At 71.6% G+C, this 230686-nt stretch carries 165 protein-coding genes, 3 pseudogenes and 1 riboswitch (2 of these 169 only partly in view); of the genes and pseudogenes, 67 read left to right on the plus strand and 101 right to left on the minus strand.

Annotated features, from left to right (window positions below; translation table 11 throughout):
* The 3 genes in view from LPA41_RS42415 to LPA41_RS03935 are tightly spaced (each overlapping or abutting the next) and all read right to left on the minus strand, a layout consistent with a single transcriptional unit that may run on beyond the window.
* A protein-coding gene (locus LPA41_RS42415) for a hypothetical protein (protein ID WP_304523744.1) crosses the window boundary here: on the minus strand, positions 1-540 show its start. 1002 nt of this gene lie to the left of the window's left edge; only the first 540 of its 1542 coding nucleotides appear in the window; its start codon is at positions 538-540; its stop codon lies off the left edge, out of view.
* Positions 530-1084, minus strand: coding sequence for an RNA polymerase sigma factor (locus tag LPA41_RS03930; RefSeq protein WP_229068368.1), 555 nt, complete (start codon positions 1082-1084; stop codon positions 530-532). Before LPA41_RS03930 ends, LPA41_RS42415 begins: the two co-directional genes overlap by 11 nt.
* Complete coding sequence (locus tag LPA41_RS03935; RefSeq protein WP_229068369.1) at positions 1081-1305, minus strand: hypothetical protein; 225 nt, start codon at positions 1303-1305, stop codon at positions 1081-1083. Before LPA41_RS03935 ends, LPA41_RS03930 begins: the two co-directional genes overlap by 4 nt.
* A 187-nt stretch (positions 1306-1492) precedes the next feature.
* Here LPA41_RS03935 and LPA41_RS03940 point away from each other — a divergent pair, with 187 nt between their 5' ends.
* Positions 1493-3070, plus strand: coding sequence for a glycosyltransferase family 39 protein (locus LPA41_RS03940; protein WP_229068371.1), 1578 nt, complete (start codon positions 1493-1495; stop codon positions 3068-3070).
* Positions 3071-3085: 15 nt separating this feature from the next.
* Here LPA41_RS03940 and LPA41_RS03945 read toward each other — a convergent pair whose 3' ends face one another.
* Together LPA41_RS03945 and LPA41_RS03950 are read right to left on the minus strand one after the other, a co-directional pair.
* On the minus strand, positions 3086-4156 hold the full coding sequence (locus tag LPA41_RS03945) for a GTP-binding protein (RefSeq protein ID WP_229068373.1): 1071 nt from the start codon (positions 4154-4156) through the stop codon (positions 3086-3088).
* A gap of 65 nt (positions 4157-4221) precedes the next feature.
* Positions 4222-5280, minus strand: a complete 1059-nt coding sequence (locus LPA41_RS03950; RefSeq protein WP_374238108.1) for a cation diffusion facilitator family transporter — start codon at positions 5278-5280, stop codon at positions 4222-4224.
* Positions 5281-5300: 20 nt separating this feature from the next.
* Here LPA41_RS03950 and LPA41_RS03955 point away from each other — a divergent pair, with 20 nt between their 5' ends.
* A complete protein-coding gene (locus LPA41_RS03955; protein WP_229068375.1) occupies positions 5301-5678 on the plus strand; it encodes a metalloregulator ArsR/SmtB family transcription factor in 378 nt (125 codons plus the stop codon).
* Positions 5679-5742: 64 nt separating this feature from the next.
* Positions 5743-6378 (plus strand): type II CAAX prenyl endopeptidase Rce1 family protein, encoded by a 636-nt coding sequence (locus tag LPA41_RS03960; protein WP_229068377.1) that lies wholly within the window; start codon positions 5743-5745, stop codon positions 6376-6378.
* Positions 6379-6530: 152 nt separating this feature from the next.
* Here LPA41_RS03960 and LPA41_RS03965 read toward each other — a convergent pair whose 3' ends face one another.
* From LPA41_RS03965 to LPA41_RS03980, 4 genes are all read right to left on the minus strand, one after another.
* Positions 6531-6770 (minus strand): AlpA family transcriptional regulator, encoded by a 240-nt coding sequence (locus LPA41_RS03965; RefSeq protein ID WP_229068379.1) that lies wholly within the window; start codon positions 6768-6770, stop codon positions 6531-6533.
* Positions 6767-7120, minus strand: coding sequence for a hypothetical protein (locus LPA41_RS03970; protein WP_229068380.1), 354 nt, complete (start codon positions 7118-7120; stop codon positions 6767-6769). Before LPA41_RS03970 ends, LPA41_RS03965 begins: the two co-directional genes overlap by 4 nt.
* Positions 7113-7451, minus strand: a complete 339-nt coding sequence (locus tag LPA41_RS03975; protein WP_229068381.1) for a hypothetical protein — start codon at positions 7449-7451, stop codon at positions 7113-7115. The genes LPA41_RS03970 and LPA41_RS03975 overlap by 8 nt, the downstream gene beginning before the upstream one ends.
* A gap of 399 nt (positions 7452-7850) precedes the next feature.
* The gene (locus tag LPA41_RS03980; RefSeq protein WP_229068382.1) at positions 7851-8984 is read right to left on the minus strand and encodes a helix-turn-helix domain-containing protein; all 1134 of its coding nucleotides are present in this window, start codon (positions 8982-8984) and stop codon (positions 7851-7853) included.
* A 188-nt stretch (positions 8985-9172) separates the two neighbouring features.
* Here LPA41_RS03980 and LPA41_RS03985 point away from each other — a divergent pair, with 188 nt between their 5' ends.
* On the plus strand, positions 9173-9604 hold the full coding sequence (locus LPA41_RS03985) for a hypothetical protein (protein ID WP_229068383.1): 432 nt from the start codon (positions 9173-9175) through the stop codon (positions 9602-9604).
* A gap of 134 nt (positions 9605-9738) precedes the next feature.
* Here LPA41_RS03985 and LPA41_RS03990 read toward each other — a convergent pair whose 3' ends face one another.
* Positions 9739-10212: a hypothetical protein gene (locus LPA41_RS03990; RefSeq protein WP_229068385.1), complete on the minus strand. Its 474-nt coding sequence runs from the start codon at positions 10210-10212 to the stop codon at positions 9739-9741.
* Entirely contained in the window at positions 10209-10697 is a 489-nt protein-coding gene (locus tag LPA41_RS03995; RefSeq protein ID WP_229068387.1) for a hypothetical protein, read from the minus strand. Before LPA41_RS03995 ends, LPA41_RS03990 begins: the two co-directional genes overlap by 4 nt.
* A gap of 226 nt (positions 10698-10923) precedes the next feature.
* Between LPA41_RS03995 and LPA41_RS04000 the strand changes: the two genes are divergently transcribed.
* Both LPA41_RS04000 and lexA read left to right on the plus strand, forming a co-directional pair.
* Positions 10924-11118 carry a CsbD family protein gene (locus tag LPA41_RS04000; protein ID WP_229068388.1) on the plus strand — a complete coding sequence of 65 codons (195 nt, stop codon included), beginning with the start codon at positions 10924-10926 and terminating at the stop codon, positions 11116-11118.
* Between the two features lie 115 nt (positions 11119-11233).
* Positions 11234-11881 (plus strand): transcriptional repressor LexA, encoded by a 648-nt coding sequence (gene lexA, locus LPA41_RS04005; RefSeq protein ID WP_229068390.1) that lies wholly within the window; start codon positions 11234-11236, stop codon positions 11879-11881.
* 22 nt (positions 11882-11903) lie between these two features.
* Here the strand turns inward: lexA and LPA41_RS04010 are convergent, their stop codons facing one another.
* Positions 11904-13253, minus strand: coding sequence for a GGDEF domain-containing protein (locus tag LPA41_RS04010; protein WP_229068392.1), 1350 nt, complete (start codon positions 13251-13253; stop codon positions 11904-11906).
* 216 nt (positions 13254-13469) lie between these two features.
* Between LPA41_RS04010 and LPA41_RS04015 the strand changes: the two genes are divergently transcribed.
* From LPA41_RS04015 to LPA41_RS04025, 3 genes are all read left to right on the plus strand, one after another.
* Positions 13470-17057 (plus strand): NB-ARC domain-containing protein, encoded by a 3588-nt coding sequence (locus LPA41_RS04015; RefSeq protein ID WP_229068394.1) that lies wholly within the window; start codon positions 13470-13472, stop codon positions 17055-17057.
* 84 nt (positions 17058-17141) lie between these two features.
* On the plus strand, positions 17142-18290 hold the full coding sequence (locus LPA41_RS04020; RefSeq protein ID WP_229068395.1) for an FAD-binding oxidoreductase: 1149 nt from the start codon (positions 17142-17144) through the stop codon (positions 18288-18290).
* Between the two features lie 16 nt (positions 18291-18306).
* A complete protein-coding gene (locus LPA41_RS04025) occupies positions 18307-19836 on the plus strand; it encodes an aldehyde dehydrogenase family protein (RefSeq protein ID WP_229068396.1) in 1530 nt (509 codons plus the stop codon).
* A 14-nt stretch (positions 19837-19850) separates the two neighbouring features.
* Here LPA41_RS04025 and LPA41_RS04030 read toward each other — a convergent pair whose 3' ends face one another.
* On the minus strand, positions 19851-21374 hold the full coding sequence (locus tag LPA41_RS04030; protein WP_229068398.1) for a class I SAM-dependent methyltransferase: 1524 nt from the start codon (positions 21372-21374) through the stop codon (positions 19851-19853).
* 113 nt (positions 21375-21487) lie between these two features.
* Here LPA41_RS04030 and LPA41_RS04035 point away from each other — a divergent pair, with 113 nt between their 5' ends.
* Both LPA41_RS04035 and LPA41_RS43190 read left to right on the plus strand, forming a co-directional pair.
* The gene (locus LPA41_RS04035) at positions 21488-22495 is read left to right on the plus strand and encodes an alpha/beta fold hydrolase (protein WP_229068400.1); all 1008 of its coding nucleotides are present in this window, start codon (positions 21488-21490) and stop codon (positions 22493-22495) included.
* Positions 22492-22653: pseudogene (locus tag LPA41_RS43190) on the plus strand (TetR/AcrR family transcriptional regulator); the annotation flags it as partial. The gene LPA41_RS04035 and the pseudogene LPA41_RS43190, both read left to right, overlap by 4 nt.
* A 384-nt stretch (positions 22654-23037) precedes the next feature.
* On the opposite strand, the gene LPA41_RS43195 reads toward LPA41_RS43190, so the two are convergent.
* Entirely contained in the window at positions 23038-23634 is a 597-nt protein-coding gene (locus LPA41_RS43195) for an N-acetyltransferase family protein (protein ID WP_374238109.1), read from the minus strand.
* A complete protein-coding gene (locus tag LPA41_RS04045; RefSeq protein ID WP_229068404.1) occupies positions 23612-24517 on the minus strand; it encodes an NADP-dependent oxidoreductase in 906 nt (301 codons plus the stop codon). The genes LPA41_RS43195 and LPA41_RS04045 overlap by 23 nt, the downstream gene beginning before the upstream one ends.
* A gap of 127 nt (positions 24518-24644) precedes the next feature.
* Here LPA41_RS04045 and LPA41_RS04050 point away from each other — a divergent pair, with 127 nt between their 5' ends.
* A complete protein-coding gene (locus LPA41_RS04050) occupies positions 24645-25040 on the plus strand; it encodes a helix-turn-helix domain-containing protein (RefSeq protein ID WP_229068406.1) in 396 nt (131 codons plus the stop codon).
* Positions 25041-25212: 172 nt separating this feature from the next.
* Here LPA41_RS04050 and LPA41_RS04055 read toward each other — a convergent pair whose 3' ends face one another.
* The 5 genes from LPA41_RS04055 to LPA41_RS04075 all read right to left on the minus strand — a co-directional run bounded on the left by LPA41_RS04055 (position 25213) and on the right by LPA41_RS04075 (position 33897).
* On the minus strand, positions 25213-26826 hold the full coding sequence (locus tag LPA41_RS04055; RefSeq protein WP_229068407.1) for a polysaccharide lyase family 1 protein: 1614 nt from the start codon (positions 26824-26826) through the stop codon (positions 25213-25215).
* A 112-nt stretch (positions 26827-26938) separates the two neighbouring features.
* Positions 26939-28318, minus strand: coding sequence for a S28 family serine protease (locus LPA41_RS04060; protein ID WP_229068409.1), 1380 nt, complete (start codon positions 28316-28318; stop codon positions 26939-26941).
* A gap of 99 nt (positions 28319-28417) precedes the next feature.
* The gene (locus tag LPA41_RS04065) at positions 28418-31774 is read right to left on the minus strand and encodes a CARDB domain-containing protein (protein WP_229068410.1); all 3357 of its coding nucleotides are present in this window, start codon (positions 31772-31774) and stop codon (positions 28418-28420) included.
* Between the two features lie 1170 nt (positions 31775-32944).
* Positions 32945-33244: a hypothetical protein gene (locus LPA41_RS04070; RefSeq protein WP_229068415.1), complete on the minus strand. Its 300-nt coding sequence runs from the start codon at positions 33242-33244 to the stop codon at positions 32945-32947.
* Positions 33235-33897, minus strand: a complete 663-nt coding sequence (locus tag LPA41_RS04075; RefSeq protein ID WP_229068416.1) for a hypothetical protein — start codon at positions 33895-33897, stop codon at positions 33235-33237. The genes LPA41_RS04070 and LPA41_RS04075 overlap by 10 nt, the downstream gene beginning before the upstream one ends.
* Before the next feature lie 129 nt (positions 33898-34026).
* Here LPA41_RS04075 and LPA41_RS04080 point away from each other — a divergent pair, with 129 nt between their 5' ends.
* The 5 genes from LPA41_RS04080 (at position 34027) to LPA41_RS04100 (ending at position 39726) form a co-directional block, all read left to right on the plus strand.
* Positions 34027-35817 carry an ABC transporter ATP-binding protein gene (locus LPA41_RS04080; protein WP_229068417.1) on the plus strand — a complete coding sequence of 597 codons (1791 nt, stop codon included), beginning with the start codon at positions 34027-34029 and terminating at the stop codon, positions 35815-35817.
* Entirely contained in the window at positions 35814-37679 is a 1866-nt protein-coding gene (locus LPA41_RS04085) for an ABC transporter ATP-binding protein (RefSeq protein ID WP_229068418.1), read from the plus strand. Before LPA41_RS04080 ends, LPA41_RS04085 begins: the two co-directional genes overlap by 4 nt.
* A gap of 24 nt (positions 37680-37703) precedes the next feature.
* Positions 37704-38618, plus strand: coding sequence for a hypothetical protein (locus LPA41_RS04090; RefSeq protein WP_229068419.1), 915 nt, complete (start codon positions 37704-37706; stop codon positions 38616-38618).
* Positions 38619-38683: 65 nt separating this feature from the next.
* Positions 38684-39298 carry a GDSL-type esterase/lipase family protein gene (locus LPA41_RS04095; protein ID WP_229068420.1) on the plus strand — a complete coding sequence of 205 codons (615 nt, stop codon included), beginning with the start codon at positions 38684-38686 and terminating at the stop codon, positions 39296-39298.
* Positions 39299-39363: 65 nt separating this feature from the next.
* Positions 39364-39726 carry a hypothetical protein gene (locus tag LPA41_RS04100; protein WP_229068421.1) on the plus strand — a complete coding sequence of 121 codons (363 nt, stop codon included), beginning with the start codon at positions 39364-39366 and terminating at the stop codon, positions 39724-39726.
* Between the two features lie 16 nt (positions 39727-39742).
* Here the strand turns inward: LPA41_RS04100 and LPA41_RS04105 are convergent, their stop codons facing one another.
* Complete coding sequence (locus tag LPA41_RS04105; RefSeq protein ID WP_229068422.1) at positions 39743-39955, minus strand: Imm1 family immunity protein; 213 nt, start codon at positions 39953-39955, stop codon at positions 39743-39745.
* Entirely contained in the window at positions 39952-40182 is a 231-nt protein-coding gene (locus tag LPA41_RS04110) for a hypothetical protein (RefSeq protein ID WP_229068423.1), read from the minus strand. Before LPA41_RS04110 ends, LPA41_RS04105 begins: the two co-directional genes overlap by 4 nt.
* 62 nt (positions 40183-40244) lie before the next feature.
* Here LPA41_RS04110 and LPA41_RS04115 point away from each other — a divergent pair, with 62 nt between their 5' ends.
* Positions 40245-40808, plus strand: coding sequence for a hypothetical protein (locus LPA41_RS04115; protein WP_229068424.1), 564 nt, complete (start codon positions 40245-40247; stop codon positions 40806-40808).
* A 66-nt stretch (positions 40809-40874) separates the two neighbouring features.
* On the opposite strand, the gene LPA41_RS42420 is transcribed toward LPA41_RS04115, so the two are convergent.
* Together LPA41_RS42420 and LPA41_RS04125 are read right to left on the minus strand one after the other, a co-directional pair.
* Positions 40875-44993, minus strand: coding sequence for a hypothetical protein (locus LPA41_RS42420; RefSeq protein WP_304523745.1), 4119 nt, complete (start codon positions 44991-44993; stop codon positions 40875-40877).
* Positions 44994-45106: 113 nt separating this feature from the next.
* A complete protein-coding gene (locus LPA41_RS04125; RefSeq protein ID WP_229068425.1) occupies positions 45107-46165 on the minus strand; it encodes a hypothetical protein in 1059 nt (352 codons plus the stop codon).
* A 402-nt stretch (positions 46166-46567) separates the two neighbouring features.
* On the opposite strand from LPA41_RS04125, the gene LPA41_RS04130 reads away from it, so the two are divergent.
* Positions 46568-48922 carry a ricin-type beta-trefoil lectin domain protein gene (locus LPA41_RS04130; protein WP_229068426.1) on the plus strand — a complete coding sequence of 785 codons (2355 nt, stop codon included), beginning with the start codon at positions 46568-46570 and terminating at the stop codon, positions 48920-48922.
* Positions 48923-49026: 104 nt separating this feature from the next.
* Here LPA41_RS04130 and LPA41_RS04135 read toward each other — a convergent pair whose 3' ends face one another.
* Positions 49027-49416, minus strand: a complete 390-nt coding sequence (locus LPA41_RS04135; RefSeq protein ID WP_229068427.1) for a hypothetical protein — start codon at positions 49414-49416, stop codon at positions 49027-49029.
* A gap of 303 nt (positions 49417-49719) precedes the next feature.
* Between LPA41_RS04135 and LPA41_RS04140 the strand changes: the two genes are divergently transcribed.
* Positions 49720-51177, plus strand: a complete 1458-nt coding sequence (locus tag LPA41_RS04140) for a PepSY domain-containing protein (protein WP_229068428.1) — start codon at positions 49720-49722, stop codon at positions 51175-51177.
* A gap of 60 nt (positions 51178-51237) precedes the next feature.
* Here the strand turns inward: LPA41_RS04140 and LPA41_RS04145 are convergent, their stop codons facing one another.
* The 5 genes from LPA41_RS04145 to LPA41_RS04165 form a co-directional block, all read right to left on the minus strand.
* Positions 51238-51771, minus strand: coding sequence for a copper resistance CopC family protein (locus LPA41_RS04145; RefSeq protein WP_229068429.1), 534 nt, complete (start codon positions 51769-51771; stop codon positions 51238-51240).
* Entirely contained in the window at positions 51768-52982 is a 1215-nt protein-coding gene (locus LPA41_RS04150) for a Dyp-type peroxidase (RefSeq protein WP_374238115.1), read from the minus strand. The genes LPA41_RS04145 and LPA41_RS04150 overlap by 4 nt, the downstream gene beginning before the upstream one ends.
* Before the next feature lie 17 nt (positions 52983-52999).
* Positions 53000-53593, minus strand: a complete 594-nt coding sequence (locus LPA41_RS04155) for a copper chaperone PCu(A)C (RefSeq protein ID WP_229068431.1) — start codon at positions 53591-53593, stop codon at positions 53000-53002.
* 109 nt (positions 53594-53702) lie between these two features.
* The gene (locus LPA41_RS04160) at positions 53703-55274 is read right to left on the minus strand and encodes a molybdopterin-dependent oxidoreductase (protein ID WP_229068432.1); all 1572 of its coding nucleotides are present in this window, start codon (positions 55272-55274) and stop codon (positions 53703-53705) included.
* The gene (locus LPA41_RS04165) at positions 55274-55915 is read right to left on the minus strand and encodes a fasciclin domain-containing protein (RefSeq protein WP_229068433.1); all 642 of its coding nucleotides are present in this window, start codon (positions 55913-55915) and stop codon (positions 55274-55276) included. Before LPA41_RS04165 ends, LPA41_RS04160 begins: the two co-directional genes overlap by 1 nt.
* A gap of 315 nt (positions 55916-56230) precedes the next feature.
* Here LPA41_RS04165 and LPA41_RS42425 point away from each other — a divergent pair, with 315 nt between their 5' ends.
* A complete protein-coding gene (locus LPA41_RS42425; RefSeq protein WP_308036512.1) occupies positions 56231-57547 on the plus strand; it encodes a SpoIIE family protein phosphatase in 1317 nt (438 codons plus the stop codon).
* A gap of 697 nt (positions 57548-58244) precedes the next feature.
* Here LPA41_RS42425 and LPA41_RS04180 read toward each other — a convergent pair.
* Together LPA41_RS04180 and LPA41_RS04185 are read right to left on the minus strand one after the other, a co-directional pair.
* Complete coding sequence (locus tag LPA41_RS04180; protein ID WP_229068434.1) at positions 58245-59240, minus strand: ribonucleotide-diphosphate reductase subunit beta; 996 nt, start codon at positions 59238-59240, stop codon at positions 58245-58247.
* Positions 59240-61663 (minus strand): ribonucleoside-diphosphate reductase subunit alpha, encoded by a 2424-nt coding sequence (locus tag LPA41_RS04185; protein ID WP_229068435.1) that lies wholly within the window; start codon positions 61661-61663, stop codon positions 59240-59242. Before LPA41_RS04185 ends, LPA41_RS04180 begins: the two co-directional genes overlap by 1 nt.
* A 133-nt stretch (positions 61664-61796) precedes the next feature.
* A riboswitch (cobalamin riboswitch) is annotated at positions 61797-62015 on the minus strand.
* Between the two features lie 226 nt (positions 62016-62241).
* Here LPA41_RS04185 and LPA41_RS04190 point away from each other — a divergent pair.
* Both LPA41_RS04190 and LPA41_RS04195 read left to right on the plus strand, forming a co-directional pair.
* Positions 62242-62397, plus strand: coding sequence for a hypothetical protein (locus LPA41_RS04190; protein ID WP_109597081.1), 156 nt, complete (start codon positions 62242-62244; stop codon positions 62395-62397).
* Positions 62398-62576: 179 nt separating this feature from the next.
* Positions 62577-63461 carry a helix-turn-helix transcriptional regulator gene (locus tag LPA41_RS04195; protein ID WP_229068436.1) on the plus strand — a complete coding sequence of 295 codons (885 nt, stop codon included), beginning with the start codon at positions 62577-62579 and terminating at the stop codon, positions 63459-63461.
* Between the two features lie 135 nt (positions 63462-63596).
* Here LPA41_RS04195 and LPA41_RS04200 read toward each other — a convergent pair whose 3' ends face one another.
* The 3 genes from LPA41_RS04200 to LPA41_RS04210 all read right to left on the minus strand — a co-directional run bounded on the left by LPA41_RS04200 (position 63597) and on the right by LPA41_RS04210 (position 65921).
* On the minus strand, positions 63597-64262 hold the full coding sequence (locus tag LPA41_RS04200) for a phosphoesterase PA-phosphatase (RefSeq protein WP_374238110.1): 666 nt from the start codon (positions 64260-64262) through the stop codon (positions 63597-63599).
* 29 nt (positions 64263-64291) lie between these two features.
* Complete coding sequence (locus LPA41_RS04205; protein ID WP_229068437.1) at positions 64292-65086, minus strand: SAM-dependent methyltransferase; 795 nt, start codon at positions 65084-65086, stop codon at positions 64292-64294.
* A 457-nt stretch (positions 65087-65543) separates the two neighbouring features.
* Complete coding sequence (locus LPA41_RS04210) at positions 65544-65921, minus strand: hypothetical protein (RefSeq protein WP_229068438.1); 378 nt, start codon at positions 65919-65921, stop codon at positions 65544-65546.
* Positions 65922-65940: 19 nt separating this feature from the next.
* On the opposite strand from LPA41_RS04210, the gene LPA41_RS04215 reads away from it, so the two are divergent.
* On the plus strand, positions 65941-66699 hold the full coding sequence (locus LPA41_RS04215; RefSeq protein WP_229068439.1) for an MSCRAMM family adhesin SdrC: 759 nt from the start codon (positions 65941-65943) through the stop codon (positions 66697-66699).
* Positions 66700-67273: 574 nt separating this feature from the next.
* On the opposite strand, the gene LPA41_RS04220 is transcribed toward LPA41_RS04215, so the two are convergent.
* From LPA41_RS04220 to LPA41_RS04235, 4 genes are all read right to left on the minus strand, one after another.
* The gene (locus LPA41_RS04220; protein ID WP_229068440.1) at positions 67274-68038 is read right to left on the minus strand and encodes a hypothetical protein; all 765 of its coding nucleotides are present in this window, start codon (positions 68036-68038) and stop codon (positions 67274-67276) included.
* A gap of 47 nt (positions 68039-68085) precedes the next feature.
* A complete protein-coding gene (locus tag LPA41_RS04225) occupies positions 68086-68277 on the minus strand; it encodes a hypothetical protein (protein ID WP_229068441.1) in 192 nt (63 codons plus the stop codon).
* 178 nt (positions 68278-68455) lie between these two features.
* On the minus strand, positions 68456-68962 hold the full coding sequence (locus LPA41_RS04230) for an LURP-one-related/scramblase family protein (protein WP_229068442.1): 507 nt from the start codon (positions 68960-68962) through the stop codon (positions 68456-68458).
* Between the two features lie 60 nt (positions 68963-69022).
* A complete protein-coding gene (locus LPA41_RS04235) occupies positions 69023-70501 on the minus strand; it encodes a S9 family peptidase (RefSeq protein WP_229068443.1) in 1479 nt (492 codons plus the stop codon).
* A 175-nt stretch (positions 70502-70676) separates the two neighbouring features.
* Between LPA41_RS04235 and LPA41_RS04240 the strand changes: the two genes are divergently transcribed.
* The 6 genes from LPA41_RS04240 (at position 70677) to LPA41_RS04265 (ending at position 79635) form a co-directional block, all read left to right on the plus strand.
* Entirely contained in the window at positions 70677-71501 is an 825-nt protein-coding gene (locus tag LPA41_RS04240) for an ABC transporter substrate-binding protein (protein ID WP_229068444.1), read from the plus strand.
* On the plus strand, positions 71474-72304 hold the full coding sequence (locus tag LPA41_RS04245; RefSeq protein WP_229068445.1) for an amino acid ABC transporter permease: 831 nt from the start codon (positions 71474-71476) through the stop codon (positions 72302-72304). The genes LPA41_RS04240 and LPA41_RS04245 overlap by 28 nt, the downstream gene beginning before the upstream one ends.
* Before the next feature lie 5 nt (positions 72305-72309).
* Entirely contained in the window at positions 72310-73083 is a 774-nt protein-coding gene (locus tag LPA41_RS04250; RefSeq protein WP_229068745.1) for an amino acid ABC transporter ATP-binding protein, read from the plus strand.
* Positions 73084-73184: 101 nt separating this feature from the next.
* The gene (locus LPA41_RS04255) at positions 73185-73892 is read left to right on the plus strand and encodes an alpha/beta hydrolase (RefSeq protein WP_229068446.1); all 708 of its coding nucleotides are present in this window, start codon (positions 73185-73187) and stop codon (positions 73890-73892) included.
* Between the two features lie 217 nt (positions 73893-74109).
* On the plus strand, positions 74110-76806 hold the full coding sequence (locus LPA41_RS04260) for a LuxR family transcriptional regulator (RefSeq protein WP_229068447.1): 2697 nt from the start codon (positions 74110-74112) through the stop codon (positions 76804-76806).
* Positions 76807-76809: 3 nt separating this feature from the next.
* Complete coding sequence (locus LPA41_RS04265) at positions 76810-79635, plus strand: LuxR family transcriptional regulator (protein WP_229068448.1); 2826 nt, start codon at positions 76810-76812, stop codon at positions 79633-79635.
* On the opposite strand, the gene LPA41_RS04270 is transcribed toward LPA41_RS04265, so the two are convergent.
* The 4 genes from LPA41_RS04270 to LPA41_RS04285 form a co-directional block, all read right to left on the minus strand.
* The gene (locus LPA41_RS04270) at positions 79604-80446 is read right to left on the minus strand and encodes an alpha/beta fold hydrolase (protein WP_229068449.1); all 843 of its coding nucleotides are present in this window, start codon (positions 80444-80446) and stop codon (positions 79604-79606) included. The two genes, LPA41_RS04265 and LPA41_RS04270, sit on opposite strands and share 32 nt — an antisense overlap.
* A 111-nt stretch (positions 80447-80557) precedes the next feature.
* Entirely contained in the window at positions 80558-81721 is a 1164-nt protein-coding gene (locus LPA41_RS04275; protein ID WP_229068450.1) for a GDSL-type esterase/lipase family protein, read from the minus strand.
* Entirely contained in the window at positions 81718-82347 is a 630-nt protein-coding gene (locus LPA41_RS04280; RefSeq protein WP_229068451.1) for a TetR-like C-terminal domain-containing protein, read from the minus strand. The genes LPA41_RS04275 and LPA41_RS04280 overlap by 4 nt, the downstream gene beginning before the upstream one ends.
* A gap of 75 nt (positions 82348-82422) precedes the next feature.
* A complete protein-coding gene (locus tag LPA41_RS04285) occupies positions 82423-82851 on the minus strand; it encodes a hypothetical protein (RefSeq protein ID WP_229068452.1) in 429 nt (142 codons plus the stop codon).
* Between the two features lie 728 nt (positions 82852-83579).
* Between LPA41_RS04285 and LPA41_RS04290 the strand changes: the two genes are divergently transcribed.
* Together LPA41_RS04290 and LPA41_RS04295 are read left to right on the plus strand one after the other, a co-directional pair.
* The gene (locus tag LPA41_RS04290; protein ID WP_229068453.1) at positions 83580-84749 is read left to right on the plus strand and encodes a lipase family protein; all 1170 of its coding nucleotides are present in this window, start codon (positions 83580-83582) and stop codon (positions 84747-84749) included.
* 89 nt (positions 84750-84838) lie between these two features.
* Positions 84839-85837, plus strand: a complete 999-nt coding sequence (locus tag LPA41_RS04295) for a hypothetical protein (RefSeq protein ID WP_229068454.1) — start codon at positions 84839-84841, stop codon at positions 85835-85837.
* Here the strand turns inward: LPA41_RS04295 and LPA41_RS04300 are convergent.
* Entirely contained in the window at positions 85824-86000 is a 177-nt protein-coding gene (locus LPA41_RS04300) for a hypothetical protein (protein WP_229068455.1), read from the minus strand. The genes LPA41_RS04295 and LPA41_RS04300 overlap by 14 nt on opposite strands.
* 119 nt (positions 86001-86119) lie before the next feature.
* On the opposite strand from LPA41_RS04300, the gene LPA41_RS04305 reads away from it, so the two are divergent.
* Together LPA41_RS04305 and LPA41_RS04310 are read left to right on the plus strand one after the other, a co-directional pair.
* Entirely contained in the window at positions 86120-87472 is a 1353-nt protein-coding gene (locus tag LPA41_RS04305) for a uracil-xanthine permease family protein (RefSeq protein ID WP_229068456.1), read from the plus strand.
* Positions 87469-88533, plus strand: coding sequence for an urea carboxylase-associated family protein (locus tag LPA41_RS04310; RefSeq protein ID WP_229068457.1), 1065 nt, complete (start codon positions 87469-87471; stop codon positions 88531-88533). Before LPA41_RS04305 ends, LPA41_RS04310 begins: the two co-directional genes overlap by 4 nt.
* Positions 88534-88605: 72 nt before the next feature.
* On the opposite strand, the gene pdxY is transcribed toward LPA41_RS04310, so the two are convergent.
* The 3 genes from pdxY to LPA41_RS04325 are packed head-to-tail and all read right to left on the minus strand — an operon-like array spanning position 88606 to position 91678.
* Entirely contained in the window at positions 88606-89457 is an 852-nt protein-coding gene (pdxY, locus tag LPA41_RS04315) for a pyridoxal kinase PdxY (protein ID WP_229068458.1), read from the minus strand.
* Between the two features lie 38 nt (positions 89458-89495).
* The gene (locus LPA41_RS04320) at positions 89496-90317 is read right to left on the minus strand and encodes a hypothetical protein (RefSeq protein WP_229068459.1); all 822 of its coding nucleotides are present in this window, start codon (positions 90315-90317) and stop codon (positions 89496-89498) included.
* Positions 90318-90370: 53 nt separating this feature from the next.
* The gene (locus tag LPA41_RS04325) at positions 90371-91678 is read right to left on the minus strand and encodes a choice-of-anchor B family protein (RefSeq protein WP_229068460.1); all 1308 of its coding nucleotides are present in this window, start codon (positions 91676-91678) and stop codon (positions 90371-90373) included.
* 339 nt (positions 91679-92017) lie between these two features.
* Here LPA41_RS04325 and LPA41_RS04330 point away from each other — a divergent pair, with 339 nt between their 5' ends.
* The 9 genes from LPA41_RS04330 to LPA41_RS04370 all read left to right on the plus strand — a co-directional run bounded on the left by LPA41_RS04330 (position 92018) and on the right by LPA41_RS04370 (position 101872).
* Positions 92018-93697: an ABC transporter substrate-binding protein gene (locus LPA41_RS04330; protein WP_229068461.1), complete on the plus strand. Its 1680-nt coding sequence runs from the start codon at positions 92018-92020 to the stop codon at positions 93695-93697.
* Between the two features lie 76 nt (positions 93698-93773).
* Positions 93774-94781, plus strand: a complete 1008-nt coding sequence (locus tag LPA41_RS04335) for an ABC transporter permease (protein WP_229068462.1) — start codon at positions 93774-93776, stop codon at positions 94779-94781.
* 14 nt (positions 94782-94795) lie between these two features.
* On the plus strand, positions 94796-95737 hold the full coding sequence (locus LPA41_RS04340; RefSeq protein ID WP_308036514.1) for an ABC transporter permease: 942 nt from the start codon (positions 94796-94798) through the stop codon (positions 95735-95737).
* 5 nt (positions 95738-95742) lie between these two features.
* Entirely contained in the window at positions 95743-96726 is a 984-nt protein-coding gene (locus tag LPA41_RS04345; protein ID WP_229068464.1) for an ABC transporter ATP-binding protein, read from the plus strand.
* The gene (locus tag LPA41_RS04350; RefSeq protein ID WP_229068465.1) at positions 96723-97829 is read left to right on the plus strand and encodes an ABC transporter ATP-binding protein; all 1107 of its coding nucleotides are present in this window, start codon (positions 96723-96725) and stop codon (positions 97827-97829) included. The genes LPA41_RS04345 and LPA41_RS04350 overlap by 4 nt, the downstream gene beginning before the upstream one ends.
* Before the next feature lie 87 nt (positions 97830-97916).
* Positions 97917-99125 (plus strand): serine hydrolase, encoded by a 1209-nt coding sequence (locus LPA41_RS04355; RefSeq protein WP_229068466.1) that lies wholly within the window; start codon positions 97917-97919, stop codon positions 99123-99125.
* A gap of 92 nt (positions 99126-99217) precedes the next feature.
* Positions 99218-100408: an MFS transporter gene (locus LPA41_RS04360; RefSeq protein WP_229068467.1), complete on the plus strand. Its 1191-nt coding sequence runs from the start codon at positions 99218-99220 to the stop codon at positions 100406-100408.
* A 102-nt stretch (positions 100409-100510) separates the two neighbouring features.
* Positions 100511-101167 (plus strand): lytic polysaccharide monooxygenase, encoded by a 657-nt coding sequence (locus LPA41_RS04365; RefSeq protein ID WP_229068468.1) that lies wholly within the window; start codon positions 100511-100513, stop codon positions 101165-101167.
* A gap of 72 nt (positions 101168-101239) precedes the next feature.
* Positions 101240-101872 carry a hypothetical protein gene (locus LPA41_RS04370; RefSeq protein ID WP_229068469.1) on the plus strand — a complete coding sequence of 211 codons (633 nt, stop codon included), beginning with the start codon at positions 101240-101242 and terminating at the stop codon, positions 101870-101872.
* Between the two features lie 108 nt (positions 101873-101980).
* On the opposite strand, the gene LPA41_RS04375 is transcribed toward LPA41_RS04370, so the two are convergent.
* A complete protein-coding gene (locus tag LPA41_RS04375) occupies positions 101981-103060 on the minus strand; it encodes a WD40 repeat domain-containing protein (protein WP_229068470.1) in 1080 nt (359 codons plus the stop codon).
* 618 nt (positions 103061-103678) lie between these two features.
* Positions 103679-104356 carry a hypothetical protein gene (locus LPA41_RS04380; RefSeq protein WP_229068472.1) on the minus strand — a complete coding sequence of 226 codons (678 nt, stop codon included), beginning with the start codon at positions 104354-104356 and terminating at the stop codon, positions 103679-103681.
* Between the two features lie 168 nt (positions 104357-104524).
* Between LPA41_RS04380 and LPA41_RS04385 the strand changes: the two genes are divergently transcribed.
* The 3 genes from LPA41_RS04385 to LPA41_RS04395 all read left to right on the plus strand — a co-directional run bounded on the left by LPA41_RS04385 (position 104525) and on the right by LPA41_RS04395 (position 107285).
* On the plus strand, positions 104525-104851 hold the full coding sequence (locus LPA41_RS04385) for an STAS domain-containing protein (RefSeq protein WP_229068473.1): 327 nt from the start codon (positions 104525-104527) through the stop codon (positions 104849-104851).
* A complete protein-coding gene (locus tag LPA41_RS04390; protein ID WP_229068476.1) occupies positions 104841-105884 on the plus strand; it encodes a hypothetical protein in 1044 nt (347 codons plus the stop codon). Before LPA41_RS04385 ends, LPA41_RS04390 begins: the two co-directional genes overlap by 11 nt.
* Positions 105885-106031: 147 nt before the next feature.
* Positions 106032-107285, plus strand: coding sequence for an MFS transporter (locus LPA41_RS04395; protein ID WP_229068477.1), 1254 nt, complete (start codon positions 106032-106034; stop codon positions 107283-107285).
* Positions 107286-107411: 126 nt separating this feature from the next.
* Here LPA41_RS04395 and LPA41_RS04400 read toward each other — a convergent pair whose 3' ends face one another.
* The 17 genes and pseudogenes from LPA41_RS04400 to LPA41_RS04480 all read right to left on the minus strand — a co-directional run bounded on the left by LPA41_RS04400 (position 107412) and on the right by LPA41_RS04480 (position 162418).
* Positions 107412-108659 carry a dihydrolipoamide acetyltransferase family protein gene (locus LPA41_RS04400; RefSeq protein WP_229068480.1) on the minus strand — a complete coding sequence of 416 codons (1248 nt, stop codon included), beginning with the start codon at positions 108657-108659 and terminating at the stop codon, positions 107412-107414.
* Positions 108656-109654: an alpha-ketoacid dehydrogenase subunit beta gene (locus LPA41_RS04405; protein WP_229068482.1), complete on the minus strand. Its 999-nt coding sequence runs from the start codon at positions 109652-109654 to the stop codon at positions 108656-108658. Before LPA41_RS04405 ends, LPA41_RS04400 begins: the two co-directional genes overlap by 4 nt.
* Positions 109651-110700 carry a thiamine pyrophosphate-dependent enzyme gene (locus LPA41_RS04410; RefSeq protein WP_229068484.1) on the minus strand — a complete coding sequence of 350 codons (1050 nt, stop codon included), beginning with the start codon at positions 110698-110700 and terminating at the stop codon, positions 109651-109653. Before LPA41_RS04410 ends, LPA41_RS04405 begins: the two co-directional genes overlap by 4 nt.
* Entirely contained in the window at positions 110697-112019 is a 1323-nt protein-coding gene (locus tag LPA41_RS04415; RefSeq protein ID WP_229068486.1) for an enoyl-CoA hydratase/isomerase family protein, read from the minus strand. Before LPA41_RS04415 ends, LPA41_RS04410 begins: the two co-directional genes overlap by 4 nt.
* Positions 112016-136486 carry a non-ribosomal peptide synthase/polyketide synthase gene (locus LPA41_RS04420; protein WP_229068488.1) on the minus strand — a complete coding sequence of 8157 codons (24471 nt, stop codon included), beginning with the start codon at positions 136484-136486 and terminating at the stop codon, positions 112016-112018. Before LPA41_RS04420 ends, LPA41_RS04415 begins: the two co-directional genes overlap by 4 nt.
* Positions 136487-136560: 74 nt before the next feature.
* The gene (locus tag LPA41_RS04425; protein ID WP_229068489.1) at positions 136561-137826 is read right to left on the minus strand and encodes a PLP-dependent aminotransferase family protein; all 1266 of its coding nucleotides are present in this window, start codon (positions 137824-137826) and stop codon (positions 136561-136563) included.
* A 97-nt stretch (positions 137827-137923) separates the two neighbouring features.
* The gene (locus LPA41_RS04430) at positions 137924-138142 is read right to left on the minus strand and encodes an MbtH family protein (RefSeq protein ID WP_229068491.1); all 219 of its coding nucleotides are present in this window, start codon (positions 138140-138142) and stop codon (positions 137924-137926) included.
* 228 nt (positions 138143-138370) lie between these two features.
* A complete protein-coding gene (locus LPA41_RS04435) occupies positions 138371-139453 on the minus strand; it encodes an amidinotransferase (protein ID WP_229068493.1) in 1083 nt (360 codons plus the stop codon).
* A 40-nt stretch (positions 139454-139493) separates the two neighbouring features.
* Positions 139494-146618, minus strand: a complete 7125-nt coding sequence (locus tag LPA41_RS04440) for a non-ribosomal peptide synthetase/MFS transporter (protein ID WP_229068494.1) — start codon at positions 146616-146618, stop codon at positions 139494-139496.
* Between the two features lie 208 nt (positions 146619-146826).
* On the minus strand, positions 146827-147075 hold the full coding sequence (locus tag LPA41_RS04445) for a hypothetical protein (protein ID WP_229068497.1): 249 nt from the start codon (positions 147073-147075) through the stop codon (positions 146827-146829).
* A 163-nt stretch (positions 147076-147238) separates the two neighbouring features.
* Complete coding sequence (locus LPA41_RS04450; protein ID WP_229068499.1) at positions 147239-148123, minus strand: helix-turn-helix transcriptional regulator; 885 nt, start codon at positions 148121-148123, stop codon at positions 147239-147241.
* 665 nt (positions 148124-148788) lie between these two features.
* Positions 148789-150036 (minus strand): PP2C family protein-serine/threonine phosphatase, encoded by a 1248-nt coding sequence (locus LPA41_RS04455; RefSeq protein ID WP_229068501.1) that lies wholly within the window; start codon positions 150034-150036, stop codon positions 148789-148791.
* A gap of 230 nt (positions 150037-150266) precedes the next feature.
* Positions 150267-150929: a hypothetical protein gene (locus LPA41_RS04460; protein ID WP_229068503.1), complete on the minus strand. Its 663-nt coding sequence runs from the start codon at positions 150927-150929 to the stop codon at positions 150267-150269.
* A gap of 198 nt (positions 150930-151127) precedes the next feature.
* A pseudogene (locus LPA41_RS04465) lies at positions 151128-151328 on the minus strand (hypothetical protein); the annotation flags it as partial.
* Between the two features lie 251 nt (positions 151329-151579).
* Positions 151580-151888, minus strand: coding sequence for a hypothetical protein (locus LPA41_RS04470; protein WP_229068505.1), 309 nt, complete (start codon positions 151886-151888; stop codon positions 151580-151582).
* Positions 151889-151897: 9 nt separating this feature from the next.
* Entirely contained in the window at positions 151898-158671 is a 6774-nt protein-coding gene (locus LPA41_RS04475) for a polymorphic toxin-type HINT domain-containing protein (protein ID WP_229068507.1), read from the minus strand.
* Between the two features lie 204 nt (positions 158672-158875).
* Positions 158876-162418, minus strand: coding sequence for a LamG domain-containing protein (locus LPA41_RS04480; protein ID WP_229068509.1), 3543 nt, complete (start codon positions 162416-162418; stop codon positions 158876-158878).
* A gap of 488 nt (positions 162419-162906) precedes the next feature.
* Between LPA41_RS04480 and LPA41_RS04485 the strand changes: the two genes are divergently transcribed.
* Both LPA41_RS04485 and LPA41_RS04490 read left to right on the plus strand, forming a co-directional pair.
* A complete protein-coding gene (locus LPA41_RS04485; RefSeq protein ID WP_229068512.1) occupies positions 162907-163290 on the plus strand; it encodes a hypothetical protein in 384 nt (127 codons plus the stop codon).
* A 217-nt stretch (positions 163291-163507) separates the two neighbouring features.
* Entirely contained in the window at positions 163508-165019 is a 1512-nt protein-coding gene (locus LPA41_RS04490; RefSeq protein WP_229068514.1) for an FAD-dependent oxidoreductase, read from the plus strand.
* Here LPA41_RS04490 and LPA41_RS04495 read toward each other — a convergent pair whose 3' ends face one another.
* Positions 165020-165739: a uracil-DNA glycosylase gene (locus tag LPA41_RS04495; RefSeq protein WP_229068516.1), complete on the minus strand. Its 720-nt coding sequence runs from the start codon at positions 165737-165739 to the stop codon at positions 165020-165022.
* Between the two features lie 122 nt (positions 165740-165861).
* Complete coding sequence (locus tag LPA41_RS04500) at positions 165862-166524, minus strand: TetR/AcrR family transcriptional regulator (protein ID WP_229068518.1); 663 nt, start codon at positions 166522-166524, stop codon at positions 165862-165864.
* Positions 166525-166586: 62 nt separating this feature from the next.
* Here LPA41_RS04500 and LPA41_RS04505 point away from each other — a divergent pair, with 62 nt between their 5' ends.
* Positions 166587-166856 carry a hypothetical protein gene (locus LPA41_RS04505; RefSeq protein WP_229068520.1) on the plus strand — a complete coding sequence of 90 codons (270 nt, stop codon included), beginning with the start codon at positions 166587-166589 and terminating at the stop codon, positions 166854-166856.
* On the opposite strand, the gene LPA41_RS04510 is transcribed toward LPA41_RS04505, so the two are convergent.
* Complete coding sequence (locus LPA41_RS04510) at positions 166837-167187, minus strand: hypothetical protein (RefSeq protein WP_229068521.1); 351 nt, start codon at positions 167185-167187, stop codon at positions 166837-166839. The two genes, LPA41_RS04505 and LPA41_RS04510, sit on opposite strands and share 20 nt — an antisense overlap.
* 175 nt (positions 167188-167362) lie before the next feature.
* Between LPA41_RS04510 and LPA41_RS04515 the strand changes: the two genes are divergently transcribed.
* Positions 167363-168976 (plus strand): methyl-accepting chemotaxis protein, encoded by a 1614-nt coding sequence (locus LPA41_RS04515; protein WP_229068523.1) that lies wholly within the window; start codon positions 167363-167365, stop codon positions 168974-168976.
* Between the two features lie 196 nt (positions 168977-169172).
* Positions 169173-170711, plus strand: coding sequence for a PstS family phosphate ABC transporter substrate-binding protein (locus LPA41_RS04520; RefSeq protein ID WP_229068525.1), 1539 nt, complete (start codon positions 169173-169175; stop codon positions 170709-170711).
* Between the two features lie 37 nt (positions 170712-170748).
* Here LPA41_RS04520 and LPA41_RS04525 read toward each other — a convergent pair whose 3' ends face one another.
* Positions 170749-172293: a methyl-accepting chemotaxis protein gene (locus LPA41_RS04525; RefSeq protein ID WP_229068527.1), complete on the minus strand. Its 1545-nt coding sequence runs from the start codon at positions 172291-172293 to the stop codon at positions 170749-170751.
* A 356-nt stretch (positions 172294-172649) separates the two neighbouring features.
* Between LPA41_RS04525 and LPA41_RS04530 the strand changes: the two genes are divergently transcribed.
* The gene (locus LPA41_RS04530) at positions 172650-172973 is read left to right on the plus strand and encodes an STAS domain-containing protein (RefSeq protein WP_229068528.1); all 324 of its coding nucleotides are present in this window, start codon (positions 172650-172652) and stop codon (positions 172971-172973) included.
* 44 nt (positions 172974-173017) lie between these two features.
* Here the strand turns inward: LPA41_RS04530 and LPA41_RS04535 are convergent, their stop codons facing one another.
* Positions 173018-173728 (minus strand): alpha/beta fold hydrolase, encoded by a 711-nt coding sequence (locus LPA41_RS04535; protein ID WP_229068529.1) that lies wholly within the window; start codon positions 173726-173728, stop codon positions 173018-173020.
* A 244-nt stretch (positions 173729-173972) separates the two neighbouring features.
* Here LPA41_RS04535 and LPA41_RS04540 point away from each other — a divergent pair, with 244 nt between their 5' ends.
* Both LPA41_RS04540 and LPA41_RS04545 read left to right on the plus strand, forming a co-directional pair.
* Positions 173973-174461, plus strand: coding sequence for a hypothetical protein (locus LPA41_RS04540; RefSeq protein WP_229068531.1), 489 nt, complete (start codon positions 173973-173975; stop codon positions 174459-174461).
* 177 nt (positions 174462-174638) lie between these two features.
* The gene (locus LPA41_RS04545) at positions 174639-177236 is read left to right on the plus strand and encodes a PKD domain-containing protein (RefSeq protein WP_229068533.1); all 2598 of its coding nucleotides are present in this window, start codon (positions 174639-174641) and stop codon (positions 177234-177236) included.
* Between the two features lie 59 nt (positions 177237-177295).
* On the opposite strand, the gene LPA41_RS04550 is transcribed toward LPA41_RS04545, so the two are convergent.
* From LPA41_RS04550 to LPA41_RS04570, 5 genes are all read right to left on the minus strand, one after another.
* A complete protein-coding gene (locus LPA41_RS04550) occupies positions 177296-177559 on the minus strand; it encodes a hypothetical protein (RefSeq protein WP_229068535.1) in 264 nt (87 codons plus the stop codon).
* 6 nt (positions 177560-177565) lie between these two features.
* A complete protein-coding gene (locus LPA41_RS04555) occupies positions 177566-180496 on the minus strand; it encodes a BTAD domain-containing putative transcriptional regulator (RefSeq protein WP_229068537.1) in 2931 nt (976 codons plus the stop codon).
* An 83-nt stretch (positions 180497-180579) separates the two neighbouring features.
* Positions 180580-181008, minus strand: coding sequence for a hypothetical protein (locus LPA41_RS04560; RefSeq protein ID WP_229068538.1), 429 nt, complete (start codon positions 181006-181008; stop codon positions 180580-180582).
* 99 nt (positions 181009-181107) lie between these two features.
* Complete coding sequence (locus LPA41_RS04565; protein ID WP_229068539.1) at positions 181108-183405, minus strand: beta-L-arabinofuranosidase domain-containing protein; 2298 nt, start codon at positions 183403-183405, stop codon at positions 181108-181110.
* Positions 183406-183445: 40 nt separating this feature from the next.
* Positions 183446-185500: a family 43 glycosylhydrolase gene (locus tag LPA41_RS04570; RefSeq protein WP_374238111.1), complete on the minus strand. Its 2055-nt coding sequence runs from the start codon at positions 185498-185500 to the stop codon at positions 183446-183448.
* A gap of 325 nt (positions 185501-185825) precedes the next feature.
* Here LPA41_RS04570 and LPA41_RS04575 point away from each other — a divergent pair, with 325 nt between their 5' ends.
* Complete coding sequence (locus tag LPA41_RS04575) at positions 185826-187451, plus strand: ricin-type beta-trefoil lectin domain protein (RefSeq protein ID WP_229068540.1); 1626 nt, start codon at positions 185826-185828, stop codon at positions 187449-187451.
* A 213-nt stretch (positions 187452-187664) separates the two neighbouring features.
* Here LPA41_RS04575 and LPA41_RS04580 read toward each other — a convergent pair whose 3' ends face one another.
* On the minus strand, positions 187665-188903 hold the full coding sequence (locus tag LPA41_RS04580) for an acyltransferase (RefSeq protein WP_229068541.1): 1239 nt from the start codon (positions 188901-188903) through the stop codon (positions 187665-187667).
* A gap of 411 nt (positions 188904-189314) precedes the next feature.
* Here LPA41_RS04580 and LPA41_RS04585 point away from each other — a divergent pair, with 411 nt between their 5' ends.
* Positions 189315-190094 carry a MerR family transcriptional regulator gene (locus tag LPA41_RS04585; protein ID WP_229068542.1) on the plus strand — a complete coding sequence of 260 codons (780 nt, stop codon included), beginning with the start codon at positions 189315-189317 and terminating at the stop codon, positions 190092-190094.
* A 22-nt stretch (positions 190095-190116) separates the two neighbouring features.
* On the opposite strand, the gene LPA41_RS04590 is transcribed toward LPA41_RS04585, so the two are convergent.
* Positions 190117-190683, minus strand: a complete 567-nt coding sequence (locus LPA41_RS04590; RefSeq protein WP_229068543.1) for a hypothetical protein — start codon at positions 190681-190683, stop codon at positions 190117-190119.
* 134 nt (positions 190684-190817) lie between these two features.
* Here LPA41_RS04590 and LPA41_RS04595 point away from each other — a divergent pair, with 134 nt between their 5' ends.
* Entirely contained in the window at positions 190818-191738 is a 921-nt protein-coding gene (locus tag LPA41_RS04595) for an ABC transporter ATP-binding protein (protein ID WP_229068545.1), read from the plus strand.
* 10 nt (positions 191739-191748) lie between these two features.
* Entirely contained in the window at positions 191749-192468 is a 720-nt protein-coding gene (locus tag LPA41_RS04600; protein WP_229068548.1) for an ABC transporter permease, read from the plus strand.
* A 107-nt stretch (positions 192469-192575) separates the two neighbouring features.
* On the opposite strand, the gene LPA41_RS04605 is transcribed toward LPA41_RS04600, so the two are convergent.
* The 5 genes and pseudogenes from LPA41_RS04605 to LPA41_RS04625 all read right to left on the minus strand — a co-directional run bounded on the left by LPA41_RS04605 (position 192576) and on the right by LPA41_RS04625 (position 197189).
* Entirely contained in the window at positions 192576-193361 is a 786-nt protein-coding gene (locus LPA41_RS04605; RefSeq protein ID WP_229068550.1) for a trypsin-like serine protease, read from the minus strand.
* Positions 193362-193452: 91 nt separating this feature from the next.
* Positions 193453-194586: a sorbosone dehydrogenase family protein gene (locus tag LPA41_RS04610; RefSeq protein WP_229068552.1), complete on the minus strand. Its 1134-nt coding sequence runs from the start codon at positions 194584-194586 to the stop codon at positions 193453-193455.
* Positions 194587-194872: 286 nt separating this feature from the next.
* Positions 194873-195853, minus strand: a pseudogene (locus LPA41_RS04615) (TerC family protein); the annotation flags it as partial.
* 21 nt (positions 195854-195874) lie between these two features.
* Entirely contained in the window at positions 195875-196486 is a 612-nt protein-coding gene (locus tag LPA41_RS04620) for an NADPH-dependent F420 reductase (RefSeq protein WP_229068556.1), read from the minus strand.
* Positions 196487-196586: 100 nt separating this feature from the next.
* Complete coding sequence (locus LPA41_RS04625; RefSeq protein WP_229068558.1) at positions 196587-197189, minus strand: Atu4866 domain-containing protein; 603 nt, start codon at positions 197187-197189, stop codon at positions 196587-196589.
* Positions 197190-197532: 343 nt separating this feature from the next.
* Here LPA41_RS04625 and LPA41_RS04630 point away from each other — a divergent pair, with 343 nt between their 5' ends.
* A complete protein-coding gene (locus LPA41_RS04630) occupies positions 197533-198261 on the plus strand; it encodes a hypothetical protein (protein WP_229068560.1) in 729 nt (242 codons plus the stop codon).
* Positions 198262-198291: 30 nt separating this feature from the next.
* On the opposite strand, the gene LPA41_RS04635 is transcribed toward LPA41_RS04630, so the two are convergent.
* Positions 198292-201054, minus strand: a complete 2763-nt coding sequence (locus tag LPA41_RS04635) for an AAA family ATPase (protein WP_229068562.1) — start codon at positions 201052-201054, stop codon at positions 198292-198294.
* 178 nt (positions 201055-201232) lie between these two features.
* Positions 201233-201781 (minus strand): hypothetical protein, encoded by a 549-nt coding sequence (locus LPA41_RS04640; protein WP_229068564.1) that lies wholly within the window; start codon positions 201779-201781, stop codon positions 201233-201235.
* A 266-nt stretch (positions 201782-202047) separates the two neighbouring features.
* Here LPA41_RS04640 and LPA41_RS04645 point away from each other — a divergent pair, with 266 nt between their 5' ends.
* Entirely contained in the window at positions 202048-203442 is a 1395-nt protein-coding gene (locus LPA41_RS04645; RefSeq protein WP_229068566.1) for an amidohydrolase family protein, read from the plus strand.
* A 45-nt stretch (positions 203443-203487) separates the two neighbouring features.
* Here the strand turns inward: LPA41_RS04645 and LPA41_RS04650 are convergent, their stop codons facing one another.
* The 4 genes from LPA41_RS04650 to LPA41_RS04665 form a co-directional block, all read right to left on the minus strand.
* Positions 203488-206139 (minus strand): AAA family ATPase, encoded by a 2652-nt coding sequence (locus tag LPA41_RS04650; RefSeq protein ID WP_229068568.1) that lies wholly within the window; start codon positions 206137-206139, stop codon positions 203488-203490.
* A 222-nt stretch (positions 206140-206361) separates the two neighbouring features.
* The gene (locus LPA41_RS04655; RefSeq protein ID WP_229068570.1) at positions 206362-207138 is read right to left on the minus strand and encodes an SDR family oxidoreductase; all 777 of its coding nucleotides are present in this window, start codon (positions 207136-207138) and stop codon (positions 206362-206364) included.
* A 61-nt stretch (positions 207139-207199) separates the two neighbouring features.
* Complete coding sequence (locus tag LPA41_RS04660; RefSeq protein WP_229068571.1) at positions 207200-207937, minus strand: glucose 1-dehydrogenase; 738 nt, start codon at positions 207935-207937, stop codon at positions 207200-207202.
* A 40-nt stretch (positions 207938-207977) separates the two neighbouring features.
* The gene (locus tag LPA41_RS04665; protein WP_229068573.1) at positions 207978-208772 is read right to left on the minus strand and encodes an SDR family NAD(P)-dependent oxidoreductase; all 795 of its coding nucleotides are present in this window, start codon (positions 208770-208772) and stop codon (positions 207978-207980) included.
* 323 nt (positions 208773-209095) lie between these two features.
* Between LPA41_RS04665 and LPA41_RS04670 the strand changes: the two genes are divergently transcribed.
* Complete coding sequence (locus tag LPA41_RS04670) at positions 209096-211345, plus strand: helix-turn-helix domain-containing protein (protein WP_229068574.1); 2250 nt, start codon at positions 209096-209098, stop codon at positions 211343-211345.
* Positions 211346-211412: 67 nt separating this feature from the next.
* Here the strand turns inward: LPA41_RS04670 and LPA41_RS04675 are convergent, their stop codons facing one another.
* The 5 genes from LPA41_RS04675 to LPA41_RS04695 all read right to left on the minus strand — a co-directional run bounded on the left by LPA41_RS04675 (position 211413) and on the right by LPA41_RS04695 (position 216564).
* Positions 211413-211841: an STAS domain-containing protein gene (locus LPA41_RS04675; RefSeq protein ID WP_229068576.1), complete on the minus strand. Its 429-nt coding sequence runs from the start codon at positions 211839-211841 to the stop codon at positions 211413-211415.
* A gap of 216 nt (positions 211842-212057) precedes the next feature.
* Positions 212058-213965, minus strand: a complete 1908-nt coding sequence (locus LPA41_RS04680; protein ID WP_229068578.1) for an FtsX-like permease family protein — start codon at positions 213963-213965, stop codon at positions 212058-212060.
* A gap of 1 nt (position 213966) precedes the next feature.
* Entirely contained in the window at positions 213967-214695 is a 729-nt protein-coding gene (locus LPA41_RS04685; protein WP_229068580.1) for an ABC transporter ATP-binding protein, read from the minus strand.
* A 188-nt stretch (positions 214696-214883) separates the two neighbouring features.
* Positions 214884-216044 (minus strand): hypothetical protein, encoded by a 1161-nt coding sequence (locus LPA41_RS04690; protein ID WP_229068582.1) that lies wholly within the window; start codon positions 216042-216044, stop codon positions 214884-214886.
* Positions 216031-216564: a SigE family RNA polymerase sigma factor gene (locus tag LPA41_RS04695; RefSeq protein ID WP_229068584.1), complete on the minus strand. Its 534-nt coding sequence runs from the start codon at positions 216562-216564 to the stop codon at positions 216031-216033. Before LPA41_RS04695 ends, LPA41_RS04690 begins: the two co-directional genes overlap by 14 nt.
* A 129-nt stretch (positions 216565-216693) precedes the next feature.
* Between LPA41_RS04695 and LPA41_RS04700 the strand changes: the two genes are divergently transcribed.
* Positions 216694-218979, plus strand: a complete 2286-nt coding sequence (locus LPA41_RS04700) for a helix-turn-helix domain-containing protein (protein WP_229068586.1) — start codon at positions 216694-216696, stop codon at positions 218977-218979.
* Here LPA41_RS04700 and LPA41_RS04705 read toward each other — a convergent pair.
* The gene (locus tag LPA41_RS04705) at positions 218966-219508 is read right to left on the minus strand and encodes a SigE family RNA polymerase sigma factor (RefSeq protein WP_229068588.1); all 543 of its coding nucleotides are present in this window, start codon (positions 219506-219508) and stop codon (positions 218966-218968) included. The two genes, LPA41_RS04700 and LPA41_RS04705, sit on opposite strands and share 14 nt — an antisense overlap.
* A 147-nt stretch (positions 219509-219655) precedes the next feature.
* Between LPA41_RS04705 and LPA41_RS04710 the strand changes: the two genes are divergently transcribed.
* Positions 219656-221920, plus strand: coding sequence for a helix-turn-helix domain-containing protein (locus LPA41_RS04710; RefSeq protein WP_229068590.1), 2265 nt, complete (start codon positions 219656-219658; stop codon positions 221918-221920).
* Between the two features lie 19 nt (positions 221921-221939).
* On the opposite strand, the gene LPA41_RS04715 is transcribed toward LPA41_RS04710, so the two are convergent.
* Complete coding sequence (locus LPA41_RS04715) at positions 221940-222683, minus strand: Atu4866 domain-containing protein (RefSeq protein ID WP_229068591.1); 744 nt, start codon at positions 222681-222683, stop codon at positions 221940-221942.
* Positions 222684-222897: 214 nt separating this feature from the next.
* Entirely contained in the window at positions 222898-223854 is a 957-nt protein-coding gene (locus tag LPA41_RS42895; RefSeq protein ID WP_229068592.1) for an AraC family transcriptional regulator, read from the minus strand.
* Between the two features lie 133 nt (positions 223855-223987).
* Between LPA41_RS42895 and LPA41_RS04725 the strand changes: the two genes are divergently transcribed.
* Positions 223988-224278 carry a DUF1330 domain-containing protein gene (locus tag LPA41_RS04725; RefSeq protein ID WP_229068599.1) on the plus strand — a complete coding sequence of 97 codons (291 nt, stop codon included), beginning with the start codon at positions 223988-223990 and terminating at the stop codon, positions 224276-224278.
* A 73-nt stretch (positions 224279-224351) separates the two neighbouring features.
* Here LPA41_RS04725 and LPA41_RS04730 read toward each other — a convergent pair whose 3' ends face one another.
* The 3 genes from LPA41_RS04730 to LPA41_RS04740 form a co-directional block, all read right to left on the minus strand.
* Positions 224352-225305, minus strand: a complete 954-nt coding sequence (locus LPA41_RS04730; protein WP_229068601.1) for an NADP-dependent oxidoreductase — start codon at positions 225303-225305, stop codon at positions 224352-224354.
* Positions 225306-225577: 272 nt separating this feature from the next.
* A complete protein-coding gene (locus LPA41_RS04735; RefSeq protein WP_229068603.1) occupies positions 225578-226132 on the minus strand; it encodes a hypothetical protein in 555 nt (184 codons plus the stop codon).
* A gap of 220 nt (positions 226133-226352) precedes the next feature.
* Positions 226353-227381, minus strand: coding sequence for an LLM class flavin-dependent oxidoreductase (locus LPA41_RS04740; protein WP_229068605.1), 1029 nt, complete (start codon positions 227379-227381; stop codon positions 226353-226355).
* 457 nt (positions 227382-227838) lie between these two features.
* Between LPA41_RS04740 and LPA41_RS04745 the strand changes: the two genes are divergently transcribed.
* Positions 227839-228297, plus strand: coding sequence for an RICIN domain-containing protein (locus tag LPA41_RS04745; protein ID WP_229068606.1), 459 nt, complete (start codon positions 227839-227841; stop codon positions 228295-228297).
* An 85-nt stretch (positions 228298-228382) separates the two neighbouring features.
* Positions 228383-229027 (plus strand): hypothetical protein, encoded by a 645-nt coding sequence (locus LPA41_RS04750; protein ID WP_229068608.1) that lies wholly within the window; start codon positions 228383-228385, stop codon positions 229025-229027.
* A gap of 64 nt (positions 229028-229091) precedes the next feature.
* Here the strand turns inward: LPA41_RS04750 and LPA41_RS04755 are convergent, their stop codons facing one another.
* Positions 229092-229637 carry a cyclophilin-like fold protein gene (locus LPA41_RS04755; protein WP_229068610.1) on the minus strand — a complete coding sequence of 182 codons (546 nt, stop codon included), beginning with the start codon at positions 229635-229637 and terminating at the stop codon, positions 229092-229094.
* 368 nt (positions 229638-230005) lie between these two features.
* On the opposite strand from LPA41_RS04755, the gene LPA41_RS04760 reads away from it, so the two are divergent.
* A protein-coding gene (locus LPA41_RS04760; protein WP_229068612.1) for an alpha/beta hydrolase crosses the window boundary here: on the plus strand, positions 230006-230686 show its 5' portion. The gene runs 441 nt beyond the window's last position; only the first 681 of its 1122 coding nucleotides appear in the window; it begins with the start codon at positions 230006-230008; the stop codon falls past the right edge of the window.

The following is a 230686-nucleotide window of genomic DNA, read 5'->3' on the forward strand; positions in this document are numbered from 1 at the left end:
ACGCGCCGACGCCGACGCCGGTGCCGGCGGCTGACCGGGCCGGCCCGGGAAGGCGGGCGCCGGGCCGGTAGTCACCGGCCGGCTCGCCGCACCGGTGGGCACGGTCGGTGTTCCCGGCGTCAGGATCCCGGGCACGCCGAGCGGCGGGACACCGGTGCGCGCCTGCATCGCCACCACGCCGACGGTTCCGCCGGTGACCGCGACGGCCAGCGCGGCGAAGACCGTCGCCGGGAAACGCCAGGGGCTGCGCGGTGCCCGTACGCCGGCTGCCTTCGGCGTCTGCGGTGCCGGGACGCCCGGTGCCCGTACGCCCGCTGCCTTCCGCGTCTTCGGTGGCCGATCGCCCGCCGCCCGCCGCATCCGCGGCAGCCGGACCCGCAAACCTTCCGGCGCGGCCGGTGCCGTGCCCGCCGCTGTCGCCTGGAGGCGTTCCCGCAGGTCGGCCAGGCCGGCCTCGACGTCGAACGCCACCCCGGCCAGGGCCTCGTCCTGCGCCCGTCGCAAGAGGTCGTGCTCGTCGGCTGTCAGGTCAGTGTCCACGGCCGCTTTCCTTCCGGGCTTGGAGCTTGGTCATCAACGTCGTGCGGGCGTCGTGCAGGTGCGAGCAGACGGTCGAGGCCTTCAGGCCGAGCCGCTCGGCGATCTCCCGCGGTTTGAGCCCCTCCTGCGCCAGCGCCATCACCTGGTACTGCCGCCGCGTCAGGGTGCGGATCAGGCGCAACGCCTCGGCACCGTCCTCCGCGGACTCGTCCGCCCAGCTCAGCGGTGGCGGCTCACGCCGCAGCCGGACAGCGAGGTTCAGGTCGCGCTGCTGGTTGCGCCAGAAGTCGGTGACGGTACGGTCCAAAATCTTCCAGGCGTAGGCCCGCCGCGCCTCAGGTTCCAGCGGGGCCATCCGCTGATACCAGTTCACGTGCAGTTTGAGCATCACCTGCTGTACGGCGTCCTTCGCGTCGTGCACGGACAGGTCCCGTTTCAGGGCGTAGCGGAAGTAGAGGTCCGCCACCTCGCGATAGAACTCCGCCAGCCCGGGGTCGAGCGGGTCGCTCCCGCTCGACGCCTCGGTCCTCGTCTCGGCTGTCATGCCCGGTCGTCCGGCCCGTCCCGGTGGACCGGCACGGCGCCGTCGTCCGGCCCGTCCCCGTCCTCCGTGCCCCGGCGCCAGGTGAGCCGGACCTCGACCCAGCGGTCGTCCGGCGGCTCGCCGCGGTCCGGTCGCTCGATCCGCACCCCGCAGAACGCGGCCACCGCCAGGTTGATCAGCTGAGTGACCACCGCAGCGGCTACGGAATCCCAGATCTCCACGTCGCCCTCCTGTTGAGCCGTTGGAACGGCTGTCGAGAACAAAACGGAGCCGCGACCATAACGTCCAGACAAATGCCGAAATAGGGCTCGTTGGTGTGACCGCGGTGTTCGTGCGCGTGTCAGCGGGAGTGGACGCGGGTGGTTAACTTCAGCCGGACACCGATCGAGCCGAAAGCTGACGACACCGTTGACCACCGCCACCCGGGACCGGCTCGCCGCCGCCCGCGACGGATTGCGCCTCGCCGCCGCACCGGCCCTGCTCACTCTCGCGATCACCCTGACCGGGATCGGACAACGTCAGTTCTGGCGCGACGAGCAGGCGACGTGGTGGGCGAGCACCCTCCCCCTCGGGCAGCTACGCCGGCTGGTCGAGGTCGTGGACCTGGTCCTGCTCCCCTACTACCTGCTCATGCACTTCTGGATCAAGGTCTTCGGCACGTCGGAGATCGCGATGCGGGTGCCGTCCGCCCTCTTCATGTCCCTGGCAGCCGGCCTGCTCGCGCTGCTCGGGGCACGGTTCGTCGACGCACCGGCAGGTCTGCTGGCCGGGTTGCTGTTCGCGCTGGTACCGGCGGTGTCCCGGTACGGCGGCGAGGCGCGGCCCTACGCCATGGCCCTGGCCGCGACACTCACCGCGACCCTGCTGCTGCTCCACGCCTTGGACAGGCCCTCGCCACGGCGGTGGGCGGGCTACGCGATCGCGCTGATCTGGCTCGGACTCAGCCACCTGATAGCCCTCACCGTGCTGGCGGCGCACCTGCTGCTGGTGATCGCCCGCCTCCACGCGACGCATCCGGGCCGCCTGGGCCACGCGATCCGCACCGGCCGCGCGATCGTGATCGGCTGGGCGGTCGCCGTCGGGGCCGCCCTGGTGGCCGTGGCGCCGGTGATCTGGTTCGGCAGCGGGCAGGACGAACAGATCGGCTGGATCCCGGAACCGACCTGGCCCGTCGTGCGAGCCTTCCCCGGCGAACTCTTCATCAGCACACCGGCCGCCGTGCTCATCCTTCTGCTGGCCCTGATCGGTATCGGTCTCGCCCTAGCCTCGAAAGCACAGCCAGCCGAGAAAACACAGCCGGCCGAGAGAACACAGCCGGCCGAAGAAACACAGCCGGCCGAGAAGGCAACCCGCTGGACGGCGGCCGTCCTGCTCGTCTGGATACTCCTGCCACCCACGCTCGCCTACCTCACGTTCGACGCGCTCGGGCTCTTCTATCCGCGCTACTTCCTCTTCGTCCTCCCGGCCGTCCTGATCGCGGCCGCCTGGGCCCTGCGCCGCCTCGCCACCACCCGGCGCCGGCTGATCGCGACAGGTCTGGCCGCCGCGCTCACCCTGGGCGTGGCAGGCTTCCCGCAGCAGCGTTTCGTGCGATCGAACGCGGTCGAGGACGAGTACGCCTGGAAGGAGACCGCGCGCTGGCTCAACGACCGGTTCCAGCCCGGCGACCGGGTCGCGTACACCGGTTACATCCGCCTGCACCGCGGCTTCTCCTACGAGTTCAGCCGTCTGCCGGGGCCGGATCCGGGTGAGGTCTACAGCTACGTCAGTCGCAAACGGACCTGGTGGTGGTCGCACAACCTGAGCACCGACCCGGCACGCGCGCTGGCCGGAGTGGACCGTTTCTGGCTGGTGACAGCGCACCCGGAGGACGGCCCGCTGACCCACATCCCGCCGGACGCCCGCGACTACTTCGAGGACAACTACACCGTCGCGGAGACCGCCACCTTCCACCACCTGCAGGCGACCCTGCTGCTGTCCAGGTAGTAGCCGACGCGCGTACTACCTCGGGTTCACCGCGAACGGGTCGGGGAGGTCGAGCCACGAGTCGGAGCCGGCGGCCAGTTCCTCGTCGGTGAGCAGACACCCGGTGAGCGCCCGCTGCAACGCCTCGGTGTCCAGGTCGAGACCGACGAAGGCGAGCTGGTGGTGGCGGTCGCCGTAGTACGGGTCCCAGTCCAGCGACGCCGCCACCCGCCGCTCCGGATGCACCGCCGACCACGACTCGTCGGGCACGTCGGCCAGCCAGCCGCCGGCCGATTCCAGGCGCAGCGCGCTCGCGGACTCCCAGGTCAGCACCATGTCGGGGCGGACCGCCAGCCACAGGTGGCCGCGGGAGCGCAGGACCCGGCCGGTGATGTCGGCGAGCGCCGCGTACAGCCGGGCCGGGTGGAACGGGCGGCGCTGCCGGAAGACGTACGACACCACGCCGTCCGCGGGCACCGGCTCGTGCACGCCCACGGCCAGGCCGCGCAGGCCGCGGATGGACGGCGCGACGGGGGCGGGGTGGGGGGACGGCCGGCGTACCGATGCGGGAAGCCGGTCGTCGTCGGTGGCCCGTACCTCCGCCCACGGCGCCAGCCGCCGCAGCAGCGTGCGCAGCTGCTCGGCCTCCCACTGCTCGCCGCCCTCGGGGCGGCCACTCACCAGCACGGCGTCGGCCTGCTCGATCTGCCGTGCGACCAGGTCGGCGATCCGCCGGTCATCGGACGAGCGGGGGTACGGGTCGACCGCGCACACCAGCTTCTCGTCGGCGAGCGCGTCCAGCACCAGGTCGGCCGCGACCGCCGTGCAGATCATGCCCAGTCGCACCGAGTCCGGGACGGCGTGCTCGATCCAGGCGACGCGGAGCTCGTCGGGCTCGTACGCCTCGGGAAGCAGCGCCAGCAGCGTCGGTGCCGGCGCCCGGCCCGCCTCCTCGGCCACCACCTGGATCAGCCGCGCCGGTGTCAGCCCGGAGGTGCGCAGGTCGAGCACCGGCGAACCGGTGAGCTGCCGCGCGGCCGCCTCCGTGGCGTGCGGCCAGAAACCGGCCAGCGGGGTGACAAGCGTCGTCGAGCCCTCGGGAGCCATGCAGGGATCTTGCCGTGCCGGCGTGGCATGCGGTGCGGTGTGTGCCGGGCGACACACGCCGGGGTTCAGCCGGCCGCGGTCAGCCGTTCCCGGCGCACGTGGGACAGCGCCGCGTGGTGGCCGTCGCCGGGATGACTCGCCGGGTCCACGTGCACCGTCGCGCCGGTCAGCCGCGGCACCCGGTGGGTGAGCTGGTGTTCCGCGTCGGCGGCGATCTCGTGTGCGGCAAGCAGGCTCAGATCGGCGTCGACCACGATGCCGGCCTCCGCGTGCAGGTGGTGACCGATCCACCGCAGGCGCAGGTGTGCGACGCCGCGGATGCCGGTGACGGCCCGCAGTTCCCGTTCGGCCCGGTCGACGAGTTCCGGGTCGACCCGGTCCATCAGCCGGTGGTAGACCTCGCGGGCCGCGTCCTTGAGCACGAACGCGATCGCCGCCGTGATCGCCAGCCCGGCCACCGGGTCCGCCCATCCCCAGCCCAGCCAGGCGCCGGCGGCGGCGAGCACCACGGCCAGCGAGGTGTACCCGTCGGTGCGGGCGTGCAGGCCGTCCGCGACGAGGGCGGCCGACCCGATCCGGCGGCCCACCGCGATCCGGTACCGGGCGACGACCTCGTTCCCGGCGAACCCGATCAGGCCGGCGGCGGCCACCCAGGGCAGGTGGGTGAGGGTTCGCGGGTTCAGCAGCCGGTCCACGGCGAACCAGGCGGACGCGACCGCCGACGCCGCGATCACGACGACGATCAGGATGCCGGCCAGGTCTTCGGCGCGGCCGAAACCGTACGTGTAGGCGCGTGTCGCGGCCCGGCGGCCCCACCAGAAGGCGATCGCCAGCGGTACGGCCGTGAGCGCGTCCGCCACGTTGTGCACCGTGTCGCCGAGCAGCGCCACGGAGCCGGAGAGCGCGACGATCAGCGCCTGGAGCAGGGCGGTGACGCCGAGACCGGCCAGCGAGATCCAGAGCGCGCGAAGGCCGTCGCGGGACGTCTCCAGCGCGTCGTCGACCTTGTCCGCGGTGTCGTGGGAGTGCGGCGTCAGCAGATGCTTGAGCCGCTGCTTCCGCCCACGCGCCTCGTGCTCGTGCTCGTGCTCGTGCTCTTGCTCTTGCTTTCCATGATCGGCCACGCCCGCCATAATATGTGCTCATGCGCGCACGCGACAACGTTGCAGATGCCAATGACCTGCAGAAACACGCGCTCGACGACAGTGTGGTGGGCTCCGCCGTCCTTCTGCTCGGGATGCTCGCCGACCCCACCCGGCTTCGTCTGATGGCGCGGCTGCTCGACGGCGAGGCCGACGTGACAGCCCTGACCGAGGCGGCCGGCGCGGCCCGGCCCGCGGTGTCCCAGCATCTCGGCAAGCTGCGCCTGGCCGGACTCGTGGTCGCCCGCCGCGACGGCCGGCGGGCACTCCACTCGGTGACCGACCCGCACGTGCGACGTCTGGTCGTCGAAGCCCTGCACGCGGCCGAGCACCGGGTGTCCGCCGCACCCGGCCACCACCGGGTGCCGGCCCAGCCCTGATCGTCAGCTCACGGCCATCGGCGCTTCCCGCGCACGTCGGAGACGGCCGGTAGCGTCCGGTGCGGTGACCACCCGACTCCGGCTGCTGGCCGAGCATCTGCTGCTCTTCTACGGATCGATCGTGCTGCTCATCGCGCTGGACGTGCCGGGCGGCCCGATCCCGGTGCTGCTCGTGGCGGGCGCGGCCGTCTCCGCGTACCTCTGGCGCTTCGACCGGCACGACCTGTGGCGCGCCCGCGCCCTGCGCGGCGCCCTGCCCGGCATGCTCGGCCGCTGGACGGTGTTCTCGCTGCTCGCCGTGGCAGCGGTGGCGATGTTCGACCGGACCCACCTGTTCGACATGCCCCGGGAGCAGCCGTGGCTGTGGCTCGCCGTGATCACCTTCTATCCCCTGCTCTCGGTCTATCCGCAGGAGTTGCTGTACCGGGCGTTCCTGCTGCGCCGTTACGCCCCGCTCGCCGGTGAGGGCCGTGGCGCGGCCGCGATGGGCGCGGCGGCGTTCGGGTTCGCGCACCTCATCTTCGGTAACGTGCCGGCCGTGGTGCTGACGATCACGGGCGGGTGGCTGTTCGCCCGCCGGTTCCAACGAACCCGGTCGCTGCTGGTGGTCTCGGTGGAGCACGCGCTCTACGGCATCACGATCTTCACGGTCGGACTCGGCCGGCTGTTCTACCACGGCGCGGGAGGCCTGCAGACGTGACCGGCGGCGGAGAGCTTGCATTCCGAGCTGAACAAGGGTGCGCGCACGCTGTCGCTGAACAGCGAGGAAGGCCGCAAGAACCGGGGCGCCGTCCTGGACCAGCTGGAGGCGATCGACGATCTCCGGCAGGCCCGCGTCGGCACGCGGCAGGTCTACTCCGCCGGCACATGCCCGGTGTTGCCAATTGGCAACACGATCTCGGCGGCCTGGTGCGGCCGGTGCTCCCGTATCCACTGCTCGATGTCGGCGGCCCACCACACCCGGCCCAGCGTCAGCACGTCGAGCGGCGCCGGGAAGTCCGCGCGCCGGGTCAGTTCGTCGGCTCGGTTGCGGGAGACACCGAGCCGCCTCGTGACCTCCCCGGTGCCCATGAGCTTGCCGGTGCGCGTCATCGGCCGGCCTTCGCCGCCAGGCGGCCAGCCAGCACCGCGGCGTTGCGCTTACCCAGCTCGGGGCCCGGCTCCGGGAGCGGACTGCTCGGCAGCATCGTGAACACGTGCGGTTCCCCGTCGACGGGCCGGGCGTAGAACAGCTCGAGCGACTGCCCGAAGCGCTCGCTGATGGGTGCGCCGACGATGTAGCCCAGCAGCCACAGCCATCCATCCTCGTGGGCTGCCGGCATCGTGTCGTCGAGCGAGACGTACATCAGCAGCACGTCGCCGTACCCGCTGCCGGACCGCCGGATCGTAATCACCGAGTCGCGCGTCGGCTCGCCGTTCGCCCGGACGCGCTCTCTATCCACGGGGGATCACCAGCCCCGACCCCGTGATCGGCGGGGCTGCGGGTGGCTGGGCGGTCGCGCACCGGGTGCCCCTGCAGATCCTGCACAGCGCCCGGACCGCGTCGCTGGGGACGATCGAGGACGGCACCCACTGGTGCGGCGGGTACGACACGGCCTCCCGAACCACCGGGCCGTTGCCGATCGTGTACGCCCGCGTGACACACCGGTGCGGGCGGTCGTGCGGATACGTCTGCCCCACGGTCCGGGCCAGCGAGACGAAGGCACCGGGGGGAGCGTCCGGGCAGTTGAGGGCGTGGATCCGCTGCGCGGGGTCGTACTCACGGCGGCTCATGACTGCGGCCTGCGCGCCGTGCGCGTCAGGGAGACGGCGGCCGGCACTCCGAGCTGCCCCTCGCGAGCCACGACCGCCATGATCCGAGCCGTTTCGGGATGGCTTCGCGGGACGGTGCCATGCTGGCGCCCCCACGGCGGCCGCCACCGTCGGTTCTCACGCTCGCTCGGTGCGTCCACGCTGTCGCCTCCGCTCACCAGCCGATCCGGTATCGGAAGCGGCGGCGAGCCCGAGGGGCCAACCACGATCACTCGCCGCCGCTGCGCGACGACGGGCGCAAGGATTATGTCTATCGACGCGCCCGCCGTCACTACGGACCGTATGACGAGTGATCACAGGCCAGAAGGGACGGCGAATACCCTTTTCACCCGGGCGACCCGGCTGGGAGGACGGAGCGTCCTACCTGACGCCCAGCCGGCGCGCCAGGCCGCGCAGCTTCGGCGACGGCCTCCGCCCGTTCAGCAGAGCGCCGACAACGGCCCGCGGGAACGGCTGGTAACGCATCCACTGCGCGGCCTCGTGCTCGATCTCCAGCATCAGGCGCTCGGCGTCCGCGTACCGACCGAGACCGGCGTGCGCGTGCGCCAGGTCGGTCTTGTGCCGGGACCTGGCCGCCAGCGGCATCGGGTTGTGCTGCGGCATCTCCCGTGCGACGTCCAGGGCGCGCGCGTAGTCGCCGGCCACCACGGCCGCGTCAACACGCTGCATGACGACCTGGGTGACGCCGAAGGTGGTGTTGTAGTCGTTGCGGTCCTTGCCGAGCCGGACCGCCGCGCCGTGCGCTACCTGGAGCAGGTCGCGGGCCTCGTCGTCGTTCCCGGCCCGGGCCGCCGCGGTGGCGCCGGTGACGAGCAGGTTGCCCCACATGCTGACCGCCTCCGGCGCAGCCTTCCGGGTCGGCTCGATCTCGTCGGCCTCGCGAACGGCGATCGCTGCGGCATCGTCCGCGCGCGCCTGGTTGAGCAGCACCCACGACCGGGTGCCGACCACGGCGGCGCGCAGGTGCCGGTTCTCCGCAGCGTTCAGGGCGCAGTCGGCGGCGACCAGCGACAGGTCCGGGTGACCGAGGTGCACGAGGGTCGACGCGGCCAGCTGGCTGGCCTCCGCGAGGATGTCGGCGGCGCCGAGCTGGCGGGCGTCGCTGATCACCTGGGGCAGGAACGCGGCGATGACGTCGTAGTCGCCGGACCAGTACGCCTTCCACGCCCGCTGTACCGAGGCGCGGAGCTCGTCGGCGGGCGCGGGTTCGCCGGAGTCTTCAACCACGGGGGTGAGTGCCCGGCGCAGGGCGAGGATGCCGCCGCTGGACGGAACGGATTCCAGGTGGGTCGGCTTGCCGACGAGCACGCCAAGGTCGACATCGAGGGCCCTGGCGATCCGAGTCAGGTACGGCAGGGAACCGGGCTTCACGCCCTGCTCGATCTTCTTGACGAGGTCGAGCGATACGCCAGCACGGTCGGCGAGTTCCTGCTGGGTCAGTCGTGGGCTGCGGTCGTTGCGCAGCTCGAAGATTCGGTCACCGATCTCAGACATGACGGCGTCTCCCTGGTAGAGGTCAGGGTGGGCGGCCGGCCTCTACTCCGGCCGCCTGTATCGACGGTACGCCGTGGAAACGATCGACGGGCGCCCCTGGACGCGACGAAGCACCCCGCCTCGCACGGACGTGTTGTGCACATAGCAGGGCGCTTGAGTCCGATTGATCGCGGTGAGAACGTGGCCGGGTGGATACCTCCGACCTGATCGCCATAGGCGCCGCTGCCATCTCGCTGGTCGCGGTCGGCGTATCGCTAAGAGCCGCCCATCACGCAGGCCGCAGTGCAGACGCTGCCGAGCGTCAGGCGATGGCTGCCGAAGCGGCCCTGCCGAAGCCGCCGCCCGCCGTCGAGTGGAAGCTCGAACCCAGCGGAGACAAGAGCCTGTACCTGCTACGCAACGTCGGCACCGACACCGCAACGGGAGTCCGGATCGCCGCACCGCCGGAGTACGACGAATACGTGCAGTTCGACCTCCCCCACGGCAAGGTGCTGGCCTACGCCGCAGTGCAGATCCTGATCGTCGATGTGGCCCAGCTACCCGCGCTCACCGAGATTTCGGTGGCATGGGACGGAGAGCTCGGCGAGACGCGGGTGCCGGTGCCGCGCGGCTACCGCTAGAAGATCCCGCCGGGGAGCAGGTGCATGACCCAGCCGCGCCACCCGGGCCGCAGATCAGTGCGGCGCTCACGGATTCGGCACCCACGTGCCGGATTCCGCACGCCGGTGCGGAATCCGGGCCGCGCGTGGCCGAGTCAGGCGGTGCGACGGATGACCTGGCTCCGGCGCTGCCGCGAATCTCCGGAACCGGTGCGCTCGACCTGCTGCGGTCGGCGCTCGCGCCGTGGAGCGGACAGATCTGGGCTGCGCATGGGCAACGCGTCCGCCACGGTAGACACCACCTCGGCGGCCTGCTGCGGACGGACCGAACTCGCCGGCCGGGCGGCTGAACTGCGGCGATCGCCGCCCAGGTGGTGAGCGAACCGCAGAGACGGCATGTGCTCCGGCCGGGTGGCGAGCACGACGTCCGCCATGTCGTCGACGACCATCCTGAGCGCCTTGCGGTGCTCGGCCGGGTCGACCACCGCGACGAGGGTCCAGCCGCGACGCCCGATCTCGTTGAGCGCGTTGTTCATCGCCCGATCCGGGCCCCGGTCGGCGCGCGGGATCACCAGGACGACGCGGTGCCCCGGCGGCGGCACAAGCTGCGGTCGCCGGTCCGTGCTCACGACCGGGCCTCGAGGTAGCCGAAGCCGTCCAGGATGGCGCGCGCCAGCTCGGCCGCCTGCTCCCAGGTCCTCAGCTCCACGTCCACGTGGACCATCACCGTGGCCTCACCGGTGCCGCCCTCGGTCAGGCTGTCGGTCCGGGCGATCCTGATGTCCAAGGTGTCCGCGGCGAGCAGCCGGCGGATCGTCCCGTCGGTGTGGTCGTCGGCCTGGTGCAGGACCAGGTCGTCACGCTCGTCGTCCTCGGCGTGATCGATCGTGCACCACTCCGGGCAGTCCGCACGCTCGATGCGGGCCAGCCGCTCGCGGTGCTCCCGCTGCCACCGCTCGGCGGTCGCGTCGACCGACCGATCGGCCGGCGACTCGGCGGCCTGCTCCTCGGGGAAGATCCTGCGAAGGATCTCGGCGGACGTCTCAGCGGTCAACTCGTCGCGGCGCTTCCAGCTGAAAAGGAGTTCTGCGGCCTGCTCGCGGTCGTCGGGCACGAAGGCAGACAGGGCTTCGACGGCGGCGTCGACGAGATCGGCAGCAACCGGGTCGGGGTGCTGCTCGACGAGCCGCCTTCGCCGGGCACCTCGCCGCCGGGCACCATCGGCAGTACCTGGGGGATGCCACATACGTGGTCGAGCAGCGTGACGTGTTCGAGAGGCGCATGAATTCGGGGTGAGCCGGGTACCGGTAGGGCGTACACACATAGCGGAGGTGCTTCCCATGGCATTCGATGACAAGGTCGACAACAAGGCCGAGGAAGTCGGCGGCAAGGTCAAGGAAGGCGTGGGCCGGGCGACCGACAACGAGCGCCTCGAGGCCGAGGGCCGTGCCGACCAGAGCGAATCGCACCTCAAGCAGGCCGGCGAGAGCGTCAAGGACGCCGGCAAGAAGATCAAGGACGCCTTCAAGTCCTGATCCGTACGCCCCGATGCGCGACGGCCACCCCGGTTCTTCCGGGGTGGCCGTTTCGCGTTCGGCGGCGGACCCGATCGGGGGTCTGCCGCGAGCCGCCGGGGGCGGGCGCCGGGCGATGCGGCAAGATCAGCGGGTGCAACCCGACACCTCCCTGCTCAGCGAGCGGCAACGCAAGATCTTGACGGTCATTCAGGACTGGGCGGTGCGGTACGGCTATCCACCGTCCACCCGCGAACTCGGCGAAGCCGTCCGGTTGTCGCCGTCCACCGTGGGCCGGCATCTGCGGCTGCTCGAGGAGTACGGCTTCCTGCGCCGCAGCTCGTCCATGACCCGCCCGGTCGACGTGCGGATGTTCCTGGTCCCGGAGCAGCGCCGGCCGGCCGACGAGGCGACCGTGGGCGTACCCCTGGTCGGGACGATCGCGGCGGGCGCCCCGATCCTGGCCGAGGAGGCGTCCGAGGAGGTGCTGAACCTGCCCCGCGACCTGGTCGGCCGGGGCACCCTGTTCAGCCTGCGGGTCCAGGGCGACTCGATGATCGACGCGGCGATCTGCGACGGCGACATCGTGGTGGTGCGGCAGCAGCCGGACGCGTACAACGGTGACATCGTGGCCGCGATGATCGACGAGGAGGCCACGGTGAAGGTCTTCCGGCGCACCCGCGGGCACGTGCTGCTGGAGCCCCGCAACCCGGCCTACGACGTGATCGACGGCGACCGGGCCGTGATCCTCGGCAAGGTCGTCTCCGTCCTCCGACGCGTGTAGGCCTGACGCCGGGGACGGCCGGTCAGGCGGCTCGGGCGGGTTTGCCCGCGTACATCGCGGCGTCGGCCCTGGCCACCAGGTCCTCCCGGCTCAGGCCGGCGGCCGGGGGTGCGCTCGCGGTGCCCACGGTGACGCCCACGGTGACGGACCCGGCGGTCAGGGCCATCGGGCTGCGCAGCGACTCGCGGATGCGGTCGGCCAGGCCGGCGGGTTCGGGACCGTGCGTGACGATCAGGAACTCGTCGCCGCCGAGACGGCCGACCACGTCGCCGGGGCGGACCACCGCGGTGAGGCGGGCGGCGACGACCCGGAGGGCTTCGTCGCCGGTCTGGTGGCCGTACCGGTCGTTGATGGGCTTGAAGCCGTCGAGGTCGCAGAGCAGAACCGTCACGCCGTCCGGTCCGGCCAGGGCGCGGTCGATCTCGGCCATCATGTGGCGGCGGTTGCGCAGGCCGGTCAGCTCGTCGTGGGACGCCTGGTGTGCCAGGGTGCGTTCGGCCTGTTCGCGCTGGGTGGTGAGGCGGTGGAAGCGCAGCAGCACCAGCGGGATGACCAGCAGGGTGCCGACCGCGAGCATCAGGGTGGCCGCGCTGCTGCCGCGCAGGATCTGCACCACGGTGAGCAGTGGGTTCGCACCGAGCGCGGCCGCCAGCCAGACCAGGTGGGCGCCGCTGCGCCGGGACGGTTCGCCGACCGGCTGCGGCTCGGTCACCGCGGCCACGTCGCGTTGCAGGGGTACGGCCGCGATCGTCACGAAGGCCAGCAGCAGCGACGTCGACCAGCCGGCGGTGAGCGCCGCCAGCGTGAACACCGCGGTCGCCGCCAGATAGGTCATCGTGGCCCGGCCCGGCGCGCGGGCCGCGGCCATCCGGATCAGGCAGCCGATGACGCCGCAGATCGCGAAGACGTCGACCATCAGCAGCATCTCGCCGGTGGACGTGGCGGCCTCGGTCAGGTGCGGTTCGACGGCCCACACCCACACCGGGCCACCGGCGCAGAGCCCGAGCACAGCCGCGTCGATCAGGCCACCGGCGTCGGCGGCCAGGCGGCGGCGCAACGCGATGGCCGTACCCATCAGGAAGAGGCCGTGCGCCGCGAACAGGGTGAAATCGGCGGCGGACCCTTCGGCCTTGCCGAGGTGGCCGCCGGAGAGCTGGTCGGGCCAGCTGAGCTGGCCGACGACGAGCAGAACGAGGCCGCCCATCGCGAGCAGCCAGGGCCGCTGGCGGGGCAGGCGCCGGGTGGCCAGCGCGTAGCCGAACGACACAAGCGGTGCCGCGACGATCAGCAGCTGCGCGACCGGACGGGCCGTGCCGGCGACCGCGTGAACGATCATGGCGACGGCCGCACCGAGCAGAAGGATTGCGCGCATCTCGGGCCTCATCGGCGCGGCACACGTTTACTTGAGGCGATCAGGAAGTTACTTGGCGCGATGGGACCGCGAGCACGTGGGAGAGGTCGCCGAACCGGACAGGGCGGCACATCCGACCCGATAGGACTCTGGCGCCGTACCGATCGTGGATGGCAGGGTTTCGGCGTGTCCGGGGATCGGGGTGCGCCGCCGTCACGGTGGATGATCTGGCTAGGCGTGCTGACTGTCGCGGTCACCCAGCTGGCCGCCGCGGCGATCAACGCGGCGACCGGCAAGGAACGCTGGCCGGGCGTGCTCGACCTGATCCGGGCGTACCCGTTCCAGGCCGCCGGGATCCTGACCGCCGTGCTGGCCGTTCTCACGGCCGTCGCGGTGTGGTGGACCGGGCGCCCGGCCGGGCATCGCGCCGACCCGCCGGCACCGGCCGTGGACCCGCCACCCGGCTGGGTGATCGACCGGCCGGACGAGGTGCACCGGGTGGTGCGGGCGCTGCGCCGGCGGCCCGGCCGCGCGGTCGGCATCACCACCGCGTTGCAGGGCGCGGGCGGGTTCGGCAAGACCACGCTGGCCCGCGTGGTGTGTGCGGACAAGCGGGTGCGCAGACGGTTCAAGGGCCGGATCTACCAGATCACGATGGGCCGGGACGTCCGCGGGGCGGCCGCGATCGCGGCGAAGGTCGGCGACGTCATCCACCTGATCACCGGTGACCGGCCCGACCTCACCGACCCCGACCTCGCCGGCGCGCACCTGAGCCGGCTGCTCGACGAGCGACCGCGACTGCTCCTGGTCATCGATGACGTGTGGGAGGCCGATCAGGTCGCCCCCTTCCTGGTCGGCGGCCGGCGCTGCGTGCGGCTGGTGACGACCCGGATCCCGGCGACCCTGTCCGACGCGCACGACGCCGTGCTGGTGCCGGTGGACCAGATGTCACCGGACCAGGCGCGGGCGGTCTTGACCTGGGAACTTCCGCCGATGCCCCCGGGCATCACGGAACAGCTCCTGGCGGTCACCGGCCGCTGGCCGCTGCTGTTGCGCCTGATCAACCGGGCGCTGGCCGACGAGGTGAGCACCGGCGCGGACGCCGGCCAGGCCGCCGGCGCCTGGGTAGCCCTGCTGGCCGCCCGCGGTCCGGGTGCCGCCGACGACCGCCCGGTGACCGAGAACGATCTCGACGTGCCGCGGCTGCGGGCCCGCCTGGTCCGCGCGACGATCGAGGCCAGCACACGCTTGCTGAGCAACGACGTCGCCGATGGCGGGCGCGGGGGCGGCAGCGGCGTCGTGGGCGGGGGCGGCAGCGGCGTCGTGGGCGGGGGCGGCAGCGGCGTCGGCGGGGGCGGTGAGCCGGCTCGTCTCGCGGAGCTGGGCGTCTTCGTCGAGGACGAGACCGTGCCGGTCACGCTGGTCGCCGAGCTCTGGCAGCGCACGGCCGGCCTCGACCTGAGCGAGTCCCGCCGGTTGTGCCGGCGACTGGCGGACCTGTCGCTGATCTCGGTCAAGCGCGACGGGACGGTGACGCTGCACGACGTGGTGCGCGCCTTCCTGCGCGAAGAACTCGGCGACCGGATCACCGAACTCAACGGCGCGCTCGCCGACGCGGTGGCCGGCCGGGTCACCGCGTGGTGGCAGCTCGGCGAGGACGAGCGCTACCTGTGGGAACACCTGATCACGCACCTGTGCGACGCGGGCCGCGCGGACGAGGCGCTCGCCGCGGCGCGGGACCTGCGGTGGGTGGCGGCGCGCCTGCGGGGGTACGGGCCGGCGGCCCCGATCCGCGACCTGCTCACCACCGGCCTGCCCGAGGCAGCCGCGCTGGTGGCCGGCCTGACCCGGGCCGCGCACCTGCTCGCGCCGACCGACCCGCCGCACTTCGTGGTGGACGTGCTGCTGAGCCGGTTGCAGGAGGAACCGCTGTGGCGCGAGCAGGCGGCCGCCATGCAGGACGCCACGGAGCGCCCGATCCTGGTCAACCGGTGGCCCCTGCCGGACATGCCGAACCCGGCCATCCGCCGCATCCTCCCCGGCGCCACCAATGCGACGCACGCGGTGGTGGTGTCGCCGGACGGCGAGTGGATCGCATGCAGCCACTACCACGACGTGCGGATCTGGGAGGTCGTCACCGGCCGGCGAATCGCGACGCTGCGCGGCGAGGACGGCTGGATCACCGCTCTCGCGTTGGCACCGGACGGCGCCTGGCTGGCCACCGGCGGCAACAACGGCAAGATCCGGATCTGGGACGTCACCACCGCCGAGGTCGTCACCACGTTGATCGGGCACGCCGGTGGCGTGTTCACCCTGGCGATCACTCCCGATGGCGGTCGGCTCGTCTCCGCCGGCCACGACGGAGCGGTCCAGATCTGGGATCTGGCGGGGATGTCCGGGGAATCGCACCTCACTCTCGACGAGCACACCGGCGCAGTCGAGGCGGTGGTCGTGGCGCCTGACGGCACCTGGCTGGCTTCGGGCGGCAGTGATCGAATCGTGCGGGTGTGGGATGCCGCCGACGGGCGGGTGGTGTCCACCATCTCCGGTCACCGACGCGCGGTGAACGCGCTGGCGGTGAGCGGGGACGGCACCTGGGTCGCCGCCAGCAACTCGGAACGGGCCATTCAGCTCTACGACATGCCCACGGGCCGGGTTCGGGCCACTCTGACCGGACACTCGCATCGCGTGGCGAGTCTGGCGTCGGCTCCCGACGGCAGCTGGCTCGTCTCCGCGAGCCACGACGGGACGCTCCGGATCTGGGACACCACTACCGGGGCTCCGCGCGCCACCCTGACCGGGCACACCGGCCGGGTGGAGGCGATCGCCGTCGCGCCGGACGGCACGTGGCTGGTCTCCGCCGGTGAGGATGGAACGGTGCGGATCTGGGAGAGCGATGCCCGGAAGGCGCACACCGCTCGCACCGAGGAGGCGTCAGCCGTGGCGATCTCCCGCGACGGCACCTGGCTGGCCTACGTCTCCGACGGCTGGCGAATCCGAACTCGCGACCCCGGCGGGCGTACTCAGGGTGTCGTCGCCGACCACGACAGCTGGACCCGGGCCTTGGCCATCGCGCCGGACGAGACCTGGGTCGTCACCGCTGGTGACGACAATGCAGCACACCTCTGGGATCCTTCCACCGGAAACCTCCTCAAAACCCTGGAAGGACATACCGGCGTCGTCGAGGCAGTGGCGGTCGCGCCCGACGGCACCTGGCTCGCCACTGCCGGACGTGACGGAACCGTACGGATCTGGGACAGCCCCACCGGCGGCCTTCGCGTTGTCCTCCGGCACACCGCGAGCGTCGAAACTGTGGCGACGGCGCCCGACGGCACCTGGCTCGTCTGCGGAGGCTGGGACAAGACCGTCCGGGTCTGGGACGTCGGCACGGGAGCCCTCCGCCTTACCCTGACCGGGCACGACCATGTGGTCAGCAGCGTGACGGTCGCGGCGGACGGCACCTGGCTCGCCTCCGCCGATCTCAGCGGGCGGGTGCACGTCCGGGACGCGACCACGGGACAGATCCGGACGACCCTCGTCGGCCACGAGGACTCGGCAACGGCGGTGGCGGCGTCCCCCGACGGCTTCCGCCTCGCATCCGCCAGCAACGACCGCACCCTGCGCGTCTGGGACGTCGCGACCGGCCGGCCGGTCGCCATGATGCGGGTGGACGGGCGACTCCGGGACTGCTGCTGGCTTCCCGACGGCAGTGGCATCGTGGCCGCGGGCGACGGGGGCCTCTACCTCTTCGACCTCCGTACCGGTGGAGGTCACAGGGCTCTCACGCTAGACCCGGAGATCGGTTCGGGCCAGCCGGAAGCGTGATCTTCCGCAGTTGCCGAAAGGCCGCTGGTGCTCCTCGCCGCCGCGCACCAGGATCGGGGCAGAGCACCAGCAGGAGGACCGTGGATGCCCGCCTCTCCCCCGCCGTCCGCCTCCGTCGTGATCATCGGTGGTGGCGTGATGGGTCTCAGCACCGCCTACCACCTGGCCCGCGCCGGGGTGCGTGACGTTGTTCTGCTCGACCGGGGCTCGCTGGGTTCCGGGTCCACCTGCAAGGCTGCCGGTGGGGTGCGCGCCCAGTTCTCCGACCCGGTCAACATCGCGCTCGGCGCGCGCAGCCTGGAGACGTTCGCCGATTTTCCGCGCCGCTTCGGGCAGGAGATCGACTTCCGCCGGGTGGGTTACCTGTTCCTGCTCGACGATCCGGCGGACGTGGCCGCGTTCGAGGCGAACGTGGCCCGGCAGAACGATCTCGGCATCCCGTCCCGCATGATCGGTGTCGCCGACGCGCGGCGGTTGTCGCCGCTGATCCGCACGGACGGGCTGCTCGCCGCGGTCTTCTCGCCGACCGACGGCCATTGCACGCCGGAGTCGGTGGTGCTGGGTTACGCCACCGCGGCGCGCCGGTTCGGTGCCACCCTGGTCCCGCACTGCGCCGCCACCGGCCTGGAGATGCGAGATCAAGAGATCACGGGGGTACGCACGGAGGCCGTCACGATCCGCACCAGCACCGTCGTCTGCGCGGCCGGGGCCTGGTCCGCCGAGGTGGGTGCGTGGGCCGGCGTGGACCTGCCGGTGACCCCGTTGCGCCGGCAAATCCTGACCACCGGACCGGTCGCCGGCCTCGACCCGGACACGCCGTTCACCATCGATTTCGGCACCACCTTCTACTTCCACGGCGAGGGCCGTGGCGTCCTGCTGGGGATGTCCGATCCGGACGAGACGCCGGGCTTCCGGACGGACCGTTCCGACGCGTGGCTGCCCCGGCTCGGCGAGGCTGTCGAGCGGCGGGCCCCGGCCCTGGCCGAGGTGGGTGTCGCGGGCGGCTGGGCCGGGCTCTACGAGATGACGCCCGACCACAACGCGCTGATCGGCCGGTCCGGCGGCTTTCTCTACGCGACCGGGTTCTCCGGGCACGGGTTCCTGATGGGACCGGCGGTCGGCGAGGTGATGCGCGACCTCTATCTGCGGCGTACGCCGTTCGCCGACGTCACCGGCCTGAGCGCGGACCGGTTCGCGGAAGCTGCCGTCCGTCCGGAACTGAACATCGTCTGACCCTGGGGAGTTACGTGTGACGAGTCTGCCGACAGCCGAGGAACTCCGCCGCCGGGCCCGGGACGCCGCCGAACAATGCGGGGTGGACCTGGACCGGATCTCCGGGGACCGGCCGGTGGTCTCGCCGGTCAACGGGGCGCCGCTGATCTCCGTACGGCTGCATTCCCGCAGCGACGCGGAGGCCGCGGTCGATCGCGCGGGTGCGGCGTTCCGGGTGTGGCGCACGGTGCCGGCGCCGGTGCGCGGTGCTCTGGTGCGTCGCTTCGGTGAGCTGCTGCGGGACCACAAGGAGGACCTGGGGACGCTCGTCGGCCTGGAGGTCGGGAAGGTCACCTCGGAGGCGCTGGGCGAGGTCCAGGAGATGATCGACATCTGCGAGTTCGCGGTCGGGCTGTCCCGGCAGCTCTACGGGCGCACGATCAGCTCGGAACGGCCCGGTCACCGTCTCGCCGAGACGTGGCATCCGCTCGGCGTGGTCGGGGTGATCAGCGCGTTCAACTTCCCGGTCGCGGTCTGGTCGTGGAACACCGCGATCGCGCTGGTCTGCGGCGACCCGGTGGTGTGGAAACCGTCCGAGCGGGCCCCGCTCTCCGCGCTCGCGTCGGCGGCCCTGCTGGACCGGGCCATCGCCGAGACGGGTGCGCCGCCGGCCCTGAGCCAGGTCCTGATCGGCGGCGCCGACCTGGGCGAGACGCTCGTCGACGCACGCGGGGTGGCGTTGCTGAGCGCCACCGGGTCGACCCGGATGGGCCGTGCCGTGGGTCCGCGGGTGGCCGACCGGTTCGGCCGTTCGCTGCTCGAACTGGGCGGCAACAACGCCGCCGTGGTGACCCCCTCCGCCGACCTGGACCTGGCGACACGGGGCATCGTGTTCGCCGCGGCGGGCACGGCCGGGCAGCGCTGCACCACGCTGCGCCGGGTGATCGCCCACGAGAGCGTGATCGACGAGGTCGCGGAGCGGGTCGCGGCCGCCTACCGGTCGCTGCCGATCGGCTCGCCACTGGACTCCGGCACGCTGGTCGGGCCACTGATCTCCGATGCCGCGTACAAGTCGATGCAGGATGCCCTGCTCGCGGCGCGGCAGCAGGGCGGCCGGGTCGTCGCCGGCGGGGCGCGCCGCCTCGCGGAGCAGGCGCCGGACGCGTTCTACGTCGAACCCGCCCTGGTCCGGATGCGCGAGCAGACCGACATCGTGCGGCAGGAGACGTTCGCCCCGATCCTCTACCTGCTCCCCTACCGGGACCTGGGCGAGGCGATCAGGTTGAACAACGACGTGCCGCAGGGCCTGTCCTCCAGCATCTTCACACGCGACCAGGCCGAGGCCGAACGGTTCCTCGCCGCCGACGGATCCGACTGCGGCATCGTCAACGTCAACATCGGCACGTCCGGCGCCGAGATCGGCGGCGCGTTCGGCGGGGAGAAGGAGACCGGCGGCGGGCGCGAGTCCGGTTCCGACGCGTGGCGCGCCTACATGCGCCGGGCCACCAACACGATCAACTATTCCGGTGAGCTGCCGCTGGCGCAGGGCGTCGAGTTCGACATCTGAGCTCGCTTGCGGCGTCAGCTGTGGTGGGGGCGCCGGGCGACCAGGACGGCGTGCGTGGTCGGCCAGGGCAGCGGCGTGCCGTGGTCGTCGGCGAGGGACGCGGTGGGCGCTATCCGGTTGTCGATCACCCAGTCGTTGCGCAGCGGGTGGGAGGCCGGGTCGAGGTCGAAGCCGGCCTCGGCCAGCAGGGTCACCCAGTCGTCGAAGGCGAGCCCGCAGAACTGTTCCCGCGTCTCGGACAGCCAGTTGTCGGTGTAGTCCTTGCGGGTCAGGAAGTCCATGGCCTGGCCGAGTTCGATCCGTACGGCGGTGGCGTCCACCGGGGTGAACGTGAACGGGAAGGCGAAGTCGACGGCGAACTGGTCGAGGCGGGCCCGGGTGGACAGCGCGCCCACGTGGGCGGTCACCTCGGCCGAGGTGAGTTCGGCCAGGTCCTTCCGGGGCTCGGCCGGGTTCGCGCCATCGTCGTCGCGCAGGGTCAGCACGACCTGGCGGTGCGGTTCGGCCGGGCCGCAGACGTCGCTGTTGATCCAGACGCCGCTGGGGACGGTGTGGTCGTGGATGCGGCGGGCGAAGGCCAGCAGGGAGTCGCGGCGCGCGCCGTACGACCAGATCTCGTGTGTGAGCGCGAAGGTCAGCGTGGTGTCGACCGAGCGGTCCGGCAGCACCGCGCCGCCGAGCACGTTGCGCTGGTAGAAATAGACGTTGGCGTTGCGGAAGAAGCCCTGCGCCTTCTTGTGCACGCACTCCTGGTAGAGGTGCCGGGCGACCTCGACACCGATCAGGTCGCTCTCGTGCAGGGCGTCGTCGCGGTCGGCCAGTTCCAGGACCGCGCCGGCGCCGCAGCCGATGTCGACGATCCGGCCGGGCTGCACGTAGCGGCGCACCGCCGACCATTTGCGCTCGGCGGCGGCGGCGAAGGCGTCCACGTAGGTGCGGTAGTCGCGGGTCGCCGTGAGCCCGCCCTCGTCGCCGACGACCGGGTCGTTGACGACCGTCCGGACCACGTCGGTGAGCTGGTAGCGGTCGAAGACGTCGGCGGTCGCCGGGTGGGCCAGCTTGCGCCACGACTCGTCACCGGCCGCCAGCCGCAGCAGCACGTCCCACGGGCGCTCCGGCACGGCCGGCAGTTCCGGGTCGGCCTCGACCGGCGCGATGCCGAAGCCGAGCTCCGCGTACAGGGCGGCGACCTGCGGCGTGGAGCACGCGACGAGGGTGTTCTCCGGTGTCAGGCCGAGGCCGGACACGACCATCACGGTCTTGAGCGTGACCTGGGCGAACCGATCGGTCGGCGCGGTGTCGAAGACCGGCACCACGACCGAGCACAGACCGGTGAGCACGCTGAACCGTTCGATGGCGGCCTCGCGGCGGTGGTACGGCACCGGGTTGCGCTTGGTGTTCTCGTGGTTGGCCGAGGTGACGGCCCACACGATCGTCCCGGCGCCCTCGTCGGCGAGCCGCTGCAGGTAGTCGGCCTGGAACTGGGTCAGCAGGTGATGACGACCGGGGAACAGCACGTATCGCGGGGTCGGCGGCATGGCCGGTGATCTTAACCAGGCACGGCACCAGGCCCGGACGGGTGGCTGCTCACTTACCGCGTGGTTAGACTACTAACCATGCGGTAAGTCACACTCGATCACCTGGAGGATCGATGACTGCTCCCGTCACTCCTGCTGTCACCCGCCGCCGCCGCTGGCCGATCGTCGTGACCCTCGTCCTCGCGCTGCCGGTCGCCGGCTGGCTCCTGCTGCGGGACACCTCACCGGTCGGGCACTTCACCAGCGCGGAAGGCCGCGATCACTACGTCGGCGCGTACCAGAAGGCCTTCGCCGCGATGGGCCGACCCGCGGACACCCTGGACGTCCGCACCGGATACGGCATCGTGCGCGCCTACCGCTACACCGCAACCAAGCCCGGGACCGGCGGCGGCAGCACGGGCCCGCCACTGCTCCTGCTGCCCGGCACCGCCTCCGGCGCGCCCGTGTGGGCCGACAACCTGCCGTCCCTGCTGCGGCTGCGGGACGTCTACCTCCTGGACCTGCTCGGCGAACCGGGCCGTTCCGTCCAGAACCGCCCCATCCGGGACCACGCGGATCAGGCGGCCTGGCTGCACGAAGTGCTCGAAGCGCTGCCGGACCCGCGGGTACACCTGGTCGGACTCTCCATCGGCGGCTGGACCGCCACCAACCTGGCCGTCCGGCAGTCCGCCGCGGTGGCCGGCCTGATCCTGATCGACCCGGCGTGCACGTTCACCGGCATCCCGTTCGAGGTCGTCGTCAGATCGCTGCCCGCCTCGGTGCGGTGGCTGCCACGAAGCTGGCGCGACAGCTTCAACAGCTGGACCGCCGGCGGCGCGCCGGTGGACGACTCCCCCGTGGCCGACATGATCGAATCAGGCATGCGTCACTACGCCATGAAACTGCCCGCCCCGCAGCAGTTCACCGACGACCAGTTGCGCTCCGTCACCGTACCCTCGCTGGTGATCCTGGCCGGCGACTCCATCATGCACGACGCCGCGGTGGCCGCGCGCAAGGCCGGTTCGACCCTGCCCGCGGCTACCGTGCTGACCTACCCGGGCGCCTCCCACGCCGTCAACGGCGAGCAACCGGACCGGATCGCCGCCGACATCGCCGCCTTCCTGGAGAGGACCGGCCGGTGACCTTCACCGTCGAGGCGCGGCGGGCACAGCTGATCGGGCTGACCATCGGGTTGATCGCCGAGCACGGGTACGCGGGCTGCTCCCTCCAGCGGATCGCCGACGCGGCCGGAGTCACCAAGGCCGCGGTGCTCTACCACTTCTCGTCGAAGGACGCGCTCGTCCGGGCCGCCTACGACCAGGTCATCGGCGCGTTGACCGGCCATGTGGGTGCGCTGGTGGACGCAGCCGCGGACGCGGGAGGCGGGGGTGCGGGGCAGGTGGCCGCCTACATCCGGGGCATGGCCGGCCACCTGGCCCGGCATCCCGACCACGTCCGCATGATCGTCGAGGCGCTCGGCGACGGCGGGGTGCCTGACCGGTCGTCGCCGGCGCGATGGCAGGCCCTGGCCGGCCTCATCGAGACGGCAGGCTGGCCGGTGGACGCCAAGACGCTGGCACTGATCATCGGCGGGGCGCTCGACGGCCTGGTGACGGAGTTCCTGAACGACCCCGACTTCGACCTGCCCGCCGGGGCCGAGGCACTGATCAGGCTGCTCCCGTTGTCAGGCGATCGGGCGGCGCATCCGCAGGCTGCTGATGTGGTCGTCGACCCGGGACATCGCCGCCCGCACGGTGGAGACCGGCTCGAAACCCCGGGACCGGTAGAAACCGATGCCGTTGCGGTCGCCGAGGAAGACGGAGACCCACATCTCCGTGCCGCCGGCCGCCCGGATCTGGTCGGTCACCCGGTCCAGCAGCAGCGTGCCGAGGCCCCGGCCGCGCTCGGCCGACTCGAGGTAGATCAGTGACACCTCGCCGGCGTCCGGGCCGGCCATGCCGCCGCCCGCCGCGCCGAGCACCCGGCCGTCCTCCTCGACGACCTGGTAGCCGAACCAGTCCGGCAGCACCGGTTCGATCTCCCGGGCCACCCGCGGCTCGTTGTAGAAGGCGCTGACGCTGCGCTCGATGTACTCCGGCGGGAGGAGGTCTCGGTAGGCGTTCCGGTAGGCCGTGGAACAAATCCGGGCGATCTCGGTCGCATCGGCTTCGACGGCGTGGCGGACAACGGCAGTCAACGATGAGCTCGGCACGCCTGCCAGCCTAGATGGGCGAAGATCGACTGCCCAGAGGGTGTTTTCAGGGCACGAGCACCACACCACCGCGTACGCCGCCGGCCGCGAGCCGCTCGTGGGCGGCGGCCGCCTCGGCGAAGGAGTACACCGCGGCCACCCGGAGCGGCAGGTCGCCGCTGTCGACCAGCTTCACCAGGTCGGCCAGCCGGGCGCCGTCCGGCTCGACCTCCAGCGCGAGGGTGCGGATGCCGCGCACCGGCTCGGGGCGCAGCGGCGGCGAGGCGGCCACGAAGCCGCCGCCGTCGCGGACCGCGTCCAGCAGGGACTCGCCGATGACCGCCAGGTCGACGACGGCGTCGAACCCGCCGGGCACCGTGCCGCCGCGCGGGACGAACGTGGCGCCCAGCGACTCGACGAACGCGCGGTCGTCGTCCCCCGCGATGCCGGTGGCGCGCAGGCCGGCGGCCCGGGCCAGGGCGAGCAGGAACCCGCCGACCTGCCCGGCCGCCCCGCTGACCAGCACGGACGAGCCGGCCGGCAGCGCCAGCAGGTCGAGGGCCTGTGCGGCGGCCAGGCCGTTGGTGGGCAGGGTCGCGGCCTCGGTGGCCGGGGTGCCGGTGGGTGCGGCGGTCAGCGCCGCGGCGTCGACGACCACGTACTCGGCGTGCGCGCCGGCGGTGGTGCGCAGCCACGGCGAGAAGCCGAGGACCTCGGCACCGGGGGCGAGGGTGGTGACGGACGGGCCGACCTCGTCGACCGTGCCGGCGACGTCCCAGCCGGGCACGTACGGCAGGGTGGTCGGCAGGGGCGCCGGGAACCGCCCGGAGCGGACCATCAGGTCGACCGGGTGCACCACGGAGGCGGCGACCCGGACTCGGACCTGGCCCGGTCCCGGTGCCGGCAGCGGCACGTCGGTCGCCACGTGCAGGACTTCCGGGCCGCCGAACTGGGTGTATCGAACTGCGCGCATCGCTGTGCCCTTCTCGTTGTCGTCGACAACCGTTCGCTGTCTTCTGTCGACAACCGTAGATAGGCTGGGCACTGCCAGGAAGTAGGTACCTGAAAGTGCCTAGGGCACCGATCACCGGGAGTGCGCCATGACGATGACCGCCCAGCAACGACGTGACCAGGCTAAACGCGACTACGACGCGTTCCTGGCGGGCTGCCCGACCCGGGAACTGCTGAGCACACTCACCGACAAGTGGGCGGCTCTGGTGATCGCCGCGCTGTCCGGTGGGCCGCAGCGGCACAGCGAGCTGGCCCACCGGATCGCGGGCGTCAGCCAGAAGATGCTGACGCAGACGCTGCGCACGCTGGAGCGCGACGGGCTGGTCACCCGGACGGTGACCGCGGCGGTGCCGGTGCGCGTGGACTACGAGCTGACGCCGCTCGGCCGCGACCTGGTGCCGGTGATGACGGCGATCAAGACGTGGGCGGAGGCGCACATGGACCGGGTCTTCGAGGCCCGCGCCAGGTTCGACACCCGGGACTGACGAGGCGAGGACGCCCGGGACTGACGAGGCGAGGACGCCCGGGACTGAGGATGCGAGGACGCCCGGGACTGAGGATGCGAGGACGCCCGGGACTGAGGATGCGAGCACGTCCGGGACTGACGGCCGGACGACGCCGGGCCGGAGGTGAGTCCGGCCCGGCGGCCGATGCGGGTCAGGAGGCGTAGGTCTCCAGTTCGGCGATCTTCGGCGTACCCGTCGAGCTGGTGATCTTGAAGGTGAGCTTGGTCAGGGACGTCGCCGGGATGCTGATCGTGCCGCCCCCGGTGCCGGACTTGAGCACCGCGCCGGTGGCGCCGTTGATCACCTGGTAGGCGCCGATCGACGAGCCCGCCGCCTCCCGGACGTTGATCTTCGAGACCTTGGTGGCGGCGCTGAACTTGATCGAGACCTCGCCGGTGGCGCCGTTCGGCGACCAGAAGGTGCCGGTCTTACCGTCGCGCACGTTGCCGTAACTGGTGCCGCTCGCCTTGCTGGAGCCGTCCGCACCGGCGGCCAGGCTCAGGTTGGTGCCGGTCGGCGCGGCGGTGGGTGCGCTGGTCGGCGTGGCGGCCGGAGCGCTGGTCGGCGCCTTCGTCGGCGAGGCGGTCGGGGCGCTGGTCGGCGCCTTGGTGGGGCTGGAGGTCGGGACGGCGGTGGGAGCCGTGGTCGGGTTGGCGGTCACCGAGCACTTGCCGTCGGAGACCTTCAGGCCGGTGCCGGCGCCGGCCGTGGCCGCGACGATGGCCGGCACGCAGCTCGCGCTGTCCAGAGTGGCCGCGTAGGGAACGGTGACGCTGGTGGTCGACGTCAGGTTCGGCCCGGCCGGCTTGTTCTCGGAGCCCGGCGCCGACCAGGTCACGTTGTCCAGGACGTTGCCGGCGACCTGCCAGGACCCGGCGGCCGAGGTGTAGAACGTGCCGAGCACGTCCTTGGAGTCCTCGAAGTAGTTGTTCTCCACCTTGGCCTTGGCACCGGCACGCGAGTTGATGCCCGACTCGTTCAGCTTCAGGTAGTGGTTGTTGAACATGTGCGCGATCCCGCCACGCAGCAACGGCGTACGCGAATCGATGTTCTCGTACTTGTTGTGGTGGTACGTGATGAAGCTGTTGCCGGTGTCGGTCTCGCTGGAACCGACCAGGCCGCCGCGGCCGGAGTTGCGCAGGATGCTGTAGGACAGCGTCACGTACTGGGTGTCGTCCTTCATGTCGAACAGGCCGTCGAAGCCTTCCGACTCGCCGCCGGACGCCTCCAGCGTGACGTGGTCGACCCAGACGTTGCGGACCGTGCTCTCCATGCTGATGGCGTCGCCGCCGTTGGAGAGCGGCGAACCCGACTTCTTGACGTTCTTCACCGTCACGTTCTGGATGACGATGTTGCGCGAGTCCCGGATGTGGATGCCCAGCTGGTCGAACGTCGCACCGCTGCCGGCACCGACGATCGTGACGTTGCTGATGCCCTTGAGCTCGATCAGCCCGGCCGCCGTGTTGCAACTCGGCCCGGAGACCTTGGTGGTGTTGCCGTGGTTGATCGTGCCCTGCACCTCGATGGTGATCGGGGTGTCGGCGGCGGCCCGGTTGCACAGCGCCGCGTGGATCTGGGTGCCGGTGGTGGCCCGGACGACCGCGCCGCCCGCACCGCCGGTGGTGCCGCCGTTCGCGGACGCGAAGCCGGAGGCCACGTTCGTCGCGGCCGACGCGTTCTCCTGGGGCAGGCCGAGGGCGATCGCGCCGCCCACGGCCGCCACTCCGGCGACCGCGGAGAGTCGCAGCACGGTTGATCGCTTCATCTGGCGTCACCTGTTTCGTCTGGGGATGAGGTCGAGACGAAACAGAGGTGGGCCGGTGGGCCGTTTTGGTTGCCCGTGACGACGTGTGACCGTCGTCACGGGCGGCGTGCGGTCAGTTCACCCGGCGGCGGTCGCCGAGCATGTCGTCGAGCGGAATGCCGGCGGCCTTGGTGGCGGTGACCGGCGCGGGCGCGTCGGCCCAGCGACGCAGCATCTCGGTGGCCGCGGCGGCGTCGCCGGGGTTCAGCCGGGAGATGTTGGCACCGTGGTTCGCGCCGGGCGCGACGTAGAGCGCGGAGTCGCGGCGGCTCGGCGTGAACCGCTCGGCACCCCACGGGTCGTTCTCGCCGTAGATGAAGAGCATCCGCTCCGAGGCGGTGCGCACCCACAGATCAACATCGATCATCGGTACGGGGTTGTGCACCCGCCGCAGCTCCTTGGGCAGCGACGAGTTCGCGGTGTAGAGACCCGGGTGGTTGCGCAGCCCGCGCAGGTGCTCGAACCGCAGGCTCGGCCAGCCCAGCTGGGCGGCGGCCTGGTAGTAGTACGGCCAGTAGTACTCCAGCGACTGGTCGGTGTAGAAGCTCCAGCCGGCCACGGCGTCGACCCACGCGTAGATCTGCTCGTCGGTCGCGGTGTCCGGCGCCGGCACGTTCGCGCAGTCCGCCTCGGTGCTGTACTGCCAGAACGCCCACACCGAGTCCAGCACGGTCATCTCGAACGAGCGGTCGGCGGTGCCGATGGTGCGGTCGAACGTCCAGCCGTTCGCGGCGGCCTCGCTCGCCAGCCGGGGCACCAGCCGGTCGCGGCGCTCGAGGGCCTCACGCTGCAGGCCGTCCAGGGTGGCCCGGCACTCCGGAGTGCTGACGGTGTCGAAGAACTTGTCGTACGCGCCGTCGGCCGGGTTGATCACGTCGTCGGGCGCGACGTAGGCGACCACGCCGTCGACGTCGTTCGGGTAGAACCGGCGGTGGTAGACCGAGGTCATGCCGCCCTTGCTGGCGCCGGTCTGGATCCAGCGGGTGTCGTAGAGGCTCTTGAACGCGGTGACGACGCGGTGCTCGTCGGTGGCCTCCTGCCAGATGGTGAGGTCCGACCAGTCGGCGTCGGCGGGACGCGACGGGGTGAAGAACCGGTGCTCCAGCGAGATCTGGTTGGCGCCGAGCAGCGCGGTCGGCTCGGTCTGCGACGGGCGCGGGGTGGCGGGGAGCCCGTACCCGTTGGTGTAGAGCACGACCGGCGCGTCGGCGGACCGGTGCAGCAGGGTGAGCCGCTGCTCGAAGGTGCCCTGTTTCGGGTGCCGGTGATCGGCGGGCTGGCGGTACGTCATGACGAAGTACCGGTAGCCGGCGCCCGGTGTCTCGGAGACGATCGTCAGGCCGGGGATCGCCCTCAGCTGGTCGAGCAGAGGGTCGTCGGCGGCATGCGCGGCGGTGGCCGGGGTGAGCACCACCAGCACGGACATGAGGACAGCGAGGATGCGTTTTCTCACGTCCGCCACCATATCGACGGACGGCGATCACGGGGAGCCCCGGAAGGGCCCCCCGCGTCGATGGGTCGGTTACCGCCGATCACGAACCGTGTCGATGCGTCAGTTGCCGCTGATGACGAACTGCGAGCCCGGCTGGGTGACGATGTTGCCGTCGGCCGAGTTGGTGATGGTGACGTTCGACAGGGTCGCGTTCCCGCGGGCGCCGCTCATCGCCAGGATGCCGGCGCCGTTGTTCGACTTGTCGATCCTCACGTTGGTGATCGCGACGTTCGGCATGTTGCCGCCGCCGTTCTTGAACTGGATGCCGTCGTAGGTGGAGTCGATGATGTCGGTGTCGCGGATCGTGACGCCGACGATGTCCTTGGTGGACGGGAAGAGCGTGATCGCCCCGAATTCCTGGTCGGAGTTCCAGAACGCTCCGCCGGTGCGGTAGAGGCCGTTGTTGGCCAGCAGCGTCGTGCCGGAGAACGGCAGCGGGCTGTGGTCGGTGGCCAGCATGATGCCCGGGTAGTTGGCGGTGTCGGAGACCAGGTTGTTCTGCGCCGAGTTGCCGTACCCGCCGTAGATCGCGATGCCGTTGGCCCGCCACGGCAGCTGGATGGTGTTGTTCAGGAAGTGGTCGTTGTGGTTGATGTCGACGTTCTGGTCCTTGACGTACGGGTTGGCCCAGATCGCCAGCGCGTCGTCACCGGTGGTCCGGAACGACGAGTTGAACACGCGCGAGTTGCTCGTACCGTTGGAGAAGTTGATCCCGTCGGCGAAGGTGTTGCGGATCCGCATGCCGGTGAACTCGACGTTGTCGCCCGGGTTCCAGTAGGCGGGGGTGTCGGAGTAGTCGCGGCCCACCCAGGCGCCGACGTTGACGTGCTCGATCCACAGGTTGCTGATCTTCGTGTTCCTACCGAACCGCCCGTTCAGGGCGTGACCGCGGTTGGCCCGGTTCTGCGTGTTGCCGAAGATCGCCAGGTCGGAGATCTGAGTGTTGTCGTCGATGTCGAAGCCGACGTTGCCCTCGTGCGGGTGGTTGATGTTGCCGACGACCTGGTGCGGCTGGGTGTCGGAGTAGAGCCGGGTGTGCCACATGCCGGCGCCGCGGATCACGACGTTGCGCAGGCCCTTCTGGTTCCACTGCCCGCGGGCCGGGTCCGGCGAGAGGATCTTCTGTTCCTGCCGCCACTGACCGGCCGGGATCCAGACGCAGGAGATCACGCCGTTCTCGTCGTCGGTGACGGCGCGCTGAATGGCGGCCGTGTCGTCGAGCCCGTCGTTCGGGACCGCGCCGTACTGGGTGATCGAGGTGCACCCGGCCGGCGGTGACGCGGCCGGCGCGACCTGCTCCAGGTCGACCAGGTCGATGACGTAGAACGCCGCGGTGTCGCCGGCGTCGCGCTGCAACTTGAACCGGGTGCCGGCCGGGTACGACTGGCTGAGCAGCGCGTTCGACTCGTCGAAGAGCCGCCGCGCGTCCGGGCCGGGCGTGTTGGACAGCGACTCGGTGTCGTCGGTGGTGCCGTAGAGCCAGCTGTTGCGCGACGACAGGGTCAGCTTGCGGTGGAAGACGTCGTTGACGTACAGGCTGATCGTCGCGTCCTGGCCGCCGCCGTTCGCGGCGTCCGGGATCGAGTTGCGCACCACGATGGAGTTCGCCTGGTTCGTGGACGTGAACTCGACGAACTGCCCGGTGCTGCTGAGCCGCACCGACTGCCGGCCGGACGACTCGGTGCCGAAGTTGGTGTGGCCGAACGTGCGCAGCGGGTCGGCCTGCACCAGGGTGCCCTGGTAGCGGGCGGCCTCCGCCTCGTACTCGGTGTACGGCACCGCGGCACCGCGACCGACCACGATCGCCTTGGTCAGGGTGTTGTTGGACTCGTTGGTCTCGGTGACCGCGCCCGCCGAGTCGGCCGTCGCGGTGGCGGTGGCGCCGCCACTGGTCGCGGTCCAGGTCCCGCCGATGCTGACCGTGGCGGTCGCGCCGGCCGCGATCGCCGGGGTGGCGCCGGTCAGCGTGCTGCTGCCGACGGCGAGCCGGGTGGTGCTGGCACCGGCCGCGCTGGTACCCCGGTTGGCGACCGCCACGGTGAAGCCGACCGCCGCACCGGAGGCCGGGTTCGCCGGGTTCGTGGTAATCGCGGTGACCTGCAGGTCCGGACCCGGCGCCTGCGCCACGACCAGCGGCGTGGGCGCGGTCCAGGTGTTGTTGGCGTTGTTCTGCTCGGCGACCGTGTTCGCCGGGTCGACGACGGCGGCGACGGTGTAGCTGCCCATCGCCTTGGTGCCCACGTTCGCCGTGACGGTGGCCGAGGCGCCGGCGGCGAGCGCCGGCACGTTCGCGCTGCCGGCGACGGTGCCGCCGAGCCGGAAGTCCACCTTGGTGGCTGCCGCGGCGGCGGTGCCGGAGTTGCGCACCGTGGCGGTCAGGCTGATCGCCGAGGTCTCGCTGGGCGCGGCCGGCGTCCACGTCGTGCCGGTCACGACCAGGTCCGGGCCGGGCGCCCAGGAGCCGAGCACCTGCACCTCGGCGACCTGACCGCCGGGTGCGCCGGTGTTGGCGAAGAACTGCAGGCGTACGTCCGACGCGCGGCCGCTGACCGGCACGGTGACCGTGTTCCGGTTCGTCGCCGGGTGGAAGGCGTGGTCGGCGCGGGCCTTGAGGTCGGTGAAACCGGTGGCGGTCCCGGCCCGGCCCTGCACGGCGAAGTTCTGGGTACGCGCACCCCACGCGGCGTCCGGGTTGAGCTTCACGACGATCCCGGTCACGTCGGCGTCCGCGCCGAGCTTCACGGTCAGCGTCGACGGGAAGCCGCCGGACTCCCAGTAACTGGCGACGCTGCCGTCGTTGGCGTTGCCGGCGACGAAGGTGTGCACCGCCGACGACGCCTCGACCGGCTTGCCGGTGGCCAGGTCGGCACCGGCCGGCGGGTCGGGGTCGGGGTCCACGGGGCCGCCGGCCACGCCGTACACCTCGAGTTCGGCGAGCTGACCGGCCGGCCAGCCCGTGTTGGCGGTGATGGCAACCCGCACGTGGCGGACGGTCGCCGCCGCGAAGTTGACCGTCACGGTGTTGCCGGACGCCGGGTCGAACACCCGGCCGGCCGAGGCGGACAGCGTGCTGAACGTGGAGCCGCCGGTGCTGCCCTGCACGCCGATCGTCTGGGTACGGGTGGCCCACGCGGTCGCCGCCGGCAGCTTGAGCACCACCTGGTCGACGGCGACGGCGCTGCCTAGGTCGACCTGCACCCACTGCGGGAAGGCGTTGTTGGGGCTTTCCCAGTACGACTGCTGGTTGCCGTCGGTGACGGCGGAGGCGGGCTGGGCGCCGAGGGAGCCGCTGGCCGAGGCGGGTTTGCCGGCGGCGAGGTTGGGACCGCCGGCCGCGTGGGCGGCCGGCGGGGACATGCCGAGGACGACAAGCGCGGCCGCGAGGGCCGCGCCGATCAGGCGAGTGCTGCGTCTCATTCGGGGTCCGTCCTGTGCACGAGGGCGCGACAGTGGCTTGACCTGCGCTTCTGCCACGCCGAGGGGGATTACTCGCTGGACAGCTGGGATATTGCGGAGCACGTTGGGTAAATTTCGTGCTGCTGCCAAGTTCTTGCGGCAGCGGGCATTCAATGTTTCAGATATGTCACTGGTTCGTCAACGACGTGTACGCGCCACCGCCAGCCCACCGCGCCACCGCCAGCCCACCGCGCCACCGCCAGCCCACCGCGCCACCGCCAGCCCACCGCGCCACTGCCAGCCCGCCGCGCCACTGCCAGCCCGCCGCGCCACCGCCAGCCCGCCGCGCCACCGCCCCGTTCGCCGTGCGGCGCTCGCCCCACGGCGCTCGCCCTGCGGCGCTCGCCCCACGGCGCTCGCGGTACCTCGATCGCCGTCCGACCATGCCGCCCGCGCACCAACCCCGCGCCCCCGGCCCCGGCCCGCGCCCCCGGCCCGGCCTCGGCCCCAGTGGCGCCGGACGCGCCGCCCCTGACGAGATGTTGATCTGCAGGCGCTACGAAATCGCGGTGATCAAGGGGTCAAAACCGCGATTTCGCATCGCTAGCAGATCAACACCGCCCCGCGAGCCCAACGCAGCCGACCGCAGCCACTTGCCAGGGGTGGCACCAGAGCACCAGGGCCGAGGGCCGGGGGCAGGCAGCACCACGCCGCACCCCTTCGCCTCGCCCCTCCGCCGCATCAACATCCCGCGCCCCATGCTCGGCAACGTTCTACCAGCGCAAATCGGGCAGAAGAGTTCGCGCTTGCTGCTTGACGAGACCACAGGGGCACCCCCGGAGCCGGCAGAAGGCAACCCAGGTGGCGTGCGGCCGATGCTGCCTGAGCGCCCGACATCAGCCGGGTCGGCAGTATTGCCTGCGAAGCCAACACCCGCCGGGCAGGCGCGACGGCGAGGCGGGTGGCATCGGCGCGGCGGGTGGCATGGGCCGGGCGGGCGGCGACGGCGCGGCGGGCGGCACCGGCCCGGCGGGCAGCACGGGCCCGGCGGGCGGCACGGCATCGGTCCGGCGGGCAGCACCGGCGCGGCGGGCAGCACCGGCCCGGCGGGGCCGCGGTCCTGGAGCGATGAAACAAGCAGCCGAGATGTTGATCATCCTCGGTGCGGCCGGGTGCCGTTGGGTATCCGGGTCAGCGGACGGGCAGGTTCACCCGGCGTCCCTGGCCGAACCGGGCCGTGCCGGTGTCCGTCACCACGGCGAAGGCGCCACCGGGCACACCGTCGCGCACGGCGATCCGGGACGCGGCCTTGAGCAGGGTGCGCTCGTTCGCGCCGGCGATGAAGAAGATGTAGACGTCGCCGAACTCCTCGCCGTCGTCCCACTCCTCGATGCCGAGCTCCTCCTCCAGGTCGATCAGGTAGTCCCCGACGTCGTCGATCCACTCGCCGTCAGCGGTCAGCGGGATGTGGATCTCCACCATTACAGCCATGCCGATGATGATCCGGCAGGGCCGGCACCCCGGCCGCGGCGGGGCTGCGGTCCGGAGCCGGGCAACTGGACCGTGGTGGTGACACGGACCAGCGACGGCGTACGGGGAGTCGAGCCGAAGCCGAACCGGACGGGCGGGTCGACAGCGGCGAGCGGACCCAGGTTCACGCCGTCGAGGACCGCCGAGGCCGTCGTGATCCGATGCAGGTCCTGCACCGCGTACCACTCGCGCCGGCCGTTGCCCGCGCTCCCGTGCGTGCGGACACCCGGCAGCACGCGGGCCGGCACGCCGATCAGCCGGACCCAGCCGAGCCGGCGGGCCAGTGGTGCCGGCACCGCGTGCAGGAGCCGGCCCAGCAGGCCACGGCCACCGGTGGTGAAGCGCAGGGTCAGCGGGCCGGCCGTGACCGACCATGCCGCACCGGACCTGGACACCTCGAACGGGACCACCCGCACCGTCTCGAAGGAGTACGTGTCGGCGACGAACCGGCCCAGCTCCTCGGTCTGGGCGAGCAGGACACGCCGGCCGTCGCCGTACTCGACCATGACGTCGGTGACCGGCCCGAACGGTGAGCCCGGCCAGTGCCCCAGCACCAGCCGTGTCCCGCTCGTCGTGCCCACCCCGGCGATCCACCCGTCAAAACGCATCCGCACGGCCGGTCTGATACCCCCGCGCGGCTGATCGACGCCCGTCCGGTGAGGCGGCTCACCTGGGCTGCGCCATCGCGGGGACGGCATATTAGGCTGCCCTTGCTTTCGATCTTCGGCTGAGGAGTTCCCGCGGTGCCCAGCACGACGAGTCCCGGCACTGCGATCCTGCGGCGGGCGGTGGCCCGCAACGGCAGGCGGCTGTGGACCGGCACCGCCCTGGCCGGTGTCTACCAGCTCTGCGCGGCCCTGATCCCGATCCTGATCGGCGTCGTCGTCGACCAGGCCGTCGGGACCGGCGACGTGACCGCGCTGCTGATCTGGATCTCGGTCCTGGCGCTGCTGTTCCTGGTGCTGACGGTGACGTACCGCTTCGGTGCCCGGCAGTTGCAGCGGGCCATCGCCGAGGAGGGGCACCGGCTGCGGGTCGAGGTGGCCGCGAAGATCCTGCACCCGCGTGGGCTGCGTACCGACCGGCACGCCGGCGAACTGCTCGCGGTGTCGACCTCGGACGCCGACCTGACGTCGTACGTGCTCGACCACATCCCGCGGATCTCCAGTTCCCTGATCGCCGCCACGGTCAGCGCGGTCACGCTCCTGCTGATCTCCCGGCCGCTCGGGCTGATCGTGTTGATCGCCACCCCGATCGTGCTGGCGATCCTCAACCTGACCGCGCCGCTCATCGCCCGGCGCGTCGCCGACCAGCAGGAACAGTCCGGCAAGGCGACCTCGCTCGCCACTGACCTGGTGACCGGTCTGCGGCCGCTGCGGGGCATCGGCGCCCAGGACGCCGCCGCCGACCGGTACCGGGTGGTGAGCCGGCGATCCCTGGACGCCACGCTGCGCGCCGCCCGCACCCAGAACGCGTACCTCAGCGCCTCCACCACGCTGAGCACCCTGCTGGCCGGCGGCATCGCGATCGCGGCGGGCTGGTTCGCGCTGACTGGCCGGATCACGGTCGGCCAGTTCATCACGGTGATCGGCTCGGCGCAGTTCCTGATCGAGCCGTTCGGGGTGCTCGCCGTCGTGCCGAGCTGGTTCGCCGCCGCGCGCGCCGCCGCCGACCGCGTCGCCTCGGTCACCGGTGCCGGCCTGATCCTGCCCGGCGGCACCGCCTCGGCGGCCGCCGCCGGGCCGATCTCGCCCGACCACGCCTCCGTGACCGGGGCCGGGCCGATCTCGCCCGACGGCGTCTCGGTGGCCGGGGCCGGGCCCGGCGGCGCCCGGTGCGACCTGCGGCTGGCGGGTGTGACTTACGGTTCGCTCGCCGGTCTTGACCTGCATGTTCGGCCCGGTGAGCTGGTGGGCGTCGTGGCGCACCGGCCGGCGGACGCCGAGGCGCTGGTGCGCCTGCTCGCGATGCCCGACGGCTACGACGGCGACATCGCACTCGGCGGGGTCCGGCTGGAAACACTCGACCGGTCCGCGGCCCGCGCCCTGCTGCACGTCGAGCCGCACCGCACGGACCTGTTCACCGGCACCCTGGCCGCCAACATCGATCCGCACGACGCCGGTGCCGAGCGGCGCGCCGCCGCCGTCCGGGCCGCCGCCGCCGACGAGGTGGCCGGCCTGCACCCGGACGGGCTTGACGCACCGGTCACCGAACGCGGCTCCAACCTCTCCGGCGGCCAGCGGCAGCGCATCGCCCTGGCCCGCGCCCTGCTGGCCGGGCCACCACTGCTCGTCCTGCACGATCCGACGACCGCCGTGGACGCGGTCACCGAGCACGCCATCGCCGGCGGCATCCGGGCGCTGCGGCACGGACCGGACGCCGGCCTCGGCACCGTCGTGATCACCAGCAGCCCGGCCTTGCTCGCGGTCACCGACCGGGTCGTCGTCATCGGCGACGGCGCGGTCGTCGCCGAGGGCACCCACGCCGAGCTCAGCGCCGGCGACGACACCTACCGCCGGACGGTGCTGCGATGAGCGCCCCGCAGCTCCCGGACGATGGGCGGCAGCTCCCGGACAACGGGCCCCAGCTCCCGGACAACGGGCCCCAGCTCCCGGACGACGAGCCGCAGCTCCTGGACAACGGGCCGCAGCTCCCGGACAACGGGCCGCTGCTTCCGATCGCCGGGCCGCGGCAGAGCCGTGCCTGGCTCGGCGCCGAACTCCGCACCCGCCCGGCGGCGACCGGGTTCACCCTGCTCGCCGGGCTGCTCGCGGCCGGCGCGTCGATCGTCCCCGCGTACATCCTGGGTCTGCTCGTCGACCGCATCCGGGCCGGCGGCGATGCCGCCGCCATCGCCCCCGCCGCCGCGGCGATCCTGGCCGCGGCCGTCGTCGGTGGCGCCGCGACCGGCCTCGCCGGGTACCTGATCAGCCGGCTCGGCTCACGCATCCTCGCCGACCTGCGCGAACGCGTCGTCGCCACGGCTCTGCGCCTGCCCGCGACGGTGCTCGACCGCGCCGGCCGCGGCGATCTGCTCTCCCGGGTCGGCGCCGACATCACCGCCATCGACAAGGCCGTCTCCGACGTCCTGCCCGGCATGATCTCCGCCCTGCTGCTGGCCGCCCTCAGCCTCGCCGCGATCATCGGGATCGACTGGCGTCTCGGCCTGGCGGGGGCGCTCGCGGTGCCGCTCTACGTGCTGGCGCTGCGCTGGTATCTGCCGCGCGCCGCACCCTCCTACGCGGCGGAACGGGTCGCCATCGCCGCCCGGTCGCAGCTGTTCGTCGAGGGCATGCAGGGCATCCCGACCGTGCACGCCTACCGGCTGGAGGACCGGCACCTCGCCGGCATCGACGGCGCCTCCGCCCGGGCCCGGGACATCTCGATCTCGGTGTTCGCCCGGTACACCCGGTTCGTCGGCCGGATCAACCGGGCCGAACTCGTGGGGCTGGCAGCCGTGCTGGTGGCGGGCTTCGTCCTCGTACGCCAGGGGCTGGTGACCGTCGGCGAGGTCTCCGCCGCCGCCCTGCTGTTCCACCGCGTCTTCAACCCGATCATGATCTTGATGGTCACCTTCGACAAGGCCCAGGACGCCGGCGCCAGCCTCGCCCGCCTCGTCGGTGTGCTCGGCACGGACGTGGCGGAACGCGCCGCCGGCACCCCGCCGACCGGCCGCGACCTGGTCCTCGACGACGTCAGCTTCAGCTATGACGACGCCACACCCGTGCTGCGCGGCGTCAGCCTGCGGGTCGAGCCCGGCGAACTCGTCGCGCTGGTCGGCTCCACCGGCGCCGGCAAGACCACGGCGGCGTCGCTCGCCGCCGGCATTCTGCGGCCGGACAAGGGGTACGCGCTGGTCGGCGGCGTGCCGGTGACCGACCTACCGGCCCGGACCGTGGCCATCGTCAGCCAGGAGACCCACGTCTTCGCCGGCCCGCTCGCCGAAGACCTGCGGCTGGCCCGCCCGGACGCCACCGACGACGACCTCGCCGCGGCCCTGGCAGGCGTCGGCGCCCTCGACTGGGCGCGCGCCCTGCCCGCCGGCCTGGACACCGTGGTCGGCGACGGCGGCCACCAGCTCACGGCGGCGCAGGCACAGCAACTGGCGCTGGCCCGGGTGGTGCTTCTGGACCCGCCGGTCGTGGTGCTGGACGAGGCCACCGCCGAGGCGGGCAGCGCCGGCGCCCGCGACCTGGAGCAGGCCGCCACGGCGGCGCTGCGGGGCCGGACCGGTCTGGTGGTCGCCCACCGGTTGACGCAGGCGGCCGCCGCCGACCGTGTCATCGTGATGGAGCACGGCGAGATCGTGGAAAGTGGATCACACGCCGAGCTGGTCGCCGGCGGCGGGCGCTACGCCCGGCTGTGGGCGGCCTGGTCGGCGCGGGCGGGTTCCTGAGCGCTGTCGAACTGGGGGTACGGGATGCGGATCGTTGTGGAAGCCACCTCGGCGTTGACCTTCGACGACGGTTCACCGGTGCGTGCCGCGTCCGCGATCGCGCCGTTCGGGGACGGCTGGCTGGTCGCGCAGGACGACGCGACGCACGCGGCGTGGTGGCGATCGGAAACGGTCACCGCCGTACGCGTCGTGGAAGCCGTCGACGGCCTTGAGGTGTTCAGCTCGGCCGCCGGCACCAAACACCTGAAGCCGGACTTCGAGGCGGCGTGCCCGGTCGGCTCCGGCGTGCTGCTCCTCGGCTCCGGCTCCACCGACGCCCGGATGCGAGGTTCCCTGGTGACCCCGGGGCCGGCCTTCACCGCCGCCGATCTGGCACCGGTCTACCACGCCGTCGCCGACGCCCTCGGCATCCCCGTCGCGCACCTGAACCTGGAGGGCGCCTGCCGGGTCGGCGACCGGTTGCGCTGGTTCCAGCGCGGGAACGCCGCCGCCGGCGCCCCCACCGCCTGCGTCGACGTCGACCTGCCGGCCCTGCTGGCCGCGGTGACCGGGACAGGCGCCGCCGGCCGGGTCGCCGTCAGTGCCGTCCGGCGCTACGACCTGGGCACCGTCGACGGTGTCGCGCTGGCCGTCACGGACGCGGTGTCGCTCTCCCGCCCGGTCGCACCCGGTGGCGGCTCCGTGCTGGTCAGTGCCGCCGCCGAGGACACCCCGAACGCCGTCGACGACGGGCCGGTGGTGGCCGCCGCGCTCGCCCTGCTGGACGACGACAGCGTGGTGGCGACCGCGGAACTGCCCACCCTGCCCGGCGGCCTCTACAAGATCGAAGGCCTGGCGGTCGCCGACGAGCTGCCGGACGGGCTGCGCCTGATCGCCGTCGTCGACGCGGACGACCCGGCCGTCCCCTCCCGGCAACTCACGCTGCGGCTGCACTGGTGACAGGTTTTTTGCGACCATTTTCTCAGCACGGAACGTTCCCGGCGCTTCCGGCGTTGCCGATCAACGTGACTCTTGCCTTCGCGATCCTCGGCGACTCCATCGCCTACGGGCAGGGCGCCGCCCGACCGGCCGACACCATCGGCAACCGTCTCGCCACCGACCTCGGCCGGCACGGCACGCCCGTCGACCTGCACATGTACGCGATCCCCGGCGCCGACAGCCGCGGCCTCGCCGCCCAGGTGCAGCGCGCCGCGGCCGCCCGCCCCGACCTGGCGCTGATCATCATCGGCGCGAACGACCTGACCCACCTGGTACCGCCGCACCAGGCCGCCGCCCTGCTCGGCGACGCCGTACGCACCCTGCGCGCCGCCGGCACCGAAGTCGTCGTCGCCCCCGCACCGGACCTGAGCGTGGTCCCCTGGGTGCCGCCGGCGATGCGGGCGGCCGTGCAGGCCGGCAGCCGCTTCCTCCAGCAGGAACAGGCCCGCGCCGCGATCGCCGCCGGCGCCCGCGTCGCCGACATCGGCGGCAGCTCCGCCGGCCGGTTCGCCGCCGACCCGGCCCTGTTCAGCGGCGACCGCTTCCACCCGTCCAGCGCCGGCTACGCGGTCATCACCGACGCACTCACCCCGGAGATCCGTGCAGCCGCCGAGGCAGCCCGCTCCACCCGCGCCCGCTGACCCTTCCGGGCCCTCGTCCAGCGGGATCATCCCGCATCGCAACCGTCACGGTGCACAGTGAGTCCATGGCCGAGGACTCCTACCTCGCCGGCGAAATGGCTTCATCGCTGGAGAGGCTGCGCAAGCTCAGTGACGAACGCCAGGCCGACCTGCGCCGCTCGCCGGACGTCGTCAGCCCGCCCGACGACGCCGCGCAGCACCGCACCGAGGCCCTGGACCAGCGCGACGAAGCTGCTGACCGGCGCGTCGAGGCCTTGGACCAGCGCGACGAAGCCGCCGACCGGCGCGACGCGACGCAGTCGCAGCGGGAGACCGAGCTCGACGACCGGCAAGCGGCCCTCGAACAGCGGGCACAACTGCTCGGCATGAGCGACCTGCTCGGCATGAACAACAGCGAAGCTGGGGCGCGCGGGGATGGGCCGGCCTGATCCGGTCAGCCGGGCGTCAGCTGTCCGGATCCTCCTGCCATGCGGCACAGGCCGGACGTTCTCCTCCGGAGAGCAGGAACTCCCTGGCTGCCTGCCGCACGAGACCGACGGACACGTCGGAGTGCTCCGGGAACTCCATGAGCGTGCCCATGAGGCTGTAGACGCCTTGTTCGTGCCCGTCCTGCGGCCCGGCCGAATACCGCAGTCCGTCGCCGTCGCGCCACCTCATCTCGCGCCCACGTTCCGATGATTGTCCACGCCGATACACAGATCGTGGTCGGGGAATCCGTGGACCGGGTGGACGGGCCGCTGCAGGCAGATCAACTGCGCCATGTCGTTGCCGTCATTGCCGGCGAGCAGGGCAACCAGCACCTGGTCCACGTCGTGGGGTGAGGCCAGGATGACGGGGTTTTCGGCGTGCTCCGGCCGGTACCGGGCCTCAACTGTGGAATTCATCGTCGCCTTCTCCGAAGAAGCACGGGGCTGTCGCCCCGGGGGCGGTGCGGGATGATGCCGGCATGGAACAGCAGCGGATCGAGCTCGCACGCCAATTGCGCGCTCTGGGCATGTGGGCGTCCCTTTCCGAGGAGGAGGCCGCAGCCGCGGAACAGACCGTCGCGAACGGTGGCTATCCATTCAGCATCGACGAGCCACTGGAGGGTGTCGGATGGTTCTTCACCGACGGTGAAGCGCTGGCCGAAGGACAGATCAAATGGGTTCTGTCGACCATCGAACCGGCCCTGCGACGCCACGGCGTGGACCTCCAGGTCGAGGTGGTGCATCAACCCCGCGTCAACGACGAAGAAGGCGACTACATCATCGCCATCAACGGCCGGCCCTGCGTCATGTGGTCGCAGGAAGACTGGCCCGCGCGGCGCGCCCGGCGCACAGCGACCGTCCGCCCCCTCGCGGTCCTCAACGACCTGCTGGCCGAGGCGGGGGCGACCGTACGGCTGTTCACCCTTTACACCGGCGCAGAAGACGGGATCAGCTGGCTGCTGGATCCGCGAATCGTCGCGGCGGTCACCGACAGCGGCTTGTACAAGGAAAGTGACGTGCCCGCTCTGGCCCGGCACGATTGATGTCCGGCCGCCCGCCGGAGCGCTGCCCCGCGACAACGGGCGCGCTCCGGGCGGGCGATCAGCCCATCACACCGAAATGGGATACAACGTCACCTTGATGTTCCACTGCTCCGCTTCCTTGAGCGCGTTCATGAGTTCGGGGAAGTACTCCGGCGGCATGTTCTCGGGGTAACCGATCTTCAGTTCCCAGTTCTTGACGTCGAGACGCTTGGGGTGGTCGGCCGAGTACCATCCGTCATCGAATTTCTGACCATTGCGCAGCTCGCGGACAAGTTTCTTGGCCTGGCTCGCGAACTTCCCCGGCGTGTCGTAGCTCATCCGCCGCCAGTCGATGGTCTTGATGCTCGTCCCTGTCTTCGATGCTTCGTCCCACGCGTCGATGTAGGGGAATCGGTCCTTGAGATTTCCACCGAGAGCATCCTCGATGGTGAGGCGGTCCGCGTCGCTCCACTCCTCCGAACGGAGACCGGGCACCTCCTGGCGCGACCCGTGTCCGATGCTGCCCTTGTTGGCGACGGAGTTGTCCAGGTCGAGCCGCATCCGCTGGATCTCGTTCTTGGCCTTGAACATGCCGTCGGCGGTGAGCATGATGCCGCCGGTAGCGAGGGCGGCTCCGCCGACCATGACGCCGCAGGCGACGACACCGGCGAGAACGGTGATGCCGCCTGCGGCGCTGACCCCGATGACAGCACCGCAGGCCGCGGCCGCGCCACCGGTGCCCAGCGCCACGCCACCGTAGATGGCCGCGGTTCCGGCGACGATCTCGATCGCGTACTCGAGGAGCGCCTCGATCTCCTCGCGGTTCTCCTCGATGAAGGTCAGGAACACCTGTGCGTTGCTCTCGACGGTGGCGAGCAGGTCGTCGATGGCTCGCTGGAGTTCCCCGCCGCCGGGGGTGGCACCGGCAGCCTGGCTGAGCTTGAGCATCCCCTCCTTGAACTTCTGCGCGTTCACTTCCGTGGTCGCCCGTTCGGCGGCGGCCACGGCCTCGAACTCCGCGTTCTGGATGGCCACCAGGGCGCTCTCGGCCTCGGACGCGGCGTGTTCGGCGTAGTCCTCGGCTTCCTTGGCCTGTTCTTCGGCGTGGGTGGCGGCGTTGTCGGCGGTGGTGGCGTGGTCCTTGGCGCGGTTGGCGGCGGCCTGCGCCGCGTCGGCGTCGGCGGCCGCCTGGTCGGCGGCGGCCTTGGCCGCGGCCGCCTGCCGGGTGGCTTCGTTGGCGGCTGCGGTAGCGGCGCCGGCGGCGGAGGTGGCCCGGTCGGCCGCGGCGCGGGCGTTTGTTGCTTCGGTGGCGGCGGCGTTGGCGGCGCGGCCGGCGATGGCGGCGTCGGCGGCTGCCTGGTTCGCCGCGGCGCGGGCGGCCTTGGCGTCGGCCTGCGCGGCGCGGTCGGTGGCGTTGGCCTGGGCGGCGGCGGCACGGGCGGCGGCACCGTGCTGAGCGGCTTCGGCCGCGGACCGCTGCGCCGCGGCAGCGGACGTTGCCGCAGCGGCGGCGGACGCGCTGGCCTGGGCCGCCGAGGCGAAGGCCGGCCGGGTCTGGTCGCTGGCGTTCTGCGCGGCGCGGGCGGCCCGCTCCGCTTGGTCGGCGGCGTCCGCGGCCGCGGCGGTGGCCAGGGTGACCTGGGTGTCACCGAGATCCTGGGCGCGTTCGGCGACCAGGACGGCGAACGCCGCGTCGATGTCGTGGGCGGCGAACGGTGCGGCCTGCCCGATCGCCGTGCCGGCCGGGTCAGCGATCCCGGCCGCGGTCTGCACGGTCGCGCGGGCGGCGCGGGTGGCGATCCCGGCCTGCAGCGCCGCGGTGGATGCCTCCGCCGCGGCGGCGTCGGCCTCGTCCCTGGTGCGTTGCGCGGCGAGCATCGCCTGCCCGGCCTGGGTCAGCGCGTCCTGGGTAAGTGATGCCGCAGTGCGGGCGGCCTCGGCGGCGCGGGTCTGCTGCGCGGTGGCCTGTGCGGCTGCGGCGTCGGCGCGCAGGGCGGCCGCATGGGTGGCGGCGGCTTCGGCCTGCGCGGCATCGGCGGCCTCCCCGGCCCGGGCGGCGGCCGCATGCGCGGCGTCGGCGGCGGCACGGGAGCGTCCGGCGGCGGCTTCGGCCTCGCTGGCAGCGGCGCGCGCCTTGGCGGCGGCCGCGCGGGCCTGGCGGGCCGCTGCCTGAGCCCGGGCGGCCGCGCCGTCGGCCTCGATCGCGGCCTGCCGGGCGTTGCGGGCGGCGCCGGCGGCGGCGTCGGCGGCGTCCTGAGCGCGACCGGACGCGGCGGCTGCCTCGTCGGCACGGGCCCGGGCCTGTTGCGCGGCGGCTTTGGCCTTGTCCTTCTCGGAACCGGCGGCGAGGCTGGCGACGACCGCGTCGGCGTGGCGGGCGCGGGCCTCCGCGAATTGCTGTGCCTCCGCGGCCTGCACGGCAGCGCGGGCCTTCTCGGTCGCGGTGCGGTCGCTGGCGGCGGCGGCCTGGTTGGCGCGGGTCGCGATGCCGTCCTGTTCCTGGGCCTTGCCGCTGGCGGTGGCGGCGGCGTTCTCCTCGCGCTGGGCGGCCACCCGTTTCTGCTGGGCGATCTGGGCCTGGGCGTCGGCCTCGGCCCGTTTCTGGGTGGCTACGTCGCGCTGCTGGCGGGCGGTGTCGCGGTGACGTTCGGCGATGGCGGCCTGCTGCTGGGCGATGGCGCGCTGCCGTGCGGCGGTGTCGCGTTCGCGTTCGGCGATCCGGCGTTGTTCCTCGGCGGTGTCACGTTCCCGCTCGGCGGTGGCCCGGTGCTGCTTGACCTTCTCGGCGTGCGCGATCGCCTGCGCCAGGGCGGCCTCGGCGTCGGCGCGGGACCGTTTCGCGCGGACCGCGGCGTCGGCCGCTGTCGCGGCCTGCGCCTTGGCGGCGGCGGCGATCGTGGCGGCACTGACGGCGTGCTTCTCGGCGGCGCTGCGCCACTGCGCGGCGTTGGCGCGGTGTTTCTCGGCCTTGTCGGCCGCGCCGGTGGCGGCGTCGTCGGCGACGATAGCGGTGACGGCGTGCTGTGCGGACTCCGCGGCCCGGTACGCGGCCTCAGCCGAGTTGCTCATCGCCTGCACCACGGTGACCCACTGGGTTCCGTACTCCAGGCCGGTGTCGATGAGCACCTGCGCCTGCACCGTGGCCTGCGCGGCAGCGACCCGCGCGTACTCCGCGAAGTCGGCGGCGTACCCGGTCTGGCGGGCCACTTCCGCGGTGACCAGCTGGAAGCCGCCCTTGGCCCCACTGGCCGTGTTGGCGGCCAGGATCTGGTACGCCTGCCGGGAGGCGTTACCGGCCGAGGTCATCGCGTTCGCGGCGTTCTGCAGCGCCCGCACCCCGTCGCCGTGCGCGACCATGATGAGCCGGCGTGCCTCGGTCGCGCGACGGGCCCGCTGCGCCAGATCGGTCAGCTCCTCCGCGGCTTTCTGCCGGGCGGCCAGATCCGCCATGTAGGCCTCGTGCGCCTCCGCGTCCTTACGGGCGGCGACCAGGTAGCCGGTGGCAAGGAACTCGGCGACCGCGGTGTCCCCGGCGGCCAGCGCCGCGGCGGCCGCCCTCGCCACCTCGGTGCCGTTGGTGCCGGCCAGCATCTGCACGCGTTGTCGCAGCACCCGGCGGCGTTCGGCCTCGGCCGCACCGGTGGCGGCGTCCCGGGCCGCGGCCACGTCCCGGCCGTACGCCAGGAACGTCTCGCGGTCGTAGGCGGTGCCCTTGAGCGCACGCTGCACCGCGGCGTTGAACTCTGTGCCGCCGGTGCCGGCCAGCGCGGTGATCGTGGTGACGTTGCGCGCGTCCACGGCGGCACGCCGCTTCTTGGCCTGCGCCCGCGCGGCGTCCGCGCCACCACCCAGGAACGCCATGATCGCTGCCGGGGTGCCGGCGTTGAGAGCCTGCCGGGCGGCGGCCCGGACCTCTTCATCGGCATCCAGCCCGGCCATGTCCGCGACCAGGTCACGCAGCCGGTTGTCGAAGACGACGCCGTCGTCCGGCTCATCCTGCTGCTGTTCCCGCACGAACCGCTCGATCAGCGGTGTCAGGGCGGTCAGGTCCGCCGCCGGCTTTGCCGCCGGGGCGGCCTGCGCGGGAACGGACAGCCCCGCGACGGCCATCAGGGGCACGATCAGGGCGGCGAGCACACCCGACCATCGGGTACGGCCGGAGCCGCGCCCTGGCGGCCGGAGAGTGCGCGAGCGGGTGATGTTCACCGGACTCCTTCATACGCGTGGCAGGACGACGTGTGGCAGCAGGAAGTGAGGCGGGACGTCGTCAGGCAGCAGAAACCGCGGCGTGACGACGTGTGGCCGCAGCGAGGCGCGGGTCAGGGCCGCATGTCGAGTTCGCCGGCGAGGGCGGTGTCGTACATCTCGGTCCAGTAGGCGGCCTGCTCGGCGGCTGCGTCACCGTGCACTGTCCACTGCTGCACGTTGGTCCCGGCGGTACGCGCGATGGCATCCCAGTTCGGGTTCTCCGCGGCCTCGGCAGCGGCCGCCGCCACCCGCTGCCAGTTCTCGGCCTGCCGGTCCGCGTTCTCCGCGGCGGCATCCCAGGTGTTCATCACCGGCCGGGCCCGGTCGATGACGAGGCGCCACGCGTTCGCCGCGGTGACACGAGCCTGTTCACGCGCCTCGCCGGCAGCGGCCAGAGCGGCCCGGTGGGCAGCCTCGGCCGTGGCCCGCAGGGTCCGCACCTGCTCACGCCAGGCCATGTCCAGGTCGGCACACTGCACCTGCTGAGTGCGCAGGTCCACCGCGGCCGCCGCCGCCCAGTCGTAGGCGAAGAACTCCACCACATCGGCCTCGGTGGCTTCGGCACGCAACGCCAGCCCCGCTGCCGCCCGCACCTGCGGGCCCGGATCGGTGTCCCGCAGGAGCACCACGAACTCACGATCGGCATCCGACAACGCCGCGGCCTGCTCTCCCGCGGTCTCCCGGGCCGTGCGGTCACGCTCCTTCGCCTCGGCATACCCGGTCCGGGCGAACACCTCCAACGCCGCCGCGCCACTGGCCAGCGCGAACTGCGCGGCCGCGTGCACCTCGGGCGCGAACTCGGCGGTGTGCGTCGCCAGCACCCGGCGCGCGAAGTCGGCGTTACGCGCTGCCAGCTGCTCCGAGCGGCTGATCGCGTACGGCAGACCCGACTTCAGGAACCGCGCCACCAGCGCGTCCACCTGATCCGGCTTACCGGCCAACGCGTTCCACGCCGCCGTGCGCACCAGCGACCGATGGTCGTACTTGGCCAGGTAGTAGACGTAAAGACGGTCCACCGCCGCCTGGTCGAACACCGCCGCCCGCACCACGGCCGGCGCGCGCACCGCCGCCTGCGCCGGTGCGACAGCCCCGGCGAGCACGCCCGGCGCCAGCACCAGGGCAGCTGCCATCATCGCTGCGGACCGAGTCCGCACACGCGTATTCAATTTGCACATCCCCCGTTTCAGTGCAACTGCTATTCGCCGGTTTCGTCGACACGATTTTCTTGAGCGCAGGTACACAAAAGCGCGCTCATCGATCCACGTCATCCGAAGCCGCAAGGTTTCTAGCACGCTGCCCGCGCCCGCCACCACCCCGCTCGAAAAGGGCTGGGACCGCAATTTGAAATCGAAGCGAACCTCTGGGGAACTGACGCTCAGATCTTGACGCCCCTGTATTCGCGTGGTTACGGTTCGTCGGCCCGCGCCAGGACGCGGCGACATCCGGCAGCAGTACCGCCGCGCTGCCTCGCGCCCGGCCACCGGCGTTTCGGCACACCTTCACTGACAACGGGGAATGCATTGAACACAGCCATGAGGCGCCCACGTGCCCTGCGTGGGTTGCTCACCGTGACCGCGACCGCCGCTTTGGTGACACTGCTCGGCGGGCCGGCCATCGCCGCTCCTGCACCTGCTCCGGTGACGCCGACCTCGGTGGCACCCACGCCGGCCACCGGCGCCAAGGCCCGGGCCCAAGCCGCCACGATCTCACCCGCCGACGCCGCCGCGCCGATGACCGCCACGTCCGCCGAGGCGCTGGCCGAGGACGACGGCCTGCCCACCGACGAGGCCCAGAAGGTCAGAGCCGCCCGCGAGATCAGCATCGAACCCGGCGAGGACTGGCTCAACCAGACCGACCGCAACTTCGTCTTCAAGATCTGGCAGCACTCGGCCGCGTACCCGATGATCCGCGACGCCGCCGAACTCGCGCTGTCGGCAAGCGCCGAGACCATCGAGACTGTTTGCAAGGAGTTCATCCTCCAGGGCATCTTCGACGCCAAGGTCGCCGACGACACCAAGAAACTCAGCGACGAGACCGCCGCCCGCCAGGCACGCGACCTCAAGCGCGCCGCCTACGCCGCCGCGCGGATCACCGTGGACACCGACGGGCAGATGCTGGTCCTGCCTGAACGCGACGTCGTCTACGAGATCTGGAAGAAAGCCACCGGCGCCCGGGTCAAGGCTGCGGCCCTGGCCGCGTTCGACGGCGACGCCGCCGCCCACCACGCGTTCCTGTCCACCGGCGTGAAGACCGCCGCCGAACACGACGTCCAGGACGCGATCGCCGCCGCCGAGGCCGCCGGCGTCGCCGAACAGGCCCGGGTGGCCCGCGAAGGAGCCATGCGCGCCGCCGCCGCGGTGCTGGGCATCGTGGCCGACGCCGGCAAACTCGCCATGACTGACGACAACTTCATCCGCTGGATCTGGGAACAGGTCGACACCAACCCCCGCCGCATCGAGGTCAGCGACGCCGCCGAACGCGCCCTGCGCAGCAGCGAAAAGCCGGTCTGGCGCGCCTTCATCGACACCGGCATCCACATCGCCGACAGAGCCGACCGCGACCGCCTGCTGGCCGAGAGCGAAGCCGCCGACCGCCGGGCCATCGAAAGCCTGCGCACCAAGGCCGCCGCCGACGGCAACGACAACCTCGTCACCGCCGCCACCCAGGCCCTGCTGCGCAAGGCCGACGGCGTCAGCGAATACCTGCGCATCGGCCAGTACCAGGTCGCGCCGGACGCCGCCAACCGGCCCAGCGCCAAACCCTGGCAGTGGAGCAACCTCAACTCCGGCAAGTGCCTGGCCGCCGAAGGTGAGTCCGTCACCAACGGCAAAGCCCTGGTGCAGGCCAACTGCGCCGACAGCGAGAAGCAGCGCTGGATCGCCATGCGCGTCTACAACACCGGCGGCCGCTACCGCATCATCAACGCGTGGGACCGCACCAAGTGCGTCGAACTGGCGGACAGCACCCCCGCCAACAACGTCAAGTTCGTCCTGGGCACCTGCGACAACGGGGCCGACCAGAACTTCTACTACACCAAGCAGGGCGACAACTACCTGTGGATCAGTGAGCTGACCAGCCGGGCGATCACCGTTCTGAACGCCGGCAAGGACGCCGGCACCGGCACCGTCACCGCCGACGTCACCAACACCACCAGCCAGCAGTGGTACGCCACCAACACCAAGCTGGTGGCCGGCGCGGAACTCGCCGAGGCCAAAGTCCTGCAGTCCAACTTCGGGCACACCGCCCGGCTGCAGGGCGACGGCAACCTGGTGATCTCCAAGGGCCCCAAGGCGGTCTGGGCCACCGGCACCACCAACGGCGTCCGCCTGGTCAACCAGCGCGACGGCAACCTGGTGCTCTACCGCGCCGACGGTGCCGCCGTCTGGTCCTCCAAGACCTACGGCAACGGACCCAGCACCCTGTACATGCAGACCGACGGCAACGTGGTCCTCTACCGCAACGACACCGGCAAGCCTGTCTGGTCCTCCGGCGTCTGGGACACCGCGATCGTCAGCAACCTGCACAACAAGTGCATCACCGTGCCGAACTCGACCTTCGACGGCGGCGTGCAACTCGTGGTGTCCACCTGCAACGGCAGCACCGCCCAGCAGTGGATGTCGAAGGACGGGTATCTCAGCCTGAACAACAAGTGCATGGACCTCAACGGCGGCAAGAAGGACAACGGTACGGCGATCCAGCTCTGGACCTGCCACGGTGGCCCTTCGCAGGAGTTCGTTTTCTACACCGACGGCACGCTGCGGAATCCGCTGTCCGGTAAATGCATCGACATTCCGAACAGCAACCGCGCCGACGGCGTGAAGCTGGCAATCTGGACCTGCAGCACCGGCGTCAACCAGAAATGGCGCACCGAGCAGACGTACAACTGATCCAGCATTACCGCAGATCCAGCATTGCCGCAGCCGGCCGCCGCGCGATTTCGCGCGGCGGCCGGTTTTTCGCACGGGATTTCTTGGCTTTCCGTGCGCCTTCCTTACCCCGCGGGCGCGGCCCCGCCCGGACCGGGAGTGCCGCCGATGCGGAGCCAGCCGCCCTCCGGGGTGCGCACCTCCAACCCCGCCACCGCCGCGTCCGGGTCGTCGCCGGCCCGGACGAAGCGCACGTCGGGGCAGCCCTCGACCACCGGTTGCCAGCCGGCGCCCGGGTCGCGCACCGCGTGCCGCCGGCAGTGTGTCTCGTCCACGTATCCCCAGGCCAGCAGCACCTCCTGGCCCTGGTAGGAGTATCGGCCCACGGACGCGATCCGGTCGCCGTCGGTGCGGCGGTAGAAGTCGGCGCGCAGGCCGGGCACCGGGGTGCCCTCGAAGTCCGCGTCGGGTGTCGAGCGGTGCGGGACGTAATCGGTGAGGTCAGGCAGAGACACCGTTGTTCCTTGTCAGCCGGATGGGCGGGTCGGCACCGCGTCCGGTGCCCCGGTGATCAGTCGTCGCGGCGGGGCGATCGGTTCCCGCCGGCCACGAACGGGTGATCACCAGATTCCGGACTCATCGACGGGCGTCATCTCGCGCTGGGAAAGGCCTGGGAACTTTCGTGCGCCGTGCGGCGACTACCGGGTGACCTCGCAACGCGGCGGGGTCACCCCGACTCCCGGGTTTCCCGGCGCGTCGACAGCACTTTCCGGATGCCGGCGCACCCCGAGCGCCGCCGACACCCCCGAGGACAGCCGATGGCCGTGAGCCCCCAGGTCGACACACCCGTCACCAGTGACGCGACGACGCAGCGCCACGGCGCCGGCGGCCGGAGTTTCGGCCCCCTGCTGCTGCGCCTGCACTTCTACGCCGGCATCCTGGTCGCGCCGTTCATCCTGATCGCGGCGACGACCGGCCTGATGTTCACCATGGCGCCGACCCTGGACAAGGTCGTCTACGGCGACGAACTGGTGGTGGCCGACGCGGGCGGCGCGACGGTGCCGGTGTCCCAGCAGATCACGGCGGCCCGGGCCACCCACCCCGAAGGATCTTTGACCGGGGTACGGGTCGGCGAAGGCCAAGCCACCACCCAGGTCGACTTCACCTCGCCGGGGCTGCCCGAGGAGCACGTGCACACCGTGTACGTCGACCCGTACACCGGCGCGGTGACCGGTCAGCTGGAGACCTGGGCGACCGCGACCCCGCTGAACACGTGGCTCGACCAGTTCCACCGCGACCTGCACCTCGGCACGACCGGCGAGCTGTACTCGGAGTTCGCCGCCAGCTGGCTGTGGGTGGTCGCCCTCGGCGGGGTGGCGCTGTGGTGGCGGCGGCAGCGCGGGAACCGTACCGCCCGCCGTCTTCTCGCCCCCGACCTGGCCGCCCGCAAGGGCGTGCGGCGGACCCGGAGCTGGCACGGCGCCCTGGGTCTCTGGATCACCGCCGGTCTGCTGGTCCTCTCCGCGACCGGTCTGACCTGGTCCGGTCATGCCGGCGCCAACTTCAGCAGCGCCGTCGACGCGCTCAAGGGCAGCCGGCCCTCCGTCACCACCGCACTGACCGCCGCGCCCGGCACCGCGACCGGCGGGCACCACAGCGAACCCGGGGCCACGGGTGACCAGCCCGTCGACCCGGCAGCCGCCGACACCGTCCTGGCGGGTGCGCGCCGGGACGGGCTGGACGGACCGGTTCAGATCACCCCGCCGGCCGACGCCGCGAGCGCGTGGACGGTCACCCAGAACGACAACCTCTGGCCGGTACGCCTGGACAGTGTCGCCGTCGACCCCACCGGCACGGTCACCGACCGCGTCGACTTCACCGACTGGCCGTTCCTGGCGAAGCTCACGTCCTGGGGCATCAACGCGCACATGGGCCTGCTGTTCGGCGTCGCCAACCAGATCCTGCTGGCCCTGCTGGCGATCGGCCTGATCACCGTGATCATCTGGGGCTACCGCATGTGGTGGCAGCGCCGCCCCACCCGCGCCGGCCGCCACGCTCCCGCCGGGGCGCCGCCCGCCCGCCGCGCCTGGCAGCAGCTTCCGTCCTGGGGCATCGTCGTCGGGGTGCCGGTCGTCTTCGCCGTCGGCTGGGCGCTGCCGCTGCTCGGCATCTCGCTGCTGGCCTTCCTGGCGTTCGACCTGATCGCCGGCGCGGTCCGCGGCAACGGACGGAACCAGCCGGAGGTGCCGGTCTCCCCCGCCCCCGCCGGCAGCTGATCGGCACGCGACTGCCCGGTTCCCGCTGCGGGGACCGGGCAGTGCGTGGATCCCGCTGGCCTACGCTCCGGCGGTGCTCCTGCGCCGGCGACCGAAAATGAGCAGGCCGGCGGCGCCGACGAAGAGCAGTACGCCGGCGGCCGCCACCCCGATCAGCACCCCGCCGGAGACTGCCGGCGACGTGTCCGGCGCGGCGGCGGCGGACTGCTGCGGCGCGACGGCGGCGGGCAGCTCCGGGTCGGCGAGCGTGAAGGTGTACGAGCCCTGGACGGTGTGCCCGTCGACCGACACCACCCGGTACGCGACCGTGTGGATGCCGTTGGCCAGTTCCCCGGTGGGCGTGAGCGTGCCACGCGCGTTCTCCACCGTGACGTCAGCGGCCGGCACCCGCCGCATCGCCGCGTCGCTGAGTACGACCGTGGTGAAGTCCGGGTTCAGGCGTTCGCTGAACTCCAGCGTGACGGTCGCCGGCGCCGCGGTCAGCGTGCTGCCCTCGGCCGGGTCGGAGGAGACGAGCCGGGCGTGCGCCCAGGCCGGCGTGCCCGGTGCCAGCACCAGCAGCGCCGCCGTCAGGGCGACCAGCAGCCGCCTCATGCCAGCACCTGCTCGCCGATCCAGCCGCCCTCGGCGCAACCGGGCGGGATCGCGAAGACGGCCGAGCCGATCGGGGTGATCCATTCGTTCAGCAGGTCCTTGTCGGCGAGGCGTTGCTGGATGGGCACGTACTGCTCGGCGATGTCACGCTGGTAGGCGGCGAAGATCAGCCCGGTGTCCGGCACCCCGGTCGCGTCCGGCACGCCGTCGTAGTTGTACGGCCGGCGCAGGATCTTCATCCTCGGGTCCTCGACGCGCGCCCGGGTGACGTGCGAGAAGTCCGGCATCTTCGGCAGGCCGAACTCGTCGAGCGCGGCGAAGTCGGGCCGGTCGTGCTCGGCGGCGCCGCTCAGCGGGGCACCGGACCCCATCCGGCGGCCGACCGCGTTCTCCTTGTCCGTGACGGACAGCTTGTCCCAGGTCTCCATCTCGGCCCGTACCCGGCGCACCACGAGCGTGCTGGAGCCGTCCGGGTTCCACACCGCCGGATCGATCTCGGTGCCGCGGGGGTTCGCCGTGCCGTCGAGCTGGCCCATCACGTTGCGCTGGGTGTGCTCGGGCGCGTGCACGCCGGGACTGCGCCGGAAGCCCAGCTGCACCCATCGCACCGCGGCGAACGGGCGCGCATCCTTGATCATCATGCGCTGGGTGTGCGCGACAGTCAGCGGGTCGTCGGCGCAGATCTGCAACAGCAGATCACCGCCCGACCAGCGGTCCTGCAGCCGGTCGATCCGGAACCTCGGCAGGTCGGCGACCGGGGACGGCAATCCGGCCGCCCGGTAGAGGCCGGGACCGAAGCCGAACGTGACGGTCAGCCGGGCCGGCAGCACGGCCAGCGTCGCGTCGGTGTCACCGAGCGCGGGCACCCCCTGGGTGAGGCGGGTCGCGTCGTCGGTGAGCAGCCGCATCATCCGGACCAGGGCGCGCCGGTCGGTGCCGGCGGCCAGGGTGAACGCCACGAACGAGGCGTGCGCCGGCGGGTCCTCGGCCACGCCGGCCTGCCGGGGACCGTGGAACGCGACGGTGGCCGTACCGATGCCCGCAGCACCTGCCCCCGCAGCAGCGGACCTGATGCCGGCGTCAGAGCCTGCGTTGGCGGCAGCGGACCGGAGGCCGGCGTCGGCACCCGCGGTGGCGGGCCGGATCGCGGCACCGGCGACCACGCCGAGGCCGGTGGCCGCCCCGCCGGTGAGCAGACGCCGCCTGCTCACCGGGGAAGACGAGTCCGTCACGGCGCCATGCTGCCCATCGGCATGCCCGACGGCGCCATCTCCATGCCGTGGCCGGGCGCGTAGCTCTCCTCCGCACCGGCGAACGGCTTGGCGATCGCGGTGAACGGCACGGCCGAGCCGTCGGACAGCTTCAACGTGAACGACACCTCGTCGCCCGCCTCGATCGCCTGCGCCGGCTTCATCAGCATCAGATGGTCACCGCCGGGCGCCAGTTCGTGGCTGCCACCGGCCTTCACCGTGAAGCCGCCCGCCTTCTCCCGCATGACCATCTTGCCGTCCTGCATGGCCATCTCGTGCAGCTCCAGGGGCGAGGCCGGCGACTCGGCGCCGGTCACCGTGACGTCGGCGCCCGTACCGTTGGTGATCGTGCCGAAGGCCGCCGTCATCACACCGGCCTTGCTCGCCTTGACCCACGGGTCCTTGATCGTCAGCGTCGCGGCGGCGGGTGGCGCCGCGGCGGGCTCGGTACCGCTGCCCGTGGCCGCGTCGCTGCTGCCGCATCCGGCCAGCACGCCGGTGGTCAGGACGCCGGCCAGGGCCACCGACACGGCGGTCCGGCGCCGGGAACCGGAAGAGAGGCTGAATCGCATGATGCCCATTTCGTAGCAGGGGTGTCTGTCCGTTGGTCCACGTTCGGGCCTCGGAAGTTCCCGGCGATCTGGAGATCACTGTCGGTGACGCGAGCCGGCCCGTGCGGTCTCAGCCCACCGTGACGGTGATCGTGTGCCACCCGGTCGCGCCGTCGGGGTACGGCCTGGCCCGGGCCTCGGGCTGCTCGGCACCGGACCGGTCCGTGGCGCGTACCGCGATCGAGTGCGGGCCCGCCTTCGCGTCCCACGTGTGACGCCACTGCACCCAGGTGTCGACCGACGCGGTGGGCAGCAGTTCGGCCCGGGTCCAGGCGCCGCCGTCGACGCTCACCTCGACCGCGGCGATGCCCCGGCGCTGGGCCCAGGCGACCCCGGCCACGGTCACCGGCCCCACCGGCGTACGGGCGAACGGCCGGGGCCGGTCGATGCGGGACGCGGTCTTGACCGTGCCGTCCGCCGACCAGCCGCGCTCGACCCAGTACGCGTCGAACCGGTCGAACGTGGTGATCTCCAGCTCGGTGATCCACTTGCAGGCGCCGGCGTAGCCGTACAACCCCGGGGTCAGCATCCGGACCGGAAAGCCGTGCTCGAGCGGGAGCGGCTCGCCGTTCATGCCGACGGCCAGCATGGTGTCGCGGCCGTCCAAGGCGGTCCGGATCGGGGTGCCGATCGTCATGCCCTCGACCGAGCGGGCGACGATCTGATCGGCGCCGGCCCGGATTCCCGCCTCCCGCAGCAGTGCCGCCAGCGGCACGCCCAACCACCGGGCGGTGCCGATGTACGGGCCACCGACCTCGTTGGACACACAGTTGAGGGTGATGTCGCGCTCGATCAGCGGACGCTGGAGCAGATCGTTCAGGGACAGCTCGAGCTCCCGGTCGACCATGCCGTGGATCCGCAGCCGCCAGGCCGCCGGATCGACCCGGGGCACGGTCAGGGCGGTGTCGACCCGGTAGAAGCCGTCGTTCGCGGTCATGAAACCGGGGCCGGCACCGGGCGGCAGCTGCGGGGCCGGGTCCGCCGCGGCGGGCAACCGGACCTCGTCGCGGTTCCGGCTCGCCGCGGTGCGGTCACGGCCGGCGAGGGTCAGGGCGGCGGCCTCCGCCGCGGTGGCACCGGCAGCGAGCAGACCCAGACGCAGGACGAGGCGGCGGCTCTCCCGCGGTACGCCGGGCGCGGTCACCGTGCCGGCCGGCCGATGCAGCCACCACAGGGTCAGGCCGGCGACGGTGGCGCCGAGCAGTGACGGGAGCGCGTCGGCCGGGACCGACGCGGGCCGGGACAGGGCGGCGGCCGCGCCGATCGCGCCCATCAGCAGCGCCCCGGCCACCGAGGCGACGCGCCACGTGGCGGCGGCCGCCCCGGTCCCGGTGGCCACGCCGGTCCCGGCGGCCACGCCCGTCCCGGCGGCCACGCCCGTCCCGGCGGCCACGCCCGTCCCGGCAGCCACGAGTGCGAGGACCAGGGCGACACCGGCCAGCAGCGCCGGTTTGTCGTTGCTGCCGAGTTCGCGTACCGCGAAGTCCTTCACCGCCGCAGGCGTCGCGTCGATGACCGCCGCACCCACCGCCACCAGGGGACCGGCCGCCGGCCGGGTCACGGCCGCGGTGAGTTCCGCGACCGCGACGCCGGTGGCCGCCGCGACGATGCCGGAGACCGCTCCGCGGAGTTTGCGGCCCATCAGCTCTTCGGCATCAGGACGGAGTCGACGATGTAGACGTTGGCGTTGGCGGTCTGCACATTGCCGCACACGACCGAGGCCGACCCACCGACCGTGAAGTCCTCGCCGCTGCCGCTGACCGTCAGTTCTTCGCCCTGCAAGGTCTTGTGCGGGCCGGCCAGATCGGACGGGGTCAGCTTGCCCGGCACCACGTGGTAGGTGAGCACGCTGGTCAGCGTTTTCTGGTCGGCGAGAACCTTGTCCAGGTCGGCCTTCGGAATCTTGCCGAAGGCGTCGTTGGTCGGTGCGAACACGGTGATGCCGTCGGCGGAGTTGAGCGAATCCACCAGACCGGCCTTCTTGACCGCGGTGACCAGGGTCGACAGCAACGGGTTGCCGGATGCGGCCGTCGCCACCGGCACCTGGGCCATCGCCTCGAAACTGCCCTTGTTCGACGGGTCGGCCGGCACCGACGCACAGCCCGCGCCGAAGTTGACCATCGAGTCGGCAGCCATGCTGGGTGCGGCGCTGGGTGCCGCCGAGGTCATCGCCGGCATCGTGGGCTCGGCGGCGGCCTGGTCTTCCGACTCGCTGCCGCACGCCGTCAGCGAGAACGCGAAGACGGTGGCCGCGGCCAGGACGGTGAATTTCGGTGCACGCATTTTCTTGTTCCTTCTGCAGTGGGGGACCTTCACCCCTGATTCGGCGCGGGCCGCGCGGCGGATTGGTGGGACCGTGGATCTTTCTCGCACCGGCCACCGTGCGGACCGGCTTCGAGTGCCGCCGAGCGGCGTGGCGGATCGGCTCGGAGCGACACCACAAGTCAGCATCAAGCCACGACCCGCCCTGTCGTACGCTGCACGTACGCGTCACAATGACCCCATGCCGGATGCCAGGGAACGTCAGCGTGCCAGGGCACCGGGGAGGTCGCCGCGCGAGGCGAGCTGTCCGCATCCACGGCGAAGCGGCGCCGCCCGGTGACCGTTTCGGCGGATCTGCCCGCGCCGATCTTCGATGCCGGCCGGCTGGCCGCCGTGCGGCGAACCGGCCTGCTGGACACCGGACCGGACGAGGCGTTCGACCGGCTCACCCGGCTCGCCGCGACCCTGCTCGGCACCCCGTTCACGTTCGTCACGATCGTCGACGACACCCGGTCGTTCTGGAAGAGTTCCACCGGCACCGGGCCCGCCGACCGGCAGCACACCCTGCAACAGTCGTTCTGCCGGTACGTGGTCGGCTCCGGCGCCGAACTGATCGTCCCGGACACGCTCGCCGATCCGCGTACCGCAAGCAATCCGTCGATCGAGCAGATGGGTGTCGCCGCCTGGGCCGGTTTCCCGGTGCGCTCCCCCGACGGGCACATCCTGGGCACCTTCTGCGCCGTGGACACCACGCCGCGGCAGTGGACCCCGCACGACATCGCCGTGCTGGAAACCCTGGCACAGGCCGCCGCCGGCGAGATCGCGCTCCGGGCCGCCGTCGCCGACGCCGAAGCCGCGACCGCCCGCGCCCGAGCCGCCACGCTGGAGGCCGAACACGCCACCGCCCGCGCCGAGGACCTGGCCGAGACGTTGCAGCAGAGCCTGCTGCCACCACAACTCCCGGTGATCCCGGGCGTCGAGGTCGCCGTGCGGTACAGGCGGGCCACCGCCGGCCGGGCCGACGTCTACGGCGACTTCTACGACGTCTTCCCCTCCGTCCGCGACACCTGGGCGGTCGTGGTCGGCGACGTCGCCGGCAAAGGCCCGCAGGCGGCGAAAGTGACAGCCCTGGCCCGGTACACGCTGCGTGCCGCCGCCGCCCGATCCACCATCCCCAGCGCCAACCTGGCCGCGCTCAACGCCGCGCTGCTCGACTGGTACACCGACGACAGGCGCTTCCTCACCGCCGTCTACGCGAGCCTGCGCCCGCACCCCGCCGGCATCAGCGTGCGGGTCAGCTGCGCGGGCCACGACGCCGCCCTGCTCCGGCGCGCCGACGGCCGCATCCGGACCCTGGGCCGGCACGGACTTGTGCTCGGCTGGCGGCCCCAACCCACCCTGCGCGACCAGCGTACGGTCCTGCGTCCCGGCGACAGCCTGGTCCTGTTCACCGACGGCATCACCGAGGGCCGCCGCGCCGACACCCGCGAACTGTTCGGCCCCGAACGTCTCCACCAGGTCGTCGCCACCACCGACGCACAATCCGCCGGGCACCTGGCCGCCGCCGTCGACGACGCCGTCACCACCTTCACCGGCGGCCACCTCAGCGACGACACGGCCGTCCTGGTCCTGCACATCCCGGCCGAGCCCTGACGGCCCCGCACCTCACGCGCGGCCTCACACCGCCGGGCCGATCACCCGGTCCAGACCTCTTCCTTGCCGCTTGCCCGGTCGCCCGCTTGCCCCCTTGCCCCCTCGCCCGCTTGCCCGCTTGCCCGCTTGCACCCTTGCCCCCTCGCCCGCTCGCCCGCTCCGCTGATCAAATCCGGCTGACACCCACGGTCGCTGGAAGCGCTCCCCCACAGCCACCAGTGACAGCCCACCAAACCGGCTGACACCCACGGCTGCCCGCAAGCGCTTCCACAACCACCACTGACAGCCGAGCGAACCCAACTGACCCACGGCCGCCGCCGAGCAGTCACCGCAACCACCACCGCCAGCTGATCAAATCCGGCTGACACCCACGGTCACTGAAAGCGCTCCCCCACAGCCACCAGTGACAGCCCACCAAACCGGCTGACACCCACGGCTGCCCGCAAGCGCTTCCACAACCACCACCGGTGACAGCTGTCCAACCGGCTGACACCCACGGTCGCTGGAATCGACGCACCCGCCGGATGATCACCGGCCGCCACATCCTGGTTCGCGCCCGGCCGCGAATCGGCGCGCGCGGGGTGCGAATCGGCGCGCGCGGGGTGCGAATCGGCGCGCGCGGGGTGCGAATCGGCGCGCACTGGGAGGCTTGGCGTCGGTGGGCGCCCCGGGAGCTGGGCTCCCGGGGCGGTGCGGATCAGAAGTCGTCGTCGAAGCTGACGGTTCCGGTCACTCCTACCTGGTAGGCGGAGACGCGGCGTTCGAAGAAGTTGGAGAGTTCCTGCACGTCCTGCAGTTCCATGAAGGCGAACGGGTTCTTGCTGCCGTACATGGGCTGGATGCCCAGGGCCATCAGCCGGCGGTCGGCCACGTGCTGGAGGTATTCGCGCATGTCGCCGAGGGACATGCCGGAGACGCCCTGTTCCAGCAGGTCCTCGGCGAACTGGACCTCGCACTCGACGGCTTCGGCGAGCATGTCGCGGACCTGCTGCTCCATGGTGGCGTCGAACAGGTCGGGTTCCTCGGCGCGGACCTGGTCGACGACGTCGAACGCGAACGCCATGTGCATGCTCTCGTCACGGAACACCCAGTTGGTGCCGGACGCGAGACCTTGCAGGACACCGCGCGAGCGCAGGAAGTAGACGTACGCGAACGCGCCGTAGAAGAACAGGCCTTCGATGCAGGCGGCGAAGCAGATGACGTTGAGCAGGAACGCCCGCCGGTCCTCCTTGGTGCGCAGCTCCCGCATCTCGAAGATGGAGTCGATCCACTTGAAGCAGAACTCGGCCTTGCGCGCGATCGACGGGATGTTGTCGACGGCGGCGAACGCGGCCGCGCGTTCGGCTTCGTCGGGCACGTAGGTGTCCAGCAGGTTCAGGTAGAACTGGACGTGTACGGCCTCCTCGAACAGCTGCCGGGAGAGGTAGAGCCGGCCCTCCGGGGAGTTGACGTGCTGGTAGAGGTTGAGCACCAGGTTGTTCGCCACGATCGTGTCGCCGGTGGCGAAGAACGCGACGAGCCGCGACACCAGGTGCTGCTCGGCGGGGCTGAGTTTGGCCAGGTCGGCGAGGTCGCCGTGCAGGTCGACCTCCTCGACGGTCCAGGTGTTCTTGATGGCGTCCTTGAAGCGGTCGAAGAAGTGCGGGTACTTCATCGGCCGCAGGGTCAGGTCCATTCCGGGGTCGAGCAGCATTACTGGCAGGCCTCACACGATTCGGGGTTTTCCAGGGAGCAGAGTTCGGCCTCGGTCAGCGCCGGGATCAGCGCGACGGGGGCGGCGACGACGGATGCCGCCGGAGCGGGCGCGGCCGGCGCGGCGACCGAGACGGTCGCCTGCTGGATGCGCGTGGCGGGACGCGACCGCAGGTAGTAGCTGGTCTTGAGACCGGCCTTCCAGGCGTACAGGTACATCGAGGACAGTTTGTTGATGGTCGGCGCCGCCATGAACAGGTTCAGCGACTGTGACTGGTCGATGAACGGGGCGCGGGCGGCGGCCAGCTCGATCAGCGCCTTCTGCGGGAGTTCCCATGCGGTACGGAACAACTCGCGCACGTCGGCCGGCAGCTCGGCGATGCCCTGCACCGAACCTTCGGCCCGCTTGATCTGCTCGCGGACGGCGGCCGTCCACAGGCCGCGGGACTTGAGTTCCCGTACCAGATAGGTGTTGATCTGGAGGAACTCGCCGGACATGGTCTCGCGCTTGAACAGGTTGCTGACCTGCGGCTCGATGCACTCGTAGCAGCCGGCGATGGACGCGATCGTCGCCGTCGGCGCGATCGCGATCAGCAGCGAGTTGCGCAGGCCGTGCTCGGCGACGGCGGCACGCAGCGCGTCCCAGCGACCGGTCTGCGTCAGCGTGGCACCCCACAGGTCCGGGTGCAGGTCGCCCTTGGCGGCGCGGGTCTCCGGGTACGCCGGGTGCGGGCCGAACTCCTGAGCCAGGGCGACCGACGACTCCAGCGCGGTCAGGAAGATCTCCTCCTGGACCCGGGTCGACAGTTCCTTGGCCTCGGCCGAGTCGAACGGCAGCCCCAGCACGAAGAACGCGTCCTGCAGACCCATCAGGCCCAGGCCGACCGGGCGCCAGCGCGGGTTCGACGCGGCGGCCTGCTGCGACGGGTAGTAGTTGATGTCGATGACGCGGTCCAGGTAGACGACCGCGGTACGGACGGTCTCGCGCAGCTTCTCCCAGTCGACCCCGCCGGCCGTGGTGTGCGCGCCCAGGTTGATCGAGCCGAGGTTGCAGACGGCGGTCTCGTCGTCGTTGTTGACCTCGAGGATCTCGGTGCACAGGTTCGACAGGTGGATGGTGTTGCCGGGCGCGCCGGTTTGGTTGGACAGCGCGTTGGAGCGGTCCTTGAACGTCATCCAGCCGTTACCGGTCTGTGCCAGCGTGCGCATCATCCGGCCGTACAGGTCACGCGCCTTGACGGTTTTGACCGCCTTCTTTTCGGCGATCCGGTACGCCTCGGTGAACTCGTCGCCGAACAGGTCCGGCAGCTCGGGCGCGTCCGACGGGTCGATCAGTGACCAGTCCTCGTCGGCCTCGACCCGGCGCATGAACTCGTCCGGGATCCAGTTCGCCAGGTTCAGGTTGTGCGTCCGGCGGGACTCCTCGCCGGTGTTGTCGCGCAGCTCCAGGAACTCCTCGACGTCCGGGTGCCACGGCTCGAGGTAGACGCAGGCCGCACCCTTGCGCCGGCCGCCCTGGTTGACCGCGGCCACGCCGGCGTCGAGGGTCTTCAGGAACGGCACGATGCCGTTCGACCGGCCGTTGGTGCCGCGGATCAGCGCACCCCGGCCGCGCACCCGCGACCAGGCGATGCCGATGCCGCCGGAGAACTTCGACAGCTTCGCGACCTGGTGGTACCGCTCGTAGATCGAGTCCAGTTCGTCCTTCGGCGAGTCGACCAGGAAGCACGAGGACATCTGGGTGTGCCGGGTGCCGGAGTTGAAGAGCGTCGGCGAGCTGGGCAGGTACGCCAGCGACGACATGAGGCGGTAGAAGCCGATCGCTTCGCTCGCGTCCTTCGACAGGCCGCACGCCACCCGCAGCAGCCAGTACTGCGGCGTCTCGACGACGACGCGGTCCTGCGGGTGACGCAGCAGGTAGCGGTCGGCGACGGTACGCAGTCCGAAGTACTCGAACCGCAGGTCACCGGCGGTGTCGATGGCATCGTCGAGCTCGCGGGCGTTACCGGCGACGAAGGCGGCCGTCTCGTCGCCGATCAGGCCGAGGCCGTGCGCGTACCGGATCGAGTCGCTGAAGCTGGTGACGCCCTGGACGCGGACCTCGTTGTCGACGTACGCGGCGAGCAGCCGGGCGGCGAGCTTGGAGTACTGCGGTTCCTCACCGATAAGTTCGGCGGCCGTCTGGATCGACAGCTTGTCCAGCTCCGCGGTGGTGGCGCCGTCGTAGAGACCGCTGATGGTCTTGGTCGCGACGCGCAGCGGGTCCACCTCGTCCAGGTCGGACACCCACAGCTCCACCGCCCGCACGATCTTGTTGACGTCGACCGGCTCCAGGTCGCCGTTGCGCTTGCGGACCTGCATCGCGTGCCGGCGCTGCTCCGGCACCACGTTCCCGGTCACCGGCGGATCCTGTGTCGCTGTCATCTACCCGTCCCCCTCTGTCACGTCCACTCGACTGGCCCGTCGGACGCGCAGGAGAACGCCGCCGCCGCCCACGACGGGGCTGCGGCTGATGGCGTCGGCCGTCCCACGCGGCCTTCGACCGCCGCACACCGGTGGTGGTGTGCGGCGCACTGGCAGGTCTTCGGACTCGCGGGCACGGCCTGGTACAGGCCACCTACTGGCCGTCGCTTCCCAGGCCCGGGAGGGCCCAGTGCTTCCTGACGGCTGTCGTTCCCACTCACCGCTGCGGGGCAGTCCCGGTTTTGCACCGGGTTCCCTGTTGCCTCGGACATCCCCTGACGGGCATGGCCGAACCAGCTGCGGGAGACACCATATATGGGCGGCCGTCCTGGGACCTACCCAACATGGTGTGTCGAACTCGTCAGTCTTCCGTGATCACCCCACCGGGTGGGCGGACCGTCGCCGCGGCGCCGCATGCGGCTCCGGAAAACCCGAGATCCTTTCGTTACGGGGTCACCCATCAAAGCCGATTGGTATTTCGATGCGTTGGGTACAGGTGGTTCGGCGGGAGATGCCCGCCGACGAAACGGAGCAAAGTCATGCTGGTTCTTGGACTCATTCTTCTGCTGCTGGGCATCTTCCTGAAGGTGTCGATCCTGTACACGATCGGCATCATCCTCCTGGTGATCGGCGCTGTGCTCTGGATCCTCGGCGCTGTCGGCCGCCCGGTCGGTGGTCGAAAAGTCTGGTTCTGATTCCTGCCTTCTGGCATGGCGAAAAAGGGCAGCCCACTTTCGAGCGGGCGGCCCTTTCGCATGTCCGCAGCCTTTTCCGATGTCCGCGGCGAATTCCGGGCGCGGCGAGAACCGCATCGGGCGAAGCGCGTACTGGTAGGGCATCCCAGCCGGGTCCGCCGCGTCGTACCGTCGGAAGGGTGAACAACCGAGTCGAAGTACGCGATTTCCTCACCTCGCGTCGCGCCAAGGTCACCCCTGAGCAGGCCGGGATCCCGGCCGCCGGGCAGCGACGCGTCCCCGGGCTGCGCCGCAGCGAAGTCGCCGCGCTCGCCGGGATGAGCGTCGAGTACTACGCGAAGCTGGAACGCGGCGCCCTGGCCGGGGTGTCGGCCGGTGTGCTCGAGGCGATCGCCCGCGCCCTGCAACTCGACGACGCCGAACGCGCCCACCTGATGCGGCTCGCGCAGGAGGCCAACGGCAGCAGCGCGCTGCTGCGGCCGAGCCGGCGGCCGAAGCAGTGGGCGGTGCGGCCGAACCTGCAGTGGTCGCTGGACGCCGTCACCGCTCCGGCGATCGTGGTGAACCAGCGGCAGGACCTGCTCGCGGCGAACCTGCTGGGCCGGGCGATGTACAGCGACGTCTACGCCGACCCGGCCCGGGTGCCGAACTTCGGCAGGTTCACGTTCCTGGACAGCGCGGCACGCCGGTTCTACCCGGACTGGGACCTGGCGGCCGACATGACGGTGGCGAACCTGCGCACCGCGGCCGGCGTGGACCCGCACAACAAGGACCTGCACGACCTCGTCGGCGAGCTGTCCACCCGCAGCGACGAGTTCCGGCGCCGCTGGGGCTCGCACAACGTGCGCATCCACGGCACCGGGGTCAAGACCTTCCACCACCAGGCCGTCGGCGACCTCGAACTCCACTACGAGAGCATGGGGCTGATCGCCGAGCCGGGACTCGTCCTGACGGTCTACTCCGCCGAGCCCTCCTCGCCGACCGCGCAGGCACTGGCCCTGCTCGCGTCGTGGGCGGCCACCACCACCGAGGGCGACCGCAGCCCGGCACACCATCTCGGGTGAGCCGGGCGGGCCGCGATCCGAGTCAGCACTACCGGGTCAGCACTACCGGGTCGGCCGAGATCCGGTCAGCGCCACCGGGCCGGCCGAGATCCGGTAAAGCGCCCGCCGGGCCCGCCGGGTGCCGCCCCCGGTCGCTCAGCCGGCCAGCAGCGGGAACAGCAGGCCGGTGGCGGCGGCGCCCACCAGACTGCCCGCCACGACCTGAGCCGTCGTGTGCTCGCCGAGTCGCACGCGCGCCCAGCCCACCGCGACGGCCACCGGCACGGTGACCAGCAGCGCCGGGCCGAAGACGACGCAGAGCGCGACAGCGGTTCCGGCGGCGACCAGGGCGTGGATCGAGATCCCCCAGTGCAGCAGCAGGGTGATCGGCACGGCGACCAGCAGCGAGGCCAGCATCGCGGCGATCAGGGCGAGCAGTTGCCGCGGCGCGCCGGCCAGCGCGAGCGCTACCGTGCCGCCGGCCGTCGACAGCAGGACGATCAATAACGGCCAGCGGCGCTGGGAGTGCACGATGACGTGCTTGTCGGTCCAGCGGCCGCGGCGGACACCGCGGACGATGTAGAACATCGGCAGCACACTGGTGGCCGTCACCGCGATCAGGACCATGGTGATCGCCTGGGACAGCGACTCCGCGGAGGTCGCGGCGACGGCAAGCAGCAGGGCGGCGACCACGTACCCCGGTGAGAAGATCTCGGCCAGCGCCCGCGCCACTCGCCGGGCCACTGGACCGCCCGGGGCCTTCGGGCTCGGGCTTCCCGCGATGGTCACGGCTGGTGAGCTGGAGTTCTGTGCGTCGTTCACGGCTTGCGGGCTGGGGTTTCGCGCGCTGGTCAAGGTTTGCGGGCCACGGCCCCGTACGCGTCGAGCCATTCCGCCTCGCCGTCGGGACGCCATCCGGGGATCTGGACCAGGCCCGGCTCGATCATCGTCAGCCCGTCGAAGAGGCTGCCGATCTCGTCGGGGCTGCGCAGGATGTAGGGCACGCCGCCGCTCTGGGCCAGCCGCTCCGCGCCCTGCACCACGGCCGGTGTGGTGTTCGTGCCGTCCCACAGCACCAGATAGCTGCCCGAAGACGTCGCCGCCATCACCCGGTCCACGATGGACGCGGCCTGTGCGAGGTCCGGCTCGTACCCCAGCACCCCCATGAACATCACGGCGACCGGCTTGTCGAAATCGAGCACCGTCGCGGCCTCGGACACGATCAGCTCCGGGTCGTGGTAGTCGGCGGCCACGTGAATGACGCGGCCCTCGCCGGCCTGCTGCGCCATCAGGGCACGGGCGTGCACGAGGACGAGCGGATCGTTGTCGACGTAGACGATCCGGGACGCGGGGTCCACGCCTTGGGCGACCTCGTGGGTGTTCTCCATGGTGGGCAGCCCGGTGCCGATGTCGAGGAACTGCCGGATGCCGGCCTCGGCGGCGAGGTGACGCACGGCCCGGATGAGAAATCGACGGGACTGCTGCGCCATGAGCACGATCTCGGGATAGACCTGGGCGACGGCGTCACCGGCGGCCCGGTCGGCGGCGAAGTTGTCCTTGCCGCCCATCCAGTAGTTCCAGATGCGCGCCGCGTGCGGCACGTGCGGCTGGAGCTGGGCGGAGATCTCGTCGTCCGTGAGAGCCATTCGCACGTTGTACGCCGATGCCCTGCCGATGCGCAAGTATCGATGACTTTCATACCTGCCCCGCCCGGCTCGAACGCTGGCGCCGGGTGACATGATCCAGTCGGCATGCGTGTAATGACTGATTTGTCGGATATGGCGTTAGCCTCGGGGAGTTCCGCTCAGCTCCGTTTCTCCGACCAGTTCCGTTCCTCCGACCCAGCTCCGTTTTCTCCGACCCAGCTCCGTTTTCTCCGACCCAGTTCTGTTTCTCCGACCCAGTTCCGCTCTTCCGACTCAAGGAGGTCGACCGGATGCGCAGGATCGTCGCCGTCGCGGGGGTCACCGTCATCACGTCGCTGCTGCCGACCCCGTCTGCCCGAGCCGACACGCCCAGCCCCGCCGCACCCAGCCCCACCGCGCCCCGGCCCACCGCGCCCCAGCCCACCGCCAGCGGGTCACCCGACGACGGCCCGGACGCCTACGTGCTGCGGATCCTCGACCCGCAGGGATCGCCGGTCACCACCGCACCCGGCAAGCCGGCGGTCACCGCGTCCGGGCAGCCCTCCAGCAAGCCCGCGCCCGCCGTCAGCAAACCCGCGCCCGCTGTCAGCAAGCCCAGCGGCAGCCGGCCATCCCCCACTGTTAGTAAGCCCGGCAGCCGACCTTCGCCCACCGTAAGTACGCCCAGCAACCGACCTTCGCCCACCGTAAGTACGCCCAGCAACCGACCTTCGCCCACCGTAAGTACGCCCAGCAACCGACCTTCGCCTACCGGGAGTACTCCCAGCAGCCGCCCGTCGGCCTCCATCGCCAGCACGCCCAGCGCGCGACCGACGCCGCCTGCGAGCGACCCCACCAGCCGACCCTCGTCCACTGTGGGCAGGCCCACCGGCCAGCCGGCATCGACCAAGCCCAGCAGCCGGCCGTCGCCCACCGCGAGCGCACCCGTCAGCAGCCGGCCCGCGCCCACCGGCAGCCGGCCCAGCGACGCCGAGCCGAACCACAACAACGGTCCTGACCACGACAACCGTCCTGACCACAACGCCGGCCCGGACCACGACAACAAACCGCACCACAACGCCGGCCCGAACCACCACGCCGGCCCCGACCACAACGCCAAGCCCGACCACAACAGCAAGCCACACCACAGCGCCAAGCCGAGCCACAGCAATGAGCCGGACCACGACGCCAAGCCGCACCACACCGCCAAGCCGGACCACAACAACAAGCCGGACCACAACGCCAAGCCCCACCACAACCCCAAGCCCCACCACAACAGCAAGCCGCACCACAACGCCGGCCCGGACCACAGCAACGAGCCGGATCACAACGCCAAGCCGCACCACAGCGGGCCGGGAACCAAGACCCACACCGCCACGGACGACAAGGCGCACAAGGACCGGCCGAAGCCGCACCGGAACCAGCCGGACCGGAACCAGCGGCCCGACGGCCAGGCATTGGTCATCGGGGATCCGTCCACCGGGATCGTGGTGATCTACGACGGCGAGCAGTTCAACGTGCATCACCCCCTGGGGTCGGTATCTCGCGTCGCGCCGCGCATCTCCTGCCGCTCGGCGTTGTCGTGCACGTTCATCCAGCACGACGGGCCCGGGTTCCTGAACCTGTTCCCCTGATCGATCACCACTGGCGCGGGTCCGCCCGCGTCCGCCTCGCACGCCGGTCCCGGAACGCAGCAACGTCCGGGACCGGCCGGGCGGGCACGAATCGCGACGCGGCGGGTGTCCCTATGGTTTCGTCAAGCAGGCAGCCTGGGCTCTTCTGCCCGATTTGCGCTGGCGGAAAGTTGCGGAGCACACGCGCGTTGGATGTTGATGCGGCGCCGGGCGAGGCGGCGTGTTGTTGCTTGCCCTCGGCTCTGGCGCCATCCCTGGACAAGTGACCGCGGTCGGTTGGGTCGGGTCCGCGGGGCGGTGTTGATCTGCTAGCGGTGCGAAATCGCGGTTTTGACCCCTTGATCACAGCGATTTCGTAGCGCTAGCAGATCCACATCTCGCCATGAGCGGCGCGATCGGCGCCACTGGGGCCCGGACCCGGGGGCGGGGGCCCGGACCACAGGCGGCAGGGCCCGGACGGGACACGAAAGAGCAGCTCGCAGTCTATTTCGGCGACATGAATATCGTCTGCGGCAGGGATTACCAGATCACCGTCCGGGACGAGTGACCGGTCGCCGCGGCGGTCCGGCAGCCGTCACGCCGTCTGCTGCACCCAGCTGCGGCCGCGGGCCGGGGCCGCCGTAGTGGCGTGGCGTGGCAGGTCGCGGCGCAGCGCGGTGGCCTGTGCCATGGCCTCGGTGGCCGCGCGGCGCAGGCTGTCGCGGGTCGCCACGGCGAGCTGGGCGTCGTGCCAGGCGGTCTGCTCCGCGGCCTGGGCGCTGAGGCAGAGCTCCTGCCGGTGGGCGGCGACGGCGCGCTGCACGGCGAGTTCCTGCTCGACCGGGTGCCGGCCGGCGTCGAAGCCGAGGCTGGTGAGCGCGTCGGCGGGCAGGTCGCCGCGGGCGACGGCGGCGTGCACCGTGCGGTGCAGGAAGCGCTCGCGGTCGGCGTACTCGGACGGGGTGCGCGGGCTCCAGGCGGGCCGGAAGGCGGCGGCCGCGCGCAGCCGGGTCACCTGCCGCTCCGCGTCCTGCCACTGCTGCCACGCCCGGGTGGCGTGGTCGTCGGCGTGCTGCCAGGTCTCGTGCCAGCGTTGCGCGGCGAGCACCGCGCGGTCGGCGGCCACGGCGACCTCGCCGGCGTAGCGGACGGCGGCGACGGCCTCGTTCTGCCGGCGTTCCCGCGCCTCGTGGTGCCGGCGCAGGAACCCGAAGGTGTTCAGGGCCGCCCGGTGCGGGTCGCGGATCGCCTGCGGGCTGGCCAGCATCAGCAGCGCCGGCAGCGACAGCAGCATCAGCACGATCCAGATGGCGACCGGGGCGACCGGCGCTTCCAGGAACATCTCCGCCACAACGTTCATGATTGACAAAACTCCCCTGCTACAGGATCCACGCGAGCGAGAAACGGTCAGGCGTGGAGTGCGGGCGGAGCGCGGGAGGTGTCGGCGGCCGGGACCCGGCGGCCCGGCGACCCGAGGTGTGCGTCGGTGGCCGGGACAGTCACCACGGGCTCGGCGGCGGCGACCGGCCGTCCACTGTGCCGGACCGGCGTGGTGAGCAGGATTGCCACGGCACGCAGCAGCGTGAGCAAAAGAGACACGGAACGGCGGAGCATGGCTCGCGTCGCATCCGTGATCATGCGATTACCGTACCCAGGAATCGCCCGTTCCCTCCATCCGCCACGCTGACGCTTCCGGCTGGTCAGGCCGCGAGTCCGGACGCCGCGCCCACCGGCCGGCGTCCGGCGGTCGACGCGGCCGGCAACGGGCGGCGGCCGTTCAGTCGTTCTTGCCGGGCCCCTTCTTGTCCGCCTCCCGGTCCAGTGCCAGGTCCAGCGCGAGCACACTGCCGATGATCAGCAGGGGGTCGACGCCGGGGATGACCTTCACCGCGTACGTGTCGCGGACCGTCAGCCAGCGCTTGGAGACCGACGCGACCTCGGCGCCGCCCTGCTCGATCACGTACTCGTGGTCCAGCAGGTCACCCTTCATCTCCAGGTCGTCCGGGCCGGGCACGTCGATGGTGAACTTGTCGCGGAACGGCGTGAACAGCTTCTTGCGGACCTCGGCGGCCTTCTCGCCGCCGACCTGGATCTCGTACGTGGGCCGCAGCGCGACGAGCTGGCGGTGCACCGACGCGACCTCGTTGCCCGCCGGGTCCTCGATGACGACCTTGCCCCGGACGCTGAACACCTTGCCGTCGACGTGGTAGACCTTCGTGCCGTGCTCGTCCAGCACGTCGAAGTCGTCACCGATCGAGAAGAACCGTTCCCTGATCACAAACATGCGGTGATTGTCCGCCATCACCCGGTCCGCCGCAGGGCGACGCGGCGCCGGCACCCGCGATCACGACGCGGAGAGGGGCAGGGCGACCGCCAGCGGCCACGCCACGACGACCGAGCCGGTGACCGCGATGAACCCGGTCGCGACGCCCGACCGGTTGAGGAAGAAGCTCCACAACGCCTGCCAGAGCATCAGGCCGACCAGAGGGAACAGGGCCAGGGTGACGAAACCGTGCGTCAGGCCGACGACGGCCGCGGCGGCCAGGACGACCACGACGACCGCCGCGACGGCCAGCAGGCGCAACGGCTCGGCGGCGGTGACGCGTTCGGTGGCGAAGGCGAGCAGGGCGAACGCTGCCCAGACGATCGGAAGCAGCCACCAGCGGTCACCGACGGGCAGGGCGTGGGTCATTCCCAGATGCACCGGTACGACTATCGCGAGCACCGCGTACGGAACGGTCAGCAGCAGGCGGGGACGGGCCGTCACCGGAGCGGGCCGGTTCGCGATGGTGGGACGCCAGGCCGCGTACGCCAGAAGCAGCGCTCCCGTCACGGCCGCGTACCCGATGACGTAGCCGGCGACCGCCAGCGGCAACTGCGCCGTGGGCAGGAACCGGGCCGCCACCGCGCCGGCGCCCGCCGCCACCGCCGTGACCGCCGCGACCCGGACCGCTCCGATGAGGCGGCTCGCCACCGGCTCCGGACGAGCCGGCCGGCGCGGGTCGGTTGTCGTGCCCGCGAGCTGGGCCACGAACGGTGGGAAGGCGAGGACGAACGCCAGCACCAGCAGGACCGTGCCCGCCAGCCGCCGGCCGGGGAACGGGATCGCACCGTCGGTGCGCGGCCCGCCGAACGCCCGGTCCAGCCACGCCACCGTCTCCCGGTGCGTCTGCGGGGCGTACAGGACGGTGATGTGCTCCACGCCGGGGACGATGCGGACCGCGCGGTCGTCGCGCTGCGCGGCGACGTCGGTGGCGACCTCGCGGAACCCGGGGAACTCGAGCGCACCGGCGATCGTGAGCAGCCGGGCCGGGCGTTCCGCGGAGGCGACCACCGCGTCCGGCAGGGAGATCGCCACGGTCGCTGTCACGTCGGGGTGGGCGGCCGCGTACCGGGTGACGGCGCCCGCGCCCATCGAGTGCCCGACCAGCGCGACCCGGGACGCGTCGACGTCCGGCAGCGAGCGCAGGTGGGCCACCGCCACGCTCAGGTCCCGCTGCAGGGCCTCGGTGGACTCGTCGGTGCCGGCGGCCTGGTCGGGCAGCTGCCGCGTGCTGGCGCCGTGGCCGGCGAAGTCGAGCAGGACGACCACGTAACCGCGGGCCGCCAGGGTGTCACCGAACGGCGCCATCAACGTGGCGGAGCCGGAGAAGCCGTGCGCGACGACGACACCCGGGTGCGGCCCGTCCCCGGCCGGGCGCACCACCTCGAGCGGCACCCCGGCGGAGGTGACATGCGCCCGGCTCGGACCGGGACCGGCGCCGGCGATCAGCCAGCCGCCGCCGAGGGCGAGCAGGAGCAGGAGGAACAGCGTACGTTTCACCAGGTTCTCCCTGCGGCGGCACCGGCGGACGCCGGATCCTACCGGGATCCCCGCGCGGCGCGGCGGCTCGAGGGGCGAACCTTTTTCGCCTACCGCGATGGTTGGGTATGGATCTCCATGTTTTAGGCTGTCCTGACCTACTTACCCGCGTGGGCCGAGGACCAGGGAGAACGACATGAACATACGGGCGAACGCTCGTCAGGCGGCCGCGCTGACGGCCTCCGCGATCCTGGCGATCGGCATCACCGGTTGCGCCAAGGAAGATACCGGTGGCACCACCGAGACCGGTGTGGCGCTGGTGAAGTCGGGTGTGCTGACCACGTGCACCCACCTGCCGTACGCGCCGTTCCAGGCGAAGGACGCCAGCGGCAAGGTGGTCGGCTTCGACGTGGCGCTGATCGACCTGGTCGCCGCGAAGCTGAACGTCAAGCAGGAGATCGTGGACACGCCGTTCGAGGGCATCAAGTCGGGCGCGGACCTGAACTCCGGCAAGTGTGACGTGGCCGCGGCCGGCATGACGATCACCGACGAGCGCAAGCAGGTGCTCGACTTCTCGGAGCCGTACTTCGACGCCACCCAGGCCCTCGCCGTGGTGACCGGTAAGAAGGTCGCCACGCTGGAGGAGCTCGCGGGCAAGCGGCTCGGCGTGCAGGGCGGGACCACCGGCGAGGAGTACATCAACGCCACGGTCAAGGAGAAGGGCCTCAAGATCGAGGTCGTGTCCTACCGGGATCTGGCCGCGCTGCAGCAGGCGCTGGCGACCAACCAGGTCGAGGCGGCCGTCAACGACCTGCCGGTCTGGAACGAGTACATCAAGGCGAACCCCGGCAAGGTCGAGGTCGCGGCCGGTTTCGACACCGGCGAGCAGTACGGTTTCGCCGTCAAGAAGGGCAACGCGAAGCTGCTCGAAGCCGTCAACCAGGCGATCACGGCGGCCCGCGGCGACGGCACGTACGACAAGATCTATGCGGAGTGGATCGGCGAGAAGCCGGCCAGCTGATCCTGCCGATGAAACTGAGTCGCCGCCGGCGGCAGCGGATCGTCCGCGTAGCCGGCTACATCGTCTTCGCGCTGGTGATCGCGGGTGCGCTGGGTGCCGCCGACTGGGGACGGCTGTCCGAGGCCTTCTTCCGGCTCGACGTCGCCCGGAGCATGTTCCCCGAGGCGATCACCGTCGCGCTGCGCAACACCATCGTCTACACCCTGCTCGCGTTCGTCTTCGGTCTGACGCTCGGGCTGATCCTGGCGCTGATGCGGCTGTCGTCGATCCTGCCGTACCGCTGGGTCGCCACCGCCTACATCGAGCTGTTCCGCGGACTGCCCGCCCTGCTGGTGCTGTTCATGGTGGGGTACGGCGTGCCGCTGGCGTTCCCGGACCGGGAGATCCCGGGCGGCGTCTACGGCTCGGTCACGGTGGGTCTCGGGCTGACCGCCGCGGCGTACATGGCGGAGACCATCCGCGCCGGCATTCAGGCGGTTCCGAAGGGTCAGCTCGAGGCTGCCCGTACGCTCGGCATGTCGCATGTCCGCGCGATGATCTCCATCGTGCTGCCGCAGGCGTTCCGCATCGTCATCCCACCGCTGACCAACGAGATCATCCTGCTGACCAAGGACACTTCCCTGGTGTACGTCCTCGGCGTCACCCCGGCGACGATCGAGTTGACCAAGTTCGCCGGTGACGCGCTCAACACCCGGGTCAACCCGACGCCGCTGGTGGTGGCCGGGCTGCTCTACCTGGTGATCACGCTGCCGTTGTCGCAGGTGGTACGGGCGCTGGAGCGCCGGGCGAGTAGGGAAAGGTGAGCGAGCTGTCCACCATCGAGATCGCGGGGCTGCACAAGTCGTTCGGCGCCCTGGAGGTGCTGCGCGGCATCGATCTGGCGGTCGAGCCGGGCGAGGTCGTCTGCGTGATCGGCCCGTCCGGTTCCGGCAAGTCCACGCTGCTGCGCTGTGTGAACCTGCTGGAGGAGCCGAGTTCCGGCACGATCCACGTGGCAGGTGTCGACGTCACCGACCCGGACTGTGACATCGACGCCGTACGCCGGCGCATCGGCATGGTCTTCCAGCAGTTCAACCTGTTCGGTCACCTCACCGTCCGGGAGAACGTCACCATCGCCCAGCGCCGGGTCCTCAAGCGTGGCCGTGCCGAGGCCGCCCGGATCGCCACGGAGAACCTGGAACGCGTCGGTCTCGTCGACAAGGCGGCGGCGTACCCGGCGCAGCTGTCCGGCGGGCAGCAGCAGCGTGCCGCGATCGCCCGGGCGCTGGCGATGGACCCGGAGCTGATGCTCTTCGACGAGCCGACCAGCGCCCTCGACCCGGAACTGGTCGGCGAGGTGCTCGCGGTCATGCGCGGCCTGGCCGCCGAAGGGATGACCATGCTCGTGGTCACCCACGAGATGGCGTTCGCCCGCGAGGTCGCCTCCCGGGTCGTCTTCATGGACGGCGGCGTGATCGTCGAGCAGGGCCCGCCGGAGCAGGTCTTCGGGGCGCCCCGCGAGGCGCGGACCCGCGAGTTCCTGCACCGGGTGCTGGAGCCGACCCGGGTCAGCGAGGCGGAGATCCGAGGCGACGACGTGTGACGCGGCGGCGGGCGCCGGAGCGGTCGGTTGACGGATGGCAGCGGGGTGCCGGGCGGAAAGACTTCGAGGCGTAACCCACGACCTCGTAGAGGGAGAACCCCATGGCCACCGTCGTACTCGTGCACGGCGCCTTCGCCGACGCCTCCAGCTTCGCCAAGCTCATCCCGGAGCTGCTGGGCAGCGGCATCAAGGTGCTCGCCCCGGCCGTGCCGAACCGCAGCCTGACCGGCGACGCCGCCTACATCGCCTCGATCGTGCGCGGCATCGACGGGCCGGTGCTGCTCGTCGGGCACTCCTACGGCGGCGCGGTCATCACCGTGGCCGGCGCCGAGGAGAACGTGAAGGGCCTGGTCTACCTGTCCGGCTACGCCCTGGCCGAGGGTGAGAGCCTGGGTCAGCTGCAGGGCGGCTTCCCCGACTCGGACCTGGCGTCCGCCCTGGTCTACACGAAGTTCCCGATCGAGGGCGCCGAGGACGGCACCGACGTCAGCGTCGACATCGAGAAGTTCCCGGCCGTGTTCGCCCACGACATCGACCCCGGGCTGGCCCAGGTCCTCGCCGTCTCGCAGCGCCCGCTGACCGGCCTGGCCTTCGGCGAGCCCGCACCGGTCGCCGCCTGGCGGACCAAGCCGTCCTGGGGCGTCGTCTCCTCCTCGGACCACACCATCAACCCCGAGGTCGAGCGGTTCGGCTACCAGCGCGCCGGCGCCAAGGTCACCGAGATCGACTCGTCGCACCTCGTCATGCTGTCGCACCCCGCCGAGGTCGCCGGCATCATCCGCGAAGCCCTCGCCACCATCGACGGCTGACCGGCGGACCGGCCGGGCGCCCGTCGCGCCCGGCCGGCGCCGTACCGGCAGGGCGCCCGTCGCTCCCGGCCGGCGCCGTACCGGCAGGGCGCCCGTCGCTCCCGGCCGGTGCCGTACCGGCAGAAGTCCGGAACTGCCTCTCTTCTTCATGGTCCGGCCGCCGCCGCGGTGATGCACTGATGCCTCGGCCGGTTCGGCACGGAGGGGGCGGGCGACGATGACGGGCAACGGCACAGCACTTGTCGGGCGGGAACGCGAACTGGCACATCTGACGGCGGTGGTCGACGCCGTCGACCGCGGGCCGGTGTCGCTGTTCGTCTGCGGGGACACCGGCATCGGCAAGTCGAGCCTGCTGGACGCGGTCACCGCACACGCCCGCCGCCGCGGATTCCGGGTCCGGGTCCTGGGCGGCGCCACGAACCGGCCGTTCGGGTTGTGGCAGTCCCTGACCGGCCCGGGTGGCGTCGACCCGGCCGGGCTGCCACCGCACCTGCGCCGGTCGCTGGCCGCACTACGGGAACCCCACCCGGGCGCATCCGTCGACGAGACCGCCCTGGTCACCGCGCTGCTGCTGGCCCTGGAACACCTGGGCACCGACGCGCCCGCGCTGATCGTGGCGGACGACATCCACGAGGCCGACCGCCTGTCGCTGTGGCTGCTCACCGAAATCTCCCGGCACCTCTCGACCGAACGCGTGGTGCTGCTCTCGGCCGCGCCCGACCACGCGGTGCCGTCCGAGTTCACCGCCGACCTGCCGCGGTACCGGCTCCGGCCGCTCAGCGAGGACGGCGCGGCCCGCCTGCTCGACAGCTGGGCGGTGCCGATGACCGCCCGGCAGCGCCGCGACGTGCTGCGCCGGGGCGCGGGCAACCCGCTGGCCCTGCGGCTGTTCAGTGACGCCGCGGCGCTGCCCCCGGCGGCGGCCGCCCCGGTGCTGGCGCTGCCCCCGATCACCCGGTCGCTGCTGCTGCACGCGGCGCTCGCCGACGAGGCCGAGCACGTCGACACCCTCACCGCGGCCGCCGGTGCCGCGGGTGACCTGAGCGACTGGGCACCGGCCGAGCGGGCCGGACTCATCGCGATCCGCAACGGCACGGTGCGGTTCCGCAGCCCGCTGACCCGGGTCGCCTGCGCGGCCGGTCGCACTCCGGGGGACGTGCCGGCGGCCCACCGACGGCTGGCCGCGGTCACGCCGGACCCGTACCGGCGGGCCCATCACCTGGCCGAGATCAGCGCCGAACCGGACGAGGCCCTGGCCGCCACGCTCGAGGCGGCCACCCGCGGCGCCGCCGACTTCGCCACGGCGACCGTGCTGCAGTCGGCGGCGGAACGCAGCCCCGACGACGAGCACGCCGCCCGCCGCTACGCCCGGGCCGTCTTCGCCGCCTGGTGCAGCGGCGAACCGGAGTGGACCATCGAGCTGTACGAGAAGGCCACCGCGGCCACGTCCGACGCCGACACAGCAGCCATCGCCGCGTGCGGTGCCGGGTTCGCGCTGATGCAGTCGGCCCGGCCGTGGCAGGCGTTCGACATCACCCGCCGGGCGGTGCGGCGCCGGCCCCGCGACGAGCAGATCGCCCTGCTGGCGATCTGCATCAGTGCGGGTGCGGCGCTGTCGACAGGGGTGCCGGCCCACCGCGAGCAACTGCCCGGGCTGCTGGACCTGGTGCGGCCCGGGCGTCCGGCGGCCCCGCTCGCCGGCCGGCGCCCGATGGTGGACCCGGCCGCCGCCCGGGCCGCGGTCCTGGCCATCAGCGATCCGGCCCGGTACGCGACGCCCGCCTCCCCGGTGCACCCGATCGGCGCGGTCCGGGCCGAACCGCTCCAGCTCACCGCCTCGGGCACGCTCGCGTTCATGCGGGACGACTCCGCCCGGGCCGCCACCGACCTGTACTCCGCGTGGTCCGCCGGGTCCCGCGCCGGATCCCCGGGCATCGCGATGACCCCGCTGCACCTGCTGGTCGTCGCCATGATCGACTGCGGGCGGTGGGCCGACGTCGACCGGCTCCTGGACGAGGCCGACCAGCTGGCGGCGGTCCGCCGGGTACCGCTGCTGGAGACCGTGGTGCCGGTGCTGCGTGCCACCATCCGGGCGCTGCGCCACGACCAGCACGCACCTCGGCCGGCCGGCATCCCGACGCTGCCCGGCACCACGTTCGTGGACACCCTCACCGGGCGCGCGGCGGGCCTCGGCGCACTGGCCGCAGGCGACCACGAGCAGGCGTACGCGCACTTCCGGCAGATCTTCGACGAGGACGGCGAGCCACGGCACTACTTCCTCGGCCCGCGTTCGCTGCCACAGCTGGCGCTGACCGCCGCGCGCACCGGGCACGCCGCCGAGGCACGCCGGATCCTTCAGCGCTGCCGGCAGGCCGTCGGTCCGGTGCCGACCGCGCGGATGGCGATGCTGCTGGCACACTCCGCCGCCCTGCTCGACGGGACACCCGGGGCCGAGAACCACTTCCGGCAGGCCGTCGGCAACCCGGCGGGTACGCTCCACTGGCCGCTCGAGTTCGCCGAGGCGCAGCTCAACTACGGTCTCTGGCTGCGCGGCAGGCACCGTGTCCACGAGGCCCGGCCGCACCTGCTGGCGGCCCGCGACGTCTTCCTGCGGCTCGGCGCGCGGGCCCACGCCGACCAGTCGCAGCGCAGTCTCCCGGTCGGCCTGCTGCCGGCCGGTGAACCGGCGCCGCGGACCGGCAAGTTCGCCGACCTCTCCGCGCAGAAGCAGATGATCGCCCGGATGGCGGTCAGCGGACTGAGCAACCGGCAGATCGCCGAACGCCTCTTCCTCTCGCCGCGCACCGTCGGCTCCCACCTGTACCGCATCTACGCGGAACTCGGCGTGGGCAACCGGCACCAGTTGCGCGCCCTGATCGACGACACCACCGCGACGCTGCCGATCGGAGCCTGACCGATGATCTCCCTGCCGTCCGGCCACCGCCTGATCGGGCGCGACACCGAACTCGCCCGCGTCGCCCGGCTGCTGACCACCGCGCCCGGCGACATCGCCTTGCCCGGGGACACCGCGGCGCTGCTTGTCACCGGGCCTCGGGGCGCCGGCAAGTCCAGCCTGCTGCTCGCCGGCACGCAACTGGCCCGGGACGCCGGGCGGCACCGCGTCGTCCGGCTGCACGGCACCTCCCCGGCCGGCCGGCGGCCGTTCCGGCAGATCCTGCTGGCCCTGCGCCAGGAACTGCCGGGACTGCCGCCACAGGTCAGCGGGCCGGCCCGGGCCGCGATCGGCCTGGAACCGGACGCCCGGCCGATCAGCGACGAGGACCTGCCGTCCGTGGTCCGGGCGGCAATCGTCGCGTCCGCCGCCACGTCACCGATCCTGATCATCGCGGACGACGCCGATCGCCTCGGCCCGGACGTGCTCGGCCTGCTGGCCCGGGTGTCCGGCTGCCCCGGGGTCGCCGTGCTGGTCGCTACCCGGGAACCCGTCCCGGCCATGCTCGCGGCGCTGCCGGTGCTGCGTCTGCCGCCCCTGCGACCCGACGCCGCGACCCAGCTGTTCACCGACCGCAACCCGGTCACCACGGCGCAGCGGCGTGCCGAGATCCTGCACCTGGCCGCCGGCAACCCGGCGGCGCTCGTCGAACTCGGGCACAGTGTCCCCCCGTGCGGCGGCCTCCTCGCCGAGACCACCGAGACGCTCACCGCACTGCCCGCGCCCACCCGGGCCCTGCTGCTGCGCGCCGCCGCCCTGCTACCCGGCGACCCAGCACTGATCTTCCCCACCGCGTCCGGGCCCGGCGACCCGGCGCTGATCTTCCCCACCGCGTCCGGCTCCGGCGACCCGGCGCTGATGTCCCCCACCGCGTCCGGGCCCGGCGATCCGGCGCTGATCTTTCCGGCCGGGTCCGGGCCCGGCGACTGGCAGCCCGCGGTCGAGGCCGGTCTGGTCACCTTCACCGCCGCCGGGCTCGCCTTCGCCCACCCCCTGGCCGCCGAGGCCGCCTACCGGGCGGTCCCCGCCCATGAGCGCCTGCGCGCCCACCAGGATCTCGCCGTTGCGCTCACCGCTCATCCGGAGCACCGGGCACTGCAACTCGCCGCCGCCCCCGGCACCGACGAAGAGGTGGCCGCCGCTGCCGAAGCCGCGGCCGCCGTCTTCCGGGACCGCGGCGACCGGTACGAGGCGACCACCGCCATGTGGAAGGCGGCGCTGCGCTCCCCCGCACCCGCCGACGCGGCGCGCCGGCTCGTCCGGGCCGTCGCGGACGCCCGCGACCTGCGCGACACCGAGTGGGTGGCCGAACTGCACGCCGAGCTGTGCCGGCTCACCGACGACCCGGATCTGCTGGCCGAGGCCGCCGGATCGACCACCGCCGCCATGCTCTGGGCCGGATGGCACCGGGAGGCGTACGACATCCTGCTCGCCACCCACGACGTCGGCCCGGCAGCGGATCCGCGGCACGCCCTGAACCTGGCCGTGATCGCCGCCTCGATCGCGTGGCTCACCGGCGAGCGGGAACACCGGGCCGGGCTGATCCGGATGCTGGAGGCCGCCGGCACCACGGCCGACCCGGTGGCCGCCACGGTCGTCCGCACGGTCATCGACCCATCGGCACATCACGGCCGGGAACTCTGCCGCAGCATCACCGTCCCGCCGCCGGGCGAGCCGCTCGACCCGCGGGGCCGGACCCGCCTGATGCAGCTCGGGCTGATCGCCTGGGCGGAGGACGAGAGCAGCCTCGCCGCCCGGGCACTGACCCGGGCGCTGACCGGCGGCACCCGGCCGGAACACTTCGCACCCGCCGGCGGCTCGGTGATCGCCCTGGTCACCGCCCTGATCGATGCCGGCGAGTGGCAGCAGGCCGACCGGTACGCCGACCCCCGCACGGCCACCGGCCTGCCCGCCCTGAGCGTCGGCCTCGCCTCCCTGCGCGCGCTGCTGCACGCCCTGCGCGGGGAGCACGCACAGGCTCTGCACCTCACCCAGCAGGCGTGGCAGCAGCTGGACGTGCGGGAGAACCTGTCCACCCACGTCCGGCTGCTCCGGGCGGCCGGCCTGGCCTGCATCGGCGGCGGCGACCACACCAACGGCTACCGCTATCTGCGCGCCATGTTCGACCCGGACGGCCGCCCGGTGCACCCGCACCTGTCACCACGATCGGTGGCGGAACTCGCCGGGGCGGCGGTCCGCTGCGACAGGCACGGCGACGCCCGGACCGTCGTCGACGCGGTCACGCGGGACGCCGGTGACCGGCCGAGCGCCCGGATGCGGGTCCTGCTGCGGCTCAGCGAGGCGCTGCTGGCCGGTGACGAGGACGCCGGGGAACACTTCCGGCTGGCCGCCGGCGAGGCGGACGGCCCGCGATGGCCGTACGAGAATGCCGTCGTCCACCTGCACCACGGCGTGTGGCTGCGCCGCCACCGTGGTGTGCGTGAGGCGCGAACGGCACTCTCGTACGCCCAGAAGATCTTCCTCGAGATCGGCGCCCGTGACGCCGCCGGGATCGCCGCCCGCGAGATCGCGGTGGGTTCACCGCCCGCCCCGGTCGCGGGCCGTTCCGCCTGTGTGGCCCTGACCTCGCAGGAGACGCAGGTGGCGGCGCTGGCCGCGCAGGGTCTGAGCAACCGGGCGATCGCGGAGCGGCTGTTCATCTCCGCGCGGACGGTCGCCACCCACCTGTCGCGGGTCTACAGCAAGACCGGCATCCGCAGCCGCCACGAGCTGCACGCCGCCACCTTCGCGCCGACGGTCAGGCAGCAGCCCGCAGGATCAGGTCGGTGACCTGGGCCGGGTGCGCCACCATCGCGGCGTGCGAACTGTGGATCTCGACGGTCCGGCCCTTCGCGGCCCGCGCCGCCATCGCCTTCTCGGCGACCGGCGGAATGGTCTTGTCGTCGAGCGAGACCAGGTAGTACGCCGGGATGCTCTTCCACGCCGGCACACCGGTCTCGCCCTCGAAGGCCGCCGACGACAGCGGCCGCTGCTGGGTCGCCATCAGCTTGGTCTCGCTCAGCGGGGCGTCCGCCGCGAACAGCTTCGGGAACCACGCCGGGTCCACTGTCGTGTCGACGGCGCCGGAAGCGTTCGGGTACGGCCGCTTGATCAGGTGCGAAACCAGCACCGAGTTGTCGCCGCCGGCGAGCGCGCCGGCCTCGGCGATCGTCTCACCCTGATCCGGTGCGTAGGCGGAGATGTAGACGAGCGACTTCACGTTCGGGTTGCCGGTGGCCGCGTTGGTGATCACCGCGCCGCCGTAGGAGTGACCGACCAGCACGATCGGGCCGCTGATCGTGGCGAGGAAGCTCTTCAGGTACGCCGAGTCCTCGTCGAGGCTGCGCAGCAGGTTCGGCGGCGCGACGACGGTGTAGCCCTTGGCCTGCAGCCGCTTCGTGACGCCGTTCCAGCCGGAGGCGTCGGCCCAGGCGCCGTGCACCAGCACGATCGTCGGCTTCACCGAGTGAGCCGGCTTGCTCGCGGCGACCGGGACGCCGGCGGTGACCGGCGTCGCGGCCGACGCGGCGGCCGGGATGACGGCCAGTGCGGACGCGGCGAGGACGCCGGCCAGGGCGAGCCGGGACGTGGGGAAGGACATGCGGAACCTCCGTGGTGCGCGGTGCGGGAGGGCCCCGCACTCGCTGGTTCCGAGCCTGCCCCCGGCCACGGCCGCCGCCATCGGTCGCCTTACTGCCGTGCCCTGCTTGCCTTACTGCCGTGCCCGGCCGAAGGGTCCGCCGGCGCCGAAGGCGAACGCGCCGAAGCGTTCACCCATCAGCCGGTGCGTGGCCGCGTCCGGGTGCAGCCGGTCGGGCAGCGGCAGCGCGCCGGCGTCGCCCTCGCCATAGAGCGTCAGACCGTCCAGAAAGAACAGGTTGGCGTCGTCCCTGGCCCGCTGGGCGACGAGTCGGGCCAGTTCGGCGCGGATGGTCCGCAGGGTCAGCTTGCCGCGGGCGGCCTCCGCCGGGTCACCGGTCGCGACGAAGCGCAGCTCGCCACGGCCGAGCGCCTCGGTGTCGAACGCGCCGGGGCCGGGGGTGTCCTCGTGGATGGGGCAGAGGATCGGGGAGACGACGAGCAGCGGGGTCTCCGGGTGTCCGTCCCGGACGGTGTCCAGGAACCCGTGCACGGCGGGGGTGAAGGCGCGCATCCGCATCAGGTCGGCGTTGACGAGGTTGATGCCGATCTTGACGCTGATCAGGTCGGCGGGCGTGTCGCGCATGGTCCGGGCGGTGAACGCGTCGAGCAGCGCGCCGCCGCCGAACCCCAGGTTGAGCAGTTCGACCCCGCCGATCGCGGCGGCGAGCGCGGGCCACGTGGTGCTCGGGCCGGCAGCGTCGGAGCCGTGGCTGATCGAACTGCCGTGGTGCAGCCACACGGGCCGGTCCGTGCGGGCCGGCTCGACCGGCGCGTCGGTGCGCAGCGCGATCAGCTCGGTGGTCTCCCGGTGCGGCAACCAGATCTCGATGTCCTTCTCGTGCTCGGGCAGGCCGGTGAAGCGCAACGTGCCCGGTTCGCCGGCGCGGTGCTCCACGGCGCCGGTGGCCAGGTCGACCACCAGGGCGTCACCGCCGGTGACGCCGGCCTGCTCGACCAGCCGGCCGTCGACCACCAGGTCGTAAAGCCCGTCCGGCCGCGACGGGACGCCCGGGTAGACCCGGCGGGTCGGCATCGTGTCCAGCTCGATGGCGGTGGCCCGGCTGCGGAAGGCCAGCCGCACGCCGGACGGATGGGACTCCGCCATGGACAGTTGCCCATCGGTGTTCTGGGCGCGGGCCCAGGCGGGCAACCGGTGCGGCAGCAGTCCGCGTGCGGTGCGTTCGAGGTCGAGCGCGCCGCGTACCAGTTCGGGGGTGATCGCCGTGATGTTCATGGTTCCTCGATCGGATCTGCGGGAGTTGCGGGTGCCGGCCAGTTGCGGAGCAGGAAGTCCAGCGCGTCCAGGCTGCGTGACCAGCTGACGTCGCTACCGGGTGCGCTGTGGCTGAACGCGCCCTCCAGTTCCAGGCTCACGAAGCCGTGGACGACGCTGCCCAGCAGGCGGACCGCGTGCGTCTGGTCCACCCCGGTCAGGTCGTAGCCGCGCAGGATCGCCCGGCTCATCTCCGCGTGCCGGGGCCCGGCGCTGGCGGCGGCGGTGGCGCCGTCGAGCCGGTAGCGGGTGGCGGCATAACGGCCGGGGTGCTCACGCGCGTAGTTCCGGAAGACCTCGGCGAACGCCGCCAGCGCGTCCTTGCCGGCGCGACCGGCCAGGGCGACCGCCAGCCGGTCGGCCAGCTCGTCCAGGGCGAGCAGCGTGATCCGGGTCTTGAGATCGTGCGCGCTCGCCACATGGGAGTAGATGCTCGCCACCTTCACGTCGAAGTGCCGGGCCACCGCCGACAGCGTCACGTGCTCGAACCCGGCCTGGTCGGCCAGCTCGGCAGCGGCCAGCGCGAGGCGGGCACGGGTAAGTCCGGCGCGAGCCACGTCGTCCTCCTCGGTGAGCGTCAGCGACAACCTAAAGGCTATAGGCAAAAACCTTCAGACGCTAGTTTCGTACGGGGTCGAAGTACCGCCAACCCCGGACCCCGCTCAGCTCGTCTCGTGGATCAACACGCCGGAAGCACCGACCACGTACCTCTGTTCGTCCCGCAGCTCCACCACGACGTCCACCGTCACGTTCGGGTCCCACTTCGGCCCGTTCCGGGCGACGACCTGGAACCCGGCCGCCTCGCGCGAGCCGGGATACTCCTCGACCAGCGGCGCCACCCACACCTCGCCACCGTGCACGACGACGATCCGATCGGCCCGCAGCGTCGCCGGCAGAGCAGCCGGCTCGGCGAGGATCCGGACGGAAGCGATGAGCGGCTGCCCGTCGGGCGGGCAGATCGGCATGAAGTCGCGCCACAGGTACGCCTCGATCCGCACGGTTGCGCCCGCCACCGTCACCGTTTCCGGCACGGCGCCCCCCGCACCCATCGCCACCACCGGATCGAGGTCCTGCCACGAGTCGTCATTCATGCCCCGATCCTCCCGGACAGTGCACGGCCTCGGCGGTTCGCGGCCTCGGCGGTTCGCGGCCTCGGCGGTTCGCGCATCCGCCGGGCCGATACCGACCGGTGAACCGTTTGCCCGAGGAAGGTCGGTTCAGGGCGGCTCAAGTTGACCGACGAACCACGCCGACGGGGGCCGGCACGGCAGGCGGAGTTGACCGGTAAACCTCAGGGAAGGTGAGTCCTTTCGCGCTGCGACCACGGTCGGCTGCGTCAGGTTCGCACGGCGGTGTTGATCTGCTAGCGATGCGAAATCGCGGTTCAGACCCCATGATCACAGCGATTTCGTAGCGCTAGCAGATCAACATCTCGGCGAGGCGGAGGCGCGCGTGGAAGCCCAGGCGGAGGCGTAGACGGAGTCGCGGCTGGAAGCCCGGGCCGAGGCGTAGACGGAGTCGCGGCCGGAAGCCCGGGCCGAGGGCAGACGGCAGCGGCCGGTCCCGAGCAATCGGGCGGTGACTGCCAGCCCGTAACACGTTTACCGGTAAACCTCTATTGGCGTGTGCGCATTCGAATGTCGAGCCCTCCAACCCGACAGCGACCTGACCGCCGGCGCCTCCGCCCAGCGTCACGCCCGGGGAGGGTGGCGGCACGCCTCCATGCTTACCCATGTTAGGTTTGCCTAACCTAACAGGATGTTGGCGGACATTCCGGCCAACGGCCGCGTGGTCGGCCTCCGTGAAACAGAAACGAGTGATGTCGTTGCGCTCCCTTCGCCGTGTCGTGCCGTTGACACTGAGCCCGCTGCTGGCGCTCGGGCTGCCCGTCCCCGCGTCGGCCGCCACACCGGGCACGACGGCCGCCGCACCGGGAACGTCGGCCGCCGCACCGGGCGGTGCCCCCGGCGCGGTGATCGCGACAACCCCGCTACCGGGGAAGGAGGCGCCCGGCAGCACCGCGACGTCGATCACCTACTGGACCCGTGACTCGCTCGACCAGCCGCGTCAGGCGCTCGCCACCATCTACGTGCCGACCGGCACCGCCCCGGCGGGCGGCTGGCCGATTCTTGCCAACGCCCACGTCACCGCCGGGCTCGGCGACGACTGCGCTTACACCGACGACTACGGTACGGCGGCCGCGGACGTCAACGTGGTGACCCCGTGGATCAATGCCGGGTTCGCGTTCGTCGCGACCGAGTACATCGGCATCGGCACCGAAGGCTCGCACGCCTACCTGGACGCCACCGCCGAGGCCAACGCCGTGATCGACTCCGTGCGGGCGGCGCGGTCGGCGGCTCCGGTGCTGTCCACCGAGTACGTGGTGAACGGCATCTCGCAGGGCGGCCACGCCACCCTCGCCACCGCCGCCAAGGCTGCCGAGCGGGCGCCCGAACTCCGGCTCGCCGCCGCCATGGCGGACGCACCGGCCACCAAGGTCGAGGGCTACATCCCGCTGGCCGGGCCGTACATCCCGCCGCTGCCCGCGCCGGACTACACGACCTACGTCTCCTACATCCTTGCCGGACTCGAGACGGCCCGCCCGGACTTCGACCTCGACGCCTACCTGACCCCGCTCGGCCGGGCGATCGTCGACGACGCGCACCGGCTGTGCTACTTCGACATGAACACCCGTACGCAGGGCGCCTCGATCGGCAAGATGCTGGCTAAGCCGCTCAACACCGGCCCGTTCCCGGCCGTGCTGCGGGACGTCACACGGCTCCCGGTGTCCGGTTTCGACGCGCCTGTGCTGGTGAACCAGGGCCGCTTCGACCTGACCGCCTTCCCGTTCCTGACCGACCTCCAGGTCACCGAGATGCGGCTGCACGGCGCGGACGTCACCTACCGGCACTACGCCACCGGCCACAACGTGTGGAGCCAGGCGCTGCCGCACAACATCGCCTTCGCCCGCAAACACCTCGCCGGCTGACAGCACCGCCCGCCACCGCCCGGACCACTCCGGGCGGTGGCGGGCAGCCGCGTCCCCCGGTCTTGCGGCGGAGATCTAATCTGACGCGCATGCAGGCCTTCGCCGAGAGGTACGCCGCCGGCCCACCGACTCTGCGTGACCTGTCGCAGCGACCGGGATCGATCACCTCGTTGCAGCTTCTCTTCGTCCTGCTCGCCCTGGTGCCGGGCGCCGCGGTGGCCACGCTCGGCATCGCCCTGGTCGACAACTTGACGGCGGACGCGCGGGTGCCCGCGGTCGTCACCGCCAACGTGGCAGACCTCGACGAGGACGGATTCGAATATCAGCGGACCTTGGCCCGCGCCGACGACGGGCGGGCGCTGGACCTGGGGACCGGCGTGCCCGCCCTGCGCGGTGAACCGGTCGTCGCCACGCTCTCCACGGCCACCGACCGGCTCGTGGCGGTCCGCACCGCCGACGAGTGGTATCAGCCGCACCGGACGAACGCGTACGCCTTCCTGGTTGTCGTCCTTCTCGCCACCCTGCTGGTGACGGCCCTGCTCGTCCGGCGGACGATCCGCACGGTCCCGTGGACGGCGCTGGTCATGTCCGCCGTCACCGGTTTCCTGATCGTCGGCGTCTGGCAGCTGAACTCCACCGCCGCCCTCGCCGACGCCCCGACACTGCCCGCCAGCACCGGGATGGGCATCTACGACGACGCCGAGTTCTTCCCCGCGACCGGCGTCCGCACCGGGCAACCCCTCCAGGTCCACGACGTCACGCTCCAGGTGGCCGGCCCGGTCACGCGTGGGGCGCCGGCGGGTGCGGCGTCGTGGCTGAACGGCTTCACCGTGCTGGTGGTCCCGTTCGACGCCTCGTACGACGGCACCTCGACCGAGGACTATGTGCCGCTCGCCCTCATCGGCTCCGGTTCCGGCAAAGCCGAACCGGTCGCGGCCGAGCACTGCGGCCCGGACGGCTTCGACGGCCACGTCCCGGCGGGAACGGTGCGGGGCCTGATGTGCTTCGTGACCCCGCCGGACTTCCAGCCCCGGCACATCATCGTGGGCACGGGCGAGAGCCAGCGGATCGACGTCACGGGTGCGTGACGAACGAGGTGGCCAGCAGGGCCACGGCCGCGACCAGGCTGAGCGCCAGCCCTGCTCCGGTGAGACGGCGGTGGGCGGCGGGGTCACGGGCCAGCGGCTGATCGAGCGCTGACCAGGTCGTCGCGCCGAACAACGCCAGGGTGAGAACCACAAGAAAGATCATGCTGGATCCCGGGTGTCGGAGGAGCGTGCCTTCCTCGCTCGAACGTCCCCCCGGCGGCGAACCGGGAGCGGCCCCCGGAAGTGAACATTGCGGGAACGATCGCCGTAACATCCACAGGCATGGATATTGAGGCGGATCAGCGGCGGGTCTTGGACGTGGGGTTCGACGACCGCGTCGCACCGCCCAAACTTGTTCTCTTCGCCCTTCAGCACCTGCTGACCCTCTCCGCGATCTGGGTCTTCCCGGTACTCATCGGCATCACGCTCGGCCTCGCCACCGGCGACGTCACCAGGATGATCCAGGCCTCGTTCCTGCTGGCCGGCGTCGTCACCGTGCTGCAGTCCAGCCGGATCGTGCGGCTGCCGATCGTGCAGGGCCCGACCGCCGCCTTCTTCGCCGCCCTGCTCGCGGCCGGGGCGGCGTACGGCCTCGACGCCGCGTTCGGGTCGATGATCGTGGCGGGCCTGATCTTCATGGGGCTGACCGTCCCGGTGCGGCGGTTCGGGGTGCTGATGCACGTGCTGCGCTTCGCCACCGATCCGCTGGTCTTCGGCACCCTGTGCGTCATCATCGGCGCGCAGCTCGCGACGCTCGGCCTGCCCGGGTGGTTCGGGAGCGAGGGCTTGCCGGGGTACGGCTGGGACCTGTTCTGGATCGGCCTGGTCACGCTGCTCACCGTGGTCGCCTGCCTGCTGTTCGGCGGTGACACGCTGGTCCGGCGCGCGGCCGTCCTGATCGGCATGCTCGCCGGTTCGGTGCTGGCGGCGGCGACCGGGTTGTGGAGCGTCCCCGACCTGTCCGGGGTGTCGTTCCTGGGGCCGCCGGCGTGGCTGCCGTTCGGGTTAGCCGTGCAGTGGCCGGCGGTCCTGCTGATGCTGCTGGCGTTCCTGGAGTCCAGCGCCGAGGCGGTCGGCATGTACACCCTGGTGTCCCGCTGGGGCGGCACCGAACTGAGCCGGGACCGGATCAACCGGGGCCTGTTCACCGAGTACGCGGGTTCGGTCGCCGGCGCCCTGTTCGGCGGGATCGGCACCGCGTCGTACCCGGAGAACGCCGGCATCGTCCGCGTGACACGCGTGGGCAGCCGGTTCGTCACGATGGCGGCGGGTGTCATCGCGATCGCCCTGGCGTTCCTGCCGGTGGTGAGCGCGTTCGTCGCGGGTCTGCCGGGCGCCGTCCTGGCCGCCGCGTCGACGGTGCTGTTCGGCATCATCGCGATGAGCGGCGTACAGATGATGAGCGCGGTCCGATGGGACGACCTCAACCTCACGGTGGCGGGCACCGCTTTCGTCCTGGCGCTCGGCGGCCAGTGGCTGCCGGAGGCGATGGTCGCGACCATGCCGGACTGGGCCAGGGCGCTCGTCACCACCCCGATGATGTTCGGGGCGGTGCTCCTGATCGTGCTCAACGCCACGGTCAACCACGGTCTGCGGCCGGTGCTGGCCCGGCGCGCGGAAAGCGGCCGGCCGTGATCGTTCTCCGGCTCAACCATCAGCAGCGCGACTTCCTGCAGACGGTCGTCGACCGGGACGCGCATCTCGGCGACATCGGTGACCTGGTCCGGGCGGCGCTGCGGGACGCGCCCGCACACGTACCGTCCGGGGAGACGCCGCCGGCGCGCCGGGAGCCTCCGCGGCGTACGCCCGTGCGCCGGCACCTTCTCGAACCCGGCACCGGGAAGGCGTTCGAGGTGGACGCGGGCCAGGTGATCAGGATCAGTCAGATCGCGGGACACCAGTGCGTCGACCTGAACGTCTTCTCCCGCCGTGACGGGCGCGAGCGGCTGCACGTCGGCCGCACCCGGGGCATGCAGGGGCAGCGCCCCGGCCCCGGCGACGTGCTCTGGTCGAACGCGCCCTGGGAGCGGCCGATCATGGCGATCGCCGGCGGCACCGCGACGACCGACACCCGGTTCCCGTTCTGCAGCCGCCTGATCTACAGCGCCTTCTTCGGCCTGCACAACCGCACCAACTGCGAGGAGATCCAGAACGAGGCCCAGCGGGAGTACGGGCTGAGCCCCTGGGACATCCACGAGTCGTTGAACCTGTTCATGCACACCGGCACCGGTCCCGGCGGCGAGGCCGTGATCCGGCGCAACCGGGCCCGGCCGGGCGATCACATCGAGTTCGTCGCCCTGCTGGACCTGCTGGTCGTCCCGAACGTGTGCGGCGACGACGTCACCAACTGCAGCAACTTCGGGATGCGCCAGGTGGCGGTCACGATCGAGCAGGGCCGTCCGGCGGACGCCGAGCTGGCCCGCACCGCCCGCAACCGCGCCGCGATCCTCGGCCTGCCACCGGCCCGCGAGGTGCCCGGCGCGCGGCCGCTGCGCCGCGACCCCGGCTTCGTGCCCGCCTTCCCGCACCTGCCGCTGCGCCGCGCCGACGTGCCGGTCGAGGTCGGCGAGGCGCTCACGCACCGCTTCACCCGGGCCAGGAACCTCGACCTGTACGCCGCCGACGACGACGCCCTGCGCGACATCACCCTGTCCTGGGCGATCGAGCGGCTGGGCGCCTTCACCGGCAACGGCTGACGGCCCGCGCCGGGCCGGACGATTTCTTCGCTCTTCCTCGTGGGACTCCCCCGGCCGCGGCGCAGGCGCGGCTCAGCGCACCTGTTTGGCGCTGAACTGCATGCGCGGCGCCGCGTAGAACTCCTGGGCCTGGACCAGCCGCAGTTCGCGCTCGCCGGAGCGGTACGTCATGTCGATCAGGTCGAAGATGCTGGACGCCGTGCGTTCCAGGGCCACCGCCGCGCTGCCGGTCTCGACGTAGTGCGCGGTGAACAGGGCCGCCGTGACGTCCCCCGAGCCGTTCGCCTTGAACGGCAGGTGCGGGGTGGTGACCAGCCAGGCGCCGGTGCCGTCCACGACCAGCATCTCGATCACCCCGTCCTCCCGGTCGGGGCGCTCCACGCTGGTGACCAGCACGGTCGACGGGCCCATGGCGCGAGCCAGGTCGGCCGACTCGAGGGTGGACGCGATGCTCGCCGGTTCGGTGCCGGTCAGGAAGCCCAGCTCGAACTGGTTGGGGGTGATGATGTCGGCCACCGGCACCACCCGGTCCCGGAGCAGGTGCGGGATCTCGGGCGCGACGAAGCACCCGGACTTGGCGTTGCCCATGACCGGGTCGCACGCGTACACCGCCGCGGGGTTCGCCGCCTTCACCCGGCGCACGGCGTCGATGATGACGTCCGCGATGCCCGCCCCGCCCTGGTATCCGGACAGGACCGCGTCGATCTGCGGGAACACGCCCCGCTCCTCCACACCGAGCAGGATCTCGGCCACGTCCGAGGGCGGCAGCAGCGGGCCACGCCAGGCGCCGTAACCGGTGTGGTTGGAGAAGTTGACCGTGGGGGTCGGGACGACCTCGACACCGATGCGCTGCAGGGGGAACACGGCGGCGGAGTTGCCGACATGACCGTGGGCGACCGCGGACTGGATGGACAAGACCTTCATGCCCCCAGCCTAGAGACTGGCCCGGGGGCCGCGCGGGCTCAGGTCGTGAAGATGGTGAAGGCCACCTGATGCACCGTGCCGCCGGCGCGGAACTGCAGGAACATCCGCTTGTCGCCGCGTTCGGCGAAGGCGGCGTGGAAGGCCAGGACACCGTCGGCGGGTGCGTCCCCGGTGGCGCTCGTGGGGATCGGGTGCAGGTGTTTGAGGCCCTGGGTGCGCACCTCGAAGTTGGAGAGGTGGGCGTACGCGCCGAGGTACGGTTCGAGCGCCGCGGGCCGGCCGTCGCGCAGCACCTGGAACTGCAGGGCCGTATGGGTGCCGGAGGTCAGGTCGGTGGTGCCGTCGAGGCGGCGCACGGTGTACGGGCCGGACCGCGCCTGGGCCTGCGGCGCCGGGACCGGGACCATGGTGGTGTCGCCGGGGATGACGAACGGCACGCCGAGCACGGTGGGTTCGGCGCCGGCGGGCCGGCCGTGCGGGACGAACTCGAGGTAGACGCGGTAGGCGCCGCCGTCGGTGACGGTGACCGGCGCCGTCCACGCGCCGTCCACGACCTCGGGGTGCAGGTGCTGGTAACCGGACAGGTCGTCGCGGAGCACGTACATGTGCACGGGTTTGTCGTGGACGCGCTGGAAGTCGGTGACCGGCCCGGCCGGGCCGGTGACGCGCAGCGACACGGTGCCGGGGCCGCGGCGGCGTGGCAGCGCGAGGGGTTCGGCGCGGAAGCCGTCGTAGGCGTCGGAGAGCCCGTCGCTGTGGTAGGTGACCGGCGAGGCGGCCGGCACCGGGGCCGGCGCGGCGGCCGGGCCGCGGCTGTCGGCGAACAGGTAGGCGGCGCCGAGGAACCCCGCGAGCGTCACCGCCGCCGTCAGGCGGCGGTGACGCGGGCCGGTGCCGGTGGTGGGCTGGGCGGTCAGTTCGCGGCCGCCGTTCCGGTGGGCCGGACGAGGAACAGTCCGACGCCGATGCTCTGCACGGCGACGACCCCGTTCTTCAGGTACGGCAGGACCATCCAGCTGCCGCTGTAGCCGCTGGCGTTGGAGGCCGGGTCGACGTCGAAGTAACCGACCTCGGGCAGTTTGGCCGAGGCGGCGGTGGTGGTGTCGAGGATCCGCAGGCCACCGCGGTACGCCGCCTGGAAGTGCCGGTTGCCGACGGTGTAGCCGTTGTGGTTGACGAACTCGCCGCGTGCCGCGACGTCCTTGCCCACGTACCGGGCGGCGTCGAGCCGTTCGATGTTGTAGACGAAGTCGGGGCTGCCGCCGCGGGTGCTGATCGTCTCGTCGTTGACGATCATGTGCTTGTAGTCGCTGGTGGCGAAGCCCTGGTGGACGAAGCCGGCGCCGGGGTGGGTGACGCTGGACAGCAGCTTGATGCTCGCCTTGTCGGTGACGTCGAGGATCTGGAACCGCTTGCCCTGGCCGGTGTAGTTGAACGCGATCTCCCGGCCGGTGTACCTGGTGTCCGGTCCGGCGTAGTTCACCACCACCGACTCGTGCGAGTAGACCTCCCGGCTGTAGCACGCCACCTGCCGCAGCGAGAGTGGCGTCTTGATGTCGTAGATGGTGAGGCCTTTGCTGCAGGTGTTGGCGCCGGAGACGTACAGGAAGCCGGTGTTCTGGTTGATCGACAGGGTGTGGCTGTTCGTCAGGCCGGTGAAACGGGCGCTCGCGGTGAACGTCTGCGTATTGGTGACGCCACGCAATTTGTTGAGGTCGAAGATCTGGATGCCGTGCGCGACCGAGTCCTTGCCGATGTAGGCGTAATTCCGGTACGTGCGGATGTCGCACCAGGATGAGCTGACGCCATTCGCGGCCGGCAGGTTCCCGAGGTATCTCGGGTTGCCGGGGTCGGTGACGTTGACGAAGGAGACGCCGTTGGAACGGCAGTAGAGGATGTACTCGTTGCTGTCGCGCGAGTCACTCCAGTACCACATGCTCGACGAGCCGCCGCCGCCCAGCGCGGACTGCGGCAGGAAGCTGAGCAGGTCGACGTTCTTGCACGGGTACCGGTCGGCCATGCCGTTGACACAGGTCACCGGCGCGCCGGCGAGGCGTTCGCCGCTGCGCCAGGTGGGTTCGTAGATGCGGAGCATCTCGGCCTGTTCGGCCTTGCCCTCCGGGGTCTCCGGGTCGTGCGCCGTGGCCGGTGGGCCCGCGACGGCGAGCAGCAGCAGTAGCGCGGTGGCGGCCAGTGTCGTGCGGCGAACTCCTCGGAGCATGGTCGACGCCCTTCGCGTGCGGTAGTCGGCGCGGACGGGGTGTGTCCGGCGCCGGGTGCGTGCAACGCTAAGGAGCAGGTCGATACAGGTCAATATTATGATGTCGATTGAGCGCCATCCGGAATAGCATTTCCGGCGCACCCGTATGCCATATCGCAGCGCAGATGGGCGAGGCGTTATGGCGGCCGGCGAGCGAGAGCCCGGCCCGGGTTCGCCGGTCGGAAGGACACAATACGATACCAACCTCAGATGTTGATCATCGTAAATGGATAGTGTCACGCCAGCGGTGACCAGCCCGTCATCGCGTTTGTCCGTACCCACAAGGACGGGGTGGAGACGATGCGTGCACCAGGGAGGCCGGCGTTCCGGTTCCGGGCGGTCATCGCCGCCGGGGTCGTCGCGGCGATGACGATCGGCGCGGCCGGCTGCGCGGAGAGCGACCGCGGCACCGGTGACGACGAGGGCAACGCCGCCGGCGGCACCTTCGTCTTCGCGGGCGCCGGTGACCCGAAGAACTTCGACCCGATCTTCAACGACGACGGGGAGTCGTTCCGGCCGATCCGGCAGATGTACGACACGCTCGTCACCCACAAGCCCGGCACCGCCGAGCTGGAAGGTGGACTGGCGGAGAGCTGGACGAACGATCCGACCGGCAAGGTGTGGACGTTCAAGTTGCGCCAGGGCGTCAAGTTCCACGACGGCACCGCGCTGGACGCCGCGGCCGTCTGCGCGAACTTCGACCGCTGGTACAACATGAAGGGCGAGGCCGCCCAGTCCCAGATGATCTACTACGCCGACGTCTTCGGCGGGTTCGCCGGCAGCCCGGACGCCGTCTACGACAACTGCAAGGCCCAGGACGCCTCCACCGCGGTCCTGACGCTGAAGAAGTACAAGGGCGCCTTCCCGGGCGCGTTCGCGCTCACCGCGTTCTCCATCGCGAGCCCGGCCGCGATGAAGCAGTACGACGCCGACACGGTGACGCAGAACGGCGACTCCTTCTCGTACAGCGCGTTCGCCAACGAGCACCCGACCGGCACCGGCCCGTTCACGTTCGGCGGCTGGAACAAGGCGACCGGCGAGATCACGCTGGCCAAGAACCCCGACTACTGGGACGAGAAGGCCAAGGTCGACAAGGTGATCATCAAGGTCATCAAGGACGAGAACACCCGGAAGCAGGAGCTGCGCGCCGGCACGGTGCAGGCGATCGACTTCCCCGCGCCGGCGGACCGCAAGGCCCTCGCCGACGAGGGCTACGCGGTCCTCGAACGGCCCGCCTTCAACATCCTCTACCTGGGCATCAACCAGAAGAACAACCCGAAGCTGAAGGACCTGCGGGTGCGGCAGGCGATCGCGTACGCGCTGAACCGTCCCCAGCTGGTGCAGACCAAGGGCCCGGGCGGCTCCGTGGTGGCCGACCAGTTCCTGCCGGAGACGGTGCTCGGTTATGCGCCGGACGTGCAGAAGTACGAGTACAGCGTGGACAAGGCCAAGCAGCTGCTGTCCGAGGCCGGCGCGACCGGGCTGACGCTCAACTTCTACTACCCGACCGAGGTGTCCCGGCCGTACATGCCGAACCCGCAGGAGATCTTCACCGTGCTGGCGAACGACCTCCAGGCCGCCGGCATCAAGGTCACCGGGGTGCCCCGGCCGTGGAACGGCGGCTTCAAGGACGACGTGCAGCAGTTCGGCAAGCAGGACCTGCACATCCTGGGGTGGACCGGCGACTACAACGACCCGGGCAACTTCGTCGGCACGTTCTTCGGCCGGCCCAAGGTCGAGTTCGGCGCCGACGCGATGACCGAGATGTTCGACGCCATCGGCAAGGCCGACGCGACGGTCGAGCCGGAGGCCAAGCGTACGGCGTTCGAGCAGGTCAACCGCGACCTCGCCGCCAAGTGGCTGCCGGCCGTGCCGATCTGGCACGCCCCGCCGGCCATCGTCACCACGAAGAACGTCCAGGGTCTGGTGCCGAGCCCGCTCACCGCCGAGGAATTCGACACCGTCTCGCTCACCAAGTAGGCAACCGCCGCAGCCCGGCCGGGGACGACCTCCCCGGCCGGGCTGTCCGGCGCGGATCCACCAAAGGAAAAACCGCATGGTGAGAGTCGTCTCGCGGCGCCTGGTCCAGCTGGGCGTCACCCTGATCGCCCTGATGACCCTGGTCTTCTTCTGGCTGCGCAGCCTGCCCGGCGGACCCGTCGACGCGTTGCTCGGCGAACGCGCGACACCGCAGACCCGTGAACTGCTGATCCAGGCCCTCGGCTACGACCAGCCGATCTGGGTCCAGTACGGCCGGTTCCTGAAGAACGTGGTGACCGGCAACTTCGGCAACTCGATCCGGACCGGCGAGCCGGTGACCGACGTGATCAGCCGGGCCTTCCCGGCCACCGTCGAACTGGCCGTCGCGGCGATCATCATCGCCGTCGGCCTCGGCATCCCGCTGGGGTACCTCGCGGCCCGGCACCGCGGCCGGCTGCTCGACAACGCGACGATCATCGTCACGCTGATCGGCATCTCGATCCCGATCTTCTTCCTGGGGTATCTGCTCAAGGACTGGCTGACCCAGGACATCCACTTCTTCCCGCCGTCCGGGCGGATCAGCACCGGCACGGACAACACCGACGTGACCGGCTTCTTCGTGCTCGACGGGTTGCTGACCCGCGAGTTCGACGCCTCCGCCGACGCGCTCTGGCACCTGGTGCTGCCCGCCGTCACGCTCGCCACGATCCCGCTGGCGATCATCGTGCGGATCACCCGGGCCAGCGTGCTGGACGTGCTCGACGAGGACTACGTCCGTACCGCCGACGCCAAGGGCCTGCGGGACGCCACCATCCGCAAGCGGCACGTGCTGCGCAACGCGATGCTGCCGGTGGTCACCACCGTCGGCCTGCAGACCGGCGCGCTGCTGGCCGGGGCGGTGCTGACCGAGAAGGTCTACAACTGGGGTGGCCTCGGCACCCTGATCACCGACTCGATAAGCGGGGGCCGCGACTACCCGGTGCTCCAGGCGCTGATCCTGCTCGCCGCGGTCGTCTTCATCGTGGTCAACCTGCTGGTCGACCTCTCGTACGCGGTCATCGACCCGAGGGTGCGTGTGCAGTGAGCGGATCCGGTGGCATCGCCACGCTCGGCGACCACAAGCGCCGCCGCATCGACGAGCTGGCCGCACGCACCGCCGAGGCGGGCGGGGTCAGCCTGATCCGCGACGCCGGCCGCCGGCTGCTGCGCAACCCCGCCGCGATCGTGGGCGCGACGATCATCCTGCTGTTCCTGGTCGTCGCGATCTTCGCGCCGCTGGTGGCGCCGCACGACCCGGTGCAGCGGTTCCCGGAGCTGACCAAGGACCTGACCGTCGACTCGATGCCCGGGCCGACCGCCGGGCACCCGCTCGGCAGTGACCCGCTGGGCCGCGACTTCGCGTCCCGGATGATCTACGGCGCCCGGCAGACCCTCTTCGTCGGCGTCCTGGCCACCCTCATCGGGCTGCTGTTCGGTGTGCTGCTCGGCGCGATCGCCGGCGCCGTCGGCGGCTGGGTGGACGTGCTGATCATGCGGATTACCGACGTGATGCTGGCCCTGCCCAGCCTGCTGCTGGCGATCACGCTCGTCGCCCTGGCCAGCGAGTCCACCCAGTGGACGGTGATCGTCGCGGTCGCGGTCGTGAACGTGCCGATCTTCGCCCGGCTGCTGCGCGGGTCGATGCTGGCGCAGCGGGAGAGCGATCATGTGCTGGCGGCCCGCGCGCTCGGCGTCAAACAGGGCGACATCGTGCGGCGGCACATGCTGCCGAACTCGCTCACCGCCGTCATCGTGCAGGCCACCCTGACGTTCGCGGTGGCGATCCTGGACGCGGCCGCGCTGTCGTTCCTGGGCCTCGGCGACCCGGACATCAACCGGGCCGAGTGGGGCCTGATGCTCGGCGTGGACGGCGTCCGCTACCTCGAGGTCCGCCCGGAACTGGCCTACTACCCGGCGCTGGCGATCATCGTGGTGGCCCTCGGCTTCACCCTGCTCGGCGAAAGCATGCGCGAGGCGCTCGACCCGAAGAACCGGCGGTGATACGCATGCCTCTCCTGGATGTCCGTGATCTGGCGGTGGTCTTCCACCGCAAGGGAGCCGTGCCGGTCAGGGCGGTGGACGGCGTCAGCTTCACCGTGGAACCCGGCCAGACGGTCGGGCTGGTCGGCGAGTCGGGCTGCGGCAAGTCGGTGACCAGCCTGGCGATCATGGGGTTGCTGCCGCGGCGCGGCAACACCGTCACCGGCGAGGTGCGTTTCGAGGAGGCCGACCTGCTCACGCTGCGCCCGCAGGACCTGCGGGACCGCCGCGGCCGGGACATCGGCATGATCTTCCAGGACCCGTTGTCGTCGCTGAACCCGGTGATCCCGCTCGGTCTGCAGGTCGCCGAGGTGCTGGAACGCCACCGCGGCCGGACCCGGCAGGCGGCGCTGCGCGAGGCCGGCGGGTTGCTCGACGCGGTCGGCATCCCGGACCCGACGCGACGGCTCAAGGAGTTCCCGCATCAGCTGTCCGGCGGCATGCGGCAGCGGGCACTCATCGCCATCGCCCTGGCCTGCCGGCCGCGCCTGCTGATCGCCGACGAGCCGACGACGGCGCTGGACGTGACGATTCAGGCGCAGATCCTCACCCTGCTCAAGGACCTTGTCGACCGGTCCGGCACGGCCCTGGTGATGATCACTCATGACCTCGGGGTGGTGGCCGGGCTCTGCGACACGGTCAACGTGCTGTACGCCGGCAAAGTCGTCGAGCGAGCGGCGCGCCATGACCTGTTCGCGGAGCCGCGGCACCCGTACACCCATGGTCTGTTGCAGTCGGTCCCCCGCCTCGATGCCGACCGCGGCGGCCGGCTGCACCAGATCCGGGGCTCGGTGAGCGACAACATCCCCTGGTCGGAGGGGTGTGCCTTCGCGCCGCGCTGCGACCGGGTGATCGACGCCTGCATCGGGGAGACGGTGCCGCTCGAACCCGTCCGCCGCGGTGGTGCGCTGCGGTGCACGAACCCCGTACCGCAGGAGGTGGCGGCGTGAGCGAGGCGCTGGTGGAGATCGAGGATCTGAAGGTCCACTTCCCGATCAAAAGCGGACTTCTCTTCGACCGTACGGTCGGACACGTCTACGCCGTCGACGGGGTGTCCCTGCGGATCCGGCGCGGCGAGACCTACGGCCTGGTCGGCGAGTCCGGGTGCGGCAAGTCGACGCTCGGCCGCGGCCTGCTGCGGCTGGTCGAACCGACGAGCGGCCGGATCACGTTCGACGGCACCGACGTCCGCTCGCTCAAGGGTGAGCAGATGCGGCGCTTCCGCCGGCGCATCCAGATGGTGTTCCAGGACCCATTGGCCAGCCTCGACCCCCGGCAGTCGGTGGAGTCCCTGCTGGTCGAGGGGCTCAAGGCGCACGGCCTGCACCGGGACAAGGCGGCGGTACGCGACCGGCTGCGCTCCACCCTCGACTCGGTGGGCCTGCCGGCGTCGGTGCTGAACAAGTACCCGCACGAGTTCTCCGGTGGGCAGCGGCAGCGCATCGGCATCGCCCGGGCCCTGGTCCTCGGGCCCGAGCTGATCGTGGCCGACGAGCCGGTGTCCGCGCTCGACGTGTCGATCCAGGCGCAGGTGGTGAACCTGCTCGGCGACCTGCAGGACTCTCTGGGGCTGACCTACCTGGTGATCGCGCACGACCTCGCGGTGGTCCGGCACATCTCCGACACCATCGGCGTGATGTACCTGGGTTCGCTGGTCGAGGAGGCCGACGGCGACCAGTTGTACGAGCGCCCGCTGCACCCGTACACCAGGGCGCTGCTCTCCGCCGTGCCCATCCCCGACCCGTACGTGGAGGATCGCCGCGAGCGGATCCTGCTCGCCGGTGACCTGCCGTCCCCGGCCGCACCGCCGAGCGGCTGCCGGTTCCGCACGCGGTGCCCCTGGTCGCAGGACCGCTGCGCCAGGGAACGGCCGGAGCTGCGCGTCTTCGACGACTCGGGGCAGCGGGTGGCCTGCCATTTCGCCGAGGAGATCCGCAGCGGGGCCCTGCGGATGCACGAGGTGCGCGCGGAACTCGTCCGCCCGGACGCGGACTCGCCGCCCGACGTGGGCGCCGGCCTGATTCAGACCCGGCCGGACCTGCCCGCACCGTGACCGCACTCCCCTAAGTGGACGGCTCAGGGTTTTCCGGGGGCCGTGACCCGGATGCCCGGGTCACGGCGCCTGGGCAGGCTGACCGTCATGAAGATCGATAGAACGCGTCTGGCCGCCGTCTCGCTCGCCTCGGCCCTCGCCGCGGGCATCGCCGGGACCGCGTCGGTGACCCCGGCGGCCGGCTCACCGGTTCCGGCCGCCGACTCATCGGCGTCCGCCGCCGGCTCGGGACGGCACCTCACGGCCTGTTCCGGCGACGGGCTCGACGCGAGCGGGATGCACGCGGCGATGTCCGGGCTGCCCAGCGCCGCGGCGACGAGCGCGCAGGTGCGGGTCACCACGGCGGCGGGCTGCTGGACGGGCGCGACGGGTGTCGGCAACCTGCGCACCGGGGCGCCGGTGCCGGCGAACGCACGGTTCCGGATCGGCAGCGTCACGAAGGTCTTCACCGCCACGATCGTCCTGCAGCTCGCGGCGGAGCGCCGGCTGAGCCTGGACGACACGGTCCAGCGGCACCTGCCCGGCCTGCTCCCCGCGGACTACCCCGACGTGACCGTCCGGCAGCTGCTGAACCACACCAACGGCCTGCCCGGCCCCACCCTGCCGGACGACCTCGCCTGGGCGCTGGCCCACCGGTACGACGTCTGGACGCCGGAGCGGATCGTCCGGCTGGCGGTGCGCAACCCGCACCTGTTCGAGCCGGGCACGAAGCAGCACTACGCGAACATGGGGTACATCGTCGCCGGAATGCTGATCGAGAAGGTCACCGGGCACTCGTACGCCCAGCAGCTGCGCCAGCGGATCACCGGGCCGCTGCGGCTGCGCGACACGTACGCCCCCGGCACCGACCCGGCCATCCGCGGGCCGCACGCGCGGGGCTACCAGGCGGTGACCCGCGACGGGGTGACGACGCTGACGGACGTGACGAGGTGGAGCCAGACGTTCACCCCGGCCGCCGGCGACCTGATCTCCACGCTGGCCGACCTGGACGCGTTCACCGCCGCCCTGTTCGCCGGCCGGCTGCTGCCGGCGGCGCAGCTGGACGAGATGTTCACCCTGCCCGCCGTGCGCGAGGGCGAGGCCACCCACAGCGCCGGCCTGGAGGCGACCACGCTGCCCACCGGCGAGGTGTTCTGGGGCAAGTCCGGTGCCCGGTACGGCTACTCCAGCGCCATCGGCGGCAGCCGTGACGGCAGCTTCCGCCTCGTCTACTCGGTGACCTCCACGGACGCCAAGGGCACGGGTCAGATGACCACCGCCGAGGGCATCATCTACGCCGCCCTGGGCATGCGCTGACACCTTGACGAGGGGTGTCCACCCCTCGACCATATCGACAATGAACTATCGCTCTGCCGGGCACCTCGCCGCGGCGCCGGTCGCCTGATCGCATGCGCGCCTACCGCGACCTGTTCGCCGTCCCCGAGGTGCCCCGGCTGATCCTCGCCGTCGTCACGACCCGGCTGGCCCCGCCGATGCTGACGCTCACGCTGCTGCTCGCCGTGGTCGAGGCCGGTGGGTCGTACGCGTCCGCCGGTCTCGCCCTGACCGGGTACGCGGTGGCCGTCGCCGTGTGCGTGCCGGTGAGCGCCCGGCTGATCGACCGCTTCCCCGCCCACCGGATGCTGCTCGGTCTGCTGGCGGCGAACCTGACCGGGTACGCCGTGCTGGCCGCCGCACTGCTCACCGACCGGCCAGCCGGGGTGCTTATCGCCTGCGCGGCAGCCCTGGGCGTGACCGCGCCGCCGTGCGGGCCGGTGGCCCGGGCCACCTGGCCGTCGCTGGTCGGCCCGGAGCGGCTGCCGACCGCGTTCGCGCTGGACAGCGCACTGAACGAGGCGATGTACGTCGGCGGCCCCGCCCTGGTGTCCGCGCTGCTGCTGGTCACCCGCCCGATCGTGGTGCTGGGCGTGGTCGCGGCGATCCTGACGACCGGCGTCCTGCTGCTCGTCGCCACGCCGAGCCTGCGGCGGCGCCCACCGGCCCGGACCGGACCGCACCGCGACTACCTGGGTCCGCTGGCGACCGGTCAGGTCCGGTTGATCCTCGCCGTCATCACGCTGAGCGCCTTCACGTTCGGTGCGGTGATGGTCGGCGGTCCGGCCGCCGCCACCGGGGCCGGCCACCGGGACGCGGCGGGTCTGCTGGTGGCGGCGATCTGCGTGGGTTCGGTGGGCAGCGCCCTGGTCTACGGCAGCCGGCGCCGCCGCGGCACGCCGGGCCCGCAGCTGGCGCTGACCCACGTGGCGGTGGCGCTGGTGCTCGTCGCGGCCGGCTGGGCGCCGACGCTTGTGGCGCTCGCCGTCCTGCTGCTCCTGGCGGGGGCGGTGACCGGTCCGCAGGACACGCTGATGCAGGTGGTGCTCGGGGAGGCGGCTCCGGATCGGTTCCGGATCGAGGCGTACGCCTGGATGGGCGCGTCCACGTGGGCCGGTTACGCACTGGGTTCGGCCGCGGCCGGCCAGTTGATCGACATGTCCGGCGAGCCGGGGGCCGCGTTCGTGGCGGCGGCCGGGGTGGCGCTGCTGGCGGTGCCGCTGTCGCTGCTGGTGCGACCGGCCCGGCAACCGGCGCCACATTAATCGACATCAGTTGATATCAGGGCGGATCGGTGTGATGCTGTCTCCGGGAGCGCTCCCAAATCCCCGGAACATCCCCAAGCGCCGAAGAACGGAGGACACACCGTGCCCCCACACGCGTCCGATCGATCCCGCCGGCCCGCCCGGGTCGTGTTCGTGGTGCTCGCCACGATGCTCGCCCTGCTGCCTTTCAGCGGAGCGGCCCAGGCACACGGCACCATCGTCAACCCGGCCTCCCGCGCCTACCAGTGCTGGCAGACCTGGGGCAGCCAGCACATGAACCCGGCCATGCAGCAGCAGGACCCGATGTGCTGGCAGGCGTTCCAGGCCAACCCGGACACCATGTGGAACTGGATGAGCGCGCTGCGCGACGGCCTCGGCCGGCAGTACCAGGCCCGCACCCCGGACGGCCAGCTGTGCAGCAACGGGCTCACCCGTAACGACAGCCTCAACCAGCCCGGGGCCTGGAAGCGGACGAACCTGAGCCGCAACTTCACGGTCCAGCTGTACGACCAGGCAAGTCACGGCGCCGACTACTTCCGCGTCTACGTCAGCAAGCAGGGATTCGACCCGGCCACGCAGCGCCTCGGCTGGGGCAACCTCGACTTCCTCACGCAGACCGGCCGGTACGCGCCGGCGCAGAACATCTCGTTCGACATCTCCACCTCCGGATACACCGGGCACCACATTCTCTTCGTCATCTGGCAGGCCTCGCACCAGGACCAGGCCTACATGTGGTGCAGCGACGTGAACTTCGTCTGACCGGTTACCGACCGGCCCGGGACGCCGACCGGCGCCCCGGGCCACCCACCCTCGACGAGGTGCGATCAAACCATGCGAAAGCTTCCTTCGTGGTACCGCCCCCGCCACGGATGGGCGGCCGCGACCCTGCTGGCCGTCACCGCCGGCGCGGTCGCCCTGGCGGACCCGGAACCGCCGCGGGCCTCCCCCGCTGACCTGCAAGAACAGATCATGACCCGGATGCGTACGACCCTCGAGCTGGCCGATCCGGGACAGCACCAGCACGCCGGGCACGGCGCCCCCTCCGCCGCCGCCCCGGCAGCCCCCTCCGCTGCCGCCGCTTCTCCGGCCGCTTCTCCGGCCGCTTCTCCCGCCGCGCAGGCCGCGCCGGCGGTCGTCTGCGGCGTCCGGGTGTACGGCCACGAGCCCGCCGAGGCCACCACGCTCGCCGGTGTGCGTACCGTCTACGGCTTCCACCTCTGCGGCGTCGCCGAGCCGCAGCGCCCCTGGGACGTGGCGGTCAAACTCGCCGGCCCGGTCATCCTCGACATGTCCACCGACCCGATCGGCATCCAGGTCGTCGAGGCCACCGCCGACGTGAAGTTCGCCGACCGGCTGCGCCAGATGTTCCCGCCGAAATACGCGGACCTGGCCGCCCGGGAAGCCCTCTCCGAAACGGAGATGGCCGACCTGCGTCGTCGTTACGACGACGCGGCCGGCCTCTGACCCCGCTCAGTCCTTGCTTCTCCCGACCCAGCCTGCGTTGCCCCGGCTCAGTCTTCGCTTGCCGACTCAGCCTTTGCTGTCGCCGGCTCAGTCTTCGTTCTTGCCGGCTCAGTCTTCGTTCTTACCGGCCAGGCGCCACAGCCGCACCTTCGCGTCTGCGCCCGCGGTGATCAGCCGTTTGCTGTCCGGACTGATCCGCAACGCCCACACCGGACCGTCGTGCCCGGCCAGCGGCGCACCCTCGGCACGCCCGGTGGCCGCGTCCCAGAGCCGCGCCGAGCCGTCGTCACTGCCGGTCGCCAGCAGCTTCCCGTCCGCACTGAACCGCATCGCCCGCACCGGTCCCCCATGCCCGGTGAGCGGCGCCGCAGCCGGCCGCCGGGTCGCCGTGTTCCACAACTGCACAGTGTTGTCCCCACCGGACGACGTGGCGAGAAGCTTGCCGCGAGCACCGAACGTGAGCGCGTACACCGGCCCGGACCTGCTGACCAGCGGCTCACCGTCGGGTTCGCCGGTAGCCGCCTCCCACAGCCGTACGCTGTTGCCCCCGCCGGACGTAGCCAGCAGATTCCCCGCCGGGTTGAAGCTCAGCGCGTGGACCGGCCCCGGGCTCACCGTCACCCCCGCACCGATCGGCCGCCCGGTGCTGATGCGCCACAGCCGCACCAGGCCATCCTGAACGGCGCCGCCGGCCGCGCCCTTGTCCACGGCCGCGCCCTTGTCCACGGTCGCGCCCTTGTCCGCGGTCGCGCTCGTGCTGGCACTCGCGCTCGCGAGAATCTTGCCGTTCGGGCTGAACACGACCGACCGCACCCCGCCGGCATGCCCGCTCAGAACCCGGACGGCCTCCCCACCGGCCGGATCCCACAACCGCACCGTGCCGTCGTCACCCGCGGTCGCGACCAGCTTCCCGGTAGGGCTGAAAGCCACCGAACGCACCGCCCCGGCATGCCCCACCAGCGGCACCCGCTTCCTCGTGGCAAGGTCCCAGATCGCCACCTCACGGTGACCGGCCACAGCCAGCAGCTTGCCGTCCGGGCTGTGCGCGACAGAGTGGATCGACCCCGCACCGGTGACAAGAGCAGCCCCGACGCGACGCCCGGTGGCCGTACTCCACTGCTTCACCTTCCCGTGACTCACGGTGGCGAAGACTTTCCCATCCGGCCGCAGGGCAATGATCCCGGCCATGCCAGGCACAACCTCACGGGTACGGGCCCCGGCAGCACCATCGCCTGCCCGCCCCAGCCCGGCGGCCCCGGAACCCGCACCGGCCCCCGAACCCGCACCGGCCTCGGAACGAGCGGTCGCCCCCAGGCCAGTGGCAGCCCTCAAGCCAGTGGCAGCCGCCGAGCGAGCGGGCGCTTCCGAGCGGGTGCCGGTCGCGCCCTGCTCGGCGGCCGCACGGTTCCCGACTGTTCCGTACTGCGAATCGGCGCGCGCAGCGGTGCCCGCGGCGGCGGGCGCGAGCAACCCGATCAGCGCCGCGGCGACAGCCCCTCGCCGCCCCAGGCCACCAGCGGTTCGGTCACAGTGAGCGTTGTATCGATCTCGTTCGGTAGTCACCCCCGGCACCGTAGCGATCACGCTCAGCACCCGTCCGACTTGTCCACCCGGTTCATCCGGCCGGGTGGTCCTCGATTTGAGCAAAGCCCTTCACCGCATCCGGTTTACCGATAAACCGCCGCGCCATTGACCGGTAAACCTCCGCGAGGTTGACCGGTCAACCCGCGCAGCGTTGACCGGTCAACCCAGAGGGCGGTGGGCCCATAGGCTCTGGGACCGCAGCTCGCGAGCGCTCGGAAGCGGTCAGCCGACCCGTTCGATCACGGCGCGCCTGATCAGGAACTTGCCGGGCTCGCGGACCTCTTCGAAGGCCGCGTTGTTGAGCAGGATGCAGCTGCCCGACGTGGTCGCCACGGTCACCGTGATGCTCTTGCTGTTGTCGAGGTTCGTGACCTTCAGCCGGGTACCGATCGGAAGCGTTCCGCTGGACGCCGCCGGTGCGCCGCCCTCACCGGAAAGGGTGACCGTCGAACCGGCACAGACAACCTCGCCGTCGCCGCCCGCTCCCTCAGCCGGGGCCTCTTCGCCGGGCGCCTCCTCCGCGGGGCCTTCCTCGGCAGGCGGCGCTTCCGCCTCCCCGTCAGCGGCCGGCGGCTTGGCGGGCTGCTCAGCCGGCGGCTTGGCGATCGGGGCGCCGCCGCAGCCGCCCTGCGCCTTCTGCACGTTGATCAGGTCGAGCACGGCCTGCCGGTTCGCCAGGATCGACTCGGTCTGTGCGTTGGGCTTGGCGCGCTGCTCGGCCATGTACTCCTGCGTTGCCCGGATCTGCTCGTCCAGCCCGTCGCAGAACGTGGAGGCGTTGCTCATGCCGGTGCCGACCGCGACGCCGCCACCGACCACGGCCGCCGCTACCAGCCCGATCACGATTTTGCGGTTGCGTCCACTGAAGCCGCTGCCCGGCCGCCTGTACGTGCGTCTCATGCCCGCTTGTACGCGAGCAAGGTCATCAGCGGATCGGGAGGCGATCCTTAAACAACCTTAAATCGAGCGACCCGCTGCGCCGGGTCACCCTGCGTGACGTGCCGGTCGGTGGGAGGCCGCGGGACCCCTCGCCGGGCGGGCGTGGCGCGGGGCGGATACGGTCGTGGCATGTCGGGCAGCGCGTTGATCATGTATGAGACCAGCAGTGACGGCATCACGCTTCGTGCCGCGCTCGCCGGTGACCTGGACCTCGCGGACGCCGACGAGGTGCGGGACAACCTCGCGGCTGCCGCACAGGCCTCCCCCTGCCAGTTCCTCCAGGTGGATGTCTCGCGGGTGGACCTGATCGACTCGTACGCCCTCGGTGCCCTGATCAGCGCCCGCAACACCGCCGCGGCGGCAGGCGTCACGCTCACGCTGATCAACCCGTCGCCACCGGTGGCCAAGGCGATCAAGGTGACGGGTCTGTCCGCCGCCTTCGGGCTTGACGACTGATCGGATGTCGACGGCCGACGGGGACGTGGCGTGGTATGAGCGGATGCTCGAGGACCGGCCGGATCTGGCCGACGTGCCGTGGTGCTGGACGGTCGTCCAGCCGCTGACCGGACCGGTCACCGTGGCGGAGGTCGTCCGGCGGCTCGGCGGGGATCCGGCGGGCATCGAGCAGCGTGCCGGCTGGGACTTCGACGAGGCTGCCGGGACGCTGCACCTGCGGCAGGCGGGGTCAGCCGTGGTGCTGTGGCAGACCGCGGGCGACGAAGGCGTACGCGATGAGGCTCTGCGGTGGTTGTCCGACGGGGCTTCGGTGCACAGCTCGTGGTGGAGCGACGCCAACGGGCGCGGTTCCCTGTGTTACGCCGCGTTCGGCCTGGTGCTGACCCGGCTGGAAGATCTCGGCGACGACCAGCCCGCCGGGGAGCAGCCCACGGCCCTCGACCAGGATCGCGCCGCGTTGCGCGACGACCTCGAGCACCGGGCCCAGCTGGCGTTCGTCGAGCGGCGTACCGGCATCCGGCTGGATCCGGCCTGGCTGGACCAGCCGCACGCCACGGTGGTGATCCGGACGCCGATCCCGGACGATCCGCGGCCGCCGGGGCTGTTCGGTTCGGCGGACCCGGACCTGACGGCCATGCTGCTGGGCGCCGGCGACGCCACCCGGCGCGAGGCGTTGTGGTGGCTGCTCGATGCGCTCGCCGACGACCAGGATCTGCGTGGCGAGCCCGCGGTCGGTGCCGTGCTGGCCGCGTTGCCGCAGGCCTGGCCGACCGGTACGGACCTGCCGGCGCAGCTGAGTTCGCTGCGCGCGCGGCTGAACCGGGACGTCGACGCCAGCCCGGGCATGTCCCCCGAGCGCTGGCGGCACTACTACCGCATGCGCGCGGCCGAGGCGTTCGCGGCGGCGGCGACCGGCGCCGGCTCCTACCCGACGGACGCGTTCTGGTACGCCCAGCAGGCGTTGCCGGAGCGGTGGCCGGCCGTCCGGGCCGAACTGTGGCGACGGGCCCGGCACGAGCGGCTGAGCGGCTGAGCGCGCCCCTCCGACGGGGGATCGCTCGCTTGGGTGGGTGGTGGGTAGCGGCGATCGGCACGGCGTTCGTTGGGCCGGCACCGCCTGTTCGCGCCATGGCCGACTCCCCGCCCAGCGCGGCACACCTGTTCGCCGGACCCTGATTCGATGCGCGGTGACACTCAGCCGGTAGGGCAACGACTCGCCTTTTCTCTGCTCCGGGTAGCCACCACCGTGGACACCTTGGGCATGAGCGTCGCCGTGGTGGCCCTGCCGATGGCGGCCGTCACCGTGCTGGGCGCGGATGCCGGCCAGGTGAGCGTTCTCGCCGCGGCGGTCTGGCTTCCCGCGCTGCTGTTCGGACTTCCCGCCGGCGCGGCCGCCGACCGTCTGGCGCCCCGCACGCTGATGCGTGTGGCAGACGGGGCGCTGGCGCTTCTGCTGTCCGCGGTCGCGTTCGCCGCCTGGCTCGGCTCGCTGACCCTGCCGTTGCTCGTCGGCACGGCGTTCGTCGCCGGCGGTCTCGCCGTGGTGGCCGCGGCCGCGTACCGGACGGTGCTGCCCGCGGTGGTCCCCTTCGAGCGGCTGCCGATGGCAACGGCTCGCTTGCAGGGCAGCGAGTGGACTGCCCGCGTCATCGGTGCGGCGGTGGCCGGCGTCGTGACGCAGGTTGCCGGCGCGGCCGGCGGACTACTGATCTGTGCGGCGGCGGCCATGATCGCCGTGACGGCGGTTTCCCTGATGCGGCCTGCATACGGCACGGCCCGGCCCGCGACCGGCGCCAAGGAGCGGCCGGGCGGGCCGGCAGCCGGACTGCGGCTGCTGATCGCCGACCCGCTGCTGCGCGCGGTGACCGTCTTCGGCGCCGGATCGGCACTGGGCCGGGCCATGGTGCAGGCGGTGCAGGTGGCGTATCTGCTTCTGCAGGTCCAGCTCTCCACCGCAGCCACCGGCCTGTTGCTGAGCGTGGCCGGCGTCGGCGGTATCCTGGGGGCGTTGCTGAGCCCGCGTCTCGGTCGCCGGCTGGGTACGGCACGGGCGTTGGTACTGGTGCAGCTGGCCGGCGTGCCGTTGATGGCGTTGATGCCGCTCGCCGGGTCGGCGGCGAGCACGCCACTGTTCGCCGTGGGCGCGCTGGCCGGTGGCTTCACGTTGGTCGCCGGGAATGTGACAGTCGCCGGCTTCCGGCTGACCTATTGCCCACCGGAGATGCTCGGCCGGGTCAGCGCCGGGATGATGACGCTGACCTACGGTGCGATGCCGCTCGGAGCGCTGATGGCCGCCGCGGTGTCCGCCCTCGGGGACGCGCGGGCCGCCTTGGGCGCCGGTGTGGCGGTGCAGTTTCTGGCGGCGGCCGGATTGGCGGCCGGTCCGCTGCGCGGGCGGCGCGACTTCCCGGTCCGCCAGCCGGCGGCAGTCTGATCGTGCTCCCGCCACCCGGCGGCCGTCTGACCGCACTGGCGGGCCGGCCGGGAGCCCGGCCCGCCGGGCCCGTCACGCCGGGCCGCGGACGGGATGCGCGGCCCGGGACACGAGCCCGCAACCGGCTCAGACCCAGCCCAGCAGCGTCGTCGGCTGTTCGCAACAGTCGGCCACGAATCGCAGGAAGGCGGCCGCCGGTTGCCCGTCGCAGACGCGATGGTCGAATGTGCAGGTCAATTGCACCACCTGACGCACAGCCAGGGCGTCGTGGTGCACCCACGGCTTGGCGACGATCCGGCCGATGCCGAGCATCCCGGCTTCCGGCGCGTTCAGGATCGGCGTCGCGCCGTCCACACCGAACATCCCGTAGTTGTTGAGGGTGAACGTGCCACCGGTCAACTCGGCCGGCGACAGGGTGCCGTCGCGCGCCCCAGCGGTCAACCGGGTGATCTCCTGGACCAGGTCGGCGATGCTGCGCAGGTGCGCATCCCGGATCACCGGGACCAGCAGACCCCGGTCGGTCTGGACGGCTATGCCGAGGTGCACGGGCCCGATCCGGCAGATCTCGTCACGAGCGGTGTCCACGCGGGCGTTCAGTTCGGGATGGCGGCGTAGACCGGCCACGCAGATCCGGGCGAGCAGCGCCATCAGCGGTACGCCGGAGACCGCGCGCGCGGCCATCAATGCGGTGGCGTCCGCGTCCACCCAGCAGGTCACGTCCGGTACCTCGCGGCGGCTGCGGGTGAGACGTTCCACCGCAAGCCGCCGCGCGCCCCGCAACGGGATCCGCTCCACCTCGTCCGCTGCGCCGGACGGACGCCCGTCCGGCTCGCCAGGCGTCGGGGAGACGCCGGTGATCTCAGGCGGGGCCGCCGCAGGACCGGGCACAGCCGCGGGACCGGGAACAGCCGCGGGACGGCCGGGCACGGCGCGCTCCACGTCCGCCCGTACGACCAGGCCGCCCGGACCGCTGCCGGCGAGCCGGCTCAGGTCGACGCCGCGTTCCCGGGCAAGACGGCGCACCAAGGGGGAGATCACGGCCACAGCCGGCATCGGGCCCGGGGTGCGCGATGCCGGCGTCAGCGCGGCGGGGGCCGGGCCCGAGCCGACGAGAACCCGCGGTGCGGGCCGGCCCGCACCGTCGACGCGAAGCAGCACGTCACCGACCGCGATCACCGTGCCGGGTGCGGCACCCAGTGCGGTCACCACACCCGGGTACGGGCACGGCAGTTCCACCACCGCCTTCGCGGTCTCCACCTCGGCCACCGGCTGGTCGACGCCGACCCGGTCGCCGACGGCCACCAGCCAGCGCAGCACCTCGGCCTCGGTCAGGCCTTCCCCGAGGTCGGGCAGCCGGAATTCGCGTACGGTCATCGGGCCGGCTCCCGCCACTCGGACTCCCACTGCAACCGGGCGACGGCGGCCAGGATCCGTTCGACGCCCGGACGGTGATGGTGTTCCAGCAGCGGCGGCGGGTACGGCACGTCGAAGCCGGTGACGCGCAGAACCGGCGCCTCCAGGTAGTGGAAGCACCGCTCGCCGATGCGGGCCGCGACCTCCGCGCCGAATCCGGCGAACCCGGACGCCTCGTGCACGACGACGGCGCGGCCGGTGCGCCGCACACTCTCGGCCACGGTCTCGTCGTCGAACGGCACCAGCGAGCGAAGTTCCACGACTTCCAGGTCCCAGCCGGACTGCCGGGCGCTGTCGGCGGCGGCCAGGCACACCGGCAGCATCGGCCCGTAGGTGACGAGACTGGCCGAGGTTCCGCGCCGGCGGACGGCGGCCCGGCCCAGTGGCGGCACCGGCGCCGCCGGGTCCCACTGGCCCTTCGCCCAGTAGAGGACTTTGGGCTCCAGGAAGACCACCGGGTCGTCGGCCTCGATCGCGGCCCGCAGCAGGCCGTACGCATCGGCCACGGTGGCCGGTGCGACCACCAGCAGACCGGGCGTGTGTGCGTAGTACGCCTCGGAGGAGTCGCTGTGGTGCTCCACTCCCCCGATCCCGCCGCCGTACGGGATCCGGATGGTGATCGGCATCGGCAGCGCCCCGCGGGTCCGGTTGCGCATCTTGGCGACGTGGCTGGCGAGCTGCTCGAACGCCGGGTAGGCGAAAGCGTCGAACTGCATCTCGACGACCGGGCGCAGGCCGTACATCGCCATGCCGACAGCCATGCCCAGGATGCCGGACTCGGCGACCGGGGTGTCGGTGACCCGGTCGCCGCCGAAGCGTCCGGCCAAGCCGTCGGTCACCCGGAAGACGCCGCCCAGGGTGCCGATGTCCTCGCCGAGCAGGTGAACCGCCGGGTCGGCGGCCATCGCGTCACCGAGGGCCTGGTTGAGCGCGTGAACCATCGTGGCGCCGGTCATCGGCCGGCCTCCCCGGTCAGGACGCGCCGCTGCTCGGCGACGTGTGGTGGGGTGGTGGCGTAGACGTGGGTGAACAGGTCGGCGGGATCCGGGCGGGGTTCGTCGGCCAGGCGGTCACGCAGTACGGCCGCCAGCGCCTCGGCGGCGACGGACGCGGCCCGGACCGTGGCGTCGTCCAGCAGTCCTCGCTCCCGCAGGTGGCGTTCCAGGCGTGGGAGAGGGTCCCGCCGGCGCGCCTCGGCCACTTCCTCGTCGGCGCGGTAGCGGGTCGCGTCGTCGGCATTGGTGTGCGGGTCGATGCGATAGGTCCGCGCCTCGATCAGCGACGGACCGCCGCCGCGGCGGGCCCGGGTGAGCGCCTCGTCGACGACCCGGTGCACGGCGAGGGCGTCGTTGCCGTCCACCAGGACACCCGGCACCCCGTACCCGATGCCTTTGTGTGCCAGGCTCGGGGCCGCCGACTGCCGCGACAGCGGAACGGAGATGGCGTAGCCGTTGTTCTGCACCAGGAAGACGACCGGGGAGCGGAAGACGGCCGCCAGATTGACCGCCTCGTGGAAATCGCCCTCACTGGTGCCGCCGTCACCGATCAGCGCCAGCACCGCCAGGTCGTCGCCGGCCAGCGCGGCGGCGTGGGCCAGTCCGACCGCGTGCGCGGTCTGGGTGGCCAGCGGGGTGGCCAGCGGGGCGACCCGGTGTGCGCCGGGGTCCCAGCCGTGGTGCCAGTCCCCGCGGAGCAGCGTCACGGCCTGGACCGGGTCGACGCCGCGCAGCACCACGGCCGCCGTGTCGCGGTAGGTGGGGAACAGCCAGTCCTCCTCGGCGAGGGCGAGAGTCACGGCGGCCGCGACGGCCTCCTGGCCGGCGCTGGACGGGTAGACGCTCAGCCGGCCCTGCAGGGTCAGTGCGGTGGCCTGCCGGTTGAAGCGCCGGGCCAGCACCATCCGCCGGTACAGCTCGACAGCCAGCTCGCCGTCGATCGCGGTCTCCGCCGTGTCGAGCAGGCTGACCGGTGCGTCGGTGGGGAGCAGTGGGTGGCCGGTCATCCGCGTTTCCTGGACATCCAGGTTCGTTCCAGTGCCTGGGCCAGGTCGGCGCTGTAGAGCCGGCGGGCCTGTTCGACGGCGTAGGCCGCCATGTAGCAACGGAACACGTCTTCCGGCTCCTCGAACTGGTGCTGGATCCGGCGGTTGTTGACGACCGCCGGGTTGGCGAGTTCGGCGGCCGCGGCATCGATCGCGGCCGCCAGGTCGGCCTCGGCGAAGACGCCGTCGCAGAGCAGCCGGCCGTCCGGGGAGGCGGCGTCGATACGGCGGTCGGCGAAGACCATCTGCCGGGACAGCCGGTTGCCGGCCACCCGCGGCAGGCGCAGGTTCGCGGCTCCCGGGATGATGCCCTCGCGCAGGGCGGGAAGAGTGAAGTAGGCGTCCTCGGTGGCCACCACGCGGTCGAAGCAGAGCAGGATCTGTGCGCCACCGCCGATGGCGAAACCGTCCACGATGCCGATCCAGGGCTTCTCCATCGGTTCCGGCAGCCATCCGCCGGTGTCCGGGACGCTCAGCCCTCGCAGGATCTTGCTGATGTAGCCGAGCTCCCGGTCCAGGAAGAAGTCGATCAGACCGATCGTGCCCTGGTAGAGCGCGGTGAGGTTGATGCCGGCGCTGAACACGCGCCGGCCGGCGTACCGGGGATGGGTCATCGGGGCCCCGCGCATGGTGCCGACGCGGATGCCGTCGTCGAGCAGTACCAGGTCGACGGCGACTTCCAGGGCGGCGACCAAGGCGTCGTCCTCAGCGTTGAGGCAGTCGGCGTTGTCGACCGTGACCTCACCGACGTGGCCGTCCCGGCGTACCCGGACGACACCCAGGTCCACTTCTCCGGTGGCACGGAAACCGGGCAGTGCGGCCAGGGCGGCGTCCGTGGGCCGGCGCATGGCTTCGAGCAGGTGCCGGCCGGGCCGCGGGGCACCGAGCAGTGCCCAGAACAGCAGCGCCTGATCGGTTTCCCAGCCTTCCTTGTCACGCTGCGGCAGACGCCGCTCCGCTTCCAGCCGTTCCTTCGCGGGCACCAGCCCGGGCAGGAGTTCGGCGGCGTTCGTGGCGAGGTCCGACAGCCGGTGATGGGCCCGGCCGTCGTCGGTGAGTTCGGCGTGCACGGCTTCGGCGTGCGCCTGCAGGAACCGGCGACGGGCCCGGCGCGCGGTGGTGTGCACGGCGGCGGCCAGCGCCCGCTGTGCCTCGTCGCGATCCGGTGCGGCAGGCAATGCGGCGAGCTCGTCGTCGGTACGGGCGAGGAAGCCGGTCAGTGCGTGCGCGTCCTTCTGGTAACTGTGTCCGGGTTCGGGGGCGGTGCCGGTGCGGATCATCGCTCCTCGTCCTGGTACGGGGTGGTCATGGGGTTCCCTTCGTCCGGTGCGGTGTTGTCCTCGACCTCGGCGGCGTCCAGGGCGTCGGCGACGATCCGGCCGATCCGGCCGATCGTCTCGGGGTCGGTCATCGTGTGGTGGGTGGTGTCGATCGAGTGGCGGACGATCTCGCCGGTGACGTACGGGCGCCACGCATCCGCACCGGGAGCATCAGCGGCGCGACCGCGGTCGGCGGTGCACAGCAGCAGATCGCCGTCGCGTACGTGCGGCCGGAAGGTTCGGGTGAGGTGTGCGTGCCGGTCGACGACCTGTTCCCAGACGGCCGCCTCGCCGAGGTCCGCCGCGGCCAGCCGGTCGCGGAGGGCGCCGTCCGGGTCGGCGGGCCCGTAGAGCGCCTGCTCGTCGAGGCCGTCGGCGGCGGGGAACGCGTCGAGCACGACCACCACCCCGACGGTCTGGCCGGCCGCCCGCAGTCGCACCGCCATCTCGTGGACGACCAGTCCGCCGAAGGACCAGCCGAGCAGGTGGTACGGCCCGTCCGGCCGGACCGCCCGGATCCGGCGGACGTAGTCGTCGGCCAGTTCGGCGACGGAGTCCGGTGCGGATCCGGTGCCGGTCAGACCCGGGGCCTGCAGGGCGTAGAGCGGGCGGTCCGGCTGGAGTTCGCGCAGCAGACCGGCATAGGTCCAGCCGACACCGGACGACGGGTGCACGCAGAACAACGGGGCGAGGGAGCCCTCGGCACGCAGCGGCAGCAGCGGCGCCAGCGGCGAGTCCCCGCCACCCGTGTCGGCACGCAACCGGGCGGCGAGGCTCGCCGGGGACGGGTGGGCGAACAACGTGCGGATGGTGACCGCCACCCCGGTGACGGCGGTGACCCGGCCGGCCAGCCGCATGGCGGACAACGAGTGGCCGCCGAGGTCGAAGAAGCTGCGATCCGCGTCCACCGCGTCGACGCCGAGCACCTCGGCGAACAGCTCGCAGAGGAGCCGTTCCCGCGCCGTCGCGGGCGGGCGCCCGCGCAGCACCGGACCCGCCGGGGTGGGCAGGGCGCGCCGGTCGAGCTTGCCGCTGCGGGTCAGTGGCAGCTCGTCGAGGACCACCACGTCGGCGGGCACCATCACCTCGGGCAGCAGGCGGCGGCTGTGTGCGCGCACGTGGCCGGGGTCCGGTGCCGCCCCGGGCACCGGCACGACGAACCCGACCAGGCGGTCCCCGTCGGCGATCACCGCGGCGCGGGCCACGCCGGGTGCGGTGGCGAGCGCCGCCGCCACCTCACCGGGTTCGATCCGCACCCCGCGGATCTTGATCTGGTCGTCGGTACGGCCCAGGTACTCCAGGGCACCGTCGGCGCGCCGTCGCGCCAGGTCGCCGGTGCGGTACATGCGCTGTCCCGGTGCGCCGAACGGGTCGGCCACGAAGCGGGTGGCGGTCTGTCCCGGCGCGCGGGCGTAGCCGCGGGCCAGCTGGGCGCCGGCCAGATACAGCTCACCGGCGGTGCCGGTCGGCACCGGACGGAGCGCGCGGTCCAGCACGTAGGCCGCGGTGTTGGTGACCGGGTGGCCGATCGGCACCACCGGATCGCCGGGCCGGTACTGCCACCAGGTCACGTCGATGGCGGCCTCGGTCGGGCCGTACAGGTTGAACAGGGTCGCGGGGAGCCGGTCGGCGAACCGCCCGGCCAGGGCCGGCGCCAGCGCCTCGCCGCTGCAGATCACCCGCCGCAGGCCGGTGCAGTCACCGGCCTGCGGCTCGGCGAGGAACGCGTCGAGCATCGACGGCACGAAGTGGGCCGTGGTGACGCGTTCGTCACGGATCAGCCGGGCGAGGTACGCGGGGTCGAGGTGCCCGTCGGGACGGGCCAGGACCACTGTCGCGCCGGTGGTCAGCGGCCACAGCAGCTCCCAGACGGAGACGTCGAAACTGATCGGTGTCTTGTGCAGTACCCGGTCGTCCCCGGTGAGCCGGAAGGTGGCCTGCATACCGGCCACCCGGTTGGCGATCGAGCCATGCGACACCAGCACGCCCTTCGGCCGGCCGGTCGACCCGGACGTGAAGATCAGATAGGCGGCCGCGGACGGCGCCGGCGGCACCGGCCCGATCGGCGCGCGGTCGCCGGCGTCGTCGGCGCTGTCCAGCACGCACGTGACCGCCGCGTCGGCCAGCAGACTCCGGACACGGTCGGCGGGCTGGTCCGGATCGACCGGGACGTAGACACCGCCGGCGCGCAGCACGGCGTGCACGGCGACGATCAGCTCCACGGACCGGCGCAGGACCACGGCCACCCGGGTCTCGGTGCCGACACCCCTGGCCCGCAACCGGGCGGCCAGCGCACCCACCCGGGCGTCCAGTTCGGCATAGGTGACGTCGCGCGTACCGTCGACCACCGCGATCGCCGCGGGTGTGCGCGCGGCCTGCGCGGCGAACCATTCGGGCACGCTTCCGGGTGGCACCGGTGCCGCAGTGTCGTTGGCGGCGTGCAGCACCCGCTGCCGTTCCGCCGCGCCGAGCAGGTCGACCGCTCCGACCCGGGTGTCCGGACGCTCGGCGAGGATCCGCAGCACCGCGGCCAGCCGGTCACCCGCCGCGGCCACCCAGGCGGCATCGAGGGCGTCCGGCCGGTAGCCGAGGTGCACGGTGAGCCCTCGCCGGGGCAGCACCACCAGGGTGAGCGGGTAGTGCGTCCGGTCCCGGCCGGTCACGCCGAGCAGGCGCAGCACGTTGTCCGGGCCGGTGGCGTCCGGCTCGATCGGATAGTTCTCGAACACCAGCAGCGTGTCGAAGAGCCGCTGATGCCCGGCCGACCGCAGTACCTCGGCCAACCCGACGTGATCATGGTCGAGCAGGTCGGTCCGGGCCCGTTGCAGGCTCGCGGCGGCTTCGCGCAGCGTGACAGCCGGGTGCAGCCGGACCCGTACCGGCAGCGTGTTGATGAACAACCCGGCGGTGTTCTCCACGTCCGGCAGATCGGCCGGGCGGCCCGACATGGTGGCGCCGAAGACGACGTCGTCGCGGCCGGTGAGCCCGGACAGCACCATCGCCCAGGCCAGCTGCAGCAGCGTGTTGGTGGTGATGCCGCTGTCACGGGCCAGCGTGCGCAACCCGGCGGCGACCCGCTCGGGCAGTTCCACGGTCACCTGCTCGACGTCGCCCGCGGCCGGCCCGGCGTCCGGGGCGACCAGGGTGGGCCCGTCCAGACCGGCCAGGGCCGCCGACCACGCGGCCAGCGCGCCCGGACGGTCCTGCCGGGCCAGCCAGGCCAGGTGGTCGCGGTACGGCGCGGCGTGCGGCAGGACCCGGCCGGCGTAGAGCGCGAACAGATCACGCAGCAGTACCGGCATCGTCCAGCCGTCCACCACGAGGTGATGCTGGGTGCAGATCAGCCGGTGCCGGTCCGGGGCCGTGCGCACCAGGGCCAGCCGCATCAGCGGAGCCCGGGACAGGTCGAACCCGCCGGCCCTCTCCTCGGCGGCGATCGCGTCGCACGCCGCCGGGTCGGCCACCTGCTCGGTGCGCCACGGCAGCACCGGATCGGTGACCACGACCTGCACCGGACGGGACGCGACGTCGGTCACGAACGCCACACGCAGGGCGGGGTGCCGGCGCAGCAGGGCCGTCCACGTGGCCCGCAGCCTCTGCTCGTCCAGGTCGCCGCCGAGGTCGACGACGAACTGGGTGGTGTAGACGTCGCCGCCGCCACGGTCGTCGAGAGCGTGGAACAGCAGGCCCTCCTGCAGCGGGGCGAGCGGCAGCACATCCTCCAGGTCCGGGTAGCGGTGGTCCAGTCGCTCGATCTCGGACGGGGTCAGGCGTACCAGCGGGAAGTCGGCCGGCGTCCGCCCGCCGCCCGCGCCGTCGGCCGACGCGGTGATCGCGGCCTGCCAGGCCGCCGCCAGGTCGCGCACCTCGTCCTCGGTGAGCACGCCGGACGCCCAGCTGAAGGTGGCGGCCAGTTCCGGGCCTCGGCTGCCGTCCACCACCACGGCGTTGATGGTCAGAGCGCGGGCCAGCGGCACGGACGGGTCCGGATGCGGGACCGCCGGTGCCGCCAGCCGCTCCCAGCCGCCGGCAGCGCCGGCCGTGAGCCGGCCCAGGTAGTTGAAAGTCACCTGCGGCTGGGGCAGCCCGGCAAGCTGGGCGGCGGTGGTCGGGTTGAGGTGGCGCAACAACCCGTAGCCGAGGCCTTCACCGGGCACCGACAGCCGCGCGGCGGGAGCCGCGCCGGACGGCAGCCGCACCGGGTACGTCGAGGTGAACCAGCCGACGGTCCGCGACAGGTCGAGGTCCCCGGGGAACAGCTCGGTGTGCCGGCCGTGGCTCTCCCGTTCGACGAGCATGCCACCGAGCGGCGCGGCGAGCGCACCGAGCAGCACCTCGTCGAGGTTCGACGCCGGGACCGGCAGCGACATCTTCAGGCTGCGCTGGGTGGCCACGGTGTCGATCGCCGGGTCCAGCGGCCGGGAACCGAGGACCGGCTCCGGCGCCCGCAGCACCCGCGTCCAGTAGGGCAGTTCGGCGAGGGTCTCCGGTGTGGTGGCGGCGTCGGTCAGCACGGTCGCCCATCGGCGCAACGAGGTCCCCACCGGCGCCAGGCGCGGGGCCCGGCCCGCGGTGGCGGACTCCCAGGCTTCGGCCAGATCAGGTACGAGAACCCGCCACGAGACACCGTCGACGGCCAGATGGTGGATCACCAGCAGCAGCCGGCCGTCCCGGTCGGCACCGGCGTCGCACCACACCGCCTGCAGCAGGCGTCCCGCGGCCGGGTCGAGCCGGTCGACAGCCGCCCGGGCCTGCGCGTTCAGGTCCACGCCGGCCGTCCGGGTGTCCAGACGCCGGGCACAGTCACCGGCCGGCACCGCGCCCGCCCCGGCGATCCACGCCTCGCCGTGCTCCGGCCACACCATCCGCAGCGCGTCGTGGTGGTCGAGCAGTGCCTGCACCGCCTCGGTGAAGGCGGCCTCGCCGAGCCCGCCGGGCACTCGCAGCAGCACCGACTGGTGCAGGCCACGATGCAGGCCGCCACGCTCCCGCACGGCGAGCATCACCGGCAACGGCCGCATCGGGCCGGTGCCGTCGCCCGCCGCCGGGGTGGCCGTGTTGTCGCGGGCCACCGCAGCCAGGCGGGCCGGGCTCTGCTGGGTGAACACGTCACGCGGGGTGAGCACCAGGCCTGCCCGGCGGGCCCTGCTGACCAGCTGGATCGACATGATGCTGTCGCCGCCGAGAGCGAAGAACTCCTCGTCGGCGCCGACCGTGTCCCGGCCGAGCACCTCGGCGAACAGATCGCACAGCAACTTCTCCGCCGGCGTGGACGGTTCCCGGGTGGACACCGCGCCCGTCGTCTGCGGTACGGGCAACGCGCGCCGGTCCACCTTGCCGTTCGGAGTCAGCGGCATGCTCGGCAAGGAGATCAGCCGGGCCGGCACCATGTAGTCCGGCAGCTGCTCGCCGAGCTGGGTCAGCACGGCCGTCTCGTCGAGGTGCCGGCCGGCCGCCGGGACCACCCAGCCGACCAGGTGGCGGGCGCCGGACGGGCCGGCGACGGCCTCCACCACGGCGTCCTGGATGCCCGGCAGCACGCTGAGCGCCCCGGCCACCTCGTCCAGCTCGATCCGGAAGCCGCGGATCTTCACCTGATGGTCGGCGCGGCCGAGGAACTCCAGATGCCCGCCGTCGCTCCAGCGGACCAGGTCGCCGGTGCGGTACATGCGCTCCCCGCCGGCGAACGGGTCGGCGACGAAGCGTTCCGCCGTCGCGGCCGGATTGCCCAGGTAGCCGCGGGCCAAGGCGTCTCCGGCGAGGTACAGCTCCCCCTCGGCGCCCGGCGGGACCGGACGCAGGGCCCGGTCCAGCACATAGGCGCGCATGCCGTCCCGGGCCCGGCCGATCGGCACACTGGCCGGGACGGCGCCCGGCTCGCGAAGGTCGTGCCGGGTGGCGAACAGGGTGATCTCGGTGGGGCCGTAGATGTCGGCCACCAGGATGCCCGGGCACTGCTCGAGCACCCGGCGCACCCCGGCCGCGGACACCACGTCGCCGCCGGTGAGCAGCAGGCGCACCCCGGTCAGGCAGGCCGGGTCCTCCTCTGCCACCACCCGGAACAGCCCGGCGGTGAGCAGCAGCTCGGTGACGCCGTGCTCGCGCACCATCCGGCCGATCACGTCCACGTCCAGGTCGCCGGGCGGCGCCACGACGATCTCCCCGCCGAGTAGCAGCGGACGCCACACCTCGTACGTCGAGGGATCGAAGCCGTAGGGGGCGTGCATCAGCACACGCGCACCGGGGCCGCGCTCCCAGCGCCGGTCGGTGGCCAGGCTGACCACGCCGCGGTGCGGGATCTCGACTCCCTTCGGGACGCCGGTGGAGCCGGAGGTGAACATGACGTACGCGGCCGAGTCGGGGTGCGGCGACCGGTCCGGGCCGTGCTCGCGCTGCTCGTCCGGCGCGGGTGTGATCAGGTGTGGCACGCCGAGACGGTCGGCGGCGTCCGCGTGCGCCTCGTCGGCGATGACGACGCGTACCCGGCTCTGGGCGAGTTGCGCCCGGGCCCGGGCGGCCGGCAGCCGGTCCTCGACGGGCAGATACGCCCCGCCCGCCTTGAGGACGGCGAGTTCGGCCACGACCACCTCGGGCGAGCGACCGAGGGCGAGGGCCACGTGGTCGCCGCCGTCCACGCCGAGCGCGGCCAGCCGGTGGGCGAGCGCGTTGGCGCGCCGGTCGAGTTCCCGGTAGGTCATGGTGCCGCCGTCCCAGCGGACCGCGACAGCGTCCGGGGTGCGGTCGCGTTGCGCCGCGAACACGCCGGGCACGTCGGCGGCGGGCCGGCCGGGGCCGCCGTCGTTGAACGCCACCAGTACCCGGTCCCGTTCGGCCGGGGTGAGCAGGCCACCGTGCCGCAGGTCCCGGCCGGGGTCGCCGACGACGGTGGCGAGGTGGTGGACCAGCCGCTCGCCGAGGGCCCGGGCACGTCCGGCCGGTACGGCGTCCGGGTGGTGCCGCAGCCGCAGTTGATATCCGCCGCCGGCGGGTACGACCGCGACGGCCAGCGGGTAGTGGGTGCCGTCGTGGATCTCCGCCCGCGCGACGACCGGGCCGTCGCCGGGCAGGGCGTCCACCGGATAGTTCTCGAAGACCAGCAGGGTGTCGAACAGTTCCGCGCGGCCGGAGAGCCGGACCGTCTCGCCCGGCCCCAGGTGCTGGTGCGCCATCAGGTCGGCCTGGCGCTGCTGCAGGGCGGTCAGGAGGTCGCCGGCGGTGGCGGCACCGGCGAGGCGGACCCGCACCGGGACGGTGTTGATGAACAGGCCGATCATGGACTCGACGCCCGGCACCTCGGCGGGCCGGCCGGAGACGGTGACGCCGAAGGTCACGTCGTCGCGGCCCGTCATGCCGGCGAGCACCAGCGCCCATGCCGCCTGGAACAGGGTGTTGACCGTGATGCCGAGAGCCCGGGACCGGTCCCGCAGGGCGGTGGTGAGCTGCTCGCCGACCGCGACGCTGACGGTGGCGGGCTCGCCGGAGGCGGGCGGCGCGCCAGGGGCGAGCACGGTGGGACCGTCGATCCCGGCCAGCTCGGCGGTCCACGCCGCCACGGCGGCGGTGCGGTCCCGGGTCGCGAGCCAGGCGAGGTGGTCGCGGTAGTGGGCGGGCTCCGGCAGTGGCCGCCCGGCGTAGGCGGCGAACAGTTCACGCGCCAGCAGGGAGATCGACCAGCCGTCCAGCAGGATGTGGTGGTGGGTGAAGATCACCGCGTGGCGCCCGTCGCCGGTGACGTGCAGCAGACGCAGCAGCGGCGGGTCCGCGAGGTCGAAGCGCACCGACCGTTCGGCCACGGCCAGCCGGTCCACCTCGGCCGCCCAGTCCTGGCCGGCCGCGACGGTGCGCCACGGCAGCGGCGCGTCCACGACCACCTGCACGGCGGTGGCGGTGTGCCGATGGTCGAACCCTGCTCGCAGGTTCGGGTGCCGGCGCAGCAGGGTCGCCCAGGCCCCGCGCAGTGCGTCCGGGTCGAGGTCGCCCTCCAGATGCAGGGTGACCTGCGAGGTGTAGACGTCGTCGGTGTCGTCGTCGTACAAGGCGTGGAACAGCAGACCGTCCTGCAGTGGCGACAGCGGCCAGACGTCCCGCAGACCGGGGTGGGCGGCGGTGAGCCGGTCCACCTCGTCCTGCCGGAGTGACACCAGGGGGAAGTCCGAGGGCGTGTGCCCGCCGCTGTCGCCGCCGGTCAGCTCGGTCAGTGCCGCGACCCACAGGTCGGCGAGGCGGCGCACGTCGGCGGGATCGAAGAGGTTCCCGGCGGCGGTGAAGGTGGCGGTGAGCTCGCCGTCGACGATCGCGCCGACGCTGAGCGCGTGTGTCAGGGGCAGATCCGGGTCGGGCGCGGGCTGGTGCCGGTGCGGCACCGGGCGCCAGGCACCGATCGCGCCACCGGTGGTCACCCGGCCGAGATAGTTGAAGCCGATCTCCGGTACCGGCAGCGCCGCCAATGCCGGCGCGGTGTCCGCGTTGAGGTGGCGCAGCAGGCCGTAACCGTCGCCGGGGACGGCCCGGAGCGCTTCCTTGGTCAGCTTCACCGTGGTCGCCACGTCGCGGGCCGCGGCGGGGAGCCGGGCGGGGTGCACGGCGGTGAACCAGCCGACGGTGCGGGACAGGTCGGTGCCGGGCAGGTCGGTACGGCCGTGGGTCTCCCGGTCCACGAGCACCCCGCCGGGCAGGTCCCGCCACCGGCCGAGCGCGACGGCCAGGGCACCGAGCAGCACATCCTCCACACCGGCGAAGAACCGGGCCGGCACGGAGGTGAGGAGCGCGTCGGCGGGCACGGCGACCGTCACGCGGACGGCGGTGCCGTTGGTGTCCACTGCCGGGTCCAGCCGGCGGCGGCCCAGCGGCGGCTGCTGGTCACCGAGCAGCTCCGCCCAGGCCGGCAGCTGCGCCGTGACCTCGGCACTGGTGGCCCGGCTCTGCTGGAGCTCGTTCCAATGCCGCAGGCTGGTGCCGACCGGGGCGAGCCGGCCGCCTTCGTAGGCCTCCCACAGGTCGGGGACCAGGATCCGCCAGGACACGCCGTCGACCGCCAGGTGGTGGACCGTCAGCAGGAGCCGGCCACCGTCGGTGCCACCGTCGGCGTACACCACCTGGACGAGCACACCGGATTCCGGCGCCAGCCGGTTCACGGCACCCGCGGACTCGGCGGCGACGACCTCGTCGAACGCACCGCCGGTCACGGTCACCCGGCGCACCACGGACGCCGCGTCCACCGAGCCGGGCTCGGCGACGTGCAGGCTCAGGTCGGGGCGGTGCAGGCGCAGCCGCAGGGCGTCGTGCCGATCGAGCACCGTCTGCACGGCAGCCACCAGCGCGCCGGTGTCCAGCCCGCCCGGCACGTCGAGGAGCACCGACTGCTGGAAACGGTCGGTGAGCAGGCCCTGCCCGGCGAGCAGGCGCATCACCGGGCTGAGCGGCACCGGCCCGGTCCCGGCGACCGGGCCGGTGCGGGCGGCGTCGTCGGCGTCCCGGCAGGCCGCGGCCAGCTTCGCCGGGGTCTGGTGAGTGAAGACGTCGCGGGGCCCGAACAGCAGACCCGCCCGCCGGCCCCGGCTGACCAGCTGAATCGACATGATGCTGTCACCGCCGAGCGCGAAGAAGCCGTCGTCCGGCCCGACCTCCGGCACGCCGAGCACCTCGGCGAAGAGCTCACTGAGCAGTCGTTCCCGAGCCGTCCGTGGTGCGCGGCCGGCGGTGGCCACGGTCGCGGTACCCGCGGCGGGCAGCGCGCGCCGGTCCACCTTGCCGGTGGCCGTCAGCGGCAACCGGGTCAGCGGCACCAGGACGGCGGGTACCAGGTGCTCCGGAACCGACCGGGCCAGCGACGCCCGGACGGCCGCCAGGTCGGCCGCACCGCGCGGCACGACGTAACCGACCAGGCGGCGTGCCCCGGACTCCAGGGTCTGCGCGACCGCGACCGCCTCGGCGACGCCCTGCTGCGCCGCGAGCGCGGCCTCCACCTCGCCCAGTTCGATCCGGTACCCGCGGATCTTCACCTGGTCGTCGGTGCGGCCGAGGAACTCCAGCAGCCCGTCCGCGGTCCACCGGGCGTGGTCGCCGCTGCGGTACATGCGGGAGCCGGGCGGCCCGTACGGGTCCGCGACGAACCGTTCCGCGGTGGCGGCCGGCGCGTCCAGATAGCCGGCGGCCAGTTGCGGCCCGGCGAGATACAGTTCGCCCGGCGCCCCGGGCGGAACCGGGCGCAGCGCGGGATCGAGCACATGGACGCGGGCGTCCGCGATCGGCGCACCGATCGGTACGGTCGACGGCACAGCCGTGCCGCCGGTCATCCGATGGGCGGTGACGAACACGGTCGCCTCGGTCGGGCCGTACGCGTCGACCACGGTCAGGTCGGGCGCGTGCGCCAGTGCCCGGCGGACCGCCGTAGCCGAGACCACGTCACCGCCGGTGAGCACGGCCCGCATCCCGGCCAGACAGCCCGGGTCCTCCTCGGCCAGGACCCGGAAGAGTCCCGCGGTGAACAGCGCGACGGTGACGCGGTGTGCGCGCACGACGCGCCGCACGGCCGCGACGTCGGGCTCGCCGGGCGGGGCGACGACGATCTGCCCGCCCAGCAGCAGCGGCATCCAGATCTCGTAGGTGGACGGGTCCGCTGCGGGCGAGGAGTGCAGCAGCACCCGGTCCGGTGTCTCCGACGACCACCGGTGGTGGGTGGCGACGGTGACGACGGCCCGGTGACCGACCTCGACGCCCTTGGGTGTGCCGGTCGAGCCGGAGGTGAACATGACGTACGCCGGCCGGTCCGGGTGGTGCCGGACCGGGGGCGGGCTGTCGGCGGGTTCGGCGTCGACGTCCGCCGCCTCCAGCAGCACCCGGACGTGGGCCCGGGCGAGCAGCATCGCGGTGCGGTCCGCGGGCGTCTGCTCGTCGATCGGCACGTAGACGGCGCCGGCCTTGAGCACCGCCAGGACGGCCACCACCAGCTCCGGTGACCGGGCGAGGCGAATGCCGACCCGGTCGGACGGCGTCACGCCGGCCGCGGCCAGCCGGCGGGCGAGCCCGTTGGCCCGCCGGTCCAGCTCCCGGTAGGTCAGCGTGCCGGCGTCCCAGCGCACCGCGACGGCGTCGGGGCTGGTGTGCACCCGCGCGGCGAAGGCCTCCGGCAGGCTGGTGCCGGCGCGGCCGGTGGGTGTGCCGTGCGAGGCGCCCAGCACGAGGTCGCGTTCGGTGGCGGTGAGCACACCGATGTCACCGATCACGCGGGTGGCCGGATCCACGACGGCCGCCAGCACCGCCACCAGACGGGCACCGAGCGCCTCGACCCCGCTGGTGGGCAGCAGACCCGGCCGGTGGGCGAAGCGCAGGGTCAGCACACCACCGCGGTCGGAGGCGACGACGGTCAGCGGGTAGTGGGTGGACTCGTGGAAGGTCACGCCGGAGACGGTGACCCCCGGCCCCGGACGGGGCAGGTCGTCGGCGACCGGATAGTTCTGGAAGACCAGCAGCGTGTCGAAGAGGACCGGGTGACCGGCGGCCCGGTGCACCTCGGGCAGTCCCAGGTGCTGATGCGGGAGCAGTCCGGCCTGCTGGTCCTGCAGGTCGCGGAGCACGGCGACGACCTCACGACCGGCGGCCGGGCGCACCCGCACCGGCAGCGAGTTGATGAACAGGCCGATCATCGACTCCACGCCCGGCACGTCCGCCGGGCGGCCGTTGACGGTGGCGCCGAAGACCACGTCGACGCGGCCGGTGACCCGGGCCAGCACCAGGCCCCACGCGCCTTGCAGGACGGTGTTGACGGTGAGGCCGCGCTCGCGCGCCCAGGCACGTACCCGGCCGCCCAGTTCCGGCGGCACCGTCGCGTGGTGCATGGCATAGGCGCTGTCCGGCGACGCCGAGCCGGGCGCCAGCATGGTCGGCCCGTCCAGTCCGTCCAGGGCCGCGGCCCAGGCGCGGCGGGCGGCGTCGCGATCCTGCCCGGCCAGCCAGGCGAGATGCGCGCGGTACGGGGCCACGGGCGCCACCTGCCCGCCGCCGGCCACGGTGAACAGTTCCCGGGCGAGCAGCGCCATGGACCAGCCGTCGAGCAGCAGGTGGTGGTGGGTGACGACCATCCGGTGCACGTCGTCGAGCCGGATCAGGAGCACCCGGATCAGGGGCGCCGACGCCAGGTCGAAGCCGCGTTCCTTCTCCTCGGCGGCGAGCCGGTCCGCTTCCCCGGCGTCGCGTCCGCGCAGGTCGACGACGGCGAACGGGGTGCGCAGGCCACGCAGGACGACCTGCACCGGGTTCTCGGCGACGTCGTGGGCGACAGCCACCCGCAGGTTCGCGTGCCGGGTGAGCACGGTGTCGAAGGCGGCGCGCAGCGCGTCCGCGTCCACCGGACCGGTCAGCTCCACGACCAGCTGCGGGGTGTAGACGTCGGCGGAGCGCTCCGCGTAGAGCGCGTGGAAGAGCATGCCCTCCTGCAGCGCCGACAGCGGCAGGATGTCCTCGGCGTCCGGGTAGGCGGCGAGGACCCGGTCCACCGCGTCCTCATCCAGGTTCGCCAGCGGGAAGTCGGCGGGTCCGCGGCCGGAACCGGCCAACCCGGTGAGTACCTGCTGCCAGGCGCCGGCGAGTGACCGGATGTCGTCCTCGCCGAACAGCTCACCGGCGTAGGAGAAGGTGGCGGTCAAGGACCCGCTGCTGATCAGTGCGGTGATGCTCAACGGACAGGTCAGCGCGGCGTCGGGGTCGGCTCCGGCCCCGGTTCCGGCGACCCGCCAGGGCAGCCGGCCACCGGCACCGATGTCCGTCCGGCCCAGATAGTTGAAGGCCACCTGTGGTCGCGGAAGCCCGGCGAGCATCGTGGCGGTCTGTCCGTTGAGATAGCGCAGCAGCCCGAACCCGGTGCCGTCGCCGGGCAGTTCGCGCAACCGCGCGCCGACCGCTGCCACGGCCGCTGCCGGGTCGGGCTCGGCGGGCAGCCGCAGCGGGTGCACGGCGGTGAACCAGCCGACCGTACGGGTCAGGTCGGTGCCGGGCAGCTCGGTGCGGCCGTGGGTCTCCCGGTCGACGAGCAGCCCGCCCGCGAGGTCGCGCCAGCGGGTCGCCGCGGCGGACAGGGCGCCCAGCAGCACGTCGTCGATGCCGGCGAGCAGACGTCCGGTGACATCGGTCAGCAGCGCCTCGGTCACTTCCGCCGGCAGTGTCACGGTGACCGTCCGGGTGGTGCGGACGGTGTCGCGGGCCGGGTCGAACTCCCGGTCGCCGAGCGGCACGGCGGGGCCGTCGAGCTCGGTGACCCACCAGTCCAGCTCGTCGAGCAACGCGGGATCCTGGGCGCGTTCGGTGAGCACCCCGCTCCAGCGGCGCGGTGAGGTCCCCACCGGGGCGGGCCGGCCGCCACCGAACGCCTCGTACAGGTCGGGGACCAGGATCCGCCAGGACACCCCGTCGACCGCCAGGTGGTGCACCACGAGCAGCAGCCGCCCACCGTCCGCGCCGCCGTCCGCGTAGACCACCTGGACGAGCAGCCCGGATTCCGGCGCCAGCCGGCTCACCGCGGCCGGCGCCGCGGCGGCGAGGACCCGGTCGAACTCGCCACCGGTCACCGGCAGCCGCTCCACCACGGAGCCGGCGTCGACCGCGCCGGGCTCCGGGACGGCGAGCGCCCAGAACCGTCCGCCGGCGGTACGCGTCAGCCGCAGCCGCAGTGCGTCGTGGTGGTCCAGCACCGCCTGCACGGCGGCGACCAGGGCGGTCAGGTCCAGGTCGCCCGGCACGTCGAGCAGCACGGACTGGTGGAACGCCTCGATCGGCCCGCGCCGCTCGCGCAACCGGTGCACGATCGGCGTGAGCGCGACCGGTCCGACACCGTCACCGGCCGCGGAAACGGCACGGGCCGGGGCGGCCCCGGCCGCGGCCCGGGCGAGGGCCGCCGGCGTCTGGTGCGTGAAGATGTCGCGGGCGGAGATCGCCAGGCCGGCCTGGCGGGCGCGGCTGACCAGCTGGATCGACATGATGCTGTCGCCGCCGAGCGCGAAGAAACCGTCGTCGGGGCCGGCCGCGGGCACGCCCAGCACCTCGGCGAACAGGTCGCACAGGCGCTGCTCGTCCGGGGTGCGGGCGGCGGCCGGTGCGGACGTCGCGGCGAAGTCGGGGGTGGGCAGCGCGGCACGGTCCAGCTTGCCGTTCGGTGTCACCGGCAGCGCGGGCAGGGGCATCAGCACGGCCGGCACCAGGTGCGCGGGCAGCGCGTCGGACAGCCGGTCACGCAGCGCTGCCGGATCGGCGTCGCCGCCGACGTAGCCGACGAGGTGGGTGGCACCGGAGTCGGTGCGGTGCACGGTGACCAGGGCCCGGGTGACCCCCGGCTGGGCGAGCAGAGCCGCCTCCACCTCGCCGGGCTCGATCCGCACTCCCCGGATCTTGATCTGGTGGTCGGTGCGGCCGAGGAATTCCAGCACGCCGTCCGCCCGCCACCGGGCCACATCGCCGGTCCGGTACATGCGGTCGCCCGGTGCGCCGAACGGATCGGCCACGAACCGGCCGGCCGTGGCACCCGGTGCGGCGAGATAGCCGCGGGCGAGCTGGGTCCCGGCCAGGTAGAGCTCGCCGGCAACGCCCGGAGCCACCGGGTGCAGAGCGGCGTCCAGCACATGAGCGCGGGTGCCGGCGACCGGCCGGCCGATCGGCACGACCGGGTCCGGGTCGGTCACGGACACGGACGGCCATTGGGTGGCGTCGACAGTCACCTCGGTGGGGCCGTACATGTGGTGCAGCTCGGCGTTCGGGATGGTGCCGAAACGGCGGGCCAGATCCGGGGTGAGCGCCTCACCGCCGGTGAAGACACGCCGCAGCGTGGTGCAACCGGCGGCGGCCGGCTCGTCCAGGAACGCCCGCAGCATCGGCGGCACGAAGTGGACAGTCGTCACGCCGGCAGCGGCGATCGTCTCGGCCAGGTACGCCGGGTCCCGGTGCCCGCCGGGACGGGCAACGACAGTCGTGGCACCGGCCAGCAGCGGCCAGAACAGCTCCCACACCGACACGTCGAAGCCGGTCGGGGTCTTGTGCAGCACCCGGTCGGTGGCGTCCAGCGGGAAGTCGTGCTGCATGCCGAGCATGCGGGTCGTCAGGGCGCCGTGCGCGACGACCACGCCCTTGGGCCGGCCGGTCGAGCCGGAGGTGTACATGACGTAGGCGGCCGTGTCGGGGGTGACCGCGACGGGCGTCAGCGCGCCGGCCGGGCGGGCCCAGTCGACGGTGTCCAGCGCCAGCGCCCCCGGTCCCGTGGCCGTGATCGTTTCGGCGACGCCGGCATCCGCGCGCAGCAGCAACACCCGCTCGGCCGGGTAGTCCGGGTCGATCGGCACGTACGCGGCGCCGGCCGCGTGCACCGCCAGGACGGCCGTCACCAGGTCGGCGGATCGGGGCAGCAGGAGCGCCACCCGGTCCTCGGCACCGATCCCGCGCTCCCGCAGCAGCGCGGCGAGCACCGCGGCCCGGCCGGCGAGTTGGGCGTAGGTGAGCTGCCGATCCTCGTCGAGGACGGCGAGGGCATCCGGGGTACGGGCGGCCTGCTCGGCGAACAACGCGACCACCGTGGTGCGGGCGGGCGTGACCGGCCCACTGTTCCACTCGTGCAGCACCCGATGCCGGTCGGCCGGGTCCAGCAGGTCCACGGCGGTGATCCGGGTACGCGGGTCGGTGGTCAGGGCGCCGAGAACACGCTGCCAGGACGCGGCGATGCGGCGCACCGTGGACTCGTCGAAGAGGTCGGCGTCGTACTGGAAACGGACGTCGATGCCGTTCGGTGTGCCGTCGGCGGCACGGTGCTCCACGGCGTTCAGCGACAGGTCGAAGCGGGTGGTGCCGGCGGCGGTGGGCAGCACCTCGGTGCGCAGACCGGCCAGGGTCAGTCCGCCGCCGCCGAGTTCCGGCTGGGCGGCGAGCAGGACGGTGAACAGCGGGTTGCGGTCCACCGTGCGGGGCGTCCCGAGGTCGTCGACGACGCGGTCGAACGAAACTTCCGGGTGGGCGTACGCGGCCAGGTCGGTCTGGCGTACCCGGGTGAGCAGATCGCCCAGGGCCGGGTTGCCGCTGGTGTCGGTGCGCAGCACCAGGGTGTTGACGAAGCATCCGACCACGTCGTCGAGCGCGGCGTCGGGACGCCCGGCCACGACGGTGCCGATCGGGAGGTCGGTGCCGGCTCCGAGCCTGGTCAGCAGCGCGGCGAGTGCGGTGTGCAGGGTCATGAAGACGGTCGCCCCGTGCTCCCGGGCGGTCCGGGCGACGGCGGCGTGCAGGTGCGGGGGCACGGTGTGCACGAAGGAGGCGCCGCGTCCGCCGGGTACCGCGGGTCGCGGCCGATCCGTCGGCAGGACGAGCTGGTCGGGCAGGTCCCGCAGCTGTTGCCGCCAGTACGCCAGGTCGCCGTCGTGCGTCAGATCCTGCTGCCACCGGGTGTAGTCGGCGTAGCGCAGGACGGGCGGCGACCACCGCGGGGCGTGACCGGCCCGGCGGGCGGCGTAGGCCGTGCTCAGGTCCGCGGCGAGCGGCCGCAGCGACCAGCCGTCCGCGGCGATGTGGTGCACGACCAGGCAGAGCACGTGCTCGTCCGGCGCGACGGCGGCCAGCGTGGCGGCGAGGGGCGCCTCGGCGGCCAGGTCGAAGCGGTGGGCCGTGGCGGCCCTCAGCACCTCCGGCAGTTCCGCCTCGGTGGCGCGGACCAGGCGGACCGGGACAGCGACCGCGTCCAGGATCCGCTGGCGGGGCACGCCGTCGCGTTCCGGGTAGACGGTACGCAGCACCTCGTGCCGGGCGGCGAGGTCGTCGAGGGCGGCACGCAGCGCGGCCTCGTCCAGCGGGCCGGCGATCCGGACGGTGACGGTGATGTTGTAGGCGGCGGCACCGTCGCCACCGTCCGCGAGGCGGTGCAGGAACCAGAGGCGGCGCTGCGCGGCGGACAGCGGCAGGTCATCCAGGGGCGCGGAGCGGCGGACCGGTGCGGGCCGGGCCCGGCCGGTCGCGGCGGCGTCGAGACGCACGGCCAGGGCGGCCGGCGTCGGTGCGTCGAAGATGTCGGCCAGCGACACCTCCAGCCCGGTGCGGGCCTGCACCGCCCCGGTCAGCCGGGCCGCCAGCAGCGAGTGGCCGCCGGCGTCGAAGAAGCTGGTGTCCGGGCCGACCGCGGTCAGGCCCAGCACCTCGGCGAAGACGTCGCAGATCAGCTCCTCGCGCGGGCCACGCGGTGCCCGCCCTCCCCCGGTGCCGGTGAACACCGGCCGGGGCAGGGCACGGCGGTCGACCTTGCCGTTCGGGGTGAGCGGGAACTCCTCGAGGACCACGATCGCCGACGGGACGAACGCGGGAGGCAACCGGCGCGCCACCGAGGCGCGCAGGGCCACGGGGTCCGCGGTGGCCGGCACGACGTACCCGACCAGCCGGTCCTCATATGCCGTGACGACGGCTGCGGACACCTCGTTCTCGGCGGTCAGCGCGGCCTCCACCTCGGCCGGTTCGATCCGGTTGCCGCGGATCTTCAGCTGGTGGTCGGCCCGGCCCGCGTAGTGCAGCCGGTCCTCGTCGTCCCAGCGGGCGAGGTCGCCGGTGCGGTACATCCGGGCGCCGGCGGGGCCGAACGGGTCGGCGACGAACCGCTCGGCGGTGGCGCCGGGCCGGCCGGCGTAGCCACGGGTCACGCCGGGACCGGCCAGGTACAGCTCGCCGGTCACGCCCGGCGGGACCAGCCGTAGCCGGTGGTCGAGCAGGTACGCCCGCATGGTGGGGCGCGGCCGCCCGATCGCGGGTTCGCCGGCGCCGCCGACCCGCTGACGGGTGGCGGTCATCGTGGTCTCGGTCGGGCCGTACTGGTTGACCACCGTGCAGTCGCCGAGGACCGCGATGTCGCGCAAGTGCACCCGGGTGAGCGCTTCTCCGCAGGTCATCACCAGCCGCGGGGCGGGTTCGAGACCGAGCCGGACAGCCGCCTCGGTGATCGCGGCCAGCATCGACGGCACCACCGACAGCAGCGCGGTGACGCCGTGGCGGACCATCGCCCGGGCCAGTGCGGCCGGGTCACCGGCCTGCGCCGGGCTCAGCATCACGACCCGGCCACCGGCGGCCAGGGCGCCGAAGATGTCGCGCACCGACGGGTCGAAGGAGACCGAGGCGAGGTTCAGCACGACGTCCGAGGCGGTCAGCGCGGTGCCCCCGGCATCCGGGCTGCCCGCACCGAGGTGGGCGAGGTAGTTCACGACGCCGCGGTGCGGGACCACGACGGCCTTCGGGCGGCCGGTCGACCCGGACGTGTGGATCACGTACGCGGGATGCTCGGGACGCAGCGCGGCACGGGCCGGAGCGGTGTCCGGCAGGGCGGTGAGCGCGGCCCGGGTGGCCGGGTCGTCGACCGTCAGCACCGGTACGTCGCCGGCGGGCAGCCGGCCGGCCGCCGCCCGGGTGGTCACGATCAGCAGCGGACGCGCCTCGGTCAGCATCGCGGTGATCCGCTCCGCCGGGTAGCCGGGATCGACCGGCAGGTAGGCGGCTCCGGACTTGGCGACCGCGAGCAGCGTGGTGACAAGGGTCGCCGATCGCGGTACCGCGACGGCGATCAGGCGCTCCGGTGCGGCACCGCGAGCGATCAGCAGCGCGGCGAGCCGGTTCGCGGCGGCGTGCAGCTCACCGTGGCTGAGGTGTTCTTCGTCGTGCACCACCGCGACGGCCCCGGGGTCGGTGCCGGCCGCGGCCTCGACCAGGTCGGCGAGCGTGCCGTCCGGCACCGGAACGCCGGCTCCCCGGCCGGCGAGGAGCATCCGGGCACGTCCGGCGGCGTCCAGCACGCCGTGCCGCATCGGCGGGGTGGTGAACCCGTCGGCACACTCGGTCAGCAACGCCAGCAACCAGTTCAGGATCTGTTCGGCCCGCGCGGCGGGGAACACGTCGGTGTGATGGCCGAGGCGGAGGGTCAGCCGGTCACCCGGGGTGGCGATCAGGCGCAGCGGGTAATGGGTGGCCACCTCGCCGGCGACCGCGCCGATCCGCAGGCCGCCGGCGGTGGCGGCCTGCTCGCGGGCGGGCAGGTTGAGGAAGACGACCATGGTGTCCGCGAGGGGTCCGGTGCCGGCCAGCCGCTGGATCTCGGCAAGCCCGAGGTGCTGGTGGGCGCTCAGGGCGGCCTGCTGGTCCTGCAGCCGGCGCAGCGTGGTCACGAACGGCTCGCCGGGTGCCGGGCGGACCCGTACCGGTGCGGTGGTGAGGAACATCCCCACCATGGCCTCGGCGCCGGGCAGTTCGGCGGCACGCCCGGCCGACGGCGCGTCGAACACCACGTCGTCACGGCCGGTGAGGGCACCCAGCAGCAGGGCCCACGCGCCCTGGACGACGGAGTTGAGGGTGAGCCCGCAGCGGCGGGCCTCGGCAGCCAGCCGGGCGCTGACCTCGGGCGGCAGGGAGCGGGTGATCGACGCGCCGGCGCCGCTGCCGCGCCGGGCCGGTGCCAGCAGAGTCGGCTCGGCCCCGGCGAGCGCTTCCGCCCAGGCGGTACGGGCGGCCGCCCGGTCCTGCCGCGCCAGCCATGCCAGGTGGGCGCGGATCGGCGGCGCCGTGGCCGGTGTGCCCGGTTCCGCGTACGCGGTGAGCAGTTCATCCAGAAGGACCGGCTGTGACCAGCCGTCGAGCAGGATGTGGTGGAAGGCGGTCAGCAGGACGTGCCGGTCGCCGTCCAGGCGGACGAGGACGGCGCGGACCAGCGGCGGACGGCCGAGGTCGAAGCGCTCGGCGCGCTGGGCGGCGGCGAGCCGGTCGAGTGCGGCCGCCGGGTCCGCGGCGGCCCCGAGGTCGGCGACGTCCCAGGCCGCCGGCGGGTCGGCGAGAATGACCTGGACGGGGCCGCCCGTGGTGTCCGGGACGAAGGCGGCGCGCAGGGCGTCGTGCCGGCGGATCAGGGTCTGCCAGGCGGCGTGCAGCCTGCCGGCGTCCAGCGGGCCGTCGAGGGTGATTCGCGCCTGCACGGTGTAGGCGTCGGTCGGGGACGCGTTCCCGGCCCGCAGCGACTCCACCAGGATGCCGGCCTGGGCGGGAGTCAGCGGCAGGACCTCTGTCGCGTCCGGGTACGTGGCCGCGATCCGTTCCGTCTCCTCCGGCGTGAGCACCTCGGCCGGCAGCTCGGAGTCCGCCGTGGGCACCGCCGACCCGGCGGTGGCGGCCAGCTCGCCGAGGGTGGCGGCGGCGAAGACGTGGCGTACCTCGAAGGCCATCCCGGCGCGGCGGGCGGCACCGACCAGCCGCATCGCGGTGATGCTGTCACCGCCGAGATCGAAGAAGCTGTCGTCCGGACCGGCGCCGGGCACCCCGAGCACGTCGGAGACCAGTTCGCAGAGCAGCCGCTCGGCCTCGGTCGCCGCGGCACGGCCGCCTCCGGCGGCGAAGTCGGGGGCCGGCAGCGCGGCTCGGTCGAGTTTGCCGTTCGGGGTGACCGGGAGCGCGGCCAGCATCACGATCGTGCCGGGCACCATCGCCTCGGGCAGTTGCTGCTGTGCCGCCCGGCGCAGCCGGGCACCGAGCGCGGCGAGCCGGCGCGCACGGCCGGGATCGTTTGTCGGCGGTCCCTGCTCCGTCAGGTCCGGTGCCGGCAGGACGCCGTCGGGTCCGGGCGCGGCGAACACCACCTCGACGCGGCCGGCACCCGCGGGCACGACCGCGACCCGGCGGCCGAGCCGGGCGCCGAGCAGGTAGAGCTCCTCCGGCTCGACCACGCCGGCCGGACCGGGACGGTTGAGGGCGTCGACTGCCGGCGCGGCGCCTGCGTGCACGGTCAGCAGCCGGGCCGCCTCGGCCACGTGGCCGGTCCGGGCGTCGGGCACCCCGGTGACGCGGACGGCCCCCGGATCGGCGGCGAGTCGCTGTTCCACGCCGGCCAGACCGGCCGCCGCGTCCCAGGCGGCGATCGCCACCGGGTGATCGGCGGCCGGCGCCGGCGCGGTGTGCAGCACCGCGTCGTACCGGTAGCGGCTCAGCTCGTTGTGGTAGTCGCCGCGTTTGACGTGGACCTCGACCGCCGGGAACGGCAGGGCGGTCAGCCAGGCCGGGCCCACCAGCAGCTCGTTCTCGGTGAGCAGGGCACGATCGACGGCTTGGCGCACGGCCGCCGCGGTCCGGTTGGTCCCGGTCCGCCGCAGCTGCCGCTCGGTCTCCAGCAGCTTCGCGCCGTACGGGTGACGCAGGTCCCCCAGGAAGATCCGGCCGCCCGGTACGAGCAGCCCGGCCAGTGCGTCCAGGGTGCGGCGCAGGTAGCCGGGGTCCGGGAAGTACTGGACGACCGAGTTGAGCACGATGGTGTCGAAGCCGCCGGGCAGCCCGTCCACCACGTCGGCCGGCTGGCAGCGCAACTCGACCCGGTCGGCGTACGGTTCGGCGGCGACCAGCCCGCGCAGTCGTTCGATCACCGCGGCGGAGAGGTCGGTGGCCCAGTACGCCTCGCAGTGCGGGGCCAGCGGCGCGAGCAGCAGACCGGCACCGGCGCCGATCTCCAGAATCCGGCGGGGCCGCTGGTCGAGGATCCGCGCGACAGTGGTGTCCCGCCATCGCAGCATCTCGTCCACCGGAATCCCGGTGCCGTCCAGAACGCTGTTCCAGCTGGTGAAGTCGGTGCCCAGCGGCGGTTCTGCGCCGTCGCGGCGGTACGTCGACTCCCACACCGTGCGCCACTCGTCGAGCTGCTCGGGCGCCTCGTCACCCTCGCCGTCACCGGCGGCCGGCACCACGTACGCGACCAGGTCGCGCCGTCCCGGGCGGTCCTCCCGGACGGTGACCGCTGCGGCCGACACCCCGTCCTGCGCGGTGAGCACCGCCTCGATCTCCGCCGGCTCGATCCGTACGCCCCGCACCTTGACCTGGTGGTCGGTGCGGCCCAGGTACTCCAGGACGCCGTCCGGGCGCCACCGGGCCAGATCGCCGGTGCGGTACATCCGGGTGCCGGGAGCGCCGAACGGGTCCGCAACGAACCGGGCGGCGCTCAGTCCGGGCGCGCCGTGATAGCCCCGGGCCAGCTGCGCGCCGGCCAGGTAGAGCTCGCCGGGCACGCCGGGTGGGACGGCGCGCAGCGCGGCGTCCAGCACGTAGCAGCGGGTGTTGCTCACCGGGCGCCCGATCGGCACCGGCCCCGGGTCCCCGGCCCGGTACGCCCAGGACGTGACGTCGACGGCGGCCTCGGTGGGTCCGTACAGGTTGAACAGCGGCACGCCGACCTTGGCCGCGAACCTGGCGGCCAGGTCGGCCGGGAGCGCCTCGCCGCTGCAGATGACACGGCGCAGGTTCCGCGGGCCGGCGGTGGTGGGGTCCTCGAGGTAGGCACGCAGCATCGACGGCACGAAGTGGACCGTCGTCACCCCGGCCGAGCGCATCGTCTCGGCCAGGTAGGCCGGGTCGCGGTGCCCGTCGGGCCGGGCGACGACCACTGTCGCGCCGGCGGTCAGCGGCCACAGCAGCTCCCACACCGAGACGTCGAAGCCGATCGGGGTCTTGTGCAGCACCCGGTCGTCCGTGCCGAGCCGGAACTCGCGCTGCATCCCGGCGATGCGGTTGGCGATCGCCGCGTGCGCGACGACCACGCCTTTCGGGCGTCCGGTGGATCCCGAGGTGAAGATCAGATAGGCGGCCTGCTCCCGGTGCGGTGCGGGCATCGGGGTACGCGGCACGGCGGGCAGCGGCTCGTCCAGGGCGAGCACGGCGTCGCCGTCGATGCCCAGCGTCCCGGCGACCGGCCGGGTGGTGAGCACGCACCGGGTGCCCGCCTCGGCCAGCACGAGAGCCACCCGGTCCGCCGGGTGGTCGGGGTCCACGGGCACGTAGACGGCCCCGGCACGCAATACGGCGTGCACCGCGACAAGCAATTCGGCCGAGCGCGGCAGGGCGACGCCGACCCGGTCGCCGACGGCGATCCCCCGGTCGCGCAGGACGGCGGCGAGGGCGCCGACCCGGGTGTCGAACTCGCCGTAGGTGACGCTCTCGTCACCGTGCACGACGGCCGGCGCGTGTGGCGTCCGGGCTGCCTGGGCGGCCACCCAGTCCGGCACGAACCCGGCGGGTACCTCGGCGGCGGTGTCGTTGAAGGAGGTCAGCAGGGTCCGCTCAGCGCCGGTCACCAGTTCCAGCAAGGCCACCGGGGTCGCCTGCGCCCGGGGGTCGGTGGCGAGGGCGGCGACGAAGCGCAGCAGCCGATCCCGGTGCCCGTCGAGCAGGGCGTCGGTGTAGAGACCGGAGTTGGCCACGAACCCGACGCGCAGCGGCTCGCCGGCGCCCGGCCGCCCGCCGTAGCAGGTGATGGCGAGGTCGGCCACCCAGCCGTTGGAAAGGTTGTGCATGGTCCCGGTGACGCCGCCGAAGTCGAGGGCGTAGTCGAACGGCATGATGTTGACCATCGGGCCGTGCAGCCGGTCGGCCGCCGGGTCCACCCCCAGGTCGCGGGTCAGTTCCTCGAGCCGGTACCGCTGGTGCCGGGTGGCCCCCTTCACGGCGGCCGCCGCCTCGGCGACCAGATCGGCGAAGACCGCACCGGCCGGGATGCGCACCCGCAGGGGCACCACGTTCGACGACATCGACGGTGTTGCCCGGGCCGCCGGGGTGGTCCGGGCGGCGACCGGGAAACCGAGGACGATGTCGTCGCACGCGGTGACCCGGTGCAGGTAGGCGGCGACCGCGGCGACGAAGGCGCTGGGCCAGCTGGTGCGTGCCGCCCGCGCTGCCCGGCGCAGCCCGTCCTCCACGTCCGCCGGCAGGGTGCTGATCCGGCGCAGCGGCGGGTGGTCGGCGCGGGTGACACGCCCGGCCGGGGAGACCGGCGCGGGGCGGTCCCGCAGCGTCGCGGTCCAGTACGCCCGGTCCGCGGCCAGGTCCGGGGAGTCACGGTATTCCTGGTCCTCGGCGAGCAGCGACCGCAGCGGCGGCAGCGGGTCGGCCGTCGGGTCGCCACCGGTCACCAGCGCCGTGTAGATGGCGGCGAAACGCTTCGCCAGCAGCGCGGCGCCGAGTGCGTCCAACGCGATGTGGTGGATGCTGAGATAGAGCCAGGACCGCTCGTCGGCCACCCGCAGCAGGGCGGTGGTGTGGTACGGCACGTCGGTGAGCCGGCGCGGGCGAGCCAGTTCGGCCGTCATCCAGGCGGTCGCCGCGTGCTGTGGGTCCGGCTCGTTCCGCAGGTCCTTCCGTGCCAGCCGCCAGTCGTCCGGGGCGGTCACCGTCTGCACGAGGGTGCCGTCGGCGGTGGTCACTGTGGCGTTGACGGCGTCGCACTCGTGGATGCCCCGCCGGATCGCCTCCTCCAGCAGGTCGTCGTCCAGGTCGCCGGTGAGGTCCAGGTAGAGCCCGATGACGTGCGCGCGGTCGTCGTCGAGCTGCTGGCTGAACCACATGCCGGTCTGCGCCGCGGTCAGCGGCAGGTTCTCGGACGAGGCAGCGGAGGCGATACGGTGGTTGTCCACCTGGAATCCTTTCGGTCCTGAGTAAACCGATGTCAGCGGGAACGAGAACCGTGCCCGGGGGGTGGTGGCCCGCGTCAGCGTTCGCTGACCAGGGCCGCGAGGCGGTCCAGGCCGGTCTCGATCTCGGCGGGGGTGACCCGGCTGAACGAGAGCCGCAGCTGGTGGTCGGAGCCACCGCCGCGCATGAAGTACGACATCGGGGTGAAGATCACGCCGTAATCGGCGGCGGCGGTTTCCAGCAGTGCGTCGTCGACGACCATGGGCACGTCGCAGACGAGGAAGAAGCCGCCGTCCGGGCTGTTCCAGGTGACCCGGGAACCGGAGCCGGGCCCGCCGAAGCGCCGGGCCAGCCCGGCCAGCATCTGCGCACGGTTGCGCCGGTAGGTGGCGGCCTGCGGCTCGCCGGCCGCGCGCAGACGGAAGCCGCATTCGATCAATCGGCCACCGGCCACGGCCTGCGCGAGTGGTGCGGTGTTCACCGTGACGACGCTCTTGAGTTTCGCGAGTTCGTCGGCGAACAGGGTCCGGGTGACGCCGGGCGCGCTGACCACCTGATCGGCCACCAGGTAACCGATCCGCAGACCCGGCAGGATGGTCTTGGCGAACGAGCCGAGGTAGACGACACGGCGTTCCTCGTCGAGCGCCTTGAGGGTCGGCCGCGCCGGTCCGGTCCCGCCGAAGAAGCCGTAGGCGTTGTCCTCCAGCAGCAACAGGTCCAGTTCGGCGGCGGCATGCAGGAGGCGGCGGCGCAGCTCGGTGTCCATGCTGCGCCCGGACGGGTTCGCGAAGTCCGGCATCACGTAACAGGCGCGCGGTCGCAGGCCCTGGTCGCGCAACCGCCGTACGGTGGCCGCGAGGTCCGCCAGGTCGATGCCGTCGGCGCCGTCGCGCACCTCGACGACCGGCAGGTCGAGTGTCCTGGCCGCACCGGTGAACCCGACATAGGTGGGTGCCACCGCGAGCACCACGTCGCGGTCGTCGCGCCGCAGCGCGCGCAGCACCAGGTGAATCGCCTCCTGGCAGCCCACGGTGACCATGACGGCCTCCGGTGCGGCCGTGATGCGCTCGTCGACCCGCAGGTGCTCGGCGATCAGATCACCGATGATCCCCTTGGTGGGCCCGTACTGGAACAGCGTGGACGCCGAGCCGCCGCCGCGAGCCAGGAAGAGATCCAGCCAGCGGTGCACGTCCACGGCGGAGAAGTGATCGTCGAGAGGCCGGCCGGCCGCGAAGGAGACGGCGTCCGGGTAGCGGAGTGCGATCTCGTTGAGGAAGTTCATCGACGTCAGGTCGTCGTCGGCGAGCGACGGGTGCAGCAGGTCCAACTGAAGGTCGCTCACGACGGCCCTTTCCACGGTGCACGGCTAACGGCGCACACAGGCGCCGCAAGCCATTACCTCCGACTTTCCGGAGGCCTTTTCAGTGATTCCGACCACGTCAGGAACTGACGTGATCCATCGCTTCGACAAGGCTTTTCGGTCGCATGTCGGTCCAGGTTCGCTCGATGAATTCCAGGCACGCGGCCCGGTCGCTCTCCCCGTGCACAACACTCCAGCCTGCGGGAACGTCAACGAAATGCGGCCACAGCGAGTGCTGACCCTCCTCGTTGGCCAGCACGAGAAATCTTCCCTGCTCGTCATCGAAAGGATTGGTCATTGTTTGGTACTCCTGGCTTCTGGTGGGCGCCGACAATCACGTTGCGAATCCGGTCGGGATCAACGTGAACCCTACGCATTACACATTAGATAGATCAACTAGGACAGACGTGAACAGCACATGAAGGACCATGAATTGCCATCGACAGAACCATGGCCGCGGCTGCGGCAACCGGGGCCGGGCGGGCATGTCGGATACGACACCGTTCCCGGGCCCCGGTCACGCCGATCAGAAGTACGAGCGCAGGGTGCCGCGCCGCCGGACGTCCGCGGTGACGCAGTGGAAGCATCCCCCGAAGCGCATGACGTTGCGGAACGGCACGGGCACCGGCTCCATGTCCCAGTCGGCGAACATGTCGATCAGCGGCTGCTCGCCGGCCTCGACCACCACCCGCCGCTCGTCGAGCATGATCACGTTCATGCTGACCCAGGCGCTGGACATGTAGAGCTCGTGGTCGCGCGGCAGCGCCGGGTCCGGGGCGAACCGGATGTCCCAGGAGTCGAACATGGCCGGCACCGACTTCACCCGGTTCGGGTTGAGCAGCAGTTTGCCGGGCGCCAGCGGCATGAACGAGGCGTCGATGTGCATCGGCGACGGGTCCGTCACGTCGATCACGTGCACGGTGTACTCACCGCCGATGTGCCGGGCGACCCAGTCGATGCCGAGCTGGTTGGTGACGTGGCTGCGCTGGGCGAAGATGTCGGTGCCGCAGCGGATGAAGTCGGCCGCGTCGAACGTGGGCTCGAACTCGGTGGTCAGGTACCGGCCCGACTCGTACGGCCGCTCGGTGTCGTACCCGGCGTCGTAGATGTCGTCGGTGAGCTGCGGCTTGGGCGCGCTGATCCAGCGGGCGCCGCGCCGGAAGTAGTCGGTGAGCAGGTTGCGGTACGCGTCGATCTCGAAGTACCGGGACCGCCACGCCATCGGCGCCTCGATGATGGTGTCGCCCACGACCAGCAGCAGGTCGCGGGGCATCGCGCTGTACAGGCCGCCGGGGCTGCGCCAGTTCGGCGTGGCGAACGGGCGGCGGTGGTCCACGGCGTCCGGCCGGACCACCCGCACACCGAGCTCGGTGAGCGTCCTCGCGAAGCCGTCCAGCTCGGCGACGGCGGCCGCGGCGTGCTCGGCGGGCCAGGCCTGGCCCGCCGAGGCGCGGAAGAGCTTTTCGGAGCGGGCCGGCATGGTGGCTTCGACTGCCACATCCCATTCCGGTACGGCGGCGCCGTCCATCACACCGACGATGACCTCTTCGAGCGGGTCCCACTCGTTGTAGGAGCTCACCGGGGATGTGGTGGCGTTGTTCTCGGACACAGTTCTCCTCTGTGGAGGGTTGGACGATTACGGTGAGGCGTCAGGCGGCGGTCAGGCGGGCGTCGGCCTGCCGCTGCAGTTCGTCACGAGTGCCGATCTCCGCGTCCGGCACGGCGTCGGGCAGCACGTCCTCGAGCAGCCGCAGGCGCGGGTTGTACCAGCCGCGCAGGGTCCAGCCGATCAGCAGCACACCGCTGACGACGACGACAAGTGCCAGGCCGCGGCCCGGTCCGGTGCCCAGCACGGCCCCGGCGGTGCCGGCCAGCGGGGCGCCGGGTTGCAGCGCGTCGCGGAACAGCCGGTCGGCGAGCGGGCCGACCAGCACGTACCCGATCGGCATGGTCAGGTTCATCGCGGTGATGAAGATGGCCAGCACCCGGCCCTGCAGCTCCAGGCCCACCTTGGTCTGCACCAGCGCGATCCAGTGGCCGTTGATGAGCGATTCGGTGGCCGACAGGCCGAACATGCCGGCCATCATCAGCCACGGTTCGCTGGTCAGGCCGACGGCGGTCAGGGCGAGGCTGCTGACCCCCATGAAAGCGATCATCCCGGTGGCCCGGCGGCGGGTGCCGCCCCACACGCTCATCACCAGCCCGCCGACCAGGGCGCCGACACCGCCGGCGGTCAGGACCAGGCCGAGCGTGGCGACGTCGTGCTCGATCAGGATCAGCGGGGTGATCAGCGCGAAGCCGATGGTGTAGATGAGGTGGTCGACGACGAAGAACCGCAGCGCGGCGGTCAGGCCGGGCCGGCGTGCCACGTACCGCCAGCCGTTGCGGATCTGGGCGCCGACGGTCTCCTCCCGGCGGCGGAACAACCGGTCGGGGAAGCGCACCAGCAGCAGGGTGACGGCGGCGACCGCGAACGTCGCCGCATCGACGAGCAGCAGTTGCGGGGTGCTGAGCACGCCCAGCAGGCCGGCCACCAGCATCGGTGCGAACAGCGCGCCCGCACCCACACCGAGCTGGCCGATCCCGGTGGCGTGACCCAGGAACGGTTTCGGCACCAGTTGCGCCATCGCCGCCAGGTAGGCGGGGCGTTGGAACGCGGTGGCCAGCGAGGTGAGCGCGCACAGCAGGTAGACGTGCCACATCCGCAGGTCGCCACCGCTCAGCAACGCGATGAGCGCGATGGTGGACAGGCCGGCGGCGCCGTCCGAGGCCAGCATGACCAGGCGCCGGTCGTACCGGTCGGCGACCGCACCGGCGAGCGGACCGGCCAGGATGCCGGGCAGCAGCGCGACAGCGGTGACGAACGCGAAGTCGGTGATCCGCCCGGTCTGCTGATACACCCAGAGGCTGAGGACCAGCTGGCTGAGGCTGCTGCCGACCATGGACACGAATTGGCCGGCGGCGACCGCGGCGAACCGGCCCAGGCTGGGCTGCGGGCCCGCCGGGCCGGTCGGCGCTGCCGAGGGCGCTGCCGGGACCGGTTCCGGATCGGCGCCGCCGGCCCACCGGACGATGTGCTGCGCCAGCTCGGCGGCCTGGTGCTTGAGGAAGAAGTGCCCGGCCTTCGGCAGCACGGCGAGGCTCACGTCCGGGCCGAAGTGCTCCCATTCCCGGAAGCGTTCCGGGTACAACTCGGTGACCCGGTCACGGTCACCGACCACGCTGAGGATGGGGGCCCGCAACGGCGGGAGATCTTCCTGAAGCGTACGGGTGAAGTACTCCTCGGTGTCCCGCACGTCGTGCCGGACCGCTCGCAGCACCCAGGCCTGCTCGGGTTCGTCGGCCACGTCGGTGAACCCGCCCCGGGCGCGCAGGAACTCCAGGTACTCGCGGTCCGAGACGAGCCGGTTCACCGGCAGTTTCCGGTACGCCCAGTCGAAGATCCGTCCGGGCAGCCGGGCCACCGGGAACCCGGCGCCGATCACGAGTCCGGCGACGTCACGCCCGGACTCCTCGAGCCGCCGGGCCAGCTCGACGGCGATCGCCGAGCCGTGGCAGTGGCCGTAGAGGTACAGCGGGCCGGGTACCGCGGCCAACTCGTCGAGGCAGCGCCGGACGATCTCCGCGCCGGGCAGCAGCGGCTCGTCCGGGCGGCTCGCGTCGTGGCCGGGGCTCTGCAGGGCGTACAGCGCCCAGTCGGCGGGCAACGCCGACGCCAGCGGCTCGAACGCGATCGCACCGCCACCGGAGTACGGCACGCACACCAGCGTCGCCGCCGGGGCGGCCCGCTCGGGGGTGAGCCGGTGCAGCAGGCGACCGCCGGCCGCGTCCGGGTCCGGCGGGGCGGTGAGGTGCTCGGCCAGCCGGCGCACGGTGGCGGTGCGGTACAGGTCGAGCAGCGCCACCCGGGCACCGGTGACCGGCTCCAGCGCCCGGACCAGCCGCAGCGCGGTGAACGAGTCGCCGCCGAGGGCGAAGAAGTCGTCGTCGAGGGCGACCGTGCCGACACCCAGCTCGGCGGCCCACACCTCGGCGAGCCGGCGTTGCAGCTCGGTGCGCGGTTCGTCGCCGGCCGCCGCCGCGGTGGTCTGCGGTGGCGCCGGCAGGGCGGCGCGGTCCAGCTTGCCGTTCGGTGACATCGGCAGGGCGGGCAGGGCCACCAGCGCCGCAGGCACGGCGTAGTGCGGCAGAGCGTCGTGCAGCCGCCGCCGCAGCCGTTCCAGGTCCGGCGGATCGGCCGAGCCGTCCGGCACCACGTACCCGGCCAGCCGGGCGGTGCCGGCCCGGTCGGCGCGCACCGCGACCGCGGCGGCCCGGACGCCGGGCAGCGCGGCCAGCGCCGTCTCCACCTCACCGAGCTCGATGCGGTGCCCGTTGATCTTCACCTGGTCGTCGGCCCGGCCGAGGAACTCCAGGACACCGTCGGCACGGCGGCGCACGGTGTCCCCGGTGCGGTACATCCGGGCGTGCGGGACGTCGGTGAACGGGTCCGGCCGGAACCGCTGGGCGGTCAGCTCGGGCCGTCGGTGGTAGCCCGCGGCCACGCCGGGGCCGCCGATCCAGAGTTCGCCGGTCACGCCGTACGGCACCGGTTCCCCGTGGGCGTCCAGCACGTACAGCCGGTTGCCCGGGTACGGCCGGCCGATCGGCAGGGCCGCGCCCGGCGGCAGGTCGTCGGCCGGGCCGTCGAAGTAGGCGTTGTCGACGGTCGCCTCCGTGACGCCGTAGGAGTTCACCACCCGCGCGTGCGGGCCGAGCAGCGCCCGGGCCCGGCGGTACTCGTGCACGTACCAGCGGTCCGCCCCGCCGGCGAGCAGCCGCAGCCCGGGCAGCCCGGCACCGGCGGCCTCGCAGTGCTCCACCAGCCGGCGCAGCACCGCGGGGACCAGTTCGGCGACAGTCACCCGGTGCTCGTCGAGCAGGGTGCGCAGAGCGGCCGGGTCCAGCAGCGTCTCGCGGGGACAGACGACCAGGTGCGCGCCGGTGGACAACGCCCGGACCGTCTCGCCGACGAACACGTCGAAGGAGAAACTCGCCGCCTGCAGGTGCACGTCGGTGCTCGTCAGCTCGTAGGCCGTACGCCACATCGCCGCCGCGGCCCGGAGGTTGCCGTGGGTGACCACCACGCCCTTGGGTTGTCCGGTGGTGCCGGAGGTGTAGAGCACGTAGGCCGGCCGGTCGCCGCCGACGGCGTCGTCCGGTGGCGGTGGCGCGTCCGGCAGCGCGGTGCAGTCGAGGGTCGCGGTGCTCTCGGGCAGGGCGGGGGTGTCGCCGCCCCCGGTGAGCACGACCCGGGCCGCGCTGTCGCCGATCATGTGGGCGAGCCGGCCGGCCGGGTAGTCCGGGTCGAGCGGGACGAACGCCGCGCCGGCCCGCCACACGCCCAGGACCGCGGCGATCGCCAGCGGTCCCCGGGGCAGGCAGATGCCAACCCGGTCGCCGGTGCCGGCGCCACCGGCGGTCAGCGCCGCCGCGATCCGGTTCGCGGTGGCGTCGAGCTCACCGTACGACCAGGTGCCGGTGCCGCAGGTGACCGCCGCGGCGGCCGGCGCCACGACGGCACGGTCCCGGACGGCGTGCTGCACCACGGGTGCGGGCTCGGCGCCGGGCTCGGGTGCGGGTTCGGGCGCGCCGAGCAGTTCCCGCCGCTGCGGCGCGGGCAGGACGTCCAGCCGGTCTATCGCGGTGCCGGGGTTCGTCACGGCGGCCTGGAGCAGGCACACCAGCTGGTCGAGCAGCCGTTCCACGGTGACCCGTTCGAACAGTTCGGTGGCGTACTCGGCGGTCAGCTCCGGTGTCTCACGGACCAGGTCGACGGTGATCGTCAGGTCCAGTTTCGTCATGCCCGGATGGGTGTCACCGACGTGCGACACCGTCACCGGTCCCCGGGTGGCCCGGGCGGGCGGCGTGTTCTGGACGATGAGCATGATCTGCGTCAGCGGGCTGCGGTCGGCGCGCGGCGGCACTCCGGCCGCCCGCACGATCGCGCCCAGCGGCAGGTCGTCGTGGCTGAGCGCGTCGCGGGCGGTCCCGGTCGCGCGGTGCAGCACCGTGCGGAAGTCGGGGTCGCCGGCGAGGTCGGTGCGCATCGGCAGCACCGTGATGAAGGCGCCGACGGTGGACTCCCGCTCCGGGTCGGTGCGGTGGGCCACCGGGCTCAGCACGGTGATGTCGGTGTGCCCGGTCTGGCGCCGGATCAGGGTCTGCACCGCGGCGAGCACCACCGCGTACGGTGTGCTGCCGTTCTCGGCAGCCAGCTCGCGAACCCCGGTGAGCAGGTCGCCGGGCAGCGCGCGGGCCAGTTTGGCACCGGCAAAGGACCGCACCGCGGGACGTGCCCGGTCGGCGGGCAGCTCCACACCGGTGTCCATGCCCCGCAACCGCCGCGCCCAGTGGGCGTGCAGCCTGTCCCGTTCCGGAGATCCGGCCAGGGCCTGCTCGGCGTGCAGATGCCCGGCGTAACTCGCCGCAACCGGCAGCTCGTCGCCGGCGAGCAGCGCGGCGAGGTCCTCGGCCACCACGGCCGCCGACCAGCCGTCGAAGACGGCGTGGTGGACGGCCAGCACCAGCTCGCACTCACCGGGGCCGGTGGCCAGGACGGTGGCCGCCAGCAGCGGCCCGCGTGCCAGGTCGAAGACCGTGCGACCCCGCTCGCCGGCCAGACGCTCGGCCCGCGCCGCACGATCGGCCGGGGCGAGACCGCTCAGGTCGTGCACCTCGACCGGCACGGCCGGGACATCGCCGCCGGCCAGCACCGGGCCGGTGTCGCCGTCGAGCACCCGTGCGCGCAGGGCGTCGTGGCGCTGCGGCAGGTGCCGCACGGCCGCCACGATCTCGTCGGGCCCACCGGCCCCGGTGATCCGGTACCTGATGCCGAGGGTGTTCATCGGGGTGCCGGGCAGCAGTTGCTCGCCGAGCCAGGCGTCGCGCTGGAAGTCGGTCAGGGCCGGGGGTCCGGACGCGGTGACTTCACCGGTGACGCCGGCCGGCACCGGGACTGCCGGCACGAGCGTGGCCAGGCTCGCGACCGTGGGGTGCGCGTAGAGGTCGGCCACGGTGATCCGGACGCCGAACCGGCGCTGCAGCCGGGAGAGCACCTGGACCGCGGCCAGCGAGTGCAGACCCAGGTCGGGCAGCACGTCGTCCGGGGCCGGCCGACGCCCGAGAACATCCTTGACGATGTCGGCCAGCGCCTGTTCCTGCTCCGACGCGTACCGGGCGCCGAGGGTCTCCCGCGGCGCGGCGAGCGCGGCCAGGGCGGCCACGTCGACCTTGTCACGGTCGGTGCGGGGAAAGGTTGTCACCGGTACGAGCGTCGTCGGCACCGCGTACCACGGCAGGGTCGTCGCGGCGTGCTCACGCACCCCGGCGAGGTCGCTTGTCGCGTCACCGACCAGCAGGAATCCCAGCAGGATCTGGCGTTCGCCGTCGTAGTGCACCACGGCGTCACGGACGTCCGGATGGCCGATCAGCGCGCGTTCGACCTCCGCCGGCTCCACCCGGAAGCCGCGTACCTTGACCTGCCGGTCGATGCGGCCCAGATAGACCAGCCGGCCGTCGCCGAGCCGGCGTACCCGGTCACCGGTGCGGTAGTAGCGCACCCCGTCGTCGAGGGTGCGGAACCGCTGGGCGGTCAGTTCGTCCTGGCCGACGTAGCCGATCGCGACCGTGGGACCGCCGATCAGCAACTCCCCCGCCTCGCCGGGTGTGACGTCGGTGCCGTCGGGGCCCAGGATCCGGGTGACCACACCGGGCAACGGCCGGCCGATCACCGACTGTCCCGGGACCTCCGGCTCGGCGTCGGGGCCGGCCAGCTCGTCCCAGGTGCACACGATCGTGGTCTCGGTCGGCCCGTAGGCGTTCACGACCCGGATCCCGGCGGCTGCCGGCAGCGCCCGCCACGCGGCCACCCGTTCGGGCCGGACGGCCTCGCCGCCCATGGTCACCAGCCGCAGCCGGGGTGGCATCGGGATCGCGTCGCGTGTCACCGCGTCCACCAGTTCGTGCCAGAACGCGGTCGGCAGATGCAGCACCGTCAGTTCCCGGTCCGCACACCGCTGCAGGAACCCGGCCACCGACGAGATCATCGCGTCGTCACGGATCACCACCGTGGCACCGGCCGTCAGCGGCGGGAGGATCTCCTCGATGCTGGCGTCGAAGGCGATCGAGACGAACTGCAGCACCCGGTCGTCCGGGGTGTACCGGTAACCGGCCGCGTCGACCCGGCAGAAGTGCGCCAGGGCGGCCCGCGACACGGCCACACCCTTGGGTCGTCCCGAGGTCCCCGACGTGTGGATCACGTAGGCGGTGTCCTGACCGGTCGCCTCCGGGGGCACTGCCACCTCGGGCCCGGTGCTCCCGCCCGCCGGTGTCAGGCAGGTGAGTCCGGCCGCGGCGAACGGCGCCTGCCGGCCGGGGCCCGCCACGACGGTGGTGACGCCCGCGCCCTCGGCGATCCGGCGCAGCCGGTCGGGCGGGTCCGCCGCGTCGAGGGGCACGAACGCCGCGTCGGCGAGCAGGATGCCCAGCATCGCCAGTACGGTGCCGGTGCCACGCTCGGCGGCCAGGCCGACCACGTCGCCGCGGCCGAGCCCGGCGGCCCGTAACCGGGCGGCCAGGGCGTGGGCCCGGGCGTACAGGTCGGCGTAGGTGGTGACCTCCGCGCCCTCGACGACCGCGGGGTGACCGGGCCGGACGGTGGCGTGGTGTTCGAGGAAGGACAGAAGCGGTGCCGGTGCGCCGGGTGCGGCGGCGGCGAGTGCAGGAGCAGACATGAACCGGGTTTCCGGTAGGAGACGGTGCGGCAGGAACTATGGAGGCCGCCGGTGAACCTCCGCCGTCCCTGCGGTGGCACGTCCGTGCACTTTGGAGTCTGCTACTTCACCTTGATGATCAATGATTGAACTTTCGGTCGGCCGTGCAACCCGGCGGGCCTCGGTGCCCTCGTCACCCTGCCGTCGCACCGGCCGGCGTGCCGGGCCGTCACGGGCGACTGTTGGAGGGCAGCATCGTCAGGCGCTGGGCCCGGATCAGGACGCGGCGGCGGCCGATGTGCCGGCCGGTGGAGCTGACTTCGACGCCGTCCACCTCGTACCAGACGTCGTCGTGGAATTGCACCGGGCTCTTCCAGTCGACGCGTTCGACCCGCAGCCACAGTGGCCCGCTGCCGAAGCAGTAGTCCTTCTCGTCGAACTGGCTCGCCGGCCGCTCGGGACCGCGGTTCCTGTCCATGACCCCGTCCCCTCGTCCAGCGGTTCGCTTCGTGTCCAAGGGTGTGCTTTTGCACTAGCAGAATCAAGTGCCGCTGCACGTGCATATGCACGACGGTGGAGAATGTGGAAGATCGGGTGACGGGGGCCGACGATCGGCTGATTTGCTACGACACCGCGAGTCGCTACGGCATCGCGAGGGCGGCGTACGTGCGCAGGACCTCCTCGATCACCGACGCCGCGCGATCCGGTGGGGTCGCCCCGGCGCAGGCACGGTCCACTGCGAGGGTGTACTGCTCCACATCGACCGGCCGGTCCACATAGGTCGCGCCGGTCGGCTGTTCCAGGTAGACGGTGTCCGGCAGCTCCGGCTCGGCGAAGCGCAGCAGCGTGAACGGCACCGCGGCGGTGGCCAGCGCGTCCACCCGGAACGAGCCGATGTGCAGCCGGATGTTCGGTGCCCGGCAGGCCTCCGCGAGCGCCTCCAGCTGCCGCCGCATGACCTCCGGGCCGCCGAGTTCGCGGTGCAGCGCCGCCTCGTCCACCGCCGCCCACAGCACCGCCGGGCTCGTCCCCCGCAACACGCGCTGCCGTAACTGCCGCAGGTGCACCCGCCTGTCGAGCTCCTCCGGGGGCGCGGCGCAGGACATCTCCAGCAGCGCGCGGGCGTACTCCGGGGTCTGCAACAGGGCCGGGACGAAGTGCAGGTCATAGGTACGGATCAAGGACGCGGCCTGCTCGAGGCCGAGAAAGGCGGTGGACCACGGCGGTACGACGTCCGCCAGCGACTGCCACCAGGCGGGCGCGTTCGCCTGCCGGACCAGGGTCAGCAGTTCCTGCCGTTCGGCACCGTCCACCCCGTACAGCGTGAGCAGGTCGGCGACGTCGCGTTCCTTGAACGGCACCCGGCCCAGCTCCATTCTGCTGATCTTGGATTCCGAGGCCCTGATGTGCCAGCCGGCGTCCTCGCGCGAGATCTGCCGGGCGAGCCGGTACCGGCGCAGGCGAGCACCCACCCGCATGCGCAGGGCGGTGGGACCGCCGCGATCGCCGGAGTACGCCTGCGTCATGAATCCTCCTCGGCCATGGCGGTCGGCTCCCTCTCGGCCCTACCCGTCTGCACGTGCATCGAATCGTGCATCGTCACAACCATCCAGCATCCGCACCGATCGGAGGACATCGCCGGCTGCCGGCGGTTCCCCAGCGGCGCGCACCCGCACCGAGCCGCCGCCGTAAGTCGGCGAGAGCACCGAGGCTCGCCGTTCAGGGTGGACCCGCTTCGCTCGTACGCCGCCGGGCCGGATCGCGTACGCCGCCAGGCCGACCGCCATACGCCGCCAGGCAGGGCGCAGGCTGGCCGCCGGCTTGCTCGCATCGCTAATCCTGCGGGTGGGTCGCCGATCCGGCCGGCGACGGCGCGGTGGCGTTCGCGTTGCCGTTCGCGCCCGCCGACGCCCACGGGTGCGGCGTGGTCTTACCCGCCCTCGGTTCCCCGGCGGTCAATGAGTGACCAGCGCAGCGCCCTGCGGTGGGTTCGCGTGGCGTTGTTGATCTGCTAGCGATGCGAAATCGCGGTTTCAACCCCATGATCACAGCGATTTCGTACTGCTAGCAGATCAACATCTCGGTATGGGCGGCAGATCGGGGGCTGCGGTGCTGAGGCCGGACGCAACGTGCCCGGCGCACACTGCGGACGTTCCCGGCGCATGCCGCGGTGGCCGGGATCGCTGCGCGATCAGCCCGCCACGTCGTGGGGTGCCCGGTTCGGGGCTTCCGGCAGCTCCGTGTCGGAACGGGCCGGTGCCGGGCTGATCCACTGGGCGAGCAGCACGGTGGCGTCGTCCTGCAGGTGGTCCTCCTGGTGGTCCAGGATGGCGTGGACCAGCCTGCGGGCCGTCTCGGGCAACGGCAGCCGGTCGGCGATCGCCTTGACCGTGAAGTCGACGAGCCGGTCGATGCCGAACGACACGCCCTTGGCGGAGCGTGCCTCGATGATCCCGTCGGTGTAGAGCAGCACGTGGTCGCCCGGCTCCAGCGACTCCTCGACCACGACCGGCGGCCGGTGGTGACCGAGAGCGACCGGCAGGGCCGTCGGGGTGGGCAGCACCTTCACCGCTTTGCCGTGGCGGATGACCACACCGCCAGGGTGTCCCGCGGAGATCACCCGCAGCACACCGGTGCGCTGGTCGAGTTCGGCCAGAGCCGCGGTGATCAGCCCCCGCCGGTCATGGTCGTGCACGGCGCGGTCGATGTGGTGATAGGTGCCGACCAGGTCGAAGCCGGCGCGGCGGGCGTTGCGGTAGGCCGCCAGCGCCAGCGAAGCCAGCATGACGGCCCGCATCCCACCGGCCGAACCGTGCCCGACGGCGTCGAAGAGCGCCAGGTGCGCGATGTCGCCGTTGACGGCATAGTCGAACGCGTCACCGCCGACGTCGTAGCACGGTTCCAGCACCCCGCTGATCATCAGATGCCCGGTGGAGAACGTCAGCGGCGGCAACTGGGCACGCAGCATCTCCGCGGCCAGGCGCATCGGCTCCCGCCGGCGCAGCCGTTCGATGGTGTCGCTGTAGAGGTCCCGGGTCACCAGCAACTCGGCCAGCAGCGCCGCGACCGTCGCACAGTCCTCCACGACCGGCTCCACCACCGGACCGGCCAGGACCACCTCCAGCACACCGAGCCGTTCCGCGCCGTTGATGAGAGGCAACCACAGCCGTACGCCGTCGGCCTCGGTGTCACTCACACACGCGGTGACCGTGGTGAAAGCGCGCCCCGCAAAGGTCCCGTCGACCAGGAACGACTCCCGGGCCGGAGCATCCCCACCCACCAGCGGCAACAACTCCCGCTGCCGATGATCGACCAGGTAGAGAACCATGGCGGTGGCACCGACCAGCGGCGCAGCCCGCATCGCCATCTGCGGAAGGTCGTCCGGCCGGGCATGGTGCGACTGCCGCAGCAGCCGGCCCAGCGCCTCGATCCCGCTCACAGCGACCTCCCTCTCACCCGCCAGAGGCAGTGTGGCGCACCCGGCCCGCCACCACCGCACGCGGGGGCGTAGATCACCCCCGCTGTAGGCGGGTGCGCTGGTGCAGGTCGCGGCCGACGAGCCGTCAGCTGACGGTCCCCCTGACAGATGCTGATCGACCTTAGCCGCCTCGACATGAGATCCAGACGGCCGCGATTGGTCGCGTGCAACCTGCATCAACTGCCGCACGGCTAATACCAGTCCATGATCAGCCTGTCTATCTGCGCGACAAGGATTTCGCGACGCCGATTTTCGCCCACATCGACCCGCAGCCTTTGAGATATTCCTTCGAGCTTTTCCCGCACGCCCAGGTCAGCGTCGAAGATTCGATCCGAATACGGGAAGGATGTCAGCTCTAAATATTCCTCCAAACCCCTGACGAGCTCGTCATCAATCTCTGCGCGCGGTGGATGATTATCGGAATCTTCCAGCGCCGACGCAGCGTCCTTCAGGCGCCATCCTGCGTAATCTCCACCGACAATTAACAAAGACAACCCTGGCGCAATATTTACCCACACAGGGTCCTTGGATCCCTGGTCTGATCCCTCTGTCAGACACATCAAGGCACCCTGTTCGAACAACCGAGACGCTGTTGACGGAACTTGGAAGTTCGCAATGTCGATCAGCCTCGGAGCGCCTCTTAGCTCTTCGACCTGGGTCAAGCCCTCTGCACATCTGCCAGCCGAAACAGTATGCTCCGGCACTCGAAGGGCTACGCCTCTGAGCAGGCCGGATTCGACATCGAAACGGAATTCGTCGACTTCTACCGTTGAAAACCAGTCGACACTACCCGCAGTTTCCAATACGAATCGTTCATGCTGCACCCGGTCCGAGTAAGGTCCCAGTGCCACCACGCCACTTCCTATAATGAACCGTGGCGACTCCACAATGAGGGAGGCACGTTCTATCTCGAGTCGGTGACCACCGAGCCGGAAACAGTGCACCGTACCTCCCCCCCCACTCAGCCGCAGTTACATTGGAACGGGAAAATTTGCTTGGCAGCCGCGAGCGTTGCCCCACCAGGCGCCGGAACCTTCCCATTCACAATCATTTCATGTGTGACTGGCATCCCCGGATCGGACGAAGACCCTCCGAAGATGGCCGCGCCGCTCTCGCCACGAGTCTCGGCGGCGGTCGATGAGGTGTTCGACGGCGGTGATGCGCCGTTGCAGCCGAACGGAGCCGTCGTCGACGGCGGTGGTGTCGATGTGGTCGAGGATGGCGCGGGCGGCGTCGAGGTTGCCGGTGCGGGCGGCCCTGCCACGCGATGCACTGACGGACACCATCGAGCAGCCAGAGCCGACAGCGCCATCCTGACTATCATCGATACTAATGAATAGTAGTGATCATCTGACATCAACCGTGACAGCAACCGGGACGCACTCGAACGCCTACAGGTGAACGATCACGCACCGACGGGAGGAGTTCGGGCTCCCGCCTGCGTCGACGCGTCCACGCACAGTCCGGTTCGGGTTGAACTACAGGTTCACGCGGAGAGTAAGAGTTACGGAATTCCCAGGACATCCGCCACCGCCTCATGTATTTGGTCAGCGACTCGTCGCAGTCGTGCTGCTTCAGCCTCTCCCCTCGTTGCCCGTTCAATCTGCCAGGTCACAAATTGGGGTGCGAACCAAATTAGCTTGACAAGTTCCGATTCCACTGTTTCGCCGATCGGTGGAATGCTACGCAGGAGGGCGACGTACGCTACGCCGCCAATCTCATCGAAGACGCCGGCACGAAGTTTCCCCAGGAAACCTTCATCCTCATCCCAAGCATCATCAAGGGAAGCCAACAATTCATCGCTGACCTGCATAAACAACTCCTACCTTCCGGGCCAGTGGCCAACAATGGCCTCCGGCGGAACATTTTGAAAGATCAGAACTTCCTGGTCTTTTCTCGCATACGAACTGTGTCGCCTACTGCTCGGGAATGGGCCATTGGAAATGTCTTCGACCCTCATCGCCATCCGAGTGTCAATGGCAACAACACCGTACCCCTGATCGTATTTGTCGAATGCCACGCTACGAGACTTTGTTGTCGAGATCCAAGGCGTTGCCTTTTTGCCGGCCACGTGGGACAACGGCGACACGCCAACAGCCGCTGGATCACGCGCAAAGAGTCCCACAGAGGGGTCCTCCCCCTTAGCCAGAGCTCGGTAAACGATTCCACCGCAGTTGTGGACGAGGACCGGGGTGGTGCCGGCGAGCACATAGTACGTGTGGACGTTGGCCACGGTGAGGTCGCGCATCCACTGGGATCCGGTGAACGTGCGCTTGCCGGCGACGGTGACCGGGGCCGACTCGGTGGTCTGCAGCTGGTGGCCGGTCTTGAGGCTGTCAGCGTCGGTCCACTGACGGGTGGTGCGGTCCCAGAACGGGTGGTTGTGGGTGGTTTGCACGACGGCGCTGGCGCCGCTGGGAAGGGTGACCGTCAGGTCGACGAACTTCTCGTCGAGGTTGTTGTGCAGTTCGGTGACCGGTTCGGCGCGGGTCTTGCCGGTTTCCGGGTCGGTTGCGGTGACCTGATCGCCGACCTCGATGTCCTCGATGGGCTTGGTGGTGCCGTCGCCCATGAGCACGAGCGTTCCGGGGACGAAGCTGTGCCCCTTGCAGGAGGCCTTGGCGAATCCCCGGCCGCCGGCGACGACCGAAACGGCATCCAGCGCGCCCAGTGCGCCGTGCCCCGCGGCCTCCAGGTAGTCGCCTTCTTTGATGTTGTCGACGACTGCTTGGCTTTGCGTGACCATGTCCGCGGCGGCCAGCGGCACACCCAGGACACCGGTGATACCGCCGACGATTGCGGATTTGGCCAGGTCGTTGGCGCTGTGGATGTTGCCGTCGAGGTAGTCGGTGGTCATGGTGCCGGCGGCGCCGGCGACTGCCATGCAACCCAGCGTTCCGGCACCGGCGGTCAGAGCGGTGCAGGTGGTGAAGGTGGCGATGCCGACGCCCACGCCGATGATGTTGTTGAGGTTCTGGGAGCCCCACCTGGAGGCGCGCTGCCAGAAACCTTCCTTCTTGGGCGGGGCGTGGACGGCCTGTGCGCCTCCACCGCCGCCGCCACCACCTGAGGCGCCGCCGCCTCCACCGCCACCGCCGTTGCCACCGCCGTTGCCACCGCCGCCGTTCGGGCTGCCGCCCGTGTCGGGGATGTTGGACGTGCCGCCGGTTACGCCGGGCTGCTCCATCTGCTGGGCGCCGGTGGGCCCGTAGAACAGGTCGTCGCCCCGCAAACCGGTGGGGTCACTCATGGTGATGGGGCTGTTGTTGGCGTACGCGTAGGCGTTCCACTGCTGCGGATCGGTCAGGTCCTGGATCGGGTCGACGGAGATGAATCGCCCGAGGACGTTGTCGTACTGACGGGCCCCGATGTGGGTCAGTCCCGTCGGTTCGGTGTCGCCGCCTACGAAGCCCTTGGGATTGGGCCATGCCGCATTGGTGCCGCGGACGCCTCCGTACGGGGTCTGCCGCCGACTGGTCACCTGCTGGCTCGCGGCGTTGACGGCGGTCTGTTGTGTGCCCTGGTGGTCGGTGAACAGCCAGGTCAGCCCGTTCACCGCGGTGGTACGGGAGGCGATGACGGCGCCGTTGAAGCTGTAGTACCGGATTCCGGCGACGCTGCTGGTGGTGCCGGAGACCGTCCGGCGCAGCTCCATGCCGGGCAGGTAGAGGGTCGTGCCGGTGCTGTCGCGGCGGATGAGGCGGGTGCCGTCGGCGTCGTACAGGTTGGTGGTGGTCTTGGTTCCTTCGACGACCTTGGCAAGCCGGCCTTCGGAGTCCCAGGTAAGGGTCTGTCCGGGCCGGGTCTTGGTGTTGCCGCCGAGGTCGTAGGTGTAGTTGCTGGCGGTGCTGGTCGTCTGACCGGCCAGCTTGGTGGTCATGGAGGTGACGGCGTGCGGGCGGACGGATCCCTTGCCGGACGCGGGCGACGTGTAGGTCCGGACGGTGTCACCGGCGGCGGTGTGGGTGGTCTCGCTGGTGCGGTTGCCGATCTCGTTGACGGTCCAGTCGATCCAGTACGGCGCCGGACCGGCGAGGGTGGCGACGGTCGGCGCGGTCCCGCAGCTCGCGGTCGACGCCGGCGTCCAGGCGGAGGCCAGCCGGGACAAGCCGTCGTAGGCGAAGCACTGTTTGTCGGCCTGACCGACCTTCGGTGCGTCGGTGATCGACTCGATGTTGCCGCTGGGCTGGTAGCTGTAGGTGCGATTGACTACGTTACCCGCGGCCTTGCTGGGCTTGACCTGCACGTTCTTGAGCCGGCGGGTGTCGGTCTCGTAGTCGAACGACTGTTCGGTGTATTCGCCACCGCTGGTCCACATCTGGGTGGTGGACGGTTCACCGAAACCGGTGTACGTCTGAGCCGTGACGTACGTGTTCACGTTGGGCAGGTTGGTTTCCATGCCCGTGGGCAGGCCGTGGTCCGCGCCGTACTTCGTGGTGACGGTTTCGGTGACCTGACCACCACCGGCCGGGTAGGCGAGGGTGGTCGGGGAACCGTTGTAGGACGAGAAGCCGTGTGAGTAGACGTAGGTGCCACCGAGGCCGGTCTCGTTCGGCGGGATGTTCCACTGGTCGCCGGTGACCTGGTTGCGGCTGTTGATCAACAGTGCCTGCCACTTGTAGGGCTGGCGGGTGCCGTCGGCGGCGATGTCGTAGCGGATCGACTGGGTCAGCGACCCCCGCGAGACGGTGCCGTTGGCGAGGGTGTCGTACTTCCACTCGGCACGCTTGTTGGCGGCGACGACGCTGTCGTCGTAGACGGCGAGTTTGCGGCCCAGGTCGTCGTAGTCGTAGGCGAGGACTTCGCCCCGCCCGTCGGTCGTCTTGATCAGGTCACCGAACTGGTCGTACTCATTCTTGGTGGTGCCGCTGTCCGGGTCGACCGCCTGGATCTGGCGACCGAGGATGTCGTAGGTGTAGGCCCACTCGTTCTTGAGGTGGTCGGTGACCTTGGTGAGCTGGTCCTTGGCGTTGTGCTCGTACCAGGTGCTCTGGTGGGCGCCGCCGATCCCGGCGGCAGTGGTGTACTGGCGCAGCTCCGAGGTCCGTCCGAGCGCGTCGGTGATGGTGGTGGTCGGGGTTCCGCCCTTGGGCGGGACGACGGTGATGCGGTCACCCTCGTACGTGGTGGTGGTGCGCCACTTGTCGACGAGGTTCGTCACACCGTCGCCGGCCCGGAAGATGCTCTCGACTATGCGTCCGGCACGGTCGAACACGGAGACGTCCTGCTTGAACACCGACCATTCCGGTTCCCACCACAGGGTGCCGGACGGTGCGCCGGGTTCGGTGTGTGCGCCGAAGGCCATGTAGGCGCGACCCCAGGCGTCGTAGTGGGTGTCGGTGACCACCCGGCCGGCGCCGTTGTCGGCGCCGCCCTTGACGGCTGCGGACTGGGACTGGCGGGGACGCAGCAGGCCGTCGTAGATGGCGTACGAGACGTCGGTGCCACCGGCGGCGTTGAGTTTCTCGGTCTTGACGTACGGGTAGCTGCCGCGGCCGGCGTCGAAGACGTAGGTGAACCTCGTCGACGGCGGTGTGGTCTCCAGGACGCGTTTCCAGCCGGGATCCCAGACGGCGGCGGTGCGGCCGAGCGCGTCGTAGGTGACCTCGGTGATCCGGTTGTTGTGGTCCTTGATCTTGGTGGGTGCGGCCCAGGCCGGGTTGATGTCGGTCGTGGTCTCCCAGCCCAGATTGGTGGTCTGGGTCTTCTGCGTGACCAGGCTGGTGGCCGGGAGGTACTTGGTGGTGACCGTGTTGCCGCGCGCGTCGGTCTCGGTCTCCTGCCGGCCGAAGTCGTCGAAGGTGGCCTTGCCGCTGGTGCGCCAGGCGGTGCCGCCGGCAGCGGTCCAGCCGTTGAGCAGGTCGGTGCGCGTCAGGTTGCCCTTGGCCGGCGCGGTGCCGGCGCTTGTCGCGCCGTCGTAGAAGGTGAGCGCGTCGTCGACGACGTGTTCGGGCGCCGTCGGCGCGGTCCCGCAGGGCAGTGCCGTGGTGGTGACCCGGCTCGGCAGCGCGATCAGGTTCTTGTCGGTGTTGCGGTTGTACGTCGTGGTGGTGCACTTCTCGTCGCCGCCGGCAGCGTGGTCGCCGTTGTTCTGGACTTCACTGAGCAGGCCGTACTCGTCGAAGGTGTTCTCAATGCTGGTGACGCGCCAGCCCCGGCTGGCACCGGCGCCGAGCGCGGTTCCGGTGTAGGTGGTCCTGGTGTTGACGTAGCGGGCGGTGGCGGTGTCCCCGTTGACGGTGCGGGTCGCCTTCGCGCCGGAGCGCCAGGGCACGTTGACGGTGGTGCTGACCGGATGGGTGTCGACGCCGTTGTAGACGGTCTGCTCGCGGACCATGCCGGCGAACTGGTCCTCGTCGTACACGGTCTCGGTACCGAGAGATGCGGGAACGGTGACGTCACGGGTCCCGCCGGACGGGCCGGCGCGGTCGCCGTGCATGCCGCGCAGGTAGGTGGTCCTGGTCAGCGTCTGGTTGCTGTCACCGACCCGGGTGGCGACGGTCCGGTAGCCGCGGAACTGGTTCCAGGTCTTGTATTTGGGCTTGCTGAGGCCGTCGTCGTCGGCGTAGTGCCACGCCGGCGTGCCCTCATAGGTGTAGTGGGTGTTGACGGTCGGGGACTGGTGGTTGCCCTCGATCTGCACGTCGGTCTGCGACACCATGCGTACGACGTACTTGTGCCACCACTCGACCTTCGGAGCACCGGTGGGGTTGTCCGGGTCGGGCCCGAGCACCGGGTAACACAGCCGGGTGTTGTTCTGCGGAGATGCCGGCAGGTTGCCCGCGGAGCAGTCCGTGCTGGAGTAGTGCACCTGGGTGACCGCGCCGGTCTCGGTCTGGATTCGTTCCAGCCGGTTCCAGTAGTTGGCGGCGCTGTTCATCGTCAGCACCCGGTTCGCCATCGGTTTCGGCTCGAGGGTGACTTCCGGCATGGTGATCGTGCCGCCGGCGTGGCCGGTGTGCACGATCGAGCTCAGCCACAGCCCGCCCTGGTGGCCTTCCTCCGGCGGCGGGAAATCATGCTTGAGGGTGTACGAGTCGACATCCTGCCACTTGGCGGGGCTGACCCGGGTGTCCCAGATCCTGGTGGTGACCTTGGCCAGGCGTTTGGTGGACCAGAACGTCGGCGAGAAGTTGTCGCAGGAGGTCGCCGTCAGCTTGCACTCCTGGTCCCACGGGGTGTCGGGCCAGTGCTTGCCGTCGTGGGTGCCGCAGTCGCTGTCGCAACGGTCGCCGGTGGTGAACAGGACCTGGGCGCGGGCGGTCACGGAGCGGTCGGCGCCACGCTCCCAGGTGCCGTAGTCGATGCGGCTGAGGGTGCCGCCCCGCACGTACGGCAGGTTCTTGCTCTCGTCGCCTTCGGCCGCGTACTGGTTCTCCTCCGTGTCGTACCAGTACGAGAGGGTGTTGCCGTTGGTGTCGATGACGTAGTCGAGGTTCCACCGCCAGGCCCGGGTGTGGCGGGAGGCGCTGAACGTGTCGGCGTGGCCCGGTTCGCCCGCGTGGTTGGAGTACACCGGCAGCGTCCACGCCGAGTTGGTCTTGCTGCTCTGCCCGGGCAGGCTGTTGCGGCCGAAGAAGTACTGGGTGCCGTCCGGAGTGGTGACCTTCCAGTGTTCGCCGTTCGCGTCGTCGTTCCCGGCGCCGGGCAGCCGCTCGACCTTGGAGCCGTTCTCCGACAGCGGGTGCCAGCCCTTGCCCTCCTCGTGGATCAGCTCCGAACTGGCACCGCTGAACGACAGGAACGCGTTGTCGGTCCGCCAGCACTGATCGACCGAGTGGGCCGGATTGTTGTCGTCCCCGGCCGTGTCCTCGTCGCAGCTGACGTACCGCCGCTCGATGTAACCCGGGGAGAACTCGAAGCCCTCCCCCAGCCAGGACGGCTGGTTGTTGGTCGCCGACGAGCGGCCGTCGACGCCGGATGACGAGTACGACAGCGACAGGCTCGGCTGGGGCCCGTTGATGCCGGACGGGGTCCGCATCGGGTAGGTCCAATTGAAGTCACCGGTCGACCCGCCGGCCGACCAGCTCGACGACGCCGACAGCGGCGTGGCCGAGAAGTCGCCACCGGAGCCGGACGGCGCGGCCGCCAGTGCGACGAGCGCGGTCGCGCCGGCCGTGGGCGACTTCGTCACCGGGACCTCGGCGGTCACGGTCCGGGCGGACAGGTCGTTGCGCGAGGGCAGTGCGGTGGCGTCACAGCCGGCCTTGTCGGGCGTGGTCAGCGCGCAGCCGGGCAGGTGCCACAGTTTCAGCCGCGAGGCCCAGTCGCCGCCGTAGGCGTACTTGAACGCCGCATAGTCCATGGTGACCGACGCCGTGGTCGGTGTGCTCGCCTCGACCTCGGCGACCACACCGCCACGCCACCGTTGCGGAACTGACTGCCGGTCGACGACGGTGGCGGTGACCGTCGTGGCGGCGGCTGCGGTCCGCTGGGACCGGCTGACCCCTGCGGGCGAGGTTGCGACTTTGCTGCCGGCGGCCGGCCAGACCGGCGCCGGAACCTGTGCCTCCGGCAACGGGGCGACGGGGCGCGGGATCCCCCGCACCTCACGCCCGTCGTTGTCGAGTTTCTCGACGGCCGGGCTCAGATGCACGTCCTCCGGGCCGGGCTTCGCCAGCGCCGGAGCTCCTACCAGGGATGAGGCGACGACTGCGCCGGCTGTGAGTGTGGCCAGGAACCCTAGGGTTCGCCGGGTTTCACCGATACGGCCGATGACCCACGGCCGGCGAGCACGCTTCATGGAACTACCGATCTCCTACGGTTGGGGAACGCAAGGCGAGGGGGAAGTGCTCGGTGACTACGGCCGTTTGTCCGGCAGGTTCTTGACCTCGGTCTCCGTCTTCGTGCCCTGGAAGACCATGACGTCGTCGATGCCGCCCTGCCAGAGATCCGCGTATTGCGGTGTGCCGTTGTCACCGGTCCACCAGGCCGCGCCGACGGTGAGCGGGCCCGCGGCGTTCCACGGCGTGGTGAACGCGACCTCGCCCTGCTTCGCTTTGCCGACGTAGAGGGCGAGGGTCTGCCGGTTGGCGTCGAACACCGCGGTCAGGCGGACCCAGGAGCCGGTTGCCGTGCTGGTCAGCGCGGCTTTGCCCTTGACCTCGACGTTTACCTCGCCGAGGTCGTCGTCCTTGGACTTCATCATGACGGCCCACCGGGTCTCGTATCCGCCGGTGATCGCATAGCGACGCGGGCCCAGGTAGAACGCGGACTGCTCGACGCCCCGCTGGCCGAGGGCCGTCATGGTCCGGTCGAGCCGGTCGGGTTGGACGAACGCCGTGACAGTGAACGACTGGTCGGTCCGCAGCACCGGCGTGTTCTGCCAGATCTGCTTGCCGGTGTCGTCGATGGTGCCGGTGTTGCGCTGGGTGACGCCGTACTCCACCGTCGGCGGGCCGGTCGTGTCCTCCGGGTCGTCGGGCACGGGTGGCGCCGGGTAGGTGTTGAAGTCCGCCCACGGGTTGGAGTCACGCACGATGTTGACACCGAGGGTCGTGGTGAGCCGCCGGTCGAACGCGCTACCGTCGGGCGCCTTGCATCCCTCTTCGGCCTGCAGGCTGATACAGGGCTGGCCGGCGGAGAAGTCCCAGCGGCCGACCTCGATCGGGGTCATGATGCCGGCCAGGTAGGGAGCGTTCTTGGTGTCCAGGGTCTGCCGGATGGTGACGTCCTCTTCGGTGATCGCCCGGTCGAAGATCTGGACGTCGGCGACGCTGCCGGCGACCGGCTCCACCCAGCGGGTGGAGGTGTACTTGCGGTTGCCGATGCGCACCGGCCCGTTCGCGGTCCATCCGGCCACCACGGTCTTGGTCGCCTTCACCACGCCACCGATACGGATGGACATGGTGCCCGACCCCCGGTCGTAGATTCCCGCCACGTGGGTCCATCTGTTCGCCACTGCCGAATCGACCCCGCAGACGATGCGGGCCTCGGTGGTCGCATCCACGTCCGCGGGACGCAGGGTGAAGCAGAAGGAGTTGTCGACGACGCCGTCGCCGTCGTAGTCCTCGACGCGCGACTGCAACTGGAAGCGGGAGGTGAAGTCGCCGTCCTGCGACACGAAGGTCTGCGGGGCGGTGCCGATACTGTCCAGGCGCACCCACGCGGCGACCGAGAAACTCTCCGCCGTGTTGACCACCTTGCCGCTGGTGGTCAACGGCCCGTTGCCCGGCAGGTCGAGGCTCTTGCCGTCGACCAGACGCTGGTTCGCCTCCCACTTCGGTGTGCCGGCCAATGACGTCGTGACACCGTCGTAGGTCTGGGTGTCGACCAGGGCGGCCTCCGGGCTCAGACCCGGGTAGGTCTCCAACGCCCACCGCGCCTTCGCCGCCGACGGCGGCAACGCCTCGAAGTCGTACGAACCGTCGGCCACGTTGCCGGTGGTGTCCACCGCGACGAGTTCGAGAGTGTTCAGGCCCCACTTCGGCGCGCTGAGCCAGACCTCGGCCTTCGTGGTGACGGTGCCGTTGGACTGGGTGACCTGCTGAGCGGCCACCTCGTTGACCGCGGTGACCCAGCCGTACCGGAAGGTCTTCACATCCGACGAGGTCGAGGTGATCGTGAACTTGGTGCGCTTGCCCGGTTCACCGGTTCCGGTGGCCGTGACATTCTGCGGAACCTTGGTGTCGATCCGGAACTGGCACCAGTTGGATTCCGGACTGTCCTTGAAGTAGGTGTCCCGCGTCCTGACCTGGAACCTGTAGGTCTTGTCGCCCGCCACGGTGATCTCCGCGGCATCGGCACGGTTGCCCGGGGCGGCTTTGCCGGTCTGGTTGGTGTTGGCCGGGCCACCGATGGAGGTCCAGGTGGTCCCGTCCAGCCGCTGCAGCTTCCACGACACGACGAGGTTCTGGCCGTCGTCGTCGATGACGTTCGCCGCGAATTTCGGCTTGGTGGTACCGATCGTGATGGGGCTGTTGCAGCTGACCCCGTTGACAGACAACGGGCCGGGTTTGCCGGGCAGCGTGTCGTAGTCGACGTAGAGCCTCGCGTCATTGGGGAAGAACTTCTTCCAGCGGCTCTGGCTGTCCTCGTACTCGTGTGAGGCGTTGCCCGCGCTGAAGGCCACCGTGACGCTCTGGTAGCCGCCCTCGGCGATCTCGCGCATCAGCGAGGTGATCGGCCCGGTGTTGTCCGCGTCCTTGAAGTTCACCGTCATGTCGCCCTGGGGCGAGTCCGGACAGCCGGCACCCTCGTTCGCGTGGGACGACCCCGACGACAGATGCTTGAGCAGGGTCGCGTTCGACCACCCGACCCGTGGTGTCGCGTTGATCGTTTTGGAGTGGAACATGTGCGTCCACGTGTCGTCGCACGACCAGGTGTGGTCGACCTTCATCTCCACGTACGCCCGCTCGACCCACTTGTCGTCCAGCCCGGAGGTGGGGAACTGGAAGTGCGAGCGGTAGATCCGGCCGTCGTCGGGGCTCAGACCGACCCGGGCACGCGACGTGTCGCCGTTGCTGGCGTTGCCGTTGTTCGCGTACGCCCACTTGTTCTTGAAGGGCGTCCACATCGGGTCGATGTAGAGCGGGAACTCGGCGTCCGCCAGCAGCTGCGGGTCCGGGCGCAGCAGCAGGTCGCCGCCGCCGTTGATGCTGGTGGCGATCGGGGCCACCTCCGCGCCGTCGCCGGGCCCCTCCGCCGTGGAGGGGTCGGCACTCACCGCGACGCCGGCCTGCCGCGCCGAGCCGGTCGAGCGCGCGGCAGCGGTCGCCGGCGCGGCCTTCGCCGAATCCCACATCACCGGGGCCGGGGCGGTCGCGAGCGAAACACCGTCGACGACCGCGTTCAAGGACCCGTCACTCGCGGCGCTGACCGTCGCGTCACCACCCAGTTCGAACTTGATCTCGCGAAGAGCCTCTTTCGAGGCGGCTTTCGCCGTCTTGACCACCAGGACGTGCGAGAAGCCTTCATGAGTGGCACGGACGACCAGGTCGACGTCCGGGAGCACATTGGGATAGATCGCCGACTCCTCGGTCACGGACGGCGGCGGCAGCGTCCCGTTCGGCCAGGTCACGGTCAGCTTCTTCCCGGCGCGGACCAGCGTCGCCATCGGACCGGGACCGCCGGCGGAGAAGCGCACATCCGCGATCGAGGCCTTCGGGCGCAACGTCCCGTCATCGCCCGGCGTCAACGACAGGTCGATCGAGTCCCAGGTGCCGTCCGCGCGCTGGACACGCTGCGGGACGACCGCGGATTCGAGCAGCATGCGGCCGTCCGGCTGCGCGAGGACACGCGTGAACTCGGTGCGCTGGGACTCGTCCTCCACCTGCGAACCGGTGGCGACGGCAAGCCGCGACGCCGAAAGCTCGTTGGGGGCGGTCCGCGGCGCGGGAAGCATGGGAGCCGGTGCTGCGTGTGCGGTGTACGGCACGGCCACCGCTGCGGTAACCGTCAGAGCCGATGCGGCGACAATCGGCATGAGTGGGGTAAAACGGACACGTTTGAACAGCGCGTTCATGCGCAACACCGACGGAGTCCCCCGTATTGAGCTGGGTCAGTGCCGAGGAACGCTAAGCCCGCTCATGCCGAGCTGTAAAGATCATGAACTTCAGATTTCCGGGATTGGAAGTCACCTCGGCGGGGTATCGAAGTTTCTCTTGAACCCGCCCCGCACCATCCACTGTGATCATCAGTGCTGGTGAATGCCGCTGCTGGCATCGCGACGGCGAGCCGTGCACTCGCGGCGCCGCAACACAACGTGTGACAAACACAACTCAGCGTCAGTCAGGACGCTGGCGGCGTTACCTCAGCGTGATCGACGCGCGGCGTACCGCTCACGTAGATTCCTCCCGCCCCGACTCGTGCCGATCCCCTGTGAGCACCCCTATGCCTCGACTGACTTTGGACCTGCGGCACCCCACCGGCGGGTTCCTCTACAAACTCACCGGACCCCGGGTCCTGATCGACGGCACCGCGCAGCCCGTCGGTGCCTGGGGAACTCACGCCGTCGACGTCGCCGCCGGGCCGCACCGCGTGGAGGTCCACGTGCCGTACGTCCTCCCCCGCAAGGCCGGCCGCGCCACCGCCGAGGTCACCGTTCCCGAGCAGGGACTCGCGCTCGAATACATGGCGCCCACGGTCGTCTTCGCGAAGGGCTCCCTGGGTCCGCAAGGCCAGCAGAAGTCGCCGGGCTTCAAGGCAGTGCACGCCTTCAACATCGCCGCGGTGGTGCTGGTGGTGGCGTACTTCGCGTCGAGAAGCTTCTCCTGAGACACCCCTCCGGGCATGACGACAGCCGGCCCCGGACACGGGATCATGGCGGCGTGCGGCTGGGCCCTGTGGTCGGGGCCGGGCGTCGCGACGGTGGTGGCCGTGGCGGCGTGACGACCGAAAACGACCATGCCAGGTTGCTGCGCCGCTGGCTGGCCGGCTGCGGGCACCGTACGCCGGGAGGGTTTGATCTTTGGTGACCGGGAACTTGCGCAGCATGAGATCCCGCCGCGGGCCCGCCGCCACGAGTCGCCATGCCCACCGTCTCACGCGCGTCGACCGCTCTCTGCCGCAGGCGGTCGGGGAGCCGGTGCGGGCGGTGGTGGTCGGTGGCGGGATCGCGGGGGTGACGTCGGCGCTGCTGCTCGCGGAGCGCGGGGTGGCGGTGACCCTGCTGGAACGTGACGAGCAGCTCGGTGGCCGGCTCGCGGCGTGGCCCAAGCGGCTGGCGGACGGGTCCACGCAGATGGTGGACCACGGGTTTCACGCTTTCTTCCGGCAGTACTACAACTGGCGCAACATTCTGCGCCGCATCGATCCGGCGCTGTCGTTCCTGCGCCCGGCCGAGCACTATCCCGTGGTGTCGCGGGCCTGGCCGGACGAGGACTTCGGCGGTCTGCCGGGCCGGCCGCCGTGGAGCCTGCTCGCGTTGATCGCGCGGTCGCCCAGTCTGCGGTTGCGGGAGATGCGCGACGTGGACGGTCCGGCCGCGACGGCGTTGCTGAAGTATTCGCGGGCGCAGACGTACCGGGAGTTCGACACGATGTCGGCGGCGGACTACCTGGACCGGCTCGCCATGCCCGACCGGGCCCGGGCGCTGCTGTTCGACGTGTTCGCCCACTCGTTCTTCAACCACGCGGCGGAGATGTCGGCCGCCGAAATGATCATGCAGTTCCACTTCTACTTCCTGCGCAACGCCGAAGGGCTGGCCTTCGACGCGCCGGACGACGACTACCAGACGTCGATCTGGACGCCGCTGTGCGAGCGGCTGCAGAAGCTCGGCGCGGACATCCGCACCGGCGCCGCCGTCGACCGGATCGAACCGGGCTGGACGGTCACCCTCACCGGTGGCGCCCAGGTCCGGGCCGACCACGTCGTCCTGGCCACCGATCCGGCCTCCGCGCGCCGCATCGTCGCCGGTTCCCCCGGCCTGACCGGCACGGCGCCGCGTCTGGCGAGCGGGATGGAGACGGTACGGACCACCGCCCCGTACGCGGTGAGCCGGATCTGGACCGACCGGGACGTCGCCGCCGATCGTGCGATCTTCAGCAGTGTCGCCCGCGAACCGCTGCTGGACTCGGTGAGCCTGTTCCACCGCCTCGAACGCGGATCGGCCCGATGGTCGCGGGACACCGGCGGCGCGGTGGTGGAACTGCACGCCTACGCCGCGGACGACGGCCTCGACGCCGAGGGCGCGACCCGTGACATGTGGTCGGAGCTGACCGCGATCTGGCCGGAGACGAAGACTCTGCGGGCGGTCGACAGCGACACCCGGATCGGGTACGACGCCCCCGCGTTCGATGTGGGCAGCGACGCCACCCGGCCGGGCGTGACCACCGACGCCGACGGGTTGTACCTGGCCGGGGACTGGGTCCGGATGCCGTTCCCGTGCGCCCTGATGGAGCGGTCGGCCGCGTCGGCGGCGATGGCCGTCAATGCGATCCTGAGCCGGCACGGGGTGCGCCCGGTGCAGGTGTACTCGGTTCCGCCACGAGGCCTGCTGGCCTGATCAAGGCAGCCTGCCTGCGCGGTCTGGGCGGCGAGTCAGGAAGGCGGTGCCGGCGGCCCGGCGATCTCGGCGGCCCGGCGGAGCACGGCGGAGCACGGGTTCGGTCAACCGGCCGGTCCGGGTGTTCTGGGGACTCGGGTGATAGCAGCCGAGCAGGAGCCGGCCACCGCCGGCCGGGTGTTCGCGACCATGGCCGAACGGCGGCCGGGGCCGGAGCCCGGCCCAGGCCGCGGCGGCGTTCCAGGCCAGCGCGCCGAGACAGACGATGACGCGTACGCCGGTGAGCAGTTCCAGCTCCGCGTCCAGGTAGCGGGCGCATTCCCGGCGCTCGTCGCCGGTGGGCCGGTCCTTCGGTGGCGCGCAGCGCACCGCCGAGGCCATCCAGGCCCGGTGCAGCAGCAGCCCGTCGTCCCGGTGGGTCGAGGCAGGCCGGTTCGCGAGGCCGTTGCGGTACATCGCGGCGACCAGCCAGTCCGCGGTGGCGTTGCCTGTGAAGGCCCGCCCGGTGCGGTTGCCGCCGTGCGCCGAGGTGGCCAGGCCGAGCACGTAGATCCGGGCTTCGGGATCCCCGAACCCGGGCACCGGCCTGGCCCAGTAGTCCTGCCCGGCGAAGGCCGGTTTGGGGTGCGCGGCCGCGTGCTCCCGGAAGGCGACCAGGCGCGGGCACCGCCGGCAGCCGATCACCTGCCGCTCGAGCGCGGCGAGTTGCTCCGCGGACACCTGTCAGCCGGCGGTCGTCACGTCTGCGGTCATGGCCGGAACCTTACAACTGAGAACTCGCCGGTGTCAGGCGCGCGGTCGCCCGCGCGGAAGGTGAGCCGGCGCTGTATCTCGGTCGCTGTTCAGGCTTCCTCATCCCGGTGGCCCCGGGGTGTGACGAGGGCGTCGGCGAGCGCGCGTGCCAGCCATCGCTCGTACTCGTCGGGTGACCAGCCTCGATCCCCGACGAGCAGGTCGAAGACCTCGGGCGAGATGAGCGTCCAGACGACGTCGCACGCCCGGACCGGGTCCAGACCGGCGCGCAGGCCACCGGTGGCGGCCAGATGGCGCACGACACCGCCCGCGCCGGCCATCCGCTCCTGGTTGACGGTCTCCCGGAATCGGATCAGGTCGGGGTCGCCACCGCGGGCGCCGGCGAGCAGTTTGGCGAGCAGCGGACCCACCCGTTCGCCGATCCGGCGGGCGGCGAACGCGTACCGGGCCACCTTGTCCCGGGGATCGGTCGCGGTGTACACCGCCCGGATCTCCGGCCGGTCGATCATCGGGATCGGCTCGTCGTCGCCGGCGAGCGTGACGTCGTAGACGTCCTTGATAAGCGCGGCCTTGGTGCCGAACGTCTTGTAGACCGTCTCGACCGAGACACCCGCATGCGTCGCCACCGCACGCATGGTGACCGCCGCCGGCCCGTGTTCGACGAGCAGCCCCCGGGCCGCGTCCATGATCCGGCGGCGCGTGAGCCGGGCCTGCTCGGCGCGGCGGCTGTTGTCGTACACGCGACGAGACATTGCTTTGCCACTCCCCAGAATTCGATACTTCGGCAGTGTACTCAATATTCTCGGGAGGGATCATGACCACCATCGATGCGGAAACCTGCATCCGATCCATGACGATCATGGGTTCCGGTGACCTCGACGACCTCAACCGGGTCGTTCATCCGCAGGCCACCAACCGTGAGGCCAAGGACGAGCCGCCGGCCTGCCGCGGGCAGGGGCCGGGGCTGGGTCCCGCCCACCCCGGCCTACCTGGTGCGGATGGCGCAGGCCAAGCGGCAGGCCCGCCGCGCGCAGACCCGCACCTGAAGCGGGGCGTGAACCGGTTCAGGCCGCGTCGCCGCTGAGCCAGTAACGTTCCTCCGAGGAGTGCCGGCCGGGATGGCCGTCGAACAGCGAGCAGTCCGGTTCCACCTCCTGCCGGGCCTGCCGGACCGGGCACCAGGTGTACGGGTTGATCTCGGACGCGCTGAGCGTCCACTGCGCCCACCACATCGTCTCTTCGACCTGCTGCGCCAGGGCGGCATGGGAGCCCTCGTGGCCGCGTTCGAGTTCACAGCCCAGCTCCGATCGCACGGCCGGCGCCGGCGCCGGCAGGCTGTCGAGGAACGCCTGCTGCGCGGCGTCGAGCGTGATGCGGGCCGGACAGTTCATCAGTTCCGCGTCATCAATCGACATGGATGCATTATTGCCGAGGAGGCGCAGGCTTAACCGGTTTTTCTGACGGTATCTCGTTCGGCCCCGTACACCGTCCCGGTCTTGATCGGTCCGGCTGAACGCTCAGTACTCGCCGCGGGTGGTCGATGGTCCCTACGACGGGTGTCACGTTGCGCCCGCCGGACTCTGGAGTGGTATGCGTCTGCGGGATGTGAGCGTCGGGAAGCGCCTCGGCGCGTCGTACCTGGTTCTCACCGCGCTGATCGTCACCTGCGCGGGAACCGGGTGGTGGGGCCTGCGCCAGCAGGCCGCGGCCCAGCGGGACCTGGCCGCACTGGAACGGGTTCGCGACGACATCCAGGCGGTCAAGTACAACGCCGCGGACGTGACCGGCTGGCAAGGTCTCGTGGTCGCCGACGTGGGGGCGTTCGGCTATGCCTACGCCACCGGGCCCGAGGGCTTCAACCGCCAGGGCGAGCTGAAGTCGAAGGACGCCATCTACGCCGGCCTGGCCGCCACCAACACGGCCGACATGACCGCCGCCGAGCGGGACGAGTTCGCCAAGCTCAAGCCCGCGTGGGACGAGTTCTTCACCTGGGACGCCACCGTGATGCGGTGGCTGTCCGCCGACACCAAGGCCGCTCGCGCCAAGGCGATGACGAGCATCAACGGCGGGGAGGCGTCGGCCTCCTACAGCAAGGTCCTGGACATCACCGCGAACCTCGACGCCTCGGTGAACGATCGCGTCGAGGCCCTTCGCACCGAGGTCGACGACGCGCAGAACACCGCGCTGACCGTCCTCGTCGCCGCCCTGGCACTGGCCGTCGTCCTGGCGGTGCTGATGGGCGCCTGGGTCACCCGTTCGGTGGTCGGCCCGCTGGTCACCGTGATGGCGGCGCTGCGGCGGCTCGCCGGCCGTGATCTCACCGCGCGGGTGAGCGTGGACCGCCGCGACGAGCTCGGCCGGCTCGGGGACGCCCTGAACCAGACGGCAGAATCGCTGCGCGCGACGATCTCCGCGATCGCCGGGCACGCCGGGACGGTCTCCTCCGCCTCGCAGGAGCTGTCCCAGGTCTCCGCACAGATCGCCGGGGCCAGCGTGGACATGGACGCCCAGGCCGCGGCGGTGGCGTCCTCGGCCGGCAACGTCTCCGGCAACGTGCACACGCTGCAGGCGGGCAGTTCCGAGATGACCCAGGCGATCGACGAGATCGCGCGCAACGCCGGCGAGGCCGCCCGGGTCGCCGGCGAGGCGGTCAGCGTGGTCGATCAGACCAACCACACCGTCGGCAAACTGAGCGAGTCCTCCGCTGAGATCGGCAAAGCCGTCGCCATGATCACCGCGATCGCCGAGCAGACCAATCTGCTGGCCCTCAACGCCACCATCGAGGCCGCCCGGGCCGGCGAACTGGGCAAGGGCTTCGCCGTGGTGGCCGGCGAGGTCAAGGAACTGTCGCAGGAGACCGCGCGGGCGACCGACGAGATCGCCCGCCTCGTCAAGGCCATCCAGACCGACTCGTCGCACGCGGCGGGCGCGATCGACCAGATCGGCGCGGTGGTGGCCCGGATCAGCGACTTCCAGACCTTGATCGCGGCGGCGGTGGAGGAGCAGACCGCGACCACCAGCGAGATGGGCCGCAACGTGAGCGAGGTCGCGGACAGCAGCGCGGACATCGCCACCAACATCGCCGGAGTGGCCACCGCCGTGGGAGCCACCACGGCGATCGCCGGCCGGGCGCGGGAGAACGCGGAGAGCCTGGCGCGGACCAGCACCGAGCTGCGCGAACTCGTGGCCGAGTTCACGCTCTGACGAGTCCCCGCCGCGACACGGGCCACGGGATTCGGCGATGGTGGCCGTCCGTTCACCCGTACCATTCCTGCCGCTCATGTCCGGCGAGGACAGTCGTGGGATTGACGGATGACGCTGCCGGCAGTGGCGGCTCGAAGCCGGGTCCGCCTGCTCGCCATCCGCCTGTGCCGTGTGCCGAGAGCCGGGGGAAGATGCGATGGCGATTTCCGTGCTGGTCGACTGGCTCGGTGCCCAGCAGGGCGTCAGCAGCCTCGTCGCCGCGCTCGTGCTGGCCGTCGGGCTCACCCTGTTCAACCAGTTCCAGGCGCGACGCAAGCGGGTGTTGTCGTTCCGCGTCCGGTTCAACTCACCACTGGGGTTCAGCCCCGCCTATGCCAGGCTCGTCGCGCGGGTGATGGACCAGGAGAACACCCACATCACCGAGCCTGCTCTGGTGGTGGCCAAAGTCAAGAACGTCGGCCGGACGGCGATCTCCCGGCATGACTACAAGACATTCGAACTCGAGTTTCCCGGCCGCAAGACCATCGCCGCGGGGTTCACCGAGGAGAAGCCCGAGGCGCTGAGCAACGAGTTCAAGGACTTCGCCTGGCACCTCGGCGGCGCGGTTCTCGCACTACCGCGGGTCGACCTCAACCCGGCCGAGGAGTACAAGGTGGTCGTCCTGCTCTCCAATGAGGGAGCAGGCCCCAACCCGCCGGCGAAGGCGGTCGCCCGGCTGGCCGAAGGTGGCCTGGTCACGCAGGCCGACACACCGCGAACCCGCCGCACCACCATCGCCGGGGCCGCGGTCAGCGCCCTGCTGGCCGGCGCCCTGGTGACCACTGTGCTCTTCGCGAGTTCGCAGCAGAAGGCGGGCACCTCCGCCAGCGCACCGGTCTGCGCGGCGGGTGAACTGACCGTGGAAGGATCCAGTGCCTTCGCGGGAATCGCCTCCCATCTGGCCCGGCAGTACATGACCTACTGCGACGACGCGAAGATCACCGTGATCGCGGCGGGCAGCTTCGAAGGTCTCGACCATCTGCAGAACGCCACCCCCGAGCAACGGCCACGACGACTGGCCCTGGCCGACGGCAAGTTCATCGGGTTCGCCGACCTGGTTCCCAGCCGCAGTCTGGCCGTCGTGCCCTACAGCGTGGTGGTCCACAACGGTGTCGCGGTCACCGACCTGTCCGCCGGCACCCTGCGCCGCATCTTCCGGGGCGAACTGGGCGACTGGCGCGACGCCGACACGTCGCTGGACGCGGCGCCGGTCCGGGTGGTGGCTCGCGACGACCGCTCGGGCAGCAGAAGGACGCTGGAGACCTACGTGCTCGACGGCAGGCAGGCCGGCGCCACCAGCGACTCCTGCGACGTGCTGCGTGAGGGTGTCGCCAGGTCACAGCCGGTGATCTGCGAGCAGACCACCACCAGCGACGTCCTGACCAAGGTCCGCAGCCGGCCGGGCGCGATCGGATACGTGGACACCCCCAACGCGCTGCTGACCCCCGGAGTGAAACAGGTCAGGCTCGGCGGGCAGGCCGCCACCATCGACGACATCCGCGCCGGCTATCCGTTCTGGACCGTGGAATACCTCTACAGCTACGGAGACCTCGACCGGACCGACCCGCTGACCCGCTCGTTCGCGAACTACCTGATCGACGCGGAGGCCCGGTCCATGATCGCCGCGCAGCAGTACGCGCCGTGCGTGCGCACCGACGGAACACCGGAACCGCTCTGCACGACCCCGCGGGAATAGCGACCCACCGGATTCCGGCGCCCGGCCGGCGAGGCGATCACAGCGTGAAGCGCTCGACGATGCGGCGCAGGTCGCCGGACATGTCGGCGAGGTGTGCGGCAGCCCGGTCGGTCTCACCGACGCCGGTAGTGGTCTGCTGCACCGACGCTGCCACCGCGTTGATCGTCTCGGCTACCCGGCTACCCGCCTCGGCGGCCTCGCTGACGTTGCGGCTCATCTCGTTGGTGGTGACCGTCTGCTCCTCCACCGCGGAGGCGATGGTGGTCTGGAAGTCGTTGATCCGGGCGATGATCTCGCTGATCTCTTCGATCGCGGTGACGGCCCCCGCGGTGTCGGCCTGGATGGCGGCCACTCGCTGCCCGATGTCCTCGGTGGCCCGCGCGGTCTCCTGGGACAACTCCTTGACCTCGCTGGCCACGACCGCGAAGCCTTTGCCCATCTCGCCGGCCCGGGCCGCCTCGATTGTCGCGTTCAGCGCGAGCAGGTTGGTCTGCTCGGCGATCGCGGTGATCGTCTTGATGACGTCACCGATCTGAGCGGACGACTCGTTCAGCTTGGCCATCACCGCGCTGGTCCCGGCGGTGACGTCCACCGCGCGCGACGCCACCTGTGCCGCCTGGGTCGCACTCTCGCTGATCTCGCGGATCGAGGCGCCCATCTCTTCCGACCCGGCGGCCACGGTCTGGATGTTGACGGACATGGTCGCCGCCGAGTCGGCCACCGCGGCGGCCTGCCGGGCACCCTGATCGGCGCTGGCAGCAGTGTGCCGGCTACTGCCGGCCAGCGTACCGGCCTCGGTGGCCAGCGACTCCGAATGCGCGGCCAGATCGGTCACGGTCTCCCGCAGCGTGCCGGTCGCCCGGCGCAGTGCGTCGGCCATGTGCCCCAGCTCGTCGCGCTGCTCGACCTGCGGGTCCCCGGACAGGTCGCCGGCCGCCACCTGGTCGAGCACCCGGGCGACGCGGTGCAGTGGCTGCACGATCAGGCGAGCCACATAGAGCGCGCCGACGACCGCGAAGAGCAGAGCACCACCGAGCACCGCGACGATCACCGTCCGGGTCCGCGTGACCATGCGGTCGAACTCCTGGCCCGCGAGCAGCGCCTTGTTGGCGTACTCGATCTCCGCGCCGAGCAGGCCCTCGTAAGTCTTGCGCAAGTCCCGGTTGTCACCGAGCGCCAGCTCGGTAGCCGCTTCGGGTTGGGTCTTGTATGTCTGGAACTCGGCCTGCACCGCGGTGAACCACGTGTCGGTGGCGGCTTTGATGGCATCCACGCGCGCCTCGGCATCGGCGTCGGCGGCCACCGCACGCGCTGCGGCAAGAGCGGTGTCGACGCCCTCCTTACGCCCGAGCGCCTCCTCCGCGAAACTGTCATCACCACGGATCAGATACCCGCGCTCGTCGTTGGCCGCCGCCTTGGCGGTCAACGCGGCGTCGTTCAGGTTGGTGCTGTAGGGCAGCACCTCGGCGATCTCCCGGTTACGAGTGCTCTGCAGGTCAGCGATGCCGACGAGGCTCAGCGCGCCCGTCGCCACGGTGCCGGCGACCGCGACGCCGGCGACCGCGAGCACTTTGGCAGACACCTTCCGGTCCCGGAACCACTGCCCCGGACCACCTTTACCGCCCACGTTCATTCCTTTCGCCGACAACCGTCCCATCGGCAATGGGCCGCCTCGCCTGAGCGATCGTCAGCCCGCACGGACACCGCCGCCGCACCGTGCGGTTCACGCGTCATCCGGGCACTCACCATCGCATCCCGTCGTTGTTCCGCTGCAATTCCTCAGACATTGGTTGTTTACCAAGAATTAAGCAGTTCATTTGCTCTGGCGCCGTGATCTGGCCGTGACCGAATGAACTTTTCCGGCCGCCACTCGACCGGTCCGGTGAACGGCTTTAATCTGGCAAGTCGGAGAAACACCGGATAACGGAAGGTAAAGCAATGACCGCTACCACGGTCGACGTCAACACCGGGCCCGACGGCACTCTCGTCGTCCATCCCCGTGGAATTCTCGACGCCACGGATGCAGTCGGACTGCGCCGCACACTCGTGCAAGCCATCCGTCACACGCGGCCGCTGCGCCTCGTCCTGGATCTCGCCGACGTGCACGACCTCGATCCGATCAACCTGGGCACCCTCGCCGCCGCCTGCCACCTCGGCGACGATCACCAGGTCGCGGTCTTCCTCGACCACTGCCCGGCCGCCCTGGCGGCCCGGCTGACAGCCGCCGGAGTCCCCCGCCATCGGCTGCGCGACGTCGGCTGACAGCCGGCTCACCCGCCGTGTGAGCCGGCTCGGACGAACGCGTCTCAGCGGGCGCTGCCGGCGGCGTTCTGCGCGGCGGTGACGATGACGTCGGCGACCACGTCGGCCTGGGTGATGAACAGGGCGTGACTGCCCGGGACGTCGGTGACGGTCGCGCCGATGCGCTTGGCCATGTGCTGCAGCATCGCCTGGTCGAACGCCCGGTCCTCGGTCGCGATGACGGCCCAGCTCGGCTTGTCCCGCCACGCGGCGCTTGTCACCGGTGTGGCGAAGGCCGCCATGTTGACGGGCACCTGCGAGTCACTCAGGAACGCGGCTTCGGCGTCGTCGACGTCCGCGGCGAACCCGGCCTGGAACTTGTCGCGGTTGAGGAACCCGTACCCGTCCTCGGTCACGTCGATGACGAAGTCGGGTGTCGCGGCGAATCCCTCGTACTGCTGGGCGGTGGTCTCCCCCGCGTCGGGCGCGAGCGCCGAGACGTAGACCAGCCCGGCGACGTCCGGGTGCACGCCCGCCTCGGTGATCACTGTGCCGCCCCAGGAGTGACCGACCAGGATCGTCGGGCCGCCCTGCCGGTTCAGCACACGCGTGGTCGCCGCGACGTCGTCCGCCAGCGAGGTCAGCGGGTTCTGCACGACCGTTACCCGGTAGCCCCGGGCGGTCAGCCTGTCGTACACGCCGCGCCAGCCCGAACCGTCGGCGAACGCGCCGTGGACCAGCACAACGTTCTTGATCTCTTGACCGGTGGTGCTCATCAGACTCTTCCCTCCGTGGTTGCGCCGACGATCCCCGCCGCCGCCATGCAATATATTGCATGCAGCCTTGCGCGAAGACCACGTCGATTTGTCGGGGCGCGCACATCGCGTGCATACCGCAGACCCGCCCGCACACGCTCCCGCGAGACGACGGCACACCCTGCCGGCGCTCGCGCCCGGTCGACGACCGGGCCGGGCCGCGCCGAGGCCAGCCGGGCGCTACTGTCCGACAGCATCCATCGACGTGATCACCTCAGTGAGCCGCTCCGGGAGGACGACGATGCCCCGCTGCCTGACCCGGCTGGAGACGGAGACGCTCGTCTCGCGCCGGATGATCGTGCTGCTCGACGACGCCGGTGACTACGGACTGTCCGAACAGGACTGGCTGTCGGTCACCCCGAACTGCGTGGTGGCGATCAGCGCCGGCGCCACCGACCACTACGCGCGCGTGACCGTGGAGGTCTGGGACGAGACGCCGCCCCTGCTCGAGGGCTGGGAGAGCGGGAAGGCGGGGCGCGTCCGACTGGACAGCGGCTACCTGGAGATCCAGCCCACCGACTCGCACGTCGTACGGATCGGCCCGCCCGGCCGCTACGAGTTGCGGGCCTACAGCGACGGGCGGTCGCGCATCGCCGCCCTGACGCCGCGCGCCGGGGTTGACGAGCTGCGCGGCGTGGAGGCGTTCCTGTTCCAGTTCTGGCCGGCCGCCTCCGTGGAATCGCTCCCACGGTGAGTTGGCACTTCTCCCGGTAAAGCGGTCGCAACCGAAGCAACCCGGTCAGCACGGGGCAGTGGCCCACCAGCAGCCGCGCTAGCTTCCCGTTCCATCTAACCCCGTCGATGAGCGTCGCGCATGGAAGCCGGCGCCGGGACGGAACCGGAAGGGAACGACGTGCTGAGACGACAACTGTTGAGACGCCGCCTGGCAGCGGCGGCGTTCTCCGCGAGCCTGGTGACCGCCCTGCTGGTGGTGGCGCCCGGGGCCGCGGCGGCCGAGCCGGACCCGCCGGCGGCCCCGGGCCCGCTGACGATCCAGCCCTTCTACGCACCGATCGAGGCGGACGGCGACGCGGTACCGGACACCACTCGGCGGAGACTCGCGCCGGCGGAGGAGCGCGAGCCCACTGCGGAGGATGCCCGCGAACTGGCCGAACGGCTGGGCGACAAGTCGTTCTCCGGCGTCGGCGAGGGCACCTCGATCGCCGCGGCGAGCACGGCACGCAAGCCACCGGCCAGCCCGGACGAGAGCTACCTCGCCCCGTGCTGGGACAGCGACGGCGGCCGCGGCGAGCACGGCCGGGTCTACAACCGCTTCGAGTGGTGCCAGCGCGGGCGGATCGGCGGCATCGTGAAGGATGAGGACGGCGACGAGGTGGGCCGGGTCAGCGTGATCTTCCGGGCCGCCGCGTACGGCCGCGACGACGGCAACCGTGACGTCCGGGTCTTCCTGCGTTCCGAGCCCGGCTCGGCCGCGTACCAGGGGGACCAGGTTGGCCTGCGCAGCGCGCTGATGCACGTCTGGGCGGACTGCGACGACTACACCGCCGGTTGCACGGCCGGTGGCGCCACCGCGGGAAAGACGATGGACGACTGGAACTCCGACGGCAGCTGGCACTCCTGGACGGTCGCCTCGGCCGACAACAGCGGCGTCGGACCCTACCAGGTCAGCCGGCACCTGTGGCACCTCAAGAACCGGGTGTTCTCGCACGCGTTGCCGGGTGTGCCGGCGCAGAAGTTCGCGGAGTCGCACACCATCCGCTGCGACTCGGCGACTGTCGGCTTCGCCCGGAGCCGGTCCAAAGCGTGCATCTTCGACGACGTCATCCCGCACCTGCAGTACTCGGCGACCAGCACCAAGCACGGCGAGGTGGCGCGGCACATCCAGTGCGCGCTCGACTCCACCTGCACGTCGTACCCGTTGAAGGACGGCAAACAGGTCCCGGGAAAGTTCGTCGAGAACCGCGACTCGCCCGGCCTGCACCGGATCACAGAGAAGACACCGGCCCACCCCGACAACGTCACCTACTACGCCAAGAACAGCTACCAGAAGGACCAGGCCTGCCAGCAGGGCACCCCGTACTTCACCGACGGCCTGCCGCCGGCGCTGTACAAGCCGCCGGCGCAGCAGTGCGACGAGTTCCCGTTCGCCTCCACCAAGGAGGGCGCCGGCGTCGGTGACTGGAACTTCTCCGTGCTTGGGGTGACGGCGGCGGTCAACAGGTGCGCGGGCATCGAACTGAAGGCCTACTACCGCAACGACCGGATCCTGGTGTGGCAGCCGAGCATGCCGAAACCCGCGGAGGACCCGTACTACGTGCACATCACCGACGTGCCGGACAGCACTCCGCCCGGCGACTGTGTGGACGAGGAGGACGAGGGCGAGGTCACCGACCTGCCGCCGACCGTCGACGCCGGGGCGAACGTCAGCGGCGACGAAGGCTCGGTCATCACGCTCGGCGGCAGCGCGGCCGACGCGGAGGGAACGCCGTCGACGAACTGGACGTACGCGCCGGGAACCGGCACCGACCCCGGCGCCTCGTGCGCCTTCACCGCCGAGAACAACGTCGGCACCGGCATCACCTGCACCGACGACGGCGTCTACACGGTGACGCTGACAGCCAACGACGGGGTCAACGGCTCGGTCAGCGACAGCGCGACGGTCACCGTCTACAACGTGGCGCCCTCGGTCAGCCCGCAGCCCAGTCCGTCGGCCCGGGCCGCGGCGGCCGACTCCGGCATCGTCACCCCCACGCCGTGGCAGGTTTTCCGGGTGGGCAGCTCGGTCAAACTGACGGCCGACTTCACCGACCCCGGGCTCAACGACACCCACGTCTGCGCGGTGAACTGGGACGACGGCTCGACACAGAAGTTCACCTCGTACGGGCGGCAGTGCGTCCGCGAGCACACGTACACCCGGGCCGGGATGTTCACGATCAGCACCGGCGTCACCGACGACGACGGCGGGATCGCCGGCGAGAAGACCGTCATGGTGATCGTCTACGACCCGGACGGTGGCTGGGCCAACGTGGACGGCTCGTACGACTCACCGGCCGGCGCGCTGCCCGGCGCACCCGCCGCGGCCGGCGAGGGCTGGCTGCACCTGACCGGGCGCTACTACCCGCAGGACAAGAGCACCCCGGTGGGCGCGGCCCGCAACTGGATGCCGCCCGGCAGCCCGTACCGCTTCGACATCCAGGGCGGAACCCTGGAGTGGCTCGTGGTGACGCCGGACGGCAAGGTCGCGGCGAAGACCACGGGCACGCTGGCCGGTACCTCGCAGCGTTACGGGATCGTCCTGTACGCGTACGAGAGCTGTACCGGCGCCACTCGTGCGGGCGCCTGCCAGAACGGGCCCGACCGGGTACGGACGGTGATCTGGCCGCTGTCGGCGGGGGCTTACCCGACCGGCGACGTCTTCTACGACAGCCGCGCCTCGGCCGGCTACGACGTCGACGTGGCGAACCCGCTGTCGATGCGCACCGGGACCACGCTCATCCAATGGCCGTGACGACCGGCTGAACCACGCGGCCGCCGCCGGGCACGAAGCCCGGCGGCGGTCCGAGCCGGTCAGACGGCGGCGATCAGCGTGGTCACGAGGCGGTCGACGTCGTACGCCGTGATGTGCAGGTGCGGGCCGCGTGGCTCGGTGAGGCCGACGCCCGCGGCCGCGAGCCGGGCGGCGATGTCGCCGGTGATCGTGGCGAGGGTGGCGGCGATCCGGGGCGGGCCCCGGGCGAGGATCTGTTCGAGGGCGGCCACGGCCATCGGGGTCAGCTCGAACAGGGTCCGGGCGCCCTGGTCGTGGCGCCGGGCGCCGGGCCCGGTGAACAACCGCCGCTAGTGCGTCAAGCCCGGCAAAGTCACGTCACCGCAGGCCGTCCGGGCGAGGTCCAGGTAATGCTCGGCCTCGGTCGGCTCGCCACGGGCCAGCATCAGCTCGCCGAGGTCCCGCAACGCCAGGGCGGTTCCGACCGGGTCCGCGAGGTCGATGAACTTCGCCAGGGATGCCCGCAGGTACCGCTCAGCTTCTGGCTGCGGTGCGGACCGCCCGCGCGCCCGCAACGCCAATGCCTCACTACGGCCGTCGCCATAGCTGGTGAATCGTTCCAAGCACACGTCCAAGTGCCGGGCCGCGCGCTCTTTGTTCCCTTGGCCCAGCTCCGCCAGGCCCAGACTGAGCAAAGCATGGCCTTCCCACACCCGGTCACCGTGTTCGCGCAACACCGGGACCGCCCGCTCCAGGTGCACGACCGCCTCGGCGAAGCGACCATGCTGCTGGCAGGCGTATCCCTTTGCCCGGTAGGTGTATGCCTCCCAGAGCAGGTCACCGCGGTCACGGAAAATCTGGACGCAAATGCGGTAGAGACGCAGCGCCTCGTCCAGATTTCCCTGCGTCACGTGCAGACTGCCCCGGCTGAGCAGCGCCGCCGCCTGCCAGTCGGGGTTGCCCACCTCGTTGAACAGGGCGACGCACTGGTCCAGGGTGGCGGCAGCCTCGGCGAACCGGCCGTCGGCGCGATAGACGTTGCCGAGACTCAGCAGCGCCATGGCATGCCAGTCGAGGTCACCGAGCCGCCGGAAGGTCTGCGCCACCCGGTCCAGGCTGAGCACCATGGCGCCCCACGGCGCGGGCACGCCCGGTTCGACGGTGAGCGATTCCGGCATGCCGTCGTCTCCGAGCGCGGAAGCCACCAGCCGGTCACCGACCCGGTGCGCGGCGTGCCGTGCGCTCGCCGCCGTCGACGTCCAATCGTCCCACTGCGACCACAGCTCGTACGAGAGCGGGACCAGGATGCCGGCGAGTGACCATCCGGTCTCCAGCACCGTGCCGACGGCATCGGTGACCTCGCCCGAGAGCGCGGACCGCAGGGCAGGGACCCAGCCGAGTGGATACTTGCGCTGCGACGGGTGCCGCGGCGCGGCGGGATCGCCACTGACCAGCTTCTTCTCCATCCGGTCGAAGATGGCCATCCAGTCGTCGAGCACCTCGCCGCGGGCGGTGCGCCGCTCGTCGTCCGCGCCGGCGCCGCCGGGCAGTTCCCGGGCGAAGAGCGAGATCAAGTCGTGCATGCGGTAGCGCTGCCGGTTCGCGTGGTCGCGGCCGACGACGTCGAGCAGGTGCCAATCGGCCAGGCGCTCGAGGAGACCGGCCATGTCCGGCTCGGCCGCGCCGGCCAGCGTTGCGGGGACCCAGGCCGGGAATGACGTACCGTGCAACTGGCCGAGCAGCCGGAAGGTGTCCTGTTCGCGCGGCCCGAGTGACTGGTAGCTCAGTGCGATGCAGGCTCGGAACGTCACGTCGCCGGCTTCGAGCTCGTCCAACCGCCGCTGCTGGTCGCTGAGGCGGTCAGCCAGATCGGCAAGCATCCAGTGGCGCCGGGCACGCAGACGGGCGCCGGCGATGCGGATGGCGAGCGGCAAGCGGCCGCAGAGCGCGATGATGCGGCGGGCAGCCTCCGGCTCGGCCGTCACCCGGTCGCGGCCGGCGGTGTTCGCCAGCAGGTCCACGGACTCCTGGTCGTCGAACTCCGGCAACCAGATCCGCTCGGCCACCAGGCCGGCCAGCGGCGTCCGGCTGGTCACGATCACCGCCGACCCGGCGTCCCAGGGCAGCAACGGCCACACCTGGTTCTCCGACACGACGTTGTCCAGCACGATCAGCAGCCGCCGGCCCGCCAGGTGCGACCGGTACAGCTCGGCAGAACCGACCCCGGTGCGATCGTCCAGGCCCAGCAGCCGTACGACGTGGGTCAGTGCTTCCTGCCCGGAGACCGGCCGGCCACCGAGCCCGCTGAGGTCGACCAGCACCCGGCCGTCCGGAAACTCCTCGGCGAGCAGGTGCCCGGCGTGCACGGCCAGCGCGGTCTTCCCCACGCCGGCTTGGCCGGTGATGACCGTCAGGGCGCGGTCTCCCGCTGTGCTGGCAAGGCTTTTCAGGTGTTGCTCACGGCCGGTGAAATAGGTCAGGACGGGTGGCAGCCGCACCGGCGGCTGCGGGTGCGAACCGGCCACCTCCACTGTTTCCCGTACGGCGATCGGTGCGACGTCGCCCTGCAGGACGCGCAGGTGCAGCTCCCGCAGCGGCCGCCCCGGATCGATGCCGAGCTCGGTGGCCAGCCGCTCCCGCGCCGCGGTGTAGACCTGTAGCGCCTCCTGGACACGCCCGCCCTGGTGCAGCGCGAGCATCAGCTGCGCTTGAAACTTCTCCCGGAAGGGCTCGTCCTCGGCGGCCCGGCGCAGCTCCCCGACGATCTGCTGGTGCCGGCCCAGCCGCAGCTCCGCCTCGAAAAGGTCTTCCAGCGCGGTCAGGCGACGCTCGGTCAGCGCCGGTTCCTCGCGCTCGACCAAGGCCTCGGTAGTGCCGGCGAGCGCGGTGCCACGCCACAGCGCCACCGCCGAGCGCAGCCGCTCAGCCGCGGCTTCGGGCCGGTCGGCAGCGAGGTCGGCCCGGGCCTGCGCGGTCTCCCTGTCGAACTGGTGCAGGTCGAGATCGTCGGGCCCGACGGTGATGCGGTAGCCGGGCGTCCGTCGCGCGATCTCGTGACCGCTCAACAGCTTGCGCAGGCGGGACACGTAGATCTGGAGCTGGCCTTTCACACTGGCCGGTGGCGACTCGCCCCAGGTGAGCGCGGTGACTGTGCTCGACGACACCACGCGGTTGGCGTTGAGCAGCAGCGCGGCCAGCACGGTCCGCTGTTTCGCCCCGCCGAGCCGGACGGGGCCCTCCTCGTCCCAGGCCTCAACGGGTCCCAGGAGTTGGAATCGCATGTCGGTCAGTCTACAACCGACGATCATCCGTCACCGTTGCCGCAGGGCGCGCGGCCCCCGTGGAAGGCCGCGCGCCGGGCAGGTCAGGGAGCGGCGATCCGCACGTTGCAGGCCGCGGCTCCGTCGTTGATCCACATGCTCACGTTGACGTCGAGCTTCGTGCCGCTGCGCTGCGCCCACGGCATCGTGTACTCGTGGGTGCGTGCCCGGTCGGGGGCGCCCGACCAGGTCTTGCGGCCCTTGTCGACAAGAGAACCGCCCTTGGCCTGGTCGGTCACGACCTTCCAGGCCTCCAGGCCCCAGGTGCCACCCCACTCCGTGCTGATGGCGCGGGCCCGCTTCTTGTCGGCGCTGACCTCCCAGGTGACCGTGATGGAACTCTGGTCGACGACACCGCGGTAGCAGTTGCCCTTGGCCGTGTGCTTGGTGGCGGCGTACGCCGCCGGGGAGGCGACCACCACTCCGGCCAGGAGGGCACCCGCGACAACCGCACTTGCGACGCTTCTGCGCACTGACTCATCCTTTTCGCTACATGATCAAGTCAGCAGCAGTCTGCGATGATCCGCTTTACGGAAGCTATACGGGCCCTTTACCCGCACCGCAGAGCCGGGTCAGCTGACGCGGACGAGGCGCCAGTTGTTGTCGGCGCTGCCGTTGTCGGGTTCCTGGACGACCTGGGCTCCCCAGGTGCTGGAGGCGCCCAGCACGGCGAGGACCTTGCCGCTGTTGACGTTGCGGATGCGGTACGAGCCGTCGCTGTTGCGCACCAGGGTCCAGCGGTGGTCGGCGGTGCCGTTGTCGGCCCACTGCAGCACGGTGGCGTTGTCGGCGGCCGACATGTTCTCGACGCCGAGGACCTTGTTGCTGTTGACGTTGCGGAAGCGGACGGCGGCGCCGTCGGTGATCTGCGCCCACAGGTGGTCGGCGGTGCCGGTGTCGCCCCACACGACGGCCCGGCCGCCGTCCGCGGTGGACATGTCCTGGACGCCGACGACCAGCCCGGAGGCCACGTTCACCAGTTTGTAGGTGGCCTCGGCGGTGCCGGAGGTGTTCCAGTAGACGGCGTAGTTGACGCCGTGCGCGTCGTGGAACGGCCCCAGGTTCACCGTGGTCCCGTTGGCGGTGGCGGTGAATGCCAGGCTGCTCGTGCTGGTCCGGGTGATCGACGGGACGGCGAGTGACGGGTTGGCGGTCAGGGCGGTGTTGCCGTACCGGCCGCAGAGCACGACGGGGCCGTACACGATGGCCTGCACCGCGGGGTTGTCGTTCGCGGCCTGCATGGTCACGCGCATCGGCAGGCGGACGGTCAGGACGTCACCGGCGGCCCAGGTGCGGGTCACGGTGGCGTAGGTGCCGGGGGTGGTGGTGACGTTCTCGGTGGCGCCGTTGACGGCGAGGGTGGCTCCGGCGGCCCAGGACGGGATGCGGACCCGGATGCTCCACGAGCCGCTCACCGTGCCGGTCAGGGTGAGCGTCGTGGTGTCGCCGACCGGGTAGGTCGTGCTCTGCGTGACGGTGATGCCCCGCTGGGTCCAGGACAGCACGGACGGCGTGAACAGGTTGACGGTCAGGGTCGTACCGTTGTGGAAGTAGATCGAGTCCATCAGTTTGGTGTTGGTCTCGATGCCGGTGCCCTGGCAGCACCAGAAGCTGTTGTAGTCCGTCGACCAGGTGCCGCCGCCCCAGGCCGGTCCGACGCCGCGGCGCCCACCGGCTCGCAGCGGCGTGAAATAGGTGACGTGGCCGTGATTGTCGGCCGGGTTCTGCGCGCCGATCAGGTGGTTGAGCAGGGCGCGTTCGTAGAAGTCGAAGTACGCCGCCCGGCCCGGGTCGGTGAGCCACAACTCGCGGGTCAATTTCAGCATGTTGTACGTGTTGCAGTGCTCGCAGGTGTCGTCGGTGAGGTAGCCGGCGATGGCGTTGGGCGGCCGGAAGTGCTCGGCCTGACTGTTGCCGCCGATGACGTACGTGTGTGCGCCGGTGGTGATGTTCCAGGCGTTGGCGGCGATGTCGCGGTACCGGGTGGTGCCGGTGGCCTTGTACTCGCGGGCCGCGCCGATCCACTTCGGCACCTGGGTGTTCGCGTGCAGGCCGTTGAGCTGGTCGGAGCCGGCGGCGAGCGGGGTGAACACGGCGGCGTGGTCGAAGCGCTGGGCCGCGGCGAGCCACCGGCCGTCCCCGGTCTGCTGGTAGATGTCGGCCAGAACCTCGTTCATGCCGCCGAACTCGGTGCCGAGCATGGCCTGCATCTGGTTCGCGGTGAGCCGTGCCGTGCGGGTGTCGACCCAGCCGGCGAGCCGCAGCAGGACATCGCGGGCCTGGGTGTTGCCCATGTAGCGCCACGCGTCGAGCAGCCCGGCGAGGGTCTTGTGGATGCAGTAGTACGGCACGTTGCCGTTGCTCAGCGTGCGTGCTTCCAGGGCCGTGAAGTCGGATTCGGGGAACCCGGAGAGGTAGCCGTTCGCGGCCTGGCACTTGGCCAGTTCGGCCACCATGTAGTTCGCCTTGTCCCGGCAGGTGGTGTCGCCGAGGACCGCCCACGCCTGCGCCCACGCGGTCAGGAAGTGACCCTGCATGTGGGTGCGGAACGGGAAGTTCGGCGCGTCCCAGCCGCCGGTGGCCGCGGCGCCGCCGGTGGACCGGCCGTGGTTGGCGCGGAAGTTGTAGAGCAGCCGGTCGACGTCGACGAACCGCAGGTAGTTCATGGTGCGGTTCTGGTTGTCCAGCCACCGTCCCGCGGTGAGCCGGACCTGGCCCAAATCGAACGGGTGGGCGGAGACGCCGAGGTCGGCCCGGACCGGCGGGACCACGGCGGCCTGTGCCCGGCCGGTGCCGGCGACGGTGGTCGCCACGGCGCCGGCCCCGGCGGCCTGCAACAGGCGGCGCCGGCTGATGGGATGCGAGGACATGGTGACTCTCCTTGGGGGAACGGCTGGGGGCGGCCGGCGGTCAGGGGGTCGTCAGGTCGAACCGGTTGACGGTGACGGCGCCGCCGAGGGCGCCGGTGGCGTAGTTGAAGATGCCGAAGCGGTAGCCCATGAAGAACTGCCACGCGTTGTTCAGCGTGAAGGCCGGGCCGAGCGGGGTGAACGTGGTGCCGTTCGTGCTCCAGGAGAACGTGGCGGTCCGCCCGGACCCGGGCCGGATGTCGGCGCTGGCCCGCAACCAGATCCGGCCGCCTGTCACGGTGGCGCCGGCGGCCTCGGTGCCGGTGCCGGTGGTGGCCCAGCTCGCGTTCATGGTCAGGCCGTTGGTCATCGACACCCGGGTGGTGCCGTTGTCCTTGCGGATGCCGATCCAGGCCGAGGAGTCGCGCAGCATGGCGAGGCCGGCCCGGTCGCCGTTCGCCATCTGCGAGTAGTCCAGCTCGATGGTCGCGGTGGACGACGGACCCTGGATCCGGTGGGTGAGCGTGTTGCGGGCGGCGTACAGATCGTTGGTGACCGTCGCGGTGGCCAGCCGCAGACCGTTGCCGACGCTGAACCTGGTGGTGTCGGGGTTGTGGTTCCATTCCCAGCGGTGCCCGAGCCGCGTCCCGGTGAAGGTGTCCGGGCCGATCATCGGCTGGACGGTCTTCGACGTCGTGATGGTCGGCTTCGGGTAGGTGGCGCCCCAGCGCCCGCCGGCGGTGGTCAGGACCGGCCAGTCGTTGTTCCAGGTGATCGGGGCCAGGGTCGGCACCCGGCCACCGGGGTACGCGTCGGTGAAGGCCATGTACCACCAGTCGCCGTTCGGGGTCTGCACCAGTCCGCCCTGGTGCGGCACCCCGCCACCGGAGATCGGCCCGGGCAGGTCGAGCAGCACCTGGCGCTGCTCGTACGGGCCCCACGGGCTTGTCGAACGCAGCACGTACTGGCCGTTGGCCGGGCGGGTGAGCCAGATGTAGTAGTAGGAGCCGCGCTTGTACATGCGGGCGCCTTCGAGGGTGCCGATGGACGACGGTGTGGTGTAGACGGTCTGCGCCCGTACCTGCGACGTCAGGTCGGCGGAGAGCTGGGCGACGCTTATCGTCCCGTTGCCGTACGCCACGTACGGGGTGTCGTTGTCGAACATCAGCCCGGCGTCGTAGTAGCAGTTGTTCAGCCGGGCCTTCTTCGACCAGGCGCCGTCGACAGCGGTGGCGGTCCAGACGTAGGTCCGGTTGAACTCGGTGCAGCCCAGCCAGTAGTAGGTGCTGTTGCTGGGCCGGTAGTTGAACGCCGAGGCCCAGATGCCCTTCACGTACGCCCGGCCGCCGGTGAGGTCGTAGGCGGGGTTGTCGAAGTCCAGCCGCGGCACCGAGTGGCCGGCGTACTCCCAGTTCACCAGGTCGTAGGAGCGCAGGATGGGCGCGCCCGGTGAGTAGTGCATGGTGGAGGCCGAGTAGTAGTACGCGTCACCGACCCGGATGATGTCGCCGTCGGCGAAGTCCTGCCACACCACCGGGTTGGTGAAGGTGCCCCCCGGGTCGGTCGGGCCGCTGCCGACCCGGACGAGCTGCCACTGCTGGTTGGCGCCGTTCCAGTCGCTGTACTGCACGATGTTCGCGCCGTCGGCCGTGGACGCGCCCTGCACTTCGAGGGCCTTGCCGCTGTTGCGGTTGATCAGCTGGATGTGACCGTCGACGTCCTGCACGCTGAACTGCTGGTTCGCGGCGTTGTTGTCGCTCCACTGCACGATCGAGCCGCCGTCGGCCGTCGACCAGTTGTAGACGTCGAGGACCTTGCCGGAGTGCCGCGACTTCAACCGGTACCAGCCGCCGCCGGAGTCGACGAACTGCCACTGCTGCTGCACCTGGTCGTTGCGCGTCCACTGGGTGATCCGGGCGCCGTCGTTCGTGGCCAGGTTGTAGACGTCGAGAGCCTTGCCGCTGGTGCGGTTGACCAGCACGTACGACGCGCTGGTGTCGATCGTCGCGGCCGACGCGGGTGACGTGGCGACGAGGGCGAGCGCCGCGCCCAGGACGGCGGTCAGGACGGCCGCGATCATCCGCCGCGGCCTGCGGCTTCCGGAACGAGCCCGCATCGTCAACTCCTCGAATTCGCGAATTGAGAACGCTCACATTTGCCAGCGGATATTGCCAGAGAGTTACAGCCATCGCAAGACGTCAATCCCACAGTCATGCTCGATGCGTGATTTGCTCCTCAAAAACCGTTACGCAGGGCCCCGCTCCGCAGTCAGCGCCCGGCAGCACAAAGACCCTCTTGAATGTCGCGAAACATCCTGGCAACCTGTGGCCTCAGTCTTGTTAGCGCTCCCATCCGCTGTCGACGCACGCCGACGGCACCGCCGTCGCGCTGCGCACCTGTGCCAGCTCCCCCAACCAGCTCTGGACGAGGCGATGACGATGATGACGAAGCTGAAAGCCGTACTGGCCGCCGGCCTGCTGCTGGCCGGCACCGCCGCGGCCGCGCTGACCGGCACCCCCGCGCGGGCGCTGGACAACGGCGTGGCGCGTACCCCGCCGATGGGGTGGAACACCTGGAACACCTTCGGTTGCAACATCAACGAGACGCTGATCCGGCAGACCGCCGACGCCATCGTCAGCACCGGCATGCGGGAGCTGGGATACCAGTACGTGGTGGTGGACGACTGCTGGTTCAACCCGAACCGCGACGCCGCCGGCAACCTGCAGGGCGACCCCGGCCGGTTCCCCAGCGGCATGAAGGCGCTCGGCGACTACCTGCACGCCAGGGGGCTGAAGTTCGGCATCTACCAGGTCCCGCTGGACCGCACCTGCGCCCAGTACTTCGGCAGCTACCCCGGCGCCACCGGCAGCCTCGGCCACGAGGTCCAGGACGCCCGGCAGTTCGCCGCCTGGGGTGTCGACTTCCTCAAGTACGACTGGTGCTCCCCGACCGGCACCATCAACGACCAGGTCGCCACGTTCGCCAAGATGCGTGACGCACTCGCCGCGACCGGCCGGCCGATCGTGTACAGCATCAACCCGAACAGCATCCACGCCAAGACCGGCCCGCTCCGCAACTGGGGCGACGTCGCCAACATGTGGCGCACCACCGAGGACATCAGCGACGCCTGGGACACCGGGCAGACCAACGGCTACCCGATGGGCGTCAAGAACATCGTCGACGTGACCGTGCCGCTCGCCGGTTACGCCCGGCCCGGTCAGTTCAACGACCCGGACATGATGGAGGTCGGCCGCGGCGGCATGACCGACACCGAACAGCGCAGCCACTTCGCACTCTGGGCGATGATGGCCTCGCCGCTGATCGCCGGCAACGACCTGCGCTCGATGAGCGCGGCCACCCGGACCATCCTGATGAACCCCCGGCTGATCGGCATCAACCAGGACACGCTCGGGCTGCAGGCAACCCAGATCTCGTACGACGGAACGCGCCGCGTCCTGGCCAAGAGGCTGGCCAACGGTGACATCGCGGTCGCCCTGTTCAACCAGGGCGGATCCACCACGACGATCTCCACCACCGCCGCGGCGATCGGCAAGTCCGGCACCTCGTTCACGATGCAGGACGCGTGGACCGGCGCCACCACGACCACCACCGGCGGCATCAGCGCCACCGTCCCCGCGCACGGCACCGTGGTCCACCGGATCAGCGGCGGGACGAACACCCCGGCGCCGGCCACCACCACGCTGGTCAGCGCCTCCTCGGGCCGCTGCCTGGACGTGCCGAACGGCAACACCGCCAACGGTACGCAGCCGGTCGTCTGGGACTGCAACGGCGGCGCCAACCAGCGCTGGACCCTCACCGGGCAGACCGTGCAGGCCCTCGGCGCCTGCCTGGACGCGCCGATCGGCGCGACCGCCGGGGCCAAGGCTCAGCTCTGGTCCTGCAACGGCGGCACCAACCAGCAGTGGACCCTCAACGCCGACGGCACCCTGCGCGGCGTCGCCTCCGGCCTCTGCCTGGACGTCGATCGCAACCTGACCGCCAACGGCACCGCGGTCCTGCTGTGGACGTGCAACGCCGCCCCCAACCAGCGGTGGAACCGGGTCTGACACCGGCCACCGCACCCCGCCAGGCCGGCCCGCGCGGCGGCGTTGAACCGCGACAGGCCGGCCCAGCGCGACGGTGTTGGTCTGCTACGGGCCGGCCCCGCGCGGCGGTGTTGATCTGCTAGCGATGCGAAATCGCGGTTTCAACCCCATGATCACAGCGATTTCGTAGCGCTAGCAGATCAACATCTCGCCGTTGACTCCTCTTGCCACCCCTCACCGCGACAAGCCGGACCCCTCCGGGACGGGGGAGGCCGGGCCGGCGGTCGACAGTTGCCCGGCCCGGGCCGCTCCCCTCGCGGGGTGGTCCGGTTCGGGCACGCTGCGGTTCGGGGCCGGGTCACCCGTACCGCTGGATGTCCATCGCCTGGTGAGCGGAACCAGCAGCCGGCGGGCGGGTTCCTCGATGTACTGGTGGGCGCCCTCGGCGATCAGCAGCAGCAGAACCAGGGTGACCAGCAGAGCCACGTACGGGACCCAGCCGCGGCCGGTCTTGATGTACTCGGCGGTGGGCAGGGCGTAGAGCATCCAGCGATGCGTGATGTAGAGGGCGTAACTGGCCAGGCCGAGGCGGACCATCACCGTGGTGGACAGCAGGCGGGCCGTCCAGCCCCGGCCCGAGGCCAGACTGATCATCAGGAGCGCGAACGGCACGACGAAGAACAGGCCGTAGGCGCCGGAGTTCCAGCCCGGCCCGGTACCGCGGAAGGCGGCCAGGCCGAAGACGTAGCAGAAGACGAACGCCTGGACGGCGTGATGGCGCCGGGTGCTCCAGCGGGAGGTGTACGGGATGAGGAACGCGCTCGCCATGCCGCAGACGAACATCGGCAGGTGGCAGAGCGGGTTCCGGTAGAGCCAGCGGTGCACGGACGCCGGGTCGCCGGCCGGCAGGGACGAGCGGCCGGTGAAATAGAAGGCGGCCCACAGCACGAGGACGACCAGGGTCATCGCGGCGATCAGCAGGATCAGGCCGCGGGCGCCGAACCGGCGGGCCAGCCGGGCGACGACCGGCACGAGGAACGGGAACAGCAGGTAGAAGAACATCTCGACGCCGATGGACCAGCCCGGACTGTTGTACCAGCCCTGCGCCACCCGCAGGTCGGCGCTCCAGGTCTGCACGGCGAGCAGGTTCTGCACCAGTGCCCAGCCGTGGTTGTCGCGGCCGACGATCCAGAGGTACGCGGCGCAGTAGCCGATGACCACCCAGTAGAGCGGCATGACCCGGGCGATCCGGGCCAGGTAGAACCGGACGGTGCGGCGGCCCTCCCATCCGCTGAGGTGCGGATAGTTGTAGGCGAGCACCACGCCGGACAGCATGAAGAACATCGGTACCCCGATGTGACCCCAGCCGACGATCTTCTCGAGGTGCTGGGGCACGCTCTCCGGCACCCTGCTGTGCGAGAGCACGACGCCGATCGCCGCGACCGCGCGCAGGCCGGTGAGAGCCGTGAGCACGGGCCTGTTCTGTTCTGCCACCTAACTGGTTCCCTCTCCGGGCGCGGAGCCGACTCGGCATTGCAGCAGGGCCCGGCGAACGCGACGTGTCGGAACCGGAAATGCACAGCGAAAAGCGCGGGCTCCCGACTCGATTCATGACGGGCGCCGGGGGTCAGGGCTGCCGGTCACCGTGGACGGCTCCGAGCTGCCCGGCCCAGCCGGCCGCGACGAACAACACCAGCAGCACCACGCTGCCGTCCTCGTTCTCCAGCAGGCCGAAGACCTTGGCCACGATGATCGCGCCGGCGAGGCCGCCGATTCCTGCTGTGCTACGCCGCGTCCGGCCGTCCCGGACGGCCGGTTGACGCGCGGGCCCGTGTGCTAGCTTGCCGCTGAGGACTGATCGACACAGCGTCGAGGGCCGAGCCGGTGGACCTGGAAGGGGCCGACGTGGCCTGGAGCACCCGGGAGCTCGCCGAGCTCGCCGGCACCACGGTGAACACCGTCCGGCACTACCACCGGCTCGGCCTGCTCGAGGAGCCGGAGCGGCGGTACAACGGATACAAGCAGTACGGCGTCTCGCATCTCGTCTGCCTGCTGCGGATCCGCCGCCTCGTGAGCCTCGGCGTCCCGCTGTCCCACGTCGGCGCGGCCATGGCGGACGGGCAGGTCCCGCCGGAGGTGCTGCGCGAGGTCGACGCCGAACTGGCCGCCGAGGTGGAGCGCCTGAACAAGGCCCGCGCCGACATCGCCGTCATTCTGCGCGACGGCGCACCGGCCGACGCCCCGGCAGGCTTCGAGTCGGTCGCGCCCCGCCTGTCCGAGGCCGACAGCTCGCTCATCCACATCTACACCCGGTTGTACGACGACGACGCCATGAAAGACCTGAGGCGCATGGCGGAGAACGACACCGACCCGGCCGGCGCGGAGTTGGACGCCCTGCCGCCGGACGCGGACGAGGCCACCCGGCACGACCTGGCCGCGCGGCTCGCACCGGTCATCGCCCAGAACCTCACCGACTATCCATGGCTCACCGAACCGGGTGCGCACCTGGTCGGCAACGAGCACGCGACCGTGCAGACCTTCGTCGACGCGGTGGTCGCGATCTACAACCCCGCCCAGATCGACGTGCTCACCCGGGCCAGCATCCTCGCGCGCCGGCAGGTGATCCCGGCGCCCGGGCCCGGGGACAGCCCGGACCCCGACTGAGGGCGCGCGGAACCCGTAACCGTCAGGTGCCCAGGCCGTCGAGCAGCCAGTGGTGACGCAGCCGCAGACTGCGTTCCACAGCCCCCGCCGCGGCGACGGCACCGAGCGTGACGTTGGCCCACACGGGCAGGTCGACCGGCGACTCGAAGAGACCGAACCGCTCGACGATCGGCGGGACCCGCAGGATCGGTTCGAGCAGCTGCACCAGGTTGAGTCCGGCGCCGACGACCAGCGCCACCACTGAGAAAGCCGCGATCCAGCGGCTCAGCGCCCGGTGTTCCCGGTCGAATCGCAGCCGGCGGCCGATCGCCGACCGCGGATCGGGCGTCAGCCGGTGTTCCTCTCCCCCGGTCGTCACGTAATGGGCGCGTTTGAGCCCGACGGTGGACATCGCGACCTGGATCGTGCCGCCGTCGACGGGTATGGCGGCGGGCATCCGTGATCGGGCCCGGTGCCGGCCGTCGGCGTACAGGTGCACCATCCCGTCGTCGCCCGCCTGCTTGCCGGAGACGCGCACGTCCACGGCGTACACGGTCCGGCCCACCCGCAGCCAGAAGAGCTTGAATTCCTTTCCGCCACCCAAAACCATGTTCCCGCCACCGGGTCAAGCCGCGGCACGGGAGCAGGCGAGCGACTTGACCCGGTTCTGAGAACACGGTTTGGACTGTCACCGGGCCGGACGGCAGGCCGCAACGACGACCATTCACAAGGGGCAGGGCCGACATGGAGAATTCTTCCCGGGCCGTCATCGACGTCGACCGGCTGAACATCTCGTACGGCGATTTTCACGCGGTCAAGGACCTGAGTTTCCGGGTCGAACAGGGCGAGCTGTACGCATTGCTCGGCACCAACGGGGCGGGCAAGACCTCGGCGCTGGAAGCCGTCGAGGGACATCGCAGGGTGTCGTCGGGCACGGTACGGGTCTTCGGCGAGAAGCCGGCGGATCGGCGGGCGGTGCGGCACCGGATGGGCATCATGCTGCAGGAGAGCGGATTCTCCGCCGATCTCACCGTCGCGGAGTCGGTCCGGCTGATCGGCCGGCTCTCCGGCCGCTCCGACTCGGTCGACCGGGTGCTCGGCACCGTCGACCTCAACCGCAAGGCCGACGTCCGGGTCGGGCAGCTCTCCGGCGGTGAGAAACGGCGACTCGACTTCGCCACCGCCGTCTACGGGCGACCGGAACTGATCTTCCTCGACGAGCCCACCACGGGGCTGGACATCCAGTCACGGGACGCCCTGTGGGCAGCCGTGCGGGAACTCCGCGGCAACGGTTCCACCATCGTCCTGACCACGCACTATTTGGAGGAGGCGCAACAGTACGCCGACCGCATCGGCCTCATGCACCGAGGCACCTTCCGTCGTGAGGGGACGGTGTCCGAGCTGACCCGGAGGCTGCCCGCCGCGATCCGGTTCGCCCTCTCACCCACCACCACACCGGTGCCACCAATCGGCACCCGCGCGACGGACGGGCGGGTGTACGTGGCGGAGACGTTCCAGTTGCAGGCGGACCTCAAGGTGCTGCTCGACTGGGCGGCCGCGCACGATGTCGAACTGCTGGACCTCTCCGCCGCACCGACACGGCTCGACGACGTCTTCCGGTCGATCGAATCCGACCCGGCCCCCGCCCTCAACCCGACCCGATAGAGGCGACGTCATGCTTCCCATCGCGTACAGCGAACTCGCCCAGATCTTCCGCAACCGGACCGTGCTGATCTCCAACCTCATCATGCCCCTGGCGATCAGCGCCTTCTTCATCTATCGCCGCGACTCGTTCATCGCGCTCGGCAGCGCCGGCTACATCGCGGCGGTCCTCGTCTTCACGATCGGCGCGTTCAGTCTGTACACCACCGCGGTGACGACCCTCGCCGCTCGCCGGCAGGACCTGTTCCTCAAGCGACTGCGTTCCACCACGGCCGGCGACGCCACGATCCTGTCCGGCCTGACCCTGCCGGTCGCCGGGGTGGCTCTGGTCCAGGTCATGGTCGTACTGGGGGCGTTCGCCGCGGTGACCGGCCGCCCGGCGGACCTGGCGCTCCTGGTCGTGGGCATCCTGTCGGCCTTCGTCATGATGCTCGCCCTGGCGATGGCGACCGCCGGCCTGACCGGCTCGCCCGAACAGGCCCAGGTCACCACGCTGCCGCTCAGTCTGACCACCATCGGCGTCGCGACCTGGGTCGGCATCACCGGCACGGAAGACCTGACGGTGCTGAAACGGCTGCTCCCCGGCGGGTCGGCCACCGAACTGATCGTGAACACCTGGAACGGTGGCGTGCCGCCGGCGCAGTCCCTGCTGCTGCTCGGGCCGATCCTCGCCTGGGTGGTCGTGGCGGTCGTGCTCGCCCTCCGGCTGTTCCGATGGGAGCCCCGCCGGTAGCCCGCGGGATCGCCCGCTCCACCGCCGCGACGATCGTCACCGATGTCATGATCGTCGCGGCGGTGCTCGCTCTGCGGTGAGCGTGGCGGGAGGGGATCCGCTGAGGCCTAGGAAGCGCGACCCAGCAGGGTCGCCTCTGCCGCCCGGATGTCGTCGGCGAAGGCTGCCACCTCGGTGAAGATGTTGCGCCGGTCGTTGTACTCGGGATCGCAGTCACCGCCGAAACTGACGATGCCGACCTGCTCCCACGTGCTGTCGGTGAGCTGGTTCAGCGCGGGCCCGCCGGAGTCGCCGCCGCAGATGCCTTTGCCCTGGTCGGCGAAGGTGCACAGGTGCCGGTCGGGGTGGTACATCCCCTCGAGGCCACCTTCCAGTTCGGTGCAGGCGGTGTCGTTCATGAAGGAGATCTCCGCCCGCTGCAGGAACCGCTGCTGCTCCTGGTCCTCCTGTGACCGTCCCCACCCGATGGCCGTCAGCTCCGTGTAGTCCTGGGACGACTCGCCGGCCAGGGCGACCACGGGCAGGTTCACCGGCTCGGCCAGTTTCAGCAGCCCCCAGTCCGACTCCCACCAGAACAGGCCGGCCGCGGTGTAGCTGTCGACGACGCTCACGCGGGTGGCGGCGTCACTGTCCTGCTGGTCCACGGTGCCGACGACCACGGTGAGGCTTTCGGCGGTTTCCGGGTCGACGCAGTGCCCGGCGGTCAGCACGACCTGCGGGCTGATCAGCGTGCCGCCACATCCGGTCGGCAGCAGCCGGACCATGAACGGGAACTCGCCCTGGGCCGCCGAGTTGCCGCCGTTGACGGCCTGCGCCGTGCCGGCCGGCATCATCGCCGCCACCAGACCCAGGGCGGCAGCCGCCACGACCGTACGCATTGCAGAGAAACGCATGGTGTCCTTCCGAAGTATGAGCAGCCGTGATCCGACCGGCCGCTCTGACGGGATCAAGACGCCCGCGCCGGACGGAAAGGTTGCATCCGGTTCAGCTCCGTGGGCGGATCCACAGAAGACGGTCCGCTTCGCCGGACTGGCCGGCGGCACGCGGCGAGGTGTTGGTGGAGGTCACGTAGACGCCGTCGCGGTAAGGCAGCACGGCGCGGGCGCGCTCGCCGGAACTGAAGACGGGTTCGAGCGTACGGTCGCTGCCGTTCAGAACGTAGAGGGTCTGATCGCCCAGCGCCGTGAGGAGCAGGTCGTCGCCGGCGAAGGCCATGCCCGACGGCGCCCAGGCGTTGGTGCCGGAGTGCAGGTGCGGTGCCCGCATGCCGTCGCGTCCTTCGTCCCCCTCGATCAGCGGCCATCCGTAGTTGCCGCCGGCGACGATCTGGTTGATCTCATCGTTCCCGGACTGGCCGTGCTCGGCGGACCACAGCCGGCCCTCGGCGTCCCAGGCGAGGCCCTGCGGGTTCCGGTGCCCGGACGAGTAGACGTACGAGTCCGGGTCGGGGTTGTCAGGGGGAATGCTGCCGTCGGTGCGCAGCCGCAGGATCTTTCCGGCGAGGCTGCCGCGGTCCTGGGACACGCTGTCGTCCTCGACCCAGCCGGTGGTGGCGTAGAGGTGCCCGTCGGGGCCGACGGCGAGACGCCCGCCGTTGTAGAACTGGTGTCCCGGGATGCCGTCGAGCAGGACCCGCCGTTCGGTCCAGTTGTCGCCGTCGAAGGCCAGTTCGGCGATCCGGTTGGTGAGTCCGGAATCCGTGGCGTGGGTGTAGTAGACGTAGGCCGTACCGCTGTCGGCGAAGTCGCGGGCGAGGGCGAGACCCATCAGCCCGCTGCCCCCGTCGCGGACGACCGGGTCGGACGTTCCGACGCGGTGACGAGTGAGGCGTCCCCCCGCACCGATCATCGCTATCGTGCCGTCGAGTTCGGTGACGACCAGGTTCTCCCCGGCGAGCCGGACCTCCCAGGGGTAGACCAGGTCGTCGCTGACGACGGTGACGTCCCAATCGCCGGTGGTGCGGCCGATCAGGTCCGGGCCGGTGTACGCGACAGGTCCGGCCGGGTCGGGCAGCGCGGATGCCAGGTCGCCGGATGCGGTGGTGGTCTCCTGTTCCCGCACCGCGCAACCGGCGAGCAGCAGGGCGGCGAGGGCCAGCGTGGTGACTTTCCGGTGCATGCGTCATCTCCCGCGATCTGGCGTACGGATGGTCAGCTCACCGAGGGCGGTGACCCGCTGTCGTGGCGGCCGGGACGAAGCAGGAACCGGCCGCCGCCCGTTCCGCGTGCCGCTCATGGGCCCGTCGCAGCAGGTCCGTCAGCTCCGCGTCGGCGCGTGCCCGGGCCCGGTGCTTGGCCGGCAGCGCGTCGATGTGCGCCTCCTCCGCGACGAGCCGGTGGTAGATCTCGTCGCAGTAGGCCGGGTCGGTCTCGATGTCGAGGTACTCGCCGGCGTGCCGTCGCGCCGCCCGCCGGTACGTCTGTGCCCGTCCCCGCGCACTCACCAGCGAGAACAGCACCGTGACCAGCAGGATGCCGATGATGAGCGAGAGCGACAGGCCGGTCGAGATCTCGGCGGCGTCGACGTGCTCCCCGTTGTTGATGAACGGCACGTTGTTCTCGTGCAGGGCGTGGAGGATCAGTTTGATGCCGATCAACGCCAGGATCGCGGCGAGTCCGTAGGACAGGTAGACCAGCCGGTCGAGCAGGCCGTCGATCAGGAAGTAGAGCTGCCGCAGACCGAGCAGGGAGAACGCGGTGGCGGTGAACACCAGGTAGGTGTTCTGGGTGAGGCCGAAGATCGCCGGGATCGAGTCGAGCGCGAACAGGATGTCGGTGCCACCGATCGCCACCATCACGAGCAGCATCGGCGTCAGCATCCGGCGGCCGTCGACGACGGTGACGAGTTTGTCGCCGTCGTAGGTCTCCGAGGTGCGCAGGACCCGGCGCGCCAGCCGGATCATGATGTTGTCCGGCGCCCGGTCCTCATCCTGCTGCCCTCGCAGCAGATTGCCCGCGGTGACCAGCAGGATGAGGCCGAACAGGTAGAACACCCACGCGAACGAGTTGATCAGCGCGGCGCCCAGGAAGATGAAACCGGTCCGCACGATCAGCGAGAACGTGATGCCGAACAGCAGCACCTTCTGCTGGTCGGCCCGCGGCACCCGGAAACTGGCGAGCAGCAGCAGGAAGACGAACAGGTTGTCGACCGACAGCGCCTTCTCGGTGACATAGCCCGCGAAGTACTCGGCGCCGGCCGTGCTGCCGCCGAGGACCAGGACACCGATCCCGAACGCCACGGCGATACCGATGTAGACCGCCGTCCAGCGTGCTGCCTCGCCGAGGGACGGGATGTGCGTACGCCGTACGTGAAAGAAGTAGTCGAACAGAAGCAGGCCGACGATGCCGAGCACCGTTACGAGCCAGACATCACCGGACACACTCATGCCGTCACGTCCTCGGAGTCGTCAGCGGATCACGGACACGTTGTACTGGCCGGACGGGCTGACCGCCATGATCGCCAGCGAGAGGTACAGGTAGTGCTCGGTGGCCCGCGCGGTGGCGATGCTGCCGAGGTCGACCTGGTCGTCGTGCTGCCAGCCGAGGTCGCTGAGCAGCCCGCCGGTGATCCGCTTGGCTTCGCGGTCGTCGCCGGACAGGAAGACGGAGGTGCGTTCGGGCAGCGCACCCGGGTTGGTCATGACCGCCGCCGGTACGGTGTTGAGGGTCTTGACGACCTTCGCCTGCGGCAGCAGCGCCTGGAGTTTCGCGCCCAGGCTGTCGCCCGGGTACATCAGCTCGAAGGTGGGGGTGATGGCGTTCGCCACGTCGATCAGCACCTTGGTGCCGAACGGGCCCGCCCCGATCCGGCCCAGCACGTCGAGCGTCACCGAGCCGGGCAGGGTGTTGACGACGACCTCGGCCGAGGTGACGGCCTCGGCCAGCTCCGCGACGGGCGCGCTGAAGCCCTGCCGGCCCTGCGGATCACGAACCCCGAACACCACGCCGTGCCCGGCGTCGAGCAGGCCGTAACCGAGCGCCGTGCCGACGCCGCCCGCTCCCAATACCGCAATCTTCATCGCTGAACCCCGTTCTGTGTCGGTGCGGCAGTTGCCGCCCTGGTGAAAAGGCCATGCCCAGCACGACGCTGTGAGCGGGCAGGCTGTCCTTGCTGGCTGGTCACTGGCGCTCTTGCCGGCGCATCACGAACTCGGCGTGGAACAACTGATCACCGATGAACTCGCCGAACGCGTAGAAGCCGGAGTCGTCGAGGTAGTCGATGCGGTCCCCGTCAAGCCAGTACCGGCCGGTGTAGGCGTGCCGGCGCCCGCCGCGGGTCTCGTCGTAGCGGCCCTGCGGCAGCAGTTCCTGATGCAGCCAGTCGTTCTGGTCCACCCACACGCCGACCCGGGCGCCGTCCGGGTTCGCCGGCCGGTCGAGCGGCTCGCCGTCGCGGATCACCACCTGGCCGCGGGTCAGCAGCGCACGGAGATCCGTGCGGCCGACGATGACCCGCCACCACGGTGTGCCGAGCCTCGGCATGCTGCCCCGCGGGACCAGGAGCAGGTCGGCCGGGATGCCCGGCTCCACGCGCCCGACCAGGTGTCCCCGGTCCTTGCCGGTTGCCGGCACCACGGCGACCAGCCCGAGGCCGGACCCGTCGATGACCTCCGTGTCCGGACCGGTGCCGGTGCCCGTGCCGGTGACCTGGCCGTCCGACACCCGGACATCGGTGACCAGGCTCCCCGCCGGACCCTGGATCTGGACGTTCTTGAACAGCACGGATCCTCCTGTGGGAGCGGCAGCCGGCGTCCGAGGATCGCCGGGCGAGCATGCCTGCTGAAACATGACCGTCGCGGCCACGACCGCGACGGCGAGCGTGCGATGACTTCTGCGCATCATCGTTCTCCTCCCGGCCGGCGCTGGTTCTACGATCGAAGATCAGCGGCCGGCTGGAATCGGTGGTCGTCGCCTATAACCGCGCCCGGACAGGCGACCTGGTCGCCCGGGGGTAGGCGGCCGGGACTTCTCCCGGATAGGCGACCGCCACGGATACCAAAGGCTCACCGGCTGGCGAGAGTGGTCGCATACCGAACCACGTCTTGCCGCACTGAAAGGGATCTCTTTGCTTCGCACACGCACCGGCGCAGTGATGGTCGCCGCCCTGCTGCTGACTCAGCAGGCCTGCTCCAGTACCACCCCGGACGCGGCCGCCCCGGCCGCCACCACCGCGCCGGCACCGGCACCGGACGTGACGTCGGACCGGCCGGCGACGCCCGAGGAACCGGCCGAGCAGCCGGCCGAGCCCGACGAGCCGGGCAGCGAGGACTCGGCGCCGAGCCCGCGCGCTTCGTCGACCAGCCCGGCCCGGCCGGCGACCGGCTCCTCCGGCGATGTCCTGAGCGGGGGTCGGCAGGTCGTCATCCGGCCCCTGCCCAGTTCCGGGTCGGTCGTGGCGGTGGACGGTGACGGCCGCCTGATCACCACGGACGGCGACGGCAGTGCGCTGTTCGTTCTCACCCCGACCGGCGGGCAGCACCTGATCAGGACGGCGACCGCGGGGGCCGGCGGTGAGGCGTCCTGCATGAAGCTCACCGCCAACGGCAGCAACCCGCTCACGGTCCGGGCGGCCGCCTGCGACGCCGGCGACTCCGGGCAGCTCTTCAGCATCCGCAAGCAGGGGGCCAAGGACGCGGCCGGGCGGTCCACCTACACCATCAGCAGTGGTGGGGCTTACCTGCAGGTGTCCGCCCAAAACGGCCTCATCGCCGAGGAACTCGGTGACGGCCCGGTGCGGACCACGTTCAGCTTCGTCGACAACGGCAAAGCCACTCTGCCGCAGCTCGGGGACTGAGACTGCCGGGCGGGCTGAGCCCGCCCGGCATCACCGTGGGTCGTCCGCGGTCTCCCGGTACATGTCGCGCAGTTCGCGGCGCGACTTCACCCCGAGCTTGGCGAAGATGCTGCGCAGGTGCGCGTCGACCGTACGCGGGCTGATGAACAGCTCGGCCGCCGCTTCCTTGCTGGTGGCGCCGCGGGCGACGAGCCGGGTGACCGCCTGTTCCGCAGCGGTCAGCGCGACCTCTCCGGCGTTGGGGCGCCGAACCACTCCGGTGGCGGCGCGCAACGCGCGACTCGCCCGGCCGGCGAAGTCCGGGGCGCCCATGGCCAGGAACATCTCGTGCGCGGCTTCCAGCTGCTCACGGGCCTCGCCCTTGCGGTCCTCGCCGGCCAGCCACTCGCCGTAGGAAAGGCGGGCCCGCGCCAGGTCGGGGCGGCGGGTGGTACGGGCCAGCCGCGTGATCCCCTCCCGGTAGGCGGTGTCCGCCTGTTCGCCGGTACTGATCAGGGCCCGGACGTAGAGCGCGGTGCCGGTGCACCAATCGGTGTCCATCTCGGCAGCGACCCGTTCCAGGTGCTCGACCACCTCGATCGCGTCCTGCGGCCGGCCGGAGCGGGCGGCGCCCTCGACGAACTCCGGTATCAGCCAGGGCGGAAACCCCGGCTCGTTCAGGTGCACGGGGGTGCGGCAGGCGTCGGCCGCTGCCGCGAACTCCCCCATGCCGTTGAGGGAGGTGGTGGTGGCGAGTTCCGCAGCGGTCAGCAACCGGCCCTCACCGCGGGCGGTCGCGTCGGCCGTGGCCTCCTCGGTGAGCTCGCGCACCCGCTGCCGGTCGCCCTGATAGGCGGCGATCGACATGTCGATGAAGGCCATCCGCGGCGCTCCGATCTCGGCGGAGACGGCGTACGCCTCGTCGACGAGCCGCTGTGCCTCCGTAAAGCGTCCCTCGTGGATGAAGCTCATCGCCCGATACGTCAGCGCGATCGGCATCCCGGCGAGAGCGCCGTTGTCGCGGGCATACTCGAGTTGCTGGCGGGAGGACGCGATGAACTTCTGGTCGTCCCAGATGTCCAGGGCGGCTTGGCACGCCAGCCACAGCTCGCCGATGCCGAACCTCTCGGCGCCCGGGGTCGCCTGACCGTCCTTGCTGCCGTACTCCAGGTAGAGGTCGAGAATCGGCCGGATCACGACCGGGTCGGCCTTCCCACCGCTGATGCAGGCGATCAAGGGTTCCAGCAACCGGTCCAGGGGGCGCATCCGCTCCTCGTCGACCGGCAGATCCCGCACCGCCTCGGCGAGGTCGAGGGTCAGCGACCAGGTCGCGAACCGGCCCATGAGCGTCACCGCGGCGAGGGCGTCGAACAGCACGTCCCGGCCGAGCAGCACGTCGAAGGGCCCGATCGCCCTGGCGGCCGCGATGAGCCCGCGCACGGCCGGCTCGTCGCGTCCGCGGTCGAAGGCGACCCGGGCGCGGACCACCTGTGCCTGGGCCAGCAGCATCGGGTCCTGCACGGTGGCCTCGGCAGACGCGAGGAGTTGCAGAGCCCGGCCGAAGTCCCCGCATTCCTGTCGGGCGCGGGCGGCGGCGACCAGACGCCGGGCCTGGGAGCCGGTGTCCGGGGTCAGCGTCGCGGCCTGTTCCAGGAACGCGCCCGAGGCCGCCAGGCCACCGCGGGACCGGGCCCGGCTCGCCAGCCGTTCGAGTTCCTCCGCGAGCTGCTCGTCGGGGCCGGCCGCGGCCTGCGCCGCGTGCCAGGCCCGGCGTTCCGGGTCCACGACCGGGTCGGTCGCCAGAGCCAGCGCGTCGTGGACGGCCCGGCGGTCGTCGACCGTGGCGGACTCGTAGATCGCCGAGCGCACCAGCGGGTGCCGGAAGCGGATCCGGATCTCGGTCCGCATCAGTCCCGCGTCCACCCCGTGCGACGCCGCCACCGGGTCGAGCCCGAGATGACGGGCCGCGCGCCACACGACCACCGGGTCGCCCGTCGGGTCGGCGGAGGCGACCAGCAGGAACCGGCGCGCCTCAGCCGGCAGCCGCTCCAGCCGCTCCTGGAAACCCGCCTCCAGGGTGCGGGGCAGCCGGGCGGCCGCGGGGACACCGAAGCCCCCCGCCAGCGCACCCAGATCCGCGCTGCGCGGCAGCTCCAGCAGAGCCAGCGGATTGCCCTGCGCCTCGGCCAGGATGCGGTCGCGCACCCGCGGGTCCAGCGGAGCGCGCAGGCCGGTGCGCAACAGGGTGCGGGCGTCGGTGTCCTCCAGGCCGCGCAACCGCAGCACGGTGACCCCGCTGAGCACGTCGGAGGTCAGCGGCTCGCGGGCCACGAAGATCACCGACACCGCGACGCCGCTCAACCGGCGCACCACGAACGCCAGCACCTGCGACGAGGCGTCGTCCAGCCAGTGCGTGTCGTCGACGACGCAGATCACCGGACGTTCCCGGGCGGCCCAGGTGAGCAGGTTCAGGGTGCCGAGGGCGACCAGCACCGTTGCCGGCGCGACCGTCTCGCCCGTGCCCAGCGCGGAGGCCACCGCGCGGGCCTGCGGCTCCGGCAGGGACTCGATGCCGTCGACCAGCGGTTGCAGCAGCTGCTGCAGCGCTGCGAACGGCAACTCCATCTCGTACTGGGCGCCGGTGGTCTGCAGCACGCGCACGCCGGTCAGCTCTTCGATGGTCTCGGCGACGAGCGCCGTCTTGCCGATACCCGCCGGACCGGTGACGAGGATGGCGTCACCCGACGCGCCACGGGCGCCCTCGACGAGCTCGCGCAGCACCGCGCGTTCGTGGTGTCGTCCGAGGAATGTCATGCCGGCTCGGGAAGACGGGTCAGCGCGCCGACGGTGGTGAACATTTGCCCGAGCCTACGAGTTGAAACTCCCGGAAATCTTGCCGGCGTGGGTCGAGAACGTCACATCCTGGCAACGCCACGTCCATTTGCTCCCCCGAGGAGCATTTTCGACCCGCCGCCGGTGACCGACGTCACAGCTACCGGCCACCCGGCGCGTCGTACTTGGAGAAGTACGGTCCGTAGCCGTTGTCCGCGATGGCACGGACCAGCCGCAGATGCTGCTCCAGCAGCACGGCACGGTGGAGGTCGCCGACGAGGACCGGGGCGAAGCCGACGTCGCGGATCAGCTGCTCCGCGATCGGCCGGGCGGCCGCGTCGGCGGCGTACAGGTGACTCGGGCGGATCACCTGGCGCTCGATCTGGTCGTACAGCGACGCGTAGTCGGTGTTGAACGCCTTCGCGACCGGGCCGCCGACCAGCGACTGCACCAGGTGCGCCAGGGACGGGTGGCCGGCCGGCGGCGGGCCCTGCAGGTTCGTCGCGTCGACGGTCACGGCACCACGAAAGCCGTGGACGCGGGCCAGGACACCGGTGATCGCGGCCGCCGGCACGGCGACGACCAGCACGTCGGCGCCGGCCACGTCCCCGCCGTCGCGGCCGAGCGTGGTGAGCCGGTGGCCGGCCCGCGTCCAGAGCCGGGACAGGGTGGAACCGAGAGCCCCGCGGCCCACGACGGCGATGTCCACTCGTACCCCCTCTGGATCTTTCGACGGTGTCGCCGAGCCGCCCACTCTGTCCGACACGGGCGCCCGTCGAATCGGTGAAGTCGCCTATCCGGGCCGGTCGGGCCCCGGCTGCACCGCCCGGTTCACGCCCTTCACCGGCCATCGCCTGTCTAGGCGAAAACTGCCGATTCGAGCCGGCCTCCGCGGCTGCGATCGTCGGATCAGCCGACGCCGGTCACCCGGCCCGGCCCCGCTTTCCGCAGTGTCAGAACCTGGAGGAACGCACCATGACCGATAGCCTCGCCACCCTTGCCGACCTGCGCCGGCAGGCTGACGACCCGCAGCGCAGGATCCTGTTCACCAACGCGACGATCATCTCGATGGACCCGCAGATCGGGATCCTGCACCGCGGCGACCTGCTGGTGGAGGGGTCCCGGATCGCCGCGGTGGCGCCCGACCTGCGCTCGCAGGGTGCCGCCGACGACGCCGTCGTCGTCGACGCGACCGGAGCGATCCTGTCCCCCGGCTTCGTCGACACGCACCGCCATTCCTGGCAGGCGGCCCTGCGGCGGATCATGCCGGACGTCAACGACCTCGGCGAGTACGTCATGTCCACCCTCGCCCGGTACGCGCCGGTGTACCAGCCGCAGGACGTCTACCTCGGCACCCGGCTCGCCGCGCTGAGCGCCATCGACAGCGGCATCACGTGCCTGCTCGACTTCTCCCACAACGCCCGCACCGCCGCGCACTCCGACAGTGCCGTCCAGGCGCTGCTGGACACCGGCATCCGCGGTGTCCACGCCTCGATGCGGCCGCACTTCGGTGCCTGGGACGGGCAGTGGCCGGCCGACCTGACGCGTCTGCAGGAGAAGTACTTCAGCTCGGCGGACCAGTTGCTGACGCTGCGCCTGGCCACCCTGGCCACCGACGAGATCGCCGGTCCGGACCTGGCCTACGGGCCGCGACTGGCACAGGTGGCCCGGGACCTCGGCGTCGGTGTCAGCATCGACGCCGTCTTCGGCACCACGTCCTCCGCGGCGATCCTCGGCTGGGCCCGCGACGGTCTGCTCAACCCCGACGTCACCCTCATCCACTCGACCGGCCTCACCGGTGAGGCGTGGAAGGCGATCGGGGACACCGGCACCACCGTGTCACTGGCCCCGGTCTCGGAGGCCCAGATCGGCCTGGAGACCGCGGTGCCCGCCGTCGACGAAGCTCTCGCCGTCGGTATCCGCCCCGGCCTGAGCATCGACGTGGAGGTCGCCCTGCCCGGCGACATGTTCATCCAGATGCGCACCCTGCTGTCCATCCAGCGGATGCGGGCGGTGAACGCCGGTTACGGGACCGACCGGATCCCGCCCCGGATCACCACCCAGGACGTGCTCGACTTCGCCACCCTGCAGGGCGCCCGAACCAACGGGCTGGAGTCGGTGACCGGCTCGCTGACCCCCGGCAAGCAGGCGGACCTGCTGCTGATCCGCGCCGACGACCTCAACAACATGCCGCTCAACGACCCGATCGGCACGGTGGTGCTGGGCAGCGACGCCCGCAACATCGACACCGTTCTCGTCGCCGGTCAGGTCCGTAAGTGGGCCGGCACGGTCCTGGACGTCGACCTGCCGCAGCTCCGGAACGCGGTCGAGGAGTCCCGCGACCGGCTGCTCGCCGCCGCCGCACAGTGAGACACCGCAGTCCCCGGGTCCACGACCCGGGGACTGCGCTCGTGCTCAGGCTCCGATCGCGGTGAGTGCCGGATCGGCCGTCGGCCCGGTGAGATCACCGAGTTCGGCGATCTCCCGCCGGGATGTGACACCCAGCTTCGCGAAGACGTTGCGAAGGTGTGCCTCCACCGTTCGCGGGCTCAGGTACAACGTCTGCGCCACCTCCCGATTGGTGGCGCCGCCGGCGACCAGCCGGGCCACCGCAAGCTCCTGGGCGGTGAGCTGGTGGGCGGGCTGCCCGCCGCCACGCTGCAGGCTGATTCCCGTCGCGGCCAGTTCCCGCGCCGCGCGTTCGGCGAAGGCGGACGCCCCGATCGCGGTCAGCTGAGAATGCGCCAGACGCAGCTGGACGCGGGCCTCACGCTTACGCCTCTCCCGGCGCAGCCATTCCCCGTAGAGCAGGTGCGCCCGCGCCAGCCGCGGCGCGGCCTTGCTCTTCGTCAGCTCGTCGATCGCCTCCCGGTAGTGGGCCTCGGCCTCGGCACCGGTCGCGGACAGTGCCAGGCACAACGCGGCCACGCCACGGCTCCAGGCGGACGGGCGCAGCTGCGCGCGCTGCGACAGCCGCCGCGTCAACGGCTCGGCCACCTCGGGACGGCCGGCCCGGACCGCGGCCTCGACCACCTCCACCGGCAGCCAGGCGTGGAAGCCGCCCTCGTCGAGCTCGGCCGCGAGCCGGCCCGCTTCCAGGGCGTCGGCGTACCGGCCCAGCCCGTTGAAGAGCACCGTCCGGGCGTAGTCGAAGCCGGTTAGGAACCAGCCCTCCTCCCGGGCGACCACGCCGGGCTGTCGTTCGGCGATCAGCCGTTCGACATGCCGTTGCCGGCCCTGCCACGCCGCGATGACCACACTGACGTGTGACAGCGGCGGCACCCCGATGACAGCGGCCGACGCGTCGCTGTCATCGGCGAGTTCCTTGGCCTGCTCGAACTCGCCGGCATGCAGATGCCAGAGGGCCTGGTACGCGGCGACGACCGGAACCGACCCGAGAGCACCGTCCCGCCGTGCCGACTTCAGCCGGTCGCGCGTGACGTCCCGGAACCCGTCCTCGTCCCACGCGTCGCCGGTCTGCCGGGAAAGCTGTTTCAGGGCGCCGAGGTCACTTCCGCTGTCCCCGTCCGATGCCGCGGCGAGCGTCGCCCGCAGCTCCGTCACGATCCGCGGGTCGGCGAGACGTCCCAGCAGGATGGTGACCGCGTAGGCATCCAGCCGGATCCGGACGGCCTCGGCGGGATCGGTGGCCGCCACCTCCTCGGCGGCAGCCAGGAACGTGTTGAGCGCTTCGCGGTTGTGCCCCTTGGACAGGGCTATCCGTGCCTGCAGGACGTCGGCCGCGACCGGGTTGCCGGTGCCCCCGGCGTGCGTGCGCGCCGCAACGGTGAGCGCGGTCGCGGCGTCGAGGTTCCCGCTGAGCCGATGGGCGTCGGCCGCGGCCAGCAGGCGGCCCCGCCGCAACCCCGGATCCGGGGTGTGTGCGGCCGCGAGTTCGAGCAGGACGGCTTCGGCCGGCAGCCCGCCACGCTGCCGCGCGTGCGGCGCCGCGTCGGCGAACTCCCGGGCGACATCCTCGTCCAGGCCGACGCCGGCGAAGGCCTGGTGCCACGCCCGCCGGTCCGGGTCGGTCCGCGGGTCGATGACCGCCGAGATCGCCCGGTGCACGGCCTGCCGGTATTCCGGCGTGGCCGCGTGGTAGAGGTGGTGGCGCATGTGCGGGTTCGGGAACTTCACATGCGCGTCGACGGTCAGCCACCCGGTCTCCTCCACCGTGCGGAGCAGGTCGTCGGGCAGGCCGAGGTGCCGGGCCGCTGCGGTCAGGACCGCCGGGCTGCCGGTGGGGTCCGCGGCGGCCACGGTCAGCAGCTGCTGGGTCGGGACCGGCAGGTTGTCCAGCACCGGGAACGGTTCGCCCGGTTCGCCGGTCCAGCTGGGTGGCGGGGGGCAGTCGTACCCTCCGCCGAAGGCCCACGGCGTCGTCGCGGTGAAGTCGGTCAGCAGGCCCGGATTGCCGCGGGCCTCGGCCACCAGGCGCTCCCTGACCCGGGGATCCATCGGGGCGAGCGCCCGAGTGATCAAGAAGTCCTTGGCGGCGTCGTCACTGAGCGGTGCCGGGACCACCGCGGGAAGGCCCTCGAACGACGCCGCGGCGCCGCCGTCCCGGTGCACGAACAGCAGGATCACCGGCTCGCCGGTCAGCCGGGCGGCGACGTTGCGCAGCACGGTGAGACTGGCCAGGTCGATCCACTGGGTGTTCTCGATCACGCAGGCGACCGGGCCGGACTCCGCCGCGGCGGCGAGCCAGCCCAGCAGTTCGTCGATCAGGGCGCGGGTCATCTCCAGCGGCAGATCGGCCGAGTTCAGCACCTGGTGCAGGATCGGGGCGGAGGAGGCGAGGTCGCTGCTCTGCGGCCCGACCGCGCAGGACAGCAGATGCAGCCCGGCGAACGGCACCGCGCGCTCGTGGCGGCTGCCCACCACCTGCAAGATCTTGAAACCTTTGCCGTACGTTCCCAGCGCGTGCTCGACCAGCGCGGTCTTGCCGGTCCCCTTCACGCCTCGAACCACGACTGCGGCGCCCGTCCCGGCACGTACGGTGTCGAACAGCCGGCCGAGCCGGGCGAGGTCCTCATCACGTTCGTACAGCGTGGCGCCGGTGCTCATCGGCCGGCTTCCGCGTCGAATGGTGCGGCGATGGTGCGCATTCACTATCCCCCACGTGCAAGCTGACTTTTCTGGTTCTTCCATCGAAGCGGTTCCGTCGTCCGGAAACCAGGAAGAAGACACGAAGAGTTAGCCCGCCGCGGGGGTTCGGGCACACCGATGCCGGTGGAGGTCGCCCCCACGGCCTCCACCGGCATCCGGCAGCGCTGCCCAGCGACCCGCTCAGATGATCTGCTCGGTGGGCAGGATGGTGATCTCGGTGAGGTTCACGTGCTTCGGAACCGAAGCCACGAACGCCACGGTCTCCGCGACGTCAGCGGACTGCAGCACGTCGATCTGCTTGATCAGGTCCGCCATCAGCGCGGTGGCGTCCGGATCGGTGACGTGCATCGGCAGCTCGGTGTCGACCATGCCGGGCTCGACGGCCGACACGCGCACCTTCTTGCGGCCGAGCTCGGTGCGCAGCACCCGGGCCAGGTGACTGATGTAGGCCTTCGTGCCGGAGTAGACCTGGAACTTCTCCAGGATGCGGGTGGCGGCGATCGACGAGGTGAAGATCAGGTCAGCGGACTTGCCGGCGGCGGCCGCGGACTCGAGGTCGTGCACGAACGTCTGAACGGTGTTCATGACGCCCTTGATGTTGAGGTTGATCTGCTCGTCCCAGTCGTCGATCGTCAGGTCGTCGATCGGGGAGACGTGCTGGACGCCGGCGTTGGCGAAGACCAGGTCCACGGTGCCGAACTCGTCGTGCACGGCTTCGGCGGCACGGACCATGGCGGCCCGGTCGGTGACGTCGGTCGGCACGGCCAGGGCGCGGCCACCGCGCTCGGTGATCCGGGCGACAGCCGCGTTGAGGCGGTCCTCGCGGCGGGCCAGCAGCGCCACGTTGGCGCCGAGCGCGGCGAGCCGCTCGGCGGTTGCCTCGCCGATGCCGCTGGACGCACCGGTCACCACGGCGATGCGGCCGGCCAGCGGGCTTGCGGTCAGGACGGTGCTCATGGTCGTACTTCCTTTCGGGGGGTGAACTGGATCTTCGCGAGGTGGAGCGGGGTGACCGGGATCAGTTGTGCACGGGCAGACCGGCGGACTCGCCGCCGTCGGCGATGAACTCGCCGCCGGTGCTGAAGGCGGAGTCGTCGCTGGCGAGGAAGAGCACCAGCGGGGTCAGCTCGGTGTCGGCAGCGGTCCGGTGCAGCGCCACGTTGGCGGTGTTGTCGCCGAGTTCCTCGGTCATCGGGGTGCGGACGAAGCCGGGGTGCACCGAGTTGACGCGGATGCCGTACTGGCCGAGGTCGAGGGCGGAGGTCTTGGTGAGGCCGCGGATGCCCCACTTCGAGGTCGTGTAGGCGGGCAGCCACGCGTACCCGGTCATCCCCGCCGTCGACGAGACGTTGATGATCGATCCGCCGCCGGCCGCCTTCATGGCCGGGATGACCGCCTTCGTGCCGTTCCAGATGCCGGTCAGGTTGACGCCGATGACCTCGTCCCACAGTTCGTGCGAGTGGGTCTCGATGGATTCGCGCCGGAAGATGCCGGCGTTGTTCACCAGCACGTCGACCCGGCCGAAGCGTTCCACGGTCTGCGCGACCACGTCGGTCCACCGCTCGCGGTCCCGGACGTCGAGCTCGGCGAAGATCGCTCGCTCGCCCAGGTCGTCGGCGAGCTTGGTGCCGAGGTCGGTGAGTACGTCGGCGATGACGACGCTCGCGCCCTCCTCGACGAACCGCCGGGCGTGCGCGGCACCCATGCCCCGGGCGCCGCCGGTGATGATGGCAACCTTTCCGTCGAGCTTGCCCATCTTGTTTCCTCCTCTGTTGGTGGGACTGAAGGTTTTCCGGTCAGGACTGGACGAGTGATGCGGTACGGGCTGCGAGGGCAGTCGCGGCCGAGGCATCGCGTGCCTCGTCGCTCGGCACGACGATCTCGCCGTCGTCGATGTAGGTGCCGGTGGGCACGTCGGCGGTGACCGCCTCGGCGAGACGCCGCCCGCCGTGTTCCACCCGGGCCCCGCCCGATCCGAACATCTCGTGCAGCAGGCCGGTGCTGATCACACCGGGGCTGATCGCGACGACGTCGATGCCGCGGTCGGTCACCTGCCGCGCGAACCGCAGGGAATAGGTGAGGATCGCGAGCTTGGACTGGGCGTAGGCGCGGACGGGGTCGTACCCGTCCGTCAGGTTCAGGTCGTCGAGCGCGAGGCTGACCATGCGGTGCGTGGTGGAGCTGACGTTCACGATCCGCCCGCCCGCCGGGATCGCCGGCAGCAGAGCCTCGGTCAGCAGGGTCAGCGCGAGGTAGTTGACCTGCAGAGTGCGCTCGTTGCCGTCCGCGGTGACCTGCCGGTGTGCGGTCCCGGGCACACCGGCGTTGTTGATCAGGACGTCGATCGCCGGGACCGTCGTGCGGATCTCGGCGGCGGCCCGCCGCACCTGCTCGAACGACGTGAAGTCGGCCGCCACGTAGTGAACCTCGGTATGGACGCCGAGCTCCTTGATCAGGCCGGCGACCTCGGAAGCCGGCTGCGGGCCCTGAATGACCAGCGTGCCGGCGTGCGGCGCCAGCAACCGGGCCGCAGCCTCCCCGATGCCGCTGGTGGCGCCGGTCAGGACGACGGTTCTGCCGTCGAGGTTCATCTCGAGCCCCCTTCCGTGTGGACCAACCGAATGTCCCAGGGGGTGATGGCCGAACGTATCGGTGGTTCTCGCCTAAACGGTCAACGCCACGGCCGGGCGGTGCCCGGGGCGGGAAACGCAGGCGGCAGGTGGTCCGGTCGCGTCGCCATCGGCGACAAGTACCTATACCGAGGGCAGTGGGGTGAACGGCTGCGCCGGAATAGCACAACGCCGCTCGGCGTGATCCGCGTGGGAGCGCTCAACGCGCCCGCCACGTGGGAATACGGTGTAGCTCAGCGATCAGCACAGGACGATCGTGACTTCGGTTCGTTACGGAGGTGGACGTGGTGGAGCCCGAGGCGCTGGGGCCCTTGCTCCGCCGGCTCCGCCTGGCCGCGGACATGACCCTCGAGCAGCTGGCCACCGCGGCCGGCATCACCGACCGCGCGCTCAGTGACCTGGAGCGCGGCGCCAGCCGGGGCCCGCGGGCGAGCACGATCGACGCGATCGCCGACGCGCTCGGGATCGAGGCGGCCGAGCGGTCGGCGCTTACCGCGGCCGCCCGCGCCGGCCGCAAACGTGGTTCAGCGGCCACCGCGCAGGCGCTGCCGCTGCCTGCCCCGTTCGCCGATTTCACCGGTCGCGACGCCGAACTGGCCCACATCCGGGCACGGATCGGCAGCGCGCCGGTCGACAGTCCATGTCCGGCCGTGTTGATCAACGGGGAACCCGGCATCGGGAAGACCTCGCTGGCGGTACAGGCCGCGACGCAGCTCGCACCCCGCTTCCCGGACGGCCAGTTCTTCGTCGACCTGCACGGGCTCGCGGACCATCCGTTGAGCCCGGAGGCCCTGCTCATGCAGCTGATCCAGGCCATCGACCCGAGTACCGGCAGCTTCCCGCCCCGGCTGGCCGACGTCACTGCCGCCTGGCGCAGCGTCAGCAAGGACAAGCGGATCATCATCGTGCTGGACAACGCGGCGAACGAGGCGCAGGTTCGGGCGGCGATGCCCGCGCACGGTCCCGCCCTGGTCATCGTGACCAGCCGGCGGTTGCTCAGCGGGCTGGAGAGCGTGGAGCGCGTCGTGCTGTCCCCGCTGCGGGAGCAGGAGGCGGTCGCGCTGCTCGCGGAGATCACCGCCGATCGTCCGGCCGACGAGGCCGAACTTCACGAGCTCGCGCGGCTCTGCGCCAACCTGCCACTCGCGATCCGGGTCGCCGGCAACCGCCTGGCGAGCCGCCCCGACCGGACGGCGGGTGGGCTTCTCGCCCGCATGTCGGACGAGCAACATCGCCTGGCCGTGCTCTCCGCCGGCGGGTCCGGGGTCGGCGCCGCGTTCGCCCTGTCCTACGACCAGCTGTCGGACGACGGCAAGCGACTCTTCCGGCGACTCTCGCTGATGTACGGCTCGACCTGCGGGGCGACCACCGCCGCTGTCGTCGAGCCGCAGTCGCTCACCGAGGCGGAGGACGCCCTGGACGAGCTGATCGAGCTCGGCCTGCTGCAGGAGGCGGAGAACAACCGGGTTCAGTTCCACGACCTGCTCCGGCTCTACGCGGAACTCAAACTCCGCGAGGACGACGACCCGGACGCCGTCTCGGCGGCCCGGGCACGGCTGCGTAACTGGCTGCTCGACACCGCCATCGTGGCGGGACAGTGGTACGAACCCGACGCCGCGGCGGACCAGCCGGAGCTGCGGCTGGCCGTCATCGATTCGGCGGCGTCCGCCAAGGCGTGGCTGGCGGTGGAGGCGGAGAACTGGTTCGGCGCTCTGGCCGAGGCGGCTGAGCTCGGCGAGCACCAGCGCGTCGTCGACGTCGCCGAGTCGCTGCACTGGTTCTCCGATCATTGGCTGGACTGGGGTCGCTGGCACGAGGTCTTCGCGCTGTCGAGCGAGGCGGCCGGCCGCCTGTGCGACGACCGCCTGCAGGCCACCCACCTGGGCTATCTCTCCTGGGCACACAACTTCTGCCTGGCCGAGTACGACGTCGCCGCCCGGTTCGCGGAGCGCGCGTTCTTCTTCGCCCGGCGGGCCGGTGACCGGCAGCAGATGGCGTGGGCGCGCATGTATCAGGCATGGGCGCTGCTGACGCAGGACCAGCACCGGGAGGCGCTGGCGCCCGCTCGGGAGTCGGTCGAGCACTTCGCCGCCGCCGGTGACCGTGCGGGGTTGCCGCAGGCCTTGATCGGCCTCGGCAACGTGCTGCGGGCGCTGGGCCGGTACGAGGAGGCCCTCGAAGCCATCGAGCGGGCTCTGGCCCTGGTGACGGACCCGGACACGGCGCCCCGGGCCAGCATCGCGTACTTCACGACGATCTCGGCACGTGCGCACGCCGCCCATGTGTATGTGCATCTGCAGCAGTGGGAGAAGGCCGTGGACGCGGTCACCACGGCCTTGCAGCCGCACGAGAAGCCGATCCCGTTCCAGCACCGGATCCGGCTGCTCGGGCGGCGCGCCGAGGCCTACCAGCACCTCGGCGAGAACTCGGCGGCCAGGGACGACCTCGAGACGATCCTGCGGCTGCAGGAGGCCGCGGACGACGACACCGGGGCCGAGCAGACCAGGACCAGGTTGCAGCACCTGCCGGCGTAGTCGCCGCTGCCCCGGGCGTGGTCGCTGCTGACCCGGGGTGGTCGCCGCTGACTCGGCCTGCTCGCTGTCAACCCGGGGACACCAGGGACCGGATCGCCGATGCCGGCGGCCGCTGCACCACAGTGTCCGCATCGGGGAAGGGAACCGTCATCGCCGTCCGGTCGGCGCGGGGCCGCGTCACCGGCCGTTCCAGCAGCGGCAGGACTCCGGCGATGTCGAGGACCCGCCGGACGAAGCCCGCCGCTCCGGTGATCTGCAGGTCGACGCCGGCGCTCGCGGCGGCGGCACGGCACCGCAGCAGGGCGCCGGTGCCGGCCATGTCGAGAAACGTCAGGTGGTGCAGGTCGACGAGAAGGAAACGCTTGCCGCTGCCGGCGGCGATCTCGACCGCCTCCGTGACAGCGTCCACGCCGCTGATGTCGAACTCGCCGTGCAAGGTGATGACCGCGGCGCGGCGGTAGCGGTCGTCGATGGTGATGAACACGGATGCAGTCATGGGCCCGGCCCCCTGTGAGTTCGCCCCGCCTGACGGATCGACGGGAACGTCCGGCACGGTCATGTGCCGGAGGCGACGACCCGGACAGGTCGTCTGTCTGCGCTCACCATGCCGTTCAGCAGGCCGGTGGCGAATCCGTGGCGATCGCCTATTTGCAGCAGAGCAACGAAAACCGGAGGCCCGGCAGGGCGCGTCACCGCCTCGCCGGGCCCGCTGTCACTGCCGTGCGCCGAGCACGGCGACGGGGTGTTCGCGGGTGGCCGTCCGGGTGGCCACGGTGCTGGTCACCGCGGTCACCAGCAGCGTGCCGGCCACGACGGCGCTCACCAGCAGCCACGGCACGTCCACCGTGACCGCGCCCGTCACGGCGGCGGTCGTGGCCGCCACCCCGACAAGCGTCCCGGCCGCCGCCAGCAGACCGAGAAGCAGCCCGGCCACGGTGACCACGACCGATTCGAGGACCGCCGTGCGAATCACCTGCCCGCGGGTGAACCCGGTGACGCGGACGGAGGCGAACTCGCGCGGCCGCGTCGCCCCCGCGACGACGACGGAGTTGATCACTCCGATCAGCGCGTACAACCCGCCGAGGCCCATCACCATGATCAACACACCGGTGCTGGTGGCGGTACGGGCCACGCTGTCCCGCTCCAGCCACGCGTCCAGGTCGGAGACCGTGCCGACGCCGGTGAGCGCGGCGACGATCTGCTGCCGGGGCACCCCGGGCGCCAGTTGCACGAAGGTGTGCGACGGCACGCCGGCCAGCTGCTCCTCCGGCACCACCTCGGCCGGCAGCAGCACGGTGGCGCCGCCCCCGATGGCCTGCGGTACCGCGGCGACGACCGGCAGCGGACCCAGATCGCGGTCACCGACGCGTACGCCAACGGTGTCACCCGGGGAGAACCCGTCGGCTCCGGGCCCGGCCGCCACCGCGCCTTCCCGCAACGCGGTCAGGTCACCGGCGCCGGGGTGCGTCCGCACGTAGGAGACGGGGTCGACGAGAAGGGCGGTGGCGGACCGGGTGTAGGCCAGGTCGCCGTTCCCGGTGGTCAACGCGATCGGCACCTCCACCTCGGTCGACGCGCCGGCGACACCGGGTGTGGCGGCGACCCGGTCGCCCGGCGCCTGCGGCGCGTCGATCACCAGGTCGGCGGCGATCCACCGCTGCTGCTCCTGCCGGCCGGCGGCGGTGAACGACGACGACGCGGCGGCCTGACCGAGCAGCAACCCGACCAGGACGATCACCGGTGCGGCGGTGGACGCGGTGCGGCGCCGGTCGTCGCGCAGGTTCGCCGCGGCGAGCTCGCCGAGCACGCCCGCCGCCCGGACCGGGATCAGCCGGGCCACCGCCGGCACCAGCGACGGCCCCAGCAGGGTCAGCCCGATCGCCGCGCAGACCGACACGTTCATCGCCATGGCCTGTCCGCCGACGGCCCCGCCCACCGGCGACAGCCCGATCAGGGTGAGGGCACCCGCCAGGAACAGCAGTCCGGTCAGCCACCGGGCGGTGGTCATCACCCGGGTCGCCTCCCCGGTCTCCCGCAGCGCGTCCAGCGGCCGCACCCGGGCGGCCCGGCGGGCGGCGAGCGACACCCCGGCCACGGCAAGAATCACGCCGGTGCCCACCGAGACGGCGACGATCCAGAGCTGCCATCGGCCGGTGAAGCCGTCCGGCACGAAGCCCAGCCGGTGCAGCAGCCAGGTCTGTACCGCCATCAGACCGACACCGACCGGCACGCCAAGCGCCGAACCCACCAGGCCCAGCAGGGTCGCCTCGGCGAGCAGCAGCCGCCGGATCTGCCGCCGCGCCCCGCCGACCAGCCGCAGCAGCGCCAGTTCCCGGCGTCGCTGCTCGACGGTGAACGCGAATGTCGAGCTGATGATGAAGACCGCGAGCAGGGCCGCGAAGCCCAGCGTCACGCCCAGCAGCGCCACCGCCGCCTCGGTGCTCGCGTCGAACCGCATGCGGGCGAGCGCTGTCGCGCCGGCCGGAGCGCTGCCGGCAGCGGCCGAGATCAGGAGAAGCAGCGACGACTGCACCAGCGCCACGCCGAGGCACACTGTCAGCACCGCTCCGGCGAACAGCGTCCATCGTTCGCGGAAACCCGCCCAGCTCAGTCGGAGCATGTCACGCCTCCAAGGCGACGAGGCGGTCCGCGACGGCACGCACGTCGGCGCCGGCGAGGCGGTCGACGATCCGGCCGTCGCGCAGGAACACGACGGCGTCGGCGCGGGCGGCGGCAGCGGGATCGTGCGTCACCATCACGATCGTCTGCCCGTCGTCGGCGGAGGTTCGCAGCAGTCGCAGCACGTCGCGGGCGGCGCTGGTGTCGAGAGCGCCGGTGGGCTCGTCGGCGAACAGCACCTCGGGACGCGTCACCATGGCGCGGGCGATGGCCACCCGCTGCTGCTGGCCGCCGGACAACTCCCGGGGCCGGTGGCCGGCCCGCTCCCCCAGTCCGACGGCGGCCAGCGCGGTGCGTACCTCGTCGCGCTTCGGGCGGCGCCCGGCCAGCCGCAGCGGTAGCGCGACGTTCTGCTCGGCGGTGAGCGCGCCCACCAGGTTGAAGCTCTGGAAGACGAAACCGATGCGGGTACGCCGCAGCTCCGACAGCTCGTCGTCGTCGAGGGTGGTGATGTCGGTGTCGCCGAGCATCACCCGGCCGGCGTCGACGCGTTCCAGGCCGGCGGCACAGTGCAGCAGGGTGGACTTGCCGGATCCGGACGGCCCCATCACCGCGGTCCAGCTGCCCCGGCGGAAGCCGATGTCGATGCCGTCGGCAGCGCGGACCGCGGTGGGCCCGGCGCCGTAGGTGCGGCTGACGCCCTCCAGGGCGATCACCGTTTCTGATTGCATGTTCGTCCTGTCGCGTGGTCACGGGTGGCGGTCCCGACCGGCTGTCCGGCAACCGGTCGGATCCGCCCCGCCCGACACGGGCGGCAGTGTGACGATGCAGGACGAAGCCGGTCAGCGAATCGGTGAAGATCGCCTAGTGCCGGGCCCGCGGTGCTCGGGGGAAGACGCCGCGGGCCCGGGCCGCGCCGTCAGAACTCGGCGCGCAGTGCGGTGGCCGCGTCGACCCAGGTGGTGGGCTTGTTGACGTCCACCAGTTCGATGCCCTCGATGATCTTGGTCATCTCGGCGTCAGTGAGCCGGCCCTCGCTCGCCACCTGGACGACGACCTCGCCGTCCATCCGGTGGGTCGTGCAGAAGCCGTTCTGGCACGTGATCGTCGCGTCGCCCGGGCCCTGCTCGGAGTTGGCGGTGCGGCCGACGTGGACCAGGAAGCTGCCCGGCAGTTCCGCTTCGGCGACGCTGCCGAACGGCTTGGTCAGGCCGGTGGTGGCCGGAGCCGGCTTGGCGAACTTCGCGCCGCCGTACTCGCCGTCGCGGGCGGTGGCGATGCCGGTGAGGCCGGGCATCGCGCCAGATCCCAGCTCGACGGCCTGGTAACCGGCCGGCACGTAGGTCATCCGGAACGGCAGGGTGGCCGCGGCCGCCTTGCTCGGCTTCAGCGCCGCGACGACCGCGTGCAGTTCGGCGTCCGACGGGTCGGCAGCGCTGTTGGAGTGCGACTCCAGCACGGCCCAGCCGTCGCGGGCGTATTCCCAGGCCAGCAGCCGGTGGGTGATGTCGTCGGTGCCGCCCTTGCCGGTGAGTTGCCAGGCGGGGCGGCCGGCCACGGTGAGCTGCTTCGCGTTCTGCAGCTTCGCCGGGTCGAAGGCGCCCGGCCGGTACAGCACGAGGTAGGCGGCGATGGTCTTCTGCTGCTTCCGGGCCCCCGGCTTCGAGGGGTCCGGGAGCGCCGACGCCGGTACGGCCTTGTCGTTGGTGATCCGCCCGTCCAGGTAGACCGAGGCGATCTGGTAGGCGGTGGAGGCGACGACCGGGTCCTGCACGTGCCAGCGGCCGGCGTCGAACGCGGCGAAGGTGAAGGTGAACGGATTGTCCGGGATCTCGAACTGCGGACCCGGCGCGGGGGCGGCCACCTGCTGCTCGGCCGGCTGCCCGCCGTTGCCCGGGAACAGGTTCGGCACGGTGATCCCGGCGGCCACGACGGCGACCGCGAGCGCGGCCCCGGCTCCGGTCCACGCGGCCCGGCGCGTGCGCTGCACCCGCCGTCCCCGGTTGACGATGTCATCCACCGTGGTGCCGTGCGGCGGTTCTCCGGCCCGGGCCAGCTCGAGCACGTCATGCATCCGCATTCGCCAACTCCTCTATCTCGCCGACCGTCAGGTCGATGTCCTCGGCAGCCAACAACTCACGCACCCGGGTCAGTCCCCGGGAGGTATTGCTTTTCGCGGTGCCGACACTGGTGCCCAGCACCTGCGCGGTCTCCTCCAGGTTCAACCCGAGGTAGAAACGCATGACCAGGGCAGCCCGCTGCTTGGGCGGCACCTGCTTGAGGGCGGCCTGCACCCGCAGTTGCTCGTCGGTGAGGCCGGTGGCGTCATGCGATGTGATGTCGGGCAGCGCGTCACCGGCCGATCGTTCCCGCCGCCACGGGCGCCGGACCTCCGAGATCGCTGCGCGGTACACCATGGTCCTGGCGTACAGGTCGGGTCGGTCCACCTTTCCCCAGCGGGGATACAGCTTGGCCAGGGCGTTGGACACAGCGTCCTCGGCCGTGTGCCAGTTGCCGCAGGTGAGATACGCCTGCGTCCGCAGCGGCCCCAGTTGGGCGGCGACGAACTGGCGGAACTCGTCCTCTTCCTCGGCGTTCAAATTCAGCTACCTCCTTCGGCGGGGAAAAGACGCAGGCGCCGATCAAGAAGGTTGCACGGGAGACCGCCGTCACCCGGTGTGAGCACGAGGACGTGTTCCTCCGGAGCCGGATAGGTGATCATGGAACGCGTGGAGAACCCCCCCGCGCCTGCCGTCCCTGCCGCGCTCGGTCCACTGCTGCGCCGGATGCGCGTGGCCGCCGGGCTGACCCTCGAACAGCTCTCCGAGGCCTCCGGCGTCAGTGATCGGGCCATCGGGGACATGGAGCGCGGCGTCAGCCGAGGGCCCCGGGCCAGCACGGTCGCTGCCCTGGCCGACGCCCTGCGCCTGACGGCCGGCGACCGGCACGCGCTGGCCGCGGCCGCACGCTTGGGGCGCACGAAGGGTCTGCCGCGGGCCGACACGTACACCGACCTGCCGCTGCCGCGGGCCGTGCCGGACTTCACCGGCCGGACCGCGGAACTGCGAAGGATCCGGGACAGCCTCCGCGACGCCGGACGCCGCCGCCGGTGTCTTCTGATCAGCGGACCGCCCGGAATCGGCAAGACGTCCCTGGCCGTCCAGGCGGCGAGGCAGCTGACCGGCGAGTTCCCCGACGGCCAGTACTTCATCGACCTGCAGGGCTTCGCCCCGGATCCGCTGAGCCCGGTCGGCATCCTGGCCCGGCTGATCCGGGCGGTCGACCCGCAGGCTTCGGCAGTGCCGCAACAGCTGTCCGAAGCCACCGAACTCTGGCATCGCGTCAGCGTCGGCAGACGCATCCTCGTGGTGCTGGACAACGCCGCCGACGAGGACCAGCTACGCGCGGCGATACCTGACGACGGCCCGGCGGCGGTGCTCGCCACCAGCCGCCGGATGCTGCGCGGCCTGGACGGCGTCGACCGGGTGCCACTGGCCCCGCTGAGCGGGACGGACGCCGTCGCGCTGCTCGAACAGCTGACGCCCGGCCGCCGGACGGCAGCCGCCGAACTGCGACAACTGGCGGACCTGTGTGCGAACGTGCCGCTGGCGATCCGGGTGGCCGGCAACCGCCTGGCCACCCGCAGCCGCTGGACCGCGGCCGATCTCATCACCCGGTTGTCCGCCGACGATCGCCGCCTCGACGCTCTCACCGCGGGTGACCTGCGGGTCGGCGCCGCGTTCGCGGTGTCGTACCACCAGCTGTCCCCGGCGGCCCGGCGCCTCTTCCGCCGGTTGCCGATCGCAGCCGGCGCCACGACGAGCACGGAAGCAGCCGCCGTGCTCGTCGGGCAACCGGCCGACGACACGGCGGACCTGCTCGACGAGCTGGCCGAGCTGAGCTTGCTGGACCAGACGTCCACCGGCCGGTTCCGCTGCCATGACCTGCTGCGCTCGTACGGCGAGTCGCGCCTGCGCCAGGAGGAGTCGCCGGCGGAGATCCGCGCGGCTGAACAGCGATGGCGGCAGTGGCTGCTGACGGCCACCGTCGGGGCCGGCCGGTGGTTCGAGCCCGCCGCACCCGGCAGCGGCGACCGGCCGGCCACCGGCCCGGCGCAGTCGGCGGACGAGGCCGAGGCCTGGCTGCAGGCCGAGGGCGACTCCTGGTTCGCCGCCCTGACCGAGGCCGCTCGGGCCGGGGAGCACCAGCTGGTGGTCGACGTCGCCGAGTCGCTGCACTGGTACTCCGACCGATGGCCGCACTGGCACCGCTGGCACGACGTCTTCGCTCTGTCCACCGAAGCCGCCCGGCTGCTGGGCGACGACCGGCTCCAGGCGACTCACCTCGGATATCTCGCCTGGACCGAGCTCGTCTGCCTGGTGGACCACGAGGCCGCACTTCGCCATGCCGACGAGGCATTCCGCCTTGCTCGCAGGGCCGGCGACCTCAGCCAGATGGGCTGGGCGCGTGATTACCGCGCATGGGCACTCGGGGCACTGAAACGGCCCGGTGAGGAGCAGTTGGCCGCGGCACAGGAGTCGGTCGGCTTCTTCTCCGAGACCGACGACTGGATCGGACACGCACAGGCTCTGATCGGCCAAGGCATCGCCTTGCAGGGCTTGGATCGCCTCGACGAGGCGATCCAAGTCTTCGAGCACGTCGTCACCGTGGCGCAGGGTCCGGTCACCGCACCGGTCGAGTGGGCCTCGATCAGGGCCGCGACGACGGTGGGGGCGCTGTGCCGGATCGCCGAGATTCATCTGCGGCTGGACCGGTGGGCGACCGCGGTGCGGGTCGCCACCAGCGCACTGGAGTGCTCGGACCTACCTGATGCGGCGCCGCTGCGCGGCCGGACCCTCTGGGTTCGCGCTCAAGCCCACCAGCAGCTCGGCGACGTGCGGGCGGCGAGAGCAGACCTCGAGGCGGTCCGGGACCTCAGAACGGCGAGCAAGGACGCCGCGGGGCTGCGCGAGGTGGAGGAGAAGCTCCGCGCCCTGCCCGTCACCGGGCGATGAGTTCCCGGCCGCCGAGCAGTTCCGCGACGCCGGGGCGACTGCGCAGCGCGGTCAACGCGCGGGCCGTCTGGCTCTTGACGTTGCCGGGGGAACAACCGAGGTACGCCGCGGTCTCCTCCACCGATAGGTCGTAGACGTAGCGCAGCACCAGGATCCGCCGGCGGCTCGGCGGCAACACGGTCAGCAGCGACACCAGGGTCCGCCGGTCGGTCACCGTGTCGATCTCGATCGGGGCGCCGGCGTGCTCGGGCACCGTCTCCACCGGCAGCTCGGCCTGCCGTGCGCGACGCCGCTCGTCGAGCAGGGTGCGGACCAGGATGCGCCGCACATAGGCGTCGGGATTGCCGGCCGCGGACACCCGGGCCCAGTGGCGCATGATCTTCAGCACCGCGGTGGAGACGAGGTCCTCGGCCGTGTGCCAGTTGCCGCAGAGCTGGTACGCGGTGCGACGCCACCCGTCGAGCCGGTCCGACACGTATTCGCGATACCCGTCCGCGTCGCGGGTCGGCGGGCAAAGGTCATGACTCATTCAAGCTCTCCAGTCGGCACGATGGGCGCCCAGCGTGCGGCCCGGCAGGTCGATCGCGTATCGGTGGTCATCGCCTAAGTGCCTGCGGTGGCCGTCACAACCCGATGGCCGATCCCCGACTCGCCACTTCTTGTGATCATGGACAGCGTGGGAATCCTGGGGAACAGAACGGCCACTGCTGATCAGGCTGAGCTCGGCCCGCTGCTGCGCGGGCTGCGCCTGGCCGCCGGGATGACGCTCGAGCAGCTGTCGCAGGCGTCCGGTCTCAGCGACCGCACCATCGGTGACATGGAACGCGGGGTCAGCAAGGGCCCCCGGGCCAGCACCGTGACCGCGATCGCGGCGGCGCTGAAACTCGGCGACGACGACCGGCAAGCGCTGGCCGCGGCGGCCCGGGCCGGCCGGCACCGCGATCTCCCGCAGGTCGCCGGGTTCGCCGGTCTGCCGCTGCCGCGCGCCGTACCCGACTTCACCGGCCGTGCCGGCGAACTGGACACCATCCGCACCCGGGCCGGGGCGGGAGAACCGGTCCGGGCGATCTTGATCAGCGGCCCGCCGGGAATCGGCAAGACGTCACTGGCTTTGCACGCCGCCGCCGGGCTGGCCGCGGACTTTCCCGACGGCCAGTACTTCGTCGATCTGCAGGGCTTGAGTACGCAGCCGCTGAGCCCGTTCGACGTGCTGTCCCGGCTGATCCGCGCCGTCGACCCGCGGTCGCCATCAGTTCCGCCGGCCCTGGCCGAGGCCACCGCCATGTGGCAGCGGGTCAGCCGGGGCAGACGCCTCCTGCTCGTGCTGGACAACGCCGCCGACGAAGCCCAGGTCGGGGCCGTGGTTCCCGGCGACGGCCCCGCCGTGACGATCGTGACGAGCCGCCGGATGCTGCGCGGCCTCGGCGGTGTCGACCGGCTGCCACTGGCGCCGCTGACCGAGCAGGACTCGGTGTCGTTGCTCGGCCGGCTGACCGCGGGACGCACCGCGACGAGCAGCGAACTGCAGCAGCTGGCCGAGCTGTGCGCGCACATGCCACTGGCGATGCGGGTGGTCGGCAACCGCCTGTCCAGCCGCCGGTACTGGACCGCAGCGGACGTGATCGCCCGGCTGGCACCTGGCGACCGCCGCCTCGACGCCCTGACCGCCGGAGACCTGCAGGTCAACGCCGCGTTCGCCCTGTCGTACGACCAGCTGTCACCGGACGCCCAGCGCCTGTTCCGCCGGCTGCCGCTGGCGGCGGGCGCCACGACCGGCGTCGAGACCGCCGCCGTGCTGATGGATCGGCCGGTCCACGAGACCGAGGACCTGCTCGACGAACTGACCGAGGTCAGCCTGCTCGACGAGGCGTCACCCGGCCGGGTCCGCTGCCACGACCTGCTGCGCGCCTACGGCGAACGCAAGCTGGGCGACGAAGAGCCACCCGAACAGATCGAGGCGGTACGGCAACGGCTGCGCACGTGGCTGCTGACCACGACCATCACCGCCGGCCAGTGGTTCGAACCCGAACCCGACCCCGCCGCGCCGACCGGGATCGTATCCTCCGAACACGCCGCCGAGGCCTGGTTACAGGCCGAGGCCGACACGTGGTTCGCCGCCCTGCGGCAAGCGTTCCAGGCCGGCGAACATCGGCTGGTGGTCGACGTCGCCGAGTCCCTGCACTGGTATTCCGACCGATGGATCTACTGGCCGCGCTGGCACGACATCTTCAGTCTCTCCACCGAGGCCGCCCGCCTGCTCGGCGACGACCGGGTGCAAGCCGTCCACCTGGGATACCTCGCCTGGACCCGGCTGGTCTGCCTGATCGACTACGACAAGGCGCTCCAGCACGCCGACCAGGCGTTCGAACTCGCCTCCCGCGCCGGCGACGTCAGCCAGATGGGGTGGGCACGCACGTACCGCAGCCGGGCACTGGCGCGGCTCGGTGGGCGGGCGGAGGAACAGCTGACGGCGGCGCGACAGGCCGTCGGTTACTTCACCGAAGCCGGCGACTGGATCGGGGTGTCCGCGGCTCTGATCGGTCAGGGCATCACCCTGCACGGCCTGGGTCGCCACGAGGAGGCCCTCGCCGCCTTCGAGCGAGCCGTCGCGGTCGCAGAGGACCCTGCGACCGCGACGATCGAATCCATCACCGCCGTGACCGTCGCGAACGCACTTCACTATGCGGCCCTGGTCCATGTGGAGCTGCGGCAGTGGGAGACCGTCGTCCAGGTCACCACCCGGGCGCTGCAGGCGTCCGGCCTGTCGGTCGCGAACCCGGTGCGGACCTGGGTCATGCAGGCCAGGGCACAGGCCTACCGGGAACTCGGCGATCTCCCGGCGGCCCGCGCGGACCTCGAAGCGGTACGGGAGATCAAAAAGGTCGACGGCGACGCGACGGGTCTGCGCGAAGTGGAGGAGGAACTACGCGCCCTGAGCTGACAGTGCTCACCGGTGGCGTTCAGGCGGCACTGCGACGCAGGATGTAGCCGGCGTGGTGCAGTACCCCGTCACGGATCTCGCCGTACGCCCAGAAGCCCAGGTCGTCGAGGTAGTCGACCCGGTCGCCGTCGATCCAGTACCGCCCCTGGTAGGCGTGCGGGCGGCCACCCCGCGTCTCGTCGTACCGGCCGTCGGGCAGCAGCTCCTGGTGCAGGAAGCCGGTCTCGTCGATCCACATCCCGGCGTACGGGTGCTCCTGGCCCGCCGCCTCCGCCGCCTCCGCCGCCGGCGGCGGCGGCGGCGGGACCACCGGCCGGCCGCGCCAGACCCGGACCTGACCGGCGAGGAACAGTGTCTCCACCACCGCGTCCGAGGTCGCCACGGGGAACCGGCCGTCCGGCGACCGGAGGACGGCGATGTCCGCCTGCTTGCCCGGGGTGAGGGAACCACCCGCGTTGTCGTACCGGTTCTCCCGGCTGCCGGCCCGCGATCCCAGGTCGATCAGGGCCGGCAGCACGACGCCGCCCGTGCAGTCGACGACGATGGCGTTGTCGTCCCCGGCTGCCGTGATCAGACCCGGTCCCACCCCGACGATCTTGTCGCCGCCGAGGAGCACGTCCGCCTGCGGCCAGTCGCCCAGCATGGCGTCCAGGGAGACGACCCGTCCGCCGGTGAGCAGGACCGGCCGAGTCGATTCACTCAGGAGGGCTCGCAGGGTCTCCACGTCCGGCATGCCGTGTCGTGTCGTTGCCTCAGTGCTCACCGTGATGTCCTTCCGTCCGGCCCGGGCGTACCCGGTGATCGATGTGCCGGCCGCCGGGAGAACGGCGACCGGCTGCCATCGTCGGCCGCCGTCACGGGTGACCGCCTCGGTGGAAATCGCCTATCCGCGCCAGCGGTGAGCCGGCCGGCAGAACGGCGCCCGCCAGCCGGCCGGCAGAACGGCGCCCGCCAGCCGGCCGGTGGAACGGCGCCCGTCAGCCGGCCGGCACCCCGGCGAGGTCGTAGTCGTGCTGCACCGGCTCCTGCCGCCGGGTTCGGCGGAACCGGCCCGGCGACACACCGAACTCCCGCTTGAACGCGTTGGCGAACGCGAACTCCGAGGCGTACCCCACGCGGCGGGCGACTGTCGCCAATGCCGCGTCGTCGCGGACCAGCAGCTGGGCGGCCCGGTTGAGCCGCCACCAGGTGAGGTAGGCCAGCGGCGGCAGGCCCATGGCGGCGGTGAACCGGCGGGCGAAGGTGGTGCGCGACAGCCCGGTCAGCGCCCCCAGCTGCTGCACCGTCCAGGGCTGCTGCGGGGCGGCGTGCATCTGCCGCAGGGCGGCCGCCACCGCGGGATCGTCGAGGGCGGCCTGCCAGCCCGCGCCGGGACGCCGGGACGCCTCTTCCCGCAGCCAGGCGCGGAGCACGTAGACCAGCAACAGGTCGAGCAACGCCGGCCGGGCGGCGTCGGCGCCCGGCTGCGGGTCGGAGAGGTCGGCGGCGAGCAGGTCGACCGCCGACCGCAGTGCCGGGTGGTGTCCCAGCTGCGCCGGCAGGTGGATGACCTCCGGCAGCGACCGCAGGAACGGGTGTGGCGGGGCGTGGTCGAGACGATAGGCGCCGCACAGCAGGGTGGCACAACCGGCGTCCTCGTCGCCGTCGCCGCCGTCGGGGCCGGCCGAATCCGGCGGCAGGGCGGCGAGGCCCCGGTCCGGGCTGCCCGCGAGACCGTGCACCGCCCCGCGCGGCAGCAGCACGACATCACCGGCGGAGAGCCGCACCGGTGGATCCGACTCGGTGAGCAGCCAGCAGCTGCCGGACAGCACGACGTGAAAGCCCATGCCGGGCTCGGGCCCGAACCGGTTGCCCCACCGGCCCAGGTGGCGGGTCCGGGCGAATTTCGCCCGCCCGGTCCGCAGGGAACCGATCACCTCACTGAAGACATCCACCCATCAAGAGTACGGCGTGATGGTACGACCACGTATGAATGCGGCCGCTTCACGCATGGGAACGCCCACCGTCAGTCCTTAACGTGGAGACAGGTCGGCAACCACGCCGGCCCACGGAGCAAGGAGACCGACCATGTCCGCCTTCGTTGTCATCGACCTCGACATCGCCGGCCCGGAGGGTTTCCGGCAGTACGTCGAGGGCGCCGGCCCGCTGATCGAGCGGTTCGGCGGCCGCAACATCATCACCGACGAGAACGCCCTGGTCCTGGAGGGCGACTGGAAGCCGTCGACCCTGGTGATCCACGAGTTCCCGGACCGCGAGACCGTCCAGCGGTTCTGGGACTCGCCGGAGTACCAGCCGCTCAAGGACCTGCGCCGCAAGCACTCCACGGTGAAGGTCGTCGTCGGCGAGAACCCGTCCTGACGACCCGTCCCGGGCCCCCGACGGCCGTGGCTTTCCGGCGCTGACCACCTCCGCGCCGGAACACCACGCCGTTTCAGTCGGCGGGCAGACCGGCGCGCCGGTCCGGCGCCATCACGTGCAGCACCCGCTTGCCGCGGACGTGGCGGGTGGCCAGATCCCGGTAGGCGTCCGCGACGCGGTCCATCGGGTACGCCTGCGCGATCGGCACGACGATCCGCCCGGCCGCCACGAGCCGGGCGAGCTGCTCCCAGATCTGCGGAGTGTCCGCCTGCTCCTGTGCCGCGGAGTGGACACCGTACTTCCGGATGCCGTTGCCGTCGGCGATCGTGTTGATCCGATAGGGCGGCACGCCGAGCGCGATCGCGGTGTCGACGTTGCCGGCACCGAACGTGTCCAGGTAGGCGTCGACGCCGTCCGGCGCCGCTTCCCGCAGGCGGCCGAGCAGCCCCGGGCCGTAACGGACCGGCGTCACGCCTAGCGAGGCCAGGTAGTCGAGGTTGCCCTCCCCCGCTGTGCCGATGACCCGGGCACCCCGCAACGCCGCCAGCTGAGCGGTGATGACGCCGACCCCGCCGGCGGCGGCGGACACCACCACGGTCTCCCCCTCCTGCGGGGCGACAGCTTCCACGCCGGCCCACGCGGTGGCGCCGACACCGGCGATGGTCGCCGCCTCGTCCCAGCCGAGGCCGGCGGGCATGGCCGCGAGCGCGGCGGGATCGGCCACGACGAACTCGGCCTGCGCCGCCCGCGGCGCGAAACCGAGCACCGGCTGACCGACCCGGAACCCGGTGACGCCCGCCCCGACCTCGGCCACCACCCCGGAGTAGTCGTTGCCCTGACCCTCGGGGAAGGTCGCCGGCCAGATCGAGGCGAAGACCCCCTCGCGGATACCGATCTCCCCGGGGTTCATGGCGGCCGTGACCACCTCGACCAGCACCCGGCCGGCCGGGGTCACCGGCCGCGGGACGTCCACGACCGTCAGCACCTCAGGGCCGCCGTACCGCTCGAATCGCACTGCTCTGGGCACTGTTCTCCCTCACATTTGTCCGCGCGCCGATGACCGCGCAGCCCGAGTCTGCCCATCTCCCCACGCCCAGGTATCCGTATGACTCGCCTAATCACCACGACCCGGCCCCGGCCCCAGGCGCTCCATATGATCAAGAGACACGCCACCGGAGGGACAACCGCCATGGATCACGCCGCGCTCGGTCCGCTGCTGCGCGGATTACGTACGGCGGCGGGGCTGACTCTGGAGCGCGCGCTCTGCCTTCGACGTCGTGACCCGACATCGGCCGGTTGTCAGGTCCACAGGTCGCCGGGGGCCCCGTACCAGGAGAAGTAAGGTCCGTAGCCGTTCGCCGCGATGGCCCGGACCAGGCGCAGATGCTGTTCCAGCAGGGGCGCGTGACTGAGGTCGCCGATGAAGACCGGTGTGAAGCCGACGTCCCGGATGAGTTGCTCCGCGACGGGACGCGCGGCGGCGTCGGCGGCGTACAGGTGACTCGGGCGGACCGGCTGGCGCTCGATCTCGTCGTACAGCAATGCGTAGTCGGTGTTGAACGCTTTCGCGACCGGGCCGCCCACCAGCGATTGCACCAGATGCGCCAGCGACGGGTGACCGGTGGGGGCGAGGCCCTGCAGGTTTGTCGCGTCGATCGTCACCGCGCCGCGGTAGCCGTCGACCACCTGCAGGGCGCGCGGGACGGCGGCCGCCGGCACCGCGACGACGAGCACGTCGGCGCCGGTGACGTCGCCGCCGTCCCGGCCCAGCGCGGTGACCCGGTGGCCGGCGCCCGACCAGAATCGGGACAGCGCGGAGCCCAGGTGTCCCCGGCCCACGATGGCGATCTCCACCGGTCCCCCGTCGCTTGTGCCGCTGTCGCTTGCTCCGCTGCCCGAGCGGAGTGGCTCGCGCGTTCCTGAGCCGGCCCGGCTGTCGCCTCCGCCGGACACCAGACGCTCGCCGTGCCGCCGAAGGTTGCACAGAATGCGAATGAACCTCAATTTAGTGGTACGCCGCAACCGCTGACCGGGTCCGGCCCGGCGCCGTAGCGCCGGGCCGGCGGGATCAGGTTCAGGCCATCATGTCGCGGACCATGGGCGCGACCTTCGATCCGAACAGCTCGACGGCACGCATCCGGGCGCTCGCGGACTGGGCGCCGGCGGTGTAGATCAGGTCGAACCGGCCCACGCCCAGCGCACCGGCACCCGCGGCGATCCGGCGGGCGACGGTCTCCGGCGAACCGATGTAGAGCGATCCGTGCTCCACCTCGGCGTCGAAGGTGGATCGGCGCAGCGGCGGCCAGCCGCGCAGCGCGCCGATCCGGTCGATCTGCACCTTGTACGCCGGATAGAACAGCTCCTTGGCCTCCTCGTCGGTGTCGGCGACGAAGCCGGGCGAGTGCATGCCGACCGGGTACGCCACCGTGCCCAGCTGTTCCGCCGCCCGCCGGTACAGATCCACATACGGCGCGAACCGCTGCGGTTGCCCGCCGATGATGGCCAGCATCAACGGCAGACCGTGCCGGGCGGTGCGCACCACCGACTGCGGCGAACCGCCGACACCCACCCAGGCCGCCAGCCGGCCGGACTCGGTCTTCGGGTAGACGTCGGCGTTCTCCAACGCCGGCCGCGTCGTGCCACTCCAGGTCACCGGCTTCTCGTCGAGCAGCTTGACGAACAGGTCGAGCTTCTCCTCGAACAGCACGTCGTAGTCGGCCATGTCGTAGCCGAACAACGGGAACGACTCGGTGAACGACCCGCGCCCGAGGATCGTCTCGGCCCGGCCGTTGGACAGCGCGTCGACGGTCGAGAACCGCTGGAAGACCCGGACCGGGTCGTCGGAGCTGAGCACGGTCACCCCGGAACCCAGCTTGATCCGCTTGGTCCGGGTGGCGATGCCGGCCAGCACGGTCTCCGGCGTGGAGATCGAGTATTCCGGGCGGTGGTGTTCGCCGAGCGCGATGGCGTCCACACCCAGATCGTCGGCGAGGACCGCCTCCTCGACGACCTGACGGATCGCGGCCGCGTCGGACAGCAACGCACCGGCGTCGTCCGCCGGCACGTCGCCGAAGGTGTCGAGGCCCAGGATCAGGTCGGTCATGGCACTGCCCTCCAGGTGATTGACACGTCAATCAAGCTTCTGGACGCCTCAACCAACCGGCGGCCCGGTTTATGCCGGGTGCGTTGTCCGCCCGAGGTTCGAGCTCGATGGACGGCAGCTCCGGGAGCCCGGGGGCCGGCGTGCAACCTTCTCGATCTCCTTCGGCGTCTTTCCCCCACCGAAGGAGGCGGGTGTGCCTCCGCGGGCAAGCCTCTGCCCCATCGGCCTGGAGGGCCTGTTTTGACCTGACGCTCGTGACGGTTCCCCGACTCAGTCCGGATGCTGCGGTGCAACAATTACCGAAATCAGCGATCCGGCCATTTTCGTGCGCGAATTCCGGCATTCCACAATAGACCTCAATTTACCTGGTGTTCAGCTCGACTCTGTTTCTTCCAAGGTTCACCGATGTCTAGGTTCATCGCATCCAATCAACACCGGAAGCGGAAGCGGAGGAACCATGGACAGCACACGTGTCCGCACCTCATTCATCCGGCTCGTCATCATGACGGTCCTGCTCAGCGCGCTTGGGGCAATCGGGTTCGCAGGGCCGGCCCACGCCGTCGAACTGGTGCGCCTCAACAGCGAAGAAACGGGAATGTGCCTCGACACGAACGGCCCCACGGCCTATACGCACGAGTGCACGGGAAGCCACAACCAGTACTGGCTGATGAAGTATTCCGGTAACTCGTTCCGGCTGAACAACTACGAGCACGCGACTCTGTGCCTTGACAGCAACTATGCCGGGAACGCCTACACGATCCCATGCAACGGCGGCAATTACCAGCAATGGCGGAAAGGAGCCAATGATCGCATCGTCAACGCTCAGACGGGTCTCTGCCTGGACAGCAACTACGCCGGCAAGCTTTACACGCTCGCCTGCAACGGCGGCACCTATCAGGGTTGGTATTTCCACTGACAGGTGCCGGCGGCAAGCTGACGGACGGCAGGTAGGTAGGTGACGGTGGACTGCCTCGGTCCGAGGCAGTCCACCGTCCTTCGGCTTGAAGGACGTTCCATGTCGACCATCCCGGCAGCCAGGTCGGTCACCACCCCGGCGCGAGCACGCGGGCTTCGTCGCCGGTTACGAGGACTACGGCCCCGGGTACGTCGACATCGAGTTCGGCAGCCCGATCACCGACCTCGCCCCCGTGGCGCAACGCCTGGCCGACGCCGGATGGCGCACCGGCCGCACCGCCGACGAGGTCACCGCTGCCCGGGGCGACTGGCGGCTGACCGTCCACCCCAGCGGCCACAGCGTCGCCGACGGACCCGCCACCCTGCGCGCCGAACGCGCCGGGCCCCGGCTCACCCTGATCCTGACCGCGGTGTTCGCGCTGCTCGGCGCGTTCGCGGGCAGGTGGCTCGCCCGCCGCGCCGGCGACGACCTCGGCCTTCTGCCGCGCCTGACAGCACTGAACGCCGTCGGCTTCCTGCTGGTGTCGGCGCACACCCTGCTGACCGCGGCCACCCTGGCCGGCGACGTCTCGGCCGCGTTCGGCACCGGACCCTTCCCGCTGCCGTGGGGGCCGACGATGAGCTACGGGACACGCCCGGTCACCCTGATCGGCCTGCTCATCACCGCGATCTGGCTCGCCGCCGTCTTCGCTCCGCGGTTCACGCGCCAGGTGGGCGAGGGCCGCGGCTGATCACCGGCACGCGGCGACCGACGCGGACAGCGGGACCGACCACTGCCGCACTGGGGTGTCGGGTTCAGCCGGCGTGGACGTCGACCGTCGCGGTGATGGCCCCTTCCATGTCGGCGATCCGGCCGGCGGCGTCGCCGTCCAGGCGGCCGATGATCACGATGCCGGGGTAGTACGACTGATCGCCGTAGTAGAGGACGAAGTCGTTGCCGGGCGCGTAGTAGCCGACATCTCCGACGTCGGGATCGGCGCCGTCCGGTTGGCCGTCCAGTCGTAGCGGTGCGGGCAGCGGGCCGGTCTTCTCCACCGAACCGTGGTCGGTCATGGCGATGGTCAGGGGAAGCTGGGCGAGGAGATCGCGGCCGGCGGCGCTGTCGAAGAGGGTAGCCGCGAAACGCTGCTCGCCGACGGTGATGCGGATCTTCATCTGTTCCTCCTGGCCGGCGGTGGCGTCGGTGCCGCCCGGCTGCGGCGATGGGCTGCCGGGCGGCGTCGATGTGACAGGTGTGACCACCGGGGCGTCACCGGACCGGCCGCTGTCACCGCAGCCGGCAGCGGTCAGGGCGACGACCGTCACCAGCGTCGAACACACGGCAGTACGGAAGCGTGGCATGGCATCTCCCTCTGTCGGAACGACGTCCGGACGGGCCGTCCTGAGCCTGATCACCGAGTCAACACCCGCGCGGGCGAACGAAGAAGTCACTCTCGAAGCGTGTATTGCCAGGGCCCCCCACCACGGTTCCCGCAGACAGGGGCGCCCTGCCGGTACACCCATCGTCAGGAACTCCCCGCCCGCCGGTCGACGCGGTTCGCTGAATGCGGAACGCCTCGAAATGCTGAGGCTCGGGCGGCAGAGGCTGCGGGTGACCACCGCAGCCGGTCATCTGCTCCCGCTGTCCGCTTCGGGTTCGTGATCGCGGCTGTGACAGGTGTCCGCCTACACCTGACCGCAAAGATCCTGTCGAGAATGAGGTTCATCCCATGGAACGTCGCACAGCGCTCGGACTGATCGCCGCCACCGGCGCGGCCGCCGCCTTGCCGGCTGCGCCCGCCTTCAGCGCGGAGAACGGCCGCGCCACCGGAAACACCGGACCGCGAAGGCCCACGCCCAAGGGCGGCTACACCTTCGCCCTGGACAAGAACGTCAAGCGGACCTCGGTGCGGTTCACGAACCGCTACGGCATCACGGTCGCGGGTGACCTCTACGTGCCGACGAACGCCCGCGGCAAGCTGCCCGCCCTGGCTGTCAGCGGCCCGTTCGGCGCGGTCAAGGAACAGTCCTCAGGCCTCTACGCCAACGAGTTCGCCCGCCGTGGCTACGTCACCCTCGCCTTCGATCCCTCGTTCACCGGTGAGAGCGGCGGCACGGTACGCGACGTGGCGTCACCGGACATCTGCACCGAGGACTTCAGCGCCGCCGTCGACTTCCTCGGGCTGCAGAAGATCGTCGACCGCGAGCGGATCGGCGCTCAGGCCATCTGTGGCCTGAGCGGCATGGCGCTCAGTGCGGCGGCAGCGGACAGCCGCATCAAGGCGGTCGCCACGGCCTCGATGTACGACATGTCCCGCAGCATGTCGCGCGGTCACGAGGACTACTACACGCGTGACCAGCGCCGGAAGGTCGTGGACCACCTGAGCCGCCAGCGCTGGATCGACGCCGCG

The sequence above is a fragment of the Actinoplanes sp. DH11 genome, assembly GCF_020873875.1.
In the GTDB taxonomy this organism is placed as follows: domain Bacteria; phylum Actinomycetota; class Actinomycetes; order Mycobacteriales; family Micromonosporaceae; genus Actinoplanes.

What these genes read in the sequence shown, in the direction of transcription:
- LPA41_RS03930 (WP_229068368.1), bottom strand. Translation starts at nt 1,084, where the DNA reads ATGACAGCCGAGACGAGGACCGAGGCGTCGAGCGGGAGCGACCCGCTC.
- LPA41_RS03945 (WP_229068373.1), bottom strand. Translation starts at nt 4,156, where the DNA reads ATGGCTCCCGAGGGCTCGACGACGCTTGTCACCCCGCTGGCCGGTTTC.
- LPA41_RS03955 (WP_229068375.1), top strand. Translation starts at nt 5,301, where the DNA reads ATGCGCGCACGCGACAACGTTGCAGATGCCAATGACCTGCAGAAACAC.
- LPA41_RS03965 (WP_229068379.1), bottom strand. Translation starts at nt 6,770, where the DNA reads ATGACGCGCACCGGCAAGCTCATGGGCACCGGGGAGGTCACGAGGCGG.
- LPA41_RS03975 (WP_229068381.1), bottom strand. Translation starts at nt 7,451, where the DNA reads ATGAGCCGCCGTGAGTACGACCCCGCGCAGCGGATCCACGCCCTCAAC.
- LPA41_RS03980 (WP_229068382.1), bottom strand. Translation starts at nt 8,984, where the DNA reads ATGTCTGAGATCGGTGACCGAATCTTCGAGCTGCGCAACGACCGCAGC.
- LPA41_RS04000 (WP_229068388.1), top strand. Translation starts at nt 10,924, where the DNA reads ATGGCATTCGATGACAAGGTCGACAACAAGGCCGAGGAAGTCGGCGGC.
- lexA (WP_229068390.1), top strand. Translation starts at nt 11,234, where the DNA reads ATGCGGCAAGATCAGCGGGTGCAACCCGACACCTCCCTGCTCAGCGAG.
- LPA41_RS04010 (WP_229068392.1), bottom strand. Translation starts at nt 13,253, where the DNA reads ATGCGCGCAATCCTTCTGCTCGGTGCGGCCGTCGCCATGATCGTTCAC.
- LPA41_RS04020 (WP_229068395.1), top strand. Translation starts at nt 17,142, where the DNA reads ATGCCCGCCTCTCCCCCGCCGTCCGCCTCCGTCGTGATCATCGGTGGT.
- LPA41_RS04030 (WP_229068398.1), bottom strand. Translation starts at nt 21,374, where the DNA reads ATGCCGCCGACCCCGCGATACGTGCTGTTCCCCGGTCGTCATCACCTG.
- LPA41_RS04035 (WP_229068400.1), top strand. Translation starts at nt 21,488, where the DNA reads ATGACTGCTCCCGTCACTCCTGCTGTCACCCGCCGCCGCCGCTGGCCG.
- LPA41_RS04045 (WP_229068404.1), bottom strand. Translation starts at nt 24,517, where the DNA reads ATGCGCGCAGTTCGATACACCCAGTTCGGCGGCCCGGAAGTCCTGCAC.
- LPA41_RS04050 (WP_229068406.1), top strand. Translation starts at nt 24,645, where the DNA reads ATGACGATGACCGCCCAGCAACGACGTGACCAGGCTAAACGCGACTAC.
- LPA41_RS04055 (WP_229068407.1), bottom strand. Translation starts at nt 26,826, where the DNA reads ATGAAGCGATCAACCGTGCTGCGACTCTCCGCGGTCGCCGGAGTGGCG.
- LPA41_RS04065 (WP_229068410.1), bottom strand. Translation starts at nt 31,774, where the DNA reads ATGAGACGCAGCACTCGCCTGATCGGCGCGGCCCTCGCGGCCGCGCTT.
- LPA41_RS04070 (WP_229068415.1), bottom strand. Translation starts at nt 33,244, where the DNA reads ATGGCTGTAATGGTGGAGATCCACATCCCGCTGACCGCTGACGGCGAG.
- LPA41_RS04085 (WP_229068418.1), top strand. Translation starts at nt 35,814, where the DNA reads ATGAGCGCCCCGCAGCTCCCGGACGATGGGCGGCAGCTCCCGGACAAC.
- LPA41_RS04090 (WP_229068419.1), top strand. Translation starts at nt 37,704, where the DNA reads ATGCGGATCGTTGTGGAAGCCACCTCGGCGTTGACCTTCGACGACGGT.
- LPA41_RS04100 (WP_229068421.1), top strand. Translation starts at nt 39,364, where the DNA reads ATGGCCGAGGACTCCTACCTCGCCGGCGAAATGGCTTCATCGCTGGAG.
- LPA41_RS04105 (WP_229068422.1), bottom strand. Translation starts at nt 39,955, where the DNA reads ATGAGGTGGCGCGACGGCGACGGACTGCGGTATTCGGCCGGGCCGCAG.
- LPA41_RS04110 (WP_229068423.1), bottom strand. Translation starts at nt 40,182, where the DNA reads ATGAATTCCACAGTTGAGGCCCGGTACCGGCCGGAGCACGCCGAAAAC.
- LPA41_RS04115 (WP_229068424.1), top strand. Translation starts at nt 40,245, where the DNA reads ATGGAACAGCAGCGGATCGAGCTCGCACGCCAATTGCGCGCTCTGGGC.
- LPA41_RS04125 (WP_229068425.1), bottom strand. Translation starts at nt 46,165, where the DNA reads ATGGCAGCTGCCCTGGTGCTGGCGCCGGGCGTGCTCGCCGGGGCTGTC.
- LPA41_RS04130 (WP_229068426.1), top strand. Translation starts at nt 46,568, where the DNA reads ATGAGGCGCCCACGTGCCCTGCGTGGGTTGCTCACCGTGACCGCGACC.
- LPA41_RS04140 (WP_229068428.1), top strand. Translation starts at nt 49,720, where the DNA reads ATGGCCGTGAGCCCCCAGGTCGACACACCCGTCACCAGTGACGCGACG.
- LPA41_RS04145 (WP_229068429.1), bottom strand. Translation starts at nt 51,771, where the DNA reads ATGAGGCGGCTGCTGGTCGCCCTGACGGCGGCGCTGCTGGTGCTGGCA.
- LPA41_RS04155 (WP_229068431.1), bottom strand. Translation starts at nt 53,593, where the DNA reads ATGCGATTCAGCCTCTCTTCCGGTTCCCGGCGCCGGACCGCCGTGTCG.
- LPA41_RS04160 (WP_229068432.1), bottom strand. Translation starts at nt 55,274, where the DNA reads ATGGGCCGCAAACTCCGCGGAGCGGTCTCCGGCATCGTCGCGGCGGCC.
- LPA41_RS04165 (WP_229068433.1), bottom strand. Translation starts at nt 55,915, where the DNA reads ATGCGTGCACCGAAATTCACCGTCCTGGCCGCGGCCACCGTCTTCGCG.
- LPA41_RS04180 (WP_229068434.1), bottom strand. Translation starts at nt 59,240, where the DNA reads ATGCTGCTCGACCCCGGAATGGACCTGACCCTGCGGCCGATGAAGTAC.
- LPA41_RS04185 (WP_229068435.1), bottom strand. Translation starts at nt 61,663, where the DNA reads ATGACAGCGACACAGGATCCGCCGGTGACCGGGAACGTGGTGCCGGAG.
- LPA41_RS04190 (WP_109597081.1), top strand. Translation starts at nt 62,242, where the DNA reads ATGCTGGTTCTTGGACTCATTCTTCTGCTGCTGGGCATCTTCCTGAAG.
- LPA41_RS04205 (WP_229068437.1), bottom strand. Translation starts at nt 65,086, where the DNA reads ATGGCTCTCACGGACGACGAGATCTCCGCCCAGCTCCAGCCGCACGTG.
- LPA41_RS04220 (WP_229068440.1), bottom strand. Translation starts at nt 68,038, where the DNA reads ATGAACGTTGTGGCGGAGATGTTCCTGGAAGCGCCGGTCGCCCCGGTC.
- LPA41_RS04230 (WP_229068442.1), bottom strand. Translation starts at nt 68,962, where the DNA reads ATGTTTGTGATCAGGGAACGGTTCTTCTCGATCGGTGACGACTTCGAC.
- LPA41_RS04240 (WP_229068444.1), top strand. Translation starts at nt 70,677, where the DNA reads ATGAACATACGGGCGAACGCTCGTCAGGCGGCCGCGCTGACGGCCTCC.
- LPA41_RS04255 (WP_229068446.1), top strand. Translation starts at nt 73,185, where the DNA reads ATGGCCACCGTCGTACTCGTGCACGGCGCCTTCGCCGACGCCTCCAGC.
- LPA41_RS04260 (WP_229068447.1), top strand. Translation starts at nt 74,110, where the DNA reads ATGACGGGCAACGGCACAGCACTTGTCGGGCGGGAACGCGAACTGGCA.
- LPA41_RS04265 (WP_229068448.1), top strand. Translation starts at nt 76,810, where the DNA reads ATGATCTCCCTGCCGTCCGGCCACCGCCTGATCGGGCGCGACACCGAA.
- LPA41_RS04270 (WP_229068449.1), bottom strand. Translation starts at nt 80,446, where the DNA reads ATGTCCTTCCCCACGTCCCGGCTCGCCCTGGCCGGCGTCCTCGCCGCG.
- LPA41_RS04275 (WP_229068450.1), bottom strand. Translation starts at nt 81,721, where the DNA reads ATGAACATCACGGCGATCACCCCCGAACTGGTACGCGGCGCGCTCGAC.
- LPA41_RS04285 (WP_229068452.1), bottom strand. Translation starts at nt 82,851, where the DNA reads ATGAATGACGACTCGTGGCAGGACCTCGATCCGGTGGTGGCGATGGGT.
- LPA41_RS04290 (WP_229068453.1), top strand. Translation starts at nt 83,580, where the DNA reads ATGTCGTTGCGCTCCCTTCGCCGTGTCGTGCCGTTGACACTGAGCCCG.
- LPA41_RS04295 (WP_229068454.1), top strand. Translation starts at nt 84,839, where the DNA reads ATGCAGGCCTTCGCCGAGAGGTACGCCGCCGGCCCACCGACTCTGCGT.
- LPA41_RS04300 (WP_229068455.1), bottom strand. Translation starts at nt 86,000, where the DNA reads ATGATCTTTCTTGTGGTTCTCACCCTGGCGTTGTTCGGCGCGACGACC.
- LPA41_RS04305 (WP_229068456.1), top strand. Translation starts at nt 86,120, where the DNA reads ATGGATATTGAGGCGGATCAGCGGCGGGTCTTGGACGTGGGGTTCGAC.
- pdxY (WP_229068458.1), bottom strand. Translation starts at nt 89,457, where the DNA reads ATGAAGGTCTTGTCCATCCAGTCCGCGGTCGCCCACGGTCATGTCGGC.
- LPA41_RS04325 (WP_229068460.1), bottom strand. Translation starts at nt 91,678, where the DNA reads ATGCTCCGAGGAGTTCGCCGCACGACACTGGCCGCCACCGCGCTACTG.
- LPA41_RS04330 (WP_229068461.1), top strand. Translation starts at nt 92,018, where the DNA reads ATGCGTGCACCAGGGAGGCCGGCGTTCCGGTTCCGGGCGGTCATCGCC.
- LPA41_RS04335 (WP_229068462.1), top strand. Translation starts at nt 93,774, where the DNA reads ATGGTGAGAGTCGTCTCGCGGCGCCTGGTCCAGCTGGGCGTCACCCTG.
- LPA41_RS04345 (WP_229068464.1), top strand. Translation starts at nt 95,743, where the DNA reads ATGCCTCTCCTGGATGTCCGTGATCTGGCGGTGGTCTTCCACCGCAAG.
- LPA41_RS04355 (WP_229068466.1), top strand. Translation starts at nt 97,917, where the DNA reads ATGAAGATCGATAGAACGCGTCTGGCCGCCGTCTCGCTCGCCTCGGCC.
- LPA41_RS04360 (WP_229068467.1), top strand. Translation starts at nt 99,218, where the DNA reads ATGCGCGCCTACCGCGACCTGTTCGCCGTCCCCGAGGTGCCCCGGCTG.
- LPA41_RS04370 (WP_229068469.1), top strand. Translation starts at nt 101,240, where the DNA reads ATGCGAAAGCTTCCTTCGTGGTACCGCCCCCGCCACGGATGGGCGGCC.
- LPA41_RS04375 (WP_229068470.1), bottom strand. Translation starts at nt 103,060, where the DNA reads ATGGCCGGGATCATTGCCCTGCGGCCGGATGGGAAAGTCTTCGCCACC.
- LPA41_RS04380 (WP_229068472.1), bottom strand. Translation starts at nt 104,356, where the DNA reads ATGAGACGCACGTACAGGCGGCCGGGCAGCGGCTTCAGTGGACGCAAC.
- LPA41_RS04385 (WP_229068473.1), top strand. Translation starts at nt 104,525, where the DNA reads ATGTCGGGCAGCGCGTTGATCATGTATGAGACCAGCAGTGACGGCATC.
- LPA41_RS04395 (WP_229068477.1), top strand. Translation starts at nt 106,032, where the DNA reads ATGCGCGGTGACACTCAGCCGGTAGGGCAACGACTCGCCTTTTCTCTG.
- LPA41_RS04400 (WP_229068480.1), bottom strand. Translation starts at nt 108,659, where the DNA reads ATGACCGTACGCGAATTCCGGCTGCCCGACCTCGGGGAAGGCCTGACC.
- LPA41_RS04405 (WP_229068482.1), bottom strand. Translation starts at nt 109,654, where the DNA reads ATGACCGGCGCCACGATGGTTCACGCGCTCAACCAGGCCCTCGGTGAC.
- LPA41_RS04410 (WP_229068484.1), bottom strand. Translation starts at nt 110,700, where the DNA reads ATGACCGGCCACCCACTGCTCCCCACCGACGCACCGGTCAGCCTGCTC.
- LPA41_RS04415 (WP_229068486.1), bottom strand. Translation starts at nt 112,019, where the DNA reads ATGATCCGCACCGGCACCGCCCCCGAACCCGGACACAGTTACCAGAAG.
- LPA41_RS04430 (WP_229068491.1), bottom strand. Translation starts at nt 138,142, where the DNA reads ATGACCAATCCTTTCGATGACGAGCAGGGAAGATTTCTCGTGCTGGCC.
- LPA41_RS04440 (WP_229068494.1), bottom strand. Translation starts at nt 146,618, where the DNA reads ATGTCTGCTCCTGCACTCGCCGCCGCCGCACCCGGCGCACCGGCACCG.
- LPA41_RS04445 (WP_229068497.1), bottom strand. Translation starts at nt 147,075, where the DNA reads ATGGACAGGAACCGCGGTCCCGAGCGGCCGGCGAGCCAGTTCGACGAG.
- LPA41_RS04450 (WP_229068499.1), bottom strand. Translation starts at nt 148,123, where the DNA reads ATGACGCAGGCGTACTCCGGCGATCGCGGCGGTCCCACCGCCCTGCGC.
- LPA41_RS04470 (WP_229068505.1), bottom strand. Translation starts at nt 151,888, where the DNA reads ATGCAGGTCAGCGATGAATTGTTGGCTTCCCTTGATGATGCTTGGGAT.
- LPA41_RS04480 (WP_229068509.1), bottom strand. Translation starts at nt 162,418, where the DNA reads ATGCTTCCCGCGCCGCGGACCGCCCCCAACGAGCTTTCGGCGTCGCGG.
- LPA41_RS04485 (WP_229068512.1), top strand. Translation starts at nt 162,907, where the DNA reads ATGCCTCGACTGACTTTGGACCTGCGGCACCCCACCGGCGGGTTCCTC.
- LPA41_RS04490 (WP_229068514.1), top strand. Translation starts at nt 163,508, where the DNA reads ATGAGATCCCGCCGCGGGCCCGCCGCCACGAGTCGCCATGCCCACCGT.
- LPA41_RS04500 (WP_229068518.1), bottom strand. Translation starts at nt 166,524, where the DNA reads ATGTCTCGTCGCGTGTACGACAACAGCCGCCGCGCCGAGCAGGCCCGG.
- LPA41_RS04505 (WP_229068520.1), top strand. Translation starts at nt 166,587, where the DNA reads ATGACCACCATCGATGCGGAAACCTGCATCCGATCCATGACGATCATG.
- LPA41_RS04510 (WP_229068521.1), bottom strand. Translation starts at nt 167,187, where the DNA reads ATGTCGATTGATGACGCGGAACTGATGAACTGTCCGGCCCGCATCACG.
- LPA41_RS04515 (WP_229068523.1), top strand. Translation starts at nt 167,363, where the DNA reads ATGCGTCTGCGGGATGTGAGCGTCGGGAAGCGCCTCGGCGCGTCGTAC.
- LPA41_RS04520 (WP_229068525.1), top strand. Translation starts at nt 169,173, where the DNA reads ATGGCGATTTCCGTGCTGGTCGACTGGCTCGGTGCCCAGCAGGGCGTC.
- LPA41_RS04530 (WP_229068528.1), top strand. Translation starts at nt 172,650, where the DNA reads ATGACCGCTACCACGGTCGACGTCAACACCGGGCCCGACGGCACTCTC.
- LPA41_RS04535 (WP_229068529.1), bottom strand. Translation starts at nt 173,728, where the DNA reads ATGAGCACCACCGGTCAAGAGATCAAGAACGTTGTGCTGGTCCACGGC.
- LPA41_RS04555 (WP_229068537.1), bottom strand. Translation starts at nt 180,496, where the DNA reads ATGCGATTCCAACTCCTGGGACCCGTTGAGGCCTGGGACGAGGAGGGC.
- LPA41_RS04565 (WP_229068539.1), bottom strand. Translation starts at nt 183,405, where the DNA reads ATGTCCTCGCATCCCATCAGCCGGCGCCGCCTGTTGCAGGCCGCCGGG.
- LPA41_RS04570 (WP_374238111.1), bottom strand. Translation starts at nt 185,500, where the DNA reads ATGCGGGCTCGTTCCGGAAGCCGCAGGCCGCGGCGGATGATCGCGGCC.
- LPA41_RS04575 (WP_229068540.1), top strand. Translation starts at nt 185,826, where the DNA reads ATGACGAAGCTGAAAGCCGTACTGGCCGCCGGCCTGCTGCTGGCCGGC.
- LPA41_RS04590 (WP_229068543.1), bottom strand. Translation starts at nt 190,683, where the DNA reads ATGGTTTTGGGTGGCGGAAAGGAATTCAAGCTCTTCTGGCTGCGGGTG.
- LPA41_RS04595 (WP_229068545.1), top strand. Translation starts at nt 190,818, where the DNA reads ATGGAGAATTCTTCCCGGGCCGTCATCGACGTCGACCGGCTGAACATC.
- LPA41_RS04600 (WP_229068548.1), top strand. Translation starts at nt 191,749, where the DNA reads ATGCTTCCCATCGCGTACAGCGAACTCGCCCAGATCTTCCGCAACCGG.
- LPA41_RS04605 (WP_229068550.1), bottom strand. Translation starts at nt 193,361, where the DNA reads ATGCGTTTCTCTGCAATGCGTACGGTCGTGGCGGCTGCCGCCCTGGGT.
- LPA41_RS04610 (WP_229068552.1), bottom strand. Translation starts at nt 194,586, where the DNA reads ATGCACCGGAAAGTCACCACGCTGGCCCTCGCCGCCCTGCTGCTCGCC.
- LPA41_RS04620 (WP_229068556.1), bottom strand. Translation starts at nt 196,486, where the DNA reads ATGAAGATTGCGGTATTGGGAGCGGGCGGCGTCGGCACGGCGCTCGGT.
- LPA41_RS04635 (WP_229068562.1), bottom strand. Translation starts at nt 201,054, where the DNA reads ATGACATTCCTCGGACGACACCACGAACGCGCGGTGCTGCGCGAGCTC.
- LPA41_RS04645 (WP_229068566.1), top strand. Translation starts at nt 202,048, where the DNA reads ATGACCGATAGCCTCGCCACCCTTGCCGACCTGCGCCGGCAGGCTGAC.
- LPA41_RS04650 (WP_229068568.1), bottom strand. Translation starts at nt 206,139, where the DNA reads ATGAGCACCGGCGCCACGCTGTACGAACGTGATGAGGACCTCGCCCGG.
- LPA41_RS04655 (WP_229068570.1), bottom strand. Translation starts at nt 207,138, where the DNA reads ATGAGCACCGTCCTGACCGCAAGCCCGCTGGCCGGCCGCATCGCCGTG.
- LPA41_RS04660 (WP_229068571.1), bottom strand. Translation starts at nt 207,937, where the DNA reads ATGGGCAAGCTCGACGGAAAGGTTGCCATCATCACCGGCGGCGCCCGG.
- LPA41_RS04665 (WP_229068573.1), bottom strand. Translation starts at nt 208,772, where the DNA reads ATGAACCTCGACGGCAGAACCGTCGTCCTGACCGGCGCCACCAGCGGC.
- LPA41_RS04675 (WP_229068576.1), bottom strand. Translation starts at nt 211,841, where the DNA reads ATGACTGCATCCGTGTTCATCACCATCGACGACCGCTACCGCCGCGCC.
- LPA41_RS04680 (WP_229068578.1), bottom strand. Translation starts at nt 213,965, where the DNA reads ATGCTCCGACTGAGCTGGGCGGGTTTCCGCGAACGATGGACGCTGTTC.
- LPA41_RS04685 (WP_229068580.1), bottom strand. Translation starts at nt 214,695, where the DNA reads ATGCAATCAGAAACGGTGATCGCCCTGGAGGGCGTCAGCCGCACCTAC.
- LPA41_RS04690 (WP_229068582.1), bottom strand. Translation starts at nt 216,044, where the DNA reads ATGCGGATGCATGACGTGCTCGAGCTGGCCCGGGCCGGAGAACCGCCG.
- LPA41_RS04705 (WP_229068588.1), bottom strand. Translation starts at nt 219,508, where the DNA reads ATGAGTCATGACCTTTGCCCGCCGACCCGCGACGCGGACGGGTATCGC.
- LPA41_RS04725 (WP_229068599.1), top strand. Translation starts at nt 223,988, where the DNA reads ATGTCCGCCTTCGTTGTCATCGACCTCGACATCGCCGGCCCGGAGGGT.
- LPA41_RS04740 (WP_229068605.1), bottom strand. Translation starts at nt 227,381, where the DNA reads ATGACCGACCTGATCCTGGGCCTCGACACCTTCGGCGACGTGCCGGCG.
- LPA41_RS04745 (WP_229068606.1), top strand. Translation starts at nt 227,839, where the DNA reads ATGGACAGCACACGTGTCCGCACCTCATTCATCCGGCTCGTCATCATG.
- LPA41_RS04755 (WP_229068610.1), bottom strand. Translation starts at nt 229,637, where the DNA reads ATGCCACGCTTCCGTACTGCCGTGTGTTCGACGCTGGTGACGGTCGTC.